Below are 230,686 nucleotides of genomic sequence, written 5' to 3' on the forward strand. Positions count from 1 at the left end.
AGCCTACACGTGTCGACATTAAAATAGGCTGTTCTTTCATGAACCTGGCCCCTTTATCGGTCAACTGGAGTTTTGATGTGGCTGATCAGAAAGACCGGTTTACTATTTCAGGAAAAACCGTTAATCTCCCTGCCGCAGGGATCAACCCTTTCATCAGACCTTACCTGCATGTAACCGCTACAGGAACCATCCAGGAAATGCTGTTTAACTTCAAAGGAGATCCAACAGGGCTCGGTGGTGCTTTCAATCTTAAACACAAGGACGTTAAGGTGACGATCCTGAATAAAGACAGCAGGCAGAAAAAAGGGCTGCTTACGGCCATTGCAAATCTTTTTGTTAAATCCGACTCAGAAAAGCTTCCGCAGGATGTAACCATAGAAGATGTAGAACGGGACCCTACCAAGTCATTTTTTAATCTTTTCTGGAAAGGAATTGAGCAGGGCCTGAAGAGGACACTGATCGGGATTGCCGGCGGAAAAGAAGAGCCGGTGAGTGTGACGACCCAGCCTGCTAAAAATGTGGATAAGAAAGTAAAGCAAGCTACCGGGAAAAAGCCCGGCCCGGAAAAAGCTGCGAAATAAAAAAGACATAAAATAACCCGGTACTTTTTAAGTGCCGGGTTCATATTTACAGGGTGAATTCTTCGTCTTCCTTAATTGGGATTTCCCTTAAGAATTTATCGAACTCATCACCGGGATAATTGCTGTCTGCCCCGTAAGAATCGATAATCATGCCCAGGTTTCCTTCCGTATCCTTAACCACATACAATGCTACATTATCTGCCGGATTACTGTCACCTTCAAAACGGTAGGTTCTAAGGATACATAAATCTGCCGGCTGATAGCTTCTTCCGGAGTTTTCAAGGGTCATGATACCCTCTTCATTCATCCTGAACTCTCTCTTAATTCCTCTCTGGGATATCTTTGTCATTACCTGACTTAAGGTTGTCATTTCTTCAGAACTATACATAATCAATAATTTTCATGGTTACTACAATAATTGAACCATTGGTAACAGTTTAAAGCGGGATCCGAAGAATGATATTTATCGTATCAATAGCGCAATATTAACAAAATTTAGAATTTCAGAGCTTCGGATAGGTATACTTTTTGTAATAGGTATGTAAAATCAGATTCATATGAAAAAAGAGGTAGGCGTATTACTGGCAGGGGGAGTTGGACTTTTAGCCGTATTAAGTATCATAGGCATAAAAAAAATTTTATATAAAAAAGATAAAAAGTACAGTGATTATTATTCAGATTATCACAGGCACTTTAGCAATGATCCATCAGAAGATGATGACCATGGCATTGAATTTTACGCATTGAAATAGAAGTAGTATTAATATATCGTATGTTAAACGAACAGGCCGGTGCTTTCAAGTGCCGGTTTTTTTGTGGAAAACTTTAAGGGTGAAAATACGATGAGAATACCGGATACGTTTTAACTTTACATCATCATGGAGCACAGGGACATTATTAAAGGACAGGGAGCGCAGCGGAATGTAGTCAATCGTTTCGACCGCTATACCTTTGACCCTGAGGAAGAAGATCTGGACGTGATCAAGACTTCTTTCACCGAAGTATTTCCGAAGACCATCGTTAATAAGGTCAAAAGTGATGACCTGCCGATGGAATATTCCATGAATCCGTATCAGGGTTGCGAACATGGCTGTTCGTATTGTTTTGCCAGGCCTACCCATGAATATTGGGGGTACAGCGCCGGAGTGGATTTTGAAAGAAAAATCATGGTGAAGAAAAATGCCCCTGAGCTGCTTGAACAGCTTTTCAGAAAGAGAGGGTATCAGCCGACTCCCATTCTGATGTCCGGGAATACAGACTGCTACCAGCCTGCGGAACGGCAGTTTGAAATCACCAGAAAACTGCTCAAAGTATGCCTGGACTATCGCCATCCGGTACATATACTTACAAAAAATGCCCTTGTTTTACGGGATATCGATATCTTAAAGCCGATGGCAGAACAGAACCTGGTTTCGGTTTCTTTAAGCATTCCCACAATTAATGAAGAACTTCGAAGAACGATGGAACCCCGCACAAGTTCTGCGGCTAATAAACTGAAGGCAATATCCCTACTGGCTGAAAACCATATTCCGGTGAATGTTATGGTTGCCCCGATTATTCCCGGGCTGAACAGTGACGAGCCTTTGAGCATCCTGAAAGCCATTTCGGAAGCGGGTGCCCAAAATTTCGGATACACGCTGGTGAGGCTGAATGACTCGGTGGAACCGGTCTTCGTTAAATGGATTGAATCTGCCTTTCCGGACCGTGCCCGGAAGGTCCTGAATCTCATCCGTTCCATGCGGGGAGGTAAATTGGGTGAAAAAAAATATTTTGACCGGCAGAAAGGGGAGGGCAATATTGCAGAGATGATCCACAATACATTCAAAATAGGACGGAAAAAGTTTTTCGACGGAAAGGAATTTCCCAAGCTTTCCACGGGCGGGTTTACCGGTGCGAAAGATCAGCAGCTTAGGCTGTTTGATTGATGTTTGTCCTGCTTAGCTTCCTAGAAAAAGTAATAGGTAAATCGTAAACTTGGATAATAAATAGTACCCAGATAATTTAACTGATGCACATAGCTTTTACCGCTGTAGTTCCAGGTGTATTGATAATGGGATTCTTTAGACTGGATTTTCTGGACAGGAATATTGATGGATAATCCAAGGTCATATTGGCTCCTCGGGCCAAAATTCAGACCAAATCCAATATTAGTGCTTATGGTATAGCTTTTTTCCCCCAGGTTGGTATTGTAAAAATTCTCAAAGTAAATTGTTTCTTTTATGCCTTCCTGAGCTTCTCCGTTCCCTTCATTATAGCTCATGACATTATTGTTATAATCTGCACCGACACTGGCTTCAATATAGACTGAACCTGTATTCACAGGAAATAATCTTCTGTATCCTACGTATAATGAAATGCAGTCGTATTTCTGGCCAACCGTTTCTTTGTTCGTAAACGGAATTTCCGTTTCATTGATATTATACTGATATTCTATCTTTTTCCTTGTATAGAGCAGATCTGCAAATAGTTTGTTTTCTTCATCCAGGTTTTTAGAAAGCCTTGCCCCGAGATAGAGTGATAAAGGTGTATTAGGTTTAAAATGGCTTTTATCGGTTGACTGTGAATTTCTATACACATTGGCTCCCGAACCAACGGTAAGTCCTAAGGAATAGCTGGATTGAGCATAAAAATTTCCGGTGAAAAGGAGCAAAGATAATAGAAGAGTATTTAAAAGTACTTTCATATTCTGTTTGATTAAAGACTTCCTGCATATCATGCAGGAAGTCTGTTTGATGTTAGTCTTTGATTATTTTTTTGCTCAGCCTTTTGCCGTTACTGTCTATAAGTATGAAATACTCTCCTTTTGGAAGGGAAGAAAGATCAATCTTTAACGATTTTGAGTTTCCTCTGTTAACCTGACCGTTATATACATCCTTCACTTTTTTTCCTGAGAAGTTGTAGATCTGGATGTTGGTATTTCCTTCTGAAAGGTTGTTCGAGAAATCTATAGTAATGAAATCAGAAGTAGGATTCGGATATACATTAAATTGATATTCATTTTTAGCAACAGCCAGATCGGTATTGTCTGACATTTTAGCAGCATTGGCTTTAGTATCCGGTGCACCGTCGCCCTCAATCTGTACAGATACCTCATCTAATGAGATGCTCTGGTCTACTGGAAACTTTAACGTAAGCCCGGTTATGACCACATAGATTTCATCTCCGGTATTCACGACTTCAAATTTGGATTTAATTTCCTCTGTAACCAGCTCTCCTTTAAATATCAAACCGTTATCCGTTACTTTTACAGTGATCTGATGCAGGATTTCCGAATCATCCATGGTTTCATCCTCAATGAAATTCACAGTGTCATCAGTTGGCTTCCAGATTGAAAAACGAAGATCCGAATAAAAACCATTGTTCTTTTTCAGTCTTATTTTTCCGTTAATATTAGGAATTGCCACAGCATGGGAATCTTCATCAAAGATAGATGGTGCAGCCTTGATTTCAGATTCTTCAATAGTCTCTTCAGCCTCTTCTGTCTGAGGTAAGAAAAACTCGTCAAACAGGCTGATCACTTCTCCTCTGGAGCAGATTCTCTTATTAACACCGCCTTGTGCCCAGATCCCGTTATCTCCACGGGAAGCTTTTTGCCAGGCACAGTTTTTAATTTTTTCGGCATACGCATATCCGCAGTTACCGGTTGTCTGGGAAGCAAACAGCCCTGTAAAAACCCTTGCTGTCGCATGGTATTTTTTGTTCCACCATTTGCAGTTTTTTCTTTCTGATGTGCTCCAGCCGGCGTAGATGCTACTGGAAAATACCAGTATAAAAAAAATGGAGATTAGTTTTTTCATAAATTTTTGTAAAAGATAGCCTACTTTCAGTTTATTTTAAGTCGCTGTTTCGGTATGTCCGACTTATGAAAGAAAATTGGATACACTAAAATTAGTGGCATTTAACAATATTTCCTGTCAATAAATCTTCCGTTGCATAATTTCATGGTCATTTAGTTTTTGTCAGAGATGGGTAGGTAAAGGCTATCCGTAAAATTCTGTCATTTCCAAATATAATTAATAATCCATTTCCAAAATGATTTTTAAAATAAAAAACGGTAATTTAATTTCAAAATATTGATAATTAAGTAATTAATTTTATTATTTTATCTCTTTAATGTGATTTTATAACCATTTAGATGCTCTTTTCAATTGCTTTCAGGAGAACCGGATCTCTGTTTTTTGATTTAATTTCTACTTGTTCACCTTTCATCAGGTACTGTTATCAGAATCTCATATTGATGAATAATAAATAAAAAACCGCTCCTCAGGAGCGGTTTCAGTATAAACTTTTTTGGATTTCAAATTAGATGGAATTATCCGGGCATTTGAAGTCGTTACTGCATGTTGCACAGATAAGGATATTCCCACATGCATACATGCATAATTCCGGCTCAGGAAGCGGCTTGATTCCTCCTCCTGAAATTCCTTTTAATTGGCCTTTGCTTAGTTTTTTTAAATTTTTCATACTGTTTTAATTAAAAATTTGATAGTTATGTAAATATAGATAAAAAACTAATTCATAAAACAGATGTGGTATCCTTTCTTTAAAAAACTTTTTCAACAACGAGCGAAGGTGTGATTATTTCTTAATCAGTCCCAGTTCTATCAGCCTTTCGTGAAGGAATTCTCCGGCAGTAGTATCTTCAAACAGCTTGGGATGCTTTTCATCCACACAGTTTTCAAGCGCATTCAGAGGCATGGAGCTTACCGGGTGCATGAAGAATGGGATGGAATATCTTGAAGTGCCCCATAATTCTCTCGGCGGATTGACCACGCGGTGAATGGTAGATTTCAGTTTATTGTTGGTATGCCGGGAAAGCATATCACCGACGTTGATCATCAGTTCATCAGGTTCGGCAATAGCATCAATCCATTCCCCTTTATGATTCTGTACCTGGAGGCCTTTACCCTGGGCTCCCATTAAAAGGGTAATGAGGTTAATGTCCCCGTGTGCTGCTGCTCTTACCGCATCATCCGGCTCCTGGGTAATCGGCGGGTAATGGATAGGCCTTAAGATAGAATTGCCTTCCGCGATTTTATCATCAAAATAAAATTCATCCAGACCGAGATGCAGGGCAAGTGCCCTCAATACATACTGTCCTGTTTTTTCAAGCATCTGATAGGCTTCTTTCCCAACCTTATTGAATTCAGGAAGTTCTTCTACGATAACGTTGTCAGGGTATTCGCTTTTGTATTTCGAGTCTTCGGATACATACTGGCCGAAATGCCAGAATTCTTTCAGGTCTCCTTTCTTGAAGCCTTTTGCGGTTTCTTTACCGAATCCTACATACCCTCTTTGTCCTCCGATCCCCGGGATCTCATACTTCTGTTTCGTTTCCGCAGGGAGTTCAAAAAAGTTTTTCACTTCTTTATAGAGTTCATCTACCAATTGGTCATCAAGAAAATGGCCTTTTAAGGCAACAAAACCAATTTCTTCATAAGCTTTTCCGATTTCATTTACAAATTTCTGTTTGCGTTCCGGGTCACCCGAAAGGAAATCACGCAGGTCTACACTAGGTATTTTGTCCATTTTTAGAAATTTAACGAACGGCTAAATTACATTTTTTTTGGCTTAAATGATTTTTAAATAGGTATATATAAACTAAATTTGCCTTATGAAAAAATACTCTTCCAAAAGAAGCATTCAGATACTGGCGCACCTTCTCAGACAATACGGAATTTCAGATGTGGTGATTTCTCCGGGTTCCAGGAATGCTCCACTTGCCATTCATTTTTCGGAAGTAGATGGGTTCAACTGCTACAGCATTGTGGATGAAAGGAGTGCGGCTTTTGTCGGATTGGGCATGGCGATGAGTGAGAAGAAACCGGTTGCCATTACCTGCACCAGCGGATCGGCTGCGGCCAATTATTATCCGGCCGTCACCGAAGCTTTTTATCGGAATATCCCGATGCTGATTTTAACGGCTGACCGCCCGACGGATTATGTCGATATTTTTGACGGGCAGACCATCCGCCAGAACCATCTCTTCCAGCAGCATTCATACGGAGATTTCCAGATGGTGGAAGACAGTAAGGAGAACGCGGAAGAACTTAATTTTGACATCATTAAAAAGGCCATTGAGCTCTGCTTTGAAAAGCAGGGTCCGGTGCATATCAATATTCCCCTGGAGGAACCTCTGTACCATCTGGTTTCGGAGATCCCGACTTTTCCTACCGTTGAAAAAACGATCAGGACCAAAGAGTATGAGATCCCTTCCAACCTGGTGGCAGACTGGAATACTTCCAAAAGGATCATGATCCTGGTAGGAACCAGGGATTATAGTGCGGAGCTGGAAAGCCAGCTTTCGCAACTTGTAAAAAATCATTCTGCGGTAGTCCTGAGCGAAGTGAACTCGAACCTGTACCATGAAAAGTTTTTCAGGCATATCGACCGTTATATCTATAACTTTACGGAAGAAGATTATAAAACCTATGCCCCGGACCTGCTGATTACAGTAGGGCAGAACGTTGTATCCAAAAAAGTGAAGCAGTTCCTGAGGAGCGCGCATCCCAAGCAGCATTGGCATCTGGATGAGGTATGGCAGCCGGATACCTATCTCGCCCTCACGGAAAAGATAGAAGTGAAACCGGAAGCATTTTTTTCAAAGCTTCTTAAAATGATCAGCCTTGAGCCCAGGCCTTATTTCAACCTTTGGGATGTTTTAAGGGATAAAAAAGATGCGAGGCACGAACAGTACCTGAACCTGGTGGAGTTTTCGGATTTTTATTTCTTCAATAAAACTTCCCAGACCATACCGGAAAATTATAATGTCCATTTCAGCAACAGTTCAGCGATCCGCTATGCACAGCTGTTTGATTATGGAAAACGGAGGATCTACTGCAACAGGGGCACCAGCGGAATCGACGGTTCAACTTCCACAGCAATGGGCTTTGCCATCAAAAATCCGAATCCTACTGTCCTGATTACGGGAGACCTGAGTTTCTTCTATGACATCAACGGGCTATGGAATCAGTATATACCGCCTTTTGTAAGGATTATCATCTTTAATAACGGGGAAGGGAACATATTTAAGATTATCCCGGGTCCGGGCAATGCCAACCCTAATACGCTGGATGAATTCATTGCGACAAGGCACCACAAAAATGCCGAGCTTCTTGCCAAGCATTTCGGGTTTTCCTACAGTAAGGTGGATGATGAGGCTACGCTTGACAGGGTCCTGGAAAATTTCTTCAAAGCGGATATGCAGCCTAAGATCCTGGAAGTGAATACGGCGGGTAAAAGCAATGCTTCCGTCCTGAAATCATATTTCAGTTTTGTCAAAGATAATTAAGGTCTGAATATTCTTCATTTCCGGGCAGGTTGACGATCTTATGGATGGGATAGATGAAATTTTCATCAAAATCGTTCAGGGCGTTGATCAGCTGGAAATGAGAGAATTCTTTGATATTCTGAAGCGTAATGTCCCGCTCCTTAATTTTTTTCGTCTTCAGGAGGTGCTGTCTCTGTACTCCGTTCAGCAGGTAGGTGGAAGGCGTAAACCATTCCTTGCCTTTCAGGAAGAGGAGGTTGGAGTATGAAGTATCCGTGATATGGTTGTTTTTAACGATGATGATTTCCTCAGCCTTCGCTTTCATCTTCATCATATCAAGTTCCTTTCTGTTTTCAAATTTAAAGGAATAATCATAGCTGTTGTTTTCCACAAGCTGGAAGCTCCCGATCTCCGGAATGGCGTACGGGATCATCTGCGTCCTGATCTTTTTGTCAAGGTCATAGGTAATCCTCAGTTTAAAAAGGCCGTCTTCCTCATGGTTGAGGTGATCATAAATCTTTTCCAGATTGATGGAATCCCCGTTTTTTCCGAAATGGGAGAAGGTTTCATCAACGCGTTTCTGATGTAGGTCGAGAAGAAAAATTTCCTGGTCCTCTACTTTAATACTTTCAATGAATTGGTACATAAATTTTATTTTTCATTTCCTCATACTCGTCTTCCAGCCGGCTCATATGGGTAATTCCGCCGCCGCTTTTAAAATACAGCTGATCGCCTTCGCGTTCAATAAATCGGATCATGACACAGCTGTCCAGGTCCTGGCCGTCAAACCAGCCGCAGACCCCGGTATAAAAACCCCGGTCATAGCCTTCCGCATCCAGGATGACTTCCAGCGTCTTCGCTTTCGGTGCTCCCAGAATTGATCCTGCGGGGAGCAGCTGCTGCATCATGCTGCCTATTCTTCCGGCAAATTCCGGCTTCACGGTTCCTGAGATTTCCGAACTCATAGCCAGCAGGTCCTTTTGCCGGGTTTTAATAAAATCAATATGCTGGAACCGGTCTACTTTGACGTGATCCGAAACCCTGCTCAGGTCATTCCTCAAAAGGTCCACTACCGTATAATGCTCCGCCTTCTCCTTTTTGTCGTTTTTCAGGATTTCTGCGGCATTCTCAAGGGAAGCATCTATGGTGCCTTTCATAGGATAGGTAAAAATCTTACCGTCAATAATCTTCACAAAAGTTTCAGGAGAAAAAAATACGAAAAAATCTTTATAAAACACCTTGTACTTTGCATGGGAGTGATAAAAAATTTCTCTTAATGAAAGGCTGGTTTCAATCGGGGTCTTTCGGGTGTAGTTGATCAGGTACGAGTTGCCAAGCTTCAGGTTCCTTTGTACCTCATCAAAGCCTTTCCGGAAGCTTTCCAGGGTTTCCGGAAAGGTTTTCCAGCCTACTTCTTTTTCCAGTGTACGGATTTCTTTTCCGGTATTGGAGAAGTTCTGGAAGTCAATCAGCAGTCCGGCAGCTTCCAGCTCATTTTCCTGAAAGACCTCAACCTGCGATGCGAGGAAATCAATCATAAAGAAATAAGGAACCTTCCGCAGGGAAAGCTCATCCATCTCGATAAATTTTTGATGATTTGCAGAAAACATTCGGCAAAAGTACTTATTGATGTTTACTTTTGCATAAAAATTTTTTGATGCAGAACAAATATCCTCAGAAACCGGGAATTGATTTTATACTGAAGCAGGCATTTTTCTACTGGAGCAGGACCCTGATGTTCCAGCTGATGTTCTCCGTCATCTATTTCGGAATCCTTTTTACCGTTATATTCTATTTTGATGCGCGTTATGGGATCATACAACAGTATATGGACGCTGCTGCAGTTTACGCGAAAGGGGGAGGCATAGAACAGTACAGTGCCCAGATGGCTAAAATGGTTTCTGACAAAGGGTTCCAGGTGTTTTCATGGTCTCTTATCGGGACACTGGTCTTTTTATATCCCCTTAACCTGGGTTTTTATCAGATCTTCAGGAAGATCGACCTGAAGGAAACTCTGGAAATCAGTGATTTATTTGCAGGATACCGGGGGGTAAATTTTTTCAGGTATGTTTCCTACTATATTTTCTGGTTCTTTGTCTATGCTTACACCGCACAGACAATCATCCTGGCTATTGTATGGGTGTATGTAACCTTACTGGTTGCGCCTCTGATGTTTTTTATGGACAGGCGGATCTTTGAAGCGATTTCTTTAAATGTAAAAGCGTTGCGGATGTACTTCCTGGAAATCACGGTGTGTATTATCGTAGCTGTACTTTTTAAATATGCCGGATTGCTGCTGTTCTTTTTCGGGGCTTTGTTTACATTCCCTTTCTGGAACGCTATGATCTATTCCCTGTACCAGATTATCTTTTCTGAAAAACATCTTCCGGGAAAAAATACTGAATCATCAGGGTACTAGTACCGGGCAATTTTTAATCCTGAATAAAACACGGTATAAGGCTGTATCTTGTTACAAGTATTCTGCTGTAAGATATTAATATGGCACGTTTTTTAGTGTTTCATTCCTGACTTTACATAGCAGGCGTTGAATGCTCTTTAGACATGCCGGTAGGATCTCAGATGCTGTGTATAGGTATTTCTAATTTAAAATCAAATCAAAATACGATACATATGATGAATAAAGATCAGCAAATCAGTGGGGTGAAGATCAAGCAGGTATTCCTGCTGTCTATTATTATTATATTGGTAGGCCTAATCTGCTTTAACCTTGCTCTTTTTATCCCTTCGGTCCTGGGTGCCATTACCATTTATGTGGTGTGCCGTAAATATAATTTTTATCTCCAGGAAGAAAGGAAAATGAAACCATGGCTGGCGGCCACTATTCTGATGCTGGCGAGCCTTATCATTATCATCCTTCCGGTTTATTTTATCGGAGACCTGCTGATTGAAAAGCTGGGGAATGCCCAGGCTTATATGACGAAATTCAATGTTTTCCTGGAGAAAATACATTCTTATATTTATTCTAAAGTCGGGTTTGATATCCTGAGCAAAGAGAATATGGGCAGGCTGAAGACTTTTGTAGGTCAGTTCTCAACCACTGCGCTCAGCAGCACGGTCAATACACTTACCGTAATTGCCTCCATGTATTTCATCCTCTATTTCATGCTTGAAAAGCCGAGGTTTTTTGAACGCATCCTGGCCTCTTCTGCACCGCTGAAAAGAGCTAACGTATCCCTGATCGGAGAAAAGATGAGAAAACTGATCATAGCCAATGCCATCGGAATTCCTGTGGTAGCCCTTGGGCAGGGTATCGTAGCTTTGGTAGGGTATTTTATTTTCGGCGCTCCGAGTCCTATTCTTTTGTTTGCCTTAACAGCAGCAGCTTCCATGATTCCTGTCGTGGGGGCAGCAATTGTGTATGGGCCTGTCTGTATTTATATGTTTGCTGAGGGCGATACAGGCCATGGATTAGGCCTTGCAGCATATTGCCTCATCGTGGTAGGCTTAACCGATAACCTGCTGCGTTTCACACTGCTTAAAAAGCTGGAGGATATCCACCCGTTAAATACCGTTTTCGGTATTATCATGGGGATGAATTTATTCGGATTTATGGGGCTGATTTTCGGGCCGATTTTAGTATCTTTCACCCTTCTTCTGATTCAGGTGTACAAGGACGAGTTTTCAGACAATGATACTCCGGAACTTGAAATTCCTGATAAGAACAAAGAACTAGAAAATAAAATCGAAATAGTATTATAAACTGTGGAAGGGGTAAATCCGGAAATCCTGCGTGACATCTGTATCATGAAAATGCCGTTCGGCAAATATGAAGGAACGGTACTGGCCGACCTTCCGGTCAGTTATCTGGAATGGTTCCAGCGCCAGGGAATGCCTAAAGGAAAGCTGGGTATGCAGCTTGCTACCATATATGAAATCAAGATCAACGGTCTCATGGAACTCCTGATTCCTATCCGGATGTCCCTTAAAAACAGATAATCCGGGTCATGAGCAATATAGCTTTTGTTTATTATTGGTCATGACCTGGAAATATAAAGTCATTGTATTAATAATCTGTTTTCTTCATTATTTTACAGGTTCCCATAATTCTATCTTATGGCCTTCCGGATCCAGGATATGGATGAATTTTCCGTATTCATAGGATGAAATTTCATCAAGTATTCCTACATCAGCCTGTTTCAGTTCCTGTACCAGCTGTTCCAGGTTATCAACGATATAGTTGATCATAAACGGATATTCTGATGGCTGGAAATAAGTGGTAGACTCCGGAAACGGGCTCCAGCTTAGGGAACCTTTTGAATCCTCTTCAGGTTCAAAAGTAGCTCCGTAATCATTCACGTTTAATCCTAAGTGGGTTTTATACCATTCTTTAATGGCTTGCGGGTCTTTGCATTTAAAAAAAATGCCGCCGATTCCTGTTACTTTTTTCATGGCTGATAAATAATATTGTTAAGGGTTTATAGGAAAGGTTACTGCTGCGGCATCGAAGATGCCGCAGCAGTAACCAGGTTATGCTTTTAGTGCCGCAATTTCATCTCTTAGCTTAGCAGCTTTGATAAAATCAAGGTTTTTGGCAGCGGCTTCCATCTCTTTCTGTTTTTGGCTGATGACTTTATCCATGTCTCCGGATGTATAGCTTGCCTTGGCGTCCGCAACTTTCTGAAGGATTTCTTTCTGGGTATATTTTTCATCCGGAAAGTCCTTGCTTCTACCTACCAGGCTTTCAGAGATCTTCTTGTTGAGTGCTCTCGGAACAACACCATGTTCTTCATTGTATTGCATCTGCTTGGCACGGCGGTATTCTGTTTCGTCCAGTGTGGTCTGCATGGATTTGGTAATCTTATCGGCATACATGATGGCGCGGCCGCTGATATTCCGGGCTGCCCGTCCTACCGTCTGGATCATGGATCTCCTGCTTCTCAGCATCCCTTCTTTATCGGCATCCAGAATGGCTACCAGTGAAACTTCCGGAAGGTCAAGTCCCTCTCTGAGAAGGTTTACACCGATAAGTACATCGAACAGTCCTACCCGGAGGTCCTGCATGATCTGTATTCTTTCCAGCGTTTCCACATCGGAGTGGATATACCGGGTCCTGATCCCGAATTTGGTAAAGTATTTGGTCAGCTCTTCAGCCATTTTCTTGGTCAGGGTCGTTACGAGAACCCTTTCGTCTACTTCAGCCCTTTTGCGGATTTCTTCCATCAGGTCATCGATCTGGTTGGCTGTCGGACGGATTTCTATGATCGGATCTAACAATCCTGTGGGACGGATGATCTGTTCCACATACGTACCGCCTGTTTTTTCAAGCTCATAATCTGCCGGAGTAGCGGATACATAGATTACCTGGTTCTGCATGCTTTCAAATTCCTCGAACTTCAATGGCCTGTTATCCATAGCTGCAGGAAGTCGGAATCCGTATTCTACCAGCGATTCCTTACGGCTGCGGTCACCTCCGTACATGGCATGGACCTGAGGTACCGTAACGTGGCTCTCGTCAATCACCATCAGGAAATCTTTAGGGAAATAATCGATCAGGCAGAATGGGCGCGAACCGGGCACACGTCCGTCCAGATAACGGGAGTAATTCTCAATACCTGAGCAGTACCCCAGCTCCTTGATCATTTCAAGATCCAGTTCCGTTCTTTCCTGAAGCCTTTTGGCTTCTAAGGGTTTTTCTACTTCATTGAAGAAATCCACCTGTTTAACCAGGTCATCCTGGATATTCCTGATCGCTCCGTTCAGGGTTTCCTTCGATGTAACGAAAAGGTTGGCCGGATAAATCTGGATCTGGTCGAACGCTGCCGTTACGTTCCCCGTTACGGGATCGAAGCTCTGGATCTTTTCAATCTCATCACCGAAAAACTGGATCCTGATCGCATTATCCGCATAAGCCGGGAACACATCAATCACATCGCCCTTAACACGGAACGTCCCGCGCTGGAATTCATTCAAAGTTCTGGAATATAATGCGTTGACCAACGCATGCAGTAGTGCCGTACGCGTCACTTTCTCTCCAATACCAATGGATATGAGCGATTTGTGAAACTCGGAAGGGTTCCCGATACCATAGATACAGGATACCGAGGCTACAATAAGCACATCCCTCCTTCCGGATAAAAGACTTGCGGTGGCTGATAACCTGAGCTTTTCCACTTCTTCGTTGATGCTGAGGTCTTTTTCTATATAGGTTCCTGAAGAAGCAATATAAGCTTCCGGCTGATAGTAATCATAGTAGCTTACAAAATATTCAACGGCATTTTCCGGAAAGAACTCTTTAAATTCCATGAAAAGCTGTGCAGCAAGCGTCTTGTTGTGGGCCAGGACAAGGGTGGGTTTTTGCACATTCTGAACCACATTGGCTACCGTAAAGGTTTTACCGGAGCCAGTTACCCCAAGCAAAGTCTGGTATTTCTCACCGATCTCAATGCCTTCGGTAAGTTTCTGGATCGCTAATGGCTGGTCCCCGGTAGGTTTATATTCTGATTGAAGTTTAAAATTCATAAAATTTGTGATGTTATCCTAACAAAAATACGAAAGAATTATTTGGCATTGAAATATATGATGGATCTTAATCTGTATTTTGATGATTCATTTTATTTATCGTTAACCAATAAAAAAGCATCCGGTTTCGGATGCTCGTCTGTTTATTCAAATGACATGGTTAAAGGCATTCGCATAGCGTAATTCACTGGCTTTCCATCTTTTTCCGCAGGCTTCCAAGTGACATTTTCATTGGCTTTTTTAAATGAGGTCAATGCTTCATTATTAAAAGACTCATTATTTCCTGCAACTTTTATATTCACCACACTTCCGGTTTCATTTACGGTATACAGAATATCGGCTCTTGACAAGCCTTTCGGTTTTTCAGCTTCCAGTCTGGAGGCGTCGAATAATTTTAAAACTTTGTTTCTCAGTTCATTCATTCCGCCCGGAAATTGCGGAAGCTGTGTTGGATCATTTGTTGAATTGGACACCGTTTCCTGATTCAGATTGATGTTTTTACCTTCTTGCGGCCGGATGGTATCCTGGATCTTTTTATTTTCGATCAGCTGCTCAGGAATTTCAGATGCTTCAGACAAATCATATTTTGCAGATTCCGTACCTTCGTTTTGTTTGGTTTGGTCTGCCGGATCGTAATCAGGCCCTGACATTTTCTTTTGTGTCCTTTCAATCATTTTTTCAATCGGATGGGCATAGGTTTTTTCTACAAATAATCCGAAAACAATGACCAGAGCAGGGATACTGATGGCTTTTTTCACTTGGGTCCATGTGGACTTCTTGGTGTTCATCATAATAAAACGTTTTTTGGTATTTTTAAAATTGAATGTATTGGTGAGGGTATAATTTTGATTTGAGATGATTTCTTCTAATACTAAATTCTGATAGTCTTTGACGTTAAAATTATTTTTCAAAACCGAGTCATCCGCCAGGAATTCATGATTCATAAGGATGGCGTTTTTGTAAAAGTAGACAGCAGGATTGAACCAAGTGAAAGCTTTCACTATTTCGATAATAATGAGATCAATGCTGTGATTCTGTTCCAGGTGGCTTTTTTCATGCAGAAAAATTCTATCATCTATTTGATTATTCATGAAATATCTTTTTCCTAAGTAGATCGTATCCCAAAAACTGAAAGGCTGTATTTCATCTTCTGTTACTGAAACTTTCTGATTTTGATAAATGATCTTTTCTCCCTTTACATTTTTGATTTTCATAAATGAAATAATGAGTCTGCATAGGAATACAGTAGTGATGATTCCATAGATTATCCAGATCAAATTAATGAAGTCGAAATCGTTCTGCCCGGGTGTAAGATCCAGAATCTGCTGGGTAGTTTCAAGGGTAGTCTGTAAACGGTTGACAGGTTTCGGAGCTTCCGTACTGATGGAGATAAAAGGAACCGCATAAGAAAACAACAATGAAAATAGCAGATAGATCCTATTGAACCGGTACATCTTTTCCTTCTGCAAAAATCCATAGTACAATGCAATCAGCAGGGCAGAGCACAGTATAATTTTAAAAAGGATTATCATTTTTCATCAATTTGCCTGTCGATAATTTCACGGAGTTCTTTCAGCTCTTTCTGGGATAGTTTTGCGTTCGAGGTAAAAAACGAAGCAAACTGTGTTACAGAACTGTTGAAAAAACGGTCAATCATGGAAGACATTTCTTCTTTGAAATATTCCCCTTTCGCGATTTTCGGAAAGTATTCGCGGGAATTTCCATACAAGTTGTAGCCAACAAAATCTTTGTTCTGCATTCTTTTCAACAGCGTGGCAATCGTGGTCGTTGCCGGTTTTGGCTCCGGATAAGACTCCAGGATATCCTTCATGAATGCTTTTTCTTTTTCCCAAAGAATATCCATAAGGCCTTTTTCAGAATCGGTAAGTTTTATTTCTTTCATATTCTACGGATTGTTAATTTGTTCTACAAATGTAGAATAAAAATATGAACTGCCAAATTTTTATGGCATTATTTTTCCATCCATTTCCGGAACCATCAATCTAATCATATGAAATTCAATAAATTTTACATTTCTGCTTTCAGCTTATTCCTGATTTTATCTTCTTGCAAAGACAATACTGTGAATGCACAGAGCCTGGGTAAAGACGGAAGTGTGGAAACCAAAGAACCAAATTCTCCGGAATATAAGCCCGCATTTGCAGGACAGACCAGGATAAAAGCTGTAAAGACCTCAACGCCCTACAATGTGGAGGTTCTGAGTAAAGACCTCGGAAAACCCTGGGGAATCATCAACCTGCCGGACGGACGTTTTTTAATTACGGATAAAAGAGGATATATTAATGTTGTTTCGGCCGACGGAAAACAGATCTCCAAAATTGAGGGATTCCCGAAAGTGGATTCCAAAGGCCAGGGAGGAATGCTGGATGTCGCCCTGGATCCGGACTTCAACAATAACCGCATGATCTATTTCAGTTTTTCAGAGCTTTACGAGAAAGGAAATCATACCGCAGTGGGAAAAGGGATGCTTTCTGCCGATCTGAAGAACGTTTCAGGAGTTCAGGTTATTTTCCGGGCAACTCCGACCTACGATGGCGACAAGCATTACGGCAGCCGGCTGGCTTTTGACAAAGACGGAAACCTCTTCGTAAGTACCGGCGAGAGATCGGATAAGCAGACCCGGTTTTATGCCCAGAGAACGGATAATTATCTAGGGAAAATTTTAAAAATAACAAAAGACGGGAAACCGGCGCTGGGAAATCCTTTCATCGGGAAAACAGGCTTTAAACCGGAAATTTATGCTTACGGGATCAGGAATCCTCAGGGAATGGCCATCGATCCCAACGGGACACTTTGGGATGTTGAAATGGGACCGAGAGGTGGTGACGAGATCAACCTGATCAGGCCGGGTAAAAACTATGGCTGGGGCGATGTTACCTACGGAATCGAGTATTCCGGGGAAAAAATTAATAACGGAACTACGCAAAAGGCCGGAACGGAACAACCGGTATATTACTGGGATCCGGTTATTTCCCCAAGTGGCGTTACCTTCTATACCGGAAACATGGAAGAATGGAAAGGTAATCTGTTTATCGGCTGCCTGAGCGGCGAGCATATCAACAGGATTGTAATGAAAGACAATAAAGTTGTAGGCGAGGAACGCCTTCTTACAGATCAGAAAGAAAGGTTCAGGGATGTACTGAACGGTAGTGACGGTAGCCTGTATGCCGTGACGGACAGCGGAAAGCTGTACAGGATTTCGAAAAAGTAAACTCTTCAAATAAACATTATAAAGAACGGGTTCAGAATATTTTTCTGAACCCGTTTATTGTATCGCTTTAAGCTTCTTCCAGATGTACTGTGAAATGCCTCAGGAGCTCAGGCTCCCAGGTGATTCTATACCCTTTGGTGATTTCTTCCCGTCTCTCATATACGTTTTTAATCGCGGCGGCAATATAATCCATATGATTATTCGTATAAGTTCTCCTTGGAATGGCGAGGCGTACCAGTTCCAGCTTAGGATAACGGTTTTGTCTGGTCTCCGGATCCCTGTCAGCCAGCAAGGTCCCGATTTCCACAGTTCTGATACCGGCTTCTTTATAAATTTCCAGTCCCAGGGTCTGTGCCGGATATTCTTCGCGGGACACTTCCGGAAGGAAATTCAGGGAATCGATAAATACCGCATGTCCCCCAATCGGTTTCTGTACCGGGATCCCATATTCGATGAGCTTATGGCCCAGGTACTCCACCTGGGAAATTCTGCTTTCAAGGTAAGCAAATTCCGTAGCTTCATCCAGTCCTACTGCCAATGCGGCCATATCTCTTCCGGCCATTCCGCCATAAGTAATAAAGCCTTCATAGATAATGGTAAAATTGGAAGCCTTTCTGAATACTTCTTCGTTATTCAGGGCAATGAATCCGCCGATATTTACAAGGCCGTCTTTCTTTGAACTCATGGTCATTCCTTCTCCATAAGAAAATATCTCTTTACAGATGTCCTTGATGCTTCTGTGCTCCTGTCCTGCTTCTCTTTTCTTGATGAAATAAGCATTTTCAGCAAATCTCGCCGAATCAAAAAATACAGGGATTCCGTATTGCTCGGATAATGCTTTTACTGCTTTCATATTTTCCAGAGATACGGGCTGGCCTCCGGAAGAGTTACAGGTAATGGTAATCAGGCAGAAAGGGATCTTTTCTTTCGGATGGCTTTTATAGACTTCTTCCAGTTTTTCGAGGTTGATGTTTCCTTTGAACGGGTGAAGGTCATTGATATCGAATGCTTCATCTATGGTACAGTCGATAGCATGGGCTTTCCTGAACTCAATATGCCCTTTTGTGGTATCAAAATGCGAGTTTCCGGGAATCACGTCACCGTCTTTCACCAGTACGGAAAACAATACGTTTTCTGCTGCTCTTCCCTGGTGGGTGGGTAGAAGGTATTTGAATCCGGTAATCTTTTGAACGGTGGCATGCAGCTGCTCGAAAGATCTGGATCCGGCATAGCTTTCATCCCCCGTCATCAGGGCTCCCCACTGCCTGTCAGACATGGCGCCCGTTCCGGAATCCGTCAGCAGGTCAATGAAGACCTGTGAAGATTTAAGGTTGAATAAATTATAACGGGCTTCTTTCAGCCACTGTTCTCTTTCTTCTCTGGTAGACTGGCGGATTTCTTCCACCATTTTAATGCGGAAAGGTTCCGCGTATGGTAAAGTCATGGATTAAATATGTTTAAGGATTGTTATAGAAAAATTGAAATAATTTCATCGATCAGAGGTCTGCACAGGAAATGCTATTCCGGTGCCTTGAAGATATTATCATCTGAATGAAATCCTGCAACTCCGCCGCTAACGGCAAATTTCATGGCTGAAGCTGCGGTCATGCCCACGACGGGCTTGATATTTTTTTCTTCCGTAACAATTACCCAGCCCGAAATGGCATAGGAATGCGGGAGGTAAACGGCCACATAATTGTGTTTTTCCACATCGGCCATCTCTTTCTGGGTCAGAAAGCCGATTCTCCAGATCTCGGGATTCTCATTGGTTTTCACCCAGACCGGATCATTGAATTTTTTCTTGTCTCCCACGAAGGACGACATAACGTCTTTAGTGGGGGTATAAATATGTTTTACGCCCGGCGTTTTTTCTAGCAGACGGTCCATGGAATCGAAAAAGAATTTCCCAACCACGAATTTATTGCCCAGGAAACCTAATGCGGCCGTAAACAGGATCGTCGAAATAAAAACCAGCCCCGGAATTTCTTTGGCTACCGACGGGATGATATTATCAATGGAAGTCACCACATACCAGATAACGAAAATCGTTAGGCCGATTGGTCCGATGATAACTAATCCCTGGAAGAAATTCTTCAGGAAAAAATTGGCTATATTTTCAAACGTAAATTTTTTCAATGTCTGTTCTTATCCGTGTATGGTTTCACCTTTTCCGTACGATTGAATGATTCCGGCTTCATAGTCAAGCCATTCTTCCCATCGCGCATTGACTTTTTCCGGGTCTCCAAGCTGCCTTGCGAATCCGATGAACGTCGTATAATGATTAGCTTCCGAAATCATCAGCTCACGGTAAAACGTTTTCAGTTCCTCATCCTGTATGTTTTCCGTAAGCACTTTGAATCTTTCACAGCTCCGGGCTTCTATCATGGCTGCGAAAAGCATTTTATCAACAATCAGGTCTTCACGGCTTCCCTGGATGATGAACTTCATCAGTTCATTAACATAATCATCCTTTCTGGCCCTTCCGAAGGTATACCCTCTTTTCTTGATGATTTCATGCACCTGGTTGAAATGGTCCAGTTCCTCCTGTGCAATGGCAAGAAGTTCCGTAACGATTTCCGGGTGCTCGGGAAGCATGGTGATGAGGCCGATGGCATTGGTAGCCGCTTTCTGCTCACACCAGGCATGATCCGTTAAAATTTCTCCGATGTTCCCCTCTGCAATATTGGCCCACCTTGGGTCGGTAGGGAGTTTCAGCTTAAACATGTTTCAAATTTTCTGTAAAATTAAAATAAATTGCGATATGGAAGAACTTTTATTGGATTTTAATGTTTTCAGAATATAAGTGTTGGTTTTCCTTAAAAGATTTTAAAATAATGGTATTTATTTTGATATTATGTCTATAACATTAAAAAAATAAAACAATGAAAACAATTCCAATGCTGAAAAGCAAAATCAGTCAGGCATTTGCCCTTATTTTGTTCACTCTGATGTCAGGATTTACTTTTGCACAGGAAAACAGCGGAAGTACAGGAACCGATGTTACCGTAAATTCTACCACCACAACAACGACAACACAGTGGTACACTGACCCTAAATACATTATTATAGGTGCTGTGGTACTCATTCTTATCGTTGTACTCCTCACCCGGAATGGAAGAAGAGACAGAGGTTAATCAGGCTGCTGTCTTCTTTCTTAGAAATTCCAGTATTTTCCATCCCTCTGCATCCGTTTTTTTAAGGACAGGTGCAATCAGCGATGCTAAAATAATATTAATGCCGTAGATGAGGATCATCATGATCCACCACGGCATTTTTCCGTTTATAGGAACAACAATGAAGTATACCAGTGATGAGCTGATTCCTTGGGCGAAATAAAAGAATATGGCATTTTTACCTATATAAGTGATGAAATTTTCTTTGGTGACCTTAAGCCTGTTGTATAACGTAAATAAAGTAACCAGGGAAAATAATGTCCAGATTATATAAGGGATCTTAGGAGGGAACTTATTCCTGTTGATCTGATAAAAAATATCGCTTCCGTAAGACCAGAACATCAGTATCAGCAGGGCACCTACAGCCAAATAAAGCAACGGGACCATCAGGGTGCTTATTTTTTTGCCTCTCATCCTGTTGCCGATCAGGAAAACCGCCAGATAAAAGCTGACATATCCCACCTGGCCCGTCGGATAGTAGAACGGGAAAAAATTAAACAGCAGTGTCAGGATAATGCAGAGGGCAATAAACCAGTTGATATGTTTCGGAAAAAACTTTAGGATTAGCACTCCGAATACACTCAGGATGAAATAGACTTTCAGGTACCAGAAACTTCCCATCACCACCGGGAAAGTATCGGCATTGGTGTACTGGTGCAGGTACCAGTTCCCAAGCGTCTGCCATTGCGGTTCTGCAGATATTGCCGTTGCTGCATATTTGGATCCGAAAGTGGAATAAAAATGCTGGAGCCACTCTGCTGAAAAGAAGCTGAGGCCGAATACCTTGAAAGAATAATCCGCAAAAAACAGCAGGGTCACAAAAATCATATAGGTAATCTGCAGTTTCAGCAGCCTGTAGAATGTTTTTTCAATATTGCTGCCTGAGGTTATTCCGCTCAATGCATAAAACAGAGCTACATCAAATACCAGCGAAAGCACCCTTACTTCGGCCGGAATATAAAACTGTCCGGACCAGAAAGCGGTGTGGATGAAGATGATGGACAGGGTAGCGAGCCCTTTGGCAAAATCAATATAAAGATCTCTTTTCATGCAGGGTATTGGATATAATTGATACAGCCAAAAATAGATAAAGTTTTCCGAATAGTTTTTACAAAAAAAGAAAGCAGAACCGTAATCCTGCTTTCTTTACTGTAAATATTGAGAATGAATGTTATTATTTCAGTTGTTTGAACTCTTCGGCAGAGATCTCTCCGGACTGGATTTTTCTCAGCTCGTCAATATACTGCATCATATAGGCATCAAGTTCCGGATTCCTTGAATTTTTCCCCATTTTATATGTGCCGTTCAGCACACCCTGGTAATAGTAGAAAAAGTTGTAATCAAAATCAGATGCAGAAAGGTTATACTGCCCCAGCAGGAATCCCAGACGCACTGCTGATCTTCTTTGTGGCGGTGTACCGTGGTGGCCCGGGCTTGTCGTCGCGTAATCCCCGATGCTCTGGGCAAATTCATAAGCTGCAGCAATTTCGGAGAATTGCGTTTTATTGTAGCCTTCCGGTCTTCTCAGGTAATAGCCTGCAAATCCGTCCGCCTCAAGCTCATTCGGCCTGGCTGTGGATTCGTTTACGGAAGGCAGTCCGAAAATGTACTGGAGCTGATGGCCGTACTCATGGGCAAGGATCATGGCATTTACAATATCCCCGCCTTTGTTTTTGGCATCATAATAGATGGCATAACCGTAATAAATTTTCCCGGTAGAATAGGAGATGGCATTGTAGGTAGAATTCGGGCTGGATGGGTCATCAACAAATCTCAAAGTAGGATTGTTTCTGCCCCATAAGCTGGCGATTTTAGTCATCTGGCCATTCATGAAGTTGGTATCCGTTGAGGTTTTCAGGGTCGTTTTCAGCACTGCTGAGGAATTCCAGTTCTGGTCTACATAGTAACATGCCTTTTCCCGTTCATTAGGCTGCTCGACTTTGGCACTTTCAGCTTGGGGCTGTTGTAAAAGATTGTTGTCTTCGGTAGAGTTGTCATTACATGCTGTTAAAGAGAATACAGCAATAGCTCCTGCTAAACAGCAGAAATTAAAGTTTTTCTTCATATTAAAAATTTTGGTATCGACTAAGTTATAAAATTATCTTTTACACGGAATGATATTCATCTGAAAAAATATTCGTAGCATAGTGAATAGGATAAGTGTTTTATTTCGCAAAAAATAAAGATTGATTATGAGAGGATTGGAAAATTATTCATATATTTGCACCTCGAATAACTAAAATTTTATAAACAATGTTTGCAATTGTAGAAATAGCAGGGCTTCAATACAAAGTTGAGCAAGACCAGAAGTTGTTTGTAAACCGTTTGGCAGGAGACAAAGGATCAAAAGTTTCTTTTGACAAAATTCTTCTTACCGTAAACGGTTCAATCACTGTAGGCGCCCCGGCTGTAAGCGGAATCACTGTAGAGGCAGAGATTCTTGATCACGTTAAAGCTGATAAAGTAATCGTTTTCAAAAAGAAAAGAAGAAAAGGTTACAAAGTTAAAAACGGTCACAGACAATCTCTTACTCAGATCCAGATTACCGGTATCACCGGATTTGAAGGAGCTAAAAAGGAAGAGAAAGCTGCTAAGAAGACCACGAAAAAAGCAGATGCTGAGACTGCTGAAAGCGCAGAATAATTGTAAAACCAAAAAACCTTAGAATAAAATGGCACATAAGAAAGGAGTTGGTAGTTCCAAAAACGGTAGAGAATCACACTCCAAAAGATTAGGAGTAAAGATTTTCGGAGGTCAGGAAGCTATTGCCGGAAATATTATTGTTAGACAAAGAGGTACGCAACACCACCCGGGTGCAAACGTGGGTATCGGTAAAGACCACACTTTGTTTGCATTGGTAGACGGTAAAGTAGTTTTCAGAAAGAAAGCAAACAACAGATCTTTTGTATCTGTAGAAGCAAACGCATAATTTATTTATCCGTTTATACACAATTTAATCCTCAGCAGTTTTGCTGAGGATTTTCTTTTTATTTATACTATTGATTATTATTTTACGTTATATAAAAACCAATTCTAAAATAAAATCAATATGAAACACGTAAAAAGACTTTCCAGAAATGAGCTCAGAACCCTACAGGGCGGTTTTAAGTGCGAAGGGATTTCCTGTGACTGGTACTGCAGCCTGCCTGCAGGAAGCCGTCCGGTATGCCTTTCGCCCCAGACCTTAGTGCCGATCTGCGGCGGATGCAACAGTGCAGATATATAACCATAGCTGCAGCGAAATAAAAATCTCCTTCTTCACGAAGGAGATTTGCTTTTTAGAATCCTACCTGGAAACCTGCTTTTACGCCGAATTTGGAGATATCCGGCCGGTCCAGGTAATTGCCCCGCCAGTTAAAATCTACCCTGAAAATCCTGAGGTTCCCGAAACCGATGTTTTCAATTCCGAAACCGTATTCAAAATAAACATGGTCACTTGGAGCAGAGTATTTGAAACCGGCAACATTGATGTTCCTGGATTCATCGCTTAATGTTCCGTAAGCGCCTCTCAGGAAAGCCACTTCCCTTAGTTTGAGCTTTTTGATCAGCGGAATAAATGACAGGATCTTACCGTTGAAGTGATGTTCCAGATGCAGGGTAGTATAAGTGTCTGCAACAAATTCATAGTAATTGAGCTGCGCAAAGGTATTGGGCGCAAGGCTGTACGACTGGTTTCCCGGGATTACGTTCTGCAGGGCCAAAGGGACGGTATCGAAGTTTTTCCCGGCTTCAAAATTCACCATCATTTTACCCCAGCTCCCGATCAGGACCGGTTTATAAAACATGAACTGCAGCTTATTGTAATTATAGTCAGCGTTAAACAGTCCTTCTATACCACGGGTATATTTAAGGATAATGGTCGGCGCAAGTGTGCCATGTTCGGTACGGTCGACACCAGTCTGGGAAAATTTGGCGCCCGGCCTTGCAATAAGGCTGAAGGTAACGTGTGAATCATTCAGGGTTTTCCTCAGTTCCCCGTTGCGGTAATACATCAGGTTGAATCCCGAAGGATTGGCGGATTTAATGCTCTGCATGGTTCCGTCTACTCTGAGCTGGATATTTTTCCAGGGTTCGATAGACGTGAACACATTGGTCTGGTTAACGGAGCTTAATGAGGCATTTTCACCTCTGGCAAATACCGTTGATGAAGCAAAGGTCCTGGACATGATCCCGTCATCATTGGTCAGCTGGACACCTAACTGAAGAATGTCTCTTCTGGTTCCTGCCCCGATCATAAACCGGTTGACCCTGTTAAACATATATTTGGCTTCCGCACCGTATTTCAGCTGTTGGTCCTTAAATCCGTATGCCGTATAAAACTGGACCCTCCACGGGTCATTACGGGTAAAATACGTTCTGGCTCCGATCCTGATCCGGTCGCCTTCCACATCATTTTTTCCGTAGACAGAAAAGATAGGACCCAGATCGATGGCTTTAAAGACGTTATAATACCCTGAACCAAGGGTTTCGTACAGTTTTACGATACGATTGAATTTTGGGGTCTTTTCAAGCCTGTCAAGCATCTCATAGACGCCCTGTTCGCTTTTGGATAATGAATCAGGCCTCGCTTTGGCCCAGTACGCATCATCTTTTTCTACAAAACCGCTTTCATATTCTTCTGCCTTGCGGTTGAATACCTTCGGGTCAAGAGCTTTATTGAAATCATATTCAGAATAGTCTACAGTTCTTTTCGCGATCAGACTCTTTGCCGTTTTCTTTTTTGAGAAAGGCGTCATTTCGATTTCGGTCACGAACTTCCTAGGAAGAAAAGTATTCTCATCCGGGTTGTCATATTCCAGTTCGGTGGAGATGCCGTTGATAAAATTGACATTGATCTTTTTCGTTGATTTTAAGGTAGCTCCCAGCACGGCATAGCTGTCTTTTGCAATATAGAGGTAGCCCTGAAAAGCCAGGACCTCTGTCCGTTTAGGCTGATACCGGATTCTGAATGCATTCTCCCCGCGTACGGATATGGTGTCAATCAGATTATAATCGTAAGTACTGAACCCGTCCGTTCCTACCGGGCTGGGAAAACCGATGTCGAAATAGTTCAGTGTATTGTCATAGATATTGATGTCGCGGTACAGGTTTTTAGCTGTTAGAATGACGATCTGATTATCCTGGAACCCGGAGGTCTTTTGTGCAACGAGCAGTTTCTTGTTTCTTTTGGCCGGCCTTTTTTCACCGTAATTTTCGTACACAGCTTCATTAAGGAATAGCGGAAGCGCCAGTTTGCCGCTGGCAGTGGAATCGGCATAATCGAAGACAAAGTCCAGCTTGTTGAACATTTTCTTTTTCATGAAGGCACTGTCCAGGTTATTGGCATCAAACTCTATCTTCTCGTATTCCTTATAAGTGTATGTGTCAAACTTATCCAGCCCGTTGTTTCTTTTCCGTTTCCATACTTCCTGCATGATGGCATAGGCCGGATTCTCTTTTTTATTTTTATACTTCGGCTTTTCATTGTGAATCACCACTTCCTGGATATCGCTGACTTTCTCACGGGAAAGTTTAACCAGAAGCGGAGCTGTGTTGTCCTGAGCAATACTGATCGTTGCCAGGGCATAGCTTTTTTTCAGGAATTTCAGCTGGTAAATGATGCTGTCTGACTGTACTGTGAATGCTGCGGAAGAAGTAGTCAGTACCGCTTTATCTGATTCATTGATGAATACATCCACTCCGGTGATTTCCTTGTTGGTTTTGGCATCGATAATTCTGCCGCTGACAGTACTTTGGGAATAGATGAAGCCGGAAAAGAATGTGAAGATTAAAAGATAATAATATGGAGTATGGTTAAACATTTGTTGTTTTATCAGGCATTAGCATAAACAAAAAGTATGCACTTTATTTTAAACGGTATCATTTCGGATAAATTTCATTAATCCGGTAAAAAAGTGCAAATGTACTGAATTAATATCAGCCGTTTCATGATGAGCATCAGGGCATGGATTTTAATTCAGTATGCTATGAATAAAAACGGTTTAATTATGTGGCTGAAGCTGCCGAGCACTAAAGCCACGGGATTGATTCTCTATCTTTATATGGTAATGAAGATCAGATTGCTCTCAGTGGTTACCGGAAAAAAAAATTGTCTGATCAACACAATACATGATAAGATCAGACAATTTTTTGATAATCTGTTTAGTGTGTTACACTAAAGTTCGATACTGTTATTTCTTACACTATATTTTTTTTTCAATTGTCTTTCTTCCTCGCGCATTTCTTTTGACTGAAAAAATTCATCCGGCAATTGCATACCCGCAGGCATATGCTGAGCAAATGTCTCTTTTATACCCGCAAAAGGATTCTTTTTATATTGATCGTATTTTTCTAAAAATTTTTCTTTTGTAACTATATTAGGTACGGAACTGATATATTTATCCATATATGATTCAAACTGGATATCGCCGGTTTTTCTGTTTCCTTTCAGTTCCCAGGAATAATTTTTTCCCTGATCTTCAATTTTGACGATTAATCCCGGAAGGCCATAAAATTTGTAGGGTCCATCCTGAAACGGGATTTCAGTCGTGAACCATGCAATCCACTTCCTGCCGCCAAAATCTGTAGTTGCTTTTTGAGTGTTGTATATACCGATTTTCTGTTTTTCATCCGAAATCTTCCAGTTCAGGTTTGGGTTTTCGCGATATGAAAAATAATCCAGGGAAATCAAACCTGTATACACCACTTCATGGATCGGGTATGTTTTGAAAATCCGATGCATGAATAGAGCATTTTTATTACCCAGTTTCTTAAGCTTAGGCATTTGGCCGATTTTTGAAAATTCCTGGAACACGGCATCTGCTAATGAATCGTTCTGAATTTTGTCATAGGATTGGTAAAGAGATCTATTCTGATCAATATCCAAAACCATCATTTCCTTTTCGATTTGTACAGAATCCTTACTGGGTTTGTAGGTCAGCTCATAAAAGAATCGGTTTGCTGTATTTTGTGCATTAAGCAGCACAATAGCCATGGTCAAAATGACCTGTAAAACTTTTGTCATAATCGATGTTTTAGGTGGTATGTTTAATTGTATTGGTTGAATGCGTATTTTTTTGTTCTGTCAGGTCTCCTTTCAGGAAAGAGTCAAGAACATGGTTCATATCCGGAAAAGACGGATCTTCCCAGTATTTTGATGTGTAATAACTTCCGTTGATGTCAAACTTTACTTTATGATCATCTTTACGGTCTCCGGATTCAAAGGAAGTCGGATAGAAATTAGCATAGATATGGAGTATATTGTAGTTCAGTTCGTTTTTGTATTTCAGTTTTATAGATCTATTTTGATTGTATTCCAGAAGGTCTTCCAGTGTTTTCCGGGAATCTTTGTTATAAGTGATATTTATAATATTTCTGGTATATAAAAAATGATATCCCAGGAATGCTATGTCTTTTTCCGGATATTGCACATCTTTGATCTCTATTTTGTCACTTTTCATGCTCTTCACTTCCTGATAAACCATGTTTTTGCTTTTTTTGTATTGATCAACGTTTCCCACCCATTTTACATCCGGAACTTGCATAAAAGCAGAGAACTCCCAAGAAGATGATTTTTTTAGGTTTAACTCTGATTTCGGCAATCTGAAAACCCTATACTGCTGGATCCGGATAGCTTTCAGTTTTTTTGTTTTGCTGTTGAAAATATATCTTATAATCCCGTCAGCATAGCCATTTACGGTATTGTTAAGGGTTATATAGGTATTGAAGTTTCCCGTAACATATATGTATTTCCCGGTTTTATTGCTTTTGACTGGCATAGGATCAATTTCTGTAACCTGATCACTAATTTTGATTACCGGCTGATCAAAATCTGAGTAGGACAGGGTATCTATGGGAATATTCTTGTACACAAGCTGAAATTTCTCCTGATCAGGTTTCAAAGATTGTTTATTAATTTTACCGCCGACATCAGAATACGCTGAAATACTACCGTCTTTGCCGAAAACCGAAACCTGTGGCAACGGTTTTCCGGTCCTTTCGGAAACAAAGGTGATGCTCTGCGCATTGATGAAGCTGTACCATACGATCAGTAAGAATAACAGTGTGCTTTTTTTCATGATAATTGTATATTGAAGATTAATAATCCTATCCTTTATAAGACAATTAAAATGTCGAAAAAGTTTCACCGGATTGATATTTTTATTTTCAATATAAAAAAACCGATAACTGACATCAGTCTTTCTCCGCAATTTTTCATCATTCATAAAGTGGCACGGTAAACATTGAGATCGTTTTTGCAAAATATTTTTAGTATTGATATAAGAACAGGGCAGTTGCTGAAGATCTTCTTAAATCCTTAATGTTCATTAGGCTCCTCTTTTAGATCTCCTTTAAAAAAGCTGCTGAAGACCGGCTGCATATTGGGAAAAGAGGGATCCTGCCAATACTTGGACTGGTAATTACTGCTGTTTTTGTTGAACCTTACTTTTTTAATATCATTATTATTGCTGAAACTGAATTCCGTAGTGTAAAAATTATTATATAATGCTAATTGATTGTATTCGGATTCACTCTTATGTTTAAGCTTCATGTAAATAAGTTCATTATATTCCAGGAAGTCTCTTAACGTTTTTCCTGATCCTTTTTCAAAAGACATACTGAACACTTTTCTGAAATCATAAAACCGGAATCCTAAGAACCCGATTTCTTCTCCCTTGGCCATCGCCTGGATCACTTCAATCTGATCTTTCACATCACCCTTCAATTCTTTTATGGTATTGCTTGCTTTTTTATATTCCTCAGGATTTCCCAAATGTTTAAGTTTCGGCAGATCCAGGGAATTTACATAATCATAAGAAGAAGTGTTTTTTATATCATTCGTTGCAGTTTCTAATCTGAATATTCTGTACTGCTCTACATTGGTACTTTTCAGCTTTTTTGTTTTGTTGTCAAAAACATAGGTAACAATCCCATCGGCGTAAGCATTGAGCCTGTCGTTAACAGTGACATAGGCATTGAAATTTCCCTTGATAAGTATGTACTTTGCTGGCTTGTCATTTTTGATGACTACCGCTTCAATATCTTTGATGCGGTCATTAATCTTGATGATGTCCTTATTAAAATCGGAATACGATAAAGTGGCAATGGAAACATTGTCATAAACCAGCTGGAATTTTTCCTGGTCAGGTTTTAATGACTGCTTATCAATTTTACCGTCAATATCCGAAAAAGCCAGGATGCTGCCGTCTTTTCCAAAAACTGAAACTTTAGGCAGAGGCTTACCGGTCTTTTCGGAAACGAAAGTAATGCTTTGTGCATTAATAAAACCGTAGAATGCGATAACCAGAAATAAAAAGATCTTTTTTGTCATGCTGTCTTGTTTTGAATTATTGAAGAATCATTTCTATTGATAAGACAACGCCAATAGCAAAAAGGTTTCAGGTGATCTGCATTTTTTACCGGAAAGCATAAAAAAGACTGATCATTACAATCAGTCTTTCTGTTGATGGTATTATATTTTATCAAAAAGTACATTTTGAATTTCATACTAACATTTCTCCCGAATATCTATATTATAGGCATCATTGAAGTACGGATAAATATATTAAGGCTTGTATATGCAAAATCATACTTATTGTATCAGGGAATATGCCTTGCCTATTCTTTACTTTCCATTGGGTAATTCCCTTAGGTCTTCTTTGAAGAAGCTGCTGAAAACCGGCTGCATGGTAGGAAAAGAGGGGTCCTGCCAATATGGTTTCTGGTAATTGCTGCTGCTTTTATTGAAATTTACTTTTTTAGTATCATCATCATTACTAAAATTGAATTCTGTCACATAAAAATTATTGTATAATATCAATGGATGGGGGATGGGTTTCTCTTTCAGTTTAAATTTTGAGGAGCGGATTTCACCGTAGTCCAGAAAGTCTCTCAACGTTTTTCCTGATCCTTTTTCAAAAGATATGTTTATAATTTTTCTGTAATCATAGACCGTTACTCCCAAAAATGAAAACCCTTTTTCCGACCCGATTTTATCTAAGATTTCAACCTGGTCACTCTGATCTCCTTTTAATTCTTTAATCTTATTTTTTCCGAGCTTATATTCCTCCGGCTTTCCTACGTATTTAAGTCTTGGTATATCCAACCCTGCTGTATAAGATAAGAAAGATCCATTCATTTCATCCTGCAATTTGAAGATCCTGTACTGCTCCACATTGATACTTTTCAGTTTTTTTGTTTTATTATTGAAAATATAAGTCACGATCCCATCAGCATAGCTTTTCAGCCTATTATCTGAAGTTACATAAGCATTGAAATTCCCCCTGATAAGAATATACTTGGCGGGCTTGTCATTTTTGATGACTACCGCTTCAATATCTTTGATGCGGTCATTAATCTTGATGATGTCCTTAATAAAATCGGAATACGATAAAGTGGCTACGGAAACATTGTCATAAACCAGCTGGAATTTTTCCTGGTCAGGTTTTAATGACTGCTTATCAATTTTACCGTCAATATCCGAAAAAGCCAGGATGCTGCCGTCTTTTCCAAAAACTGAAACTTTAGGTAGCGGCTTACCGTTTTTCTCGGAAACGAAAGTGATGCTTTGCGCATTAAACAAACCGTACAATGCAATCACCAAAAGAAAAAAAATCTTTTTTGTCATACTGTCCTGCTTTGAAATATTAAAGAATCATTTTTATTGATAAGACAATGACGATGGCAAAAAGGTTTCAGGCTACCGGAATTTTTAACGGTAAAGCAAAAAAAAAGACTGATCATTAAAATCAGTCTTTTTTATTATCAGTCTCAGAAATAATACTGATGCATTTCAGAATCTTCGACATCACCTATATTCTCAAATATGAAAATAATTCTGCAGGGCTATAAGTCCGAACCCTATTTATGGCTACAGGAAGCATGGCTATTATTTGGATGTATAGTTTGCATGTGTTCCAGGTTTAATTTTAGTAAGCCGTTTTTAGTTCATTGCCTCCACTACTGTCTTACTGTCGACAAATTGCTCAAAACGTACAATTTTACCATCACGCAAATCCCAAACGTGCACAACCCTTGCAGCAAATGGCTTCATCGTTATTTTATAGGTTCCTGTATAGGTGCCGGTGACCGCAATCTGGTTATCACCTGTAATATAATTCTCAGGTGTAAATTTATAATCTATCCATTCTGTTGCTAAGCGATGAAAGACATTTCTCGAAATTTCCTGAATGCCTGTATAAGTGCCTGCATAAGGAAACCCGGCAGCCTCGGTCCATTGGGCATCAGGAGCCAGATATGCTTTCAGGTTTTCACCGTTTTCTTCTGAAGTTTTTCCTTCGTATGTGCTTTTTACAATTTCTAAATTTGTCATAGTTGTAAATGGTTTTAAATGCCAGACTGAACAATTATGTTTTTTTGTTTACCACTTCATCTCTCCGGTCAATACTTTAGCACCCAACATCAAAGCCATTTCAAAAGTCAGATTCGGATATTTTGTTTTGATGGCTTTTATTAAATCTTCAGAGGTCCTGCTGGTCTTTAATGCCTCTTCATAAAAAAGAATATATTCTTTGGTGTGCTTTACTGAAGTGAGATCAAGAGCATCCCCGGTTTTACCGTGTGCAGGAATAACAACAGAAGGATTTAACGCAATGATTCTGTCAAGTATGTTGATCCAGTTGGAACGGGCCTCAGCTGTCTGCGCATCAGCCATCCAGATATTAAAACTATTACCGAATACATTTATTCCACCAACAACTGCTTTAGCTGCGGGAATATACACAAAAGTTTTTCCTGGGAAATCTTCCAATCCGATAATGTCAAATTTTTCACCTTCCAACTCAAGTATATTATCTTTTAAGACCTGTGGCAATACTATGTTTGATGTAATTGCTTTTCCTAGACGTTCGCCCCAAACGTCTAACTTTTTCTGAGCAGTTTTTGTTATTTGTTCAACAACGGCGGGTACTGCATAGGCAGTTACCTCCGGAAAATATTGTTTGAATACTTCTAACCCGAAATAAAAATCGGGATCGTTATGTGAGATGTAAATTGTGGTCAGTTTCTTACCGGATTCCTTAATCTTTTGGGCAACCGTTTCGGCATCTTCTAATGTGAATTGTGCATCAATTAATATTGCATCGTTTTTTCCTGATACGATTACGGATGCTACTCCAAAGCTGTTTTCAGATGCATTGAATACATCAAGATCATATGGGCCGGCTTTGATGGTTGTAAAGTTTTGTGCTTGTGTTGTCATATTGAATATCATTAAAATTGTGAATAATGCTGTTTTGGTTTTGTCTGATGTTCACGCTCAAAAAATAATCTACAATGTTTTTTTGAAATGTGATATGTTTGTCCTGCGCCGTTTCTTTGATTTTGATATACAAAGATGCGAATGGCACAAACCAAAAACATTGAACAAGTTCAATAAATTCAACTCTTTTTATCCAATGCAATTTTTTTTCTGATCCTACTCACAAATTCGTGGCTGATACCCAAATATGCTGCAACCTGTAAATTAGTTAGCCGTTGTGAAAGCATGGGGTATTTTTTTGTAAAATCTATATATCTCTGGTCAGCGGTTTTGCTTAGGTTATCTATCATTCGACGCTGTAATGCAACATGGGTTTTTTGTGTCATAATACGGAAAAGCTTTTCAACAGCAGGAATACTTTCATAAGCTACATCTTTGTCTGTCTTTGAGATTAAAAGGAGTTCACTATCCTCCAAAGCTTCAATATATAATTGTGACGGCATTCCATTTGTAAAACTGTCAATGTCAGTGACCCACCAATCTTCGGCAGCAAAATACAGTACTTTATCAAATCCGTTGGCATCGACATAATATACTCTAATAAGTCCTTTAAGTACAAAAGCTTCAAACCTGCACACTTCACCTTCGCGTAATAAAAATTCCTTTTTTTTAATTCTTTTTTGAGTAAATAAATTACAGAATTGCTCCAGATCTGATGCGGAGAGTTTAATGTGCCTGGCAATATTTTCTTTGAGTCGTTTCATGTTTTTCCAGTTTTATACAGGTATGCAATACTATTTTCTCTCTAAAATAATGATTACATTTTTAATCGCCAATGAAAAAAGGGCCTAAAATCATAATGATAATAAAGTTAAGCCCTTCAGTCTTCTCACAGCAAAACAAAAAAAGACTGATCATTACAATCAGTCTTTTTATTATCTTGTTATAAGCCCTTAGAAAGGATACTCATAAATTTCAGATTCGTGTAAATAAGGGTTTCCTGTAGGGATAAGTTTAAGTTTGGATAATGCAGTCATTACCGTAAAGATAAACAGTCCTCCTACGAAAAGGATCGCTCCGATAACCAATAGGAATACTTCAGGAGTTTTCCAGTATGGACCTACTGTTCCCGGCATTACCATATTGAAGTAGTCTACAATGTGTCCGAAGATCACCACGATTGCCATGATGGTTACCACTTTATAGTTTCTCTTGATGCTGCTGCTCACCAATACCAATAATGGTAGAAGGAAGTTAACGATCAGCATCGGCAGGAAAGTAGAAGAGTAGTGCTGGAACCTTCCGAAGAAGTAGTTCACCTCTTCCGGAACGTTAGCGTACCAGTATAACATGAACTGAGCAAACCATGTATATGTCCAAAGCATACTTGTTGCGAAAAGGAATACACCGAGGTCGTGCAGGTGATTATCATTGAACTGAGGCAGGAATCCGTTTTTCTTAAGGAAAACACTTAAAAGGATGATTACTGCAATACCGCTTGAAAGGCAGCTCACCATAGAATACCAGATATACATGGTAGAATACCAGTGAGGGTCAATAGACATCAACCAGTCCCAAGCCCAAGCTGCAGAAGCAAATCCGAAGAATGCAATATATCCTACAGCCCATCGGTATAACATCTGGTAATCTGTTCTTGATTTAGTTTCATCCACTTTCTTAGACTGCGCCTTAAGCTTCCATGCAAAGAACGATGCTCCTACTACATAGATGATTGTTCTTACTGCGTAGAAAGGAATGTTAAGGAACTTTTTCTTTTCAAACAGGATAACATCGAAGTTAGGCTTGGTAGGGTCTGTGAGATCCGGATCCATCCAGTGGAACAGGTGCCCGTTGTGCGTAATATTCAGGATCATAATGATCACCAGAATAGCACCTCCATATGGGATATAAGAAGCAATAGCTTCCATTACTCTTGTAATAATGATTGGCCAGCCTGCGTGCGCAGCGTGCTGGATACAGTAAAAGAACAGTACACAGCAGCTAACCCCGAAGAAAAATACAGCTACAAAATGGATGGACGCCAAAGGCTGATTGTGAATCTGCATGGCAGCATGTTCCAGGTGAGCTTCATGATCCTGAGGACCTACCATCTCGCTGGAGTGGGTAGGGGCATTATGGCCTGAAGAATGAACAGCCTCCATCATATGTTCGATCTTTTCAGTGGTGATTCCCTTATTCATAAAGAAACCGATACCAAACAAGACCAGACCTACAATAAGGAGAATTATAGATGTTGACTTTAATTTTGGTGAAAAACTATACATTTCTTGTCTTATTTTTTAGTTGCGGTAGAATCTGTTTTTGCTCCTGAAGCGGCTGCCGCCGGTGTTGCTGCATTCTTTTTGAATGCATTCATCACATACATGGCCACTCTCCATCGGTCTCCTGCGTTCAGCTGTCCGGCATAAGAACCCATCGCGTTTCTACCGTTCGTAATTACATAATGAACGGATCCTACAGTAATTTCTCTGTCTGCATAATTAGGTACTCCTGAGAAAGCTCCGCTCTGTACGATAGGACCTTGCCCGTCTCCTCCTACACCATGGCATGCAGAACATGTATGGTCGAAAAGGATTTTTCCTCTTTCAAGATCTTTTGCTGCATTGGCAGGATTCAGGGGAGAAGCCGTAAGGGTTTTTGAAGCATCATACCCTGCATTGTACTCATCTACATTTTTAGGAAGTTTTCCTTCTTCAAAAATACCGTCTTTATTTTGCGGAACCGTACCTTCTACCGGAGTAAGTCCTGTTGCTCCATTGTTTCTTACGAAAGCAGGGATTTCATTTTCATGATCAGAATAGGCATCCTGAGCTTTCATCAACGGGTCATAGGCTACCGGGAAATACATATCCGGGAAATATACCAGGGGCGTATTTTCTTTCGGACCGCAGGAATTAAGTAAAACTGTTGTTAAACCTAAAATCGCTGTAATTTTTAATACATTCTTTTTCATCTTAAGCATCTTTAACAGTTATTTCTTCTACTCCGGTTTCTATCAGCAGCTGCTTTACAGAATCCACATCATCCGTTACGAATTCCATCATGAATTTATCATCGGTAGTCCTTGGATCAGGGTTCTGTGCAGGTGCTCCCGGATACATTTTGTTTCTTACCAGGAAGGTAAGCGACATCATGTGGGCAGCACAGAATACCATTAATTCAAACATCGGAACCACGAATGCAGGCATGTTATGTGCCCAGTCGAACGCCGGCTTACCACCGATGTTCTGAGGCCAGTCATGGTTCATGGTATACCATGTGATGGTAGCACCAATCGTAACTCCGTAAAGAGCGTATAGGAATGCGGCATCAGAAATTCTCGTTTTCTTTAACCCTAAAGCTTTGTCCAGCCCGTGAACCGGGAACGGAGTATACACTTCGTTGATTTTAATTCCTTTATCGTTGAATGCTCTGACGCCGTTCATTAAATCGTCGTCGTCAGCATAAAGTCCGTATACAATTTTAGTGGTGCTCATCTCCTTCTTTTGCTTTATAAGTTTCACCTGAGATTTTCAAAATCGATTTTAATTCAGCCTGTGCAATTACAGGGAATGTTCTTGCGTACAATAAGAATAATACGGAGAAGAATCCGATTGTTCCCAAATATACACCCACGTCAATGATTGTTGGCTTAAACATCGTCCAAGAACTTGGTAAATAGTCTCTGGAAAGGTTGATAACGATGATATCAAAACGCTCAAACCACATCCCGATGTTGATGATCAGGGCAACAATGAAAGTCCAGATAATGTTCGTTCTCAGTTTTTTGAACCAGAATGAAGCAGGAATAACAAGGTTACAGATGATCAGGGACCAGAAAGCCCACCAGTAAGGTCCTACAGCAGCTCCCGGAGAAAGGTAAGTGAAATCCTCAAATCTGGATCCGGAATACCATCCGATGAAATATTCAGTAGCATACGCTACGGTTACCATACCACCGGTAAGGATGATTACGATGTTCATGATTTCGATATGGTACATGGTAATATATTCTTCCAGGTGACACACTTTTCTGGCTACAAGCAATAAGGTCTGTACCATCGCGAACCCTGAGAAGATCGCACCCGCAACGAAGTAAGGAGGATAGATGGTAGAGTGCCATCCTTTGATTACCGAAGTGGCGAAGTCAAAGGATACCGTGGTGTGTACCGAGAATACAAGTGGTGTAGCCAAACCTGCCAATACCAAAGATAATTCCTCGAATCTCTGCCAGTGTTTTGCTTTACCACCCCACCCGAAAGCAAGGAATGTATATATTTTTCTTGTCCAAGGCGTCTTTGCTCTGTCACGGATCATGGCAAAGTCAGGGATAAGCCCCATGAACCAGAATACCGTAGATACAGAGAAATAGGTAGAGATAGCAAATACGTCCCAAAGTAGAGGAGAGTTGAAGTTCCCCCAAAGAGAACCGAACTGGTTTGGTAATGGGAATACCCAATATCCTACCCAAACTCTACCCATGTGGATTACCGGGAAGATGGCTGCCTGTACTACTGCGAAGATGGTCATCGCTTCCGCAGAACGGTTTACAGACATTCTCCAGCGTTGTCTAAATAATAATAATACTGCGGAGATTAGGGTCCCGGCGTGACCGATACCTACCCACCAAACGAAGTTAGTGATGTCCCATCCCCAGTTAATCGTCCTGTTAAGTCCCCATGCTCCAATACCTGTTCCGATAGTGTAAGCGATACAGCCGAAACCGTAGATGAATAGAACCAAGGCAGCATATAATGAAATCCACCATAATTTACCTGCTCTTTCTTCGATAGGTCGTGCAATATCTTCCGTGATATCGTGATAAGTTTTGTGACCAATAATCAGAGGTTCCCTTATCGGAGCTTCGTAATGTCCTGACATTTTTTACCTATTTATTATTTAAACTTTATTTTTCTACTCTGTTTCTTACTTTAGTATGATAGAACACGTTTGGTTTGGTTCCGATCTCTTCAAGTAAATAATATCTTCTGTTGTCAGCATATAGCTTTCTCACTTCAGATGCTTTGTCATTCATGTCTCCGAACTGAATAGATCCGGTAGTACAAGCTTTTGAACAAGCAGTCTGGAACTCTCCGTCTTTTACTACTCTTCCTTCTTTTTTCGCTTCAAGGATGGTAGTCTGTGTCATTTGGATACACAGAGAGCATTTCTCCATAACCCCTCTTGTTCTTACTACTACGTCAGGATTAAGTACCATTCTTCCAAGATCGTTGTTCATATTGAAGTCGAACTTGTCATTCAGGTTATAGGTAAACCAGTTGAAACGTCTTACTTTATAAGGACAGTTGTTCGCACAATATCTTGTACCGATACATCTGTTGTATGCCATATGGTTCTGACCCTGCTGACCGTGAGAAGTTGCCGCTACCGGACAAACTGTTTCACATGGTGCATGGTTACAGTGCTGACACATCACCGGCTGGAAGATGACATCAGGATTTTCGGCAGGGTGGTTCAAAGCACCTCCTTCACCGTTGAATGCCGTTCCGTACAGTTCAGGCACCGCCATTCCTTCCTTAAGACCTTCATAAACCTCTACTTTCTGCTTAGCGGAATAATAACGGTCAATTCTTAACCAGTACATATCTCTGGACATCCTTACCTCATCCTTACCTACCACCGGAACGTTGTTTTCTGCCTGACATGCAATCACACATGATCCGCATCCCGTACACGAGTTCAGGTCGATGGACATATTGAAGTGAGGTCCGTCTGTATCATCAAAAGCATCCCAAAGGTCAATTTTTCTTGCCGGAAGGGCTCCGCTGATGGTATGGTATTCCAAAGGCTTGTTCCATCCGTGGTGTTCATCATCAAAAGCTACGTTTAAGAAATCTGCCAAAGGAACTTCTTTTGCGATTTCATAACGTCCCATCAGGGTGTTCTGAAGCTGGATACCAGCGAAAGGATGCATTTCGCCTGTTTTTTCTATTTTAATGTTGGATACGGCCAGGTTGGAACCGTCAAACAAAGGATAAGCATTCACACCGGTGTCTGCCGTAGCTCCCGAGTTTTTCTTACCGTAACCTAAAGCAAGACCTACGGAGCCTTCTGCCTGTCCCGGCTGAATGAATACAGGAACATCTTTTACCGTCACTCCGTTTACCGTAACGTTCACGATGGAACCGTCCAGCTGCATTCTTGCGTTAAGGTTATTTTCAATACCTAACCTTTCTGCATCTTTAGGAGAAATAGTCAGGTAGTTATCCCACGACATTCTGGTCAACGGATCCGGTAACTCCTGAAGCCAAGGGTTGTTGGCCTGTGTACCGTCTCCCATTGCTGTTTTGGTGTACAATACCAATTCCAGGTCAGACGCCTTGAAAGCTCCCAATTCAGCCAATGCCTGAGCAGCATTTCCGCCGGAATAGGATAAAGCCGTTGTATTGGCTGTAGTATTGAACCCGTTATATAGCGCTTTATTGAAAGAAGTGCCTCCTAATACTGAAGTGGCATTCGCTTTCAGGTAATCGTAATAATTGTTGGCAGCATTGTTCTGTCCGTTTTTCCAAACCAGAAGAGATTCTTCAATCTGTCTGGATTTGTAAATCTTCTGGATGGTTGGCTGCATCAAAGTATACATTCCTGTCTGAGGCTCAATATCTCCCCATGATTCCAGCCAGTTAGCTACAGGAATTACAGCTTTCGCTGCTTTGTACATTTCGTTTTTCTTATCAGCAATCGCTACTACGTAAGGAACTTTGGATAAAGATTTTTTGAAATCCTCGCCTTTATGGTAAGAGTAGATCGGGTCTACGTTGTTGGCGATCAATACACCTACCTGGCCTGCGTTTACCCATCCTAAAAATTCCTGGAATCTTGCTTTGTCAAATTCCTTAAGGAAGTTAGCTTTTCCTGTAAAGGCTACTGATCCTAATTTCTGGTTGATCAGGTGCGCTAACACCTGAGCTCCTTTGGATCCGTCTGCAAATACTACTGCTTTGCTGCCTTTTGCCTGAAGTTCTTTAGCAATTTCTGACGCTGTTTTATCAGAAGTTCCGCCGCCTACGATGGCATTGTAAACTTCAACCAGTGTTTTATTAACTGCACTTGGCTTCAGTCTGTATCTTGAATCTGCATTGGCTCCTGTTAAAGACATATTGGATTCAACCTGGATATGTCTCAGCATGGCTGCTCCCGGCTTTCTTGCTGCTGCGTAAGAAGACTCAAGGCTTGCTGCATTGTAGTCTCCTAAGAAGTCTGCCTGGAAACCTACTACCAATTCAGTTCCTCTGAGGTCATATACCGGTAATGCTCTGGTTCCGAAAACTTCCTGAGCTGCATCCAAGGCAGCAGCATATGGGAAGGCATCATATGTTACCAGTTCCGCAGTAGGGTATTTTGCCTTGAATTCAGCAAATAACTTTTTGAAAGTAGGGGAAGGGAAAGAGTGTGATAAAAGCACGATCTTTTTCCCTGCTGTATTGGCTTCTGCCAAACCTTTAAGGATGAATGCGTCCACTTTGTCAAAAGTTTCATCTTTCCCGTCCAGTTTAGGCTGCTTTACTTTATCATTGTCATATAAAGAAAGAACGCTTGCCTGAGCTCTTGCATTGGTTTTACCCAAATCTCCTGCAGCCGTGTTAGGTTCGATCTTGATAGGTCTTCCTTCTCTGGTTTTTACCAGAACGCTGGCAAAGTCAAATCCGTCGAAATATGTTGAAGCGTAATAGTTAGGAATCCCCGGGATAATATCATGCGGCTTTACCACATAAGGAATCGTTTTGATTACCGGAGCCTCACATGCAGCAAGCGTTACCGCTGCAGTGGAGAACCCTAATAGTTTTAAAAAGTCTCTTCTTGAAGTACTAGATCCGTTCTTTTCAGCATCTCCGAGAAAATCTTCTACCGGAATTTCTTCCTGGAACTCTTTTTGAGCCAGCTTATTGTTCAAAGCCGGGTCTTTAAGTTCATGAATACTTCTAAATTGTATTTTGTTTGAAGCCATTTATACTTCTAATTTTTAGTTATTAATAATGACATTTACCACATTCAATACCTCCAATTGCATCTACAGTAATCTTACCACCGTCTTTAGGGTATTGTTTTTTCAGTTTTTCGTGTAGATTCTTGAAGTACTCTTTATTATAACCGTTGTTCATATCAACCTCAGTCGTTCTGTGGCACTCAATACACCATCCCATGGTAAAGTCATTGGCCATCTGAACAACATTCATAGTGTCTATCTTACCGTGACAGGCTTTACATACCACATCGATTTTGTTATCAGGATTCTTTTTGTTGAAAGAATTGATGATGGCCTGTTCACCGGCTACTACGTGCTGGGCGTGGTTAAAGTAAACGAAATCCGGCATATTGTGGATTCTGGTCCATTCCACCGGTTGTGTTTTTCCGGTATACTGCTGTTTCTGGGAATCCCATCCTGTAGCAGCGTAGATCTTCTGGATCTCTCCGTCATAGAATGCCTTGTCTTTTCCTGGCTCCATGTAATGCTCTGCATTGTATTCGGAAATCGTTCTGTGACAGTTCATACAAACATTCATAGAAGGGATTTCAGATACTTTACCGTACTTGGCACTGGAGTGACATAGCTGACAGTCGATTTTCTGTTCTCCGGCGTGAATCTTGTGCGAGAAGTAAATCGGCTGTTCAGGTTTGTACCCTTTGTAAACGCCGATCCACATCAGCCAGTTCCATACGCCATAAGCGGCAAGAATGGCAAGGATCGCCAGTAAAGCTTTACCTACATAATGATACTTTTCATAGATTTCACGGAAAGAACGAACTCTGGTTTCGTTAAGTCCGGATAGTTCTTCAGACTGACCCAGTTTTACTAATTGTCTTAGTTTTAACAAGATCCAGACTAGAAGTCCTGCAATCGCTAAAAGGGAAATGATAACCACGTTTGTTGTAGTAGAACTCTGTGGTGCTGTGTTAGCAGTTCCGGCAGCAGATGCATCTTTTGCATCGTCTTTTTTTGTGGTTTCCGGTGCAGGAGGATTAGTTGTATAGGCTAAAATGTCGTCTATATCCTTTTCCGATAGATTAGGAAAGACCTGCATTTCAGTCTTGTTGTACTTTTCAAAAATCTCATTGGCATACTTGTCTCCGGAAGCTCTAAGCTCTTTGTTATTCTTGATCCACTTGTGAAGCCAATCCCTGTCTACACCACCTTCTGTCTTCACCCGTTCTACAACCCCTTTAAGAGGTGGTCCTACAACTTGTTTATCCAGCGCGTGACATGCAGTACAATTCGCTTTGAAAAGTTTCTCGCCGTTTTTAGGATCGCCGTCTTGCCCGTAAATTGAAGCACTGGTTGACAACAATAATCCTATTGCAATCAACGTTTTTTTATAATGCTTTCTCCAACTAATCATTTAAATTATCTTATGTTAGTAAATATTGAACATTCAATCAATTCCGCAAAAATAATATATTTAACAGGAATTTAACGGCATAAGGAAATGGTAAAATATCATTTCACTTTAATTTGTATTGATTCTAAATAACTCTATTTAGCGTAGTTTTTTAAATTTGTCTAAATTTGCGGAAACAAGTTTAAATGAGAAATTTGATCAAAATATTTTCAGTATTGTCCCTGTTCGGATTTTATACTGTTGATGCACAACAGATTGTAAAAAGAGATACGTTGTCCGGTACCGAACTTGTGATGACTATGGATTCCAAAGTGAATACAGCATTGGAAAATCTTGAGGAAAAGTGTTCAAGGACCGCCGGAAATAGCTCTGTAAGAGATAATAACGATGACAGTTCGTTCACAAAACCAACCAGGATTTACGTGCCGAGCCGGGAACTTACCAATGCTGAAATCTGCAGGAAGAATCCAAGGATCTTAGGATATAAAATACAGATCACCACCGTGAAAAGTAACGATGAAGCCAATGAGGTAAAAGCCTATTTCAGAAAAAGGTTCCCTAACTTGAAAGTGGAAACCGATGCTTCATTAAGGCCGAATTACAAAATCCTTGCAGGAAGCTATTTTACCAAGCAGAGTGCAGCCGGTGATCTCTCCAGAATCAGGGAATATTTCAAATCGGCCGCTGCAGTACAATACAGGATTTTCTGTGCTGAGGCCAAATAAAAAAGGTTGATTTTAAAATCATATATGAGGAGCGGCTGACCGTACGGGTCAGCCGCTTATTTATGTGTAAAAGCGATCTAAAAACCAGAAAAATTCAGACATACGGTACACATTATTGCAGGTCAGGTATACTGAAAGAATTGTCATGACAATTAACAGGGCGGTCAGGCAGACAGCGGATTTCCTGTAAGCATACAATAGCCATCCCAACAGAAGGGGATAGACAAAAACAAAGTGTCCGCCGTAGATGTATCCTGTATGCAGCCCGAATTTTAACAGGCAATGGATGGCGATATCAAACAGGAAAGAAATCATCAGTACCTGCACCATTTTGTTGTTGAAATTTTTAACATAGCTCCAGAAAATCAGCAACAATAAAACGGTTATGAAAATGTAAGGCACCCAGGATGAATACACATCCATGATCAATCCTTTGAATTCAAATCCTTTCATATTGTGCTTATCGCGAATGATAAAATTAGAAAGCAGGATATTCTCTCCGAAGAAATATGACATGATCATGTCCCATAAAGGTGTGGAGTGAACATTAGAAAACTTTTCGTACTGTTCGCTGGTTTTATTGAAGATGTTGTTATAATTAAAGTTGATCCTGTTCAGGTATAACACAACAAAACAAATGCAGGTAATAGCTATCCTTACCACTGCATTGCCAAACTTTTTCCAGCTTTTAAACAATCCCTGCTCGAACAGGACCGGGATGAAAACCTTTACGATATTGGTAATGGTTATTCCGCCTACGGCAATTCCCGAAGTAATCATGGCAACAGCAGAAATTTTTCTTCCGTTCTTTAACTGTTGCGCAGAATAATGGTTGTAAGCAGTCAGCAGAAATAAGGTGTAAGTAAAATTCTCCGGAGTAAAAGACAGGACCAGGACAGTTGAAAAGACTCCGAAAAACAAAGTCAGCAAAACATTCATGACAAGAGGCAGGCGGATGATATTCTTAAGATATTTGAATACCTGAAGGACACTTAATGAGACTGCTATATTGCTGAACCATGCTAATGTTAAACGGAACACAGCATCTGTCTTCCCGTCAGAGATCCACAGGGCTGTAATTCTCATCCAGTTGAAGAAATAATAGGATAAAGGATGTCTTTCAAAACTTCCGCCGGACAGCACAATGGAACGGTTATCAAAACTGAAATAGGCGTCCCAGGGGATTCTGTCATCAAAGATGATTCTGTAATTGAGGGCTATATAAGATCCGAGAATACCATATGATATCAGGAAAAAAAGGAATACAAAAAATTCAGCGCCTGATGAAGGAAAAATCAGCTTTATGAAATCAACGAATTTTGTTTTGAGTTTTGACACCTCTGGAAATTTGTGCAAAAATAGAATAAAAAACCTTTCTGAATTATTGCGTTTCTTTAATCTTAATAAGTTTTTAATAGACTGATAGATTCAGAAGCATATTCAAACATTCAGAATACTGGGCTCATCACTAAACTCCAAACAAAAACCCGCCTAATTGGCGGGCCTATATGATTTGAACTTCTTAAGAAACTTATTCTTTGATCAGTTTCTCTGTAGAAGTTGTTCCGTCTGCAAATTCAACCTGAAGCATGTAAGTGCCTTTCGCAAGAGAAGATACATCCACTTTTTGTGTAGCTGAACTCATTACGGTCCTTCCTGAAATATCCAGTACTGAAGAAGACTTGATCTTTTTATCCGTTTTGATATTCACTTCTCCTTTGGCAGGATTAGGGTAGATGCTTAGGGATTTTGATTTTGCGCTTGCTTCGTTTGTACCTAGTGTACCAGAAGCTGTAATCTTTACATCATCAACCATCAGCATGTATTTATCCGCGGATACATATTGAATGCCAATTCTCACCGTTTGTCCAGCATAAGCATCAAGACTGCGTGTTACCTGTTGCCAGTTCGCATATGTTGCAATTGATATGGCCGGTGAAGAAATAATAGTAAAGTTTGCTGAAGAAGTAGGAGTTCCATTACCTACATATACCCCGATCTTGTAACTTTCATTATACGCAGGTGAAAGTGCTTTTACCCAAAGAGTAAGTACATTGGAACTGCTTCCTAATGTTACCGGAGGGGAGATTAGCCAGTCATTATTTGCACTTACACCTCCTGCCGGAACTCCTGCCCAGGATACAGCACATTTTTGTCCGCTATGGGGTGTGAAGTTCCTTATTTCCTCATCAATCCCTGGAGTTGCAGTAAGGTTATTGGTCGCATTACTGGCAGAGAGATTAAAAATCTGGAAAGCCATTGGACTTCCGGCATTAGCCCAGTTAGGACTCCAGGTATCAGAGGACGTGCCACCTACTACTGGTCCGCCACCAGTATAAGTATTCAAACCATCAAGGTCTAAAGTCTGCCAGTTGCCAAGACCTGTAATGGCGAAATTAGTGTACGTTTCAAACCCTTCGTCGAGCAAAGTTGTCTGTGCATTGGCTGCTGCACCGGATAGCAATAAGCTTAAAGATAGTATAAGTCTTTTCATAATAAAAATTTTCACTAAAATTAATAATAAAACTTAAATTATAGTATAGAAACTTAAAAAAATTATTGTTTTTGTTTACGAACTACACGAAAGCATAGAACATCCGGAAACATCATCATAGCCTGAAGGCCTTTTAACACAAAGTTCAGCATAACGTTCTTCATATGGATTTTCCAGGGCAATGGTCAGTTTTTCCAGAAGATCTGTTTTACCCTGATTGATTTCCTCAATACACTCATATAAAAGATAATTCCTCAAAATAAATTTTGGATTGACAGACTTCATCATGCTGATCGATTCTGTCCGTGAGATGGTATTTTTGGAGAACCTTTCCTGATATGCTCTTAAAAAATGATTGAGTTTAGAAAGTTTTTCCTCATTCAGCATAGTATAAGAAACAGATTCGAAGGCTTCTTGTGTTGCTGTCACAGAGTCACCCCCGATATTTTCGAGGCGGCTGAAAAACAGCGTATAGTCAAGCTGTAGTTCGTGCATCAGTCCCTGCCAGTTGGTGAAAAATTCATCATCACCTTCCATCAGTGTATCAAAACCGAATTTTTTGCACAGCATACGGTCATGGGTTGCCCAGAAATAATCACCGTAGCCATTCAGGGCGTCTTCCAGGAATTTTTCATCATTGATCAGCGGGAATAGTGCATTAGCCAGTTGCCATAAGTTCCACTGGGCAATCTGTCCCTGTTGTCCGAAAGCATATCTTCTTCCCGGGAGGTCGGTGGTATTGGGGGTGAAATTCAGGTCATATTCATCCAGCATAGAATACGGTCCATAATCAATGGTGAGTCCCAGAACGGACATATTATCGGTATTCATGACTCCATGGACAAAGCCTACCCGTAGCCATTCCACCATAAGGTCAGCAGTACGTTCGGAGATCCTTTTAAAGAAGTCTTTATATTTGTCAGTCCCTGCAGAAGTAATTTCAGGAAAATAATGTTCAATGGTGAAATCGGCAAGCTGTTGCAGCAATGTATACTCTCTCTGTGCAGACAGCAATTCAAAATGCCCGAACCGAAGAAAACTCTCTGCTGTACGCATTACAACAGCGCCTTTTTCTTTCTGTGGATTTCCGTTATACATCATATCACGCACCACATCTTCACCCGTAAAAACCAGGCTTAAGGCCCTGGTTGTAGGCACATTCAGATGATACATTGCCTCGCTCATCAGGTATTCGCGTACCGAAGACCGGAGAACCGCTCTTCCGTCTGCATGCCGTGAATAGGGAGTAGCTCCCGCACCTTTCCACTGAAGCTCCGTTTTCCTGCCTTCCGAATCTGTAATTTCTCCGGCCAATATGGCTCTTCCGTCTCCCAGCTGTCCTGCCCAGTTACCGAACTGATGTCCGGCATATGCTGTAGCATAGGTATGTATGTTTTGGGGAAGTTTTGTCGCTGCCAGAAAATTAAGGTCTTTATTTTCAAATTTTCCCAGGCCTATCTCCTCAGAAAGCTGGTGATTGAAAGCAATCAGTACCGGGTTTTCAAAACCTGCCGGGCTGATGGTCGCAAATAATACTTTTGGCGTATTTCTTTGCATAGGGTTCCCTGAAAAATCTCCAGGGAATTTTTTTATAAAGGGTTGTTGGATCAGATCAGTATTCATACCTCAAATATATTAATAATAAAAGACCTTTCATATGACTGAAAGGTCTTTAGTATGTATGTACGACGTTTTATTTGTTAAAATCTACGTCTTCTCCTTTATTAAGGTTTTCATTCACATTTTCCTCTTTTTTATCTGAGGAAGGTCTTGACGGTTCGGCCGGCTTCGGATTTCTGATCTCATCCAGGGTCTGAAGTCCGCCTTCATCACCATATCCTGAACGCAGGCCTTTCAGGTCAGAACATCCGTCTTTCCATTCCGATGGTTTGACAAATTTATCTTCCGGCGAAACCTTCAGGCTTTTGTCTGCCCATACCTTTTTCATGTAGATGGCCCAGATTGGTAAAGCCATTCTGGCTCCCTGCCCTTCTCCCGTTCCGAGGAAGTGGGTGGCACGGTCTTCCCAGCCTACCCAGGTTCCGGTAGCGAGCCTTGGTACTATACCCATGAACCAACCGTCTGAGTTGTTCTGGGTAGTTCCCGTTTTACCAGCAATCTCGATGCTTTTCGAGATCCCTTTTCTGCCTAATTCGCCGGAAGCTGTACCGTACTGTGCCACTCCTTTCATCAATTCGATCATGGTATAGGCATAGAGCGGGTTCATCACTTCTTTTGGTTCCACATTTACTTCTTTAATGATCCTTCCGTTGGCATCTTCAATCCTCCAGATCATTTCAGGTTTATTATAATTTCCGTAATTGGCAAATGTACTGTAGGCTCCGAGCATTTCATAAATGGTAATGTCTGAAGAACCTAATGCCATCGGTAAGCTTGTGGAAATATCTTCTGTAACCCCAAGGTCTCTTGCTGTCTGGATCACACTCTGCGTTCCGGCCATTTCAGCCAGTCTCAGTGCGACAGGGTTCTGGGAGTGGGCGAGTGCATCTTTAAGTGTAAGCATGCCTCCTCGTCCCGGAACGTGATAGGTCCCTTTGTTGAAGCTTGCATTGGAAACCACCGAACAAGGCGTCATCCCCAGTTTCATAATGGCTGTGGCATACACGAAAGGCTTGAAGGTTGAACCTACCTGTCTTTTACCCTGCTTGATATGGTCATACTGGAAATGCTGCCAGTCGATACCGCCTACCCAGGCCTTGATCTCACCCGTTGCAGGAACCATAGACATCAGTCCTGCCTGCGCAATCTGTTTATGATAACGGATAGAATCCCAAGGAGACATTTCTACCTCTTCTTCACCGTTCCAGGTGAAGCGTGACGTTTTGATAGGCTTATGGAATTCCATCAGGATGGAATCTTCTGACACTCCGGCAGCTTTCAGCTGCTTGTAACGCCCGGTCCTCTTCATGGCCTGAACCATGATGTCATTGATCTGCTTGCTGTTGATATAATAGAACGGCCGGGTTTTCCTGCCCCTCTGTTCCGCATCAAACCTTTTCTGAAGATCTGTTAAATGCTCCTTGATCGATTCTTCCGCATATTTCTGCATTTTTGAATCAAGGGTTACATAGATTTTAAGCCCGTCTTTATAAAGATTGAGTTTCTTTCCGTTTGCTTTTTCGTATTCTTTAAGGTACTGATCGATTTCTTTTTTAAGATAAAACTTATAATATGCAGAGTAGTCATCGCTGATATTTTTGATCGGATGGTAATCCAGCGTAATCGGAGTTTCCACTGCTTTGTTATACGTTTCCTGATCGATATATCCCGTTTTCAGCATCTGCTCCAGTACAACATTCCGTCTTCCCTTGGCTCTTTCCGGATTCCTCATCGGATTGTTTTTTACCGGGTTTTCCAGCATGGCAACAAACATGGCTGCTTCTGGTAAGGTCAGTTGGCTGGTCGTCTTATTGAAATAGATCTTCGATGCCATTTCGATACCGTTGGCATTATACAGGAAATCAAACTTGTTGAAATATAAGGTAACAATTTCCTCTTTTGTATATCGTTTCTCGAGGCTTACCGCAACCACCCATTCTTTAAGCTTCTGAAAACCTCTCTGCAGCTTATTCTGAGATGCTGCGCCGGTAAAGAGCAATTTGGCTAACTGTTGGGTAATGGTAGAACCTCCGCCTCTTCCTCCTCCGTACACCACAGCTCTGGCCACGGACTGAAGGTCGATCCCGGAATGTTCTTTAAACCGCTCATCCTCTTTAGCCTGAAGGGCATATATAAGATAGGGGGGGAGGTCTTTATACGCAATAGGCTGCGTCTTTTCTTTCTCAAATTTACCCAGAAGCACACCATCTGCGGAGTAAATCTCAGAGGCTACATAAATATCCGGGTTTTCAAGTTCTTTTACATCAGGCATTTCGCCAAGGAAACCCTGCGAAACTGCGAAAAAAAGCCCTGAAATCCCTAAGACTACTGCAATAAGGCCGACCCAGATCAGTCTTGCCCATTTTTTCCAGGAGCTGTCCCTTTTCTTTTTGGGAGGAAGCGGGAATGTTTTTCCTCTGCTTCCCGTATTTTGCTTGTTTTCTTCCATGTATGATTACGGTTTAGCCGTTTCTATTTTTACGCCAACGTCTTCAATTCCCGGCAGGACATCATTCCTCATCGCCTGGATAAGGCCGATCTCATATTTTCCCTTGGAAGGAAAACGGTAGTTCAGCTTATACTGAAAAAGGGTCTCCTTGGTATCGCCGAACCCTGTTCCCAGCCATTTCCCATTAGGTTTCGCAAGGACATAGTTCAACGTATCAGTCTCCTTTTTCTTGTTTTGAAGATTGGTGAAATTGACAATAAACCTTAAATTGCTGTAAGGATAATCATTGTTATTTCTTACAACAAATATAATATTTTTAGGATTCTGCGGATCTGCAATCTCAAGATTAAATTTCTGTTCACTTTTCTTATTCCACTTATTATCAACGGAATTCATCTTAACATCTCCTTCCGGGGAATGACAGCTGAAGAAAAGGACAAGCGGTAATAATCCCAGCATTTTACGCATTTCTGTCTTTTTTTGGAGGATATTTCTTTTTGAAGTTTTTCTTTGCCGGTTTTTTATCTGCGCTGTCGCTTACCTCAGTTCTTTCAGGCTGTGTTTTCTGCACTTTCTGTTGCGGTTGCTGCGGCTTCGGCTGGCGGTTTCCGGCCTGGGGATTAGGGTTTTCAGACCTTTCAGGCCTGTTTTTCCTCTGCCCCTGATTCTGCTGGCTGTTATTATTATTCGGCTTATTATTATTCCTGTTCCTGCTTTTCTTTTTCTCAAAGCGGTCAACATTATTCTCCTGAATAAGATCGATGCTCTGGAAAGATGGGTCAGGCTGCTTCAGCTCCTCCAGAGGAAGGGCTTTTTCACCTCTTTTATTTTTCGAGATCAGCTTCTTCACCAGGTCGATATCGAAATCATACCAAGCGATGGAGCTATCCACATAAGCAAACCACATTTTCTTTTTGAAAACGTCGATCTTAATGCAGAACGCTCTTCCTTTTTCGGTCTCCAGGGTAGTGGACGAAGGCGGGAAATCATGCAGGGCGTCAAGATAACTGTCCAGTTCATAATTAAGGCAGCATTTCAGCTTTCCGCATTGGCCTGCAAGCTTTTGCGGGTTGATGCTGAGCTGCTGGTAACGGGCTACATTGGTATTCACGGACCTGAAATCCGTCAGCCAGGTAGAACAGCAGAGCTCTCTTCCACAAGATCCGATACCGCCTACTTTCGCCGCCTCCTGCCTGAAACCGATCTGTTTCATATCGATTTTTGTCCTGAAAGCAGCAGCATAATCTTTAATCAGCTGCCTGAAATCTATACGGTTATCAGCGGTATAATAGAAGGTTACCTTTGAAGCATCACCCTGATATTCAACATCAGTAACTTTCATTTCTAGGCCTAATCTGTGAGCGATTTTTCGGGCTTCAATTTTTACGGTATCCTCTTTTTTTCTGACTTCCTGCCAGACTTCAATATCTTTTTGGTTAGACTGTCGGTATATTTTAAGCGCAGACTCTTCTGAAAATCTTTTCTTTTTCATCTGAATCTTTACCAATTCTCCGGTAAGGCTTACTACGCCTACGTCATGTCCGGGGCTTGATTCTACTGTGACTACACTACCTATATGTAACGGAATATTATTGACATTTTTATAAAACGATTTTCTATCATTCTTGAATCTAACTTCTACAAAATCGCATCTGTTGGGAGCGGGATTGTTGATGTTAGACAGCCAGTCGAAAACACTTAATTTATAACTATTACCACAGGTATTTACATTTTCACAGCCACTCGCGGTTTTCTTCGGTCCGCATGAATGGGCAGAATCGCCGGATGTTTTGCATCCACAACTCATATGTTATATATTTAATCTTGCAAATTTAGGATAATTTATTTTATCTCCTGAAAAAACTCAAATATTCACTCTGATAAATGTTTAATGTTAAACATATAATCTGAGTCAGATCATTTTATTTTTTAAAGTTTTGAATAGTAATACGTTGCAAATGGTAATTCAGAGATGTTATTTTAAACATAGTTTTATTGGTGCTTATCGTTTAAAAAATTAAGAAAGATTAACAGTCGTACGCAAAATAATTTTATATTTGACTTTATATAATAATAGTCTATGAAAAAATTAATAATATCAACGGCTTTGTTGGCGGGTGTTATGTCTTACGCGGGAGGCTTCAGGGTATCTCTGCAGGGCGTAAAGCAATTGGCTATGGCTCATACCAGTGCCCACGCCGAGGATGCGAGTGTTGCATTCTTTAATCCTGCCGGGATGTCTTTCATCCCAGCCAGACTGAGTATTGCTGCAGGAGGTTTCGCTGCGGGCAATAAAGTAACTTTCCAGAACATGAATACGCTTCAGAGCACAGAGACGGATAACCCGATCGGGACGCCTATCTATGCTGCTGTTGCTTATAAACCGATTGACAAATTATCCATTGGGTTCAGTTTCTCCACACCTTTCGGAAGTACCATACAGTATCCGAACGACTGGGAAGGAAAAGAACTGGTACAGAAGCTTGAGCTGAAGAGTTTTTACTTCCAGCCGATGATTTCCGTTAAAATGGCAGACTGGGTGTCTTTCGGAGCCAGTTATATTTATGCCAAAGGAAAAGTAGACTGGGATAAAGCAGTGACTCAATTTGGCGGCCAGGTAAATATTAATGATGAAAAAGCAAGCGGCCACGGATATGGTTTCGGTTTTTATTTCAGGCCGGATCCTAAACTTGATGTAAGTGTGGCTTACCGTTCGCCGGTAGATATGAAAGCGAAGAATGGAACGGCTACATTTAGATTCCCGTCACAATCCATTTATCCTCTTTTAGGCCTGGACCAGTCGGGACAGGACCGTTTTACAGCTACACTGCCTTTAGTAGAAGAATATACGATAGGTCTTACTTATAAAGTTACCCCGAAATGGTTGGTATCTGCTGACTTTAATTACCATGGTTGGGAAAGGTATTCCAAGCTGACGCTTGATTTTGACAAAGCGCCGGTAGGAAACCAGGCTGACCCTACGGTTCTGGTAGCGCCTAAAAACTTCAGGAATTCCAAAACGTTCAGACTGGGTACCCAATATGCATTCACCGATATGATCTACGGTCGTCTGGGAGCATATTATGATGAGTCACCTTATACGGATGATCATTTCATTCCTGAAACACCTTCTTTCAACACATATGTGGTAACAGGCGGGGTAGGTTTCAAGGTAAAACAGTTCGGAATCGATGTTTCCGGAGGATATGCCATGCCTCAGGCCAGAGATGTTAAAAATTCTACTATCGGTCTGTATGGTCAGGCTAAAGCAACTGCGTTCTACGCAGGGTTAGGTTTATCTTATAATCCTTTTTAATTGAAGACTATGAAAAAAATTATAATTTCTACAATAGCTGTCTCAGCACTTCTTTTTACAACAAACTGCGAGAATGATTTTGATACCGATGTGAAGGATGTTGCCGTAACCAGCGGGGATGCCAGTTTCAAAACCTATGTCGCCCTTGGAAATTCCCTCACTTCAGGGTACAGGGACGGTGCATTATATTCTGACGGACAGAATGAATCTTATCCGTCGATGATCTCTGCACAGATGAAACTTGCAGGCGGCGGAGACTTCAAGCAGCCTTTGATGCCGAATAATATCGGAGGTTTTACAGGCCTGCCCGGATTCGGTGGGAAACTTACCCTTCAGTTGGTCAACGGAAGCCTTACGCCGGTTCCAAGTGCGGCGGGAGCAGCATTAGATAATGTATCTTCCGGAAGACCTTATCAGAATATGGGTGTACCAGGAGCAAAATCTTATCATCTGGTAGCACCGGGATACGGCAGCCTTGCCGGTCTTGCTACGGGAACAGCCAATCCTTACTTCGTCAGGTTCGCTTCTTCTTCCACCACATCTGTTCTGGCAGATGCAATGGCTCAGACTCCTACGTTCTTTTCACTTTGGATAGGGAATAACGATGTTCTTTTTTACGCCATCAACGGAGGAACGAACTCTCAGACAACAGGAGGTGTAACCACGTATACTGCTGCAACGGTACAGACAGGAACAGGAACGAGTCCGGCATTGTATAAATCTAATGATATATCAGATCCGAATGTAGTGGCAGGTTCCATTAAAGCGGTTCTTGATGGCCTTAAAAGTGTAGGGACTACAAAAGGGGTTATTGCCAATGTTCCTTACGTAACGTCAATTCCATATTTTACTACAGTACCGTACAATCCGCTTACCCCGGCAGTACTGGGTTCTAATATCACTGCGCTGAATACCGGCCTTTATGGCCCGCTGAAGCAGGCACTGACTGCTTTCGGAGCCGGAGGAAGGATCAATCTTCTTTCTTCTACCTCCGCAAACCCGGTTTTGATTAAAGATAATTCCCTTCAGGATCTTTCCGCTCAGCTGACAGCTGCTCTGACGCCTTCCCTGGGATTGGCTACCGCAACCGCTTTCGGACAGATCTACGGACAGGCAAGGCAGGCAACAGCAGAAGATTATCTTCTTCTTACTACAAGTTCTGTCATCGGGACTACAGCTCCGGGAGCACCTGCTGCGATCAATGTTTACGGGATTTCGTATCCGCTGCAGAACCAGCATGTCTTAACAAAGACAGAAGCAGGGTATGTAAAAACAGCAACAGATGCTTATAATGCCTCTATCCGAACCATGGCTGATACTTACGGACTAGCCTTTGTGGATTCAAATGCCAAAATGGTGGAGCTTAACGGAAAATCCGGGATCACTTATGATGGTGTGAAATATACCGCTAAATTCGTAAGCGGAGGAGCGTTCTCACTGGATGGGATCCACCTTACCGGCAGAGGATATGCGATTATCGCCAATGAATTTATCAAGTCGATCAACTCTAAATACAGGTCTACTTTACCACAGGTAGATCCTAATAAATATTCAGGTGTGAAGTTCCCATAATATCGAGTTCTTAAAAACTTAGAAGCCACAGGAGTAATTCTTGTGGTTTTTTTTTAAATTTGCAGAATCTTTTAAAAAGTAAAAATGGCTGATCAGTTAACTTATCTATTTAGTACAAGAACAAGCAAGGACTTGGCAGAGAGAATTGCCGAAAATTACGGGCAACACCTCGGGAAAATCAACTTTCAGGAGTTCAGTGATGGGGAATTTGAACCTGTTCTGGATGATTCCGTAAGAGGGGGCAGGGTTTTCCTTATCGGATCTACCTTTCCGCCGGCAGACAACCTTCTTGAGCTTTTGCTGATGATTGATGCTGCAAAAAGAGCTTCTGCAAAAAACATCACCGTAGTCATTCCTTATTTCGGGCTGGCAAGGCAGGACCGTAAGGATAAGCCGAGAGCTCCGATCGGAGCAAAGCTGGTGGCAAATCTTTTAACGGCTGCGGGAGCTACCCGCATCATGACGATGGATCTTCACGCAGACCAGATCCAGGGATTCTTTGAAATTCCGGTGGATCATCTGTATGCTTCTACCATTTTCGTAGATTACATCCGAAACCTGCACATTGAAAACCTTACCATTGCATCTCCGGATATGGGAGGGGCGAAAAGGGCTAAAAACTATGCCGGACATCTGGGTGCTGACGTAGTTATTGCCTATAAAGAAAGAAAAAAGGCCAATGTTGTGGAAGAAATGTTCCTTATTGGTGATGTGGAAGGTAAAAATGTGATCCTTATTGATGATATGATCGATACGGCAGGCACCCTGTGCAAGGCGGCGGACATCCTTATGGAAAAAGGTGCAAAAAGCGTAAGAGCAATGGCCACTCACGGTGTCCTTTCAGGAAAAGCCTATGAGAATATTGAGAAGTCCCAACTAATGGAAGTCATTGTAACTGACTCAATTCCTGTAAAAAATAATTTGTCATCTAAAATAAAAGTGCTATCTTGCGCCGCATTATTTGCAGACGTAATGAAGATGGTGCATGAGCACAGATCAATCAGTAGTAAATTTATTATCTAATTGATTATTACAGGTTTGTGAGTTAATTTTGAAACAATTTTTTAAATTTTTATAAATGAAATCTATTACAATTCAAGGTACAAAAAGAGAAAGCGTGGGCAAAAAGTCTACAAAAGCTTTACGTGATGCTGAATTAGTTCCTTGTGTTGTTTACGGGGGTGGTGAGCCATTGAACTTCTCTGCAGAAGAGAGAGCATTCAAAGGTTTGGTATATACTCCTGAAGCACACACGGTATCTATTGAGGTTGATGGTCAGACAATCCCGGCTGTTCTTCAGGATATTCAGTTCCACCCGATTACAGATAAAATCCTTCACGCTGATTTCTATCAGCTGGCAGAAGACAAGCCTGTAATTATGGAGGTTCCTGTAAGAATCACAGGACGTTCCAAAGGGGTTGTTGCTGGTGGTGTTTTACGTCAGTCTTTCAGAAAACTGAAAGTGAAAGCTATTCCTGCTAATTTACCTGATGAGATCGTTGTTGACGTAACCCCGTTAAGAATCGGTAACAAACTGTACATTGGAGGAATCAAGGCTGAAGGATATACTTTCATGCACCCTGATAACGCAGTAGTTGTAGCTGTTAAGATGTCTAGAAATGCAATGAAGGGAGGAGCAGCAGCTGAAGATGATGAGGATGAAGAAGAAGTAGCCGGAGCAGAAGGAGAAGCTCCTGCAGCGGAAGAAACTGCAGCAGAATAAGAATCATCTTATGATATAATACAGAACCTGTCAATTCGTTGGCAGGTTTTTTTGTTAAATAACATCAATAAAGGCAGATTCTCAGTTCATTCATCCTACCTTCTGGCTTTCGTCGCTTTCCACCATTGAATCTTTCTATCACCTGACAACAATCAGCTCCTTTCTCCATTCTCCCTTTCAGAAAAAAAGCCGTAAATTTGAAGTGTTCTAAATAAGGACATAATTTAAAATTTTAATAATGCTTGACATTCAGGAAATAAGAAATCAGTTTTCCATACTTAACCGGGAAGTGAACGGTAAGCCGCTTGTTTATTTGGACAATGCTGCAACTTCACAGAAACCGGATTCGGTTCTGGAAGTCTGGAATACCTATTATACAGAGCTTAACGCCAATGTGCACCGGGGAATTCATACCCTAAGCCAGCTGGCGACAGAAGAAATGGAGCTGTCCAGAAGGAAAATACAGAAATTCATCAATGCCAAACATGATTTCGAGGTTATTTTCACCAAAGGGACTACGGAAGGCATCAACCTTATCTCTTATATACTTACCCAAAAGCTGAAGAAAGATGATGAAATAGTTATCTCTTATCTTGAGCACCATTCGAACATCGTTCCATGGCAGTTGTTGTGTGAAAGGACAGGAGCTAAGCTGCGGGTAATTCCTATGGATGAAAATGGAGTGCTCAGGATCGATGAGCTGGATACCCTCCTCAGTGAAAGGACAAAAGTGGTTTCCGTTAACCATGTTTCCAATGCTCTGGGGGTAGTGAATCCTGTAGAGGAAATCATTGCCAGGGCAAGAAAAAATACCAGTGCCTATATCGTTATCGATGGCGCTCAGGCAGCTCCGCACTTTACGCTGGACGTTCAGAAGCTGGACTGTGACTTTTATGTTTTTTCAGGACACAAAATGTATGCGCCGATGGGTACGGGGATCCTGTACGGAAAACAGGAGATCCTGGAATCCCTTCCGCCTTTCCACGGCGGAGGTGAAATGATTGCCACCTGTTCTTTTGACGGGACCACTTATGCAGCCCTTCCGTTCAAATATGAGGCTGGAACGCCTAATGTGGGCGGAAATATCGCTCTGGGCGCGGCTGTAGATTTTATGGAGCGGGTGGGGCAGGAAAATATTCAGCAGCATGAGAACGCTTTGCTGGAGTATGCCCAGAGAAAGCTCCTGGAGCTGGACGGTCTGAAAGTATATGCCGAAAAAGCCGTAAGAACCGGGGTCGTTTCATTTAACCTGGAAGGCGTCGGGATATCCTCTGATGTGGGAATGATCCTCGATAAAATGGGGGTTGCCGTACGGACAGGCCATCACTGTACCCAGCCTATCATGAGTTTCTTTAATATTGCCGGAACCGTGAGGGCAAGCTTTGCCGTATACAATACGTTTGAAGAGATTGACCTGCTGGTAGAAGGCGTGAAAAAGGCGCACAGGATGCTGGCTTAGAACTGAAAAATCTTTATTAAACGGATAAATTAAGATTAAAATCAGAATCTTAAACTATACAATAGAAGCCAGTTCAAGAGAGCTGGCTTATTTTTTTTATAGAATTCCGTTCTATTGATTAGTTAAAATAATCTCTTTGGAATCGGGAATCACTGTTTTATATCCATCCGGACATTTAGAGACAATATCCATATCCTGCATAAAAACAAGTTTCATTTGATTTACATTATCAGAATCAGGGAAAGAAAGATATACAAAGCCTTTATCATTGCAGGCTGCATTACCTGAATAATACATCTGATACTTTTTCAAATTCTTATCAAAAATAAATCCACTGAATCTAACATTTTCATCTGAAAAGTTAAGCGTATTTACTAACTCTTGATTATTAGAATTTTTTACTAATAGTCTTCCTTTTAATAAATCCCAATATTTTCCAAACGTATAATCATTCTGTTTTTTAGTAAAGTTAAATTCGTAAGTTCTGCCATCTGTATAAGTTCCTTTCCAGATCCCTACAAACTTATCTAATCTATTATTAACATCCGTAAGGTATATGTAATCAGGGCAGTCAGGCTTATTTTCACATTGAGATAATTCATCTAGAGATATTGTTTGAGCCTTACAGAAAATGGACGCACTAAATAGCATAAATAAAAATAAATTTTTCATTATCAGATAAAGCCCCATTTCAGGGGTTTACATTATTGTTTAATTAAGACAATTTCTTTTGGTAAAGGATTGGGTATCCCAGTATTATAATAAGGGCAATCGGATGAAATAAAATTGCTATGAAGAATATATTTCCATGCCAGTTTTGTTTTGGTCGAGTCTGTAAAATTTATATATATACTGCCAGACGTGTTGCATAGATCTTCATCATTGTAAATCAAGGAATATTTGTCGTCTTCTTTTCTGAATTTCCCTCCCCATACTTTAGCATTTTCGTCAGTTAAGGTTGTGTTGTTGAAAAGTATATTGCCATTAGGATCTAAAACTTTAAATTTTGCTATTAAATAGTCTTTATAATATTTTAAGTTTTCATTATACTTATTAGTAATTCTTTTGAATGTTATGTAGATAGTTTTGTTATCCCAAGTTCCTTTCCAGGTTCCTTCATAAGCAATAAGTTCATTATTTGTATCTTTCAGATAGGCATTCTCAGGAATTTCCGTAAATGTTCTTAAAGGATAAGTTTGTGCTGAGCAAGAAATCGAAGCACTAAATAATATAAATAAAAATAGTTTTTTCATAATAAATTGTTTAAAGATTATTGAGGGCATGGTATTGATTGGACAGGATTGTTAACCCCATCATATTGCAGTTTGTTTGTATTTCCTGTAGCTTTATCTAGCTGATATACTTCTAATCCATCAATATTAACTATCTCTTGTAAAAACTTTGTAAATAGCTTTTCAATATTGTGTTGTGTGAATTGTTTATCATCCATTAATTGCTGATAATTAGTATCATACCATGCTTGCCATTTTTTAGCCTGTGTTGGCCCCACACCATAGCTACCATCGCCTGAGTATTTAAGCATGTAATTTCCCTCTGAAGTAATTACCATGCCGTAAGCATCGGTCATAGTTCCTTTCTCTTCAGCGTTTCTTACGCAGGTATATAAAAACTGAAATACATCTGCCGGAGAAAAAATCTTGACCGCTCCCTCTTTATTTTGATGGGTATGTATATAGCCAAAATATTTATTTCCTGGAGGAAGCTTTAGCGCATCATTATTGGCGATGGTTAAAGCTTCATATTTTATTGTAGACCCATAAGCAACAGCAAATCCGGTTTCGTTGTCTTTACTGAAAACGCCGTCTTTATCAAGCTCAGAAACCTTATTCTTGAAAGCCTGGTTCTGGGTTTGGCTCTTCAGCTTATCGCAGGGATCTTCCGGTTCCGGCTGCGGATCTTCGCCCACTCCTCCGGGGTAGGGATAGCCCGGATCATTCCCTCCTCCTCCCAGGCATGTTCCGTCAGGAAGTACTTCACCGACACAGCTCTCCAACTGCTGGCTCTTGCATTCCGTCACATGATGCGATTCCCAATGCCCGGGACCATCAGGATCACTTTCATTATCCGGGTAAAACATTGAAATGGTCTTGGTTGTACACACTAACTTTCCCGCTGTATTATCCATTAGGGTCATCTCTGCCCTTTTGGGCCTGGAGGAAATCAGGTTCTGAAAGAATTCCATATCATTCTGTACCTAGGTATAGGTAAAATAAACCCTCTGTCCTTTCCTCGGCACATTCAGTACCGCTACAACTTTTCCATGCTCAGCCACCGGAACCATCAGGAAACTTTCATCAAAGCGGTCCATGGTCATCGCATAGTCCCACATCGGTTCACCGGCTCCCTTCTTTATTTCTTCATGGTGTTCTGAGTAGATTTTCATGACATTTTTAATATACTTCTCATCTTCTTTCCAGAGGCTTTTGGAATGGTATTCCTTAGACGCCGGATCGGAAGCCGTATAGATTTCATCATGGACACAGGAAAGCAGGAGACAGAAAGCCATCGTAAAGGACAGCCACGAAATTAATTTTCGCATCATAAGCATTAGTTTTTAATAGGTTAAATATAAATAATTTTTCTTACTCTACAAAAGTGTGAAAAAATGATGCAGCATAAAAATCTCTTTTTGCATAAGTTTACCCGGAATGCGGGTAAAGGAGATAAGGAAAATATTTTTATATTTGTTCATTAATACAAGATTCCATGACAAATTCTGTTGCCGAGAAAATAAGAAAGCTAAGGAAAGCAAAAGGCTTTTCCCAGGAGGATATGGCAGACCGGCTCCATATTTCCCAATCTGCCTATGCTCGCATAGAAAACGGAGAAAGCTATTCGTGGGCAGCCCATATCGAACGCCTGAGTGAAATCCTGGAAGTGAAACCGGAAAGTTTTCTGACAGATGAAACCAATAATTTAGAGCAGGAAAATACAGATCAGAAAGGCGGAATGGCTTTTCAATTTGTAGGGACTATTAATACAATTAATTCCTTGTCCGAAAAGTTACTTGAACAATATGAAGAACGTATAAAAGAGCTCAAAGATCAGGTAGATTACTGGAAAAGCAAATCAGAAAGCAGTAAACAATAAAAAACTCGTGATCAAAGTATTCTGATAATATAAACCTAATTATATAAGGCAGATAAATTCTAGAAATACAGACCTATTATATAGAAGCCCTTTCATGAGTCATGAAAGGGCTTCTTACTATTTTAACCTGTGTGATATTATGCTATACATTCGGTTTCCACTCTACCACCGCTCTGATAAATGCTTCTGCATTTTCAACAGGAATATTCGGTAAGATGCCGTGACCTAAATTTGCTATGTAACGGTCTTTCCCGAAACGGCTGATCATTTCATGAACCATTTTCCTGATGGTTTCAGGATTGGAGTGCAGCCTTGCAGGATCAAAGTTGCCCTGAAGGGTGATTGAGTTATGGGTCAGCTTCCTGGCGTTTTCCGGCGTGATTGTCCAGTCTACTCCTAAAGCGGAAGCTTTGGACTTTGTCATGTCCTCTAGCGCAAACCAGCATCCTTTCCCGAACACCACTACGTGGGTAAGCGGACTCAGGGCTTCAACGATCTGGTTGATGTACTGCCATGAAAATTCCTGGTAATCTGCCGGGGAAAGCATGCCGCCCCAGGAATCGAACACCTGTACTGCGGAAACGCCTTTTTCTACTTTCCTTTTAAGGTAAGCAATCGTGGTATCCGTAATTTTCTGGAGCAACAGGTGGGCTGCTTCAGGCTGCTGGAAACAGAACGATTTGGCAATATCAAATGCCTTGCTGCCCTTTCCTTCCACGCAATAGCATAAGATGGTCCATGGAGAGCCGGCAAAACCGATCAACGGGATTTCATGGTCCAGTTTGTGAAGCGTAAGTTCAATTGCATCAAAAACGTATCCTAATGTATCATTTACATTAGGAACTTCAATATTACGGACCTGTTCTGCGGTCCGGATCGGATCTTCAAGCCATGGACCCACAGATTCTTTCATTTTGAAGTCGATGCCCATCGCCTGGGGAACCACCAGGATATCCGAAAACAGGATCGCAGCATCCAGAGGAAACCTGCGGATAGGCTGAACGGTAATTTCCGCAGCCAGTTCCGGAGTCTGGCACCGGGTGAAAAAGTCATACTGGTCGCGTAAGGCAATGAATTCAGGCAGATACCTTCCGGCCTGTCTCATCATCCATACGGGAGGCCTTTCCACGGTTTCTCCGCGAAGTGCTTTTAAATATAAATCGTTTTTAATCATAATTGATCTTTGCTATAGTCTTACAGGTGCCCAACTTTCAAATATGGTTTTTAACCAGTTCCAGAACAGAAGCCAAGGTATTGCCCTGAGCCGTTAAAACAGGTTCCGGAGTCATCTTCCTCAATTCCCGGGAAGTGGTCTCTCCAATAGAAAACAACATTATACCCTCCAAAGAGTTGTGCTTTGCAAAACTACGAACTCCGCTCGGACTAAAAAAAACGGCGGCATGATATTTTTCAGTAATCACTGGGTTGAGTTCTTCGGTATGGTAAATAACAACCTTCCTGTACCTGATATTCTGCAGCGGAAGATTGTCATCAAGGACATCCAGAGCAAGGTTTCCGCAGAAATGCAGGAACTTTTCATGCTGGCAGCAGCTGGTAATGAAACGGGAGAGGGCTTCAGCATTTTTCAGGACCTTAAATGTCCCGAACCCATGTTTCCTGAGGGCTTTCTTTGTTTTTTCGCCTACACAGTACATCCTGTTGTAGTTTTTTGCCGTAAAATCCTCGTTCGGCTTGAAACCATTGATGAAGAAAGCGTTTACGCCGCTTGCGCTGGTAAAGATCAGGGAATGGTTTTTCAGCTCGAATGACGGAACGGATAAAGGATGGGTCTTAATAACTTCGATACAGTCCACCATAATACCTGTTCCCAATTCTTTGGCTACAACATCAAGGTCGGTATTTTTAGTCAGTAAGATCCTCATACTTTAGGGTTGAAGGTCAGAATAGGGTTAGCCGGAACATAGAATCCGGATCAGTTTACATGTGATCCTTGATTTCCGCCATCAGTTCTTTGCCGCCGTTTTCAAGGACGATCTGGGCAAACTTTTCTCCGAAGTTTTCCGTATCGTTATACTCGAAGCTTTCGTCGGTGGCAATATAGTTTTTACCATCAAGCGAACAGAGGGCTGCCTTGAAACGGATCTGGTCGCCGAGGATTTCTGCAAATGCTCCGATAGGAGCTGTACAGCCTCCTTCCAGAGTGCTCAGGAAATTTCTCTCGATTTCCACGCAGATCTGTGTAGGGCGGTGATTGATGGTCTTTACAATCTCATTGATCTCTTTCTTGTCAGAATGTCCGGCAACGGTGATAACACCTTGTGAAGGAGCAGGAATCATGAGCGGAAGCATTTCATAATCAATATCCATCTTCATCCTTTTGATGCCCGCAAGAGACAGAATAGTGGCGTCAAAGTCCTGGTCTTCCAGTTTCTGTAAACGGGTCTGGATGTTGCCCCGGATATCTGAAAATGCCGCTCCGGGATAGTTCCTCAGCCAGAACGCTCTCCGCCTCAGGCTGCTGGTTGCCAGCTTAAGCTCATGGAACTCTTTATTCATGGAAGATTCCTTGCGGATCAGGACATCCTGCGGAAAATCCCTTTCAAGATGTGCAATCAGTTCGATATGCTGAGGAAGCTGCGTAGGGACGTCTTTCAGTGAGTGCACGGCAATATCTATTTCATCATTCAGCAGAGCCATATCCAGGTCGCGGGTGAAAACACCGGTAATCCCCAAAGCATATAATGGCTGGTTGAGGTTTTTGTCTCCGGAAGAAACAATCGGTACAATTTCCGTTAAATAATTCTGGTTCTGAAGGTGTCTCGCTACTTCCCTTGCCTGCCACAGGGCCAGTGCAGAATTTCTGGTGCCTATTCTAATGCTTTTCATGGAATTCGTTGTTGGGTTGTTCAACTAATATTTCGTGCATTAATTTACTGATTTCTTCCGCTTTGAGAGGATTGTCAATGATATATTTTGCAAAACGGTTGGTAATTTTCTGGATCATCTTATCAGAAAGCTCCATATCCGTGATGTTGATGTATTTATTTTTTCGGTAGAAGTTGTGCATTTCATTGCGCTCCATATTTTTCAGGACAGCTTTGAAATGGTGGATATTCGGAGCCAGCTTTCTTTTCTTTTCCCATTCCAGGAAATCTTTCATCAGTTCCTTGATGATCTTTTCAGCTTTCGGGATTTCCTTTTCCCGTTGCTGGATGGTTTCCTGGATCTGTTTGGAAAGCTCATCTACGTCAATCAGGGTAACGTTTTTGTTCCGGGTCACTTCCTTTTCTACGTTATGAGGAATGGAGAGGTCGATAACCAGGGTTTCCTTTCCGTTGGGAAAATGTGACTGGTTAACGATAGGATGTTTGGCGCCGGTAGCAACGATCAGGATATCCGTATTTTTAAGTTCTTTGTCAAAATCTCCGTAATCAATATGCGGGATGTTGTATTTCTGGGAAATTTTTTCCGCTTTTTCCTGTGTTCTGTTGGCGATTTTTATTTTTGGCTGGTAGACGTGCTTAACCAGGTTTTCAACAGTATTCTGTCCGATTTCACCTACCCCGAGAAGCAAAATGTTTTTTTCCGTAATTCTCTTCTGGCTGTTCAGGATGTAATGAACGGCAGCATAAGACACCGATGCGGCTCCGTTGGAAATTCCCGTTTCATTTTTGATCCTCTTGGAAATCTGGATGGCAGCATTGATGGCCCGCTCCAGATACGGGTTGGAATTCTGGCGCTCTTTTCTAAAACGGCTGTACGCTTTTTTTATCTGGCCTATGATCTCAAAGTCCCCGATGATCTGGCTTTCCAGTCCGGCGGCTACCCTGAACAGATGCGTAAGGGCTTCCTCTTTCGTCAGGATATTCGCAAACTGAAGGAAATCCGTGATGTTGACCCCGATGGTTTTACAGTATTCCTCCGCTACCAGAAGGTAATTGGGCGTCGTGGTATAGATTTCCGTCCTGTTACAGGTAGATACCACAAAAGCATCTCCTAAATTTTCATCGTGAATACGGTTGACGAAACTTTTGATATTTTCATCAAAAAAAGCAAACTTACCCCGTGTTTCTACATCAGCCTTTTCATAGCTTACAGAAAGTACGGCAAAATTAGCAGTTTGATGGATGTTGGAATACTGTAACATAAGCAGGGCAAATTTACGGTTTTTTTAGTAAATTCCATTCTGATACTGTGTATGATAATTATCGTGAAAAACTATAAATTCAGTGTTCATGGTATTCTGCTCAGGTTGAGGAGCAATTGGATTAAAAAATTGCACAAAAAAACCGTCAAAATTTAATAAAATTTTAACCAAATTACCCTTGCATATAATTTTATGGCTTGTCTTAAATTTATATCTTTGTAATTCTTAAAAATCAGAAGGAAAATATGAGTTTATTCGATATGTTTACGCAAGAAATTGCGATAGACCTGGGGACTGCCAATACCCTCATCATCCATAATAATAAAATTGTTATAGATCAGCCGTCCATTGTAGCCATTGAACGTTCTACCGGAAGGCCTATTGCAGTGGGGGAGCAGGCAAAGCACATGCAGGGGAAAACTCATGAGGATATCAAGACCATCCGTCCATTGAAAGATGGGGTCATCGCTGATTTCCATGCTTCTGAGCATATGATCAAGGAATTCATCAAAAAAATTCCGGGTATTAAAGGCAAATTCATACAGCCGGCCCTCAGAATCGTGATCTGTATCCCTTCCGGAATCACTGAAGTGGAAAAAAGAGCGGTAAGGGATTCTGCACAGAAAGTAAATGCCAAAGAGGTTCGCCTGATCTATGAGCCGATGGCTGCGGCAATCGGGGTTGGGATCGACGTTCAGAAACCTGAAGGGAATATGATCATCGACATAGGTGGCGGTACTACTGAAATTGCCGTTGTAGCTTTGGGAGGTATTGTCTGCGATAAATCCGTAAAGATTGCCGGAGACGTATTCACCAATGATATTGCCTATTATCTGAGAACACACCATAACCTGTATATCGGGGAAAGAACAGCGGAAAGAATTAAAATTGAAGTAGGTTCAGCCGTTGAGGACCTTGATGTTGACATTGAAGATATCCCGGTACAGGGGAGGGACCTGATCACAGGAAAACCAAAAGAAATAATGGTTGGATATAAGGAAATTGCCCGTGCGCTTGATAAATCCATCATCAGGATTGAGGATGCGGTTATGGAAACGCTTTCCCTTACGCCACCGGAACTGGCAGCTGATATTTACAAAACAGGTATTTACCTTGCCGGCGGAGGAGCATTGCTGAGAGGTCTGGCAGACAGGCTGCACAAGAAAACCGGTCTTCCTGTTTTCGTGGCGGAAGATCCGTTGAGAGCAGTGGTTCGCGGAACGGGGATTGCCCTTAAGAATATGGATAAATTCAACTTCCTGATTAAATAATTTTAACTTTTACGACTCTTTATCGGAATGGGATTTTTGCTGAGATTATTTTCGAAGAATGCTCTGTTTGTCTTCTTTATATTTCTGCAGATTATTGCTCTGGTTCTGATATTCTCTAAAAACGCCATGCAGCAGTCCTGGATTGCGGGGCAGACGGCGGCATTCAATTCTTGGGTGTCCGGTTATATTGATGAAGGAGTTTCTTACCTGAAGCTGAAGCAGATCAATGAAGACCTGGTGACGCAGAATAAAGCGCTGATGACCCAGCTCTATGGGAAAGATGGTGCTCAGAAACCGGTCTTCAGAAAAGTTCACGATACACTCGGAGGAGGGCAGATCTATACTTTTGTTGATGGTGAGATTGTTTTCAACAGCATCAACAGGAGAAACAACTATTTTACGATCAACCGGGGAAAAAGAGATGGCGTATTTCCGCAGATGGGGGTTATTGCTCCTAAAGGAATTGCCGGGATCATTATTAATTCTACAGACAGCTATTCTCTTGCCCAATCTGTTTTAAGTGTGAACAAGATCAGGATCAATGCTGCCCTGAAAAATTCAGGTTACTTCGGGACATTAACCTGGAACGGAGATAACTCACGGGTCATGCACCTGGCAGATATTCCGAAATATGTGGCTGTTAAAGTCGGGGACTCTATTGTTACCGACGGAAAATCAGCTGTTTTTCCTAAGGGTGTGATGATCGGGACTATTGCCGGATACTCTGTAGACAATAAAACAGGTTTCTGGGATATTTCGGTGGAACTGAGTGAAAAGATGGGCGCTTTAAGCAAAGTATATGTTGTTAAAAACCTGAAGAAAGCTGAAGTGCAGAAAATTCAGGATACCATGCAGGCGGTAATAAAGAAAGAAAATGATTAGCAGGACATTATTTACGGATATTTTAATCATGGCTTTTCTTGTCGCACTACAGATTTTTGTGCTGAACAGGATTACGCTTTTCGGGAAGTATACTCCGGTAGTATACCCGGTATTCGTTATGTTCTATCCTTTCTTCAGAAATAAATTCCAGTTCCTGGCGCTGAGTTTCCTTATAGGGCTCAGTATTGATGCTTTTCTTTATTCTTGGGGGATCAATGCATTTGCGACCACATTAATTGCCTATTTCAGGACCCTGATCTTCAGGACCTCTACAGATACTTCTACGGATTTCTTTTCCTTCCAGTCCCTTCAGTGGGCGCAGTTTTTGCTGTTTTTATTTTCAAGCATATTTTTACACCAGCTTCTGGTACAGTATATAGAGTTCTTTAAGCTGAGCCGTTTTTTTGAGATATTATTCAATGTTGTAATCACGAGTGGAATTTCGTTTGTGTTCATCGTTATATATGCACTAATATTTAAAGTCAAGCAGAAAGTGTGAATACACGGTACTTAAAAATTTTTTCCGTCCTTATTGTTATTGCTATCATTTTTGTAGCACGGCTTTCCTATTTACAGCTTTTTACAGACCGGTATGCTCTCAATGCTGCCAATACATCCATAAAAATTGAATACATCATTCCGCAGAGAGGGGTTATTTTTGACAGGAATGGTAAAATTATGGTAGGCAACCAGCCTGCCTATGAAATCTCTTTTACCCAGGCGTTGATGAAGCCTGATTTTGATACGATGGCCTTCTGCAACCTGATGAAAATCAGCAAAACCGATTTCATCAACAGGGTTAACACCATCAAAAAAGAAAAATATTATTCCAAACTGACTCCGATGCCTTTCATTAAAGATCTCAGCAGGGAGGATATTGCCCGGGTACAGGAAATTATTTTCAAATATCCGGCGTTCAGTATTGTTTCCAGGCCTCAGCGCCAGTATGAGGTTTCAACTTCAGGAAATCTTCTGGGTTACACAAGTGAGGTCAACGAGCGTGATATTAAAAAAGATTCTACCTATTACCTTCCCGGAGACTTCATCGGTAAAACAGGGATCGAGAAATCTTATGAAAAGCAGCTTCGCGGAATCAAAGGGATGAAATACATCCAGAAAGATATCCGGCTAAGGAATATCGGCTCCTATAAAAACGGGTCTCTGGATAAAGATGTGGTTACCGGAAAAGATATTACACTAACCATTGATTATGATCTTCAGCGAATGGCCGAAGAGATGCTGGTGAATAAACACGGAGCCATTGTCGCGATTGATCCGAATACCGGGGAAATCCTGACCCTAGCCACCGGGCCGGACATAGACCCGAATGTCTTTACCGGGCCCAACAAATCTAAAAACTTGTACGCTTTATCAAAAGATACCCTGTATGAAAACAAGCCTACCTTTGACCGTTCATTACAGGCGGCTTATCCTCCAGGATCCACGTTTAAACTCCTGACCGCTCTGTCTGCCATGCAGATGGGAGTGATGGATGAAAATACCATATTTCCTTGTGGCGGAGGCTTCAGCTACCGAGGGTTAAGGATTAAAGGTCACGGAGGAGCAGATCCGCTGATTCCATCTATTCAGGTATCCAGCAACTGTTATTTTTCATATGCCTATCTCGCTATCCTGAATAAGTACCCGGGTAACCCATCCAAAGGCGTTGATGAATGGAAAGGCATCTTGAACAGCTTCGGCGTAGGGGAGTTCCTGAATAATGACCTGGCCGTAGGTGCCAAAGGAAGGATTCCTTCCGGCGAGTTCTATGAAAAAAGAATGAAGTCTATCCTGAAGGCAAGCGGTTCAAAAAAAGATTATAAAAACTGGGATCCACTGGCGACCGGTGCTGTGTTTAATGGAATGGGGCAGGGTGATGTCCTGGTAACTCCGCTTCAGCTGGCCAATTATGTTTCAGCCATTGCCAACAAGGGATGGTATTATACGCCACATATCGTGAAAGCCATTGATGGAAAGAAGAATCCGGATCCGAGATTCACCAAAAAACATAAAACGCTTGTTGACCCTAAACATTTCGATCCCGTACTGAAAGGAATGGAAGCTGTGGTCCTGCGGGGAACGGCGCATGGGCTGAAATCCAATGATTTTACCCAGCTGGCCAAAACGGGAACGGCACAGGTTCCTCAGGGGAAAGATAACTCCATTTTTGTTCTGATTGCCCCTGCTGACAAACCTAAGATCGTGGTTGCTGCCGTAATGGAGCATGCAGGCTTCGGAGCAACATGGGCAGGTCCGGCTTGTACGGTGATTGCAGAAAAATACATTACGGGAGACCTGAAGAGGGAACACCTGTACAAAAAGATGGTTACGTCCAGCTTCATGCCGGAATATAAGCGGCAGTGGATTTCCGATCTTAAGCGCAAAGGCCTGTATGTGGAGCCAAAAATGGATTCCGTTAAGCAGAAAAGGATTCAGGACAGCCTGAATTATATCAGACAGCAAAAAGCCAAACTGCAGAATGCGATCACTGACGAAACCAGGAATATTAAAAACACAAAACCGGCACAACGATGAAATGGATGGAAGGAATAGATAAATTGGGGCTCGGGCTGTACTTCCTGCTTTGCATATTCGCCATTGCCAACATTTACAGTGTAGACCAGAAACTGGGGGAAAAGCAGCTGATGTTTTTTTGTATTTCTGTATTTGTAGGTATTGTGATTTTTGTGGGAAGAAGCAAGTTCTTCGAAAATATGTCCGGGATTATTTACATCGGAGGCGTCCTTCTTTTGATTGGGTTGTTCCCTTTCGGTAAGGAAATCCTTGGACAGAAAAACTGGTATAAATTCGGGAGCTTTACCATGCAGCCGGTAGAATTTGCCAAAATAGGAACGGCGCTTATGCTTTCCAATTATGTATCCGGCCCCGAATTCAACCTCAGCAATAGAAGATCCCTCCTGACTTCCCTGGCTATTATCGGGATTCCCGCAGTGGTTGTACTGGCGATTCCGGATGTAGGATCAATGCTCGTATTCATTGCTTTTTTTATTGCCTTATACCGTGAAGGGCTGAATGGATTGCTATTCGCCATAGGATTTCTGTTTGCCTTCGTATTTCTTATTTCCCTGGCAGTGCCGCCTTTATATGTAGCAATTGCCATCGTTGCCGTGATAGGAGGCTGGATTGCGATGAATTATTATAAAATGTCTTGGAACATCATTTCCATTTCCGGGATTGCTGCATCGGTTTTAATTTTGTGCGGACTGGCATTCGGTTCTCCTTATATCCTGGAAAAGCTTCCGAAGCACCAGCGGGAAAGGATAGAGGTATTGTTTAAGGGGGAAAAAGCATTCCGGGATACTTCAGGATATAACCTTCTGTATTCTAAAACGGCCATCGGTTCCGGAGGGCTTTGGGGTAAAGGATACAGGGAAGGTTCCGTTACACAGGGGAAATTTGTTCCCGAACAGGAAACCGACTATATCTTCTGTACGGTAGGAGAAGAATGGGGCTTCATAGGAAGTGCCGTCCTGATCCTTTGTTATATGGTATACATCGGAAGGATTTACTATCTTGCCGAGAACCAGAAATCCTCATTTAACCGGGTTTTTGGGTATTGCTTTGCTTCCATCCTGCTGATGCACTTTTCCATCAATTTAGGAATGGTTATGGGGCTTTTTCCTACGGTTGGGATTCCGCTTCCTTATTTCAGTTACGGAGGGAGTTCATTGCTTGCCTTTTCCATGATGACCTTTATCTTTTTTAAACTGAATTATTCAGATAAGAACAGTCTGGTTTAAGCAGCCTGCAAGTAACTTAGTTTCATTTACAGTCATTATTGCCGATTTATCATGAAAGAATTTTACTTTTCAGATCAGGAATTTAAAAATATGGATGCATCGGAACTGTATAAAGGCGAATATGAACACTGTATTTTCCGGCAGGCTAATTTTGAATATGCAGATCTTTCAGGATTTCGTTTTAACAAGTGCCGGTTCATCCTCTGTAATTTAAGCCTTGCCAATCTATCCGGGGCCATTTTCAGCGAAGTTGTGTTTGATGAATGTAAGCTGCTCGGCCTTCGTTTTGATCAGTGCAATCAGCTGGCTCTGTCGGTGACCTTTAATTCCTGCCTGCTTCATAATGCCGTCTTTTATAAAGCGTCTCTAAAGAAGACTCAGTTTACAAATTCCAACCTTATGGAAGCTGATTTTTCCGAATGCGACTTGTCCGGAGCCGTATTTACAGACTGTGATCTTTCTGGAGCTGTTTTCGATGATACAAATCTTGAAAAAGCGGATCTGAGGACATCGGTCAACTACTCGATCAATCCGGCTGTAAACAGGCTTAAAAAGGCTAAATTTTCACTCTCCGGTATACCGGGTCTCCTGGATGTGCTGGATATCGAAATTGACCGTAATCATTAAATAATATTTCAGAATTATCCTCAGTAGCCCGAGCCCCGAGATTGATTCTGAATTACCCAGAAACAACATGAAGTTTTAATAAAGAAAAAAGCCATCACGATCTTGATGGCTTTATATGTAATTAATGGGTATCTCTAATTAAAAGTTGGTTCCGCTGTTCGCTGGCGTTACCGCAGCCAGGTTGCCGTTATAAGCGTCTCCGTTTTCATTGATGATCCTTTTACCGAATCTGTATTTCGGACCCCAGTACGAATCATTCAGAGAGGAAATCATGACTCCTTTGGATGTAGCAGCATGAATAAATTTCACTTCACCGTTTTCATCTACACTTTCTACGATCCCTACGTGAGAAATTCTTCTGCCGTGGGAAAAGAAAATCAAGTCACCTTTCTGCAGGTTTTCTTTTTCAATCTTCTCTCCTTCTTCAGCCTGGGAAGCGGCAACTCTTGGTAAGCTTAAGCCGGCCGCTGCACCGAATACGGAAAGTACGAATGCTGAACAGTCGATTCCGTTTCTGGTCATTCCACCGTATCGGTAAGGTGTTCCTATATAGGTAGCAGCCTCGGAAAGGATACCGTCGATTGTTTTATTATGCTTGATTACTTTGGCAATCGCAGAATTCTTAATGGAATTTTTAGCGTTGGCTAAACTGGCAGCTTTTTCTGCAAGAAAAGAATCAATAAGTCTTTGCTTGTCAAGTTCCATTTTCTTGGTGTCAAGAGAAGCCAGTTTGGCATCTGTTTTGTACTCTTTCGTGTAAGTTGCTGGTTTTGATACCACATAATTGGTTACACAAGATTGTAATGAAACGGTAGAAACAAAAGCAACTAAGTAAAACAAAACTCTTTTCTTCATATATATTTGATTATCCGTGTTAAAAAAGGATTATTTATTTTCAAAAGCAACACAAAAATATGTATTCCTTATAAAAGAGCTTAAATATGAGTATTTCTGCACTTTGTTTTTAACACATTTTAACATATTGCATTAGTATGTTAAAGAAAAATAAACCGCTTTAGGCTATTTTTAGCTTGTAAGCGGTTTTTTTTATTAAGATTCTTTAACAAAATTAATGTATTGGCTTTATCAGGAGTATTTTACATTAATTAAAGCCTGTTAATTATCATATTAAAGCAATAAAAAACTCTCCGGGCTTTCCGGAGAGCTAACTAATATGGAACTTTACAAACGTTATCTTGTAAATAACATTTCTCTGTACTTGGTCATTGGCCAAAGCTCATCATCCACCATCATTTCCAGTGCATCGGAAGCTTCACGGATCACGTCGAACAAAGGCTTAACCTGGTTGCAGTATGTTTCTGCCTGGGCCTGGCTGTCAGACGTTGCTTTTGCAGCCTCTCTGGCCTTGATCAGGTCTTCCACCCCTAATTTGATCGTTGCTACATTTTCTGAAATGCTGGTGATCAGGCTCATCTGTTCTTTAGCCAATGGCTTGAACTCAGAATCCCCGAAGATCTCCTTCAGTCCTTTTACGTTTTCAATCAACCTGTTCTGATAGTTCAGCGCAGACGGGATGATGTGGTTTCTGGCGATATCACTCAATACTCTCGCTTCAATATCAATAACCGTTGAATATTTTTCTAATTTGATTTCGTTTCTTGCTTCTACTTCTCTGTGTGTAAATACACCGATCTCCTCATACAGGTCAAGGAACTTCTGGTCCATTTCTTTTTTCAGGGCTTCAGGAGTAGTCTTAAGGTTATTAAGCCCTCTCTTTTCAGCTTCTTCCGCCCATTCGTCAGAATATCCGTCTCCTTCAAACATAATATTTTTACATTGCTTGATGTATTCTCTCAATACATTGAAGATGGCCTCATCTTTTTTCAGTCCGCTTTCAATCAGTGCATCCACTTCTTTTTTGAACTCAGTAAGCTGTTTTGCAGCGATGGTGTTCATTACCGTCATGGATTCTGCACAGTTGGCGGAAGATCCTACCGCTCTGATCTCAAATTTGTTTCCTGTGAACGCAAATGGGGATGTTCTGTTTCGGTCTGTATTGTCAAGAAGGATTTCCGGGATCTTTCCTACAACGTTTAATTTAAGGTCTGTTTTCTCTTCCGGAGAAAGTTTTCCGCTTTTTACTTTTTCAAGTTCTTCCAATACTCTGAACAGCTGGCTTCCGATAAATACCGAAATGATCGCCGGCGGAGCTTCGTTGGCTCCCAGCCTGTGGTCGTTGCTTGCCGAAGCAATACTCGCTCTTAAAAGGTCGGCATACTCATGAACGGCTTTAATCGTGTTCACGAAGAAAGTAAGGAACTGTAGGTTCTTCTTAGGGTTTTTTCCCGGGCTTAACAGGTTTTCTCCCGTATCGGTAGCCAGGGACCAGTTGTTATGCTTACCACTTCCGTTTACGCCTGCGAAAGGCTTTTCATGGAACAGGATATGGAAGTGGTGCCTGTGGGCAATTCTCGCCATAATGTCCATCAGCAAAGAATTGTGGTCTACCGCAACGTTAACTTCTTCAAACATCGGAGCCAGCTCGAACTGGTTAGGGGCTACTTCATTGTGTCTTGTCGTTACCGGGATTCCCAGTTTCATACATTCTACTTCAAGTTCCATCATGAAGTTCATCACCCGGGTAGGAATAGATCCGAAGTAGTGGTCATCCAGCTGCTGTCCTTTAGCAGGAGAGTGTCCCAAAAGGGTTTTTCCTGTAAGAACAAGGTCCGGGCGCGATTGGTATAAGGCAGAGTCAACAAGGAAATATTCCTGTTCCCAGCCTAATGTAGGGGTAACTTTGGTTACATTTTTGTCAAAATACTGCATTACTTCAGTTGCCGCTTCGTCTACGGCATTCAGAGCTCTTAAAAGAGGTGCTTTGTAATCCAGGGTTTCTCCTGTATAAGAAATGAAAATAGAAGGGATGCAAAGGGTTGTTCCCATAATGAATGCAGGGGAAGTAGGATCCCATGCCGTATATCCTCTTGCTTCAAAAGTATTTCTGATTCCTCCGTTAGGGAAAGAAGAGGCATCCGGCTCCTGCTGGATCAGCATACCTCCGCTGAATCTTTCAATGGCTCTACCGCCTTCAATAGGGCTGAAGAATGAATCGTGCTTTTCTGCCGTACTTCCGGTCAAAGGCTGAAACCAGTGCGTATAGTGCGTTACGCCTTTGCTCATGGCCCAGTCTTTCATGGCTACAGCTACCTGGTCTGCAATATGCCTCTGGATTTTCGTGCCTTTTTTAATGGCATCTATAATCGAGGTAAAGGCTTCTTTGGTCAGGTATTCCCTCATGGTTTCTTCCGAGAACACATTCTGGCAGAATAACTCTGATAATTTAGCAGGTACTTCAATAGAATTATCTCTTCTGAAGTCTTTGAAAGGTAAGGCTTCTAACGCTTTGAATCGTAAAGTTGACATATGGGTTTGATTTTTTATGGGGCAAATTTACAAAAAAAATGAATTGAAAATATTTTAGCCCTAAAAAATAAGGGGGTGTACAATGATTTTATGATATTTTAAGCTTTGTAGGGTGTTTCCAGAATGTGATCCACAGTTTGCTGCTTTTCTGTACACTAAATTGATCCATCATATATATATAAGGTATACTATAAATATATATGATAATAATGGTATGCTGACATCGTAATATTACATGATGTTTTTTAAAAATGTGGTATTCATGATATTACATTTGCGTGAATTGAATCTGTAACGGGTGCTTATGTTAAAGGGCTTATTAAAAGATACTTAAAATAAGTTAGACGAAGATTTTGTATATTTGTGTGAAATTTACAGTATGACAAATTCCAGAGCCAGAGAAACAACGGAAGCTATCGAACGTTTGTATATTTCTATGAGGCACCTCTTTTACAGAGGTTTTTTTAAACCTGCCGGTGTTTCGGGGGAGACCATCAGAAATTTGTTGAAAATCATTAATCCGGAAATTTACGGAAGCATGAACATTGCCAGTAAGCTGGAACTGAACGGTTTGATGTATGTGCTGGACAGGCTTCCTGAAGGCATTGAAGAATGCGCGTTCATCCACCTTACCTCAGATGAAGGTTTTGACAAAGGAAGTTTTGAACCGATTGTCCCTAAAAAAAGAAGGAGAAACTGCTACAGGATTGATGAGCATCAGATGAATATTGAAGTGTTGCTTGGCCGCTCCGAAATCTACGATATCCTTACTCACCTTACTTTCCTGTTCATAGAAGCGGATAAAATCAGGAATCTCGCCTTCATCCAGGAAGAGAACTGGAAACCGACCAGGGCATTCAAAATTATTGAAGAAGTGGTTAAAGGCGAAAAGAAATTCAGCAGAAAGGAAAAAGAAGTGGCATTGATCCATCTTTCATCTTTAATAGGAAGGACTTTCGACGAAACCCTGATGGCATACAACACCTTCGGGGACGATGATAATCCGGATCGTCTTTTCAAAATTATTTATAACCTGGGGAAAGTAAGCCTTGAAGATGCCAAACAGACCCGTGAGCGCGAAATTCATTTCAGCTCCATCCTGAGGGAGAGGGTAGGGCACCATTATTTCGGAGAAAAGTGGGCCAATAAAGTTAAGGAAGTCCTGTTTGATAATGATCTTCATATGCGTCCTCTGCACATCATTTCCGCTAATATGCATTCTGTGAAGAATGTACTGTATGCCAACAATGCGCTGAAGAAAAAGCAGCATCATGATATAGATTATAAACTGTACGAAGATATCTCCAATAAAAAGGACCTACGCGACAAAGTGCTGAAATATGCACTGGATGAAGGAATGATCTATATTGATGATAAAAGCGGAAGCAATATCGATGTACAGATTATCGACCTAAGCAAAACCGACTTGAAGAATACGCCGTTCAGCGACAGTAAGTTTGGCGGGGAAGATGTCGTACTGGTCTTCGACTATGCTTTCGGAGAGCAGGCATTTGAGGTAATGGATGAATTGCTGAGGCCTTTTGACCATAAAGGCGAAATCTACATGATGAAAGTGAAGTCTGTTTCCATCATGGGAAAAGCGGGTATCCTCGCCGGCGGCAAGGGAGATATCATGATCCCTACTTCGCATATCTTTGAAGGGACGGCAGATAATTATCCTTTTGAAAATGCTTTGTCCCTTGATGATTTTGAAGATGATGAGCTGCAGGCTTTTGAAGGATCCATGATTACCGTTCTGGGAACATCCCTGCAAAATCGTGATATCCTTTCCTATTTTATGAATACTTCGTGGAAGGCCATCGGACTGGAAATGGAGGGAGCACACTACCAGAAAGCGATTCAGGTCGCCTCAAAGATCAGGCATCACATCACTCCGGACCTGTTTGTCTGCTACGCCTATTATGCTTCAGATAATCCGCTGGAAACCGGAAGTACTCTGTCTTCAGGTGGTTTAGGACTTACCGGGGTGAAACCAACTTACCTGATTACCGTAAGGATTCTTGATAAAATCCTGAATGGAAACAGGAAAGCCATTAATAATGCTTAAACAGTATTTTAACTGATTATAAAAAGCCTCAAATGTTTATATTTGAGGCTTTTCAATGAATAATAATGAATATCAATTTTAATCGGATATAGCCTCGGATTATTATCTTAAAAAAATAAAGAAATGAGTTTAACGGTACAACTGGCTAAAAGATTCAGGGAAGTTCTCCTGGATGGCGTATGGATTGCCAATACGAATTTTAAAGATCAACTTTCAGGGGTAACATGGCAGCAGGCAACTGCGAAAATAGGTTCCTTAAATACCATAGCAATGCTTACTTTCCATATCGATTATTATATTGCAGGACTGGTCCATGTTTTTGAAGGCGGAAATCTGGAAATCAGGGATCAGTATAGTTTCGATCTTCCTCCGATCGAATCTCAGGATCAATGGAAGTGTCTTTTAACCAAACTCTGGGAAGATGCCGAGAAATTTGCTGCATTACTGGAGCAGATGCCGGATGCAAAAATGAATGAAGTTTTTGTAGATGAAAAATACGGATCTTATCTCAGGAATATTGAAGGGATGATTGAGCATTGCTATTATCATCTGGGACAGGTGACTTTGATCAGGAAGTTATTGAATGAATAATTATTACAAGTAGTGGATAATAAGAATACTTTTCTAAGCTTTATAGAGATTTCCTGTCCAGGCGTCTTATTTTAATTACTTATCTTTAGAAAAAATTAAAATTTTAAATGAAAAAGACGGTTACAATCCTTTTTGCGTTTATTATTGCTCAGTTTCAGGCCCAGCAGGGACCTTATTATCAGCAGACGGCAAAGTACACCATGGATATTGATGTAAATGCTGAAAAATTCACCTATCAGGGTAAACAGACCCTGGAATACACTAATAATTCTCCGGACGAACTTAAGGTCGTCTATTTCCATCTGTACTGGAATGCATTCAGGCCGAATTCAATGATGGACCAGAGGGTTGCCGGGCAGGGCAAAAACGGGGATTCAAGATTGCAGAAGGACGGTATTTCAAGGCTGGCTTCCATTCCGAAAGACCAGGAAGGAGCTCAGAATATCCACTGGATCAAACAGAACGGCAGGGAGCTGAAGTTTGAAATTCAGGAAACCATTATGAAAGTTTACCTTGCGGAACCCATCAGGCCGAAATCATCCGCTACATTTACCATGGACTGGGATGCGGTAATCCCGCAGCAGATCCGGAGGAGCGGAAGGAATAACAGGGAAGGCGTTGATATAACCATGACCCAATGGTACCCTAAGATCGCAGAATACGATTATGATGGTTGGGCAACATTTGATTATATCGGAAGAGAATTCCATGCCCCGTTTTCAGATTTTGATGTGACCATTAAGATCAATAAAGATTATGTCATCGGAGCAGGAGGGATTCTTGAAAACCCTTCTGAAGTAAAAGGATACGAGGCCGGTGCTAAAATCAAAGCCGAAAAGAATAAAGCAACCTGGAAGTGGACGGCAAAAAATATCCTGGACTTTGCCTGGGCGGCCGACCGGGATTATATTGTAAAAAGTTTTGATGTTCCCCAGGGACCGAAAGTCTTTCTGGTTTATCAGAACAACGATAAAACAAAAGTATGGGAACAGGCGCAGCCTTATATAACGAGATATTACCAGCTGATGAATGCCCGGTTCGGGAAATATGTATATCCGGCCTATGCCTTTATCCAGGGAGGTGACGGCGGAATGGAGTATGGCATGTGTACCATGATCCTGGGTGAGGCTAAGGATATCGAAGGATTGATGGGATTGATGGCTCATGAAGGAGCGCATTCCTGGTATCAGCAGATGCTCGCTACAAACGAATCTGTGCGTCCGTGGATGGATGAGGGCTTTACCAGTTATGCAGAAGATTATGTGATGAACCAGTTGTTTCCTCCTAAACAACCCCTTCCGAATCCGTTTGCCGATAAAGTCAATGCCTACAGGAATTTTGTTAAAAAAGGCATTGAAGAGCCGGCGGTGTGGCTGGGAGACCATCATGATAACGGAACAGCGTATACCTATGCGTCCTATATCAAAGGAGAATTGTACCTGGTTGAGCTCGGCTATATCATGGGAGAACAAAATCTGGCGGAAACGTTGAAGCAATATTACGATCAATGGGCTATGAAGCACCCTTCTGACCGGGATTTCCTGCATATTGCCCAAAAGGTTTCCGGAATGGACCTGAAATGGTTCCAGAACTACTGGATCAATACCACCAAAACCATTGATTACGGGATTAAGGATGTGAAATACGATGCAAAATCCACAACCATTACCCTGATCAATAACGGACAGGTTCCGATGCCGGTTGATTTCGGGATCATTACGAAGGACCGGAAGATGGTAACCTACCAGATTCCGGTGAACCTTACCCACACCTGGAAAGAAAAGGATATTTACGGAGATTTTAAGACGATGCCGTACTGGCCATGGACACAAAAGGAATATACTTTGACAATTCCTTACAGCAAAGATCAGCTTTCCGTCCTGGGAATTGATTTCAGCCAGAGGCTGGCCGATGTCAACATGGAAAATAATTTTGTGGAAGTACAGTAAAATGCTTCTGTAATTATATATGTAAAATCCCTGAAGAATTTATTCAGGGATTTTTTATTTAATACTGCCTGGCATAAGTCTTCTTTTCTGACAGGTATTCGGATTTTGATCCGTCACCTGTTCTGAACAGTGTTTTCAGGGTGTTTTTCTGTTTCGGTTTTGATGCATCCGGGAGAAAGCAGACAAAATGAAGGTGCGGTCCGTTGGTCCAGCCTGTATTCCCGCTGAGGGCGATCGGGTCTCCTTTTTTTACCTTATCACCAGCTTTTACTTTCACGCCGTTCTGCTTCAAATGGAAATACTGGGCGATTGTTCCGTCGGTATGCATGATGGAAACGTAATTGGCCTGGTTGGCGCAGCTGATGTTCGGGCAGCCGGTATTGCTGTCCTGTACGGCGTCAATCACAATGCCTTCCCTGGCGGCCATAATTTCCGTCCCTTCGGGCATCACAAAATCCAGTGAGTTTTCGTTCTGATGGGAGTATGTCCCGTTGTACCCCTGGTAAATATTAAATGATTTTCCTTTCCGGAAAGGAAGGTCATAGACGTATTCTGTATCATAGGTCTGTATGGTGGCATCTCCGGCTAATGTAAAGTAGTCCGGCATTTTCTTTAGTTTCCATCCTTTTTTCCTGTCAGTCACTACAAAAGATGCCACTTTATTCTTCATGGTATTCGGACGCAGGACCTGAATGGTTTTAAATGGATCTGCCATGCGTAAGTTTTCGAGTTCGGGCTGTCCTGTGAAGGCAACAGAAATGGGATAGGTTTCAATATTGTCTGCATAATAAAACACCGTATCCTTTTTGACTTCAAAATACATTTTGGCGGGTTTCTGGGAATACGCAATAAAGAACTGGCCCAAGAGAATCACAAAAAGAAGCTTTTTCATCATATCTGATAATCGTTTTTGCTAAACTAAAAGATTTTTCCTTAAACTGCAATGGCATTTTCGGGAAATTAATTTTACTTTTACCAAAGCATAGTTTTTAACATAGTATTGATGTTTCAGCAGTGTGCAGATACGGGAATATCAATAGAATTTTGAAACAAGATCAATGAATTCAATCGTAATCAACATAGGCAACAGCAATATCCGCTTCGGACTTTTTAACGGGGATAACTGTGATGTTTCGTGGGTGATCAATACCAAACCGTACCGGACGGCAGATGAACTTTATGTACAGATGCTGATGCTGTACCAGACATATAAAGTGGAACCGAAAGAGATCAGCAAAATCATTGTAGGCTCAGTGGTTCCGCAGCTGACTAAAGTCATGAGTTCGGCCATCCGGAAGATCCATGGGATGGTTCCTGTTATTGTAGACCGGACTACCCCTTCCGGTGTTCAGGCTAAATCCAAGCAGATGGGAACGGATATTTACGCCAATCTGGTCGCCGCGCATCACCTGTATCCGGACCGAAAGAAAATTGTCCTGGATTTCGGGACGGCCCTTACGGCAAGCTGTATCGCTGAAAGCGGGGAAACTTTAGGCGTGATCATTGCCCCGGGAATTGTTACCGCATTAAATTCCCTGATCAGCCATACGGCGCAGCTTCCGGAAATAGAATTGAAGAAACCCAAATCTGTCCTTGGCCTGGATACCGTAACCTGTATGCAGAGCGGAATGGTGTATGGCTTCCTGGGAATGGTAGAAGGTTTTATTGACCGTATCAACGATGAGGTTAAAGACGATTGCTTTGTAGTGGCAACAGGAGGTGTGTCCCATGTGTACAAGCCCCTGACGAATAAAATCCATGTCATGGACCGGTTGCATACCCTGAAAGGATTGTACTTTTTAGGGAAAGACCTGTAAAATTAGCAGGAATCATAATTTATCTGTTCTTTAGCTTAAAATTAACTTCGTTATATAAAAAGCAATGATGCAAAATTTCCCCCGAATAGAAACGGACCGGCTGATCTTATCTGAATTACAGGAAGATGATCTTCCATCGGTCGTTGAATACCTGCAACACGAAGAATTCTCCAAATACACTTCCAACATTCCTTTTCCCTATACAAAAGAAGATGCCGAATTCTGGTTAAAACTTACCAGGGAAGCTTTTGAGCAAAGGAAAGCTTTCACTTTTGCAATTCGGGATAAAAAAGGAATGATGATCGGGGCTATCGGTCTTCACAATCAGGGATCCGATAAAGCAGAACTGGGATACTGGATGGCAAAAGCGTTCTGGAATCAGGGATATATCACGGAAGCCGCAAAGGCTGTGGTTGAATTTGGATTTAATGAATTGAAATTCAATAAAATTTATGCTACTCATTTCCTGCACAATCCGTCTTCCGGAAAAGTAATGCAGAAAATTGGGATGGAACTTGAGGCCGTCTTAAAGCAGCACCTGAAAAAGGAAGGCAAATATTACGATATTCCGATGTACTCGATCTTTAAAAATAAAGATTAACTAACGCTTAGATCTAAAAAATTCCTTTACGATTGCGGAACATTCATTTTCCATGATTCCGGTGACGATTTCTGTCTTCGGGTGAAGCGAAAGATGCTTGTTGATGAAGCCACGCTGCTCGTCCCTGGCTCCGATCACCACCTTCGAGATCTGTGCCCAGGAAAGCGCTCCGGAACACATTACACAGGGTTCCAGCGTCACATACATCGTACAGTTCACCAGGTATTTGCCACCCAGGAAATTAGCCGCAGCGGTAATGGCTTGCATTTCAGCATGGGCGGTAACATCATTCAGGGCTTCGGTCAGGTTATGGGCTCTAGCAATCACCCGGTTGTTGGAAACAATCACACATCCTATCGGGACCTCATCTTTTTCCCGTGCGGTTTCGGCTTCGTGCAAAGCCATCTTCATATAATATTCGTCAGTGAACATTTAGTCTTCAATATTCATGGTTAAAGGCAGCTGAAAACGGAAACGGACCGGATCGCCGTTAATGTGTCCGGGCGTGAACTTTTCAGATAGCGAGTACAGAGCAATCTCGGCCTGCCGGTTAAAGGTGAAATTCTCTCCCTGTGCATGCACATTGCTGATGCTTCCGTCCCGCTCGACGATAAAGGCTACGTTGGCTTTAACCGTTTTGATTTCGGAATACACTCCTGCTGCGTAAAAGAGATGGCCCACTTCCTGCCGCAATGCATTGATACCTCCCGGATAATCCGCCGGCTGGTCTGTTGAGGAAGAAACTTTGACATGGCTGTCGGGTTTGGGAATTTTATTCTGGATCCTGTCGAGATCCTCTAAGTTTTTTACTTTCAGCAAAGCTCCAATCAGAGCAACGTTCTCTATGCTGTCCATTTTTCTCATGAACAACTGAAAATCACTTTTAATGCTTATTTTGTTGAGGGTACCGGTTTCTGCATCAAATTTTTTCCTGAATTCGGTATTCAGCATGACCCGGTGATGGTTATAAAAATCTTTGACACGCCTGAATTCCTCTTGTTGCTGGGAAAAGCAACAGGAAGCGATGCAGCAGAACAGCAGTATAAAAACAGATCTCATTCCGGGATATTTCATTCAAGTAAATGTACTTAAAAAAATCTTAATCCGGGCTACCTTTTCAGCTTTCGGAATAGGCATTCAGCGATTCCATAAGATGGCTGCGGATGTCATCGACTAAACATTTAGGTTCCAGAACCGTCACTTCTTTGCCATAGGATAAAATTTCCTGCATAAAATCATAGGTAGGATGGAGGAAGAATTCAAAGAACAGGTATTCAGGGGTTTCTTTTATGGCCTGCTGCGACTGGTGGAGCGGGAAACTCTTAATATACTCTCCCTGATGCCTGCTGCACCGGATCGCAATCCTTTGCGGCTTCTGTTCGGTAAGATTCATGACCCCGAAAGCATTTTTAAAATGTTCCCGGAAATTGTAATTGTATTTTTCCCGGAATTTATTTTTCAGTACGTCAAGGTAATTGATCCGGTCCAGGCCAAAGGACTTCAGCATTTTGTCCTTGGTATCAATGGCGATGAGGTACCATCGGTCCTTGGATTCTTTTAACGCTAACGGATGAACTTTGCGGGAAGTCATCAGCTTATTTTTGTAGTTGTAATGTTCAAAAGTCACCACCCTTTTGTTCCGGATGGCAAAGAACAAATCATAAAAATGTTCCACACCGGTAGGTTTCCGGGTTTCAAAAAATATGAAGTCAGAAAAATCCGGATGAAGGTTCAGGGCGTTGCTCACCTGAAAAGATTCCAGCAGCTTCTGGTTGTATTCGTCTACTTCCATAATGGGGCGGCTCTCAATATAGTAGCGGTTATCACCCTTCTTTTTATTATGGATGGAAAGATTGAACAGGTCGGAAATCTCCCTGATGTCACGCTGCAGCGTCCGGATGGAGTAACTTTTTATCCCTGCATCCTGAAATTCGAATGAATTCAGGAGGTAGTCTTCCAGCTGGGTGTAGGTAGCTGGCGCGCTTTCCAATCGTTTGATGATCAAAGCATATCGTGTTAAATAAAAGTCTTTTTTCATGCCGGTCTGTTTTTGCTGCAGTGGTCCTGTTCTGTTTTTGAACAAAGCAAGACTACTTCATGGGTTAATTTATAAAACAAATATATATGCTTAATGCGACAAAACGTGTCGTGTTTTATTTTTGTGGATAAGTTTTGCTGATGTAGTTTTATCTGATACTGAATGATGGTAAAAATAAACTCCGAAGTGTAGAGACTTCGGAGTAATTCTTTATATGTTATTCAAATTGACGAATTTAGATTTAGAATTTTTTTAATTGGATTATGCAATATGAATCGTTTTAATTTAAAAGGACTGCTTTACTGGCCATAATCTATAAAAAAATTTTTATCTATAAATAGTTGAAAGGTTCTGGATGTACATTCTATCTTTGAAATTGGACTGTTAGTAATGACAAAAATAGTTTTAATCCCTTGAGTAGATTCTGTAAATGATTTTCCTTGTAAACTTGTCTTGATTACACTTTTACCCTCATGAAATTCTGATGTAAATTCCAAAAATAAGTTATCCAGATATTCAGCATTTGCTCTAAGATCGTTTGTAACTCCATATTGGAAATCAAATTTCAGTTTTTTGATATCTTGCCTTTTAGAATTTTCTTTTTTAGTCTTTACTTCGTAATCTACAATTCCAGTCCAGATAGGGAGGGGGTTTGCATATTTTTCCTTGAAAATTTTTATTAATGTAGAAATCAGTTCGGGGAGAGAACATTCTAGTAATAATTCTTCCAAAACTTCTTCTTTTTGTAAATTTTCCATAGTTTTTGGATCTCCTTCTCCATCTAGTACTGCTCTATATTTTTGGGGAGTAATATAGTATAAAACTTCTAAATCTTTATTTTTAATCATAATTTATAATTTTTTATAGTGAATATATTCAACTCTGTTACCATAGTGTTCCAATAATTTTTCTATCCATAAATCGGCAACATCTAAAGAGTTATAATCAACAGGAATCCCTTTTGGTAATAAAATTTTCGCTATTTCTTTTTGTATTACTGAGATTTCTCTAAATGTCAATTTTTCTCCTGTATATCTCAATACAAAAACACTTCTATCAGTTGATGCTACAGCTCTAAGCTCCTGCATACTGTTAAGTAGAAAATTTCTAATATCTCCTGTACTTAAACTGCTACCTGCAGGATGATTATGTGTTACTGTAGCCCCTATTAAGTGCTCAGTATATTTTTTTAAATTCACTTCTTTACGTTTCCCACTTGAGATATCCTTGATCAGCTCACCTGTAGCCTTTCTAATTCCTGCATATTCATGAGTAAATCCAAAAATTTTCTTTTCATATTCAAGTATTTCTACAGGAGCCAAGTCATTTGCTATATCTACTACTTTGGCTAAAGTAGTTCTTATTTCATTGCCTGCACCTTCATAAAGAAGCATTTTTTTATTTTTTAAAAACCAGTCAGCAATTTTTCTCCAAAGATTTTTTATAAAATCCTTTAACTTTTGGCCTCCTGTTTTAAAAATTAAAATTAAATCTTCTAATGCCTTGTTTACTTTTTGATAAGCTTCTGCAGTCTGGATCTTTACAAATTTAGCAGTTTGAGAAATCGTTTTTCCTATTTCAGAATTTATTTTTGCTAAAACTTCTCCAATTTTTCCAACTTCACTTATTTTAGCAATATCCGCGAAAGGGATAAAAAAAGTTCCTATAAATGACATTGTAAATCCCGCTGTGTAATTTATTCTAACCCAATTAAATTCATCTGAATCTTTGTTGATTAAATAATCTTTGATCTGGATTACACCTTCTTTTATTGCTTCCCATATATTTTTTAGTAATGTCATATCCAACATATTCCAAAAATTATCAATCATTTCTAGAGTTTTCTGAAAATCCTTACTGATATCAAAAGGAGTTTCTAATAAAGCACCAAAGAATTTAAGGGTTGATGCTACAAAATCTACTAAACCATTCCATATTCCACAGAGTAATGCTATATCCTCTGTTAACTCAGTTTTTACTGTTTGTACAGCAGTATTACCTGAAGTAAAAAAAACTTCTATTTGTTCTTTTATATAGTTATTATAAGTATCAATAAATCTTTCTATAGAACTTATTTGTGAAAGTATATATCACTTAAAAATTTTGGAGTAAGATCAGAAAAATCGAAACCTTTTTTATCAGTGAAAAGAGCTTTTATATCATTCAATATTTTATTAGAAATGGTAAAGGCATTAATTAAATTTTCTTTTTTAAAAAAATAACCTTCTATTTCTGTATCCCAGAAATCATCTGATATCTTTATATAATCTATCCCTTCTCCAAGTTTTTTTAGAACCCAGCCCAGAGCTTTTGCCGGAGCGGAAATACCCATCATTACATATTCAAGAAAAGTAAAAAATCCTTCTTTTATCTTACTATTCTCAATATATCCCTTTTCCATTAATTCCTTTACAACCTCCTGATTGATCTTGTTTGTACTGTTTTTTACAGCTTTCATAACTTCGTTGTCAAAGAGATTGTCTTTTAGATCACCCTTGTTATTGGTAAACTGTCTTCTAATCTTTTCAGACATTCTGCCATATAAAACATCATTACTTAATTCATTACTATCACTTTCTAAAAATAGAATAACCTCATCATCTTTTGGCTTAACTACTTCATAATATTCTTCTACTTTATTTCCATCATCAGAAACGAATATCAATAATTTAAAAGCTAATAAATCATCTTGATCTCCATAAATACCATTTTTATTAGTGTCGACATAATAATTATAAGAATCAAATTTATAGTTCTTTTTAAAAGTAATATCTTGTATTATAGTAGTATTACCGTTTTGATACAAATTCGCATCAGGATAATATTTTGTAAGCAGATCATCGGAGGACTGATTGAAAAACTTGACCGTTGCAAGCGGGCTAACATGGTTCATGCCCCTGATATGCTCTCCTATGGTAAACGTATTTTTAAGCGAGGGAAACTGTGTTGTAGAAAACGCATGATCCATCGACAAAGCTTCTGCTCCAAAATCAAACATGTCTTTGTATTCTGTGTTTTTCATTGTCTTAATTTTAAAGATTAATAAAAGAGGCAGAGTGATTCACTCTGCCTCTTTTGATATGGTTAAACAGAATTACTGAAGCGCTTTTTTCAGTTCTGCCAGAGGCAGCTGGGCTACCACTTCTTTCGGGCTGTCGTCTGTAGTCAGCTGAAGGAAGCCTTCATTCAGTTCGATATTGTCAACAAAACGGTCGTTTCCGGAGTTCAGCTGTGACTGCACGATGGTAAATTCAGTTTCGGTAACTACGTCTTCCGGGACCTCAAATTCTTCAGGATTTTCATGGGTGAACGGTAATGCTGTTTCTGTCACCAATCCTGCAGAATCCTTCTGTAAGATGTTAAGCGCGGTAGGTAAGGTCGTGATCCATGCTTTGCCCTGCTTCTGTCCTAGCGGTTCACGCATTTCGTCTACGATGCTCATGTACATCGGATCGCCGATGACCGGAACTTCGCCGCCGTTCCAGATCCTTCCGGTAGTCAGGAAGAACTGTACGGCATCTTCAAATCCCGGATTAACGGTGACAATCACTCTTGCCATACCGGCCTGAAGGAAGTTCCTGAACAGTGGGTCTGCACTGTTGGACAGGTACATGTTCTGCCATTCGCTTCTGTTGGCCCAGTAGTACGGATAGAAAGTATACTGCATAATGGTCCATTCAAAGGCCTGCTCCATAAATTTAGCTAATGCGGTATACTGATCCAGGTTCTCATCGAGGATGATGCTGAAATCCTGCATGGCTTTTGCATTATTGGTCAGATTTTTCCCTAAAGCAGAGTAATCCTGAAGGAGAAATGCGATACAGTTATGCTTAAGGATCACCCTTTCCATATCACGGTAGAATGTGGACATTTTCTCCTGGTTTTCTTTTTCCTGTTCTTTGGCAGCCGCTTCAAGCTCTTTCTTCTTCTCCTGGAATGCGGCATCAGCCTCCTGATATGCTTTGATGATAGCATCGAAGTTCTCCTGCTTCCATGCATTCATGTAGGCATCAGAAAGATTGCAGGTAATTTCAAAATTGAAATTTACCGAATCAATATTAATCCCCTGATAAACAAAATTGTAGGTTCCCGTTACATTCTGAGGAGAAAAATAGGCGATGCTGTCAACTGAAGTCCCTCCATTGTTGAACGTTGCAGTCCCTCCGGCAAAATTGCTGGTATTCAATGTGCTTCCTCCTCTTCTGTTTCTTTCGAATCCATACCACATTTTTACGTGGTTTGCCTGATAATTGGCAGGGATGTCAATATTCAGATGCTTATATCCGGTATCTCCATTAAGCTTGATCCACTGTAACCCTGTAGTGAACTTTTTGGTCGTTTCGATCAGTTCAGTAAGCTTAACACCATAGATGCCTGCCCAATACTGGATCTGATCTACTGAAGCAGATTTAGGATCTGTCATGGTCCGAGGCTGAGTGGCCGTTCGCGGATCGACAGGAGCAGTCAGGGTTTCTGTCACCGATGCGGCCGTGGCCAAACGGTGCAGTTTTGCCGGTTCGGGGATCATGAACTCAAACATAGTGCGCTTGCCATAGTTGAAGATCTGATTTTTCATCTTTTTATCAACCCATCGGTACACACCGATGACATGTTTGTCACCATTTCTGTTGTCAAAACCATGGGCATTGTTCTCTTCAAACTCCTCAATGATCTTTTCAATCCTTTCTTCTGCGACCTTAGTGAGAAGTCTTTCGGTTGCTTTCTCCGTGATTTCCTGGGATTTGGCAACCGCCTGTCTTGTACTGTTTTCTTTGGCATTGTGAGAGGCAAAGCTGCCGCCGACCTGATAAGATTTACCGCCATACTGAAAATGGGCCTCCGCATTGATATCCTGCTGGATGATATTGGCCACTTCAGACTGCATGTCATTTCGGGTGGTTGAAGTCGTGTCATTCAGATTTTCCCTTTCGGTAGATTTGGATGTGGTCGTCTGGATCTCACTTCTTCTCAGTTTGCGGGTGGATTTCTGCTTGAATTCCTTAGCCATTATATTTTCAATATGGGTAACTTCTCCAGGAACATAGGCGTGCATGGTCTGTACCACCTTGAGGTAGTCGGCAATACCCAGTCTTTTTACCCCGAAATGTTTAGGGAAGAAAACGCCCGGTTGTGGCGTGTCATTACCGGAATCGTCTGTCTTGATTTCTTCAGTATACAAGATCCCGGTATAAGGCTGGCCAATTCCCAGCCCAGAATATTCCACTGTAGCCTGTTTTCCGTTGTTAAAGAAAATCTGGATCTTCAGGGACCTGATCACTTTTCCAAACCGGTTAACCAGGATAGGAGGAAAAGTTACCTTATTATCGACAATGCTGATGTTGGAATAGGTTTCTTCAAAAAGCCCCATATCTGTACTGGCTGAAATTTTTGCTGAGCCTAATCCGTAAGAATTACTTTCCGCCTGATAATAGAACGTAAGGGAAGCAGAAGTCTGGGCAATTCCAGTAGTATAGCCTGCCTTTAAATAATACGTTCTTGACACGGCCTGCGAAAGATTGCTTTGCGTATTGCTTACCGGAACGAGGATATTCCCGAGGTTAAGGTATTTCTGCTCCTGGAGAGGCGACTTCTCAAGCAACGACTTCAAGACTGCTGACCATTGCTCATCCAGTTTTTCAAAAACTTCTGCAAACGTATCATAAAAATCAGTGATTTCAACAATAACATTCCCAAGCTGTAACTGCCGCTCTGAGATGACAGCCGTATAATTATCATCATAGCTGCCGGCTGAAGCATTTCCTGTTCTTTTTGTAAAAAGATTGATGAATAGCTTCAGGGAATCTAAAGAAAGTCCGCTTTTAAGGTCTTCAAAGTTGAGCTCATTTTTGTAGGTAAACTGGAATAAAGGGATATTCAGCGGTTCAAGGCCTGCGTACAGCTTGTCAATTTCAGCTTCAGTCATTCCTTCCGTGATCTGGGATTTTATTCTTTCAAGCTGTTCATTGTAGGCGTCAATTTCCTTTCTGTACCGTTCCTTATATTCAGCGCTGGCTGCATCATAGGCTTTGTTCCTGAGTTTTACGTAAACGGTCTGGATATCCTGCAGTCCTGCTTTTAATTCTTCGAGTCCCTGTTTTTCAAAATTCAGTCTGGAAAGATCTGAGATTTTATCACCTTCCGCTGCCAACTGATTGTGGATAGACAAAGGGAGGTCAGTGCCGCTGATGGCTGCTTCCCCAATTGCAGAGGAATCTACCCTAAAGGCATCGTTACGGCTGGATAATTGTGAGCCGGAAGAGTTTTCTCCTTCATATCCGTCCCCGAAAAATTTCATCGGCAGTACGACACGGGCATCCAGTGCTTTCGCTTTCAGGTCCTCGCCATTGATTTTAACCAGTTCCGTCGTTGGAGATAAGGTACATACATATCCGAAATGGATCGCCTTTAAAATATGAACGAGGGCTTCTTTTACATAAAAGTTTTTTTCTGTAACGGTCTGGTAAATCAGATTATCCCATAATTGAGGGACCGCACCCTGAATATTGCTGTCGCTGTAAAGGTTTTTTGCGGCAGTTTCATCAGCCGTGGAAAGTGTTTCCCTTCTAGAAATTTTCCTTCCGATCTTCAATGCTTCCGCTAAAGGGCCGCTTTCGATGATCAGTTCAGACTCATAGCCTGTTGTGGAAAAGGTTTTTGCTGCCCTTTCCAATGCCTGGAATTTTGCCAGGGCAGAATCTCCGGGATTAACAGCGCTGTTAAAAGCACTTCGCATTTCAGAAGGCCTGAGAATAAAACCTAAGTTCTGTTTTTTAGTTTCTGTCAGCTGTGGATTTCTTAAGCTCACAAATCTGAACAGTGTTTGTGAAACATTGTTTTTGTTGTTGGTTGTTGCCATTTTTTATTGGTTTAAATTTTTGTATTGATAAGGTTAGTTATTGGTCATAGTTCTGGCTGTCCAGCATTGTATGAATGTTGAATGCAATAGATTAAAATGAATGTTGGATTATGTTTTCTTGTATTTCAAAGGTAATGTCGGACAGCGACAGAACTTGACGCAATAAAATGATTTATGTATTAACCCAGTTTTTTGAAGTTATTTTGATCGAACATCAGGACTTCGCCGTCATCATCGATATATAAGGTAATCTTGTTTGCCGCAGCCAATAGGTAGGGCTTCAATCCTTCGATATTGATGCTGACAGAAGCTTTTTCGAAATTAAAAATCACAAAGGTCTGTCTTCTTCTGATTTTCCCGATATTCAGTTCATTTCCTTCCCTGAATAATACATGGACCAGTTTTCTTCTGCTGGCAATGTCGTAGGAACTGCTGCCTTTCAGGGAAAACTCATCAGGCTGTACGGTAAGCTGACCATCTTCCAGGATGATTTCTTCTGATGCGGATGATTGGCTGATGGCGTTATCCCAGGTATCAATATTTGCAGCGGTGATATTATTAACCGGATGTGATTTCGGAATATAATTCTGGCTGACATAATTTTGTGTTGCATATCCTGCATTTGCGTGGTTGCCCCAATTGTATGCTTGAATCCATTTATCCGCACTTCCATAATTTTCAGTATAGATATTACCATATACAGAATCAATGTTGACTTTAGTTGTATAATTAGCGCCCCCATCATTTGAAAATTGGAAACTAAAAAAAGCACTATCAGTGTTACCCCCCCTATTATTGCCTACTTTCCACCTAGTGTCATAATGACTATATACCCAGGCAGAAACTATATTATAAGCACCAGGCGCATTAAATGATTCTATATGATTAAACTCTGTACCATTTACTTTAAATACAGCTCCTCCTCCTAGGGCAAGATTACCAGCTTTAGTTTGTGATGAAGTATCAGTTGTGATACAATTATCAGCAGTCCATGCTTGTGTAGCTAAATCTTTATTCTGAAATGATGGTAATTGTCTCTCAAAATTGACTTTGCCAATATTACTAATACTTAGAGCAAGTTGAGGACCTGCAGCATATGAATCAGTAGTAGTAAAACCCATTGAGGTACCATTTGCTCCATTATTTCTAACAATGATACTTGCCTGAGCTCCTCCAGATGCTTTATTATAAAATCCTATTGCTGTACCATAATTATCAGTAGGTGATGATCCTTGACCTGTCTCAACTAATAGTGCATAAGTATCTTTATTTTTAGTTAGATTCCAACCGTTACCATAATTACCTTGAGCCCTATCCAATGTTTTTGAGCCCGTAATATGTTGATCAGTTTCAGCGGTTACCACCGTCCTCCAATCTGTCCAACCTTGATCACCAGAACCATATTGAGTACTTCTAAACTTCATACCCTTATCATAACGATCAATAGTAAGCTGCTGCCTGCCATCATCAGAATTTAAGTTTAGTGTAGTCGTATAATAATATCCAGAAGAAGGTTCTTCCTGTCGGTATATACCCGAATCGATTACTGTATTTAGATTCTTAGTGTGAATTAAATTTTTAAATAGTTGACTGACATTTGCTTTGGAATCTGGTTTGAAGTTACCCGAATGCCATATATATTTGGGCTTTGTCCAACCTGCATTACCATCACCATTATGGGTTCTAAAGCCTAATGCATCATTACCTGAGTAAGTTGAAAATATTTCTACACTGTAATCTCCTCCTATCCCAGAGTAATTAATAACAGATCCTGCATCGCCTGTTCCAGCCCAATTATAATCAAACCAAACTGTATTCGATCTTTTTGCTGAACCGTTATTAATGCCTCCATTTTTATCAACGGCTATTCCATTACTAGTACTTAAAACATCATATCCATTAACTTTTACCTGACCACCATATGGCTGTAAGTTGATAACTCCCCAAGTATAATTATTACCAACAGTTATCACCATATTATTTGATGATGGGATACTTATTCCTCCAAAAGTACCATCTAGATTAGAAGCTTTTAATCCAAAATAAGGATTATCATAGTTACTTCCATTTGGGACATCAATTTCAATCTTAGCATTTTGGGGCACATAATTGTCTAGCATTGCTATTGTGGCAGCTCCCACATTTGTTAAATATGCTAGATAGTCTACATTTGAAATTGGCAGATTGTTAGCATGCCATATTCTTTTATTAAGCATTTTTACTCCATGGCTATCTTTTCCAGTTAGATATACATTTTCACCGGTATAAGAAAAAGCAAGGCCGGCCCCATACTCACCGTTACCAACTTGTGAGTGATTGACCCACATCAATAACGAACCATAGTCATTATCGCCGTTTGGTCTATAAAAGCCAGATTTTTTTGGATTAAATGTACCTAATGACTGTCCTAAATCCGGAGGGTAAGCTTCAATGGTTCCTGTTGGATTTGATCCACAGATGAAATCTTGCATATTTCGATGTCCGCCACCTCCAAGAAGTAAGTAATCATCACTAGATCCCGCCTTAAGAAAACCGTTTGCAGTAACTTTGGCAGATCCGTCTCCGTTGATATCTTTAAAGAAAAAACCTGCATCATTTCCTCTATAGCTGATGGTTCCGGCATATTGAGTAGGCTGATGAAAAGCTATGGTTGGAAATATAGTATTAAAAGATCCATTACCGTTAAGCATAATTGCCGCACCGTTATATCCATTGCCGTCAGCGCCATTAAAAGTCTTTTTACCATCTATCGTCTGTGGAGTATCCAGTGTCACGTAATCCTTTAATGTGCTTCCTAAATCATTTACGGCGTTGTGAATGTCATTGGTATTGGCATTCATCAGAATTCCGCCACTCCAGATTCTGGATTCTGTAGGTTCTATAGTCTGACTATGTACGGTATACGATGAGATGTGAAGAGTAGGAACCGATGTACTGTTAACATCAAACCAGTATTTGGATCCTCCCCTGACATAAATTACGACATCCGAAGAACGCGGCATCTGATCATATCCGATTACTTTAGTATCATCTTTTACCCAGGACTCATCCTGGTAATTGCAAATCGCTTTAAAATGAGCGGTTCCCCAGCCACTTCCATAGACTTCGAATTCGTAGTAACACCAGAATCCGCCACCATGTGTTGAATAAGAGGGAACACCCATTGAACTATCCAATGTTCTGTACACTTTAATGGTAGAAGGGTAATAGCTGTTACATTGGATCGTAACCGGATAATATTTGGATTCATCCAGACCTAAGGTGTCAATCATAGTCCTTTTCCCGAATATTCTTCCCCCGATCTCAGAATCATTGCCTGCATTGACTGCATTCCTTGCCTTTATATTTCCGTTGGAGTCTACTGTGAGGCCTGGATTTCCCTTACTGGTAAAAATATGGTTGTTTCCCGATTCATGGTAGACCGTATCGACTATAGGATTTCCAATATAAAGCTGATCTGCATTACTTGCATTAATAATTTGGCTGCCATTTAATTTTGAAGAAGAAAACTTATCACTGATGACCGTTCCAGGCGTATTTATATCCCCTTTTGAGTATATTCCAAGATGAGGAACTAACGATTCGTCCACATATCCGTCAGAAAGCAGTAATCCTCCTGTTAGCAGTCGTTGTGCCTGATTGTTTTCATTCAGGATACCCAGAGGCTTATTGGTCGTTATCGCCCTGTAGATACCCATATCTCTTTTTCCCCAGTAATCATTTGGGTTAAAATTATTACTCGTCCACAGCTTATACCAATCCGTATGGTTTTTTTGGTCATATCCGGTACTCCTGTACTTTCTGAAATACATATTGTCCCCAAATAACGGAGATGCCAGTTGAAACCCATAGTTGTCATGTTCAGCCCATGCGTTGACGTTAATCCATGCCGAATAATAGCTTTCCGGTAAATTGCCATTAGGATCTGCGCCGAAAAAACCGGATTTGTGGGTAATATTAGGGTCCGTAATATTATTGAAATTTCCGCCCCAGCCATTATTGCCGGATACGATATTCTGCAGGTTACCTTCATGGATGATTTCCCAGCTTTTAGTACCGTCATTGTTTTCTACCCGCGGATTCTGATTACTGCTTCCTTTTTTTAACGTTATTCCTGAACCAGCCTTCTTGTAAATTTTGTTACCTGCTTCGAAATTGATCCCCAGGCCATCATCCGTAAAGTTTAAATCTCTTTTGAATGTTTTGCTTCCTGAAATGGCCTGGTCAGTATGCGTAGTGACAGCTCTTGAATCTTTCTTAAAATATTCGCTGAGCGTTGTTGCCTGCAACACAAGGCTTGAAGCGTCCGCATCCCATTCCAGCTTCCAATGGTCTTTATTGAAAGTCTGATCTCCCAAATAAGCCTGGAGATCTGTAATGGCAACCCTCGGATAAGCAAATATACCCAGCTGTGAGCCTAAGATCAGTACGTAAAAGTCTCCGGAAGCAGGATCTTTATAAAATTCAATTTTCCCGATATGGGTAGATTCTCCGGATTTCCAGTTTACGGTAGGTTCATAATGATTTTCCTGATACCTGTACAGGTTGATCTGAAATTCATAAAATTCATAAGGATAGCTGTATAGCTTCACAGTAAAGGTCAGCATGTTGCCCGCCACAGCGGAAATTCTGATCAGCAGATTGCTTTTGAATCCTCCAACGGCATCATTGATAACAGAAAGTCCCATGGTGCCATCCTGAATTCCGGAATGGGAATAAAAGTGTTTAATATCATGCAGGTTCTGGCTGTTGAGGCTTACAGTACGGTCAGCACCCTCATACGGAATATAATTGCCTAACTGGGTATTATCAATCCCCACATAGGAACTTCCGCCCCATCGGTATTGTTTGTTATCTCCTGTAGTGATATAGATCTTTCCTTTCTCACCCGGTTGTGGCAGTTCTGCATAAGATCCGAATTCAAGGACATCATCCACATAGCTGGGAAGCTGCGATGCCGGAACTTTACCGTCGACAAGATCTGCTTTCCTGGTAAAATCATAGGCAATGTTTTCAGGAGGGATGCTGTCCTCCTTATGGAAGTAAGATGCCTGCCATTCCCAGAAATCTTCCTGTCTGGGAATATCTCCGTTCTCAAATAATTTTTTTAGTTCTTCTTTGTTTAACATTTTTTTCTTTTTAATTTATGCGTAGATAATAAAGCTATCAGCTACCGGCCTTCCATTTATGATGTTTTAGAATGGCTGAGCATGATACCCGCTCATTTTTGAGTGTTTTTCCTATGTGAGATACTTTAAGCTGATCATAGACATTATTCTGGCTGTCCGTCATTTCGTCAATGATGAATCTAAAGGAGCTGAAAAGGTTTTGGTAATGGTCAGGAGTCAGGTCTGGTCAGATGTGAATCGGGTAGGCAACAGAAGCTGTTTGTGCTGTAATATTTTTAGAATTCTTCTTCAGGAATATCGGTTTCATAATCTTCCCGGAAAAAATTTTCAATGTCTTTGAGATAATTCTCATAGTCCATTTCTGTATTTTCGATGTCGCTCCAGTCTATGGTGTAGAGGTCTTCATCAAGAACAGGTTCTGAATGTTTGTATTGTGTTTCCATATGATAATACTATTTATTGGATTGGGTATGAATTGTTAAAATTTGTCAGTATATTCTTTGTTTTATAAGTTGTTGTATGGATAAAAGCAGATAAAAGGATTTCTTGTCTTGGCTCTGATTCAAAGGTATAAGCGTGGTGCGACAAAACTTGACGTAATAAAAAAAATAACTCAATAATGAGTTATTTTTTAGGTGAAGTCAGTGAGTTCTATTTCGTCTCCCATGAGCATGAGAATGTCCATTTCAGAGAGCATGGATTTCAGCTTTACAGTACCCATTTTCAGTTCATTATGGGTGAGCAGGTACAGCCAGATATTGCGTATGAAATCATTGAATTCCATACTGTTGTTGTATCTTGGGGTATAGATGGGTGCTGCCAGTGTTAAAAGCTGTTTGATGATCTCTCTGCAGTCGTTTAGTTTCCTTTCATAGGGAATCAGTACATTCAATACGGTATTCTGGATATCGTAGAGAATTCCGGAAGCTGCCTTGGTCTGGTTTTTCCTGATGTTGATTCCTCTGCCATCAGTCAGCCTGGCCGAAATAATTTTACTCCTGAAGCCAGCAATTTCCGATACTTCACTGATATTATAGGTAGAAAGGATATTTTCAGAAGCCTTGAGCCAGTCCATAATCTTATCAATAAAATAAGGGTCTTTTTTGTCAAGTGAGGATACGACAGACGGGAATTCCAGCAGCTTTTCTTTCAGTTGGGTAACCAGGATAAATTGTGATTTTTTCATTATTCAGGGATTAGGGTTTCAACAATGTTTCCGTCAATATCTTCATAGCGTGACCATTCCATACCGGTTTCACTGATGCTCATTTTAGCATAAATCAGGCATTTCGGATCAAGCTCCATCAGTTTGGACGCTTCTACGATCACACTGTTGTCAGGTGTTTTTTCAATAACTTTCTTCGCTTCATAGATTGTGCGGCTGAGGAGGCTCTCACGCAACGTTTCAATACTGGTTTCCTTCCAGTAAATGTTAGGAAGAGATTCGCATATTTCAGCAATGCGGTAGACGATATTTCCGAAATATTTTTCATATCTGGGATATACATTTTTTATTTCCTGTGATGTTAACTGATCAATGATTTCATCATATTCAGACTCCAGTTCTATAAGGGCTTTTCTCAGATGGAGATCTGATTCTCTGTCGCTCGGGTCATAATTTGTTTTAAGTACTTTGGTGATTTCATCATAGGCAAAATCCCTTAATTGGAGAATAGGCAGGCCTCCTGCCTGGGCAAAAGGGATGGTGAGGTCTACGGTCCCTATTTTCATCCTTGGAACGGAAAAGTTTTTAAGCAGTTCATCCTTGGCATATTCTCTGGCAATCTGTATGGTCTGGAGGTCGGCCATTTTGCGTGCGGAAGCAATTTCGGAAACAATTCCTCCCAGGTATTCATTTAATGTCGGCATGATAAAGTTTTTTATGATTAGTATAAATGGTATAAAAGGATGGCTGCCGTAACAGCCATCCGAAAAAATTAAACGGCAGCAATGCTGTCTTCCAGCATGTCCAGGATTCTGGAAAGTCCGGCCGGCAGTTCATCATTCACTGCTTTTACGTGTACGCCTAATGTATAAGTTCTTTCAGTAGTTGAAGTACTGGATGATGTCTTTTTATAGGATGCAGAAGCATTGAACTTCACCTTCCAGAATTTCGCGCTTAAACTCGCATTTCCACTGAACTCACTGGACACATTCTGAGTCTCAACTGAGTTTAATTTGGCGTTGAAATCAATGGTCATCTCATCAATTCTCAGGGCCGGAATAGTCAGCATCGTCAGGAAAGGCACTTTCAGGTTCACACTTGATTCATTGAAAGGCTTTGAGCCTGATACTGCAGGGTCATACGCTGGATTGGGAACTGACTTTTGATAATTAAAGTCTACATACCTCAGTTGAGCCGGTGTAGCAGCCACTGCGGTGGAACCTGATCCTGAGGCGGCAACCGCTGGCATAAAGCCTACTTCCTTGATGAAGTTGACCTGTGAAATAGAAGCGTCATGCTGGGCTTTTACTGCTGCCTGCAAGGGGCCGCCAATATAAACGCTGAAATCTAAACTGTTTAATTCTTGTACTAAATTTGCCATAATAATGGGTTTTAAAGGTTAATAATTTGGTTGAAAAATATAGTTGTGCTAGCTACTATTAGGGATAGGGAGTACATATCCAGTCTGTTTACTGACTGAAATCTGTGGGAATAATAGGATAAGTATACGTTCGGATAGTCCGGAGTGCCGGCTATTGAATTTCTGGACGACGGGTGTCGGTGTAAAATATTTTCATGATTATTGGTTTTTAGGTTATAGTTTTTATTCTGATTCAAATATATTCAGGCGCAGCGACAGAACTTGACGTGTTATAAAAAATTTCAATATAAATTGTCAGTTAGTGTATGGGTAGTAGAGTGTGGTTTGCTTGTCAGTTTTGCCGTTCTTAATTCAGTAGGAAAAGTGCCTGAATAATCTGTATGCTATTTATTTAACTGGTTATTGTTTTATTCTGGTTCAAATATATTCAGATGCAGCGACAGAACTTGACGTAATATAAATTTTTTCAAAGATGATCATAGGTATTGAGTTTAGTTGATGTAATATGAGCACAAAGGATTCATAATCAGCCTATAATACAGCAGTTGCCATTAAGAAAGTAAGACCAGGTCGTGGAATATAGTTAATGACAACTGATATATTACACCTTATAAAGTTAAATTATAAGCATATTTACTTATTTTAATGATTTATAAGCTAAAGAGGTTATATTTTATTCCTGATCAATTTTTGAACAATCTGATTTAATGTTTCGCGATGATCATCAATATAGGCCAGTCCCGCCTGGATCAGGTTTTCAATATTACTTCTCCTTACATCGTCCATAGCCGGTGAAGCATTTTTAAGCGATGGATTAAGCCGGTAATAGTTTTTCTGGTTTCTTTGTCCTAATGTCTGGAACATCTGGCAAAGCTGATAATCTACCGTTTCAGCATTGGCTGACATCAGGATGTCAATAATAGGATTGACCCAGCTTATTTTTCCCGCCTTTTCCAGCTTCTTAAAAGAATAGGGACGGGCCTCAATACCGGTGCCGATAGAAACGATCAGCATATCACCCACACCGGGATTATTGGCCTTCTGATGGTTTTTAAGGATTTCCGCAAAAGGCGTTTTCCTGGCTTCTGCGTATGCACAAAGTGCCGGATTATTGGCAAACATACCTCCGTCAATCAGGCTGAAAATCTGTCCGTACATCGATTTGATCTGAACCGGGCTGAAATAGGTAGGAGCTGCTGAAGTTGCCCGGCAAACATCTTTAACGTAAAAATTATCTGTGCTCAGGTTCGCTTTAAACGAATTGAAAAGTTTTGCCCTCCTGTTTTCTATATCATAACTTGTGATGAGGCAGGGTTTAATCAATTCCTTAAGTTCTAAATTTCCAAAAAAATCGTTCAGGTTTTTTTCAAGTGCCTCTTGGGAAATTTTTTCATTAAGCAGCCCGAATGGATTGAGCAGCCTTTCCCAAAAAGAAACCTGGAATATGTCGCCACCTTTTTCAGCATATAATTCCAGCCCTTTTCGGATGGAATATTTGGCTTTCCGGTGTTCGTCAGGACATAGAATGATAGAAGCAATCAGTCCTCCTGTACTGCTTCCTGCAACCATATCAAAATAATCTCCGAGCTTGGCACCCGGCTTATCGTAATACTGAAGCTGTTCCTCTATGTAACGCAGGATAATACAGGTAATGATACCTCTAATCCCGCCTCCGTCCAAAGAAAGAATGGTTGTCTTTTTCATGTGATTGTTAACTTTTTAGAAGAAACACATTAGGCCTTTAGACAACCCAACCAACAGATATAGGCTATCTATTGGTCGGGAGTATTGCTTTATATGGTTCTCGTAAAACAAAAGTAGGATGGGGAAGCGACAGAAGTTGACGTGTTTTAAAATAAAATCTCTGTAAAGAGATTTTATTTTAAATGATTTTTATATAGATTATTAAATGATGAAAAATTATAGAAATCTGATTAGAAGGATAGAAAAATAATTCTTTTTAAAAAATTGATATAGAGTCATTTGGTCTGCTATTTTTGAAAAGTCCAATAAAGTGGTCATCAGTTCAAGACTACATAACCGCTCTTATCTCTCGCCATTTTAGACAATGCTCTCCAGCTTGTCTTTATAACTCCTTTAGGGGTTCGAAGCTCTTTCTTTTCAAAATGGGGGAGGTCTTTAAACGTTTTCCAGTTACCACCCCAGTCCCAGCCATGTTTAGCAAAAATTTTCACGCATTCATACCAATCGGCTACCTGGTCATTGTCCCAGTCTCTCGCAGTATCCCAACTTGCCGTTTTACCGTCGATCATCAGGCATATATCGACAGCAAGACCGTAATTATGGATGCTCTGACCTGCTTTGGCATTGGTAACTTTTTTTCCTTTCGTGATTCTTCCTATAGCATACAGTTTTTCCTGTTCCTCAAATGACCTCAGCCCCTGGGTAATCCTTATTTTAGCCCTTCCTGTAAGGGCTTCGTCACACTCTTTGATAATCTGCTTCACTTCTTCCCTTACGATTGGGTGTAGCTGATCTATTCTCTGTAAAGTTACTTTGTCCATAATAATATATTGTTTGATAACAAAAATAAATACCCGGAACGACAAAACTTGACGTATTTAATACCTTTTATACTGGTAATCTGTTAACGAATATAATATTTAATTCATTTAGGTCTCTTTATTTGAAAAGAAATTTTTAAAAAACTAGCGATAGCTTATGAAAGCGTATGCTAAAGATAACCATTCAAAATAGGTTAACCTTTATCTTTACATGACAAATAAGCTCATAAAAGACCCATTCAACAATTTCATTGACCGATATTTTGATCTGTAAAAATTTCTCCGGAATACAAAATTCTTTATAAAAATAACACCCTTATCAAGAGAGATTTCACACCTTATTGAGACTTGTACCTCCTTAAAATTATTAAAATTCCGAATTTTGTTAGTATGGAATAGTTAAAATAAGCGATTTAAAATTCAGGTTTTCAGTTGTTTATGTTTTTGAGTGAATTAAGAGGCCTTGCAGAGGAAATATTTTTGATTTTATCTTTGTGAAGAATCTAAAAACACATTTGTATTCTAAAAACATCAAATGATATGAAAATTTTTATTTCTTTAATGAGGGTGTCCGTAGTTTCGGGATGTCTTATTTTCAATACCGTCAGAGCGCAGAATGTAGGGATTAATACCAGAAATCCACAGGCTGCTTTTCATGTAGACGGCTCAAAAGATAACCCGGACTCCGGAAGCCCAAACTCATCACAGGCTGCAAATGATATTGTTTTTACTTCTTCCGGCGAAATTGGTATCGGAACCTTATCCCCGGCAGTAAAAATAGATGCACGCTCCACAGTAAATACGGATAATGCTATCGGAGTGGGAAAAACCACCCAGACTGCATCAGATGCCGGAGAGGGTGCGTTAAGGTACAATTCATTTAATGGAGGTAAGATGCAGTATTCTGATGGAACCGTATGGCAGGAACTTGTTTCCACACCTACCAAATCTGTACTGGTAGCGAATATACTGACGGCTAATTTTACAATCAAAATTCCTTATCAGGTCGCTACCGGAATCCAGGGATGGAATGAAATTTCAGATCCGTCCAATAACTTTAATTCCTCAACGGGAATTTTTACGGCGCCCAGAACCGGTATTTATCTGGTATCCTTTACTTATGATTTTGTACGTGTCCCTATTGTTTCAGGATATTTTTCCGAAGCCAGGTATGTTGTCAACGGAACCAATACCGTTAAAAAATGCATCAAATCTTTTTCAAATACTTCCAGACAGGCTCAGATTGCAGGTTCATGCATTGCAGGAGTTTATCTCAACAAGGGAGATGTTTTTCAGCCTCAGATCTATCAGTCTGTATATAACGGGGATCTGAGTCTGAGAACAGATAACTCTACTTCCAGTCCCGATAACGGTTTTATTAATCTTTCCATAATAGAACAATAAACACAAATGATTATGAAACACAAATTTACAGCCTTATTATTTGTTACCGTTTTTTCAGGCTGTCTGCATGCGCAGGTTGGAATTAATGATGTGTCTCCTGAAGGGATACTGCATGTAGACAGTAAAAAAAATACGTCGGGAGCGGCTTCAGGGTATTATGATGATGTAGTGGTTACCCAGACCGGAAATCTCGGAGTAGGGACCAAGTCCCCTAAAACAAGGCTAGACCTGAGATCAGGTGAGAATGTGAATGCTTTAGGTATCGGGTCCACTGCACAAACAGCTACCGATGCTAAAGCCGGAGCAGTACGGTATAATTCAGGAACAAAAAATCTTAGCTATTCAGACGGCAATGCATGGATTCCTTTAGCCTTTAAAAGCACGAATGATTTCGTAGATGCCCAAAATTCTTCACAGCAGAGTTTCGGTAACGGAACGAAAACAGATATGATATCATGGACTGAAAATACCGATGTAAACGGGAGCTTTAATCCGTCAACAGGTGTTTTTACAGCTTCAAAGCCGGGGATATATGTCGTTGCGTTTACTTTTTCATTTGCCTCCGGCAGCATCGGAAATGATGCCCGCTATGAAAGCACGATTGAAACCAACTCCACAGCTGCAACCAATAAGATATTCAGGTGTGTAGGAAGTTATCCCGGCAATAATACCATCGCCAACAGGGTAGCAGGGGGCTGCTCGGGGATTTTCAACCTGAATCAGGGAGACCAGATTAAAGCAGCGATCAATCAAAACTTGGGAAGCACAAAATCATTGGATGCTGACGGCACCAATACTTCTCTAAGCATTTTTGGATTATAAAAAAACAAATGATGAGAAAGAATATTTTATGGATCGTTCTGATGGTAAGCAGTAATGCCGTATCAGGACAGATGGGAATCAACACGGTTAACCCGCAGGGTGTATTACATGTGGATGGCCAGAAAGACAATCCGATTTCAGGAAATACTTTTACGGCCGCCCAGCAGGAAAATGATGTGGTCATCACTGCTTCCGGCAGGCTGGGAGCAGGAACCATATCTCCCGCGGTAAAAGTAGATGCCCGGAACCAGGGAAACGGAGCTATAGGCTTTGGAAATACTTCATTATCAGCGGCAGCGGCAGATGAAGGTGCTGTAAAATACAATAATGGCCTTCAGTATTCCAACGGTAACGAATGGATACCCTTGCTCACTGCCCAGTCTAACAATAATAAAGTGATTGTCATAGCTTCCAAAACGAACAATAATGTCAAACTGGTTGCTCCTTCTGCCAATACCACCACAGGCCTGCAGAACAGGCAGAGTAATTATCTTGTAAGCTGGACAAAAACCTTTGAAAATAATTCAGGAAGTTCTTTCAATGCTTCAACAGGAACATTCACTGCTCCTCATGACGGTGTTTATGTAGCATCATTTAATACCGATATGGCACCTCTTGCAATCAATTACAATACAGATACTCTAAGCCCCATCCAGATCGAGGCGATCTGGCAGCTGTATGACAACACTACGGGACTGGCTTCATCCAATATTATCAGTACGGTTAAATGCGCCAATACCATGTCTTCAAACAGCATCGGAAATCTTGATGCCGGAAGTAACTGTACAGCCTCTTTCTTTATGTCTGCAGGGCAAAGGTTAATGCCTTATACATGGTTTAACCTCAACAATTCCAATACAGCTAATTTTTCGCTGAATACTTCTGCCGACGGCTATAATAGCCTTACCATCGCCGAGCAGTAATCAGGAGACGCGGGTGAGGTTCTTGATAAATGCAGAAGGATGTATTCCCACAATTTTTTTGAACTCATGGGAAAAAGCACTGTGTGAAGAATATCCTGAGATCTCGGCAAGATGATTGATCTTGTATTTACGGAATTGCGGATCATTTTTAAGCTGCTCAACAATATAGCCGATCCTCAGGGCATTGATGTACTGATTGAAATTGGCATCTTTATGTTTCTTGATGACTGCTGAAAGATACTTGGTGTTGACATTCAGTTTGTGGGCCATATCATATTTTGCCACATTCCTGTTGTTGAATTCCAGGTTTTCTTCAAATGCCTGCAGGCCTCTCAATATATTTTCCTCCACTTCGGGGGAAATTTTCATAGGGGAGGTAAGGGTTTCTGTATCTTTTTCATCTTCATCAGAGTCTTTTGTTTCCTCCTCATAGGGAACCTGGGTGATACCTTTCTGATACACTTCAGCTGTGATCTTTCTGTTTTTTTCATTCAGCTGCTTAATCCTGATCATAACGGCTCCAAGTATCAGGATCAAGATAATACAGGCAATGATCAGAGATTTGGATAGAAAGCGGCTCTGATCAAGCTTCCTAGAGTATTCCTTTTTCTCACCGGCAAGCACTTTCCCTACAGTAATGCTTTTATTATACGACGCACTGTCTTTCAGGAGGAGATGCTGGATCTTGTACGTTTTTGCACTGTCAGGCTCTGCTTTTTCAGCATAGGCCTGTTCAAGATTTCCTGTAATTTCTATTTTCTTTTCGGTAAATCCAAAGGCGTCTGCAATACTCAGTGCTTGATGGTAATAATGCACAGCACTGTCCGGTTGTTTGTTTTTTGAAAATGAGAATCCTATATCATGCAGAATACAGCACTTGAGATAATCATTACCATTCCCTACTAGGGCATGAGCTTTCTTTAGATACTGCATGGATTCTTTGAATTGGTTAACTTCTGACAGGTTATACCCAATATTGCTATAGGCGGAAACAAGAAGTTCGTTTCTCCGGGTCTGATTTTGTATTCCAAGGTATTCATTGATGGATTTCCTTGAGTAATACAGTTTTTTCTTATACTCTTTCTCATTCAGAAATATCAGGTAAGAATTATAAATCATACCCCTTAATTCATGTCCTTCATCAGTATCTAAATGTTCAACCTCTTTAATGCCTTTGGAGAGATTTTCTTCAGCCTGCTCCAGAAGACCGAGTTTTGCATACTGTGTTCCATACATCCTGTACGACAGTGCTTTTCCAACAGTGTAATGATTCTTTTCAGAAATGTTGAAGACAATCCCGGCATAGCGGATCGTATTTTCTGCATCAGATTTCACATAGCTGTTAAATGATTTCAGATAATAGGCTTTGGCAAGGTATTCAGGCTGATTGTCTCTCTGTGCTGCTTCAATAATGCTGTTCAGGACAATATCCGAACTGTCAGGAAATTTACCTGCAAAGTACCGTGCACGTTTATACTGTTCCTCAAAAGGAAATGGCTGCTGCGACCATGCCTGGGCAGAAAATACAAGCAGAAATAATAAAATAATTTTTTTAGCTGTCATTTGTGATGAGGTTATGTGTTTTTAGTTTGTTATCATGGCCTTTGTCACTCAAATAATGCCACAGCAGTATTCACCAGGAACTTTACCTGGTCAGGCCGTCCCCGGTCATTTTTAGGCAGGTTATGGTAGCTTCCGGTCCGTACGATGACCATATCGTATTCAGGAACCATAATGATATACTGTCCCTGGAGTCCCAGAAAATAATAATGCTTGACAGGATTGTCATGGTTAATCCAGAGTCCCATGCCATAAATATGTCCTGAATGTTCCGTAGGGGTCCTCATCTGTTCAATAAAGTCTTCATTCAGAATCTGTTTTTCCCCTGCTTTTCCGTTATCAAGGAACAGTTGCCCTAATTTCGCAAAATCCCGTGCATTGGAATGGATGCAGCAGTACGTTTTTTCCATGCCGCTTTCGTCTGTGCTCCAGCTGGCAGGATGTTCCATACCCAGAGGGGTCCAGAATTTCTCGGACAGGTATGCGGCCAGGGTTTGGTTAATGGCTTTTTGTACGGCAAAACCTAGGAGCTGTGTGGAGCCGCTCTGGTATTCAAACCTGCTGCCGGGCTGTTCTTTGAATTTCCGTGGAAACGTAGCACTGATGAGGCTTCTGCCATAATATGCTTTGGCGTTGGGGAGAAAAGGGTTTTTATAGTTTTCCTCCCAGTCCAGTCCGGATTCCATGCGGGCGAGAAGTTTCAGCGTAAGTTCTTTTCCGTATTCCTTCTGGTCAAATTCCCCGAAAAAAGCAGAGAACTTTTCATCGATACTGCTGATTTTCTGCTCTTCCAGTGCCTTGCCCAGCAACATCACTGTGACGGCTTTAGCCATCGAAAAAGAATTGGTAGAGGATCCGGCATGATAACCGTTCCAGTACTGTTCATGAACCAGCTTTCCGTTTTTCACAACAATAAAGGAAGCTGTACAGGAAGATTCCAAATCATGGATAAGATCTTCCGGCAATGTATAGGTGTTGTATTCAGATGCTTTTTCCCATGGCTTAGGAGCTGTAGCAGCTACGGTATTGCCTGGGAAATAGGGACCATCATCTATGTTGGCGCTCAGCTTCCCTTTAAAGTAGGTTTTTGAAATCCCGTTGAAAATGTAGCCATAACCGGTCAGGTAAACTAAAATTACTGCCACGGCAATGACGATCAGTATGATCTGTATAAATAACCACATAGATGTAGGGATTTGGATGTAAACAAATCTATTCAAAAAAACCTTATAAAAAAAGCCCTGATTTCTCAAGGCTCTGAATTTATATTTTTGAAAGTAAATTTCTGAAACTCGTTTTTTCATCAATGATCCTTCTCAATTCTGAAACCGGGACCCTTTCCTGGGCCATTGTATCCCGGTCCCTGATCGTTACGGTATGATCCGTAAGTGAATCGTGGTCGATGGTAATACAGTACGGCGTACCGATGGCATCCTGTCTTCTGTAACGTTTACCGATGGCATCTTTCTCCTCGTAGAAAAGGTTGAAATCGTATTTAAGGTCATTAAATACTTTTTCAGCATATTCTGCAAGGCCATCTTTTTTCATCAGCGGAAGAATGGCTGCTTTAATAGGAGCCAGAGCCGGAGGCAGAGAAAGAACGGTCCTTTCAGATCCGTCTTCAAGCACTTCATCCTTCAGGCAGTTGGAGAATAAAGCCAGGAACAGCCTATCCAGACCTACCGATGTTTCCACTACATAAGGAACATAATTTTCATTCCTTTCAGGATCGAAGAACTGAAGTTTTCTTCCGGAGAATTTCTCGTGGGCTTTCAGGTCAAAATCCGTTCTTGAGTGGATTCCTTCCAGCTCTTTGAAACCAAATGGGAAATTAAACTCAATATCGGCGGCGGCATTGGCGTAATGCGCTAATTTCTCATGATCGTGGAAGCGGTAGTTTTCATCTCCTAAACCTAAGGCTAAGTGCCAGTTAAGGCGCTTTTGTTTCCATTTTTCATAGAAATCAAGCTCAGTACCCGGAGCTACGAAGAACTGCATTTCCATCTGCTCAAACTCACGCATCCTGAAAATAAACTGTCTTGCAACAATTTCATTCCTGAATGCTTTCCCGATCTGTGCGATCCCGAAAGGAAGCCTGTGGCGTGAAGTTTTCTGTACATTCAGGAAATTCACAAAAATCCCCTGAGCGGTCTCAGGCCTTAAATACAGGTCCATCGCAGAATCTGCAGAGGCTCCTAATTTGGTCCCGAACATCAGGTTGAACTGCCTAACCTCCGTCCAGTTTTTAGAACCGGTATCCGGATCAGCAATTTCTAACTCTTCAATCAGTGCTTTTACATCAGCAAGATCTTCATTTTCCAGGGATTTGGCCAGCCTTGTCAGGATCGCTTCTCTTTTTGCCCTGTATTCAAGGACTTTTGGATTGGTGGCTACAAATTGCTCTTTATCAAAAGATTCTCCGAATCTCTTGGCTGCTTTTTCAATTTCTTTATTCTCCTTATCTTCAATTTTGGCACAGTAATCTTCTACTAAGACATCTGCACGAAAACGTTTTTTGGAATCCTTATTATCAATCAATGGGTCATTGAAGGCATCTACGTGGCCCGATGCTTTCCATGTGGTGGGGTGCATCAGGATTGCCGAATCAATCCCCACAATATTTTCGTTAAGCTGTACCATGGCTTTCCACCAGTACTGCTTGATATTGTTTTTAAGTTCGGCACCGTTCTGTCCATAATCATAAACAGCGGATAAACCGTCATAGATCTCACTGGAAGGGAAAATAAACCCGTATTCCTTAGCATGAGAAATTACTTTCCTGAAAACATCTTCTTGTTTTGCCATATATTTTACATCTGAATTGCAAAAATAGGAATTTGGATTCCAATATCATGAAATCCGGTGAAAAAAGCAGTTAAAAAACTGCAGCAGGCTGGTCTTTAGAAATTATAGGTTAAGCCTACGCCGTTTCCACTGACATCAAGGCGGTAAGAAGTTTTGGGCGTTTCAGCCGTTGATTGGGCATCAGCATCATTCTGTGTACGGATGGCCTTCTTCATATTTTTACCGGCACCTATGGCAAAAGGAATGCTTACGCCTACCATCCCCAAACCTATTCCTGCAATTCCCCATCCTCCTCTTCGCTTGATTTCATACGCTACGCCGTTGTGATAGGCCGTTTGTTTTTTGAAAAATAATTCCTGAGCTAATCCATAACCCATGAACGCACCACCCAGAGCTCCGAAAACCTGTGCAACAGTCCCGTTCGTGTTTGATTTCCTCATGTAAGCCAAGGCTTCAGGATTGGTAAATACTTTCTTGTATTCAGAGAATTTATATTTCTGGTCTCCTTTGATGAAGAACTCCCGGTTGGTTTTCCCCAGTACGATAGTATCAGAATGTTGAGCATAAGTCAGTGCTGTCATGCTGAATGCTATTGCTACAGATAATTTTTTCATATCTTATTTTTCCACGAAAATAGTAAAAAATCACATAATAAAGACTTTTTGTAAAGATTAGCCTTTAACAGTGTTCAGCTTGCCTGAAATATGTCTTTAGGTGAACAGGTGATTATTTAATACAAATAAAAATTAGCTAATCTTTAAACTCACTAAAAGACATTGCTTCAGGATCGTAAACTTCAGGCGCATTTTCAGGAGCCGGGAACCTGCTTTCCGCTGCAATTCCTCATGGCGCGGCTCCGCTTTGCTCCACCGCTCCATTCCGGGATTTACGCTTCAATCAGGGCTATGGATATAGAACTGTCCGGGGATTGAAGGGTTTTTAATCCTGATCTGATCTGTACAATAGATATTGTCTCATTTTGAGATATTTTAACGATATTTGTGTGAATCAAAGCAATACAATGAAAAAAGCAGGCTTTTTAATCCTTACTTTCCTCCTGTCTATAGAGCTTTTATCAGCTCAGAAGATTCCTGAAGGAAAAGTCGTCACAACCTATATTACGGCAAAAACGCTGCAGAACAAAGCAGGGGAGAATCCGAAAAGGAGGGTTTCCGTCTATCTTCCGCCAGGTTATGGACAGTCGGCAAAAAGATATCCTGTCATTTATTTTCTGCATGGGTTCTTCTGGAGTGACAGCCTGCTGGTGAACAGTGATAAGATCAACCATATCTTCGACCGTGCGATTCAGTTACGAAAGATCAGACCGGTTATCGTGGTGATGCCGGATGAAAGCACGGTATTTAAAGGAAGCTTTTATGCCAATTCAAAATCATCCGGAAACTGGTCAGACTTTACATCACTGGAATTGGTGCACTATATTGACCAGCAGTACAGGACCATCGCGGATAAAGAAAGCCGTGGGATTTCCGGGCATTCTATGGGAGGAAACGGTGCGTTGAGAAATGCCATCCTGCATCCCGAAGTCTTTTCATCCGTCTATGCACTTTCTCCAGGTGTCCTTGACGCCAGGTATTTTGCCCTCACAGAAATGGATTCTTATAAAAATGCGGCTGATGTTAAAGAAATAAAAGATCTTTCAAAGCCTGAAAATGCAAGAACGAATATTATTTTTGCCATCGCAAGGGCATACAATGGAAACCCTGCTAAACCTCCGTTTTTTGCAGATCTGCCTTTTGCTTTTAGCGAAGAACACCTGACAGTAAATGCTGCGGTAACAGAAGATTTGAGAAAGAACTCCACTTCGGAACTCCCTTTTACCCATTATGAAAACCTTAAAAAGCTAAAAGCAATCAAATTCGACTGGGGGAGGAATGATGAGTTCAGGCATATTCCGCCTACGTGTATGGAATTCAGCAAAACCCTTGAACTCCTGAAAATAAAGCATGAAGCTGAAGAATACATTGGCACTCATGGAAGTGAAGTAAGCAAAGAAAACGGAAGGATTGAAAACAGCATGCTGCCGTTTTTCAATGACCATCTGAAATTTGAGGAATAGTATTCCTGAACCTGATTTAACCAAAACCGATATTAGTATTGTAAGAGCGGTATGGAATGAAATCTCTATTTTTGCCGGATGTTAGAAATCCTGTACCGTGACGAACATCTTATTGCTATCAACAAACCCAGCGGACTGCTGGTGCATAAATCTTTTTACTCGGGAGAAGCGGATACGTACGCTATTCAGGAGCTGAGGAACCAGATCGGACAAAAAGTATATCCGGTACACCGTTTAGACCGTAAAACTTCAGGCGTTCTGCTGTTCACTTTGGATAAAGATACACTCAGGGCCATGAGTGATCAGTTTGCCACAAGGGAAGTTGAAAAGAAATACATCACCATTCTCCGTGGCTGGACGAAAGAAGAAGAAACGATTGATTATGATTTGATTAACGAAAATGAAGTGAAGCAGAATGCCGTGACTTACTACCGCCGTCTGCAGACTTCAGAAATCGATTTGCCTTTTTTAAAACACCAGACTTCCAGATATTCTCTGGTGGAAGCTATTCCGGAAACAGGACGGTTTCATCAGTTAAGAAAACATTTTAAACACATTCTGCATCCCATCTTAGGATGCCGTAAACACGGATGCAACAAACAGAACAAATTGTTGCTGCAGACTTTTAATATGACCAGAATGACCCTTCACGCTTATCAGCTTGCTTTTACTCATCCTATTACCCATGAAAGGATACATGTAATTGCTACGATTGATGAAGAATTCAAAAAAGTAGGGGATACCCTCGGTCTTGATCTGAATGCGTATGTCAGGAATCATTAAATTGGTTTTTACAATCGGCTGATAGATCAATTGAAATTCAAAGCCACTGCATTTATCACATTTCAAATTGTAAAAATCTCTGTACTTAAACAATGGTTTCCATACAGTTTCCTCTTTTCCTTTAACGTTTAGAACTTCAACTAAAAATCAGTATCTTTGTACTCCAAAAACAAGGCATGTACAAATCGCTGATCCGTCCGGTCCTTTTTAAGTTTGATCCTGAAGCCGTGCATCATTTTACCTTTTCGATGCTTAAAAATTTTGGTTTTCTTACCCGGATATTTTTCCCTGAACCTATTGCCGACAAACGGCTCGAAAGAGAAGTGTTCGGACTGAAATTCAAAAATCCTGTAGGCCTTGCGGCCGGATTCGATAAGAATGCCGTCCTGTTCAATGAACTGGCTGACCTTGGTTTCGGATTCGTGGAAATCGGTACGGTTACACCGAAGGCACAGGCAGGAAATCCCAGAAAAAGACTGTTCAGGCTGATTGAAGACGGCGGAATCATTAACCGGATGGGCTTTAACAATGACGGGCTGGAAGCTGCCATTGGAAAACTGAAAGGCAATAAAGGCAAAATCATCATCGGCGGAAATATCGGGAAAAATACAGATACCGCCCCGGAAAACTACACCCGGGATTATCTGGAGTGCTTTGAAGGCCTTCATCCATATGTGGATTATTTTGTCCTGAATGTCAGCTGCCCGAATGTAGGAAGCCATGCGAAACTGGAAGATGTGGAATACCTGCGGGAACTGATTACAGAAGTTAAAAAAATCAACCAATCCAAAGCCGTTCAGAAACCGGTCCTTTTAAAAATTGCCCCGGATTTGAATGACCATCAGCTGGATGAAATCATCGGCCTTATTGCAGAAACAAAAATTGACGGAGTCATTGTTTCCAACACGTCTGTTAACAAGGAAGGCCTGAAAACACCACCGGAAGTGCTGGCGGAGATCGGAAACGGCGGATTGAGCGGAAAACCGATCCGGGAACGCAGCACCAGAATGATCCGTTATCTCTCAGAAAAAAGCAACCGGGCATTTCCTATCATTGGTGTGGGTGGAATTCATTCGGCGAAAGATGCCATTGAGAAACTGGATGCCGGCGCAAGCCTGGTTCAGCTGTATACCGGATTTATATACGAGGGTCCTGAGCTGATCAATGATATTAACCGCGAAGTGCTTAAAAGGGCAAGCCGGTTACCGAGATAGAATGTATTTCCAGCTTAGCTTGAGAATTGGAGACGGTTTTTGTGGCTAACTCATAATAAACAAAGGAGCAGTATCAATCAAGATGCTGCTTTTTTCATGGGCTAATACTTCAGATAAAAAAATGCGCAATCGTATAAATGATCAAACCTACCAATCCGCCGACAAGTGTTCCGTTGACCCTGATAAACTGCAAGTCTTTCCCGACTTCCAGTTCCAGCTTTTCGCTCAGCTCTTTTCCCTGCCAGTTGCCCACGGTTGAACTGATGAGGTTGCCGAACTGGTGGGTGTTTCTAAGGATGTATTTATAAGCTGTTACCCGCACCCAGTCATCAATTTTGTCCTGAAGTGCTGCGTTGGTTTTTAAATTCAGGGCGAATTCATCCAGGTTTTTGGAAATATATTTCTTAAGGGCAGAATCATCATGCTGCAGTTCTTCCGTTACTGTTTTTTTGATGGAGGCCCAGATGTCCCGGGAATATTCATTTAATTTTTCCGGTTTCAGAAGGTCGTTCTTAATACTTCTGAATTCTTGATCCCATTTAGGATCCTCCTTCAGGTCCACGGAAAAATCCTGGATCTTACGGGTAATCAGGTTCCTGATCTCATGCCCCGGATCTTCCTCTATTTCTCCGAAAAAATCAGCCAGGCCGCTGGTGATCTTATCTGCAATTTTATTGTCGACAAATGCCGGAATAAAAGTGTAGCTGCCTTTTTTGACGCGGTCTTTGATCATTTCATCATTTTCCAGGATGTAAATTTTGATTTGCGAGGAAAGACTGGTAATAAGACGCTGATGGTCGTTTTTGTCTATGATATAGCTTATTCCGTTGCCGACAATTTTATTGAGCTTAATGTCATCCGTCATTTCAGACACCTTGTCACTGATAAAAAGGCTTACCGTATCGTCATCCAGTTTATTGAGGATATCCAGAACGATGTCTGATATATTTCTGATGAGAATCCCCTGGTTTTTTTCTTTTCCCAGCCATTCACCGACAAAACCGGATATCCTGAGTTTCTGGATATAAGGACGGATGTTTGCCGGTGAAAGGAAATTATTCACGACAAAACCACCCAGGTTATCGCCCAGCTGCTGTTTGCTGTTTTCAATAAGGTTGGTATGCGGGATGGGTAGCCCCAGAGGATGCCGGAAAAGTGCGGTTACGGCAAACCAGTCTGCCAGCGCACCAACCATGGCTGCTTCAGAAAACGCCCGAACATAACCGATCCAGTGGGAGGTATTGCTTTTCTGCAGTATAGTGGTGATGATAAATACAGCAGCCATCAGCAGGAACAGTCCCGTGGCGAATGCTTTGTACTTTCTTAACTGTTTTCTTTTTGCTTCATCATTCATAAGGTGTGGTATACGGTTGTTATGGGTGAGATAATCAGAGAGCTTACCATCCGATCATGATCAGGTATTCCGCCTGTTCTGGTGTCAAAAATCCTTTGATATATTATAATCAGTTTAAAAATAACAAAAAAATAAAAGTTTTATCTATTATGGTTCAATTTTAGCTGTTATCGAATCATTAAACGATTACATGGAACACGAAGCAAAAAACAATCCATACTATTCCCGGACAGATCGTTCAAAACTGGATATTCCTAATGAAGAATGGAGAAAGTATCTTTCTCCCGATTTATATGCGATTTCCAGGGAAGCTTCTACAGAGCGTCCTTTTACGGGAAAGTACAATGAATTCGACGAATTAGGCGAGTATTATTGTGCGGTATGCGGCAACCATTTGTTCCGTTCAGATGCCAAGTTCTCAAGCAGCTGCGGCTGGCCGAGCTTCTTTGAAGCGGATGAGGAAGGGGTCTATTACAAAAGGGATACAGCTTTCGGAATGGAGAGGGTAGAGGTGCTCTGCAAAAGGTGTGATTCCCACTTGGGACATGTTTTCGATGATGGGCCCAGACCTACGGGATTAAGGTATTGTATGAACTCCGTCAGTTTGGAATTTATTCCGGATACTCAAAATTAAACGCTGATTTGATTCTATAAATCAACGCGTTAAATTTTCTTAAATAGCGTTAAACTTTATAAGATTATAAGGGATGTACCGTTATGTTTTATACATTTGCTCTCGCAATTGTATTTAACATAATATCTGAATGAAAGGAATTTATAGCTTATTAAGTATTGTTTATGTGGTTACGACCTCATTTTATCTGTCCCCTGAGAAGGCTGTTACAGGGAATCGAATCAATTCAAAAAAGACCGAAAAAACAGCTGGTATGAACTCTGCAAAAGCAGAAAGCACAGTATCTTCATCCGAAGAACTTTACAAATCTATCCCCTTTGAAACAGGGCATGAACTTAACGAAGAGGTTTTCTTTAAAGCGATGACCGGGTTTGAAAACCTGAAGAAAGCCGGGTTATTAAACCAGGATTCGCATCTCCTGACGGTATGCGATTTTTCTATGTCTTCCAATACCAAGAGACTTTGGGTAATCGACATGAACGAGAAGAAAGTCCTGTTCAATTCTTTGGTAGCGCATGGTAAAAATACAGGCGACGAGTTTGCGACGAATTTTTCTAACACGGAAAGTTCGTTGCAGAGCAGCCTTGGATTTTATATCACAGATGCAACGTACCAGGGAGACAACGGGTATTCTCTGAAACTGTTGGGCATGGACAAAGGATTTAATGATGCCGCTTACAGAAGGGCAATCGTAATGCACGGAGCAGATTACGTTAGCGACCAGTTTGCTGCTGTGCACAAGAGAATCGGGAGAAGCTGGGGTTGCCCGGCAGTCCCGAGAGACCTTACACAGCCGATCATCAATACCATCAAAGGAAGGAACTGCCTCTTTATCTATTATCCGGACCAGAATTACCTTTCGAGGTCGGAATGGTTAAAAGGGTAACAAAAAGTATTTGTCAATGCAAGGCAGTCTGGTTTAGACTGCTTTTTTTGTTTTCAGACACAAACCGGATCCTGAATGTGCTTCCTTGTTCAGGATGAGAATCCAGAGAAATTTGTCCCTGATGCATTTCTACGATTCTTTTAACGATAGAGAGGCCGATCCCGTTTCCTGTTCCGTAATTTTTATTGGTGCCGCGGTAGAACAGGTCGAAGATTTTATTTCGTTCCTGCTCAGCAATGCCGATTCCCTGATCGATAAACCTTATCTCCAGGGTTTTATTCTGCACTTCTATTTCTACCCGGCAACTTTTGTCCGCGGAATACTTGCAGGCATTTTCCATTAAATTCAGAAATGCAATCTGAAGCAGATAGGGATTTCCATAAAAGTCATAATTACTTTCATCCTTATCAGCAAGGCTATCCGTATAATGGATTCCGATGCGGTAATCCGGATTCTTCTGAAGCAGGTCAACTTTAGCATCCGCGAGGATTTCATCCAGGCGCACATCGGTGAAACTGATCTGGGAAACATCATAACTGGCCCTGGCAAAATCAAGGAGTGCTGAAGAAAGCTGTGAAGCATGGGTAGCATCCTGGAGGGCATTATCAATCGAAATTTTATAATCATCCAGCGTCACATTCAGCTCCTTGGCCAGCTCCAGTTCAGCAATCAGCGTTGAAAGCGGGGTTCGGAATTCATGCGAAATGGTAGTCACAAACTGGCGGTGGTTACTGAATGATTTTTCCAGCCGGTTAAATGTAGAATTAAAAGTTTCGGTGAGCTCGTAAATTTCATCTTTGGCTTTGGGGACTATCAGCCGTTTATGAAGGTTATGCTCTGAAATATCCCGGATCTGAAGGATAATGTCTTTCAGCGGTTTCAGGGTATAGTAAGAAAATAAGAATCCGATGATAAAGATTACCAGCACGGAAATGATATAGACGATAATAATATCTTCCCGGAACTCCCGGATATGAGCCAGGCCCGTAACATCTACCGCACTCCCGATAATATAGTAATTGTCGTCATCGAATTGATACCGGAAAGCCATGTACTGCCGGTCTCCTCTCTGCCAGATCAGTTTATCTCTCCCTGTTCTGATAAGCTTGTCGAGGTAATATGGATTTTTTGAGCTCGGCTTTATATCGGTGAAGATCAGTTCCTTTTTGCTGTTGTACACACTGATATCAGCCTCGTTCAGCATTTTTTTATTCCTTTCGTGGAGCGTTTTTAGTTTGTAACCGTCAATATGCGCATCAAAAATAAATTCAGCCCTCCAGATAATCTTATAACCTAAGCGGTCATTGAATTCATCTTTCCTGTTGTTTTCCGATACGAAATAGAGGACATAGGCAAAAATGAAGAGTATTCCTGCAGTAAGGAGTGCATAAATGAGGGCGGTTCTGGTAGCAATCTTCATAAGTTACGGGTAAAAATAAACCCGACTCCGGGTTTGGTATGGATCAGTTTTTCATCAAAATCCCTATCAATTTTCTTGCGCAGATAGGCAATGTACACATCAATATAATTGGTGCCGGTATCAAAATGGTTCCCCCAGACATTTTCTGCAATTTCTTCACGGGTAAGGATCCTGTCTGAATGGCTCATCAGGAAAACAAGCAGTTTGAATTCTTTGGGAGTAAGGATGATTTCCTTTCCGTCCCTGAATACACGGTTGGTGTTCTGATGGATAACCAGATGGTGATATTGAAGGATATCCTTTGTATCGCTGTGTTTAGGCAATGATGATTTCCTCAGCAATACAGCTTTTATCCGGGCATACAGTTCTCTGATTTCAAAGGGTTTCACCATATAGTCATCAGCTCCGGCATCAAAGCCTTCGATTTTTTCATCAATAGTTCCCAAAGCAGTCAGCATAATAATGGGAAGGTCAGGCTGCTTGTTTTTAATCATCTTGCAGAATTCGGTACCGCTCATCTGTGGAAGCATGATGTCTGTAATGATAAGGTCAAAGCCAATCCGGGTCGTCATGATCAGGGCATCTTCCGCATCTTCCGAAATATAGATCTGATATCCCTGGCTTTCCAGGCCGCGTTTCAGCAATGAGGAAACCCGGGCATTGTCTTCTATGATTAAAATCTTCATCTGGAATAACTGTTTCACAAAGTAAGCAGGGTTGGCGGTGATGTTTCATGATAGGTAAAATCCACCTGAACTGCTGATCCTTATGCAAAGGTATCCCATATTTTTCTTCCGGAAAAACAGATGGATCCTTTTAATGGTTTTCTAAAAGATTTCTAATAGTCTTCTAATGCTGTTCCAGGTTTTTCGATGCTAATTTTGTCCTGTCAAAACAACGAAAGAGGACCAGAACACTATGGACAGAAGGTATTTTAAAACAGGACTCATACTTGCCGCACTGATCGGCATGAGCCAGAAGGCTGAAGCTCAGAAAAAGAACGACTTCAACAATCCTGCTCTTACCCACTATTTTAATGAACAGCATTCACGGTATATTTCCTTTAGCGGATATGCGGAACTCTGGGCCCGTTATGCCCAGCTTAACCCGGGAAGCATGGTGAATAATGATGCCAAATCAGAGGTGTCGGATCTTTCACTTCGCAGGGTAAGGGTGAAAATGACTTACAAACCTACTGAAAAGCTGATGTTTGTGCTCCAGGGAGGAACCACCAATGTGAATGTCAATGCGAAAGGCAGCAATTACTTCGATCTGCTGGATGCCTATGCAGAATATGCATTCAGTGATAAGATTGCTTTCGGTGCGGGGCGATCCACATGGAGAGGCCTTTCCCGGTTTACTACGGGCCCGCTGAATACACTTCTGTATGATCTTCCGGCCTATGCGACATCCAATGCCGGTGCAACAGATTATACCGTGAGAGAATTAAGTGCTTATATCAAAGGTCAGCTGGGGAAATTTGATTACCGTCTGGTAATTGCAGATCCGTATACCATGGCAACGGCAGACCCGAAACCCAATGTGTCCACCTTCAGCAAAAATTCGCCCCACAAAGATTTCTCAGGGTATTTCAGGTATGCTTTCCTGGATACGGAAAATATTTCTACGCCCTTTAATTCCGGAACGTATGTAGGAAAAAAGAATGTGTTAAGCCTGGGTGCCGGATTTGATTATATCCACAATGCCATGTGGCATCAGGATGCTGCTAAAAATACAGTGAATGATGATATGAAAAGCTTTGCGGTAGACCTGTTCTATGATGCGCCGCTAAACCGGGAAAAAGGAACCTCCGTAAGTGCCTATGCCATGGCTATGCATAATGACTACGGTCCGAATTATGTCCGTTATGTGGGAACCAATAACCCGGCCACTTCGGTGGATGCTTCGCTTGCCAGCCTTAACGGTGCCGGAAATGCCATGCCTGTCATCGGAACCGGGAATACCTATTATGTCCAGCTGGGCGGAACTTTGCCCTATCTCAACAAAGAAAAGAAAAACCTCCAATTGCAGCCTGCTGTAGGCGTACAATTGTCCGACCTGAAAGCCCTGCATGATCATGCCGTTATTTATGATGCCGGAATTTCCCTGCTCATGAACGGAATGTCTTCCAGGCTTACCTTCAATGCACAGAACCGTCCGGTTTTTACCGGTGATGCTGCAAATAATGCTGTCGTGTCAGACCGTAAGTGGCAGTTTGTCCTGAAGTACAGGATTGATTTTAATTAAATGACTCCCTCCGGTCACTACTTGACAGAAGACAACCATAAACAATAGTATTTAGTATGGAAAGAAGAAAATTTTTATTCCGCTCAGTACAGGCTTCGGCATTCCTGCTGTTTTCAGGGAATATACTGGCCTCTGCTTTACCTATGTTTAACCCCGTAAAAAAGAAAAAAGTGTATTTCCATTATTTGTTATTCTGGCTCAGAAAAGATCTTTCTGAAGCTGAGGTGAAAGAATTTGAGAACTTCTTCAAAGGGCTTGCAAAGCTACCTTATCAGAAAAATCTCCGTTACGGAAAACCCGCAGCGTCCAGTCCGAGAAGTGTTCTGGATAACAGCTTTACGTACAATGCCTCCATGGAATTCGACAGCCTGGAAGAATTGGAAGCGTACGGGCAACTTCCGGAGCACCTGGCCCTCGTAAAGCAATACAAGCCATTCTTCGAAAGAATGCTGGTTCATGATACCGTTTATAACGCATAAAAGAATCCTATTAAAAAAATGAAAAACATCATTAAAGGCATAAGCCTTGTTGTAGCACTTTCCACAATGAACTGTATGAATGCACAACATCATCATGACAAAAAAATCAGTGTAAAAGCAGAAGAAACCACTGAATACATCCCTGCTATCCGGCTTGTCAACAATCCGGACGGATCATGTACTTTTGAAAAAGGAAGAATTCCTACCCTGAAGCATATGAACACCACTACGTTCTGGATGAGCAATAAGACGGAGGATTGGGAAAAAAATGCCCATCCTGCACCCAGGAGACAATATGTGATTACCATCAAGGGGAACATCAAGTTCAAGGTAACGGACGGCTCTACGTTTGTCATTAAGCCCGGAACCGTTTTATTGGCAGAGGACCTTAAAGGAAAAGGGCACAGCTGGGATATGGTGAAAAGCAAGGTTTGGGAGAGGCTGTATATTCCGATTGCAGAAGATGCAGACGATCTGTTTATTGCTGATCAGGACAAGGACAAGGATTAATTCAGTTGTACAGCTGAGTTTATATTATTCGTACAATGGAAAAGCAGCCCGAAAGGCTGCTTTTTGTGTATTATATTCTGTAATCTAAAAAAATTACTGAAACTTTTTAAACACCAGGGTAGCATTGTGCCCGCCGAAACCGAAGGCATTGCTTAATGCAAAATTGATCTTTTTTTCTTTCGCCTCTCCGAATATAATGTTAACTTCTTTCGGAATATTTTCGTCAAGTTTGTGAAGATTGATCGTCGGCGGGATGATCCCGTTCTCAATGGCTTTGACGGATAAGATCGCTTCCGCAGCACCGGCGGCCCCGAGCAAATGCCCGGTCATGGACTTCGTAGCACTGATATCGAGGTTTTTACTTCCTTTAAATAAAGTATGGATCCCGTTAAGCTCTACCAGGTCTCCCATGGGGGTAGAGGTTGCATGAGGATTCAGGTAATCGATATCTTCTGTATTGGCCCCGGCTTCCTTCAGGGCCAGCTGCATCGCTTTAATCGCTCCCACTCCGTCCGGATGAGGTGCCGTCATGTGATAGGCATCCGCAGTCATGGCAGCTCCGGCAAGTTCCGCATAAATTTTCGCTCCTCTTGCTCTGGCATGTTCATATTCTTCCAGGATCAGCGCTCCTGCCCCTTCTCCCATCACAAAACCGTCACGGTCTGCATCGTACGGACGACTCGCCGTTGCACAATCATCATTCCGGGTAGACATGGCCTTCATAATAGAGAAACCGCCGACAGAGGCCGGAGAAATGGCAGCTTCGGAACCTCCGCTTACCATCACTTTCGCTTTGCCTAAACGGATGTAGTTAAAAGCATCCATCAGTGCGGTGTTCCCTGTTGCACATGCTGAAATAGTCGTGTAATTAATGCCCTGAAGGCCAAACTTCATGGAAATCATTCCGGAAGCCATGTTGGCGATGAATTTAGGGACAAAAAACGGATTGAACCTTGGCGTTCCGTCGCCCTGTGCAAAATTCATCACTTCATTTTCAAAAGTCCACATACCGCCCTGTCCGGTTCCCCAGACTACACCGGTATCAAAAGGATCCATAGTTTCCAGCTCAAGACCGGAGTCTTTCAGGGCTTCAGCAGCAGAATACATGGCGTATTGTGAAAACAGGTCACTTCTTTTGATTTCATTATGGGTAAGGTGCACTTTAGGATCAAAGTTCTTCACTTCACAGGCAAAGTCCACCTTGAATTTTTCAGGATTGAAATGGGTAATTTTACCGGCACCGCTCACTCCTTTGATGCTGTTCTGCCAGAATTCTTCTACATTATTTCCCAAAGGCGTTACTGCGCCCAGTCCTGTAATAACAACTCTCTTCATTTAGGTATTGATTTTAAAAAGATTAGAGGTTCCCCTCGCGATAAGGCGTGTTTTGTCTGCATTCCATATTTCGCATTGCGCGTTCACAAACTGTTTCCCTCTTTTAATAATTTTCGTTTCGGCTATAATATGATCATTTTCTTTGGCTGTTGAAAAATAATCAATACTGTTATTTACCGTAACAATAAAGTCTTTCTTATTCAGTGTAAACATAGTAGCGCCAATACTGTCGTCTATGATTGCAGCAGTAACACCACCATGAAGGTTGCCCATCGGGTTGAGCCATTCTGCCCTTACCGTATACTGAAATGATATTTCGCCTTCTTCTGCAGAAAGCACAACAGGATTCAGCCAGCGCATAAAAGGAGAGGGTGAGCCTGTAAACTCTTTTCCGGTAAAGGACCGGAGGATTTCCAGTTTATCCATGATATTAATAATAGGAATTTTTTTGTATTTCGGTAATCAGTTGTAAGACCCGGTCCAGCGCATAATGCAGGTGCTTTTCATTTCCTGTGCTTTTGGAGAGCAGGATGCCGCCTTCTATCAAAGTGACCGACAGGGAAGCATATTCCTCTGTATCAATGGTCATGCTGAATTCATTTTTTTCCTGTCCGGACCTGATGATTTCTGTAATGGCTGCGATCCATGATTCAAAAGAATTCTTCACCTGGCTGCTGAGTGCGGGAAAAGTATCATCCGCCTCTGTAGCTGCATTCATCAGCGGACAGCCCCCGGTTTTAAAGACCAGCGGCCAATGGTTGCGGTAGAACGATACAAGCGCATACAGCTGATCTGAGACTGTAGGGTATTCTTCTTTCATAACTTCCTGCATGTTCTTCCTTAGTATTCCGTAATTATACCGGAATACGGCAAGCGCTACTTCGTCTTTATTTTCGAAATTCCCGTAGATACTTCCTTTTGTCAATCCTGTAGCCTCGCTGATATCAGATAACGATGTAGAAAGGTAACCTTTGGTGTTGAACAAAACGGCAGTTTTCTCGATGATGAACTGTCTTGTCTTTTCTGCTTTAGACATAGATCATATTTAGAAGCAAATATATAAAAATATACCGAATAGTATATTTTATTTTAAAAATAAACCTGAACTTTAAAAATCCAGGCTTGTCATCTTAATAGCAGTGCTATTAAATTAGGCTAATGTAGCATTAAGCGTAATTTCAAAATTGAAAGCGGCGCTTACCGGACATTCTTTCTCTGCTGTTTTTGCATGCTTCTGGAATTCTTCTTCAGAGATTCCCGGTACTTTTGCTGTTAATGTCAGTTCCGATTTTGTAATTTTTCCGGCACTTGGATCAAGGGTTACCACAGATTTAGTAGTCAGTTCCTCAGGCGTAAATCCTGCCTGAGTAAGCTCCGCGCTCAGTTTCATCGTGAAGCATCCTGCATGGGCTGCAGCCAGTAATTCTTCAGGGTTGGTTCCCACACCTTCTTCAAAACGGCTGTTGAAAGAGTATTGGGTCTGGTTCAAAGTTGTGCTCTGGGTAGTAAGGTGGCCTTTTCCTTCTTTTACGGTTCCGGTCCAAACGGCTGTTGCATTGCGTTTCATAATAGTTCTGCTTTTTATTGTTATGTGTATTAATTTTTACAGGACAAAGATATATCACATACTGTTCCAACTCAATACACAAAAGGAACTACCTATTGTACTTTTTTCCCGAAAGGTAGTTTTTCCTGAAATTGGCAGGCGTATTTTCTGTCTTTTGGGTAAAAAGCCTGTTGAAATACGCCGGATCATCATAACCCAGATGATGGGCAATTTCTTTAACAGGTTTATCGGTATACAGCAATAACCTTTTGGCTTCCAGTAAAATCCTGTTGATGATCAGCTGGTTCGGGCTTTCCAGTTGTAAAGCTCTGAACTTATGGCTCAGTGTTTTTGGAGCAATATGCAGAAGGTCTGCGTACTCTGAAACGTTGTGCTTCTCCCTGAAATGAATTTCAAGATACCTGCTGAAGTCCCTGAAAATGTCCAGCTCATGACCGGAAATCCTGATTTTGTCCTGATCCAGATGCTGCCTCTTCCACATTCTGGTAGATCTTATGATCAGCTGTTTCACGTAGGTGCGGATCATCTCCTCTGCAGAGGAATCTTTCCATTCCAGTTCATGCTGTATGTTGCTGAATATATTTTTTACAACGGCTGCTTCCTGATCGTCAAGTTCTACAAACGGGATTTCAAAAACATTATGAAACAGGAGCCCGTCACAGGCTACTTCTTTGTCATGGATCTGTATGCAATAAAAATCGCGGTTATAATAGAGCAGAGCCGCTTCATCTTTACCGTACTCTATATTTACCTGTTGGTTGCTGAGGAAAAAAAGATTAGGTTTTTGGGTCCTGAAATGATTAAAATCAACGGTAAGTTCATAGCCCGCCGGAATAAAAAATATTTTCACGTCATGACGGAATTTATCGCTGTTAACAATTCCGGGATGTTCACCGAAAAAGAATTCGAGCCCAAGCTTCTTATAATGGTCTTCAAAAATGAGCGGTTGCAGCATATGGATATATTGGATAAAAATACAAAAAAGCATGGCTTGACGGTATCGGTCAAGCCATGTTTTACGACCGGAATCTGTCGATGGTAAAAGCAACCTTTTAGACGCTGTTTATCCAGGTCGGTTAGAACGTCACATCCAGTCCTACATAAAAGTTGGCTTTCATGATCGGCGCATAAACCATTCCGCCGTCAAAATAGTTTCCAAACGGATTCCTGAAATCTACAATAGCGTTCTTCTGATAATAAGAAGTCAGGTTTTCACCTCCCAGGTAAGCCCTTATCTTATTGCTGAAATTTCTGGAAACCTGCGCATTCAGCACGGCATAAGGCTCTGAGTAAGCCGGCAGCCTGAATTCCTGAGGATTGGAAAATGTTTCCGGAAGCCTTTGCTTTCCGATCCAGTTAAGTGTGGTATCGAAGCTCCAGAATCCGCCTTTTGTATTTTTATTGGTTGCATACGCAAGGTTCAGAAATCCTCTGTGTTTTGCCATAAACGGAACTTCGCGCCTTCCTTCAAGATAGTCTGCCTGAACATCGTAATATTTATAAGCAAGCCTTACCTCGAAGTTTTTGAACGGAATAAAGTCCCACTGGGTCTGGAAAGAATTGGCAAAAGACTTCCCCTCAAGGTTATAGAAGGTCAGCTGCTGCGGTGAACGGTCAAGATCTACCAGTACCTGATCCTGGAAATCGGTTCTGAAAAAATCAGCGACGATGGAGGATTTCCTTCCGAACAGTTTGAATTCCTGTTGCAGGCTGGCACCGTAGTTCCAGGCAATTTCAGTTTTCAGTCCATAGATATTTCCGCCGTTCTGCATGATCTGAACCATACGGTTGGAAGCAAAATACTGCTGGCTTTCCGCGAAAACGTTAGCCGTCCTGAATCCCCTTCCGGCAGAAAGCCTCAGGATGGTTTGCGGACTGATGTCGTATTTAAAGTTCATTCTCGGTGTAAACTGCGTTTCTGCCAGATTATGAAAATCCACGCGCGCGCCTGCAACCAGAGTATATTTCAGGCCGGTCAGCGTATATTCGGCAAAGGCTCCCGGAACGATTTCATTCCTTTTGAAGTGATCGGTCAGATAATTTTCATCATAACCATCATACATGAAGCTTGCTCCTGCTTTATATTTATGGTTGGTATTGCCCAGTATGCTCTCAAAGATCAGATTGGAATAATAGGTATGCTGTTTACCTGAATAATTCCTCAACCCAAAGAAGCTGTCCTGCTGGTGATACGTGTACTGGTTCATCCAGCCTAAGCTCTGGTAAGGTTTCCCTTTAAAAACATAGCCGGTCTTGTTCCATACCTGAAACCTTGAGATATCGATTCCTACACCATAAGCCGATTGTTTATCCTGAGCAATCTTTTTATCGAATCCCGTCTGTCCGGAAGTCCGCTCATCCCTGATGAAATTAATCCCGAAGTGAGAACCGAAACCGGATTTTTCCAGGTCATTGTAATTTAACAAATACGCGGCATTGATCTGTGTGCCTTTCGGCCTGTCAAGAAACCCGTCTTTATTCATATCCGTATTGCCGAATGTTCCGTTTCCGTGAAGAAGGAACGTTTGGGACCATTGGTCATTGATTTTGGAGACACTGGTTATGTTGGCTTCGGTACGTCCGTTGAAATCGGCAAAAAGGTTGAGTGAAGTTTCAGGTTTTGATGCATTTTTCAGCAGCTCGGTATTGATCTGCCCGGTAATGCTTTCATATCCATTGGTAACCGTGCTGCCTCCTTTGGTCAGCTGAATGCTTTCAATCCATCTTCCCGGAATAAAGCTGAGGCCATACGCTGAAGCCAGTCCCCTGATTTCCGGCAGCAGTTCTTTGGTTAAGCTGGTGTATTTCTGATCCAGTCCCAGCATTTTAAGCTGCTTGGTTCCGGTAACGGCATTGCTGAAAGAAACATCTACGGTCGCATTGGTTTCGAAACTTTCGGAAAGGTTGCAGCATGCAGCCTTCAGCAATTCCTTGCGGTCGATATTGAATACCATTCCGGCTTCTTTTTTATTCAGTGAAGTAGCAGCCTTTGAGCCTGTCACCGTTACCCCTTCAATTGTTTTCCCATCTGTTTCAGATACGCTGTGTTGAGCATGGGAAGAATCTGTTGCTTCTTCTGCATGAACTTTGGGGTTAACTTCCCCGAAAGGGATGTTCCTGTCATAGAGACAGCAGGAAGGGAGATTTTTATAAACGGCATCTGACGCCCTGTATCGTTCATTATCATGGCCTGCATCCGCAATTTTCTGCAGGATTTTGTCTGATGAGGTGGTTGCCGGATCAAAGTCAAGGGTTAACGTCTGACTTTCTGCATTCCATTCAGCAGAACGGGCACCGGCTTCCTTGGATGCTTTTTCAATTCTTGCCTTGCAGGATTCACAGTTCCCTCTGACAAAAAATTCATTTTCTTTCTTTGTATTGTGATGGCTGTATTCAGCAGTACCCTGGGTATCATCGGGTCCGCGATCATAATGGCAACAGGCAGGCAGTACTTCATACGCCGCAGGACTTGCCTTAAATTTCTCATTATCGTGGCCGGCCTCAGCTACCTTCTGTAAAATACCATCTGTAGAGGTGCTGTTGTCTGTTTTAAGCGTTAATATCTGGGAATCTATAGAATATACAGCTTTTTTTGCGCCTGCTTTCACTGCTGTACTTTCAATTCTTGCCTTGCACATCTCACACTTTCCTTTTACGCCGAACTGCTGTTTAGAAAGGGTTTGGGCAAAAATCCATTGGGAAGATACCAGGAATATACCAAGAAATATCCTGGAAATATATAATTTCATGTGGTTTAAAATTTAGATTAATAAAAATTCAGTTCACCTGTTGATGGTAAACTTTAGCGAATAGTATTAACCTAATTTAGGCGGCTGCCATATTTCTTTCAAACGGTCTGAAAGATAGGGATCGGAATACTGAAACTGTAAGTTCCTGTTAGACTTATAATAGGATAATTCCAGCTTTTGGTTTACGGAAAAAGGAGTTCCGATAAAAGTATAGCATACTGCACAGGTGGAGCAGCAGTGGTCATCACAGGAAGAGGGTTTCTGGCTTTTATCCTGACGCTGATTGGAATGATGAGTATGCCGGCTGTCTTTCTTACAGCATTGCATTTCCGAATCCTGTTGTTTACAGCATGTTTCCTGCATATTTTCGAGATACAGCGTATCCTTAGGAACCAGAAAAATTCCCAGGCAGAAAACAATCGCTATGATCTGAAATAGTTTCACTGATGCAAAAATACAAAAATTACGGCAAAGCTTCACCAACTTTTACCGCGCAGTTATGCCATGGTTCCCCATGAGGCGGATTCAATGCGGGCTTTTCTCCTGTAGGAGCCGGAGCCGCAGGCGGCGGAGTGTTTTGTGCTATGGTTTGTACCGGTTGTTGTACGGTCTGTGCAGGCTTGCTGTTCAAAGGCTGCCCTACCGGGATATCACACCGGTGTCCGGGTTCCCCGTGAGGAGGATTCATTCCTTTTGCCGTTTTTACGCCGGCAGGCTTTCCATTGGCATCTACCGTGAATTTTCCGGGCTTAAGAGCATTGGGATCGATCTGAATGGTCTGCTGTCCCTGGTTAGGATTAACGGTGATATTCTGCGCTCCCTGCTGTGCATTTTGCGACGGTGCTGAGTTCAGAGGCTGTCCTACCGGAATGTCACACCGGTGGCCCGGCTGTCCGTGGGGAGGGTTCATTCCCGGTGTACTTACAGATGCTGATGCCGTCTGAGCAGGCTGAACTCCCGCCTGATCAAATAAAGATACTTTAGGAGCATTTCCCGCCTGAACGGGCTGGTCTATTGCGGCCTCTTCTGTTAAATACGTGGCACGCTGATCTTTTTTACATGAAACCAGTGTTGCCGAAGCAGCAAGCAATCCTAAACAGCAGTTTTTTATATTTAATAATCCCATAAACGCAAAATTAGCAAAACATTTTAATTGTTTTGCTAATTGTATAGGAATAATCCTGAATCTTTCTGGTAGATATGATTAAAAACGTAAATAGGTATCAGGCTAATTTTTAACCAGTAGGCGGAAACCTTCACCGTGAACGTTGATGATTTCCAGGCCTTCGTCATCTTTCAGCAGTTTACGGAGTTTGGCAATGTACACGTCCATACTTCTGGCGGTAAAATAATTTTCTTTCTTCCAGATTTTTCGCAGTGCGAGATCTCTCGGCATAAAGTCGTTTCTGTGAATGCACAGAAGTTTAAGCAGCTCGTTCTCCTTAGGGGAAAGCTTGTATTCTTTGTCACCTACCCGCAGCTGCCTCAGCATGGAATCAAAAAAGATATTGCTGATCTTGAACTGTTCCTGCTCCTCATTTTCCAGGGTTGAACTTCTCTGAAGGATGGCTTTGATTTTATACAGGAGCAATTCGGTATCGAAAGGCTTGGTAATATAATCGTCGGCACCCAGCTGATAGCCTTTCAGGATATCTTCTCTCATGTTCCTTGCGGTAAGGAAAATGATCGGAGTGTTTTTATCAATCTTTTTTACATCTTCTGCCAACGAAAATCCGTCCTTTTTGGGCATCATTACGTCAAAAATACAGATGTCAAACTCATTTTCAGTAAACTCTTTCAATCCCTGTTCTCCGTCTGTGGCCAGTGTTACTTCAAAATTATTGATCGTTAGATAATCTTTTAGCACGGCTCCAAAACTCTGATCGTCTTCTACCAGTAATATCCTGTTGCTCATAAGTTTATATTTTTTTTAGTTGGTAATCATTTATGGTGGCGTTATCCAATGGTTTTATCCTGATAACCTTAATTTAATTTTTAATTCATCGGCAGCTTTATCGTAAAGGTGCTGCCTTTTCCTTTATTGGATTCTACAATCACATGGCCTTTATGAAGCTCAACAATCTTTTTTACATATGACAAGCCTAATCCCTGTCCTTTTACATTATGGATGTTTCCGGTCTCTTCACGGAAAAATTTCTCAAAGATCTTGGTTTTGTTGTGGGTTTCCATTCCCATTCCTTTATCCGAGACTTCAATGACATACCAATTTCCCTCATTTCTTGTTTTAACATGGATTTCAGGCGCTTCGGGAGAATATTTATTGGCATTGTCCAGCAGGTTGACCAACACATTGGCAATATGGAACTCGTCAATTTTGAATTGGTATTGTTCCGCTGTGAACTCCTGGGTCAGCGTACCGTTTCTCTGGCCGACAATCAGGTTGAAAGACTCTGTTGTCTTCTTGATCAGTTCCCTTACATTCGCTTCTTTGAGGAAAAGATTAACCTCATTCCGCTCCAGTTTAGACATGTTCAGGACATTCTCCACCTGCTTTTTCATCCGGAGGTTTTCCTGTTTGATCAGTTCCGAATAGTATTTTACCTTGTCCGGGTTGGTGGCGATTTTATCATTGGCCAATGAGTCCGTAGCTACGGAGATGGTCGCTAATGGCGTCTTGAACTCATGGGACATATTGTTGATGAAATCGGTCTTCACTTCCGCCAGCTTCTTCTGTTTCATCATATAGTTGATAGAAATGATATAGATGCCCAGAATGGTCAGTAAAGAAAGGAAGGTTCCCAGCAGCATGGGCCAGTTGTTCATAGCGAGGGAATATTCCTTTTTTGGAAAAACCAACGCAAGGTTATAGATCGTCCTGTATTTATTATCTGTAAACAGGGGATAGCTATAGGTATTGTTGTCTTTTTTATCCTTATACAGCTTATTGAATATGCCGGTTGTATTATTATTTTTATCGGTGATGCCGTAACCGAACTGAGCAGAAATGCCTCTGATCCTGAGTTCTTTGGTAATGACGGAATCCAGGATTTTAGTGTTTACTCTTTTATTCAGGGGAAGGTTGTTTCCATATACTTTGGCAAATTCCTTTACCGTGTAATCCCCGTTTTCAATATCCTGGTTGATATCGGCAGTCAGTAGTTCACGGTTATTGGTGTCCTTTTTAACCTTATAAGCAGCTTCGTCGGAATAGAGTTTAGTCAGTTTTATAGAATCCCCTTTCTGAGAAATCGGGAGCTGAGTTTTTTCAATGATGTTCTTTGAATAAATAATCTGTCTCTGTGTTCCTGAATCTTCCACCTGCTGAATGGTAGTCAATGACGGCTGGTCATTGTTTGCGAGGATATTGTTCCTGAAGTTTTTAAAATCTTCATTCATGTATTTCTCCACCTCAATTTCGCCAACGCTTTTAGATGTACTTTCCAGGGCGGAATAGACCTTATTTGAGAAATCCTGTTCCAGGGTACCGTAATACCTTTTCAGCCAGTAGAACTGAAGCGTAACAAAGACAATCAGTGAGATCGTCATAAACACTGAAATGATAGGGATGAACTTATTATTCATTATTCGATAATGCAGTTATGATTACGAATGTTAAAATTAATCATTTTATGATTTCATAAACAAAAAACGAGCCATAATATTGTGTTATTTTTCTTAAAACAATCAATTTTAACATTTATTTATAAATGTGGTATGTGTTCCATAGTATCATTTTCATTGACAGATAAGCAGCAAACCCATGAAAAAATTAATGGTTTGAAATCCTCTTGCCGTCTTTTAATGAAATATGGTATAATTTGTCTGTTATGGAACATAAATCCGTATCCTAATTTAAATAGGTCTTCCTGCATAATCCACCTGTTTTTTATCATGATACCGATACAAGGAAAAACAAAAATGGAAAGCAGAATAGACTGCTTTCCATTTTTCATATCGTATAGTCCTGATACCTCAGTTTTCAGATTCAAAGTAATTCCTCATCCTGAAAATACTGGATGATCGCCTTTTTCATTAGCAACTGCTGCTCATTGGGTTTTAATTCCGGAAGCTCTTCCAGTTGATCAAAATGCGGATATCCGTCATCGTCATAATGTGAAAACTGATAATACCCGAAAGGTTCCAGCAACCTGCATACTGCAATATGCAGCAGGTTAACCTTATCATCTTTCGTATATTTCTGCTGTCCGCTGCCCAGTTCCTGAAGGCCTATTAAAAAAAGGTATGTTTCAATCGGAGCATTTTTTTCCGTATCGAAATTTTCAATGAAAAATTGTTCTATTTTCTGCCAGTATTCTGCTTCGTTCATAAATTACAATTCATTTTGAGAGCCTTTTCAAACTCACATTTTATACCTTCCATTAGCTGCAAAAGCCACAGAAGAGTTGAATATTTTGTTTAAAAATAATTACCATACAAGATAAAGAACATCAAGCTTTAGCAATCTTTGATTTTCTGATCTTTGAACTTTGATTCTTCTTTAACAGAGGGTTGGTAACCGGTAAGATCAGAGCCTGATCATTTATCTTTTATCGATCATCAGAAGAAATGCATATTCCAGGGCATCTTCTTTCAGTGATTCGAATCTTCCGCTTGCCCCGCCGTGCCCTGCGCTCATATCAGTTTTGAAGATCAGCAGGTGATCGTCTGTTTTCAGTTCCCGAAGCCGGGCTACCCATTTGGCAGGTTCCCAGTACTGGACCTGTGAATCATGAAGGCCTGTAGTAATTAGCATATGCGGATAATCTTTGGCTTCTACATTGTCATAGGGAGAATAGGATTTCATATAGTCATAATATTCCCGGTCATTCGGATTTCCCCATTCGTCATATTCTCCGGTAGTCAGCGGGATCGTCTCGTCGAGCATGGTCGTAACCACATCCACAAAAGGGACCTGCGCTACAATACCGTTGAACAGCTCAGGTTCAAAGTTGACCACGGCTCCCATCAGAAGTCCTCCTGCACTTCCGCCCATGGCATACAGGTGCTTTGAGGAAGTATAGTTTTCATGGATCAGGAATTTTCCTGCATCGATAAAATCGAAGAATGTATTTTTCTTATACAGCATTTTCCCTTCTTCGTACCATTCCCTGCCCAGGTATTCCCCGCCGCGGATGTGCGCGATGGCATAAATGAACCCCCTGTCCAGAAGGGATAGCCGCACATTGGAAAAGCTGGCATCTACCGTATGTCCGTAGCTTCCGTAGCCATATAATAACAAAGGAGTATGTGGAGATTTCGCTGTATCTTTATGATACACCAGCGAAACCGGGATTTTGGTTTTGCCATCCCTGGAATCTGCCCAGATTCTTTCCGAAATATAATTTTCAGGGGAGAACGTGCCGCCCAGTACTTCCTGTTGCTTCAGGAGCTGGGTTGTTTTCTCTTTCATGTTATATTCATAGGTGGAGCCGGGCTGGGTGAGGGAAGTATATCCGTAACGCAGGATATCGGTATCAAATTCAAGGTTGATTCCGATGTATGCAGTGTAGGTAGGATCTGAAAACGGAAGGTAATAGGATTCCCCTGTTTTTTCGTTGATGATCCTGATCTGCAGCAGTCCCTGCTCTCTTTCCTCAAGAACCAGGTAATCCCGGAAGATCTCAAAACCTTCCAGAAGGACGTTTTCCCTGTGCGGAATAACGTCTACCCAGTGTTCCATGCTGCATTGGCTGATCCTGGTTTTTACAATTTTAAAATTGGTGGCCTCATCGGCATTGGTGATGATGTAGAATTCATCCTCATAATGCTCTACGGAATATTCTAGGTCATCTATCCTCGGCTGTATAACGATCCAGTCTGCAAAAACATCGTCAGATGGAATAAAGCGGTGTTCATCCGAAATCGTACTGGAGCTTGCTATGAAAATGTATTTCAGGGATTTTGTTTTGAATACATTCACGTCAAAAGTGTCATCTTCCTCATGGAAGATCAATACATCTTCTGAGGGGTCTGTTCCGAGCTGGTGCCTGTATACCTGAAAAGCACGGAGGTTCGTGTCTTTCCTGATGTAGAATACATGCTGATTATCATTGGCCCAGACTGCTTTACCGGTCGTATTCGGAATCTGATCAGCAAGGATTTCCCCGGTTTCCAGATCTTTGAAATTAATGGTATAGATCCTTCTTCCGATATTATCGGCGGAAAAAGAAACCAGCCGGTTATCCGGGCTTACAGCTACACTCCCTACCTCGAAAAAGTTTTCCCCTTCTGCGAGTATGTTAACATCTACAATGATTTCTTCCGGCTGATCCAGACTGTGCTGTTTCCTGCAGAAAATAGGGTATTCCTTGCCTTCTTCGTATCTTACGATATACCAGTACCCGTTGAAAAAATAAGGAAGCGACTCATCATCTTTTTTATACCGGGACTTCATTTCCTCAAAAAGCTCTTCCTGAAGTTCCTCGGTATCCTTCATGATAAGGTCTGCGTAGGAATTTTCTTCTTCAAGATAGCGTATGACTTCAGGATTTTCCCTTTCGTTGAGCCAGAAATAAGGATCCATTCTCTGATCCCCGTGAATTTCAAGTGTCTTTTCTATTTTTTTTGCCTGTGGAGCTTTCATGCAATATTAAATCTTGTTCAAATTTAACTAAAAAAAGCCATCTTTCCTTTTAATGAGAAAGATGGCCGCTGAATATTTTGACTTTAAGAACTACTTGTGCAGTGCCTTAATGTATTTTTCAAGAGCCATGGTCATGGATGGTGTTTCCTTGGTAGGAGCCATCAGATCAACCTTCAGTCCTGCTTCTTCTGCTGCAGCTAAAGTGGTATTCCCGAAAACACCGATCTTGGTTTCCTCCTGTTTGAAATCCGGGAAATTCTGCTGTAGAGACTTGATCCCCTGCGGGCTGAAGAAAATAAGCATATCATATTCCTTGATGTCGATATCGGTAAGGTTGCTGCATACGGTTCTGTACATGATGGCGCGTGTCCAGCTGACATTGGCGGCATCCAGTGTTTTTACGATATCCGGACTCAGTACATCAGAAGAGGGAAGGAGGTATTTTTCCGTCGGGAACTTTTTAAAGAGGGGTAAAAGATCTGAGAAGTTTTTCTCCCCGAAGCTGATTTTTCTTTTGCGGTATACGATGTGCTTCTGAAGATAGTTGGCAATGGCCTCGGACTGGCAGATGTACCTCATGGTATCCGGTACTGCAAAGCGCAGCTCTTCAGCAAGCCTGAAGTAATGATCAATCGCATTTTTGCTGGTGAAAATAATCCCTGTGTACTGCGTTAGATCAATTTTTTGTGTTCTAAGTTCTTTATTGTCAACTCCTTCTACGTGGATAAACGGGCGGAAATCAATTTTTATTTTTTCCTTCTTTGCAATATCCAGGTATGGAGATGACTCACTCGGCGCTGGTTGAGAGACCAATATAGACTTTATTCTCATCATTGACTTTTATTAAAAAAATAATAATTTCCAAAGCAGCAATAGTGGTGTGATTTGGAGGGTGCAAATATACAAAAATTTATAATACCATTTTTGCGGCAAAATGTTGTTTCTGTGAAATAAATAGAAAAAAATCTTGAAGATAAATACAAATAAGAAGAATATCAGGTAATAAAAAAACAATTGATGTCTGTCTACAGGGAAGTAATAATGGGTAATGCAGAGAATAATGAGGATAAAAGACAGGATGAAATAAAATTTGGTAGCCGTAAAATAAAATACAGTCCATTTTTTCCCGTCTCCCGTACTGTGGTAGAACATAAAGCCCAAGGCTGATTTCGACAGATAAAAAAATGTAATCACCAGTAAGGTGTACCCAAACTTATTCAGCTGGAACCCTGAAACCTGAATGTCCGAAATGAATTTCGGAACTGTGGGTATGGTTTGCGATATAAGCGCAGCGAGCGTCAGGGTGGTGATGCAGGAAGTAATGATCCAGCTGGGAAGGTTATTGCTGGCGTCAAAATACTTCTGAAGCAAAAAGTCCCTCAGGCTGGCTTCCCTTTCCACGATGTTCATCATAAAAAGATATAAAAAAATGCAGCCTAACAATATAAAGATGACCCAGTCGTTATGCTCAGGGATTCTTACGTGATTGACAAAATTTTGTGGTGATGGCAAAGGGATATTTTTTTGCAAAATTATAGATTATTTTGTATAAAATAAAAAGGTTAAATAAACTATCTTTGCAAACTGAAATGAAAAAACTGGTCATTATTCCAACGTATAACGAAAAGGAAAATATTGAAAATATTATTTCCGCAGTTTTTGCATTGGAAGACGGCTTTCATGTTCTGGTGGTGGACGACTCTTCTCCTGACGGGACTGCCGGTATTGTAAAGGAGCTGCAAAAAGAATTTCCACACGACCTTCACCTTTCCGTACGGCATATTAAGGATGGCCTGGGAAAGGCCTATATTCATGGCTTTCACTGGGCTATTCAGAATGGATACGACTACATTTTCGAAATGGATGCGGATTTTTCGCATGACCCGAAAGACCTTCCGAGGCTTTATGAAGCCTGTCTGAATGCCGATATGGCTATCGGTTCCCGGTACTCCAAAGGAGTGAATGTGGTTAACTGGCCTATGGGGCGTGTATTATTATCGTATTTTGCTTCCCGGTATGTCAGGTTTATTTTAGGACTGCCTATTCATGATACCACCGCAGGGTTTGTCTGCTTTTCAAGGAAAGTACTGGAAGAGATAGGACTGGAAAATGTGAAGCTGAAAGGCTACGGCTTTCAGATTGAAATGAAATTCCGGGCTTTTAAAAAGAACTTCAGGATTGTGGAGGTGCCGATTATTTTTACCAACAGGATCCTCGGGGAAAGCAAGATGAACGGCGGGATCATTCATGAAGCGGTTTTCGGAGTACTCAATTTAAAGTGGAAATCCATCATCAACAGATTATGAAAAAACTGGTTTTCTTTTTTGTTTTAATGAGCATGCTGCTGGCTTGCAGCGGTTATATGGATAAGCCTGAAAACCTCATTCCTAAAGACCGGATGGCGGAAATCATGGCGGATATGGCTATCAATGATCAGGCAACCTTTGTATACCCCAACAGCAATCTTGAGGCAGGCACCAGGTTTGTGCTTAAGGCGCACCAGGTAAAACCGGCTGATTTTGTGGATAGTTTCAAATACTACACGATTAATCAGCAGATGAAAGGGATTGCGGATGATGCCCAGAAAATACTGCTGGAGAAAGATCCCAAAGCAGAAAAATATATACAGAATAAGCTGAAGCAAACTGGAAATGTGCCGGCTTTTGCAAGATAATGAAAGTGCAGGAGCTGTGCTGACGATGAAGATGAATCAAAAAGCATACGAATGAATTTTTTTACCATACATAAAACCTCTGAAGGTAAGGCCAGAGCAGGAGAAATCACCACAGATCACGGGGTGGTTCAGACACCGATTTTCATGCCGGTAGGAACCGTGGCCAGTGTAAAGACCGTTCATCAGAGAGAATTAAAAGAAGATATCAGGGCGCAGATTATTCTGGGCAATACCTACCACCTTTACCTTCGTCCGGGAATGGATGTCATGCAGAAGGCAGGCGGGCTGCATAAGTTCATGAACTGGGATCTGCCTATCCTTACCGATTCCGGAGGATTTCAGGTGTTTTCCCTTGCAGATACCCGTAAAATGACGGAAGAAGGAGCCCGCTTCAAATCTCATATCGACGGAAGTTACCATATGTTTTCCCCGGAAAGGTCTATGGAGATCCAGAGGCAGATCGGAGCCGATATTTTTATGGCTTTTGATGAATGTACGCCATACCCGTGTGAGTATAACCAGGCCAAAACTTCTATGGAGCTTACCCACCGGTGGCTTAAGAGGTGTATCGACTGGACAGAGCAGAATCCTGAGCTGTACGGATATAAACAAAGACTTTTCCCAATTGTTCAGGGATCAACGTACTCCGACCTGAGGAAAATTTCTGCCGAAGTGATTTCCGAAGCAGGAGCAGAAGGAAACGCGATCGGAGGGTTGTCTGTAGGAGAACCTGAAGAAGAGATGTACAGGATCACCGATGAGGTAACGGATATTCTTCCTAAAGAAAAACCAAGGTACCTGATGGGAGTCGGTACCCCATGGAATATTTTGGAATCCATCGGGCTTGGAATTGATATGATGGATTGCGTAATGCCTACCCGGAATGCAAGGAACGGGATGATCTTTACCTGGAAAGGGGTTGTGAACCTTAAAAATGAAAAGTGGAAAGATGATTTTGCTCCGCTGGATGAGTTCGGGACCAGCTTTGTAGATCAGGAATATTCAAAAGCTTATGTAAGGCACCTTTTCGTATCCAAAGAATACCTGGGCAAGCAGATTGCTTCTATTCATAATCTGGCATTTTACCTGGATCTGGTAAAAGTAGCCCGGGAACATATTGTAGCAGGAGATTTCTACGAATGGAAAAAATCCGTTCTTCCTGTTCTGAGACAAAGACTGTAAGGCATGCTTAAAATAGTAGACAGATATATCATTAAAAAATACCTTGGGACCTTCAGTTTCATGCTGATATTGCTGTCTGTGGTCGTTCTGGTCATTGATGTTCAGCAGAAAATCCCAAGGATAGAAAATGCACGGGCACTGGACCCGAAACTGGATCTGAATTATTTCCTGATTCATTTCTATCCTTTCTGGATCATCAACCTTGTGATGACTTTCCTGTCTATTCTTGTCTTCATCTCCGTCATTTATTTTACCTCCAGGATGGCCAACAATACGGAGATTGTTGCCGTGATCAGCAGTGGAGCCAGCTTCCACCGGTTTGCAAGGCCGTATCTCATTACGTCCCTGTTTATCGCACTGCTTTCGCTTCTGGTGAATCATTTTGTGCTTCCCTGGGCCAATATCAAGAAAAACCAGCTGGAGGCCTACACTTATAACTCGACCAATAAAGAAAAGGTTCTGGGTACTGCTCCGGTTTCCGCGCAGCTGAGCCGTATGGAATATATTTTTATCAATTCCTGGAACAAGCGTGAAAAAAGAGGCTCCGGCTTCGTGTTCCAGAAATTTGATAAAAACAGGAAGATGACCTATGAGCTGAAAGCCAATGATGTTTATTGGGATAAAGCTAAAAAGCAGTTTGTGCTGAATGGTTTCGTTGAGAAAACGATCAACAGGGATGACAGCGAAAAGCTGAACAGCGGCTTCGACCTGAAGAAAAGCTACGGACATGATCCGGAAGAACTATTTCCCAATGAACTGTTAGGACAGAACAAGACTACTCCTGAGCTTCTGAAATTCATCCGGAGGGAAAAGGAAAAAGGAAACAGCAACCTGAATGCCCACCTTAATGAGCTGTATCAGCGGACGTCAATGCCGGTTTCCGTAGTTATTCTCACTTTCCTGGCACTATCGCTTTCCTCGCAGAAAAAACGGGGCGGACTGGGAATTAACCTTGCGCTCGGGATCTCACTGGCGTTTATCTTTGTATTTTCATTTGAGGCTTTAAAGGTTGTTTCTGAAAACAAAAGCATGTCTCCTGCGCTGGCGATGTGGTTCCCCAATATGATATTCTTCCCGATCGCAGCTTACCTGTATTTCAAGAGGGCTAATCAGTAAAGCAGTTTTACTTCTTTATGGTAGAAAGACTGTAAACCGGTTTTTTCAAGCTCAATCCATAAAGCGCCATGTTCATCGGCATGACGGATGATGCCATTTTGGCGTTCTTTTTCAATTTCAAAAACTGATATTTCATTCCTGCGGAACAGATGGGCATTGAATTCTTCCAGGATTTCCTGTGCAGAAGGAGGATGCATTAGATTTTCTGTAAGGAACTGATGGAGCTGAATCGTCAATTCATCCAGTTCAAAATGATTTCCGGTCTGCGTCAGAAGCGAGCCGGCATTGGAAATGTCTTCAAACGCTTGCTGCAGCACATTAAAGCCCGCCCCGATAATGTAATAGGTATTCTGATTAATTTTCTTCTTTTCGATTAAAATCCCGACGATTTTCTTACCTTTAAGGATGATGTCATTGGGCCACTTTATTTTAACGGGCAAACCGGTCAGATTGGCAAGGAATGACCTGATAAGGCCTGCGGTATAATAATTGAATAAACTATCCGGGAGCCGGAAATTCGAGACGCTTGCCGCCAGAGTGTATGCTACATTTTGTCCGGCCGCTGATGTCCAGCGGTTTCCATACTGACCGCGGCCTTGAGTTTGGTTGAAAGTATGCAGGCCGATAAAATCTGCATTTCCATAAAGTAAAAATCCGGGAATTTCGTCATTAGTAGAAGAACATTCTTTCAGATAAAACAGTTCGCTCATTTAAGAAAACTTTAAGATTTTCCGGGGCTAAAAGTAAGGCTAAAGTAAAGAAAAAACAATAAATTTGCAGATTATAGTATTTTTTTAATGAATAAAACAGCAGAAAAGCAACAATTACAAGATAAAATCGTTGAGGCATTACAAGATGTAAAGGGTGAAGACATTATGATCTTTGATCTTTCAAATATTGAAAACTCGGTGGCTGAAACCTTTATCATCTGTAGCGGAAACTCCAATACGCAGGTTTCTGCATTAGCAGGAAGCGTGGAGAAAAAAGTAAGAAATGATTTAAAGGACAGACCTTGGCATGTGGAAGGTACCGAAAACTCTATGTGGGTACTGGTAGACTATGTGTCTGTAGTGGTTCATATTTTCCAGAAGGAAGTGAGGGCATACTATGATATTGAGGAACTTTGGGGTGATGCAGCCATCACAAGAATCGAAAATGAATATTAATTTAAAAAAGGTAAATGAACAATAAAGGATTTAACTGGTTTTTTCCGATTGCGATCATAGCTCTTTTGTTATTTTTCGGCTCCAATTTTTTAGGAGGCGATAGTGCAAAATCTATTGATGAAGATGAATTCTTCCAGATCATGCAGGCGGGGAAAGTCCAGAATGTATTGATATACAAAGACACGGAGAAAGCAGATGTATTCCTTACACAGGCTGCCCGGTCTGAAATGGTAAAGAAAACAGCAAAACAGAACGATCCTTTCTCATCTCTGGGAATGGCATCCAAGGCAGATTACACGGTAAAATACGGTGACCTGCAGCTGTTTCTCCAAAAGTTTGATAAAGTTAAAGCAGATAATCCCAATTTAAAAACAACCAAAGATTACGGTGCCGGTAAAAGCCCGTTTGCAGACATCCTTGTTTCTGCACTGATCTGGATTGCCATTCTCGGATTATTTTATTTCCTTCTTTTCAGAAAGATGGGTGGCGGTGGCGGCCCTGGAGGTCAGATTTTCTCTATCGGGAAATCCAAAGCCAAACTTTTTGACGAAAAAGAAAGAATCCAGGTGACCTTCAAGGATGTTGCAGGACTGGAAGGTGCCAAAGAAGAAGTTCAGGAAGTTGTAGATTTCCTTAAGAACTCTGAAAAGTATACCAAACTGGGAGGTAAAATTCCGAAAGGGGTACTCTTGGTAGGTCCTCCGGGAACCGGTAAAACATTGCTTGCAAAAGCAGTTGCAGGGGAGGCTAAAGTACCTTTCTTCTCTCTGTCAGGATCTGATTTCGTGGAGATGTTTGTAGGGGTGGGAGCATCCAGGGTAAGAGACCTTTTTGCCCAGGCAAAAGCAAAATCACCGGCGATTATCTTTATTGATGAGATCGATGCTATCGGGCGTGCAAGAGGAAAAAATAATTTCTCCGGCGGCAATGATGAGCGTGAAAATACCCTTAACCAGTTGCTTACGGAAATGGACGGTTTCGGAACCGATACCAACGTAATTGTAATGGCAGCAACCAACAGAGCTGATATCCTGGATAAAGCATTAATGAGAGCAGGTCGTTTTGACCGTTCGATCTATGTGGATCTTCCGGAGCTGCATGAAAGAAGACAGATCTTTGACGTGCATTTGAAGAAAATCAAGCTTGATGATTCGATAGACAGAGAGTTTTTAGCCAAGCAAACCCCTGGTTTCAGTGGTGCGGATATTGCCAATGTATGTAATGAGGCAGCGCTTATCGCGGCCAGGAATAACCATACCGCCGTAAACAAGCAGGATTTCCTGGATGCAGTAGACCGAATTATCGGTGGTCTTGAGAAGAAAAATAAAGCTATAAAACCTTCTGAAAAGAAAAGAGTAGCCTATCACGAAGCCGGACATGCAACCATCTCCTGGCTGGTAGAACATGCTTCGCCGCTGTTAAAAGTTACTATTGTTCCGAGAGGACGTTCCCTGGGAGCAGCATGGTACCTTCCTGAAGAGCGACAGCTGACTACTACAGAACAGATGCTGGATGAAATGTGTGCCACTTTGGGAGGAAGAGCTGCCGAGCAGGTTATTTTCAATAATATTTCCACAGGTGCACTTTCTGATCTTGAAAGTGTAACCAAGAGAGCTCAGGCGATGGTTACCATCTACGGATTGAGCCCGAATATCGGTAATATCTCGTATTATGACAGTTCAGGGCAGTCGGAATATAATTTCGGTAAGCCTTATTCAGAAGATACCGCAACAAAGATCGATTCTGAAATCAAAGGGATTATTGAAAACCAGTATGACCGTGCCGTAAGAATCCTGACGGAGAATAAAGATAAGCTTGATGCATTGGCCAATAAGCTTTTAGAGAAAGAAGTGATCTTCCGTGAGGACCTTGAGGAAATCTTCGGTAAACGGGCATGGGATCCTGAATTAACAGAGAAACCGGTTACCAATACAATTCCGGGAACTAAAGAGCCGGATGAAGAAATCATCATAAAAGAGAAAGAAGGCAAAAGCGGAATTCAGGCTCCTGAAAGCCCTACCCAGCTTTAACCCTTTAAAATACACTACCTGAAAAACCTGGCGATATAAAATTGCCGGGTTTTTTCATATTTAAAGGGACTTTTTTAGAATCTATATAATTAATTTTTTACTTTTGTATAAAGTTGACTAAAAATCGATTAAGTTGAATTTATTTAAGAGGATTGTAAACAAACTTACCAGCCAGCCTGAGGAGAGTGAAAAAGAAAGTCTGGAGAAGCTTGGGGATTCGCTGAAAAATGCGGATCTCGACTATAAGTTTGCGCAATTGTTTACGCATTCCGGTGGATTTTTCAATTACTGTGCAGATGAGGCGGAAGCACTGCAGACTTTACATCAGATCATCAAGATAGAAGGCATCGGTAATGTCTTCTGCTGGGATAAAGAATTACAGAGCTTTCTGAATGTGATCAGAACTCCATGCACATCAGAACTTGAACCTTCCAATGATGCCGCTTTTATTACCTGTGAGTATCTCATTGCTTATGACGGCAGAATCATGCTTTCCCATAATAATATCCTTCATTACCATTCATCAAGGCTGCCTGCAAAAATCATTATTATCGCTAATGTATCGCAGATCGTCAATAATCTTAATGATGCTATGGGGAAGATCAAGAGAAACGGGAATATCAAAAACCTTACTTCTATCAGCGGGAGCCAGTCTAAAATGGACCATTCTTCCGGTCCTGCTACGAAATTATTTTTATTGCTGCTTGAAGATTAGCACAACGTACTAAACTGTAAATTTTGGACAAAAATCTTATTCAAAGAACCCTCTCGGGAATCGTATATGTGGCAGTCATTATTTTCTGTACCAGCCCGGTGGGTGCACATCTCATCAACAGCATCTCTCCTGAGCCGGTAAAACAGCAGTACCTGTATTACGGAATGATAACACTGTTTCTGGCAGTAAGTTCATGGGAGTGTTTTAAGATCATGAAGTTCGGGAATGGTTACGAAAAATGGGCGGTATGGCCGCTTATCATCTTCATCTTTTATATTTTCTCCAAACGGTACTTCCAATATGGTTTCTTCTTCGACTTCAGGCTGAGTGAGCTTCTGGCGATCCTTCTGATCCTGATTGCGGTAGTCACCCTATTCAAGTATTCCAATGAACTCTATTATGACAGTGGTAAACTGATCTTTACCGTTATTTATACTGCCCTGCCTTTCTGTTTTGCACTTGGGCTCCCTAAATTTTCCAGTTTCGACGATCATTTCTCGCTTGAAGTAATGTTTTTATTTATCCTCATCTGGAGTAGCGATACTTTCGCTTACCTGGTAGGTAAGTTTTTCGGAAAACATAAGATGGCACCAAAAATCTCTCCGAAAAAAACCTGGGAAGGGTATGCCGGCGGTGTGGTCCTTACGCTTATCCTGTCGTATTTTATCGAACATAATCAACCCGGCCTGCGTGGGAACTGGATGGTAGTAGGTTTTCTTATTGCTGCTTTTGCACCGGTAGGGGACCTGGTAGAAAGCCAGCTGAAAAGGAATTTCGGGGTGAAAGACAGTGGGAATATTATTCCCGGTCATGGTGGATTATTAGACAGGCTTGACAGTTTCCTGATCTGTGTGCCAGTCGTATATTTGTATTTTATATTAGAAAAATTTATATAGCTCATGAAATTACACAGAGAGTCAAAAGGAACCATTACGGTAGCTACGCTGCTTTTTATCATCATCAGCGCAGCAGCGATCTATTTTCTTGAGATGTGGTCATTGCTGATCATTATGCCATTGCTGATCATTTACAGCCTTGTATTCTGGTTTTTCCGTGTTCCTGACCGTGAAATTCTGGAACACAGAGAGAATGTAGTGGCACCTGTGGACGGAAAAGTAGTCATGATCAAAGAAGTAGATGAAAATGAGTTCCTTAATGAAAGAGTCATCCAGGTTTCCATCTTTATGTCACCACTTAATGTGCATATCTGCCGTTATCCTGTTTCAGGAAAGGTGATTTATAAAAAATACCATCCCGGAAAATATCTGGTGGCATGGCATGAAAAGTCTTCTACCGATAACGAGAGGACGACCGTTGCGGTGGAGAGTCTCACGCACCATAAAGTTGTTTTCAGGCAGATTGCAGGGTATGTAGCCAGAAGGATTGTCTTCTACTGCAATGAAGGGGATGAAGCTAAAGCAGGGCATGAATTCGGGTTTATTAAATTCGGCTCCAGAATGGATATATTCCTTCCGCTGGATACTGAAATTATCTGTAAGATCGGAGATATTACCAAAGGCGGGCTGGATGTGATCGCGAGGATGAAAGATTAATAAAAAAATGATTGCATTAACAAAAAGAGGAAATTCAAGTTCCTCTTTTTTTATTCCTTACCTTATCATCATCTGACTTCTATCAGGATTGGGATTTTTATGTTAATTGATTTATTGTTGCATTAAATACATGATATTGTTTGTATATTTGAATTTTAATTAAATAATAGGTAAATAATTTAGCGTATGAAAAGATTCCTACTTCCTTTTTTTATTGTTTCTTCTTTATTCAATTCACAAACCACCATTAACGTATTTTCCCAGGTAGTATTCTATGACGGATATGCCAGTACGGTTACCCAGCCGGTACCTGCGAATACCCTTAGGCTCGCTAATTTCCGTTATACCAGAAAGCTGACGGATGCTGAGCTGAACAGCTTTCAGAATAAAATAACCCTTAATGTCAGTATCGGTGCGCTATGTGACAATTATGACAGGATAGGAGGGGTACATATTGCATTGGTGCCTAAAGGGCAGGCCTCTTATACCCTTAATGATACTCAGGTTAAAAGATTTGAGATAGGCCGGTATATTACTCCTTTTATGAACAAAAATATCTCTCCGACGGAAGTTCCGTACTCCTATGAGGTAAATAACCTGTATTCTGTGTTCAGCAATATGGCTTTGAGAAATATGTATGACATCTGGGTGGAGCTGGATGTTTTCGGAGTCCCTTACGCAGCCAATACGCAGGTGGCAGGATGCTCCGGGAGGAATGATGTTTTTGCCGGCACACTGAATTTCGTAACTTCTTCCGATCCTTCAGTTTCAGGTAGTTTCAATACGATCTTACCAATGCTGGATTCAGATCCGCTGAATAATTATGCCAATACGGACGTGGCGGGGCAGACCGTGCGGTTTGTTAATTTCAACCTTTCCCAAAACGCTACCAATCCCAAATTCTTTATTGTAACGACTCCTCACGGAGCGAATAGCGGCGGAGAAGAATATGTGAGAAGACAGAACTATGTTTCGTTGGATAATGCCCAGGTCCTCACTTTTAAGCCTGGTGGCAAATCCTGTGAGCCTTACCGAATGTATAATACCCAACCTAACGGCATCTACGGAAATTATGCACAGTCGGAAAGCTGGTGGACGAGCTGGAATAACTGGTGTCCGGGAGATGCGGTGCCTATCAGGAGCTTTTCTGTAGCTTCTCTGTCAGCCGGAAACCATACCCTGAAGTATGAAGTGCCTACTGCTGTATTTAACGGCCAGCAAGGACAGATTGTACTGTCGATGTACATGCAGAGCCAGAACCAGAGTTTATCAGTACAAGACATTGCGACTACAGACGTCTCCATTTATCCTAATCCAACTGCTGATTATGTACAGGTAAAAGGCAGTAAAAAGGTGAAACACATCTCAATATTATCCGTTGACGGAAGAACACTCTCAGAAACATTTGATTCAAAAGCTGACCTGACGGCTTATCCGGCCGGGACTTATATTCTGGATGTCCTTTTAGAAGGCGGCGTCCGCTTTAGCCATAAGGTCATTAAAAAATAATCCTGTATAGTCAGATAAAAAGATTCCGGGCGCGACTTTGTCGCGCCCGGAATCTTTTATTTTCTTTTTTAATCGAAATTCTGCAGTTCGACCAGCTTATTGTACATGCCTTTTTTGGAAATAAGATCATGATGGGTTCCTTGCTCTATGATATTTCCTTTTTCCATCACGATAATCCAGTCGGCTTTCTGAATCGTGGATAGGCGGTGGGCAATTACCAGGGAAGTCCTGTTTTCCATCATTTTTTCCAGAGCATCCTGAACAAATCGTTCCGATTCCGTATCCAGTGAAGAGGTGGCTTCATCCAGGATCATGATCGGAGGGTTTTTGAGGACTGCTCTTGCGATAGAAATCCTTTGTTTCTGGCCCCCGGATAATTTTCCTCCGGCTTCACCGATATTGGTATCATACTGCTTCGGTAAATCCATAATGAAATCATGTGCATTGGCTACTTTAGCAGCAGCCTGAATTTCTTCCAGTGATGCATCGGGTTTACCGAGTGAAATATTATTCCGGATAGAATCATTGAACAGGATATTATCCTGGGTGACCAATCCGAAAAGTTTCCTGTAGCTGGACAGCTTTATATTCTTGATATTTTCACCGTCTACCAGGATTTCTCCTTTGTTGACATCATAAAAGCGGGTAATCAGATTGGTGATGGTACTCTTTCCGCTTCCGCTCTGTCCTACCAGGGCAATGGTTTTTCCTTTAGGAATAGAAATAGAGAAATTTTTAAGGATTTCTTTTTCTTCATACCCGAAAGTAATATTGCTGAATTCGACACTCTGTTTGAAATCCTTTATTTCTTTGGCATCTTTTACTTCTTTGATGTGGAAATCCGCATCCAGGATTTCAAAAATCCTTTTAGCCGAAACTTCCCCTTTCTGAAGGTTGGAAATAGCGGAAGACAGAGCTTTCAGAGGCTGTAATATGGTATAAAATAAAGCGATATACGTAATGAATTCACTTCCGGACAGCCCTTTTCCCTGTATGGCCAGGCGCCCCCCGAAATAAACGATCATACCGATGGTAATCGCCCCCAGAAGCTCACTTACCGGAGAAGCAAGCGCTTTCTTTTTGAAAAGGCGCAGCGATAAATGCCTGATGGTATTCAGTACCTCATCAAACCGTTTTTTTATCTGTGGCGAAGCATCAAAGATTTTAATGATTTTAAGCCCTACAAGGGTTTCATCCACAAAAGAATACATTTTTCCCAGCTCATTCTGTGCTTCACCGGTATCTTTTTTCAGGCTTTTCCCGATAATGGATATCAGGGTACCCATGATAGGAAAAACAATCAGTGTAAAAATGGTCAGCTCAAAATTGGAATACAACAGGTACCCCATGGTAATAATGATGACGATGGGAGACCGTATGATATCAATCAGGCTGTTTAGGATATTGGATTCCACTTCTCCTACATCGGAAGTAATCCTTGCGAAAACATCCCCTTTCCTTGAATTGGTGAAGAATGCTACCGGAAGTTCAAGGATCTTATCATGAAGTTTGATCCTGAAGTCCCTGGAAACACCGGTCCTGGAAAAAGTAAGGTAGAATTCCGACAGGTAACTGAAGATATTTCTCAGGAAAAACATCGTGATAAATAATATGCAGGTGATCAGGAGGATGTATTCCGGTCCTTTTTCTGCCTGTAACTGCTGGATGTAGTAATTAAAGCTGTTTTTCAGGAATTTTGCGGCGCTGGAAATCCCGGTATAGACCGGCTGAGCAGCAATTTTTTCCGTTTCTTTATCAAACAGGATATTCAATACAGGCATGAAGAAAAGCATGGCAATGATATTGAATAAGGCGTAAAGAACGTTAAAAAAGATGCCGGCTGCAATAGATTTTTTATAAGGAAGTATCTGGTCTATTGCTCGTTTATAATAACTCATTAAATTTTTGGATTAATCAGACAAAAGTAAGGAAAATTAATACATCAGACGTTTCTAATCCAGTTTTACTTTATTGTTGTATTGAGGACTGAAGTTTGCAGGAGCCAGTTTTTCCAGTGTTTTCGCAAGGTTATTGATGATTTTGGTCAGGTTGCCGAAATCGACTACAGAGACATCATCATTCTCATGATGATAATGGGTAGCTTTGGTCATATCGACTGTTGAAAAAGAATGGGCAATGATCTTCTTTTTTACAAAGCTAACATTGTCTGAACGGTAAAACAATTGCTGTGCTGCATAAGGATCCGGATAGATTTTCAGGCCGTTTTCAGCGTTCTTGTTGAACAGTTCATCAAGATCTGAAAATTCATCGCCGGTCATAAACAGGGCATTTTTGCCGAAAGCTGATTCTGTTGCCACCATTTCGAAATTGAAAAGTGCGGTCATGTGATCATAAATATAGTCCAGATTCTTATCAGCTGCGATAGCCCTTGAGCCGAGCATTCCCTTTTCTTCCCCGTTGAAAGCCATAAAAACCATGGAGAATTCAGGCTTTTTATCTTTAAAATAATCGGCGATACCTACCAGGGTTGTGATTCCGCTGGCATCGTCATCAGCACCGTTATAGATCTTGTCTTTAGGGTTTTTGCTGGTTCCGATATGGTCAAAATGCCCTGAAAATCCCAGGTATTGCGGGTGTGTTCCTTTTTTGATCCCGCAGACATTATATGCTGTTTTGCCTTTATACTCAAACGGTACCAGGTAAGAATTTCCCGTACAGTATTCCAGGTTGTTCTCTTTAAAAAGCTTGGCAATATAATTTGCAGCAGATTCATTTTCCGGTGTCCCGATTTCACGACCTTTCATTTCATCCGATGCCAGTGTTGAAAGCACGGTCTGCACTGTTTCCTGGCTCACTTCCTGGGCGGACATCAGTACGGAGAAAAATGAAAAGGCAAGATAGGTTAGTTTTTTCATGAAGTCAAATTTTCACTAATCTGTCGCATTCCGAGCGGAAATGTTGCACAGAAGTAAAAATAGTTTTGAAATAGCGTTAACAGAGGGCGTTTGCAGAGCATACATACCCTGTAATCAAATGTATTGTAATGATCATAACGAGACAAAAAAAACAGCTTCCTTTCAGAAGCTGTTCTCACTCAAAAAATCGTTGTAATGCTATCGGAGCCTGTCTACAGATTTTACGAGCCTATCATCTTTTTTGATGTATACATTTGCAATAAGCAGACATATAATCGCCATCAATGGAAAAAACGGCTCAATACCCTTCTCAGGAAACTGAATTCCTCCGGATAAGTTAAGTAACCAGTACACCAATATGCCAATCAACAAAACGTTTATAATAATGCTGACTGTATTCAGCATGATTTGTCTTTTCCTGTTGTTGAAACTGAAAATACTCAGTACCCCTACAATTACGAGTACGATACAGGCTGCATCAATAATAGGTGTATTGCCGGCAACGGCAACATCCTGTCCTGTGATGAAAAGAAAGACGGCAGCCAGAACTGCCAGGAAAATCCATATGGTCTGTATTCTTTGTAGCATTGAAAGTAAATTCCAGGCAAAAGTAACATAAATTTTGCACAATTCAAAAATTAGTGTAGATTTGCATTATACAATGTACCTGAAAACAAAAGTCACCGGACTTACTTTTCTTACTCACAATTAATTACATTTTTACATAAAATATGTTTAACATCGAAACGTTAAGGTCAAAATCCGTAACGGAGTTGACTAAAATCTTAAAGGATTTGGGCGTTAAAGTAGCAAGAAACAGCAATGAAAACGATAAGATATTTGCGATTCTTGACTATCAGGCTTCCAATCCAAAGGTAGCCAAAGACTATTTCAACGCTACGGAAACCCCTTCAGTCACGGAAGAAAAACCGGCAGCGGAGAAAACCGAAAAGGCTCCCACCAGAAAGACCACTGCAAAAAAAACGGCCACCAAAACCAAACCGGAAGCTAAGCCAGCAGCGGCAGCCAAACAGGATAAAGAAAAAGCAGAAGAGAACATTCCTGTTTCCGAAGAACCTAAACAGGAAGAACCTAAAGCAGAACCTGCTGAACCCGTTGCAGAAGATGCTGCAGCAACAGCAGCCAGAAAAAAAAGAAAAAGAGTTTCCACAGCCGCTACAAGCGGTACAGAACCCGCACAGGAAAAACCGGAAGCTCCAAAAAATACAGAATCCCAGGAACCTGCCCCTGCAGAAGAAAAGCCTCAGAATCCTCAGAATCAGGCCCGTCCTCAGAAAGGACAACACAATAATCCGCACAACAACGGAAATCAGAACCGGAATCAAAATTCAAATCAGAACCAACATCAACACCAAAATCAGAACAGGCAGCAACAACAGCAGCATTCTGAGAGAGGGGATGAACAACACCACCAGCAAAATCAGCACCACCAGGAACAGAAGAAAGAATTCAGTTTCGACGGGATGGTAAGCATAGAAGGGGTGCTGGAAATCCTTCCTGACAATTACGGATTCCTGCGCTCATCAGATTTCAGTTATATTTCTTCACCGGATGATGTCTACGTTTCTACTGCTCAGATCAGAAATTACGGACTGAAGACAGGAGATACCGTAAGAGGGATCGTAAGGCTGCCGAAAGAAGGTGAGAAATATTTTTCTTTGCTAAAGCCTACAGAAGTTAACGGACGTGACCTGGCTTTTATTAAAGACCGCGTTGCCTTTGAATACCTGACACCGCTTTTCCCGGAAGAAAAATTTAACCTTACAGGAAATAATTCCACGATGTCAACAAGAATTGTGGATTTAATTGCACCTATCGGGAAAGGGCAGAGAGCAATGATCGTTGCCCAGCCGAAAACGGGTAAAACGATGTTGTTAAAAGATATTGCCAACTCTATAGCTGCCAATCACCCGGAAGTCTATATGATGGTCCTTCTGATCGATGAACGTCCGGAAGAGGTAACCGATATGGAAAGAAGCGTTAATGCAGAAGTTATCGCATCTACTTTTGACGAAGCAGCTGAAAAACATGTGAAAGTAGCCAACCTGGTTCTGGCAAAAGCCCAGAGAATGGTGGAATGCGGACATGATGTGGTTATTTTGCTGGATTCCATTACAAGGCTGGCAAGAGCTTATAACACCGTTACACCTGCATCCGGAAAAGTACTTTCAGGAGGGGTGGATGCCAATGCGCTCCACAAGCCGAAGAGGTTCTTCGGAGCCGCTCGTAAGATTGAAGGAGGAGGTTCCCTGACTATTATTGCTACCGCACTTATTGATACCGGTTCCAAGATGGATGAAGTAATCTTCGAAGAATTCAAAGGAACAGGGAATATGGAACTTCAGCTGGACAGAAAAATTGCCAACAGAAGGATTTATCCTGCTATTGACCTGGTTGCTTCCAGTACGCGTAGAGATGATCTGCTTCTGGATGAGACCACTTCCCAGAGAATGTGGATTCTCAGAAAATACCTTTCTGAAATGAATCCTGTAGAAGCTATGGAGTTTGTCAGTAAAAACATACGAGGAACACTCAATAATGAAGAGTTCCTAATGTCTATGAACAAATAAATCTTCAGTTTATATAATTGAAAATCGCAGGCCTGGAGAGGCCTGCGATTTTTATTTTGAGCAAAGAATTTTTCACTTAAATTTTCAATGTTAAAGATTTATTAAAGTAATTTCATTTTTTGATATTCGGGCAATAAATGGTTAAATTTGAGTAATAACATTAAAAAATTAAAATTATGTCATTTCAATTACCAACATTAGGATACTCTTATGATGCATTGGAACCTACCATTGATGCAAAAACAATGGAAATCCACCATACAAAACACCATCAGGCCTATATCGATAACCTGAATAAGGCTATTGAAGGAACTGATCTTGAGGGAAAAACCATTGAAGATATCTGCAAAACCGGAACGGATAAGCCGGCAGTAAGAAATAACGGAGGAGGACATTTTAACCATACGCTGTTCTGGGAAATCCTGACTCCCGGAGGAAGCAAAGAACCTGTAGGAAATGTAAAGGCTGCTATTGAAAACTATGGCGGTTTTGAAAAATTCAAGACTGATTTTTCTGAAGCAGCAAAAACAAGATTTGGTTCCGGATGGGCATGGCTGATCAAAAACGAAGACGGTTCTGTTTCCGTAACTTCTACACCTAACCAGGATAACCCCCTGATGCCTGTAGCTGACGCTAAAGGAACCCCTGTTCTGGGACTGGATGTCTGGGAGCATGCATACTATCTGAACTATCAGAACAGAAGACCTGATTACGTTACGGCATTCTTTAATGTGGTCAACTGGGATAAGGTGGAAGAATTATTCAACAAATAATTGTTAGTCAAAATAGATAAGAAAAGGTTCAGCTGAAAGCTGAACCTTTTTATTTACCTCCGGAAAACATCGCTTCCGCTTAAACCGTTCATGCGAAGTCCGTATTTCCAGTTGACATAAGCAAAAACCTGGTACAGCTTATACTCGAATTGCAGCCCGTATTTTTCTCTGGGGTCGTAATCGATGGAGGATTCAATCACATTCCGGTACCTTCCGAAATTATAATAGGAATTCCATTCATTCACCAGCAGTGTATTACGACTTTTCAGAGCAGCCTCTGAGTATTGATTCATAGGTTTGGCTATTGCACTCAGAAAATAATCGAATTGTGTATCTATAACCGTAAGGTCCCATTCGCCGTCTTCATTTTTGGACGGTTTCATTTCCTGTTTCTCTTTCTCGCTTTTACTATCGGCCTGTGCAGAACAGCTGAAAGGGATCAATGCTATGATGAGGATGAGTATTATATTCTTCATAGGATAAAGGTACAAAAAAGCACTCTGGCGGAGTGCTTTGTATCTATGGTTCTTTCTGCAGGATAACGAATGCCGGAAAGTGGTCGCTGAATCCTCCGGTAAACTGATCCCCGTTCCACGACCTGAAAGGATAACCTTTGTAATTGCCTTCTTTATTCACCAGGTAAGCCGGTGCAAATATTTCAGCTTTATAAACAGAATATTCTTTGGTTACCTGATCTGAGATCAGGTTTTTGGAAACGATAATCTGGTCAAAAAGGTTAGGGGCATCCTGATAAGCCAGAGAAGCCACACCTTTTTTATAGAGTGGGTACATCAGGTTAAGGTAGGGGTTATTGTCATTAAGGTCTTTAGGATTTGCCTGGGCCTTCAGGTAATTTTTTAAACTTGAACTTACAGGGTCGTCATTAAAATCTCCCATAGCAAAAAGCTTCGTAGAAGGATCTGCTGTTCGGACACTGTCCATCTGTTGCTTTAACAAAGCTGCTGCGGCATTTCTTTTCGGAAGTGATGCGGCTTCACCGCCTCTCCTTGATGGCCAGTGATTCATGAAGAAGGCCACTTTTTCATTATCCAGGAAGCCGGTAACCACCAGGATATCCCGGGTATATTCTCTTTTTCCTTCTTCATTAAATACCTTCAGCTCTTTCTTCAGAGAATGGATAGGTGTAAACCTTCTTTTCTGATAGATCAGCGCTACATCAATTCCTCTGTAATCATACGAATTATAATGAATGATGCCATAGTCATATTTAGCCAGGGCCGGCTGTTTGATGAGGTCTTCAATAACCTGTCTGTTTTCTACCTCAATCAACCCGACCACTGCCGGAGCTGTTCTGGTGTATTGCGCACCGAGTTCTGAAATCACTTTAGCTTCATTGGCCAGTTTGGTTTTATAAACCCTGGAATTGTAATTTTTGGCACTTCTTGGGGTGAACTCTTCTGCTCCTCCCTGGTATCGAACGACTTTCTTTCCTTTTAACAGATCATCATTCCATTCACCGTCATATTTTTCAGCTTCAAGAAATTTTACTGAATCCAAAGGGATGCTTCTGTGGAAAGCAGGATTTCTTTTGTCCTTGGTTCCGTCTATATAATCGGCTGATCTGATCGTGTCAAAAAGATTTTCTACATTCAGAAAACCTACAGCAGCAACTTTTCTCAGTTTGCCCTGTTGTGCAAAAACTATTATGGAAAACATAACAGTCCATAAACTTAAAAATCTTCTCATTCTTGCTGGAATATTAAAATTATTAATCGACAAATGTAATGCTTTTAGGAATTAATTCATTTTAATTATTTGTTAACAGAAATTATGGTATGCCTGTTATTTTTATATAATGAATCATAAAACATTGCAATGTTAAGAAAAAATAATGTACAAATAGTTTTAAATTGTAAATTTTAATTAAATTTGTGCCCCACTTTTAAAGTGTTGACTCTTAGGAATTAAAGTATTTATAAAAGAAATATACTCATGATTAAAAAACTATCATTAGTCTCTTTATTTACTTTGCTTCCGGCATCTTATTATTTTGCGCAGACCACGGTGTTTGCCTATCTTAAAGATGCGGAAGGAAAGCCCGTTGAAAGGGCAGAAGTAGATCTTAAGGGAAGTGAGAATGATGTAACGGCAGACAAAATCGGATATTTCCAGTTTGTAGATCTGATGCCGGGACATTATCAGATTGTGATTACGAAACCCAATTACGAAACCAAAGTAATGGAGTTCGACGTGGCCGAGGAAAAGAAAAAAGATTTAGGAACCATTACGCTGTATTCCGCTCTTACGAACGCCGACCAGGGATTGACAATCATTGATTCCGATAACGATGACGATACCAGCACCAGCCAGGTTTCTACCGTTGGGCTCTTGCAGTCGTCCCAGGATGTATTCAGCAGGATTGCTGCCTTTGATCTTGGATTCTACTGGTTCCGACCGAGAGGGATAGACGGCAGATCGGGAGAAACTATGCTGAATGGTGTTTCCATGGTAAAATCGGATAACGGAAACGTTGATTTCGGTAATTGGGGTGGTCTGAATGAAATTACCCGTTATCCGGAAATTTCACAGAACCATGCTCCATCCGAATATGCTTTCGGAGGAAATAGCTCTGTGATCTATAAAAATACCAAAGCCAGTGAGTACAGGAAAGGATTCCAGTTTACGCAGTCCCTCACCAACAGGAACTACAGAAACAGGACATCGCTCCGCTATACGTCCGGGATGAGCAAAAGCGGCTGGGCATTTACCGCAATGGGGGCGAGAAGGTGGGCTGAAGAAGGCATCCAGGAAGGAACATTCTATGATGCTTACGGAGCTTACCTGGGTATTGAGAAAAAATTCAGTGATAAACATACGATGACCCTGAATTTTATCGGAGCTCCTTACCGCAGGTCTACGGCAAGCCCGAGCACTCAGGAAGTCTATGATTACAGAGGGGTACATTACAACTCCTATTGGGGATACCAGGATGGAAAACAGCGCAGTGAAAGGGTGAGGAAAGGTTTCCAGCCACTCATCCAATGGCAGGATTTCTGGAAGATCAGTAAAAATTCCAGCCTCTGGACCTCCGTGTCTTATCAGTTTGGAAAAGATAAGGGATCCCGCCTTGACTGGCAGAATGTACCGAATCCTTCACCGACTTATTACAGAAACCTTCCGAGCTATTACGATTCCTTAGATCCTAATGCTTCTGTAGATACACCTGACGCATCGGCAACCACTGCACAGAAAGCTTATAAAGCTTCTATGGAAGCCTGGATGTCGGGCGATCCGAATGTTACCCAGATCAACTGGGATAACCTCTACAGAAGAAATATGCAGCAGCCGGCAGGAAATTATTATGGACAGACCGGAAGAAGAGCGCTTTATTATCTTGTTAATGATGTAAGCGATGACAAGATCTGGAATGCAGCCACTCACTTTGTACATAATTTTAATGATAATATCAGATTCCTGCTGAATGTATCTTACCAGAACTACCGTTCTGAGCAATACCGGGAGGTGAAAGACCTTCTGGGTGCTGATTTTGTGTTAAACAGAGATCCGTTTGCCGCAACGAATCAGCCTGGAAAATCAGGGCTGTTTAATGAAGGGGAGGAAAATGTAACCAAAAGAGCAGGCGACAGGATGACCTACGATTACATTTTCAGAAGACAGGAAGTAAAAGTAAATCCCGGACTGAAATTCAGCACAGGGAAGTTTGATGTTTTTGTTTCCGCGATGGCAGGATATTCCAGCTCCAACAGGGAAGGATTGTTCAAGCATTACCTGTATCTGGATTCCAAAGGACAGGGTAAAGATTATAACTTCTGGAACTATGGTCTTAAAGGACAGCTGATCTATAAGCTGAACGGAAGAAACTTCTTCGTGTATAACGGAGCATACTATTCACAAGCGCCTTATTTGGAGGACCTGTTCATCAATCCAAGGGTAAACGGTTCCGTAGCTCCCAATATCAAGAATATGGTAGTCAATGCCAATGACCTGAGCTATGTGATCTCCACGCCATTCCTTAAGCTAAGGCTGACAGGATATCTCGTAGACACGGAAAATGAAACATCCGTACAAAGGTTCTTTGCCGACGGGATCCAGCTGAACAACTCAGATGACCAGGGAAATCAGACCATCGTGCAGAGTGCTTTCGTAACGCAGGTGATGACGGATGTAAAGAAAAGAAATATGGGGGCTGAACTCGGTGTTGATGTTAAAGTCCTTCCTACATTATCGCTTCAGGGCCTTGCCAGTATCGGGCAATATACCTATCAGAATGATCCGGTTACGTATTTTGCTTCTGATGCCACCGGGGTATTCTCGAATGGGCTTTCTTACCTTAATTTAGGAAAAGCATACATCAGGAACTACCGTCAGGGAGGTACGCCGCAACAGGCGTATTCTCTGGGTTTCCGGTACAATAACCCTAAATACTGGTGGGTAGGAGCCAACTGGAATTATTTTGATGACAACTACCTGGATCCTTCCGCACTGATCAGGACAGAAGGTTTTATACAGAATAATAATTCTTCCACACCCTATTACAACCTTACCGAATCCGAATTAAGAAGGGTCCTGGAGCCCAACAAGCTTCCTTCTTCTTTTTTCCTGAATGTGAATGCCGGAAAATCATGGGTGATCGGCAAATACTATGTGCTGGTTTCAGCTACGGTAAATAATATCCTGGATAATACAAAATACATTACCGGAGGTTTTGAGCAGACCAGGAATGCCAAATTCCCTGATTTCGTACAGGACAACGACCGGGAATTTACCCTGTTCGGACCAAAATACTGGTATACCCAGGGAAGATCTTATTTTGTGAATGTACAGTTTAGATTTTAACCATAACAATCATCCTTTTAAAAATTATCATAATGAATATAAAGAAATACCTAAGCCTTGTAACGGGAGTTGCCTTCGCAGCGGTTTCCATTACCTCTTGTGTACAGAAAGATGAGTGGGAAACGCCGCCGATCAACTGCAACAATAAGTTTCCTGCCCCAACGATGACTATGGCAGCCTTTAAAGCGCAGGCGCCTTCATCAGGATACCTTCTGATCAGTACAGATCAGATCATCGATGGGTATGTAGTATCTTCGGATGAGAACGGAAACTTCTATAAAACCATTTCCTTCCAGGACAAACCTGAAAACCCTACTGTAGGGTTACAGATTGAAGTAGATAAATCCAGCAACTATGCAGATTTTCCTGTAGGAGCCCATATCAGGATCAATGCAAACGGATTGAGAATCGGGACAGACAGAGGCGTAGTGAAAATTGGCGCTGTAGATCCTACGTATGCTATCGGAAGAATTCCTGCAGCATTGGTGAGCCGCTATATTGCAGGAGTTTGTAATGGGAACGGGCTTGATGTAGCCACGATAAAACCTGTTGAGCTGGCTAACCTTAAGCTTGCCCAGGATGAAAAATACCTGAACATGCTGGTAAAAGTACCGAATGTACAGTTCTCAGCCGGAGAACTGGGTAAAAAATACATAGATTATCAGGCGGGTGCAGGAGTGGATACCGACAGGAGTATTGTAGACCAGTCCGGGAACGCTACCATCATCAGGAATTCAGGATTCTCAACGTTCGGTGCCACTCAGCTTCCTGATGGTAAAGGAGACCTTACTTTTGTAGTCAGCCGCTACAACAGCAACTGGCAGATGCTGATCAGGAGCACCAATGATGTTCAGTTTACGGGAAAAAGATTCTTCTTTGAAGGATTTGACGGAAATCTTACGGACAACTGGATCCCGGTAAGTGTTACCGGAGCTCAGATCTGGAATATCCAGCAGTTCGGAAATCCGAAGCCTTGTGCGGTAATGAATGGTTTTGCGGGGTCAAATAATGCCAATGAAGACTGGCTGATCTCCAAGCCGATCTCATTACAGGGCTTTACATCGGCATCTTTATCATTTGAGACGGATGTACGCTATGCCGGAAATCCTCTTGAAGTATATGTGACGGAGAATTATACCGGAAACCCGGCAACCACCACCTGGGTTCAGCTTTCAGGGGTTCTGGATACCAATTCCGGAGCATTCAATACCTGGACAAATTCCGGGAACATCAGCCTGAATGCTTTTGTGAATAAAAATGTACAGGTCGCCTTTAAATATACGTCTACCACAGCAGCTGCCGCTACCTGGGAGCTTGATAATGTAAAAGTGGCAGGAAACTAATTTAAACTCTGTTTTATGATGATACAAAGAACCGCTCATGGCGGTTCTTTTTTATTATCTGGAAGTATTATTTCTCATTCTAAATGACATGTCGATCAATTGACACCGTAGATTGATGCATCTATAAGCTGATCAATCTTTTATAATTAAAGCTAACCCTTAATGGGCTTTTGAGCAAGTAAAAACCACTGCAATGGTATTGCAGTGGCCTTTTATGATTCAAAATTAAACTTTTTTAAAAAGATACTTCATTCACTTCTTTACCGCGCTGAAAATTCATGGTCTTCTGGCTTCCTTTATAAGCAATATTCACCAGATTGATCTGTTTGGGAAAAGCGCTTAACAGTATCGTATTCTTAATCTTTAGGGTACTGATATCTGAAACACCTCCGGCTTCAAAATACACCCATACCGTTTCTCCGCTTACCTGACTTCCTGTGAAAGTAATGGTTTTTGGAGCACCGTTAACGTAGACATCAAAATTGTTGTTGACATATTTTTTGACTTCCGCTTCAAATCCCGCAGTATTAGGATTGATTTTTATGGCGTCTGAAATATGGCTCGTATTCATTTTTGTAGTGAATTTCAACGTCCTGCTGCCTTCTACATAATCCACTTTAGTCATTGAAGAGAAGAAGTCGACTCCGACGAAACTCATCAATATAAAAAGTGTTAAAACCCCCGAAATACAAAAAAAATTTTTCATTCTGATTAATAGATTTACAATCATGCTTGCTGGTTATAATTCACAAATAATGTGCCAATTAAAAGTTAACATTTACCGAGTATTTGTCGTAAAATGCCTTCACGTGGGCTACTGCTTCATCTGCAGAATCCACCACCCTGTACAGGTCCAGATCGCCCTCTGAGATCATTCCGTCATTGAGCAAAGTAGTCTTGAACCAATCCAGGATCCCGTTCCAGAATTGCGACCCTACGAGGACAATCGGGAACTTACCGATCTTATTGGTCTGGATCAGGGTCAAAGCTTCCGTAAATTCATCCAGCGTGCCGAACCCTCCCGGCATAACGATAAATCCCTGGGAATATTTTACGAACATCACTTTGCGTACGAAAAAGTAATCGAAGTTCATGGAGTAGGATTTATTGATGTACGGATTGAAATGCTGCTCAAAAGGAAGGTCGATATTCAGTCCGATGGATTTTCCCTGGGCATTGAAGGCTCCTTTGTTTCCCGCTTCCATAATCCCTGGACCGCCTCCGGTAATAATCCCGAAACCTATTTTGGTGATTTTCTCGGCGATTTCCACAGCCATTTCATAGTATTTGCTGCCGGGCTGAAGCCTTGCGGATCCGAAAATAGACACGCACGGACCAATTTTAGCCAGCTTTTCATACCCGTCTACAAATTCGGCCATCACCTTGAATACCATCCAGCTGTCCTTGGCGATGGTTTCATCCCAGGTTTTCTGTCTGAAGCTGTTGTGCAGTCTTGTTTCGTTGTTATCCAGTTCAGGATTAATCAGGCTCTCGTCTCTTCCATTAGTATTCATTGCGGTCTGTTATTTAAAATATTTTTCAGCTGCCGTTACGGATTCGGGTCTTCCTACATCTACCAGGATACTGTCATGGATAAATCCATGAATATGCTCCGTATGCATCAGATCCAGGTATTCTTCCATAATGGAGAATTTTCCTGTCCTTTTTATTTTATTGAAAATAACCGGATTGATACAGTGGACCCCGCTGAAAGCCAGCGGCTTGAAGCCTTTATTGAACTCAGCAAGCCTCTGTTCTCCGGTCTGCACATTGAGCCAGCCCCGTAAAACCAGTTCTTCATTAAAAAGCAGCTTTCTCGAACTTTCACGGTCCGAGACTGCTAAAGTAGCAAAATCTTTTATTTTTTTATGGTAATCAACCAGTAAATTGATATTGAGGTCGGTAAGGATATCAGCATTCATAATCAGGAAGTCTTCTCCATGATCCAGGAAACTTCTTGCGAATACCAGACCTCCGCCGGTTTCCAGCAGCTCTTCTGATTCATCCGAAATCTCTATCCGGCATCCGAAGTCATCATTTTCTTTAAGGAATTCCACGATCTGGCTCCCGAAATGATGGACATTGATGACAAAATCACTGATCCCGAATCCCTTCAGGTAACGGATGTTCCGCTCCAGCAGCGGGATGCCGTTAACTTTGGCCAGTGCCTTCGGGTGGTGATCTGTAAAAGGCTTAAGACGGGTTCCTTTTCCGGCTGCAAAAATAAGTGCTTTCATTATTTATAATTGATGAGTGATAAGCGATGATTGATAGTATAGAATGTTTAATGATCATTTATAAATTATCAATCATCTATTATGAATTCAGCTGGTGCTGTTCATCATGGTGCAGGCTGATTTCCGTCCCTTCAGGATACTTTTCCCGTACAAATTCAGCTATTTTCAAAGCGCAGTATACGGATCTGTGCTGTCCCCCGGTGCATCCGAAATTGATCTGCAGGTTTTCAAATCCTCTTTCCAGGTAATTATCAATATTGATGGAAATGATATTCTTGATGAGGTCGAGGAATTTCGGCATGTCAGTCTGGGTTTCCAGGAATTCCTGTACGCCGGGATCATTTCCGGTAAGGCTTTTATATTCTTCAATCCTTCCGGGATTAAGGATGCCGCGGCAGTCAAAAGTAAATCCGCCTCCGTTTCCGGTAGTGTCTTTTGGAATGCCTCCTTTTTTATAGGAAAAACTGTGGATGTCTATATGTAGCATAAATATGGGTTTTAAATGAGTGGATGATCTCTGATCTCCGGATCATGGATTCAGAATTTTGTTGATCTTTAATTGGGTTTCCTGTGTATTAAGTTGCTGTATCACGTTGCTCAGTTCCGGGAAGTCCGTCATGCCCTTCCAGGAATCTGCAAATTCTGAGATATTGTCTATTCCTTTTTCCAGGCTTGAAATAAAATGCGGCTTTCGCTGAATAAGCCCCCTGAATCCATAAGCTCCCAGAACCTGAAGGAACCGCATCATTTTAACGGGCTCTGCCGATTTTTTTAGTTGATTTCGGGTTTCCTCACTGTCAGAGAGTTGAATGTAAAATTCCAGCATTTCATTTTTGAATTCCTTCGGGAAGCTGGCCTTAGCCTGAAAGAGGAAAGAGATCACATCATACATGAGCGGGCCTTTCATGGCAGACTGGTAATCGATGAACGATACTTCATTGCGGTCATTGACCATGATGTTTCTCGACTGGAAATCACGGATCATCATTCCTTGCGGCTGAAGGCTTTCGATAAGCCCGGCAATGGCTTTGAATTCTTTCAGCAGGGTAGACTTGTGGTATTCCAGTTCCAGGACATCGGCAATAAAATTCTTAAAATAATACAGGTCATGGATAACGGGAAGTTCATCATAGCTTTCATATTCGAAAGTCCTGCTGAAGTCAATCTTATCCATGGTATGGCTCTGGAGCCTGAACAGTTTTTCAAGCGTCTGTTGTACCAGTCCTTTTACTTCAGCTGACAGTCCCTGCGTTGCAATGATGTCAGAGAGCGTTTTGCTGCCCAGGAATTCCTGGATGTACATTTTACGGTCTTCAGAAATGGCAATGATCTTTGGCGTATTGAGTTCCAGTGACGAAAAAACTTCTGAATAATACAGGAAGCTTTCATTTTCCTGAAGATTGGTATTGTAGGTGATGATATAGGAAATGCCATCCGCTTTCGCCAGGAAATTAATCCTCGCCGAACCGCTTTGAGCCAGGGTGACGAACTCAGAAGATTTTTTATCCAGATAATTTTCAAAAAATCGTTTTGCGTTTTCGGAAGTCATAATACGGAGCAAATATACTAATTTGCAGACGAATTTCTATCTTTGCAGCATGTTAAAGGATTTCAGGCCGGTTTTAGGTATCTTATTGCGTTTCATCATCATTTACGTGCTGCTGCTGCTGGCGTACCAGCTGTATCTGAACTCTTTTGCCGGTTCCGGACTCGATCCTTTCTCAAGGGTGATGGCCGGCCAGGTCATGCATATCCAGAATGCACTGGATTACCCGACTCAGCTGTATGATGATATAAAAGGGGAGCAGGTGTGGTTTTATGTTCAGAAAGAATATACTTCCAGGATGGTGGAAGGATGCAACGCCATTTCCGTGATGATCCTTTTCGTTGCGTTTGTATTTGCTTTTTATAAAGGGGTAAAAACATTGGCCTTCATTTTTGCCGGGCTTGTAGCTTTGTATATCATGAACCTGTTGAGGATTGTAGGGCTGAATATCGTTGTTATCGATCATAAAGAATACAGCAAGGCCGCCCATGATTTTATTTTTCCGGCTGTGATTTACGGAACGGTAGTCGTACTCTGGCTGGTCTGGATTAAATTTTTTGCGCTTAAAAATGAAAATTCTTAACTGGCTATTTGTAGGATTGGGAATTCTGGGGCTGATCGGCGTGAGGATGATGGAAGATCGAATCTTTTATGATCCTTTTCTGACCTATTTTCATGAAGCCAGCAAACAGGTCGCCTTCCCCGCCTTTGACTGGGGTAAATTAATCCTCAGCCACCTTTTCAGGTTTATTCTGAATCTCATCTTTTCCTGCCTCATCATCTATTTCTGGTTCAGGAATAAACAATGGATGCTTCAGGGCGGCGTTTTAATGATGATCATCTTTGCCATTACCTTCCCGATTTATTTATACTGCATCTACGACCGTTTTGAAACCGGTTACCTTTTCTCTTTCTATATGAGGAGGTTTGTGATCCAGCCTCTGATCCTGCTGCTTCTTATTCCGATGTTTTATTACCGGAAAAGCTTATCGGAAAGAAATCCGTAAAAGAAATCCTGACCCACATCGTAAAAAATATTCTCTTATAAAAACAGATCTGTTTATAATACTTAATTAAATCAGGGTATTTTTGTAATGTTTTGAATTGCAGGTGTTTGTTTTGCTTGAATGTTGGATTAACGCCACAAAATTTGTTGTATTTTCACAACAGATATCATGGTTTTTAATTCTTAAGTTTGTGATGTTAACAATTAAAAAAAACAAAATATGAAAAAAACATTTCTGGTTTCTGCCTTACTGGCAGCAAGTGTATTGAGTGCATTTCCTTTTAGGACTTCATGTGGGAGTACTCTTCAAGTTAGCCAAACTATTGCTGATCACATGACACAGAATCAACTTACAGATTATCTGTCTGTATTAAATGGTGAAGCCTGTCCGCAACATGCTAATTCTGCCATTATTATTCACGTTTATTATCATTAATTGTTTAAAATTAGACCGCCTTTAATCTGGCGGTCTGTTGTTTAAAAAGACTAAATGAAAAAAATTATATTATTAATGTTCTTGCTAATGATTACATCTGGTTTTTCTCAAAAAAAATTTGATGTTGATTATGAAGCAGATTATAAATTGGATTACAAACTTTCCAATGCAAGCAATTATAGAAAAGAAACTACTTTTGCCTTGTTAATTAATGAGAGATCCTCATTTTTTAAAGATTTGCATAAATATATTGCTGATTCTCTTGAAGTTGAAAAAGCTAATATTTCATTAGAGGAATCAATGAAATATAATACTGACTTTCGCGACTACATTGGAACAACATCTGCAAAAATTTATGTAACTGCTGAGGTAAATTATATTGCTTTTGAGTATCAGGAAATAAATAAAACGGATTGGAAAATAAAGAATGAATTTAAGACTGTTTCAGGATATAAATGTCAGAAGGCCGAAACTACAAAATATGGCCGTACTTGGATTGCTTGGTTTACTACCGATATTCCTTTTCAATTTGGACCGTATAAGTTCAATTCTTTACCTGGCTTGATAGCTGAAATATATGATACAAAAGACGATTATCATTATACTTTATATGCATTTAGAAAGCGAAAATATACGTGCAAATCAGCAAATGTTGCAAAAAATGCTAAAAAGATCACTAAGGAAAAATTCAATGAAGTTTTTAAGAACAGACTCGCAGGCAGAATGAAATTGCATGAACAGTATCTGGAAAACAAAGAGGATATTGAACAGTTAAGACGTAATGCAATTGCCGCGGAAAAAACTTATAATCCTATAGAATTAAATATTTATTAAATATACTTAGACTGACATTAATCATTTACGTCTGAAGAGGCTGCCCTTCAAAACAGCTTTTATATTATTTTTTATGTCTAAAATATTTATCTAACTCTTCTGTAATTCTAGATACTGAATTTTCATCCGAGACATTAATGATATTTATAACAATATTTCCTTTTTGCACACCTACTCCGCCAGCCCTATCCTTATTTTCAATATTGTTGATAATCTGAATTTTCTGGTCATCTTTAAAAAGTTCCTGAAGGTCAACATCGAAAATGTCTGCCAGTTTGGGGATATACTGGGATTTTATATCAAAGGTTTCATTTTCCCAATTGATATACGTAGCCCGGTCAATATTCAGCTGATCTGCTATATCCTGTTGCGAGAGCTTAGTTTTAGCTCTTAATCTTTTAAGATTGGTTCCTACTCCCATTACGGTTACTTTTTAGCAAATGTAATATTTTTTTATGAGTCCGTGGTGTGTTTCTCCACGCGCGTCACATTTTCCGGTGTCCACTGTACTCTTTTGACGAAGTTGCGTTCTCTTACCGGACAGTCCATAATCTGGCATACCGGACAGGAGATACTTTTGCAGTCATCCATATGGAAATTGAATTCCACACTGCGCTGGGTATTTTTTGCCAGCAACATGATGACATTTTCCATTTCTTTATGGGCATCCCGAAGACTGTAATACCAGGGAAGGGTGATGTGGGCATCAATATGGAGGGAAGCCCCGAACTGCTGGATTTTCATATTGTGGATATCAATCCATTCCGTTCTCCGGTTTTCTTCGAGGATGCTGACGATCTGATTGAGGAGATCGGGATCCTGTTCGTCCATAATGCCGCTTAAAGACCTGCGGACAATCTTATACCCTACAAAGATAATATACAATCCGAAAACTAAGGCAACCACCGAATCCAGCCAGTAAATTTTAGTAAAGTAAACTACCACGAGACTGATGACAACACCGAGCGTTGTTACCGTATCGGATTGGAGGTGCTTTCCGGAAGAGATCAGCACGAGCGAGTTTTCTCTGCGGCCTTTTTTGACAGAGATATATCCTAAGATATAATTGACTATCGCAGTTGCCGCAATAATTAAGATACCCCAGTCCAGTTTATCCAGTACTTTGCCCGTTAAAAGGCTGTTGATGCCTTCGTAGATGATCATAATCCCTGCAATGGCAATCAGGGCCCCTTCGATTCCTGAAGTGACAAATTCAACCTTCCCGTGGCCGTACGGATGGTCTTCATCTCTGGGTTTGGCAGCAAGGTGTAGCGAGTATAGCCCCATAAATGCACTGATCACATTGACGATGCTTTCCATAGCATCGGAGAAGACGGCATCAGAATTGGTGAGTTTCCACGCAATGAGCTTCCCGATGAAAAGGATGATCCCAAAAACTGCGATGAGCTTCTGGAATCCTATTTTTTCTGTCTTGTTTTCCTGTTTCCGGTTCATAAGTTCGGATAAAAAAAGAATCCCATTCTGAGATTCTTTTTTATTTGTTAGTTTATACTAAGTTATGTTCTACAAGGTATTCTGCAATCTGTACCGCGTTGGTAGCAGCTCCTTTCCTGAGGTTGTCTGCTACGATCCAGAGATTCAGGGTCTTGGGCTGCGAAAGGTCCCGCCTGATTCTTCCGACGAACACTTCATCTTTGCCTTCCGAATAGAGCGGCATCGGGTAGTGGTTGTTTTTCACATCATCCATAACGACTACGCCGGGTGTTTCGGAAAGGATCTTTCTCACTTCATCCAGGTCAAACTCGTTTTCAAATTCGATGTTAACGCTTTCAGAATGTCCTCCCTGCACAGGCACTCTTACGGCAGTGGCAGTCAGATTGAAGGTATCGTCACCCAGGATTTTCTTAGGCTCCTTCATCAGCTTTATTTCTTCTTTCGTATAATCATCGTCACCGAATACATCACAGTGCGGCAATGCATTTTTGAAGATCTGATACGGATAGACTCTGGAAACGGAGTCATCCCCACTGATTTCAGCGTTCAGCTGGTCTACCGCTGCTTTTCCGGTACCGGTTACCGACTGGTAAGTAGATACAATGACTCTTTTAAGATCATATCTTTTATTGAGCGGTCCCAGAACCATCACCAGCTGAATGGTAGAGCAGTTCGGGTTGGCGATGATTTTATCTTCTTTGGTTAAAACATCAGCGTTGATTTCCGGTACCACCAGTTTTTTATCCGGATCCATCCTCCAGGCGGAAGAATTATCGATCACGGTAATGCCTGCTTCCGCAAACTGCGGGGCAAATTCCAGCGAAGTGGATCCGCCGGCAGAAAAAATGGCGATATCAGGTTTTGCGGCAATAGCGTCTTTTATGCTTACAATCGTAAATTCCTCCTGTTTATACTTCACCTTCTTACCTACAGATTTTTCGGATGCTACCGGGATTAATTCTGTGACAGGGAAGTTTCTCTCCTCCAAAACTTTAAGCATAACCTGGCCAACCATTCCTGTTGAACCTACTACTGCTACTTTCATTGATGTAATAAATATTTAAATATTAAACTCTAAAAGAGTTATGGCTTATAACTCCTAATTTATATCTATGCCCCGAAGACTCTGGCCCAAGGGAATGCAAAGGTAAATAATCCTACTGCAATAAGCCCCATGATTACAATGGCAAGGGAAATCGTATCATTGGATTTTATTTTTTTATTGATGATGGTCATCAGTACGGCACCAATCAGCATAGAGAAAGGGTGCTCTACATACTGGAACCTCAGGTAAGAATCTTTCATCACGGATCCCATGTCCATTCCTTTGCTGAAATTGATGATCAGCATGGTAAGCCCTATCAGGAACTGAATGTGGAAGAAGATCATGGTAAACAGGGTGGTCTTTTTCAGAAAGCCGTTCACTTTACCGCTGAATCCGAACATGGTAGTTAAAAGAGCAATAACAAATAATGCTACCAGAAGCAGTTCCAGGTATCCAAATCCTTTGTGTGCATTCAATAAAATGTTGTAAAAATCCATAGTCAATTTTTTTGTACACAAATATAACAAAAATCCCGGCTTGTTGCCGGGATTTGATAGGGATAAAATCTAATGTTTTTCTTAGAAGTTGAATGATAATGTGGCAGCCCATGTTCTTCCGAATCCGAAATATACACGGTTTGACGTATCAATACCTTTGAAGAAATTATTAGGATTATTAATGTAATTATTATACTGTTGCTGAGCAGTTACACCTCCAGCATCTTTGAAGTCACCCTGCTGCTTAACAAAGTTATTGGTGGCACCGTCCTGGATATACGTTTTATCAAACAAGTTGTATACGTTTGCTCCGATGGTAAAGAATTTAGAGTCATCCTTTAATCTTATTTTGTAAGACACACCAACATCTGTTAAATTATAATCAGGTAATTTTAGTACCCCTCTTTCCTGGTTGGCAGGATTTGAGAATGTAGCAATATCAATAGATGAATACAGTTTTCCAACATAACGCCATCCTGCATAGATGCTTAAGTCTTTTACCGGCTTAAGAGTCGCTCCCAGAGCAGCTGTCATTTGCGGGATACTGTTGTTGCTTGTTCCTCCTACTTTTACTTTATCAAGATAAAGGGTCGTTGTATTAGAATCACCGGCAACGGTTAAAGGATTATTGTTTCCGTCAAATGTTGTCCCGGTAGCATTTCCTTCATAGTGGTAATCACCCCAAGAGAACATTCCGTTGAATTCTAAGAAGCTGTTAAGTCTGTATACTGCATCTACTTCAACTCCCTGGTGGATTTCAGTGATCCCGTTCATTTCTGCATAAGCGTCCGTTACGTTAGGAACCGTAATCGTTCTCCTTAAAGCTCTGTCTTTCCACTGCGTTCTGTAAAGGTTAACATTCGCATTGAATTTTGCAGATCTGAATCCGTATCCAACTTCGGCAGAGAAGATTTTCTCGTTGGTAAGCTGAGGGTTCACTACTTGCTGGTTGCTAGGATATACCGTATTCATAAACGGCTGCTTGCTGTAATAACCAATGTTGGCAAAAACATTATTATTATCATCAATGTTATAGTTTGCACCTCCTTTAATATTGTATCCGAAGATGTTTTTGAATCCGGTCTTTCTGTTTACCGTCTGGTTTCTCTGTACTGTAACGCCATCCTGAACGAACTCGTCAATTCTCTGATATCCCTGGTTTGAAACGGATCCCTGGATGAAAGCAGATAAATCGTTTTTAGAATATTCGATTTGCCCGAATCCACTATACCAAAGTACTTCACCGTCATTGCTGAATCCTACTCTCTCGTTTAACGGAACCTGGCTTCCACCGAAAGGGTTCCAGTTTAATTTCTTATAATCAGAAGTAGCCGTCACCACGTTAGGTGCGATGTTCTTATTAGCGTTGTCTTTGTATCCTGCTGCTCCGTAAAGATCTGAAATCACCTGATAATGATACCCGTAATAGTATCTGTTATCTGTACCTATTGAGAAATTCCAGTTGTCATTTACTTTATGCTGGAAGTTGGCTAAGATACCATACCAGTTGTGAGAATTGATGCTGGCTCTGCGGATAAGGGTACTTCCTGCATTGGCTGCATTTACGTTCACAGCCGCATTCTCAGCGAATAATTTATCGTAATTGTAAAGTCCTTGTGCATCTCTGAAGTATGGTACACCATTTACAGAAGCGGTAAGGTTTCTTCCGTTTACTCTACCAAGGTCACCTGTTCCGCCACCTCTACCATTAGACATATAGGCTACGGTACTTAATTTGGATTTTTCATTGAATGTCCAATCCCAGTTTAACATCATAACAGGCTTGTTATAATAGTTGGATCTGTTGGATAATGCCACTCTTCTGCCTTCTGCATTGGTGTAATATCCCCAGTCGCTATTATACGTTCTGTCCGGTGTTCCGTCATTATCCGGATTGTATCTGATATAGTCGGAAATAGTAGGTGCAAAAGATCTTTGATCGTGCCACTGTGGAGCTCCTGTAATCGTAAACTGTAAATTATGCTTTGGGTTTACTTCCCAACCTAAAGCAAAGAAGTATGTATATGCTTCATAATCTGTGTTCTGAATATAAGTAGATCCTGATTGTCTACCCATTAAGAATGATGAAGACCATCCTTTATCAGATTTTCCGGTATTATAAGCAAATGAAGTTTTTAAATAATCATTGTTACCAACCCCTAATCTTACAATACCGCCTTTTTTCATGTCGGCTGATTTTGTAATAAAGTTCATCGTACCTCCTACAGATGCGATCGCCAGTTTGGAAGAACCAAGTCCTCTCTGTACCTGGATAAAGCTTGTTACATCAGAAAGACCCGTCCAGTTTGAAAAATAAACAGTACCCCCCTCCATATCATTAACAGGCATACCGTTTACCATTACTGCAATGTTTCTGGATTCGAACCCACGCATAACAATCTGAGAGTCTCCGAAACCACCACCACCTTTTGTAGCATATACGGAAGGTGTTGTATTAAGTAATTCAACAAGCTCTTGGTTTCCTTGTCTTTCAAGAATCTGTGCTGCCTTAATGGTAGAAACAGCTACCGGTGTCTTTCTATCTTTAGCGATATCTGTAACACCTCTTAGGATTACCTCTTCAATGTCTTTGGACTTAGAAACGGTATCCTGAACTTGCTGAGCATAATAGACACTAGCTGTAGACAGTGTAATTACTGCAGTTAGAATCGATTTGTTGATTAATTTCATAATCGTTAGTAATAGTTAGATTTAATTTTCTGCAAAATTGAGGAAATAAATTTTAACCAATATTAACTTTATGTTAATTTTTAATCATTCTTATTAGCTTTTATAAAATTGATTTTCAATGTACTGCATAATTGTTGATATTTAACATGAAAAAAATCATATTATTGAATTTTTAACAAATCAATACCATTTTTATTAAAAATTCAACGTTATTTCACAGCTTTAAGGCTTAAATCAATATTTTGTGCTGAATGAGTAAGCGCGCCGGCAGAAATATACGTAACCCCTGTGGAAGCAATTTCCTTTAACATATCACGTGTAATTCCTCCTGACGCTTCACTTTCACAGGCGCCACTAATCATCTTAACCGCTTTTTTCATGGTTTTCACATCCATATTGTCCAGCATGATCCTGTCTGCTTTTGCCCGGATCGCCTCTTCAACTTCCTCCAGGTTTCTGGTTTCCACTTCTATTTTAAGCTTCTTTTTATTTTTTTTGATGTAATCCTTTGCCATTTTCACCGCATTGGTAATGCTGCCGTTATAATCAATGTGGTTGTCTTTCAGCATGATCATGTCATACAATCCGTAACGGTGATTGGTGCCTCCGCCAATAGCGACCGCCCATTTCTCACAGATCCTGAAATTAGGCGTGGTTTTCCGGGTGTCCAGAAGTTTGGTTTTGGTTCCAACAAGGCGGGAATCCCAGTCATGGGTAAGGGTCGCGATACCACTCATGCGCTGCATGCAGTTCAGCACAAGCCTCTCGGTAGAAAGGATGGACTGTGCGCTTCCGGATACGACAAAGGCAAGATCTCCTGCCTTGGCTGCTTCACCGTCTTTAATGAAAACTTCAACACTCAGGTTTTTGTCAAATGTTTTAAAGATCATCTCGGCCATTTCCACGCCTGCCAGAATGCAGTCCTGCTTTACCAGCAGTTTTGCGCTCTGCTCAAGGTCTTTCGGGATGGTGGAAAGAGTAGAGTGGTCTCCGTCCTGAATATCTTCTTCCAAAGCATTTTTAATGAACTGCTTTAATGCTTTATCGGTCACATATGCCGGTCTTTTCATAGTATGTGGGATTATGCTAAATCTTTGTTGTAAAATGCACCTTTGTTCTCTTTCATTTCCATAGACTGGGTAATGATGAGCCGGGCAACGGTCGTTAAGTTTCTGAGTTCGGACAGCTGAGGGGAAAGGATAGAATAATGGTAGATCTCATCTACAGCTGCCGCGATTTCCTGATGTTTTTGCAGGGCCATACTCAGGCGGCGGTTGCTTCTTACGATACCCACCAGGTCGCTCATCATTTCCTGCAATTGTTTCCTCAGATAGGATACAATCACCATTTCATCCATGATCTTCATGCCTTCCTCGTTCCATTCCGGAACGGCTTTCAGGTCATCAAAGTTGAAACTATTCTGATGCAGGAGCTCTACCGTCTTCATAGCAGCGTTATGTCCGAAGACCAGTCCTTCAAGCAATGAGTTGGAGGCGAGCCTGTTGGCGCCATGCAGTCCGGAATTGGTGCATTCTCCTACAGCAAACAGGTTATGGATGGAAGACTGTCCGTCCCTGTCCACTTCAATCCCGCCCATCAGGTAATGGCAGGCCGGAACTACGGGAATCAGCTGTGAGAAAGGATCAATACCTTCATCCTTGCATTTTTTATAGATGTTGGGGAAGTGTTCCAGGAATTTTTCCCGGTTCATCTCCCGGCAGTCCAGGCCGACATATTCGTCGCCGGTTATTTTCATTTCTGCATCAATGGCGCGCGCTACAATATCCCGGGAAGCCAGTTCTTCACGCTCATCATATTTATGCATGAATTTTTCACCTTTCTTCGTCCTTAATTTGGCTCCGTCACCGCGTACGGCTTCAGAGATCAGGAACAGCATGCCGTCAATCTTGCTGTAGAGGGCCGTAGGGTGGAACTGATAGTACTGCATATTAGATACTTTTCCCCTGGCCCTGGCCACGAAGGCAATCCCGTCACCGGTAGCAATGGTAGGGTTGGTCGTATTCTTATAGACATGGCCTGCTCCTCCTGTAGCTACCAGAGTGATTTTTGAAGTGATTTTTTTGATGGTTTTCTGCTTCTCATCCAGAATATAGGCTCCGTAGCAATGAATATCGCCTTCTACCAGTTCTTTTCCGGGAACATGGTGCTGCGTGATGATATCGATGACATAATGATGGTCGAGGATCTCAATATTGGGACTGCTATTGGCTGTCTGCAGCAGGGCACGCTCAATTTCAAACCCGGTAATATCTTTATGATGGACAATTCTGTTTTCCGTATGCCCGCCTTCTCTTCCTAAAGCGAATTTCCCGTTCTTCATATCGAAGTTGGCTCCCCATTCCACAATTTCATTAAATCTCGCGGGTGCTTCTTTTACCACCATTTCCACAATGTCGCGCAGGCTTCCTCCGTCGCCGGCACGCATGGTATCTTCTATATGCTTATCGAAATTGTCTTTCTTAAAATCCGTGACTACAGCCAGGCCACCCTGCGCGTATTTGGTATTGCTTTCGTCTTTGTCAGACTTGGTGACCATGATGATTTTGGCATCAGGAAACTGTTCAGAAACTTTAATGGCATAGGACAGACCCGAAATACCGGAGCCGATCACTAATACATCCGCTTTTATCATTATGCTTGCTTTAGGTACAATCGTCACAAATAACTAAATAAATGTAAACAATTTTTCGTTTGGTTTTCTTACTTTTTTCATGTGCTGGAAAAGATCTTCTTCCGAGCGGTAGCCCAGTGCCAGGGTAACGGTCACCTTTTCCATGGCAGGATCAATGTTCAGCGTTTCTTCCAGAACATCCTGACGAAAGCCTTCCATCGGACATGAATCCACATGTTCAAGAGCCGCCGCATACATCAGGTTGGCCAATACAATGTACGACTGTTTTTCTGCCCAGTTGAAGATCTGGTCATCTGTCTGCCGGTCCATATGCTGATGAATGCTTTTCTTAAAAGGATCCAGCTCTTCCACAGGAGTATTCCGTATTTCTGCAATGTGGTTGAAATACCCCTGGATATACTTTTCATCAATACTTCTCTTTGAGGTAATAACGATGAGGTGGGAGCAGGTGGAAATCTGTGATGGGTTGTAGAACGAAGGAATCAATTTCTGCTTCATCTCTTCACTCTGCACCACGATGATTTTATAAGGCTGAAGACCCAGAGAACTGGCTGCCAGTTTTCCGGATTCCAGTATGGAATGCAGGGTTTCCTGGGGAATGATTTCCCGGTTGAATATTTTTACAGAATATCTTTTGCTTAAAGCTTCCAAATAGTTCATACAACAAATTTAAGCATTGGATATTAATAAACCGGTTAAAAAATGATATATCATTCAGTAAAAACATAAAAAAAGAGCCACTGTATTCCAGTGGCTCCTGCTGATGAATAGTTGCTATTTATTCCCTGTTTTTAACCAGGATCCATCCTGAATAGGTAACAGAGGTGTTTTTCTTATCGTTTTCATTCCAGGTTACCGAATACCAGTAGCTTCCTGTAGGCACTTTTCGTCCTCCTACCGTGCCATCCCACCGGTAACGGTTGGATTTGTCCCCCTGATGGATTTTAGCTCCGTACCGGTCAAAGATGCTAAACACGAGATTCTTTTTCCCGGCAAGCGCAGAGTAATCAATGGCGTCATTCACGCCGTCTCCGTTAGGTGTGATGACATTGATGATATTAGGTACGGTAATGTCTATTTCCATCGGAGTACAGCTGTAACTGTCCCTTATATAGATTTTGTTTACTCCTCTCGATACGTTTTTAAAGATATTGGAATCCTGCCAGTGTATATTATCCATAGAATACTGGTATGGAGCGGTTCCGCCGTTAACATACACTGTTACCGTTGTGCCGGAGATATCAACGGAAGTAATCACCGGCTGTTCCGATGGATAGACTTTGACGCTTTGGGTAACGACGCAGTCTCCGGTTTTTAATTTCACCCAGTACGTTCCTATGCCTACATTGGTTATGGAACGGGTATTGGCTCCGGTGCTCCACTCATAGCTTGCGAATCCGGGACCTGCATCCAGCGTGGTGGTTGCTTCAGGGCAGATGGTTTTGTCAGCCAGTACAGAAGAATATACGGGAGGAATCACCACCAGCGTGACTTTTGCAATTCCGTAGCATCCGCTGGTGTTGCTTACTTTTACATACACCACCCCGTTAGGAGCGATATAAGCCGTTGGTGTAGAAATCTCATTGGTTCCGTTTACCGCATCTGTGAGCGACGGATAGTATTTTTTGGTGCCAGTTCCCACTGTAGCTGCCGTAAGATTGAATGACGCGGTGGCCGGGCTGGTTTCAATAGGGCAGGATCTCAGAGTAGCATCGGTAACCGTAACTGTGGGAGCAATATTCAGCGTGATTTTGGCATTGGAAACGCATCCCTGGGATGTGGTCACCTTAACGTATACGGTAGCAGCCGGAGAGAAAAATGCAGCAGGATTGGTAATTTCAGGGCCGCCATTATTCAGGTCAGCCAGGGTATTGTAGAATTTTTTGGTGACACCCGGTACATTGGTTACTGCCGCGGTAGTAAGGTCAAAAAGCCCTCCTCCTGCATTATTATTGTTACAGGCTGTAAGGCTCGCATCCTGTGCTGCAAATGGAGTAGGATTCAGCTGAATGACGCCGTCTCCGTTGTCGCAGAGTGTTGAGGTGGGATCTTTGATGACTACAGTAATGGTTGTATTTCCGCTGTACTGGAAGTTAGAAGGATTGGCAATAGGGGTAGAGCTTCCTAAAATATAATAACTAATAATATAGCTGGAAGGATTGGCTACAAATTGCGAAGCGTAAGAGGTCAGGTCTACGATACCGGTACCGCTTGCCGGGTTAACGCAGACAAAAGGGGTCACGGTATTGGTTAAAATAGGAACTTTGTCGATGAATATTTTAGCATTCTTTATAGAATGCCTTGCACTTGCCGCCCCGGTAGCCGCTGAAAATCCGAAATATCCCTGGGTCATGCCTATGGCTCCTCCTGACGGGGCAAAAGACTGATTGACTATCTGTACACCATCAATTTTAATGCTGATGATCCAGTTTGTTGGATTGGTAAGGTCGGTTTGGCCGTTGACTTCCACATGTTTGTACGTTGGTCCCACAAAAGGCTGTGTAGCATTCAGGTCCGGAGAGTGGAAAGTACTTCCCGGAGTGTTGTTATATTCTATATTATTATTGGTTGAATTATTGGTTCCGTACAGCAAATGGACTTTACTCATCTGAGCCTCTGTGCTGTTGTTGAAGATATCAAACCCAACCATCAGTCCGGTAGCATTGGCAGGAATCCCAAGCCCTCCTCCGGTGATAAATCCTGTAGGAGGATTATTCAGGTACCAGAATGTGAATCCGTCTCCTTTTCCGTAAGCAGCCGTTCCGTTGCCATCAATTCTGAAATCAAATTCAACCTTCCACTTATCACAATATTTCAGGTTGATAGGGTCGTTCAGTTTGATCGCACCCGACTGCCCGGTTATGTCGTCAGTCAGCCGGATAAAGTCCGTTACGGTAGTTGCGGAAGGGATAAGCGTCCAGCCGGTGGTATTCACGGGATTACCGGTGAGCTGGTAGGTCTGGGACAATGAATGTTGCGGGATCCCGCAGAACACAAGCAGTAGAAAGTACGTGAGTAGAGCTTTTTTCATCTGATCAGAATTGATTGTTTGTTAATAGAATTGGATATGATATGGCAGTGCATATGCATGTATCATGGTTAAAATAGAAGATCACTCCTGTGCAGAAGTGATCTTCAGATAGTTTATTCTCTGTTTTTTACCAATACCCAGCCTGAATAGTTTGTCTGTGTATTATTTTTATCATTTTCATTCCATGAGATGGTATACCAGTAGGTGCCGGTAAGGATTTTCTTTCCGGATGAAGTTCCGTCCCATTTGTAGTTTCGTATTTTATCTGCCTTGTACAGCTGGTTTCCATAACGGTCATAGATGGTAAATACCAGGTTTTTCTTATAAGCCAGCGCAGAATAGTCGATAAAGTCATTTTTGTTGTCTCCGTTAGGGGTAATGACATTAAGCAGATTCGGAACGGTAACCTGGATCTGAACCGGTTCACAGTTATAGGCATCTTTTACGTATACTTTAACTTCCCCTCTTTTAAGGTCTGTAAAGATATTGGAGTCCTGCCAGTTAATGCCGTCCAGCGAGTATTTGTATGGCGGTAACCCTCCGTTTACATTAATGGTAATGGTATTGTTACTGATGTCGATAGAAGAAATTACCGGTTGTACGGCAGCATTCACTTTAACCATCTGAAGAGTGTAGCAGTTGCCCGTTTTCAGCTTTACCCAGTAAATTCCTACAGGGACTCCCTGGATGGCCTGGGTAGTGGCGCCGGTGCTCCATTCATATCCGTCAAATCCCGGTCCTGCATCCAGTGTGGTTCTTTCTGCGATACAGATGGTTTTATCTTTCAGGACTGATGACTGTACAGGCGGCAATACCTTAAGGGTAATTTTAGCAATCATATAGCAGCCGTTTGAATCAGTGACCTTCACATATATTACTGCATCCGTTGAAATATACGCTGCCGGATTCAAAATCTCATTGGTTCCGCTAACGGCATTCGCAACCGTAGTATAATATTTTTTGGTAACCCCTGTCGCTGAAGTTACATTTGCTGAAGTCAGGTTGAAAGCTCCCGTTGTAGGTGCTGCATCTATAAAACAGGACTGAAGCGTGGCGTCATTCACTGTCGTATTGGGGTGGAAGGTAAGGTTGATCTTGGCGTTTCCTGTACATCCCTGTGATGTGGTCACTTTTACATATACGGTTCCTGCTGCAGAAACGTAAGCAGCCGGGTTGGTAATTTCGTTGGTTCCAGCGGTGAGGTCGTTGAGGGTTTTGTAATATTTTTTTATTACACCGGTCTGAGCGGTTACGTTAGCTACGGTAAGGTCATAGGTTGCCATTCCTGCATTGTTGTTATTACAGGCGGTCAGTGTGGCATCATTCGCTGTAAAAGGAGACAGCGTCAGCAGGATCTTTCCGTCCGGGTTATCACACAGGATCCCGGCGTTATCTTTCACTACTACTGTAATTGACGTATTGGTGCTGAACTGATAGTTGGCAGGATTGGCAATAGGCGTCGAGCTGCCGGTAACATAATAGGTAAATGTATAATTGCCCGGATTGGAAACAAACTGGCTGTTGAAAGAAGTCAGGTTAACCACCGCGTTTCCTGTCGTAGGATTCGGGCAGAATGACTGTGTCGTCGAAGTCTGTAAAATGGATACTTTATCTGTGTATATTTTTGCATTTTTAATGGAATGCCTGGCACTTGCCGCTCCGGTAGACGCTGAAAAGCCAAAATACCCCTGGGTCATTCCCCCTGCTGTCCCGGATGGAGCAAAAGACTGCGAAACAATAGTGTTGTTATCAATCTTTATGGTAATGATCCAGTTAGTTACATTGGCCGGATCTACTTCCCCTGTTACTTCTACGTGCTTGTAATTGGCGCCTACAAAAGGCTGGGTTGCAATAAGGTCCGGTGAGTGGAAAGTACTTCCCGGAGTAGTATTATATTCTATATTGTTTCCTGCGGTATTATTGGTTCCATAGAGCAGGTGAACCTTGCTCATCTGTGCTTCCGTGCTGTTGTTGAAGATATCAAATCCGATCATCAGCCCTGTGGCATTAGCGGGGATCCCGAGTCCGCCACCGGTTACATAGGAGGCAGGAGGATTAGCCAAGTACCAGAACGCAAAGCCATCCCCTTTTCCATAGCTGGCGGTTCCGTTGCCGTCAATCCTGAAATCAAATTCCACCCTCCATTTATTACAGAACTTCAGGTTGATCGGTGCATTGAGCTTGATGCCTCCCACCTGCGAAATCTGATCTGCTGTAAGCTGTATGAAATCGGTATTGACCGTTGCTGAAGGAACTACATCCCATCCGGTTGTGTTGACAGGATTTCCTGTGAGCTGATAGGTTTGGGAGAAAAAAGTTCCGGAAAAGCAAAACAATAGTATAGTTAAATAAGACAGTAGTTTTCTTTTCATTAATATAATACTTTTAATTAGACGCGTAAAGATATTAAATCCTAATTGAATAACAGGTATTACATAATGATTTTGTTATAAATGATGTCTTTTTTTTAATAAATGATAACCCAAATCGAAAATGGTTAAAATTTTAAATAATTAAATTGTCTTATTATAAAATCCTGTTTGCAGATTAAAAGAGCGAATTATTTTCCATGTTTTCAAAGTATATGTCAGTTTCCAGTTGCCCGGAAGCAGCTGCTGCAACGGCAAGTTTATCGCACAGTTCATTTTCAAAATGCCCGGCATGCCCCTTGATCCAGTGCAATTTAGGTGTGTGTTTCTGGTATACTTCAATAAAACGTTTCCATAGATCAGGATTCTTTACGTTTTTCCATCCTCTGCGGACCCAGCCTGAGATCCAGTTCTGGTTTACCGCATCTGCTACGTACTTGCTGTCGGTGTATATATGGATGTCGTTTTCTGTGGATTTAAGCTTCTCAAGCGCTGTAATTACGGCGAGGAGCTCCATCCTGTTATTCGTAGTTTTTCGGAAACCTTTTGAAAACGTTTTCTGGTAATTTTTTTCAGGGACACGCATGAGAATTCCGTATCCTCCTTTTCCGGGATTTCCGCTGCAGGCTCCGTCTGTGTAAATTTCAATTCTCAATGGGTTCCGTCGTAAAATTATAAGTAGCTTCAGGTTCTGTCTGACTTTTAAATGTCCTGAGTGGGTTCAATTAAAAAGGAAAATCGTCATCCTCATCAAAATCATTCATGGAAGATCCTGACAATTGTGAGCTATCCGGAATGTCAAACGCGGCACCCGGCTGGATGGTGGTCCTGATTTTATCAAAGCCATTGGCATCACCAGACCCGAAGTTTGAAGGATAGCCTCCGCCACCCTCGAAAGCTGCTTCTACATCTCCGAATTTGGCAAAATGCTTAAGGAAGGAAAGCCTTACATCTGCAGTGGCACCGTTCCTGTGCTTGGCAATAATAAGCTCTGCCTGATTTTCCGTTGAGGTTTCCTGTCCTTCTTCATCGTTGTCCCAGACAGTAATTTTGTAATATTCAGGACGGAAGATGAAGGATACTATATCCGCATCCTGCTCAATTGCTCCGGATTCCCTCAGGTCAGAAAGCTGGGGTCTTTTACCCGGGCGGGCTTCCACACTCCTGGAGAGCTGAGAAAGTGCAATAACCGGCACGTTAAGTTCCTTGGCAATAGCCTTCAGTGAACGTGAAATCATGGAAATCTCCTGTTCACGGTTTCCTACGCCTTTACCACCGCTTCCGGCAGTCATCAGCTGAAGGTAATCCACCATGATTAGCCTTACACCATGCTGCATCACCAGTCTCCGGCATTTTGCCCGGAAATCGAATATGGAGAGGGAAGGCGTCTCATCAATATAAAGCGGCGCATTCTCCAGCTCGGAAACATTGGAGAACAGCCTTTGCCATTCATCATCGTCCAGGGTACCTTTTCTGAGTTTCTCCGATGAAATCCTGGTTTCCGAGGCGATCATCCTGGTGATCAGCTGTACGGACGCCATCTCGAGAGAGAACAGTGCCATTGGGATTTTATGCCCTACCGCGATATTTCTGGCCATGGACAGCAGGAATGCTGTCTTCCCCATTGCCGGACGTGCCGCAATGATGATGAGGTCAGAATTCTGCCACCCTCCTGTTTCTTTATCTACATCCCGGAATCCTGATGGTACTCCGGAAAGTCCCTGCTTATCTTTAAGGGACTTAATTGTTTCAATCGCTTGTTTTACAAGGGAATTGGCGGTGTCAAATCCTTTTTTAATGGTTCCGTTGGTGATTTCGAAGAAAGACTGTTCCGCCTTATCCAGAAGTTCAAAAACGTCTGTTGATTCTTTATAGGCAGAATCGATAACATTGGCGGAAACATTGATCAGGCTCCGCAGGATATATTTTTCAAGGATAACCCGTACGTGGTATTCGATATGGGCAGAAGAACTTACCCCCATGGTAAGGTCAATAATATAATGATCTCCGCCCGCAGTATACAGTTTCTCTTCTTTTTTCAGGTCCTGTATGATGGTCATCAGGTCTACCGGATGGTTCCCTTCATATAGTTTCAGGATGGTTGCAAAAATTACCTGATGCCTCGGATCATAGAAAACTTCAGGAGTAAGCAGGTCAATGGAATGGTCAAGCCCTTTTTTATCAATTAAAAAAGTTCCGATCACCAGTCTTTCAAAATCCACTGCATTAGGAGGCATTTTTCCATCAGCAATTGACAGCTCTCTGGCAAAATTTCCATGTGTGAGAGATGATAATGTTTCTTTCTGCGCCATGATGCAAAGATAGTTTTTTTGAAAAGTAAATTAAAAATAGTAATCCACAAATTAAAGGGATCAGGAGCAAATGCCCATCAAATCAGGCAATGCGGTGTGTAAAAAAAAATCACCCTGCAAGAGGGTGATTTTTTAAGTATTTGAAAACGAAGGCTATTCCCTGTTTTTCACCAGTATCCATCCGGTATATTTCGTCTGGGTATTGTTTTTATCGTTCTCGGTCCACGTGATGGTGTACCAGTACGTTCCGGTAAGAACTTTTTTACCTCCGGAGGTACCGTTCCATTTGAAGTTTCTTAGCTGGTCCGCTACGTAAAGCTGGTTTCCATATCGGTCATAGATGGTGAATACCAGGTTTTTCTTGTAGGCTAAAGCCGTGTAGTCTATTTCATCGTTGATATTGTCACCATTAGGCGTGATGACATTGATCAGATTCGGAACCGTTACCTGTACTTCTACAGGATTACAGTCGTAAGCATCTTTCACATATACTTTAGCTTCTCCTCTCGGAAGTCCTGTGAAAACATTTGAATCCTGCCAGTTCACACCGTCAATAGAATATTGGTATGGGCTCTTCCCGCCGTTTGCGGTGATGGTAATGGTATTGTTGGAAATCTCTATGCCGGTAATCACGGGCTGTTCGGAAGAATAGACACGGACATTCTGGAGCGTGAAGCATTTTCCTGTTTTCAGTTTTACCCAATACATCCCTACACTTACGCCCTGGATGCTTTGTGTGGTAGCACCGGTACTCCACTCATATCCGTCAAAGCCGGGACCGGCATCCAGCGTAGTCCTGTCTTCAATACAAATGGTCTGGTCTTTCAGGACGGTAGATTTTACCGGAGGAAGAACTATAAGATTGATTTTTGAAATGGCAAAACATCCGTCTGCGCTTGTTACCCTCACGTACACTACACCATTCGCTGAAATATAAGCTGCAGGATTAAGGATTTCATTCGTCTGGCTCAGTGCATTGGCATTGGTCGTATAAAATTTCTTGGTAATACCGGTCTGAGTGGACACTGCCGCAGATGGAAGATCAAATGCCGCTGTAGTGATATTGGTATCAATATAACACGATTCCAGCGTCGCATCTTTTACCACTACCACAGGTAAAAAGTCCAGTGTAATCACTGAATCATCTGAGCAGCCCTCGGAAGAGGTCACTTTTACATATACTTTTCCGGGACCGGAAACGTAAGCAGTAGGGTTCATGATCTGGTTGGTGCCTGCGTTCAGGTCATTCAGGGTAGGATAGTATTTTTTAGTAGCCGTAGGTTCGCTGAAAACATCGGCCAGGGTGAGGTTAAAGGTTGCGGTACCGGCACCGTTATTGTTACAGGCAAGCAGGTTGGCATCCTTGGCAACAATATTTCCCTGTTTGAATTTGAACGGCCCGATCTGCGTACAGCTGTTGATCGGGTTATTAGGGTTGGCCGGGTCCTGGTAATGGATGCTGTAGTAGTAAATATCGGTTCCGTTTACTGTAACGGGACCCGTAATCGGGTTCGCTCCTGTAAGGGCATCATTGGAAGAATAGTGGTAAGAAACCTGGAAATTGGCATTACCGTTAACAATGCCGTTTGTCAGGGTACTGAAGTCAAATGTAGTAGGCAGCTGGCATTTCAGGATTTCATTAGGAGCGCCTGTTGTCGCGCTGGGATTTCCAGGGGCTACAAATGGATTTGGCGTTAAGTTCGGATCTGTAAAAGGGGAAGCCAGCGTAGCGGTCCCTCCCCAGGTAAGGGAGAATCCCATGGTGTTGGTAGAGAAGTTATCGACGATCATGTAGTATGTTTCGCCGGGTAAAACATCCATATATTTTACAAACCGGTCACCTCCGGCTCCTTCTGTGGTATCAGTGGACGTCATATTCAGTCCTGTAGGACCTCCTCCTGCAGCAAAAGAACATCTCACCGGAGTACCAAGGCTTCCGCACTGAACATTGGGGCCGTATACAGCCCAGTCATAATCCGTGCTTACAGGGTTATTGGGGTTTACTGTAGGATCGATAACAAAGGTAAGTGTACCTCCGGTAGCAATCGTAAATTTATACCATACGGAAAAATGTTCTGTAGACAGGCATCCTCCCAATGGGCTTTCCTGCACCAATCCGTGGCCGCTGGGGGTATAGGACTGGCCTGAATTCCCACATACTGCAATAGCTGTAGAGCAGTCTGACTGTGAAAAATACAGATGTGACAGGGATAAAAGTAAAACGAGTAGTAACTTTTTCATTGTAAAACAGTTTTAATAAAACAAATGTAATGAAAATATTAAAAAAATGTTATTTTCTACTTTCCGGATATGAAGAAACCGCTTATTTAAGCGGTTTCTGTCATTATGATGAAATTTTTATTCTCTGTTTTTTACCATCACCCAACCGGAATATTTGAATGGGGTATTCTTTTTATCATTTTCATTCCAGGTTACTGAATACCAGTAGGTGCCTGTAGGAACTTTCTTGCCTCCCGAAGTACCATCCCACTTATATCCGTTGGATTTGTCCGCCTGGAATATTTTCACTCCGTACCTGTCGAAAATGCTGAATATCAGGCTTTGTTTTCCGGCTAATGCAGAATAATCAATAACGTCATTGATTCCGTCGCCGTTCGGAGTAATAACATTGATCAGGTTAGGAACGATTACTGTTATACTGATCGGATCACAGTCATAGGCATCTTTCACGTAAATCATATTGTCACCTCTCGGAACATTATTGAATACATTGGAATCCTGCCATTTGATATTGTCCATGGAGTATTTGTATGGTGGTGTTCCTCCTGTAACGCTTGCTGTTACCACATTGTTGGCAATGTCAATATTGGTAATGACCGGCTGCTCGGAAGGATATACTTTTACCGTCTGTAAGCTCACGCAATCTCCGGTTTTCAGTTTCACCCAGTACGTGCCTACTCCAACATTGGTGATGGTACGTGTCGTTGCTCCTGTGCTCCACTCATATCCGTTGAATCCAGGGCCTGCATCAAGCGTTGTGGTATCTTCAATACAGATGATCTTATCTTCCAATACACTGGAGTATACCGGAGGCAGTACAATTAAGGTTACTTTAGCAATGTTGTAACATCCGTTCGAATTGGATACTCTTACATAGATTACACCGTTAGGAGCAATATAAGGTGAAGGAGTAGCAATTTCGTTGGTCTGGTTTACGGCATCCGTAAGTGAAGGGTAATATTTCTTGGTTACCCCAGTCTGGGTAGTTACAGCTGCTGTTGTAAGGTTGAAAGAAGCCGTGGCAGGGCTGCCCTCAATGAAGCATGACCTCAGGGTAGCTTCCGTTACTGTAACAACAGGATTGAAATTCAGGGTGATCTTTGCATCATCTGAACATCCCTGAAGGGTGGTTACTTTTACATAGACCGTTCCTGTTGAAGATACATAATTGGTAGGTGTCGTAATTTCATTGGTCCCTGCATTAAGGTCTGCAAGGGTAGGATAATATTTCTTAATGGCTGTAGGGTCTGAGAATACAGCAGCCGTGGTGAGGTCATATACTGCTGTACCGGCATTGTTGTTATTACACCCACTCAGCGTAGCGTCCTGAGCGGTGATATTGCCCAGCTTGAATTTAAATGTCCCGGTCTGCTTACATTTGCTGATGGCACTGTTCGGATTAACAGGGTCTGCATAGCTGATGCTGTAATAATATACTGAAGTGGTATTAACCGTTTGTGGTGTCGTAATCGGATTGTTGCCGGTAAGGGCATCGTTGGCTGAAGTATGGTAGCTTACCACGAAATTAGGGTTTCCGTTAATGATTCCTGCGGATAATGTGCTGAAATCAAAAACAGCAGGAGTGGCACATACAATAACCTCGTTAGGTCCGTTAGGAGTAGCGTTAGGGCTTCCAGGCGGAATAAAAGGGTTGGGCTGTATTGCAGAGGTAAATGGTGAAGAAAGTGTGGCTGTTCCTCCCCAGGTAAGAACAAATCCATTGGTATTGGCAGAGAAGTTATCTATGATCAGGTAATAGGTTTCTCCGGCAAGGACATCCATATATTTACAGAATCCGTCACCACCGGCCCCTTCGGAAAGGTCTGTGGCAGTCATATTCAGTCCGGTAAGGATTCCGCTTGCCGTTGAAGCATAAGAACATCTTACAGGAGCACCCAGGCTTCCGCATTGTTTATTGGGACCGAAAACCGCCCAGTCATAATCTGCCTGTGCGTTAGGGGTGATCAGGAAAGTAAGGGTTCCGCTGGTAGATGCTGTAAATGTATACCATACGGAATAATGCTCAGAAGTAAGGCAGCCGCCTCCCAGAGGGTTTTCCTGTATATTCCCGAATCCGCTGGGCGTATAGGAAATAGCAGAGTTCCCGCAGACAGCAAGACTGGATGTACAGTCTGACTGTGCATAAAATATCTGACAGAATATCATCAGAAAAACAAGTAAAACTTTTTTCATAAGGGGAAATTTGTAGCAAATATAAAAAAAAGTTGCCTTTTATTTAATATTTACGTAACATAAATATTAAAACGCAAATAGTCTCCTAATATTGCATTTTTCTCAGCTTTGCATTTGTAGTTCCGACAAGTAAGGCAATAAGCACCGTCATGCTTCCACCGAAAACCACTGAGCGCACCACACCCAGCAGTTTCGCCATAAGCCCGCTTTCAAACTGGCCCATTTCATTGCTGGACATGATAAAAATGGAGTTAACGCTGAGAACCCTTCCCCGGATGTGATCAGGGGTTTTAAGTTGTACGATCGTTCCACGGATGACGACGGAAATTCCGTCAAGCATTCCGCTCATCACCAGGAACATAAAAGAAAGCCAGTACAAGTGGGATAGCCCGAATCCTATAATGCAGAGCCCGAATCCGGCTACTGCTATTAGAAGGATTTTACCCTGGTTTCTCCTCAGCGGGATAATGGATAATACCGTAATAATACACATGGAACCTATATCAGACGCTGCATTCAGCAATCCGAATCCTTCCGCGCCAACTTTAAGGATGTCCGTAGCATATACCGGGATCATGGCTACGGCGCCTCCGAAGAGTACTGCAAACATATCCAGGCAGAGTGCGCCCAGGATCTCTTTTGTTTTCAGGATGTACGTAATTCCTTCACCCATGCTCTGCATGACGTTTACCGTCTCTTTTTTATACTCAGAATACTGTTTATTAAGCTGCCAGAAAAACAGGGAAGCCACAAAAATCAGTGAGAGGATGACCACCAGTGTCCATTGTACCCCGAAATACCCGATCAGGAAGCCGCCAACGGCATGTCCGCAAACTGAAGAAATCAGAAATGTTGCCTGATTCAACGTAATGGCATTGGGCAGGTTTTCTTTTTTGACGATTTTCGGAATCATGGAAGGTACGATAGGGCCTATGAAAGCCCGTGCTATACCGGTGAAGAAAATAACGCCGTAGATGAAATAAGTGATCTGATGGCTGGTAAAATGGATTTCTACATTCAGGAAAGCCGGAATCAGCAACAGCCCGATCAGGAATATATAGGCATAATTGCAGATCAGCAGCAGTTTTTTCTTTTCATTCATATCAATCACATGGCCTGCATACAGGGCACAGCTTACGGCTGGAATAACTTCCGAAAGTCCGATCAGGCCAATAGAGAAGGGATCTTTTGTCAGCTGGTAAACCCACCAGCCCAATAAGGTGGCCAGCATCCTGAACGCTAAAACGATAAAAAATCTTCCCGTAAGAAGATTTCTGAACTCAATATTTTGCAGTGTCTTTAACGGAGTGAATGAAATCATGCACAAAAATAGCCCTAAATATCCATTCAGGGCTTTACAGAGTATGTATTTTTAAATGATAAATCAAATAATGCGCGAAAGACCGTATCTATTTATCTGCTCTCGAAGAGCTCAGTACCAATGCGGCTACTCCGGCTGCACCGATTACTACAGCACCAGCTGTAACTCTTGCTTTTGATCTGTCTTTAACCGCAGATACATTGGATTTCGGGATGATTACCACTGTACTGTCTTTCTTGCCTGCAGTTCCTATGATATTGTCACCGTCTACATTACGGAACAGCATGGTCTGCTTTTTAGAACCGTCTTTTAAGGTTACCACATACATTTTGCCGGCCTCCAGGTTAGAATAATCGTTTTTTGAGATGTCTTCAGTATATTTTGTAGTGGCGCACGACGAAATGACGAATAGACTTGTTAATAAAGATGATTTAAAAAGTACAGATGCTTTCATTTTTATTTTTTAGGTTTTTCAAATTTATAATTTTTTTTGAATATACGTTTTCGGAATTGAAAAAATGTGGTTAAAGTTTATAAACTTCTAACAAATCTGCAATTATCCTGTCATTGGCAAGCCTTGGGATCTTATTCTGTCCTCCCAGTTTCCCCTGTGATTTTGCATAGTCCTGAAATGCATTTTTCTGCAGGTAAGAAATGTTGAGGGGCTGAAGGATATTGCCGGAAATCAGGTCGTCATAATAGGTATTGCGCTGTCTCATCTGATGGTCCAGTTCCTGTCTGAAAGCTTCAGGGTCTGCCGGTGTTTTTTCAAATTCAATAAACCATTCGTGGTAGGGAAGGCCAGACTGAGGATTGACTTCCGGGGCCAGGTGAAATTCTGTTATCTGTGCCGGAAATTTCTGCAGGGTAGCTTTAATGGCTTCTTCCGCTTCAAAAGCAATCACATGCTCACCGAAGGCTGAAGTATAATGCTTGGTTCTCCCGCTTACCAGAATCCTGTAAGGATCTTTACTGATGAAACGGATCACATCACCAATCGAATACGCCCATAAGCCTGAATTGGTGGTCAGGATCATGGCATAGTCTTTATTAAGTTCGATATCTTTTAAGGTCAGCCTGGCAGCACCGGGTTTCCCATATTCTTCAAGAGGGATAAATTCATAAAAAATACCATGGTTGGTAAGCAGCAGAAGTCCTTCTCTGGTGTAATCATCCTGAAATGCGAAGAACCCTTCAGAAGCCGGAAAGGTCTGGATGATATCTACCGTTCCGCCCAGCAGATCTTCCATTTTTTCACGGTAAGGTTCATAATTCACGCCGCCGGTAACGATAAGCTGAAGATTGGGGAAAATCTGTTTTATTTTTTTGCCGTGCTTTTCCGTCAGCTTTTCAAAGTACATGATCAGCCATGGCGGGATGCCTGAGATGAGCGTCATATTTTCCTTCTCCGTCTCCAGGACAATCCGGTCAACCTTCGTTTCCCAGTCTTCGATGATATTGGTTTCCCAGCTGGGAAGCCTGTTTTTCTGCAGGTATGCCGGGATATGATGGGCCACGATTCCTGACAGCCTGCCGGTTTTTACTCCATACAGGTCCTCAAGCTCCGGGCTTCCCTGGAGGAAGATCATTTTTCCGCCTACAAAATCTGCGTTATTTTTTTGTGCGATATAGTGGAACAGGGCACTTTGTGCTCCTGCAACCTGAAAAGGCATTCCTTCGTGGGAAATAGGGATGTATTTGGAGCCTGAAGTAGTTCCCGACGTTTTCGCGAAATATTCCGGGATGTCCGGCCATAAAATATTAGCCTGGCCTTTTTTCATCCGTTCAATATATGGTTTGATATCTTCATAATCGGAGACAGCAACCTTTGCCTGAAAATCTTTTACAGACCGGATGTTTTCAAAACCGCGCTCTCTTCCAAACAGTGTTTTTTCAGCCTTTCTAACCAATTCAAGCAATAATGTTTCCTGGTTTTGCACAGGATTGTTTCCGGAAGCACCGGCTTTGCGGACGTGTTTTCTGGCCCATAAGAGCGCCACTTGTTTCTTGAGGAAGTTTAACATAGGTCAAATTTATAAATAACTGAATAATCTTAACCCATATTGAGTCCGGTAATCAATAAAAAAACCGATGAATGAATCATCGGCCTTCGAAATTTGATTATGAAAATAACAACTATATATATAAGTTTATTTATTTGCTTTGTATCTCTTATCAGGGGTACCGTCCTTCTTAAGCATTTTATTTTCCTTATATCTTTTATCCGGCGTTCCGTCTTTCTTCATTTTGGCGACAGGTTTTGCCGTTTTTGTTTCTGTGGTTTTTACCGTTTTTACGGTTTGTTGTGCCATTTTTGCCGGCGCTGTCTGCTGAGCTGTGGCAAGTCCCAGTCCAAGAACCAGTGACATGGCGGTTAATAATTTTCTCATGAGATTGTTTGTATTTGTTTTCTTGATCAAAGATAGATAAAAAACCGGACTGAAAAATCTGCCTTTTAGAAACTTAACTAAAGTTTATCAGTGCTTAAAAAAAGATTAAACTTCCTGTTATTCTATACATAAAACTTGCTCCTCAAAACTGAGAAGCAGGTCCTTACATATTGCATGAATAGTTGGTTTAACGGGTACAGTTAGCTGTCCACGTTTTACCGTCTCTCGTAAAGAACATTTTCAATTCGTTATTGTCTATTCTGATGTATGTGGTTGCATTGGAACCTACCATCACCAAAGTATTGTCGCCTGTCTGCTGAAATTCTACACCGTTAAGGTCCGGGATGTTGTTCGAGAAAGCAAAGTTATACTTTGTTCCGCTGGCAATTTTCGTTACAAACACGCTTCCGTCATTCGCACTGATGTTATTACTGCCTTCGTTGTAAGAAACACTTCCTCTGTATGTTCCTGCAAAGAAGTCGTTATTCGCAGGATCATCATCATCGCTGCATGAAGTGAAAGACAATGCCGTGAAGAATACCAGCATAAATAAGCCTAAGATTTTGATTGCTTTTTTCATAATATCATTTCTTTAGTTGTAAAAAGTACCTTTCAAACAGCATGCCACAAAAGCAGAGTGAAATAGTTTTTAACGTTTCCTGACCCTATTATAAAGCTTTTTTATTTGAGCTGAAGACAAGATCCTATGGCACAGAAATTGGCTTTTAGCATTCCATAATCCCGAATTATCCATACCTTTGCCTCTGTCATACGGTTTCGGAAAGTTTCGGAATCGCATTCTTGTTTATACCGATTTTATTTATGCAGTTAAAAACCATCAATGAAAAGTTTCTTCCGTATCTCCTCCAGAAGGAGTTCGGAAAGGAAATTTTTAACCGGCTGGACACTCAAAATCATATTGCCGTAAAAGGAAATGCAGGATCTGCGGTTTCCGTTCTTACCGCTGAACTGTTCCTTACCTGTAAAAAGACAGTGCTATACCTGACTGATGATAAGGAGGATGCCCTCTACATCAATACTGAAATGGAAGGGCTGCTCGGAAAAGATAAAGTACTGTACTTTCCTGCCACTCATCTTGAACCTTATCAGGTAGAAAAGACCCAGAATGCCAACCTGGTTTTACGGACAGAAGTATTGAATAAAATGAGTTCCGGGAAAACGCCGCGGGTAATCGTTGCCTATATGGGCGCATTATCTGAAAAGGTACTGAAAAAGGAAGATTTCAAAGCCATTTCACATCACATAGAAGTTGGCAGCCAGCTTGATTTTGATTTCGTGGACGAATTGCTGAACCATTACCATTTTCAGCAGACCGATTTCGTTTCCGAACCGGGAGAGTTTTCCGTACGGGGAGGAATTGTGGATGTTTTTTCATATTCCAATGAGCAGCCTTACCGGATTACATTTTTCGGCAATGAAGTAGAAAGCATCCGTACTTTTGATATCGAGACCCAGCTTTCCGTAGACAAGGTGAAGGAGTTCCAGCTCGTATCCAATATGAATTTTTCAGTGACCGGAAGCCGCGTTTCATTACTGCAGCTTTTGTCTGAGGATAGTTTCATCGTTTCTAAAAATGCAGTGGTGGGATTGGGTAAAATCAAGACCTTTTATGAAAAAGCCCTGGAGAAATACGGAACCCTGCATCAGGATATAGCCCACCGCGAACCTCAGGAACTCTTTATTTCCGATGAAGAATTCTTGTTTGATTACAAAAAGTTCCATACGATTGATTTCAGCAGTGTAGCTATAGACAGTATAAAAGATCAGTCTGAGGTCATTCTGGAGCAGACCGCTCAGCCTTCTTTCCATAAAAATTTCGAACTTCTGGCAGAAGATCTGGAAAAAAGGCAATCGGAAGGCTTTGATACCTGGATCTCGTTCTCTACAGAAAAACAAAAAGAAAGGCTGGAGCTGATTTTTGAAGAACTGGAACGTGAAGTGCCCTTTAAAAGTTTCACGTCTGAACTGCATGAAGGATTCGTAGATAACAGCCAGAAGATCCTGATCTATACAGACCATCAGATTTTCGACCGCTACCAGCGGTACAAAGCCAAAAATACATTTGCCAAGTCTGAGCAGCTGACGCTTAAAGACCTGATGTCCCTTAAAATCGGGGATTATATTGCCCATATCGATCACGGGATCGGAAAATTCATGGGACTTGTAAAGGTAAACAATGACGGCAAGATCCAGGAATGCTTCAAACTCACCTATAAAAACGGTGACCTTTTATATGTAAGCATCCATTCCCTTCATAAAATTTCCAAATACAACGGTCCGGAAGGCAGGGAGATTGTCCTTAGCAAACTCGGATCCCCTGCTTGGAAGTCTTTGAAGCAGAAAACAAAAGAAAAGGTAAAGCAGATTGCGTTCGACCTTATTAAATTATATGCCCAGAGAAAATCGGCTAAAGGATTTTCGTACTCCCAGGATTCCTACCTGCAGAATGAACTGGAAGCCAGTTTTATCTATGAAGATACACCGGATCAGGAGAAAGCCACTATTGATGTAAAAAAGGATATGGAAGACTCCACGGTGATGGACAGGCTGGTGTGCGGCGATGTAGGATTCGGTAAAACCGAAGTGGCCATCCGGGCAGCATTTAAAGCGGCTACGGACGGAAAACAGGTTGCTGTACTGGTTCCTACTACCATCCTGGCTTTTCAGCATTACAGGAGTTTCAGGGAACGGTTAAAGGATTTTCCGGTCAATATTTCGTATCTCAACCGTTTCAGGACGGCAAAACAGAAGTCTGAAACCCTGGCAGCCCTTAAAGACGGAAAAGTAGATATTGTCATCGGGACGCATCAGTTGGCTGGCAGCAGTGTCAAATTTAAAGATCTTGGCCTGCTCATCATTGATGAGGAACATAAATTCGGGGTTTCCGTAAAAGATAAGCTGAAGACCCTGAAAACCAATGTTGATACCCTGACGTTAACCGCCACGCCTATTCCAAGGACATTGCAGTTTTCTTTAATGGCCGCAAGAGACTTATCCGTTATCAAGACGCCACCGCCTAACCGGCAACCTGTAGATACGCAGCTGGTAGGTTTTAATGAAGAAATTATACGGGATGCTGTTTCCTATGAACTTCAAAGGGACGGGCAGGTATATTTTATCAACAACAGGGTGGAAAACCTGAAAGATATTGCAGGCCTGATCCAGCGCCTGGTGCCCGATGCAAAAGTCATTACCGGACACGGCCAGATGGAAGGGAAGCAGCTGGAAAAAAATGTCCTGGATTTTATGGAAGGAAAATACGATGTCCTGGTCTCTACTACTATCGTGGAAAGTGGCGTGGATGTTCCTAATGCCAATACCATTTTCATTAATGATGCCCACCGGTTCGGGATGGCAGACCTTCATCAGATGAGGGGAAGGGTAGGACGAAGCAACAGGAAAGCTTTCTGTTACCTGATTACCCCTCCTTATGATATGATGACTGCCGATGCCAGAAAGAGGCTCGAAGCCATTGAACAGTTTTCAGATCTGGGAAGCGGTTTCCAGATCGCCATGAAAGACCTGGAAATACGGGGGGCCGGAGACCTGTTAGGTGCTGAACAAAGCGGATTCATCAATGAGATGGGCTTTGAGACCTATCAGAAGCTGATGCAGGAAGCCCTTGAGGAACTGAAGGATGATGAAAATTTTGAAAACCTTTTTGAAAACGAAGAAGACCGTCAGAAACTTTTCAAAAGCACTAAAGATGTCAACATTGATACTGACCTTGAACTGATGCTTCCGGATTCCTATATTTCCAACACCGAAGAAAGGCTTTTGCTGTATCAGAAAATTGCCGAAATTGATAATGAAAAAGACCTTCAGAAATTTGAGCATGAACTGAAGGACCGTTTCGGAGCATTACCGAAAGAAGCCGTGAATCTCCTTAAGAGTGTTTCCCTGAAATGGCTGGCCTCAGATATCGGCTTCGAAAGGATCGTGATGAAGAATGGTATTTTCCTGGGTTATTTCCCGGCAAACCCTCAGGACAAATTTTATCAGACCGATAAATTCAGGCATATCATCAGTTATCTTACCCAGAACCCTGCTGAGGCACAACTGAAAGAAAAGGTAACCAAAGATGGAAATCACCTGATGATGAGAAAAGATAAGATTAAAAATGTGGATGAGGTGAATACCCTGCTGAAATCTATTCTTCAGACCAAATAACAGGCTACGGTTTTATTTTAGAAAGCCCATTGAAAATACATTGCAGATCACGTGAAATAAATTCTTCACGTGATCTTTCTTTTCGGTAAAACAATTATTCGGTATAACTCTACCAAATCAATAGGCTCATTATATATTTTGAATTTATTAATGTTTTTTTTTGCGCTTTTTTCATTTAATGGGGTGTATTTTTATTAAATCGATTTTATATAAGATAATTTTTTTTATATTTGGTGGCAATGAAAATTAACATCTATGACAAACAATTATTTCCTGAGAATTTTTGCGATTCTTACCCTTGGTTTTTTTATTTCCTGTGATAATACCACAGATGACCCGCCTAATCAGAATAAAAATAGTTCATCCTCTTCATCATCTCCGGGTGGCAGCGGTATTACAGGTCCCAGGATTCTTGAAAAAGTTAACATAGGAAACACCACTGTAGAGGAGTATAGCAGTACTTCCGGAGTTTTGTACCAGGCGGTTATCAGGGATAACTCCAGTTCAGATGCTATAACTGCCACATTAACATACAATAATAATAAGGTTGCCAAAATAAAATATATCGATAATAAGCCGACCCATGTTATCGACCATACCTACCTGCTTACTTACACCAATGGTAAGATTACTTCCATGTCGCTGGATAATCCTGCTTTCAACATAAACAATCACAGTGATTTCACTATTTTTTATGATTCAAACGGGCAGCTGTACCGTATTGTGGAAAAGAAAAAATTGGGAGGAAGCAGCGTATATACCCACTATATTGAAGATAAATTTACCTTTGCTTCTACCAATATAGCCAAGGTAGAGCATACGACCATGTTAATGGATAATAATACGCCGGATCCTACAACGGCTTCCACTATAGCATATGCGTATGATTCTTATGACAGCAAAATCAATCCTTATACGACGCTTCCGAAAGAATATCTTATGGTGACCGGAGTTTTGATGGCTCAGATTAATTTTTATATGCTTTCCAGCAATAATGTCGGGAATATTACGATCCAGAGTCCTGTAGGTCCGGCGATACCGGTTCCTAAAACCTATCTTTATGATGCTCAAAATTATCCCGTATCTGACCAGACCCAAAGTGTAAAATATCTTTATAAAGCATTATAATGGTTTTTGATTGCAATTTTTACCGTAAAACAGGCGGTAAAATATTTTGTATTCAAAAAAAAGTTATATTTTTGACCGAATAAATAATCCCTTAAGGAATGAAACGACTCTTTTACTTTATTTTATTGCTGGCCGGTCTTTCTGCCGTGCATTCTTGTAAAGATCTGCTGGATGAAAATGGCGATCCCCTGTTGGATATCAATGAAAATACAGGGCTGAACGGACCTAGAGCATTGTTCAGAGAGATCACGGATTCAGATACGCTGGCAGAATATCATTACAACGGGTCGTTACTGTCCAGGGTGATCACGGACAGCGCTTCTATAACCGATGTGATGTGGAGCGGAGATAAAATAAGCAAAATCACCTTTAAAGGTTTCCTGGATCTGGACGGAGACGGAGATTTAGATAAAGACAGCATCTCTTATACCCAGCTTTTTACCTACGGGAACAGCGGGAAACTGGAAACGATCTCAGAGAACAGGTCATTCTTTAAGAGAACTACCGTGCCACCGTCTACCACGCCGGGGCCACAGACTTTGTACAAGAAAACAAAATCGCTTTATACACTTAAGTATGCAACAGCGACCAGCAAGCTGGATTCCATTATCATGAGAAACGGTCCGGATGCTCCGGGAACCATCGGTTTCCAGGATTATTCGAAAACAAAATATGAGTACCTGGGAGATAATATTTCAAAGGTCACCAGAAAATACGGCCCTCTTAACGGAAGTGCTTTCGGAAGTGTTCTTACGGCTTATTCTTATGAGTATACCAATTATGACGATAAGATCAGCCCTTTTACACTGATTCCTTTCGGGTATAAAATTTCAAGGATCCTATCTACGGAAAGAAATGATATTGAAAGCAGTATGCTTTCCCCGAACAGTCCGAAAAGATTGTCCATTACCGATCTGATGACTCCTGTTCCGGCACCGGTTATATTCTCTACAGACTATAATTACGATGCTCAGAGCTATATGAAGAAAGGCTTCGGAGTCAATTATATTTACAAACCACTGTAAAACGATTTTCAAAAATATCAAGACTCAATCCTTACAGGGTTGAGTTTTTTATTTATATACCGTAATTTTGCAAAAAATTTCTTCATGAAATATCTCATTGTCGGACTCGGTAATAAAGGTGCTGAATACGAAAATACAAGACATAATATAGGTTTCAAGGTAGCGGATAAAATTGCGGAAACCCTGGAAACTTCTTTTAATACGACCAACTTCGGCTGGATGGCAGACGGGAAATACAAGGGAAGAAGAGTACTGGTGCTAAAGCCCGATACGTACATGAACCTTTCCGGGAATGCCGTAAAATACTGGATGCAAAAGGAAAACATTCCCCTGGAGAATATACTGATTATTACTGATGATCTTGCGCTGCCATTCGGAACCCTGCGTTTGAAAGGGAAAGGGTCGGATGCCGGGCACAATGGACTGAAAAACATTAATGAAGTTCTTCATACCCAGAATTATGCACGCCTCCGCTTCGGGATTTCGGCAGATTTTTCAGAGGGAAGGCAGGTAGATTATGTGCTGGGAACCTGGAACGGGGAAGAATCGGAAAAACTCCAGGAAAGGATAGAGCAGTTTACCAAAGCCTCCCTGTCATTTGTCTTTGCAGGCATCAACAATACCATGTCTTCATTTAACGGGAAATAATCTTCCACAGATCATAAAGCGGAAATAATTTCTTACGATAAAATCAGACTATTGTGACACCATCATATTTTTAACGATTTTCTTTTCCAGAAAGTTCCGTTCGCTTGGGGTGAAGCGGTAGTTATGTTCCTGTTCAAGAAGCTCAAGAGGAGCGGTCTGGCTGTCATCGGGTTTCCAGGTGATGATCAGGACTGCATTGGGCCTTGCACTGACATCTTTACCGGAAAACGTAAATAAAGTGCTTGGCAGCGTGTTTTCTTCCTCCGGACGGATGTCAGATTTGGCTTTGGCCGGCTGCAGCTGTGCCATATCTTTGAGAAGCAGCGAAAAAGGCTTGCCTATATATTTCTCTTTATTGGTTTCAAACCTTTTCAGGTATCCCAAAGTATCTTTCACCGGTTTCTGGGCAGATAAAAGCCCGGAAAATACCAGCAGTATAATAAGAAGAATGTTTGTCTGTAGTTTCATGACGCAGGATCATTTAATCTCCTGTCAAAAATAATCATTTCAGAATATATAGCGGACGTATATTTTTTATAATTGATGATTGATGATTGATGATTGATGATTGATGCACCTTATTAAATTTCAGGGAGGCTGCAATATAAAAGGCCGCCGGATCCCGGCGGCCTGGTGATGTAACTTTACATCAATTTATCTAACTATAACATAATATTACATCCAGCCTTGATGACGGCTGAACGAATCATTTTCTATAACCAGCTTACCATTCCTGTTTCTACATCGTAGTTGGCTCCCACAATTTTAATTTTACCTTCCTTTTCAAGGTTTCTCAGTGTTGAGCTCTGCTTACGGATGTCTTCAATGGCATGTTTTACATTCTGGTGGTTCAGCCTTTCAAGAAGATCGCTGTTCGCGGAAGAATGCTCTTCTCCGTCTTTGATCACTTCTTTGATAATCGGGCTGAAATGATTGATCAGGTGATTAAGGTTATCCATTCCCATGCCCTCAATCTGGGCTGCATCCAGTCCGCCTTTTAATGCCCCGCATTTCGTGTGTCCCAGGACAACAACTAATTTGGACCCTGCTACATTACAGCCGAACTCCATAGATCCCAGAATATCCTGGTTAACGAAGTTACCCGCAATCCTGATGCTGAAAATATCCCCAAGACCCTGGTCAAAGATGAGCTCAGCAGACGTACGGCTGTCTATACAGCTCAATACCACCGCAAACGGCCATTGACCTTCACGGGTTGCATTCACCTGCTCCAGAAGATCTCTGTTGGCTTTAAGGTTATTGACAAATCTCTGGTTACCTTCTTTTAAAAATTCCAGTGCTCTTTCAGGACTGATGGTCGACTGTGTTTCGTGTGTATGTGCTTTCATATAATTCTATTTATTTTTATTAATCTATTACCTAAAGTATTTACATTGCCCTTTTATGGGTCACTACAATATGGGAATCTTCATTCCTCTCATAGTCTCTGTACGATGTTTTGAAACCGAGAAGTTCTACGGTAATATCTTCTTCCCTGGCACGGATATTGGCAAAATCCTGGATCATTTCAAGGACATCCGTTGCAATATACGAGGTTTCTCTGGCATCAATCGTTACCGCAGAATTTGGCTTGATATTTTTCAATGTTTTCTTAATAGCAGCTTTATTGAGGAATGAAACTTCCTCAGAAAGCCTGATCATGATTCCGTCTGCATCATTCAGCTTTTCACGGCTCAGGTAATATGCCCGCTTCATATTTCCCTGCAGGATATAAAATACCGAGATCGCTAATCCAATCCCTACACCTTTCAGCAAATCTGTTGCCACTACGGCCACTACTGTTGCCAGAAAAGGAATGAACTGGAACTTTCCTAAATGCCAGAAGTGCCTGAACGTAGCCGGTTTAGCCAGCTTGTATCCTACCAGCAGCAATACTGCAGCCAATGTGGCAAAGGGTATCAAATTTAATATGGCAGGGATGGAAAGTACGCATAACAACAGCAATATACCATGAATAATGGTCGAGAGCTTTGATGTAGCTCCTGCATTGGCATTGGCTGAACTTCTCACAACAACTGAAGTCATGGGAAGGCCGCCGATGAATGAGCTGATCAGATTCCCGATTCCCTGGGCTTTCAGTTCGAGGTTGGTATCGGTAATTCTCCTCTGCTGATCCAACCTGTCTGAAGCCTCGATGCAAAGCAGGGTTTCAATGGAGGCCACTACGGCAATGGTAGCTCCTGTAATCCATACTTTAGCATTCATAAAACCTGAAAAATCAGGAAGCGTCACAAAATTTTTAAAGTCATCAACAGATTTCGGAACCGGCAGCGAAACCAGATGCTTTGGGCCGATGGCCAGCGAACTTCCGGAGAGCTTAAACAGTTCATTTAAGATAATGCCCGCAACTACAGCTACCAGGGCGCCCGGAAGCATTTTGATCCTTCTGAGCACATACACTTTATCCCATGCAATCAGTATGGCAATCGAAAACAGGGTGACAATAACGGCACCCGGATGGATGGCTCCTAAAAGTTCCGTAAAATACCCAAAATTCAGCCCGTTGTCGAAAATGGATTCGTGCCCCTCATAATCCTTATCAAAACCTACTGCATGAGGGATCTGTTTTAAAATAATGATGATCCCGATGGCGGCAAGCATGCCCTCAATGACATTATTGGGGAAATAATTGGAAATGCTTCCGGCCCGGATAAATCCTAAAACCAACTGAATCATCCCTGCTATGATCCCTGCGCATAGAAAAATATTAAAGGCTCCCAGATCCGTAATGGCCGTAAGGACAATAGCTGTTAATCCTGCTGCGGGTCCGGAGACCGATATATTAGAGTTGCTGATGAACCCTACCACCAGGCCACCCACAATGCCTGCGATGATTCCTGATAAAGGCGGTGCGCCCGATGCCAGGGCAATTCCCAGGCAAAGCGGGAGTGCTACCAGGAATACAACGAGCCCTGAAGGGAAATTCTCCTTGATTCCTCCGATAAATGATGTCTTTTTCATAATGTAAACTGCTGTGAATAGAAAAGGCTTACTGAGCTTTAATAAGCCAATATAAAATTGAAAATTTAATTTCAGTATTAAGATGCATCCACGACCAGAAAATCCTGATGTGAACCATGATGATAAGTAAGAAAACCTGATGGATTATGCCTCCGGAGGAGGAGAAAAAATAGTGAGTAAGGGTGAAAGATGAAAGGAATCATCAATCAGTACAAAAGAACGGTCTTCCAGGGAAGGCTCAAAAAACTTCAGATAGTCATAGACATTCAGAGGTTTGGGAAGTGTCTTTTCGTAAACAGTAAAAGAGGTAGGATGGGAGTGAGGCTCTTCTTCATTGATCACGATATTTGTCTGGGTAAGGTCCCAGCCCAATACCGCGGCAATACTTGGTAAAGCCGTGAAATTCAGGAAAAACAATAATGTTACAATACTCCAGAGTTTCATTTTACTTTTTTTTTGAAAAACTACTGCGTTTTTCTGCTCATCACCCAATCTGAACTGGTAAGGTTATAGATCTTCTGGATATCTTTCAGGATCTTCTCGAAATCAATCTCCAGGTCTATGATTTTACCGGTTCTTAAGTCGAACACCCAGCCGTGTACCACAGGATATTCTTCCAGAATATACCGCTCCTGCACACAGGCCATTTTAATAACGTTGATGCATTGCTCCTGAACATTTAATTCCACAAGCCTGTCATAACGTTTGGCGTCATCTTTAATAGCATCCAGCTCGCTTTGGTGGATCCGGTATACATCGCGGATGTTTCTCAGCCAAGGATTCAGCAATCCGAGATCCTGAGGCGTCATCGCGGCTTTTACCCCACCGCAGTTGTAATGCCCGCAGACAATAATGTGTTTTACCTTCAGGTGCTCTACTGCATACTGGATTACGGCTGTTGAGCTCATATCCAGTGTATTCACAATATTCGCAATGTTCCTGTGGACGAACACTTCGCCCGGTTTTGCTCCCATAAGCTCTTCTGCTGTAGCCCTGCTGTCTGAACATCCGATGTAAAGATACTCAGGATTCTGGGTTTTTGCAAGTTCTTCAAAGAAGCCCGGGTTGTCTGCAATTTTAGATTCTACCCACTTTCTGTTGTTTTCGAAAATAACTTCGTACGATTGTGCCATAATATAATAATTATTTATTTCGTTTAAATTATTTCCAAATTCAATAGACTAAATCAATAACGCTACAAAAATATTATTTTTGATCAGAAAATCACCATCTTTAACAAATTTTAAGACTCTAATGTGAATAAAGTCATATCCAATTTTTAAGAATTGAGGGTTAACCAACAGGTATTTAAAAACGTAAGATTATGCATATATCAGCAAGAACCAAAGAGCTTAAACTTTTTGTTAGCATAAAAAGATTTACCGGAATTCTACCAATATCTTGTTCTCATGCCTGAATCTTTCCTATATCCATTATCTCCTGTTTTTTACCTGGCAGGGATTTTTATTGCTTTTTTTGCCTCACTCCTGATACTGGGAAAAGCAGGAAAGGCTAAAGCGGACTATATACTGGCTTTGTGGTTTATCATTATAGGTGTGCACCTCATCTTTTTTGTCTGGCTTCTATCAGGAACATATATCAGGTTTCCTTATTTTCTCGGTCTCGAAATACCGTTTCCTTTGATTCATGGTCCAATACTTTATCTCTACGTGAGATCACTCACAGATAGCCGTCAAGACAGAAATATGGGTTGGGTTCATCTGATTCCGGTCTTGATCGTGTACATGATTTTAGCAGAATTTTTCATGTTGACTCCGGAAGAAAAACTAAGGATATATAAAGACGGAGGAGGCAATTACAGGACATTAAGGAAATATATCAGCATTTTAGTGATCATATCAGGGATTCTGTATGTGATCCTGAGTTTCCTTGCTGTTAAAAACTACAGAAAAAGAATTTCAGGTTTGTATTCCAATACGGAGAAGATCAGCCTGAAGTGGCTCTACTATCTTATAACAGCAATAGGATTGATATGGATTGCCGTTATTCTTAAAAATGATGTTCTGATTTTTTCATTGGTTGTTATGTTTATACTTTCGGCTGCCTATTTCGGGATTACTCACATAGGGATTCTTAATGAACAGAGGATTAACAAAGCAGAGAATAGGGAAAACGTTATAAATAAGGCCGTATCATCAGTTTCAAAATATGAAAACACTTTTGCAGGTGAAGACACTTTACAGGCTATTTACCATCAGCTAACGATGAAAATGGAAAAGGAAAAACTGTTCATGGATCCTGAGTTAAATCTGAATTATGTGGCAAAGATTCTGGAAGTACATCCTAACCTGCTTTCCCAGACCATCAACTTCATTGAAAATAAAAATTTTTACGATTATATCAACCGTCAGCGTATTGAAGAGTTCAAAAGGATATCCGTGTTACCTGAAAATGATAAGTTCACTATTTTATCTCTCGCATTTGAAAGCGGCTTTAACTCCAAAACTTCATTTAACAGAAATTTTAAAAAGTATACGGGCTGCTCACCCAGGGAGTTCTTAAAAAACAAAAACGTCAGCGTAGAATAATGAATATAAAATGTAACTGATTGATTGTTAGAGGTGAGTAAATTTGTGCCACCTTTCATTCTGGTACGGTTAAGACCTTTTTAATGTGCACCTTTACAAAAAATTATTCAGGTATTATGAAAAAATTACTTTTTGCAACCATGTGCATATTGGCTTTGCTGGTAGGTGCCTATCCCTTGCTATATGCTTTTGTTGAGTCTAAATATACCTTTCTGAGCTCCAAGTCTCCCGAAGTTCTTCATAATATCATTTGGAAAACAGCTTTTCTTGCCCACATCATTTTCGGTGGATTGGCACTTTTCATAGGCTGGCGGCAGTTCGGGCCTTCATTCAGAAGCAAATATACCGGCCTGCATAGGGTGATCGGGAAGATCTACGTAACTGCGGCCATCATCAGTTCTGTATCTGCAGTGTATATGGGCTTCTATGCAAACGGTGGCCTGGTATCAGAAACAGGATTTATCATATTAGGAATTACCTGGCTGATGACTACGGCCATAGCGGTGGCTAAAATCAGAAACGGACAGGTCATTCAACACCAGCAGTTAATGACGTACAGCTATGCGTGTGCATTTGCAGCGGTAACCCTGAGAATTTGGTATCCCCTGTTGATACGAATGACTGGTGATCCTGTTAATTCCTATAGTATTGTGGCATGGCTGTGCTGGGTTCCTAATGTATTGACCGCTTATTTTCTGAACAGGAGCGTGAGAGCGTAAATTCTGAATAAACGGAATATAGATTCTGTGACACCGCATCTTCATTCAGAAAGATCAATTAAAAGCAGCTGTAAATCAGACTTTATTATTGATATACCCTTCTGTTGCCTCAGGATTAGAGTATATTTTGGCAGGATTCCCCACCACGACGGAATGCGGCGGCACATCAAAATTTACATAGGCATTCGGAGCGATAAGCACATTGTCTCCGATGGTAATGCCTCCTACGATTACGGCATTGGCGCCGATCCACACTTCGTTGCCGATGACCGGAATACCTGCATTCTTCCCGCGGTTCTGCTGGCCGACGGTAACGCCCTGGGCGATATTGCAGTTTTTCCCGATTTTTGTACGCGGGTTGATCACCAGGCTTCCCCAGTGTCCCAGGTAAAACCCTTCCCCGATTTCAGTTTCCGGGTAAATCTGGAAACCGTATCTGATCTGGTAATGGCGTAGAATCCATCTCCACACCACATTCAGAACAAGGGTTTCACGATATTGTTGTGCTTTCCTGAATACGTAGATGAAATGCAGGTTCGGGTTGATGCATTTTGCCCAGATTCCCATTGTGGAAAGCCATTGGCCGCTTTCCCGGTAAAAATCTTTCTGGAGGATAGAATGGTGGTCTGCCATAAAAATATTTATTGATCAGGATTAGAAGGTAAATTAAAAAGAGACTCTAACACTGAAACAATCCCGGAAACGGAATTTTCAAGCGTGAAAGGCATCTCGTAATGATTCAGGCGTTCAACGTACGGTTCAAACACTTGCGGCTGAGCCAAAGCTTTTTTCATCCCCGTATAAATCCCTGCTTCGGAATTCTCCACCAGCATGCCTAATGCGCCATTCATCAGCATTTCGCCTGCTCCTGAAACCTCAGTGGCGATGATTTTCTTTTTCAGGGTAATAGCTTCAAAAAGTACCGTCGGAAAACCTTCATACCTCGAACTCAGCATATAGAAATCTGCCTGTTTAAAATAGGGATAAGGATTATCTGTAAAGCCCAGCATGGTTACGGTTTCGTCCAGTGCAAGATCAGATTGCAGTTTTCTGATGTTATCAAAATCATATCCGTCTCCCACAATCAGAATCTTATGCCTGAATCCTTCATCCAAAAGCCTTTTGTGAACTTTCAGCAAACGGTCGAAACCTTTTTGGGGAAAAACCGTTCCTACTGAAAGAAAGGTGGGTACGGACTTATCGAATTCATAATTCAGCACCGGCTCTTCGGCTTTGGCTATAAATTCCCCGGTGTCCAGGGGATTGTATATTTTGATGATCTTCCGGTGTTCCGCATCATTTTGGGCCAGGCTGTGAAAATGCTGTTCGATCTTTTCTGAAATCACCATAATCCGGTCAAACCCGAAAAATTTCCGGATCTCTTTTTCCGTGTAGCCTTTTACCCGGGAAAGGTCATTATGGATCCAGACGATTTTTTTTGATGATTTCAGCGGGGACTTCAGGATTTCATCGCGCATTCCGTGGATGGCCGCAAATTCGATGTCGTATTTTTTATTTTTCAGTTTCCCTTTGTAAAGAAGGCGCGGAAATCTTTTAAGCATTCCCTGGTAGAGTACCCTTGCAGCCTTCTTAGGGATTTCGTGTGGCCTGTTAGTCGTAATCATTTCCCCTTTGTTCAGATATAGGATATTGATCCATTCCGGGACATCCGCCAGGTATTTTCCGGAATAAAGATTGAGCAGCAGATCGATTTCATACTGATCCCGGGGAAGGTTTTTAAGCAGCGTCACCAGGACCTTTTCTGCGCCGCCATGACGCAGGGAACCAATCCGGATGAGTATGTTCTTCTTTTCAGCCATTTATTTCTTTACCGGTTTATAGGTGTGAGGGAGATGTTCTTTGATATAAGCTTCAAGCTTGGCTCTGTCCCGCTCCAGCTCACGCGGATACATGACATTATTGGCCAGGAGTTTATCCCCGTATTCCTTAATGGTACAGATGTATTTGGCAGGCACGCCCGCATACACCGTTCCGCTGGGCATGGAGGAGGTTAAGATAGATCCTGCTCCCAGAACACAGTTGTCGCCCATTTCCACGCCGAGCATGATGGTGGTATCGGCACCGATCAGGCACTGTTTACCGATTTTTATCCTCCCGAAAGTACGCACATCTTTATATTCATCAAAGAAATGCAGGGCGTTTTGTCCACCGTCATGGTTCACAAACCGTACATTATTGGAAAATGTTGTATCGTCCCCGATCTCAATCAGGAAACATTCCGTTCCGAACTGGGGAACCTCTACAAAACGCACATTTTTCCCTACTTTCAGCCCTTTTGATAAGCAGATCTTAAGATAGATCTTCTGGATCATGAACTGATAGGTCGTATGTATTTTCAGCAGGGCACGGTATAATAAAAGCATGCTTATTTTTTTACTAAATTAAGGATCATTTTTTCAATATCGCTGAAGATCTTCCGGTTGTCAAACTGTTCTTCGATATCGGCCAGGTTTTTTCTGATCTGTTCTGTGAGCTCCGGGTCCGTTAAAAACCTTTGCATAGCCTCATACATCTCATCTGTATCATAATTGATCAGACAACCTGTAATGCCGTCCTGGATCATTTCCGGAATATCTCCTGTACGCGTAGCGATAACAGGTTTCTGAAGAAGAAGCGCCTCGGCAATAACCAAGGGCCATGCTTCAGATTCTGACGGAAGAATGAAATAATCTGCATGCTTAACATACCGATAGGGATTCATCTTGTTTCCTGCCAGGATGAACGTATCTTCTACTTGGTCAGCTGTAATCTGTGCTGTCAGATTATGAAGTTCTTCCCCGTCACCCACTACGATCACCGAATGATGGAACCCTTCACGGATCAGTCTCGTATGGGCTTCAATCAGCTTATGGTATCCTTTTCTGGAATGCAGCCGGCCGATGGAGATAAACACCGGTCCTGACGGGAATTCGCCCATCGGTTCATCCGCTTTCCTTTTAATTTCTTCTACAGGAATAGCATTGATGATCACTTCTTCCGGAGGGTAAGCGAGATCCGGATAATACTGATGCATCATATCCTTGATTTTCTGCGAACAGTAGACCATTTGGTCAAATTCCGGGAAATGCTTCAGGATTCCGGGAACCAGCGGCTGCAGCTTCGGCAGGCTGATCTCGGAATGGAACCAGCCTATTTTTTTTGAGTTTTTGTTGGTAGAATGAAGCACCGCTGCAAAATCCCCATACGTCATCCCGATTTCCACATCGTACTGTTCTCCCAGAAGCTGATCGGCGATAGCAGGGTTTTTCTGGATCTGTCTGAGCTTCAGCCTTCTTTGGATCAGCTGGATTTTCCGGATGATAGTATTTCCAGAAAAGTCTTCCCTGCCGGGGGTAAGGGATACTTTCCGTACATGATCAGGAAATTCGTCCCGCAGTTCTCCCTGATTGATGTTGAGGCAGACCGTCATCTCGAATTTTTCTCTGTCAAGATTGTTAAGGATGCTCAGCATTACTTTTTCCACGCCGCCCATTTCCATGGAACGGTGCCTGAAGAGCAGTTTTATTTTTTCTGACATAGGCTCGGTCTTATCTAATACTTCCTGCAAAATAACAGGATTTTTTTCTTTATCCTGAACAGGATTTTATTCTGATAATCCAGCAAAGCAAATACCTCATCAGGATGGGTATAGCTTTCTGGGATCTTTTTTCCGTGTATGTTGCTCAGCTGCCTCCGCTTCATGGCTGCCATGATCACCCGGGCAAAATAATCATGGGATCTGGCCTTATTGCTGTTTTGCGAAATACCTTCTGCATGCATGCGGTACAGGTAATGCGGTTCATTAATGAAGTATACTTTACCTTTTTCATACATTTTAAGATACAGGTCCTGGTCTTCAGCAATTTTAAGTTCCGGGTTCATCTTTTCCGTCAGGTTATATATATCCTTCCGGAAAGTAACAAAATGGGCGATCTGAACGGGACAGTTGAAAAAGAAGGGATCGCCGTTCAGTACCTGCATTCCGGACCTGAAAGGTTCTGTCGGATTCAGGTATTCGTCACATTTCATAAAGTAGGAATAGGTAAGCACAATATCCCGGTCTTTTTTGTAAGCAGCTACTGCTGATGAGATGGCTTCCGGCTGTATGGCATCGTCAGGGTCCACAAAACCGCAGATATCACCTTCTGCCAGTTCTATCAGCTTGCTTTTGGTAATGCCTACACCGCTGTTGACCTCATTCCGGTAGATCTTAAAACGGCTGTCGGCACCGGTGAGTTTCCGGATAACTTCCAGGGAATCATCTGTGGAAGCATCATCAAGGATTACCGCTTCCCAGTCTGTATAGCTTTGCGCTATAATAGACCTGTAGCAGTCGGGGAAAAATTTACCGTTGTTATAGTTGGCGATAAGGATGGAGAATTTCATCAGCGGGTGTTTTGCCGTTACAAAGATGGGGAAAATTATGCTCTTGTTTTCAAAAGCAGTTCCTGACGGTTAACTACGGTAGTATTTGCAGGGATGTCACGATACACGGTGCATCCTGCTCCGATAATACAGTTATCTCCTATAGAAACGCCTTTGAGAACGGTTACATTGCTTCCCAGCCAGCAGTTGTTGCCGATCCTGATGGGTGCCGTGCTAAAGTCTGAGTACGATATCCTGAATTCAGGAACCGTCTCGTAAGCATGGTTATGATCATATAATTTGACGTTCTCTCCAAACAGGGTATGATTGCCGATGAAAATGCTTTCCAGGCAGTTGATGGAACAGAAATTATTCATGAAAAAATCATCACCGATATCGAGTCGTGCTTTTTTACCCACCAAAATATGGATATAGTTCCTGAATGATGCTCTGCTTCCAAGACTAACCTGCTCCAGATCAGGATCCAGAATGAAGTGATTGTCTGTACCGGAACGCAGGTCTTTCAGGGAAACGCGCGGGTGGCGCCTGAGAACAGACGCCTGACTTTTCCTCCGGATCTTTTCAAAAATGGTATACAGCATAAGCGATTTAAAATTTCATTCACATTTGTAGCACAAAGATAAATGTTTTATGCCATTACCGTAAAAAATCTTATTTTTGCCCATTAAATTCAACACAATGAGTGAAATATCCAGAGTTCTCAAAACATTCATCGCTTATCTGAATAGGCCGGACCTGTACCCTGAACTGGGCAGAAAAATCATAAAAAATACACTGAACAGGAAAAATGCTTTCAAAGGAAAAGAGAAAACGGGTTCATGGGCACAATTCAAAGCGGTTTCCCAGCATGAGGCCGTACAGCATCTTTTCGGAGCAGATACAGCCTCTTTCAGGAGCCGGTATGCTGACATTCTTGCCGGGGCTGCAAAGAAGGAACAGGAATGTCCCGTAAAAATGGGAGGAGCCGGAGCTTTGGAAATGATCTACTTTGCCTGTGAATATACTCAGGCTATAAACGTTGTTGAAACCGGTGTAGCCTACGGATGGTCGTCTCTGGCGGCACTTTTATCCCTGAAAAAGAGGGGAGGAACATTATACAGCTCGGATATGCCCTACCTGGCGCAGGATGGTGATCGCTATGTGGGATATGTAGTCCCTGAAGACCTGAAAGGACAATGGAAGCTGTTCCGTTTTGCAGACCGTGAATCGTTGCCGAAAATCTTCGCTGATAATCCTGTTTTTGATGTTGTGCATTATGATTCAGATAAAAGCTATAACGGGAGGTTCTGGGCGTATCATGAACTGTATGCGCATTTGAGGAAAGGCGGGGTTTTTATCAGTGATGACATCGGAGACAACTCTGCGTATCAGGATTTCTGTGAAAAAAATACTATTGATTCCGTTGTCGTGGAATTCGAAGGGAAGTACGTCGGTATTTTCATTAAATAACATCATCCAGGCTATTTTTTGATCCGTGAAAATCAGTCAGATCACCTTTACCCGTTTCGTTGCGGCCCTTGCTATTGTTATCTCCCACTTTAACAAAGACCTTTTCCTTTACAAGATTCCTTATGTATCCGAAGTTTTCCTGCGGGCTAACGTTGGCGTAAGCTATTTTTTCATCCTGTCCGGGTTTATCATGATCATTGCTTACCACAGAAAAGAAAGAATAGCATACGCGGATTTTTACAGGAACAGGTTCGCGAGGATTTATCCGCTGTATGTCGGTGGGGTTATATTATACCTTATTACCAGATATTCAGGATTCAATTGGTTGAACCTGATTCTGTATTTATCGGGCCTGCAGAGCTGGATTCCGGGCAAAGCACTGGTTTTGAACTTCCCGGGCTGGTCAATTTCTGTTGAATTTCTGTTTTACGTGCTTTTTCCTTTCCTGTATAACCGGTATTATTCCAGGAACAATAAAAGCATATGGGTGATTGCCGGTACCATCTGGCTGACTACGCAGGTATTTTCAAACCTTTATGTCCATTCTTCCTGGTATGAAGGTCCTCATACGGAAAGTCATGAACTTGGGTTTTATTTCCCGCTGCTTCACATCAGTGAATTTCTGGCAGGGAACTTTGCCGGACTCCTTTTTATTAAGAAATCAGTACGGAAAAATTACGATATTGAAATCATAGTATTGGTCATGGCCATATTGCTGTCGTTGATTTTCATCCCGCTTAATTTTCATAATGGTCTCATGGCGGTATTTTTTATTCCGCTGATATTCCTGATCTCACGGAATAATGGGAGGCTGACAAGTATATTTTCATTGAAACCTCTGGAATACTCAGGAGAGATCAGCTATGCCATGTATATCGTCCATATTCCTGTTCTTTATATTCTTAGGGCTGCATTGGCCTCGGCAAAATATGATTTCAGTAATGATATTGTTTTCCTGATCTATATTCCGGTCCTGATCCTGAGCTCAGCACTTTTGTATGAAACGGTAGAAAAGCCATTGCGGAATATATTGAAATCTAAAACCAAACATTAACCTATTTATCCATACGGATGATTTCGGATGTGCTAATCCGGCATCCTGATCCTGATGGGACGGGTGATTCAGATTCAATCATATCAAATCCTTTATCAATAAGCCGTGTTTTAAAAAACAGGACGGCAGCATTATTCCGTTCATGCTTATCTCTAAAGTTTTTGTATATGATATTCACTTTCTTATGTGCACAATTGCTGATAAAAGCATCGTATTTATCCAGCAGAAGATCTGCACGTTTGTAATAGGTTAATACAGTGATGCTGTTCAGGACCAGGATTAAAAAGACAAAAACTTTCAGGGAGTTCAGTGTGCGCAGGGGAATATTAAAAACAATAATCATGGCCAGGTACAGGAAAGCATTGCTTTTGATGCGGATATCATCATCGATAACCGTGGTATAATAGCTGTACAATAAACTTAAAAGGATTCCTGAAAAGCAAAGCACCAGATAGAAATTGAAACTGCTTAATTTTTTTCCTTTTTTAATGATAAGCAAAATCCCGCCTGTAATCAACAAAAAACCTGCATACACCTGTATAAAGGATATCCGCGACAGAATTCCTTTATGCAGGATGCCATTGAAAAGACTGAAATCATGGAATAAAGAATACAGAAAATGAGGAATAAATACACTGAAGATGTTTACAGGAACCTGCTGAAGATGGCTTCTGTCTCCTAATGCATGGCCACAGTACATGAAATTAATCATCAGATACGACAATATACCCAATGAAGCAGCAGCAGCTGTATACAGGTAAGACTGTACTGAATATTTTTTTCTCCTGGATATCAAGGCTAGAAACAGCATTGAAAAGGCAAAGACAAAAATACCTGAAAAACGGACGGATACCAGCATAAAAAACAGGATTCCCAAGTAAACGGTGTATTTAGTTTTAAAATCTTCTGCTATGATTCTGTACACATAATAAATGATTAGATAATTGAAGAAGTAATATAAGGGTTCCGAAAAGCTGTAGGTATAAAATCCGGTAAAAGGATAAAAAGAAAATATAATCAGGGTCTGCGGGAAGTAAAATTTCTTCCTGTATGAAAAGAGAACAATTCCGATGTACGAAAGGATATTGACCCATTTTGAAGCGGAAAAAAAACTGCCGGTTACATAGCTTAAGATTTTAATGGGCAGAGGATAACCCAACGGAAAATTCACTTTATAGGTCCAGAAATCCTTCGCCTGGAGAAAATACTGAAGGCTGTCCGGAGTCAGGTCCCCGGATGAGTATATAAACTTAAGCACTAAAAAACTTAATGTCCCCAGAATAACGAGACAGTCAAGGAGCCTGCTCTTGTTCTCTGAGGATAACAGTTCTTTCATCAGAATAAATCTTTTCTGAAGTTGATATTGTATAGACCTGAACGGATTCCTGGATAATCTGTGATGAGGTCTTTTGCTATCATACCCCATTTTTTCGGTACAGGAGCGTTGGCAATTTCAAAACTGCGGTACATCCGGGCAATATGTTTCTTGATGTTTTGAGGGATCGTAGGTTCGTGCTCGGCCCAGTCATGGACTTCTTTCCAGAGCAGTATTTTCGTGGAGGCAGGCTTAATGATGCCGGAATCCACTTTTGTGATCCTGTTTTCTTCGTGTACTCCTCTTACTGCCACAGCTTTATCCAGGATTCCCGGATACAGATCCAGATAATAGGAGAGGCGGAACAGGAATTCCGTATCCTGATGAAGCCTGAGGTGGGTTTTAAAAAGATCTTGCATCTTTTTTAGGGAGTCTTTTCTCACTGTAAGCGTATCTAGATGGATCAGGCCAAAAGATCCCTGCATATTCAGCTGCCCTGCAAACACATCATGAGGCAGGTGCCTCTTGTATACGGTAGTCAGGCGGTCTCCGAATATGTTGTAGTACTGGGACTTTGCCTGTTCCGAATAATAATGCACACCCAGGGCACCATATATTCCTTCTACTTCATGATTTCTGAAAATTTCCCTTTCGGCATCGAAACGGTTCGGCAGGTAATAATCATCCGCATCCAGAAAGGCAATAAAATCTCCTGTTGCTTTTTCCAGGCCGAGGTTCCGGGTAGCACCTGCGCCGTGGTTTCCTTTATCGGGGTGCTGAAAAAGTTTTACTTTTTCATGCCGGGAAGCCAGTTGTGTACAGATCTCCAGGGCATTATCCGGAGAACGGTCTTCTATCAGAAGGACTTCAAAGACTTCGTCAAACTGCAGGGCCGATTCTACAGCCTGGGTTACGTATTTCTCGGCATTATACACCGGAATAATAACTGAAATTTTCATCATGACCTGAATTTTACGCTTCGGTGTTCTGCCTGTAAATAAATTAACCGGTTGTTCCGGATGCTTTCATTGACATTTTTTACCACTGCTTCAGGGCTGAGGTAATCATTATAGTAATTCAGAACATTCTGTTTCATAGAAGAGATTTCATCTTCAGAATAATTGAATAGTTCATCAGCAAGAATAGCTTTTAAATGATCCAGATGCTCAAAAATAACAGCGTTGAAGCCGTGTTTCAGATGAGGGTACATCACTTCTGCATATTCCTTCTGTATCAGCGGAATGGTGCCTACTGACATGGCTTCGATTACATTATGGCACAGAGGCATTACCACTCCGGGGCAGCATAGATAAAAATTGAAGCGGGAAACTAATCCTCTTACTTCTTCCATAGGAATCTGGTACTGTTCCTTAATGGCAAAGACATATTTCTTATCAAGCAGATCCCCGGATTCTGTAATGTCTTTTCTGCCGGTAATGGAAACAAAAGATTTCTGTATCCTGAAAAAATTAAGCAGGTCGATCCGTGTTACAACGGAAAAAGCTGTTTTTTTAATGGCCAGATAAGCTGTAGGATCAAAATTTCCATAGCAGAAGACCGCATTGATTCGTTTCTTGCCAGTATCAATTTCCTGGTTCCATAACCCTTTGTGATACATGAAAGGATGAAAGCTCATGGGCACATGAAAAACGTTTTCCTCTTGGTTTTTCAATGTAAAATAAGATTTAAAATAATCGGGACTCAGCATATCCTGTGTAAGCTCAACAACATGATCGGGCATATTTTTCTTCCGGATGCTTAAAAAGTGTTGTTCTTTCACCATTAACCCTAAATAATGGTCTTTATTCCTGAGGTTTCTGAATTTGGCAAAATCCATAGGGTAATAGATGGTATAGCCTGAAAGCTGATACATTTTGACCAGCAGGTAAAAAAAACGATGATACAGATGAGGATTGGGACAACTAATGAGCAGGGCACGCTTATTTTGTGGCGGGGTGTACTGCCAAGCCCGGGCAAATGCAGCCGTATCCCTGATAAGGGTTTTTACCTGATTGAATATTCTAAGCATTGTGATGTCTGGTTAAAGCATGAAAACGGTATCTGGTCTTTAATATAAGCGGGTTGAACACCGCAGCAGCAAAATAGGAAATCCATTTATGCAACCCTTTCCGGTTGGCTATTTTGAAGCTGAGGTAATTCAGCTTTATGGCCTGCAGGCAATCCGGATTCAGAGGCTGCTGTATGCTCCACTGATAAAGTGACTGATGAAGCAGGAAATTGTTTTTATAAAATCCGGTAGAGTAGAGTTTTATTTTTGTAATCCTGTTGTCATTATGAACCCCTCTCACTGCAATGGCCTTGTCAATAATTCCTGATTTAAGATGACAATGATACGCTAATTTTATAATAAAATCCGAATCCTGGTGAACCCGCAAGCGCGCATTGAATTGAAGGTTATTTTTAAGAACAGCTGATCTTCTTACCGTTAAACCATTCAGATGAAAAAAGGTACCAAAGGTTTTTGAGGTTAATCCTAAAAGTCCTCTGAAGACTTCTTTGCCTTCTGCGGGGAAATTAACTGTGGTAAGGGATACATTCTTAAATTTATTCTGAAATTCTTCCTGACCTTTCTGCGAAAGAAACTCTACGCCTGTGGCACCGAAAACCCCTTCTATCCGGGCATCTTCAAAAAACTGCTTTTCAGCATCAAAACGGTTGGGGAGGTAATGGTCGTCAGCATCCAGAAAGGCGATAAACTCACCTTCCGCTTTTTGCATTCCTAAATTTCTTGTTGCTCCGGCTCCGTGATTTCCCAGGTCCGGGTGCCTCAATACTTTGACCCTTGAATCTTCCGAAGCGAGCCTGTTGCATATTTCCAGTGAATTGTCCTGAGACTGGTCTTCTGCCAGAATCACTTCTTTAACCTCGTCAAACTGCAGGGCAGAATGTACTGCCTTTTCCAGGAATGAAGATGCATTATATACTGGAATGATGACTGATATATTCATGGTGATCCGGGAATTTGTAATAGGATACTTTTTATATAATTTTCTGCATACTCTTCCGGGAGATCAAGTGATTCCTGCTGCTCAGCTTCATTAACATGCCGTCCCGGAATCGGTGTTTTCTCAGTTGCTTTTCTCAAAAACCACATGTATTCAATATCAATATGGCCTATGTCAACTGCCCAAAACCCTGCTTTAGCAAGATCATAACACAGAATCGTTGCGGTAGGGCCCAATGCTACCAGAATAAGTTTATTTTTTCCATACCGTTGCGCAGCCTCGTAAATGTTTTTATAAACGCGGAAAGCGTGTTTTTCAGGACATATGATCCTTTCCATTGACTTTGCATTGCTGAACAGGTCATTTCCAACCCCCAACCTGGAATACCTTCCCTCTACAATCAGGAGATCCCTGTCATCCCAGATTTTTTTCAGATTGCTGACTGTTCTTTGTACCCTGGTTTCAGATTTATCTTTAAAGCCGATATAAAACCTGCTGATAAATGCGTTCCCGTAAGTCCTGTGAGGATCCAGAAATGGAGTTATTCTTCTCCCATAATGGTTTATGAACTTTTTCCACCAGTATTTTGTACTGATATCAAATTTACGGAATGAACAGAACTGTTCGGGAAGGCAAACAATATGATTGCGAAGACTCCCAGCCAGTACCTCTTTAAGTTTCATGCGGAGCTCTTCGCTGTTTTCCTGGAATTCAAGATAGTGTTCCGGAAACAGGAGCCTGAATTCACCATCCCCGAATCTGCTGGCTGATTTCCTGTTGCTGATAATTTCACAGATGCATTCTTCTACAGGCATCACCTTATATCTGGGAAATGCCTGCCTCAGTTTCCTGGTTTGTAAAACCCATTGATAATAATAAAAGGTTGAAGAAAGCTTTTCTTTGAATGCCATATCTACAGGTGGATTTTGTTATTTTCTGCCCAAAGTGCTAGCTGGAGGAGATTCCAGTGTTTCATATCCTTATTTAAAAACTTCTGGGATTCATTAAAATCAATGAGTTTAAAAATTTTATGATCAGGATCCCTGAGCAGGCTGTCTGAAAACCTGATCAGCTCATCTTCTGCAAACCAGTCTTCTATAAAAGACCCGAAGCCCTGCTTGTTCCGGTTTTTTATCTGCTCTGTCCAGTAAGAGCCCATCGCTTCACGCAGGATTATTTTATCATGCTCACGATCGAGTTTAAGCTGCTCAGGCAGCTGAATGCAGAATTCAGCAAAATCCAGATCCAGAAAGGGTGTCCTTACCTCAAGGGAATTGGCCATTGCCATCCGGTCTGACTTTACCAGCATATTTCCCGGAACAAATTTTTCCAGGTCCGTACGCATAATATCATTCATGGAATTTTCATCCGGACTGAAACTGTAAGGCTGATGATAATCTCCCTGTACACCCAATTGTGATCGCTCCTGTCCTGAAAAGAAATTGCGTACATGATTCTGATGAAAATCAAGAACGGAATCATACTTCAGATTCTGTTGCGAAACAAAAGACAATTGTTGTATTCTGCCATATAAAGATAACCCGAATTTTGCAATAATGTTCTGATAGCTGAAATGATTCCTCATCATATTCTCGACACTGTAGAAACTGTAACCGCCAAAAAGCTCATCACCGGCATCACCGGAAAGTACTACCTTTAAATTTTTTACGGCAGCCTTGCATATTTCGAAATGAGGGAGATATGATCTGTCTGCGAAGGGTTCATCGAGAAAAGGGGACACCTTCAGCAGCGACCGGACCAGGCTCTGTTTTTTTTCATGGATCTCAATATGGTTTGTCCTGTACCGTTCTGCTATCCCTTTTGCATAATGCAGTTCACTACTTTCATTATCATACCCGAAGCTGATGGTGGTCTGTTGCGGCAGTAAATCACTGATCAGGGCAACGACAGAGGATGAATCAAGCCCGCCGCTCAGGAAACTGCCGATTTCAACGTCGGCAACCAGCTGCTTTTTAATGGCATTTTTAAGCAGGTGAATAAATTCCTCCTTGGCTTCCGAAAGGCTGATAGACCTGTCTTTTGCAGGCAGGCTGTAATATCTTGAAACCATTACTTTTCCATCTTTCCATATCAGCTGATGTGCAGGAGGCAGCGTAAAAATATTGCTGTAAATACTCTGATAGGTACTTACATATCCATGCTGAAGGTAATGGGAAAGCGCTTCCTGATTGATTTTCGGACTGATCAGTCCGGATGCCAGTATGGCTTTGATTTCAGAGGCGAAAATGAACTCATTGTCAGGACCTATGGCATAATAGAAAGGTTTCTCACCGAAACGGTCCCGCGCACAGAAAAGCTGCTGCTTTTCTTCATCCCAGATAGCAAAAGCAAACATTCCCGGAAGATCATGGATCAGGTTTTCCTTTTTTCTATGGTACATGGCAAGAATGACCTCAGTATCTGAGGTTCCGCGGTACGCATATTCCGGATATTGGGTTTTGATATTTCTATAGCCATAAATCTCACCGTTCAGGACAATACATTCGTTTCCGGTAGATGAGAACATCGGCTGTTTTCCGCTATCCGATAAATCTATGATGGAAAGCCTGCGGTGACCCAATGCGGCATTCGGATAAAATTCAAAATGTGCCGAATCCGGACCGCGATGCGCAATGGCATCGGTCATGTTTTGAAGCTGCTGCTGATAGCTTTCTGAGTTCCCTGCAATAATTCCTGCAATTCCGCACATATGATTTCAATAATAAGGATTAATATTTTTCACATACAAAAAGATCTTCATCTGGATTAAGTCCCATGTTCTTATATTTTTTGGAAATGTTGATCCTGTTTATCGTAAAACCAACACTTCGAAGCCTTTGCTCATAATCCTGTCCGTAAATTCTCACATGATCAAACTGACCGAATAAAGCTTCACGCTGAGCACGGTTTGTAATGGTAAAATCTTCAACTGTTTTCAGGCTGTTTTTAGAAATCGGAACCTGGAGAACGGCTTTTCCGCCAGGCTTCAATACCCTGAAAAGTTCGGACATCGCTTTTGAATCTTCAGGAATGTGTTCCAGTACATGGTTGCAGATAACGATATCGAAGTGATGATCGGGATATTGTATATCCAGGACATTCATATTTTGTACGTGGTCCGGATATTCATATCCTTTCGTAAAAAGATCTCCGCAGATATATTCTCTGAAATTCTGCTTAAGGAAAAGCCTTGAAAGCTTCTGTTCGGGAGCAATATGCAGAATAGCAAGATCTTTCCGGTCAGCAATTTTCAGCTCTTCCATAAAATAGGCGTACAGAAGCCTTTCACGGTCTCTGGATTGACACCGGTAGCATCCTGCTGCTCTTCTGCCGCCGCCTACAACCTGCTTTTCTGTAAGTACCGGGAGGTCATGACCTACCGTTTCCCAGCTTTTTGCATGATATCCGCAGAATGGACAATCATATGTTGAACCTGAGTGAAATGCAATTTTTAATCTTCTAAGAATGGACATCTATTTTGTGTTTTTTATGCTTGAATATTTAGAAATGTCGGTTTCTTTTGAGTGACCTGCTTAAGTATTTCTTTGAACCGACCTTCTTCCTTTGAAATTTTTCTGTATTTCTGTAATAAATTTTTATAATCAATAAACTTACGTAATAATAGGGTCTTAACCATGCTTTGTGTAAGAGCTTTTTTTTCCTGTTGGAAAGAGTGGTCAAGGTTGGGATTCATAATATTGATCTCCACCCCCAAGTCTTCATAAACGGAATAATCAACCTTATTCAAAAACTGTTTGCCGTCATGCACAACTTTACTTCCCGGCACCAGTAGTGTTTTTTTTCCGTGGTAAGTGACCCTGTTGGCATATTCTGCATCTTCTCCATAATGAAAAAAGTACGGGTTGAACCCTCCTACCGTTTCAACAGTGCTTTTAGGCAGCAACCAATGCGCTGCATTGATGAATTTCAGCTCATAATAAGGTTTCAGATCCCGAAAATACAAGTCTGATATCAGGCGTGTGTGTTCAAAATTAGTAGCGATGTATTTATCCAGGAAAATGTCCAGTTTCTTTTCGCTTCCGTCAATATGCATCGGGCTCAGAATTCCTATTTCATCTTTATCGGGATGGCTGTTATATACCGTAAGCAGGTTTTCAATACTGTCTCTGTACAGCCACGCATCCTGGTTCATCAGGTAAAAGAATTCTGCTCCGGATGCATAGGCTGTTTCAATACCGATATTGTTCGCTTTACCAAAACCCAGGTTCTGTTCCGATTGAATTACATGTACTTCCGGAAAATTCGCATTGAGATATTCCTGAGTGCCGTCAGAAGATCCATTGTCGACTACAATACAGTTGACGTGTACGGAAGAATTTCTCAGGCTTCCAAAACATCTTTCCGCCCATTTCATGGCGTTGTAGGTAACGATAATGATGTAGATTTTCTGCGTCATTTTTTAAATATATTTTTCTGCAAGCATCTTCAGGTATCTTTCGGGTGAGGTCTCTATAAAAAAAGTGTTTACTGCTTCCGTAAAGTCAACCTTATAAAAATCTCCCTCATCAGACTCAGTATAATCTGCCTCTGCACCGATATGTTCCTGTATAACATTTACAATTGATTTCAAGTCATAATAATAAGGATAGGCGAAATTAACGGTATCATTACTGATCTCTGAGCAACGGCTGCTGACAAACCATGGAATATCATCGATGTCCAGCAGGAGTCTCCTTGCCCTGCGGTGAAGATTAAACTTAGATTCAGCTTTAATCTGGCTTTTAAGGAAATTAAAAAGAGTATTCGGATTGCCTCCTTTACCCACGATATTCCCAATTCTTAAAATGATGTAGTTTTCTGCATTTTTCCTGATATAGTCTTCAAGCTTCAGCTTATGGATGATATACTGGCTGTCCTGTTTGGACTGGTCGTGAATGCTGAGGGTAGAAAAGTAAAATAACTTACTTTCTTTATTAGATTCGATACTTTTTTTAAGAAGCGAGAATTCCCTTTCAAATTCAGAGCTTCTGGTTTCCAGTGAATTCGAAACGCCTGAAGCAAAAAAGAGATGGGCTTCTGTGTCAATATGCTGTAATGAGGTGGCAATAAGTCCGTTTCCTATAATCATTTGTTGTGTGAGTTTGCTGTATGCATGAACCTTTTTATCAGGTTTCGTGCGATAAATATAGCGTAAGTTTTTTTTCTTTTTAATTTATGAAGAAAATAATTCTGTTCTTTCGAGATGGAAAATAAGAAAGATGTACGGTGGTACCTTCCGTAGGCAATGTCTTGATCGATGATATTTCTTCCGTTTTTTTCAAACTTTATCATTTTAGGATAATGCTGTGGAATCTCACCTTTAAGAAAATAAGTGCTAAGCTGTTTTCCTTTCAGTTTTAATTTGAAATTATAGAAATGTGCCATATCATTTGCTGAGATCATCAATATGCGGTAATCCTTTGATCTGTGCATAACGGTCATTGCAGCCTGGTAGGCAATGAGATAATCCAGCAGCCAGTCTTCTTTGATATTTTGCCTTCTTAAGGGATTATGCTTTATTTCAGGATAAAAGTTATGCGGATCCGGTGAGTAATAGCATTGTCTGAACTCCATATGCCAGTCATGGATCATTTTCCCGTTTTTGGGAGTGGCAATAAACCATGTCTCTAAAATAGGATATTCAAAGTCATTTGTAATGTGATCTGAGTAGAAACCTATCAGGTCGGCATTTGTCTGTGATTTTGAACGGTATAGCCAGTCCAGGTTTTCAGTGAGCATAATGCTGGCATCAATCCAGAATCCGCCAAAAGTATCCAATATGGTAAGCCTGGTAAGATCCGTAAAATTAACGAAGGAAATATCTTCCCGGACCGTCATTTCTATGTCCGGCAAAAACTTTTTAACGGATGCTCTGTTCAAAACATGGATTTCAAAATCAGGCAGGTATTTTTTCAGATTTCGCACACAGGCATTCACCAGAGGTGATTCTGTGGGATAGTCCCAGAATGACCAGATGATCTTAGGAATAGGTGCGGAATTCTGTGGTCCGTCTCCCCACAGGATTTCTTTATATTTTACCGGAGGCAGCATTGTTTTTCTTTAATGTGTTATAAAAATGTTAACTGTACTTTCAGTATCTTATTCTGTAGTAGATCTGTTTCAGCTTTTTGATCTGTTTATCCCAAAGAGACTCATTCTGTTCTCTTACCAGCCGGTCAAAATACTCCAGCCTCTGGGATATGATGCTTTTAAAGCCGTTTTTAACGAGGCTGTTATCAAATTTTTCAAGATGAGGCTTCAGCAGATGATCTTCTCCCTTCAAAATTTTATCAATGGTGACATTAGTGAAATGAATGAAGACAACTGGGAAAGTGCCGTTAATTTTCACCTCATCATTTTCCGGATCTTTTGTCCTCCTGCAAAAATCAATATTCCAGCCCGCAAGATTACAGCCCAGGTCTCTCACAATCTTTACTTTTTCAAAGTAAGCAGGAATAAGATTCAGGTAAACCTGATCATGATACAGTCCAACCTCAGGATTATTCCCGCAGAAAATATAACAGTTCTCCGCCCAGTATTCCAGTGCACTTTTACCATGTGCGCTAGCGCCAATGAATCCTGCATTGAATATTCCATGTCTGAATGTAGCATTGAACTCTGCCGGGTTTTCACCGGGTGTCAGAGGCCGCCAATGCGGAGTAAGGAGGATATGCGAAGCATCTAGATAATCAAATAAAAACTGATACGCATTAAAAAAATAGATATCAGCATCCGTAAAGATCACTTTTTCACTGAACTCAAGGCACTTTGATACCAGTACAGGTTTCAGGGCCCATCTCAGAACATTCAGGTTATCTTTATATTGATGAATGATTTCCTGCGAAAACTTTACACTGTCAAAATCATCCAGGGTTAATATCTTGATGTTTTTACCGATCGTCTTGGACGAATGGTCTTCTACAGAATGATCAACCACCGCAACATACAGGATGATATCACGGTCAAATTCTGCCAGGGAATCATACAGTGACAGTGCCCAGGAAAAGTAATTGTTGGTAATGATCGTACAAAAGGCTTTGGGATGCTTCATCTGTGTAAAATTTTTGTCCTTATCCGGTATTTCAGTAATTTATACCTGAAGTAGGCATAAGCATAAAAGAATGGCCTGGCTTTCCTGAACAGAAAAACAGGTGATACCGACTGTTTCCGGAGCTCATAATAGATCCAGAAGTGGTTTCTTTCATACCCCAGCTTTTCGTTAAGCTTTTGATAAATAAAAGAAAGTACATACAGGTATTCCTGGTATTTGGCATTTGTAGCAGACTTCAGGCTTCTGGTCGTTTTATCATGGAACCTGAAATGATTAAGCACATCGCTGCAGAAATAGATATTGCTCGTCAGTAAAATCATAGTCCAGAAAAGCCAGTCACCGGAGTAAAACATGGTCTTCATCCGGGAAAAATCAAAATCCTGCTTCCTGAAAATACAGGCACTGGCATTGGGAATGGTATTCCTGAACTTTAAAAAATTGCGTATTTCATCCTTTCCTTCATTGTAATGCGAAGAATACCACCTTTTTTCATCCAGGCTATCCGGCCAGAAGATATCATAAAAACGACCGTTTTCATCAACATTGTCCGATCTGCTGTACACCAGGCCTACATTTTCTTTTTCAAAGAATAAAGGCATCAGTCTCTCGAGGAAGCTGGTCTCAGCAAAATCATCACTTTCTGCAATCCATATATAGTCTCCTTTGGCGAGGCTGATTCCCTTTTCCCACTGTGCAAACGGACTTCCCGAGTTTTTTTCATTGATAACAATATGGGAAGTTTTGGGATGGGAAGCATACTCCTGCAGTATCATACTGCTGTGATCCGTAGAGCAGTCATCCAGAAGAATCACCTCAAAGTGATCATAGGCCTGCTCAAATACGCTTTTCAGTCTTTGAGGCAGGAACTTTTCATGATTGTAGTTGGGAATGATAACGGAAACTAACGGGTTCATCTTCTATGTTTGTCTTTTGAGGGAATTAAGGTTGTATTTTATGGATGAAATTGATCACACGATTAATTATTTTGTACTTTTTACTGCTGATGATCCTGTTATAGTAATTGTTTTCTCTTTCCAGGGCAGAGACTTTCCATATCAGATGAAAATAATCTCCGAAAGTACTGAAATAGGTTTTGCTATGCTTGTCCAGGATGTATTTCTTGGCCTGATCCATTTTTTCCGAATCGTTTTTGATGTTTTCATTTCTGGAAATATCTTTAATCCTGTAATAGAAAAGCGTCTGTTCCAGACGATGCACTTTCATATCCGGCTGAGAGAGATAGGAAATCCAGAATTCCCAGTCTTCCAGCCCATGGGTCATATTTTCATCATACCGTATATCATTCAGTTTTTCCCTGCTGAAAAGTGCTGAACAGAAAATCACATTATATTTTAATAAATTCTCAAAAGTATAATCCAATAAGACGAAAGGTTCATTTCTGGTTCCGAAATAGTCTGCATGGCAATAGACCAGATCATAGCCTTCCCGAAGTTTTTCTATGGCATAGGAAAGATAGTTTTCATTGATCTTGTCATCTCCGTCAAGCGGCAGAATCCATTTTCCTCTTACTTTATCCAGCCCGAAATTTCTTGCTGAGGCAACTCCTCCGTTTTCTTTTCTGTAGTAGGTAAACCTGGGATCATTTTCTACCCATTTTTTTGCAACTTCAGCAGTATGGTCCGGTGATCCGTCATCGATAATGAGGCACTCCCAGTCCTTAAAAATCTGGGATGCCACAGACTGCAAACACTCATCAAGGTATTGTGCCTGATTGTAGCATGGGACGATAATGGATACTGTAGGAACTGCCATTAATCTATATGTTTTATTTTCTTAATCTCTTCTAAAAAGGAAAATCCATTTTTAAGATCTGGCTCCAAAATATTGCCTTCAGCCCACTCGTTCCATGATTTCAGGATTAAAAAATTCTCTGTAGTATCTTCTTCTCTCAGAAAAAGAGCTGCTTTATCAATTTGTTTTCTGAAAACTTCAGGACTGTTATTAGATAAAATAACACCATTATATCCACTTCTTGGTGTATTGTCCCAATTGGACAGCACCATAGGATACGTATCAACTCCTGCATTGACAAATTTCATTTCATCCACAATAATACTGACATCCTGAATATTTACTTTCTTTTCAGGTTTTGGTTTTCCTTTTATTCCAAAAATTCTTTTTACTTTTTTTACGTAATATTCTGTGCTTGATATATATACTTTTGGATTCTCTATGTAGGGAATCCAGGCCTTTTGAAATGCATGAGAAATTTTCCCGTCATATCCCATCTGTTTGTAATCCAAATGATCAGGTTGTTTATTACTTGCTATGATGTAAAGATCATCAATTCCATTTTCTTTTGCTAAAGTTCTGAATTTTGAAATATAGTCTGGAGCCTTATCATTAAGGTCGGAAGGGTCATATATTACCAAAACAGGTTTTCCATCTACTTTTATATACCTGTTGTCTTTAAAAAAAGGTAAAAGATAATTAAAATGCGCCTCGAGGTCTTCCTGTGATGGATAAACCTGTTCAGCCAATATTTTTTTATCAAGACCATGCCATCTGCCCGACCAGGTTTCGTTGGCCCAGCAAAAACAGAACGGAAAGTCAGGTTTTCCTGATTCAAGGACTTCATTCGCGATACGCTCAAGAAGTTGTTTACCATTGCCAAACCAATAATGATAATATATAAATCCATACACTCCATAATCTCTGGCCATCTGTGCCTGTTGCTCTCTTACTTCCGGAACACGGAGATCATAATATCCAAGTTCACCCGGACAAAGAGGTTGTTCATGCCCATCGTAAAGAGGCTTTGCTTTTCCTACATTTGTCCACTCTGTAAATCCTTTTCCCCACCATTCATCATTTTCAGGAATAGGATGATATTGAGGAAGATAAAAGGCAAGAGGTTTTATTTTTTTCATAATACATTTATATTTTGAAAATCTACATATTTTTTACCTTTTCAAGAATTTGTAGATTGTTTCGACAATATTATGCCTGCGTGTGTTCAATAACTTATTTTCATTATTGAGATTATTTATTTCCTTTTCTATGATGCTCAATATGTTTAAAATATTTTGATAAAAAATTTTTTTAGCGTTTTTATCCTTTTCAAACGAATATAAATTGGTAAATAGCAATAGATCTGCCTTAGTCATATTTAGTTTACTGAGTGAGCTATAAACACCAACATTATGCCTGTAGACAGCCATAGGTTCATCTATATATCCTATTTTTCCATACTGTGTAAGTATAATATAGAGAAAATAATCTCCTATAGGACTCTCCTGAAATTCAATTGAATAAAGCTCTTCGCCAATTATGTTTTTAAACAAAACTGACGGAGCATGAATGTAATTTGCATTCATAACAAGGTCCTGACGCAATTCATAATTATCTGGCAACCTCGTAATAAAGTCAGATGTGATTGTCCCGTCTGTTTTTAAGATATTAACTTTATGAAAGCATAAAACGTAATCTTTATTTTTTTCTAAAAAATCAACCTGTTTCTGTAGTTTTAAGGTATCTGTCCAGTAATCATCGCCATCACACAAGGATATATACTCTCCGGTACACATCTCGAGGGTAGAAACAAAATTTTCTTTACCGGGAATTCCTGCTCCTCTTTTCTGTCTTAAATTCAGCTTGATTATGTGAGGGTATTCAGCGGCATAACGTTCCACAATTTCCCGGGTACCATCAGTAGATACATCATCGCCAATAACGATTTCAAAATCGAAGTCGGTTTCTTGCATAAGAATCCCATCAATGCATCTTTGAATGTAATTGATATGGTTATATGTGATAACGTGGCAGCTGACCTTTTTTCTTACCTCTACTCCCATATTGCGTATCCTATTCCGGTTTTTCCGAAGCCATTACCATTATAAAATAGAATCTTCTGGTTATTCACTTCAATAACAGACGGATAAGTTTGCATTGAAGAATCCCATCCTGAATCTGAAAACCCAATTCCGCTTGCCTGGTCATCCCGTAGCCAGTGAATTCCATCATTCGATTCCGCATAACCGATCCTATAACTTTCTTTACCGTCTCTATAATCAAACGATCCTCTATAGGTAAACCACATTTTGTATTTTCCGTCTTCTATAATTACTGTAGGCCTAGCTGTACACTGATATTTTTCAGCCGGGGGAATGCAGGTAATGTTAGGACGATTCCAATTAATACCATCATCAGAATATGCATATTTAATTTCATACAAGGGTTCAGGTTTCCCGTTATTTAACACAAATCCGGTACTGGAAGCATACCACATAATCCACTTATTCTCTTGTTTAATGACACAGGGAGAAGCTGTAAAAAAAGGCTCATCACGGCTGCGTTCAACAATCGCTCCCAAAAATGCTTTCTGGAAAGTTTCACCATTATCATAACTAATAGCTAATCCTATCGCATTTCTGTAAGGAACCAGAACACTGGCATTCCACCCAACGTAGTACATATAGATACATGTTTCCGATATTCGGACTACGGAGCAAGGCATAATTCCTCCATCATCAAATGTACCTAGCTCTCCGGGCTCTAAAATAGGTTGATCATGAATATATAAAATTTCTCCCGGATTGTCCGCAGATACATCTATATAAGTTGGTATACTTTTTCCATCAGAATTCCGGGGAGCATAATAAATCCTTATAGTATCTGCGTTAATCTGTAGTGCTGTCGGAACGCATGCATGAGAAATCATCCAATCATTATAATGATCAACATGGTGTATCTTTCCTTTCTTAATCCACATTACTAGCCATTTGTTTTATGAGAAATACTATCTATATCAATACTTTTTTCTTCTCTCATAGTAGACTTCGCTCCCAGCCATATGCTGAATTCCGGAGTATCTTTTGTAATAATCGCTCCCATACCAATTAAGGATGCTTTGCCAATGTTGGTTTCGTCTCGTATTGTTGCATTAACCCCGAAAAATGAATTTTCACCAATTTCACAGCATCCTGAAATAACAACCTGGGAAGTTATGAAAACATGATCATGAATATTTGTGTGATGCCCAATATGATTTCCACTCCATAAAATGCAATTGTTTCCTATAGTAACAAACGGCTGTATAGTGTTATCCTCAAAAATAAAACAATTTTCACCAATGGTGAGATCTGGCCATGTGCTTGCCTTACTGGAAACGTAACTTACACATGTATATCCTTTTCTTTTAGCTTCTTCAAATTTGGCTTTACGAAAGAAACTCATCTTTTTAAAGCTTATGGGTAAAAATAATTTATATTCGGAAGGTGGATAATGTTTTTCTATTTCATCAAATGAAATAACAGGCAAGCCTCTGAATTCATTATCAGATATATAGTCTTTGTCTAAAGTAAATGCTACCACTTGATGTGGAGAATCATGCGTAAAATAGAAATGAGCTAAACTCGCTAGCTGACTGGTTCCGAAAATTACAATTTTTTCCATAAATATTAATTTATAAATTCGTGTTTAGTTAATAAAAAATTTATTTCTTCCTGACTATTAAACATTAAGACATCCATAATTGAAAGGTAAGGAATGAATTGATTTTTAAATTGTTTATACTCCAAAGGTAAAGATTTAATGAAGTTTAATTGTATTCCTTCTTTTATAAAATCTTCTTTTTTATAAAGTTCTTGACCTCCTATAGCATTAATGTAATGAGAGCATTTCTCCTGCTTACAGATATCAAACAACCGTTTCTGCCTCTCTAAATTTCTATTGGAATAGGATTCTGATGAGATAATAAAATGGGTTTTCAGATTTAGATATTGTGAGACATTTTGTATACTATCTATAGCTAAGTCACTAATAGAATTGTGCTTGTAGTTTAGAACTTCTGCGATAAGCTCATATATTTTGCTGAAATAAGGGGCATTTTTATAGTTCTGTGATAACGTTTGCAGAAATTTTAATTTCCAGATTTCGTACAGCTTGTTATTGATTAGAGTATCTTTAATCAAAGTAAAAGAATTAGCTTTTGATAGCGGTACTGTAAATAGATATCCTCTTCCAGATACTAGGATTTTATTTCTGTTGATCCAGCCCTGCTTGATAAAATTTACATCATCATAAAAAACAAATTTATCAACAGCACTTATCATTTGAAAATATCCTATGTAAGGAAAAATGTATGGCTGCATAATGGCAATTTTCATACATTAGTTATTTTGAATTCTTAAAATGACTCTTGAAATATACTCAACTTCCTCAAATGTTAAATCATAATATAAAGGCAGACATAGTACTCTTTTTGAAATATCTTCCGTAATAGAAAGTTCTAATTTTGGCAGATAAGGCAAAGATGAAGCAAGGCTAGGGTAGAAGTATCTTCTTGTAAAAATCTGCTGCTTATCTAACTCTGTTTTAAGTTTAATTAATAATTCTTCACTTTCTGCTATAATAGGATAGTAAGCATAGTTCTCATGAGATTCTTTATGCCATACAGGTCTTGTTGCTTTTAATACATTCAATAATCTTTTGTCATAAAGCTCTGCAAGAGATTTTCTTTTATGATGAATTTTATCAATGTAAGGTAAGTTTGCTAATCCCATTGCCGCATGAAACTCGGAATTTTTTCCATTAATACCTAGATTTGAAAATGTATCAAAACTTGCAATCCCAAAATTTCTTACTGACGCTATTTTCTTTAAAAGGTCCGGATCTTTTGTAATCATGAGCCCTCCTTCAATAGAGTGATAGAGCTTTGTGGCATGTAACGAACAGGTAGAAATATCTCCGTAACTGAAAATAGATTTTCCATTAACATTTACTCCAAAGGCATGTGCTGCATCATAAATAACTTTAAGATTATGTTTTCTAGCAATATGGTCGATAGCTTCAACATCACATGGATTTCCATACACATGGGTGGCTAAAATAGCTGTTGTATTTTCAGTAATAGCTTCTTCGATTTTAGCAGGATCAATGTTCAAAGATTTCGGATCAATATCTACGAACACAGGTGTACACCCTTCCCAAAAAATACAACTTGTAGTAGCTACAAAGGAGAAGGGTGTCGTAATAACTTCGCCTTTTATATCTAAAGCTTTTAAAGCCATCTGTATGGCAACAGTTCCATTGGTCACGAAAAGCAAATGATTAACTTTTAAACGATCTTTCAGTTCCATTTCCAGCTGACTTGCTAGAGGCCCCATATTGGTAAGCCAGTTTCTTTTCCAGATGCCTTCTAGATATTTTTGATACTCTTCCTGAGGAGGAAGGAAGGGTTTTGTTACAGGTATCATTACTTATGAATATTTATACTATTTATAAGTCTGCCATTTTTTCTTACAAAGGCTATTTCGATTAGCCACAAAACAGGTGTATTCGGGAATGGTCTGTTAAGATCAGTGATATCGTACATTTTATATCCACACTCATCCATAAGCTTTACAACTTGTGATACTGTATTTTCATATAAATCATTACATACAGCTGCTTCAACCATAAAAACTTCTGTTTTATTATAAAAATCAGAAGCACCTTTTATAACATCTAAATCCAAACCTTCTGCATCAATTTTAATCAGATCTGGAATAGGATAATCATTTTCTTTTATAATCGTATTAAGTGTTTTAATAGGTACTTCGATCTGCTGAAATCCCATTTTTTTTGCTTCTTCTTCAGAATAGATGAAAGAACAGCTATCATCTCGCTCAACAATTGTAAATTTTAAAATATCGTTTTTATTACCAACTCCTACGGGTAGGTAAGAAACTTTTTCATTTAATAAATCCTTAAAATATGGGCTGAGTCTCTCCTGAGGTTCAATCATTACGATGTTTGAATCAGGGAAATGCTGTAAGAATTCTCTAGTCCATGTTCCTGTATTAGCGCCAATGTCAACTATAAAAGACGGATAAAAATTAGCTTTTTTTAAATTATTATAAAAAGTATCTAATAAGTCTTCTTTGGTTTCAATAGTTGTTGTTTTGGGAGCAGTTCTTTTCTCAAAGGTAGAGTTTTTTATGATTTTGTAACCCATCTTTTTTGCTAGGTTACTAATAATTGTTTTCATTATTTGTAAGTTTTGAATTAATTAAGATTGAAGTCCAGATTTGATCAGTATTCGATATAACAATATTAATAACACGATGTTCTTTATAAAGTATATCGGTTTTCGGGGTTTTACTGAAATTAATAGTAATAGAATATATACCCTTTGAAAAATTGAAATTTTTAATATCAAAAAGGAATTTCCGTTTTTCACCTTTTAAAAAAGTGGTTGTAATGTTTTGATTATCAGGGAATATTTCGGCAATACCACGTTGTTCTTTATCATATACAGCAAACGAAATATACGGAATTTTTTCAAGATTTATATTTTCCACTTCAATTTCCAATGTAAAGTCAGAATTCCACTCAAGTGGGTAAAGAGTATCCCGTTTTTCGATATTTAAAATGCACGAATTAATAAGTTTCAAATCTCCAGAATCAAAAACAATTTCACTGTTATCATTAGTTTTAAACATGTCATAATACAGATCAATTCCTTTTCCGACTTCTTTACCTTGAAATATAGCACTTCCATGATCCATCAGTATAATTTCATTACAAATTCTGGAAACCATCGGCATACTGTGCGAAACAAAAATTAAGGCGGTATTGGGAAGCAATTCGTCAATTTTTTTAAAACATTTTAAAACAAACCCTAGGTCACCAACTGCCAGAACCTCATCAATAATTAAGATGTCGGGCTCAAGATGTGCGGCGATGGCAAATCCAAGCCTCACTTTCATGCCTGAAGAATAATTTTGAACCGGCATGTCGATGAATTGTTCGATTTCAGAAAATTCAATGATGGAATCCATCTTCTCTTCAACATCTTTCTTGGTGAAGCCTAGAATGGAGGCATTATTATAGATGTTTTCCCTGCCTGTCAGAATGGGATTAAATCCGGCCCCTAACTCAATAAGTGCACCGATTTTTCCTTTCATAACGATCTGTCCTTTATCAGGAGCGTATAAACCATTCAGAATCTTCAGCAGCGTGCTTTTACCTGCGCCATTGTGCCCTATCAATCCTATGCATTCTCCTCTTCTGAGTGTAAAGCTGATATCTTTTACAGCCCAGAATTCTTTAGGACGGAGATCCTTTTTTATAGCAATCCCAAATGTACTTTTGATAATATCCAGAGCACCGTATTTCAATGAAGATTTCATATCCATAGAAAATTTCTTGGATACATTCTGTACAGATACCAATATTTCTTTTTCCTGGTTTTCCATATTAGCCAGCTATTTTTTCAATGATGATCGGCATGGATTTTCTGAAAATAACCAGCCCTGTTAACATGATGACAAAACTAACCGCCGTTGTAACGGTCAAATATAATGCATGATCAAGCGGTAAGTTGATCAGGCTGTTTCTGGCATCATTAAACATATAAGTTAACGGATTAAATTCAAACAGCTTCTTAAATAAACCCTGCCTCGGAACAGCATATACCACCGGAGTAATATACATGATGAAGGATGTTGCCGTTGTCAGAAGCTTGCCGATGTCGGTGTATATCAGTCCGATAGGAGCAAGTATCAGTCCTATGCTGAATGAAAACAGAATAATTATACACAGCACAAATGGGAAAAATAAGATAACCTCTCCGGGTTTTATACCGTAAAGCAGCAGAATAAATGCAACAAGAATCATTTTAAGCACGAGGTTGAAAAGCATTTTATACAGTCCTGATATTAAAAGTGCTTCCTTGGGAAAGTTGATTTTGGAAAGGATGGCTCTTGCACCATTAACAGAAGTAAGCGGTGTCATAAGAGTCTCGGTAAAGATACTCCATAAGGTGGTGCCAATAATAACAAATGCAATATAGGGAATGCTGCTCTCTGCATTGACGTTTACAGTGCCTGAGCTGTTTAGGAAGATCCATACAAGAGAATTCGTGATAATGGGAGCAAAGGCCCAGAAAAAGCCTAAATAGGATTGTCTGTATTGAGACTGCAGATCCCTTTTCGCCATCTGGTACGCCAAAAAATTTGATGATCTTATATTATGGTAAATAGCTTTGAGTTCCTGAAAAAAATGAGTCTTTTTATCAGAAGTATATACGGTGGTTTTCAAAATAAATTTTTAAAGTTAAACGAATAACAGGCTTCTCTGAAAATCCATGATATGCTCCCAAAGCATATCATAGACAATCTACAGCAGACAAATAGCATTGTTGCCGTAAGGTTTCCAATTACTTATTTACCAGCTGCTTCAGGTATTCCCCATACCCGCTTTTGCCATATTTTCTGGCCGTTTCAAGCAGCTTTTCTTCGTTGATAAATTTATTCCTGAAAGCAATTTCCTCAATGCATCCGATCTTGAATCCCTGCCTTTTCTCAATGACCCGTACAAATTCCGAAGCATCGTTCAAAGAGTCAAAGGTCCCTGTATCCAGCCATGCAGTTCCTCTGTCCAGGACACCTACCTCAAGTTTACCCTTATTAAGATATACGTTGTTAACATCGGTAATTTCCAGCTCGCCTCTGGCTGAAGGCTGAATGTTTTTGGCAATGTTCACCACTTCATTATCGTAGAAATAGAGCCCGGGTACCGCATAGTTTGATTTTGGAGTAGCAGGCTTCTCTTCGATGGAAACTGCCTTAAGATCTGCATCAAACTCAACGACCCCATACCGCTCAGGATCTGAAACATGATAGGCAAAAACAACACCTCCATCAGGATTAGTCTTGTTTTTAAGTAGTGTGCCCATCTCTGACCCATAAAAGATATTGTCACCCAGGACAAGAGCCGCAGCGTCATTCCCGATAAACTGTTCTCCGAGGATAAAGGCCTGTGCCAATCCGTCCGGACTGGGCTGAACGACATATTCTATATTGCACCCGATCTGTGAGCCGTCACCCAGCAGCTTTACAAAGCCGTCCTGGTCATGTGGTGTCGTAATAATCAGAATATCCCTGATGCCTGCCAGCAATAAAGTGGAAAGCGGATAGTAGATCATCGGCTTATCATAGACAGGCATCAACTGCTTACTTACGGCTATGGTAAGAGGGTAAAGTCGGGTTCCGGAACCTCCGGCTAAAATTATACCTTTCATCTTTGTGTATTTATTTAATGGTATTGGTTTTCATAATATTTCTGGTAGTCACCATTCGTTACATGCTCCAGCCACTCTTTGTTTTCCAAATACCAGTCGATGGTTTTTCCCAGTCCCTGTTCAAAAGTTACAGACGGCTTCCATCCCAGGTCTTTATTCAGTTTGCTGGCATCGATTGCATAACGCTTATCGTGTCCCGGCCTGTCCTTTACAAAAGTGATCAGCTTTTCCGAATAGCCTTCCGGCCTGTTCAGCTTTGCATCCATCTGTTTAATAAGTTCCTTAACAAGATCAATATTCTGCCATTCATTAAAGCCACCGATATTATAGGTCTCCCCTGTTTTGGCTTCGTTAAAAATCTG

General features: G+C 41.3%; 214 protein-coding genes (2 of these 214 only partly in view). 67 read left to right on the forward strand and 147 right to left on the reverse strand.

All coding sequences use genetic code 11. The features are described from left to right. A protein-coding gene (locus CGB83_RS13355) for an AsmA family protein (RefSeq protein ID WP_100076238.1) crosses the window boundary here: on the forward strand, window positions 1-581 show its 3' end. It extends 1,990 nt beyond the left edge of the window; 581 of the gene's 2,571 nt are visible here — the last part of the coding sequence; its start codon lies off the left edge, out of view; its stop codon occupies window positions 579-581. 46 nt (window positions 582-627) lie between these two features. On the opposite strand, the gene CGB83_RS13360 is transcribed toward CGB83_RS13355, so the two are convergent. Beyond that, on the reverse strand, window positions 628-930 hold the full coding sequence (locus CGB83_RS13360) for a hypothetical protein (protein ID WP_228419927.1): 303 nt from the start codon (window positions 928-930) through the stop codon (window positions 628-630). A 208-nt stretch (window positions 931-1,138) separates the two neighbouring features. Between CGB83_RS13360 and CGB83_RS13365 the strand changes: the two genes are divergently transcribed. Continuing rightward, complete coding sequence (locus CGB83_RS13365; protein WP_100076240.1) at window positions 1,139-1,333, forward strand: hypothetical protein; 195 nt, start codon at window positions 1,139-1,141, stop codon at window positions 1,331-1,333. A gap of 126 nt (window positions 1,334-1,459) precedes the next feature. Continuing rightward, window positions 1,460-2,506: a PA0069 family radical SAM protein gene (locus CGB83_RS13370; protein ID WP_100076241.1), complete on the forward strand. Its 1,047-nt coding sequence runs from the start codon at window positions 1,460-1,462 to the stop codon at window positions 2,504-2,506. 20 nt (window positions 2,507-2,526) lie between these two features. On the opposite strand, the gene CGB83_RS13375 is transcribed toward CGB83_RS13370, so the two are convergent. The 4 genes from CGB83_RS13375 to CGB83_RS13385 all read right to left on the reverse strand — a co-directional run bounded on the left by CGB83_RS13375 (window position 2,527) and on the right by CGB83_RS13385 (window position 6,110). After that, complete coding sequence (locus CGB83_RS13375; protein ID WP_157761422.1) at window positions 2,527-3,264, reverse strand: hypothetical protein; 738 nt, start codon at window positions 3,262-3,264, stop codon at window positions 2,527-2,529. 52 nt (window positions 3,265-3,316) lie between these two features. Further along, window positions 3,317-4,378, reverse strand: coding sequence for a T9SS type A sorting domain-containing protein (locus CGB83_RS13380; protein ID WP_100076243.1), 1,062 nt, complete (start codon window positions 4,376-4,378; stop codon window positions 3,317-3,319). A 505-nt stretch (window positions 4,379-4,883) separates the two neighbouring features. Continuing rightward, window positions 4,884-5,045: a bacteriocin-like protein gene (locus tag CGB83_RS20335; RefSeq protein WP_172954706.1), complete on the reverse strand. Its 162-nt coding sequence runs from the start codon at window positions 5,043-5,045 to the stop codon at window positions 4,884-4,886. A gap of 114 nt (window positions 5,046-5,159) precedes the next feature. Then, window positions 5,160-6,110: an isopenicillin N synthase family dioxygenase gene (locus CGB83_RS13385; protein ID WP_100076244.1), complete on the reverse strand. Its 951-nt coding sequence runs from the start codon at window positions 6,108-6,110 to the stop codon at window positions 5,160-5,162. Window positions 6,111-6,195: 85 nt separating this feature from the next. Between CGB83_RS13385 and menD the strand changes: the two genes are divergently transcribed. Beyond that, on the forward strand, window positions 6,196-7,872 hold the full coding sequence (gene menD, locus CGB83_RS13390) for a 2-succinyl-5-enolpyruvyl-6-hydroxy-3-cyclohexene-1-carboxylic-acid synthase (protein WP_100076245.1): 1,677 nt from the start codon (window positions 6,196-6,198) through the stop codon (window positions 7,870-7,872). Here the strand turns inward: menD and CGB83_RS13395 are convergent. Both CGB83_RS13395 and CGB83_RS13400 read right to left on the reverse strand, forming a co-directional pair. Further along, the gene (locus CGB83_RS13395; RefSeq protein WP_100076246.1) at window positions 7,859-8,497 is read right to left on the reverse strand and encodes an aminotransferase class IV; all 639 of its coding nucleotides are present in this window, start codon (window positions 8,495-8,497) and stop codon (window positions 7,859-7,861) included. The genes menD and CGB83_RS13395 overlap by 14 nt on opposite strands. After that, window positions 8,481-9,461, reverse strand: coding sequence for an aminodeoxychorismate synthase component I (locus tag CGB83_RS13400; protein ID WP_100076247.1), 981 nt, complete (start codon window positions 9,459-9,461; stop codon window positions 8,481-8,483). Before CGB83_RS13400 ends, CGB83_RS13395 begins: the two co-directional genes overlap by 17 nt. Window positions 9,462-9,508: 47 nt before the next feature. Here CGB83_RS13400 and CGB83_RS13405 point away from each other — a divergent pair, with 47 nt between their 5' ends. The 3 genes from CGB83_RS13405 (at window position 9,509) to CGB83_RS13415 (ending at window position 11,808) form a co-directional block, all read left to right on the forward strand. After that, window positions 9,509-10,270 carry a hypothetical protein gene (locus CGB83_RS13405; RefSeq protein ID WP_100076248.1) on the forward strand — a complete coding sequence of 254 codons (762 nt, stop codon included), beginning with the start codon at window positions 9,509-9,511 and terminating at the stop codon, window positions 10,268-10,270. Window positions 10,271-10,482: 212 nt separating this feature from the next. Next, on the forward strand, window positions 10,483-11,571 hold the full coding sequence (locus CGB83_RS13410) for an AI-2E family transporter (protein ID WP_100077594.1): 1,089 nt from the start codon (window positions 10,483-10,485) through the stop codon (window positions 11,569-11,571). A 45-nt stretch (window positions 11,572-11,616) separates the two neighbouring features. Next, entirely contained in the window at window positions 11,617-11,808 is a 192-nt protein-coding gene (locus CGB83_RS13415) for a DUF3820 family protein (protein WP_236847238.1), read from the forward strand. Between the two features lie 87 nt (window positions 11,809-11,895). Here CGB83_RS13415 and CGB83_RS13420 read toward each other — a convergent pair whose 3' ends face one another. The 4 genes from CGB83_RS13420 to CGB83_RS13435 form a co-directional block, all read right to left on the reverse strand. Further along, entirely contained in the window at window positions 11,896-12,261 is a 366-nt protein-coding gene (locus tag CGB83_RS13420; protein WP_100076250.1) for a VOC family protein, read from the reverse strand. Between the two features lie 78 nt (window positions 12,262-12,339). Beyond that, complete coding sequence (gene uvrB, locus CGB83_RS13425) at window positions 12,340-14,331, reverse strand: excinuclease ABC subunit UvrB (RefSeq protein WP_100076251.1); 1,992 nt, start codon at window positions 14,329-14,331, stop codon at window positions 12,340-12,342. 143 nt (window positions 14,332-14,474) lie between these two features. Continuing rightward, window positions 14,475-15,863, reverse strand: a complete 1,389-nt coding sequence (locus CGB83_RS13430) for a M56 family metallopeptidase (RefSeq protein WP_100076252.1) — start codon at window positions 15,861-15,863, stop codon at window positions 14,475-14,477. Continuing rightward, window positions 15,860-16,234 carry a BlaI/MecI/CopY family transcriptional regulator gene (locus CGB83_RS13435; protein ID WP_100076253.1) on the reverse strand — a complete coding sequence of 125 codons (375 nt, stop codon included), beginning with the start codon at window positions 16,232-16,234 and terminating at the stop codon, window positions 15,860-15,862. Before CGB83_RS13435 ends, CGB83_RS13430 begins: the two co-directional genes overlap by 4 nt. 108 nt (window positions 16,235-16,342) lie before the next feature. Between CGB83_RS13435 and CGB83_RS13440 the strand changes: the two genes are divergently transcribed. Beyond that, a complete protein-coding gene (locus CGB83_RS13440) occupies window positions 16,343-17,563 on the forward strand; it encodes a PQQ-dependent sugar dehydrogenase (protein ID WP_100076254.1) in 1,221 nt (406 codons plus the stop codon). A 67-nt stretch (window positions 17,564-17,630) separates the two neighbouring features. Here the strand turns inward: CGB83_RS13440 and CGB83_RS13445 are convergent, their stop codons facing one another. The 3 genes from CGB83_RS13445 to CGB83_RS13455 form a co-directional block, all read right to left on the reverse strand. After that, window positions 17,631-19,007 carry a tryptophanase gene (locus CGB83_RS13445; protein ID WP_100076255.1) on the reverse strand — a complete coding sequence of 459 codons (1,377 nt, stop codon included), beginning with the start codon at window positions 19,005-19,007 and terminating at the stop codon, window positions 17,631-17,633. A 74-nt stretch (window positions 19,008-19,081) separates the two neighbouring features. Next, window positions 19,082-19,699, reverse strand: coding sequence for a DUF502 domain-containing protein (locus CGB83_RS13450; RefSeq protein ID WP_100076256.1), 618 nt, complete (start codon window positions 19,697-19,699; stop codon window positions 19,082-19,084). A 9-nt stretch (window positions 19,700-19,708) separates the two neighbouring features. Further along, on the reverse strand, window positions 19,709-20,287 hold the full coding sequence (locus CGB83_RS13455; RefSeq protein ID WP_100076257.1) for a MiaE family protein: 579 nt from the start codon (window positions 20,285-20,287) through the stop codon (window positions 19,709-19,711). A 158-nt stretch (window positions 20,288-20,445) separates the two neighbouring features. Between CGB83_RS13455 and CGB83_RS13460 the strand changes: the two genes are divergently transcribed. After that, entirely contained in the window at window positions 20,446-20,697 is a 252-nt protein-coding gene (locus CGB83_RS13460; RefSeq protein WP_100076258.1) for a hypothetical protein, read from the forward strand. On the opposite strand, the gene CGB83_RS13465 is transcribed toward CGB83_RS13460, so the two are convergent. After that, window positions 20,698-21,786, reverse strand: coding sequence for an acyltransferase family protein (locus CGB83_RS13465; protein WP_100076259.1), 1,089 nt, complete (start codon window positions 21,784-21,786; stop codon window positions 20,698-20,700). It lies immediately after the preceding gene. A 124-nt stretch (window positions 21,787-21,910) separates the two neighbouring features. Next, window positions 21,911-22,801, reverse strand: coding sequence for a neutral zinc metallopeptidase (locus CGB83_RS13470; protein ID WP_100076260.1), 891 nt, complete (start codon window positions 22,799-22,801; stop codon window positions 21,911-21,913). 188 nt (window positions 22,802-22,989) lie between these two features. On the opposite strand from CGB83_RS13470, the gene rplU reads away from it, so the two are divergent. From rplU to CGB83_RS20180, 3 genes are all read left to right on the forward strand, one after another. Further along, the gene (gene rplU / locus CGB83_RS13475) at window positions 22,990-23,379 is read left to right on the forward strand and encodes a 50S ribosomal protein L21 (protein ID WP_100076261.1); all 390 of its coding nucleotides are present in this window, start codon (window positions 22,990-22,992) and stop codon (window positions 23,377-23,379) included. A 28-nt stretch (window positions 23,380-23,407) separates the two neighbouring features. Beyond that, entirely contained in the window at window positions 23,408-23,665 is a 258-nt protein-coding gene (gene rpmA / locus CGB83_RS13480) for a 50S ribosomal protein L27 (RefSeq protein ID WP_100076262.1), read from the forward strand. A gap of 120 nt (window positions 23,666-23,785) precedes the next feature. Further along, window positions 23,786-23,962 carry a hypothetical protein gene (locus tag CGB83_RS20180; protein WP_157761423.1) on the forward strand — a complete coding sequence of 59 codons (177 nt, stop codon included), beginning with the start codon at window positions 23,786-23,788 and terminating at the stop codon, window positions 23,960-23,962. Between the two features lie 52 nt (window positions 23,963-24,014). On the opposite strand, the gene CGB83_RS13485 is transcribed toward CGB83_RS20180, so the two are convergent. The 14 genes from CGB83_RS13485 to CGB83_RS13555 form a co-directional block, all read right to left on the reverse strand. After that, on the reverse strand, window positions 24,015-26,537 hold the full coding sequence (locus CGB83_RS13485) for a DUF5686 family protein (protein ID WP_100076263.1): 2,523 nt from the start codon (window positions 26,535-26,537) through the stop codon (window positions 24,015-24,017). Window positions 26,538-26,890: 353 nt separating this feature from the next. Continuing rightward, entirely contained in the window at window positions 26,891-27,739 is an 849-nt protein-coding gene (locus tag CGB83_RS13495) for a GLPGLI family protein (RefSeq protein WP_100076265.1), read from the reverse strand. Window positions 27,740-27,749: 10 nt separating this feature from the next. Continuing rightward, the gene (locus CGB83_RS13500; RefSeq protein ID WP_100077595.1) at window positions 27,750-28,793 is read right to left on the reverse strand and encodes a hypothetical protein; all 1,044 of its coding nucleotides are present in this window, start codon (window positions 28,791-28,793) and stop codon (window positions 27,750-27,752) included. A gap of 239 nt (window positions 28,794-29,032) precedes the next feature. Then, window positions 29,033-30,046 (reverse strand): hypothetical protein, encoded by a 1,014-nt coding sequence (locus tag CGB83_RS13505; protein ID WP_100076266.1) that lies wholly within the window; start codon window positions 30,044-30,046, stop codon window positions 29,033-29,035. Between the two features lie 294 nt (window positions 30,047-30,340). After that, entirely contained in the window at window positions 30,341-31,342 is a 1,002-nt protein-coding gene (locus CGB83_RS13510) for a hypothetical protein (RefSeq protein ID WP_100076267.1), read from the reverse strand. 315 nt (window positions 31,343-31,657) lie between these two features. Continuing rightward, on the reverse strand, window positions 31,658-32,047 hold the full coding sequence (locus tag CGB83_RS13515) for a nuclear transport factor 2 family protein (protein ID WP_100076268.1): 390 nt from the start codon (window positions 32,045-32,047) through the stop codon (window positions 31,658-31,660). Between the two features lie 48 nt (window positions 32,048-32,095). Then, window positions 32,096-32,935, reverse strand: a complete 840-nt coding sequence (locus CGB83_RS13520; RefSeq protein ID WP_228419929.1) for an MBL fold metallo-hydrolase — start codon at window positions 32,933-32,935, stop codon at window positions 32,096-32,098. 179 nt (window positions 32,936-33,114) lie between these two features. Further along, the gene (locus CGB83_RS13525; RefSeq protein ID WP_100076270.1) at window positions 33,115-33,699 is read right to left on the reverse strand and encodes a Crp/Fnr family transcriptional regulator; all 585 of its coding nucleotides are present in this window, start codon (window positions 33,697-33,699) and stop codon (window positions 33,115-33,117) included. A gap of 189 nt (window positions 33,700-33,888) precedes the next feature. Then, window positions 33,889-35,220 carry a quinol:cytochrome C oxidoreductase gene (locus CGB83_RS13530; RefSeq protein ID WP_100076271.1) on the reverse strand — a complete coding sequence of 444 codons (1,332 nt, stop codon included), beginning with the start codon at window positions 35,218-35,220 and terminating at the stop codon, window positions 33,889-33,891. 8 nt (window positions 35,221-35,228) lie between these two features. Next, window positions 35,229-35,918 carry a c-type cytochrome gene (locus CGB83_RS13535; RefSeq protein WP_100076272.1) on the reverse strand — a complete coding sequence of 230 codons (690 nt, stop codon included), beginning with the start codon at window positions 35,916-35,918 and terminating at the stop codon, window positions 35,229-35,231. Beyond that, the gene (locus CGB83_RS13540) at window positions 35,911-36,432 is read right to left on the reverse strand and encodes a DUF3341 domain-containing protein (protein ID WP_100076273.1); all 522 of its coding nucleotides are present in this window, start codon (window positions 36,430-36,432) and stop codon (window positions 35,911-35,913) included. The genes CGB83_RS13535 and CGB83_RS13540 overlap by 8 nt, the downstream gene beginning before the upstream one ends. Next, entirely contained in the window at window positions 36,419-37,816 is a 1,398-nt protein-coding gene (gene nrfD, locus CGB83_RS13545; protein ID WP_100076274.1) for an NrfD/PsrC family molybdoenzyme membrane anchor subunit, read from the reverse strand. Before nrfD ends, CGB83_RS13540 begins: the two co-directional genes overlap by 14 nt. A 25-nt stretch (window positions 37,817-37,841) precedes the next feature. Then, the gene (locus CGB83_RS13550) at window positions 37,842-40,904 is read right to left on the reverse strand and encodes a TAT-variant-translocated molybdopterin oxidoreductase (protein WP_100076275.1); all 3,063 of its coding nucleotides are present in this window, start codon (window positions 40,902-40,904) and stop codon (window positions 37,842-37,844) included. A 22-nt stretch (window positions 40,905-40,926) separates the two neighbouring features. Then, window positions 40,927-42,294, reverse strand: a complete 1,368-nt coding sequence (locus CGB83_RS13555) for a c-type cytochrome (protein ID WP_100076276.1) — start codon at window positions 42,292-42,294, stop codon at window positions 40,927-40,929. 185 nt (window positions 42,295-42,479) lie between these two features. Between CGB83_RS13555 and CGB83_RS13560 the strand changes: the two genes are divergently transcribed. Further along, window positions 42,480-43,019 carry an SPOR domain-containing protein gene (locus tag CGB83_RS13560; protein WP_100076277.1) on the forward strand — a complete coding sequence of 180 codons (540 nt, stop codon included), beginning with the start codon at window positions 42,480-42,482 and terminating at the stop codon, window positions 43,017-43,019. A 60-nt stretch (window positions 43,020-43,079) separates the two neighbouring features. Here CGB83_RS13560 and CGB83_RS13565 read toward each other — a convergent pair whose 3' ends face one another. The 6 genes from CGB83_RS13565 to CGB83_RS13590 form a co-directional block, all read right to left on the reverse strand. Next, entirely contained in the window at window positions 43,080-44,357 is a 1,278-nt protein-coding gene (locus CGB83_RS13565; protein WP_228419931.1) for a DUF6080 domain-containing protein, read from the reverse strand. 193 nt (window positions 44,358-44,550) lie between these two features. Continuing rightward, the gene (locus CGB83_RS13570; RefSeq protein ID WP_100076279.1) at window positions 44,551-45,513 is read right to left on the reverse strand and encodes a T9SS-dependent choice-of-anchor J family protein; all 963 of its coding nucleotides are present in this window, start codon (window positions 45,511-45,513) and stop codon (window positions 44,551-44,553) included. 75 nt (window positions 45,514-45,588) lie between these two features. After that, entirely contained in the window at window positions 45,589-47,136 is a 1,548-nt protein-coding gene (locus CGB83_RS13575; RefSeq protein ID WP_100076280.1) for a protein adenylyltransferase SelO, read from the reverse strand. Between the two features lie 70 nt (window positions 47,137-47,206). Further along, entirely contained in the window at window positions 47,207-49,582 is a 2,376-nt protein-coding gene (locus CGB83_RS13580) for a penicillin-binding protein 1A (RefSeq protein WP_100076281.1), read from the reverse strand. A 6-nt stretch (window positions 49,583-49,588) separates the two neighbouring features. Next, window positions 49,589-50,050: a gliding motility lipoprotein GldH gene (locus CGB83_RS13585; protein ID WP_100076282.1), complete on the reverse strand. Its 462-nt coding sequence runs from the start codon at window positions 50,048-50,050 to the stop codon at window positions 49,589-49,591. Then, entirely contained in the window at window positions 50,043-51,389 is a 1,347-nt protein-coding gene (locus CGB83_RS13590) for a PSP1 domain-containing protein (RefSeq protein WP_100076283.1), read from the reverse strand. The genes CGB83_RS13585 and CGB83_RS13590 overlap by 8 nt, the downstream gene beginning before the upstream one ends. A 273-nt stretch (window positions 51,390-51,662) precedes the next feature. Here CGB83_RS13590 and CGB83_RS13595 point away from each other — a divergent pair, with 273 nt between their 5' ends. From CGB83_RS13595 to CGB83_RS13615, 5 genes are all read left to right on the forward strand, one after another. Beyond that, window positions 51,663-52,898, forward strand: coding sequence for an OmpP1/FadL family transporter (locus tag CGB83_RS13595; protein WP_100076284.1), 1,236 nt, complete (start codon window positions 51,663-51,665; stop codon window positions 52,896-52,898). A gap of 9 nt (window positions 52,899-52,907) precedes the next feature. Then, the gene (locus CGB83_RS13600; protein WP_100076285.1) at window positions 52,908-54,470 is read left to right on the forward strand and encodes an SGNH/GDSL hydrolase family protein; all 1,563 of its coding nucleotides are present in this window, start codon (window positions 52,908-52,910) and stop codon (window positions 54,468-54,470) included. Between the two features lie 84 nt (window positions 54,471-54,554). Continuing rightward, a complete protein-coding gene (locus tag CGB83_RS13605; protein ID WP_100076286.1) occupies window positions 54,555-55,493 on the forward strand; it encodes a ribose-phosphate pyrophosphokinase in 939 nt (312 codons plus the stop codon). 55 nt (window positions 55,494-55,548) lie between these two features. Next, the gene (locus CGB83_RS13610; RefSeq protein WP_100076287.1) at window positions 55,549-56,193 is read left to right on the forward strand and encodes a 50S ribosomal protein L25/general stress protein Ctc; all 645 of its coding nucleotides are present in this window, start codon (window positions 55,549-55,551) and stop codon (window positions 56,191-56,193) included. Window positions 56,194-56,431: 238 nt separating this feature from the next. Beyond that, entirely contained in the window at window positions 56,432-57,652 is a 1,221-nt protein-coding gene (locus tag CGB83_RS13615; protein ID WP_100076288.1) for a cysteine desulfurase, read from the forward strand. Window positions 57,653-57,763: 111 nt separating this feature from the next. Here CGB83_RS13615 and CGB83_RS13620 read toward each other — a convergent pair whose 3' ends face one another. The 4 genes from CGB83_RS13620 to CGB83_RS13635 are packed head-to-tail and all read right to left on the reverse strand — an operon-like array spanning window position 57,764 to window position 60,215. After that, entirely contained in the window at window positions 57,764-58,324 is a 561-nt protein-coding gene (locus CGB83_RS13620) for a DUF6705 family protein (protein ID WP_157761424.1), read from the reverse strand. A 32-nt stretch (window positions 58,325-58,356) separates the two neighbouring features. Further along, a complete protein-coding gene (locus CGB83_RS13625; RefSeq protein ID WP_100076290.1) occupies window positions 58,357-58,905 on the reverse strand; it encodes a DUF6705 family protein in 549 nt (182 codons plus the stop codon). A 17-nt stretch (window positions 58,906-58,922) separates the two neighbouring features. Next, complete coding sequence (locus tag CGB83_RS13630) at window positions 58,923-59,807, reverse strand: hypothetical protein (RefSeq protein WP_172954707.1); 885 nt, start codon at window positions 59,805-59,807, stop codon at window positions 58,923-58,925. Between the two features lie 60 nt (window positions 59,808-59,867). Then, window positions 59,868-60,215 (reverse strand): hypothetical protein, encoded by a 348-nt coding sequence (locus CGB83_RS13635; protein WP_157761426.1) that lies wholly within the window; start codon window positions 60,213-60,215, stop codon window positions 59,868-59,870. 164 nt (window positions 60,216-60,379) lie between these two features. Here CGB83_RS13635 and CGB83_RS13640 point away from each other — a divergent pair, with 164 nt between their 5' ends. Continuing rightward, window positions 60,380-60,763 carry a helix-turn-helix domain-containing protein gene (locus CGB83_RS13640; RefSeq protein WP_100076293.1) on the forward strand — a complete coding sequence of 128 codons (384 nt, stop codon included), beginning with the start codon at window positions 60,380-60,382 and terminating at the stop codon, window positions 60,761-60,763. A 142-nt stretch (window positions 60,764-60,905) separates the two neighbouring features. Here the strand turns inward: CGB83_RS13640 and hemE are convergent, their stop codons facing one another. The 4 genes from hemE to hemA are packed head-to-tail and all read right to left on the reverse strand — an operon-like array spanning window position 60,906 to window position 64,871. Further along, window positions 60,906-61,937, reverse strand: coding sequence for a uroporphyrinogen decarboxylase (gene hemE / locus CGB83_RS13645; protein ID WP_100076294.1), 1,032 nt, complete (start codon window positions 61,935-61,937; stop codon window positions 60,906-60,908). 37 nt (window positions 61,938-61,974) lie between these two features. Continuing rightward, window positions 61,975-62,646 (reverse strand): uroporphyrinogen-III synthase, encoded by a 672-nt coding sequence (locus CGB83_RS13650; RefSeq protein WP_100076295.1) that lies wholly within the window; start codon window positions 62,644-62,646, stop codon window positions 61,975-61,977. 55 nt (window positions 62,647-62,701) lie between these two features. Then, a complete protein-coding gene (hemC, locus tag CGB83_RS13655) occupies window positions 62,702-63,610 on the reverse strand; it encodes a hydroxymethylbilane synthase (RefSeq protein ID WP_100076296.1) in 909 nt (302 codons plus the stop codon). Beyond that, window positions 63,597-64,871: a glutamyl-tRNA reductase gene (gene hemA / locus CGB83_RS13660; RefSeq protein WP_100076297.1), complete on the reverse strand. Its 1,275-nt coding sequence runs from the start codon at window positions 64,869-64,871 to the stop codon at window positions 63,597-63,599. Before hemA ends, hemC begins: the two co-directional genes overlap by 14 nt. Window positions 64,872-65,116: 245 nt before the next feature. Between hemA and CGB83_RS13665 the strand changes: the two genes are divergently transcribed. From CGB83_RS13665 to CGB83_RS13690, 6 genes are read left to right on the forward strand one after another with little or no spacing between them, the layout of a single operon-like run. Next, a complete protein-coding gene (locus CGB83_RS13665; protein WP_027381028.1) occupies window positions 65,117-66,142 on the forward strand; it encodes a rod shape-determining protein in 1,026 nt (341 codons plus the stop codon). 27 nt (window positions 66,143-66,169) lie between these two features. Beyond that, window positions 66,170-67,024, forward strand: a complete 855-nt coding sequence (gene mreC, locus CGB83_RS13670) for a rod shape-determining protein MreC (protein WP_100076298.1) — start codon at window positions 66,170-66,172, stop codon at window positions 67,022-67,024. Continuing rightward, complete coding sequence (locus CGB83_RS13675) at window positions 67,017-67,523, forward strand: rod shape-determining protein MreD (protein WP_100076299.1); 507 nt, start codon at window positions 67,017-67,019, stop codon at window positions 67,521-67,523. The genes mreC and CGB83_RS13675 overlap by 8 nt, the downstream gene beginning before the upstream one ends. Then, on the forward strand, window positions 67,520-69,559 hold the full coding sequence (locus tag CGB83_RS13680) for a peptidoglycan D,D-transpeptidase FtsI family protein (protein WP_100076300.1): 2,040 nt from the start codon (window positions 67,520-67,522) through the stop codon (window positions 69,557-69,559). The genes CGB83_RS13675 and CGB83_RS13680 overlap by 4 nt, the downstream gene beginning before the upstream one ends. After that, window positions 69,556-70,785: a rod shape-determining protein RodA gene (gene rodA, locus CGB83_RS13685; RefSeq protein ID WP_100076301.1), complete on the forward strand. Its 1,230-nt coding sequence runs from the start codon at window positions 69,556-69,558 to the stop codon at window positions 70,783-70,785. Before CGB83_RS13680 ends, rodA begins: the two co-directional genes overlap by 4 nt. A gap of 51 nt (window positions 70,786-70,836) precedes the next feature. After that, entirely contained in the window at window positions 70,837-71,412 is a 576-nt protein-coding gene (locus CGB83_RS13690) for a pentapeptide repeat-containing protein (protein WP_172954708.1), read from the forward strand. Window positions 71,413-71,550: 138 nt separating this feature from the next. Here the strand turns inward: CGB83_RS13690 and CGB83_RS13695 are convergent, their stop codons facing one another. Next, window positions 71,551-72,267 carry a C40 family peptidase gene (locus CGB83_RS13695; protein ID WP_100076303.1) on the reverse strand — a complete coding sequence of 239 codons (717 nt, stop codon included), beginning with the start codon at window positions 72,265-72,267 and terminating at the stop codon, window positions 71,551-71,553. Between the two features lie 336 nt (window positions 72,268-72,603). Next, on the reverse strand, window positions 72,604-74,799 hold the full coding sequence (locus CGB83_RS13700; RefSeq protein WP_100076304.1) for a glutamine synthetase III family protein: 2,196 nt from the start codon (window positions 74,797-74,799) through the stop codon (window positions 72,604-72,606). 379 nt (window positions 74,800-75,178) lie between these two features. On the opposite strand from CGB83_RS13700, the gene CGB83_RS13705 reads away from it, so the two are divergent. From CGB83_RS13705 to CGB83_RS13715, 3 genes are all read left to right on the forward strand, one after another. Next, window positions 75,179-76,867 carry a DUF6909 family protein gene (locus CGB83_RS13705; RefSeq protein ID WP_100076305.1) on the forward strand — a complete coding sequence of 563 codons (1,689 nt, stop codon included), beginning with the start codon at window positions 75,179-75,181 and terminating at the stop codon, window positions 76,865-76,867. A 123-nt stretch (window positions 76,868-76,990) separates the two neighbouring features. Then, window positions 76,991-77,458 (forward strand): DUF1572 domain-containing protein, encoded by a 468-nt coding sequence (locus CGB83_RS13710; RefSeq protein WP_100076306.1) that lies wholly within the window; start codon window positions 76,991-76,993, stop codon window positions 77,456-77,458. A 107-nt stretch (window positions 77,459-77,565) separates the two neighbouring features. After that, window positions 77,566-79,407 (forward strand): M1 family metallopeptidase, encoded by a 1,842-nt coding sequence (locus tag CGB83_RS13715; RefSeq protein WP_100076307.1) that lies wholly within the window; start codon window positions 77,566-77,568, stop codon window positions 79,405-79,407. 58 nt (window positions 79,408-79,465) lie between these two features. Here the strand turns inward: CGB83_RS13715 and CGB83_RS13720 are convergent, their stop codons facing one another. Further along, the gene (locus CGB83_RS13720) at window positions 79,466-80,302 is read right to left on the reverse strand and encodes a M23 family metallopeptidase (RefSeq protein ID WP_269467126.1); all 837 of its coding nucleotides are present in this window, start codon (window positions 80,300-80,302) and stop codon (window positions 79,466-79,468) included. 163 nt (window positions 80,303-80,465) lie between these two features. Between CGB83_RS13720 and CGB83_RS13725 the strand changes: the two genes are divergently transcribed. Further along, window positions 80,466-81,224, forward strand: a complete 759-nt coding sequence (locus tag CGB83_RS13725) for a type III pantothenate kinase (RefSeq protein ID WP_100076308.1) — start codon at window positions 80,466-80,468, stop codon at window positions 81,222-81,224. Window positions 81,225-81,288: 64 nt separating this feature from the next. Continuing rightward, the gene (locus CGB83_RS13730; RefSeq protein WP_228419933.1) at window positions 81,289-81,825 is read left to right on the forward strand and encodes a GNAT family N-acetyltransferase; all 537 of its coding nucleotides are present in this window, start codon (window positions 81,289-81,291) and stop codon (window positions 81,823-81,825) included. Here the strand turns inward: CGB83_RS13730 and CGB83_RS13735 are convergent, their stop codons facing one another. From CGB83_RS13735 to CGB83_RS13795, 14 genes are all read right to left on the reverse strand, one after another. After that, on the reverse strand, window positions 81,826-82,257 hold the full coding sequence (locus CGB83_RS13735) for a nucleoside deaminase (RefSeq protein ID WP_100076310.1): 432 nt from the start codon (window positions 82,255-82,257) through the stop codon (window positions 81,826-81,828). Next, window positions 82,258-82,884, reverse strand: coding sequence for an energy transducer TonB (locus tag CGB83_RS13740; protein WP_228419934.1), 627 nt, complete (start codon window positions 82,882-82,884; stop codon window positions 82,258-82,260). A gap of 58 nt (window positions 82,885-82,942) precedes the next feature. After that, the gene (locus CGB83_RS13745) at window positions 82,943-83,863 is read right to left on the reverse strand and encodes a helix-turn-helix transcriptional regulator (RefSeq protein WP_100077598.1); all 921 of its coding nucleotides are present in this window, start codon (window positions 83,861-83,863) and stop codon (window positions 82,943-82,945) included. 299 nt (window positions 83,864-84,162) lie between these two features. Next, window positions 84,163-84,711, reverse strand: a complete 549-nt coding sequence (locus CGB83_RS13750) for a hypothetical protein (protein WP_100076311.1) — start codon at window positions 84,709-84,711, stop codon at window positions 84,163-84,165. A gap of 3 nt (window positions 84,712-84,714) precedes the next feature. Beyond that, window positions 84,715-85,695, reverse strand: a complete 981-nt coding sequence (locus CGB83_RS13755) for a hypothetical protein (RefSeq protein ID WP_100076312.1) — start codon at window positions 85,693-85,695, stop codon at window positions 84,715-84,717. 239 nt (window positions 85,696-85,934) lie between these two features. Further along, window positions 85,935-86,885, reverse strand: a complete 951-nt coding sequence (locus tag CGB83_RS13760; protein WP_100076313.1) for a hypothetical protein — start codon at window positions 86,883-86,885, stop codon at window positions 85,935-85,937. A 72-nt stretch (window positions 86,886-86,957) separates the two neighbouring features. Continuing rightward, window positions 86,958-90,719 (reverse strand): hypothetical protein, encoded by a 3,762-nt coding sequence (locus tag CGB83_RS13765; protein WP_100076314.1) that lies wholly within the window; start codon window positions 90,717-90,719, stop codon window positions 86,958-86,960. A 179-nt stretch (window positions 90,720-90,898) separates the two neighbouring features. Beyond that, entirely contained in the window at window positions 90,899-95,848 is a 4,950-nt protein-coding gene (locus CGB83_RS13770) for a hypothetical protein (RefSeq protein WP_100076315.1), read from the reverse strand. Window positions 95,849-96,123: 275 nt separating this feature from the next. Continuing rightward, a complete protein-coding gene (locus tag CGB83_RS20185; RefSeq protein ID WP_157761427.1) occupies window positions 96,124-96,291 on the reverse strand; it encodes a hypothetical protein in 168 nt (55 codons plus the stop codon). A 188-nt stretch (window positions 96,292-96,479) separates the two neighbouring features. Continuing rightward, the gene (locus CGB83_RS13775) at window positions 96,480-97,034 is read right to left on the reverse strand and encodes a hypothetical protein (protein WP_100076316.1); all 555 of its coding nucleotides are present in this window, start codon (window positions 97,032-97,034) and stop codon (window positions 96,480-96,482) included. Beyond that, on the reverse strand, window positions 97,034-97,717 hold the full coding sequence (locus CGB83_RS13780; protein ID WP_100076317.1) for a hypothetical protein: 684 nt from the start codon (window positions 97,715-97,717) through the stop codon (window positions 97,034-97,036). The genes CGB83_RS13775 and CGB83_RS13780 overlap by 1 nt, the downstream gene beginning before the upstream one ends. 68 nt (window positions 97,718-97,785) lie before the next feature. Then, window positions 97,786-98,394, reverse strand: coding sequence for a DUF2589 domain-containing protein (locus tag CGB83_RS13785; protein WP_100076318.1), 609 nt, complete (start codon window positions 98,392-98,394; stop codon window positions 97,786-97,788). Window positions 98,395-99,060: 666 nt separating this feature from the next. Next, window positions 99,061-100,098: a patatin-like phospholipase family protein gene (locus CGB83_RS13790; RefSeq protein WP_100076319.1), complete on the reverse strand. Its 1,038-nt coding sequence runs from the start codon at window positions 100,096-100,098 to the stop codon at window positions 99,061-99,063. A 317-nt stretch (window positions 100,099-100,415) separates the two neighbouring features. Then, window positions 100,416-100,919, reverse strand: coding sequence for a M15 family metallopeptidase (locus CGB83_RS13795; RefSeq protein WP_100076320.1), 504 nt, complete (start codon window positions 100,917-100,919; stop codon window positions 100,416-100,418). 540 nt (window positions 100,920-101,459) lie between these two features. Between CGB83_RS13795 and CGB83_RS13800 the strand changes: the two genes are divergently transcribed. The 3 genes from CGB83_RS13800 to CGB83_RS13810 are packed head-to-tail and all read left to right on the forward strand — an operon-like array spanning window position 101,460 to window position 104,068. Then, complete coding sequence (locus tag CGB83_RS13800; protein WP_100076321.1) at window positions 101,460-102,323, forward strand: complement C1q domain-containing protein; 864 nt, start codon at window positions 101,460-101,462, stop codon at window positions 102,321-102,323. 12 nt (window positions 102,324-102,335) lie between these two features. Beyond that, the gene (locus CGB83_RS13805) at window positions 102,336-103,145 is read left to right on the forward strand and encodes a complement C1q domain-containing protein (protein WP_157761428.1); all 810 of its coding nucleotides are present in this window, start codon (window positions 102,336-102,338) and stop codon (window positions 103,143-103,145) included. A gap of 8 nt (window positions 103,146-103,153) precedes the next feature. Next, a complete protein-coding gene (locus CGB83_RS13810) occupies window positions 103,154-104,068 on the forward strand; it encodes a hypothetical protein (protein WP_157761429.1) in 915 nt (304 codons plus the stop codon). Here CGB83_RS13810 and CGB83_RS13815 read toward each other — a convergent pair whose 3' ends face one another. The 4 genes from CGB83_RS13815 to CGB83_RS13830 all read right to left on the reverse strand — a co-directional run bounded on the left by CGB83_RS13815 (window position 104,069) and on the right by CGB83_RS13830 (window position 109,047). After that, window positions 104,069-105,631, reverse strand: coding sequence for a helix-turn-helix domain-containing protein (locus tag CGB83_RS13815; protein WP_100076324.1), 1,563 nt, complete (start codon window positions 105,629-105,631; stop codon window positions 104,069-104,071). A gap of 44 nt (window positions 105,632-105,675) precedes the next feature. Beyond that, window positions 105,676-106,812: a serine hydrolase domain-containing protein gene (locus CGB83_RS13820; protein ID WP_100076325.1), complete on the reverse strand. Its 1,137-nt coding sequence runs from the start codon at window positions 106,810-106,812 to the stop codon at window positions 105,676-105,678. 79 nt (window positions 106,813-106,891) lie between these two features. Next, window positions 106,892-108,433, reverse strand: a complete 1,542-nt coding sequence (locus tag CGB83_RS13825) for a glycine--tRNA ligase (RefSeq protein WP_100076326.1) — start codon at window positions 108,431-108,433, stop codon at window positions 106,892-106,894. 95 nt (window positions 108,434-108,528) lie between these two features. Further along, window positions 108,529-109,047 carry a hypothetical protein gene (locus CGB83_RS13830; protein WP_100076327.1) on the reverse strand — a complete coding sequence of 173 codons (519 nt, stop codon included), beginning with the start codon at window positions 109,045-109,047 and terminating at the stop codon, window positions 108,529-108,531. 407 nt (window positions 109,048-109,454) lie between these two features. On the opposite strand from CGB83_RS13830, the gene CGB83_RS13835 reads away from it, so the two are divergent. From CGB83_RS13835 to CGB83_RS13845, 3 genes are all read left to right on the forward strand, one after another. Next, window positions 109,455-110,510, forward strand: a complete 1,056-nt coding sequence (locus CGB83_RS13835; protein ID WP_100076328.1) for an alpha/beta hydrolase — start codon at window positions 109,455-109,457, stop codon at window positions 110,508-110,510. Window positions 110,511-110,588: 78 nt separating this feature from the next. Then, window positions 110,589-111,293: a pseudouridine synthase gene (locus CGB83_RS13840; protein ID WP_100076329.1), complete on the forward strand. Its 705-nt coding sequence runs from the start codon at window positions 110,589-110,591 to the stop codon at window positions 111,291-111,293. A gap of 176 nt (window positions 111,294-111,469) precedes the next feature. Next, window positions 111,470-112,507, forward strand: a complete 1,038-nt coding sequence (locus tag CGB83_RS13845; RefSeq protein WP_100076330.1) for a quinone-dependent dihydroorotate dehydrogenase — start codon at window positions 111,470-111,472, stop codon at window positions 112,505-112,507. Window positions 112,508-112,616: 109 nt separating this feature from the next. Here the strand turns inward: CGB83_RS13845 and CGB83_RS13850 are convergent, their stop codons facing one another. Beyond that, window positions 112,617-113,861: a DUF445 domain-containing protein gene (locus tag CGB83_RS13850; RefSeq protein WP_100076331.1), complete on the reverse strand. Its 1,245-nt coding sequence runs from the start codon at window positions 113,859-113,861 to the stop codon at window positions 112,617-112,619. 190 nt (window positions 113,862-114,051) lie between these two features. Between CGB83_RS13850 and msrB the strand changes: the two genes are divergently transcribed. Both msrB and CGB83_RS13860 read left to right on the forward strand, forming a co-directional pair. Then, the gene (msrB, locus tag CGB83_RS13855; protein WP_100076332.1) at window positions 114,052-114,495 is read left to right on the forward strand and encodes a peptide-methionine (R)-S-oxide reductase MsrB; all 444 of its coding nucleotides are present in this window, start codon (window positions 114,052-114,054) and stop codon (window positions 114,493-114,495) included. A gap of 253 nt (window positions 114,496-114,748) precedes the next feature. Then, complete coding sequence (locus tag CGB83_RS13860) at window positions 114,749-115,381, forward strand: murein L,D-transpeptidase catalytic domain family protein (RefSeq protein WP_228419936.1); 633 nt, start codon at window positions 114,749-114,751, stop codon at window positions 115,379-115,381. A gap of 13 nt (window positions 115,382-115,394) precedes the next feature. Here the strand turns inward: CGB83_RS13860 and CGB83_RS13865 are convergent, their stop codons facing one another. Together CGB83_RS13865 and CGB83_RS13870 are read right to left on the reverse strand one after the other, a co-directional pair. Next, the gene (locus tag CGB83_RS13865) at window positions 115,395-116,801 is read right to left on the reverse strand and encodes a sensor histidine kinase (RefSeq protein WP_100076334.1); all 1,407 of its coding nucleotides are present in this window, start codon (window positions 116,799-116,801) and stop codon (window positions 115,395-115,397) included. Further along, window positions 116,798-117,487, reverse strand: coding sequence for a response regulator transcription factor (locus CGB83_RS13870; RefSeq protein ID WP_100076335.1), 690 nt, complete (start codon window positions 117,485-117,487; stop codon window positions 116,798-116,800). Before CGB83_RS13870 ends, CGB83_RS13865 begins: the two co-directional genes overlap by 4 nt. Window positions 117,488-117,719: 232 nt before the next feature. Here CGB83_RS13870 and CGB83_RS13875 point away from each other — a divergent pair, with 232 nt between their 5' ends. From CGB83_RS13875 to CGB83_RS13885, 3 genes are read left to right on the forward strand one after another with little or no spacing between them, the layout of a single operon-like run. Next, window positions 117,720-119,048: a hypothetical protein gene (locus CGB83_RS13875; protein ID WP_100076336.1), complete on the forward strand. Its 1,329-nt coding sequence runs from the start codon at window positions 117,720-117,722 to the stop codon at window positions 119,046-119,048. A gap of 56 nt (window positions 119,049-119,104) precedes the next feature. Then, window positions 119,105-119,527 carry a Dabb family protein gene (locus tag CGB83_RS13880; protein ID WP_100076337.1) on the forward strand — a complete coding sequence of 141 codons (423 nt, stop codon included), beginning with the start codon at window positions 119,105-119,107 and terminating at the stop codon, window positions 119,525-119,527. Between the two features lie 18 nt (window positions 119,528-119,545). Further along, complete coding sequence (locus CGB83_RS13885; RefSeq protein ID WP_228419938.1) at window positions 119,546-120,037, forward strand: cupin domain-containing protein; 492 nt, start codon at window positions 119,546-119,548, stop codon at window positions 120,035-120,037. Window positions 120,038-120,130: 93 nt separating this feature from the next. Here CGB83_RS13885 and fabF read toward each other — a convergent pair whose 3' ends face one another. The 14 genes from fabF to CGB83_RS13960 all read right to left on the reverse strand — a co-directional run bounded on the left by fabF (window position 120,131) and on the right by CGB83_RS13960 (window position 134,762). After that, window positions 120,131-121,372, reverse strand: coding sequence for a beta-ketoacyl-ACP synthase II (gene fabF / locus CGB83_RS13890; RefSeq protein WP_100076338.1), 1,242 nt, complete (start codon window positions 121,370-121,372; stop codon window positions 120,131-120,133). Then, complete coding sequence (locus CGB83_RS13895) at window positions 121,373-121,798, reverse strand: PaaI family thioesterase (protein WP_100076339.1); 426 nt, start codon at window positions 121,796-121,798, stop codon at window positions 121,373-121,375. Between the two features lie 4 nt (window positions 121,799-121,802). After that, window positions 121,803-122,408, reverse strand: a complete 606-nt coding sequence (locus CGB83_RS13900) for a TetR/AcrR family transcriptional regulator (protein WP_100076340.1) — start codon at window positions 122,406-122,408, stop codon at window positions 121,803-121,805. Between the two features lie 114 nt (window positions 122,409-122,522). Then, window positions 122,523-122,939 (reverse strand): OsmC family protein, encoded by a 417-nt coding sequence (locus tag CGB83_RS13905; protein WP_100076341.1) that lies wholly within the window; start codon window positions 122,937-122,939, stop codon window positions 122,523-122,525. Between the two features lie 88 nt (window positions 122,940-123,027). Next, window positions 123,028-123,894, reverse strand: a complete 867-nt coding sequence (locus CGB83_RS13910; RefSeq protein WP_100076342.1) for a helix-turn-helix domain-containing protein — start codon at window positions 123,892-123,894, stop codon at window positions 123,028-123,030. Window positions 123,895-124,015: 121 nt separating this feature from the next. Then, a complete protein-coding gene (locus tag CGB83_RS13915; protein ID WP_100076343.1) occupies window positions 124,016-126,688 on the reverse strand; it encodes a TonB-dependent receptor domain-containing protein in 2,673 nt (890 codons plus the stop codon). 66 nt (window positions 126,689-126,754) lie between these two features. Beyond that, window positions 126,755-127,132 carry a hypothetical protein gene (locus CGB83_RS13920; RefSeq protein ID WP_228419940.1) on the reverse strand — a complete coding sequence of 126 codons (378 nt, stop codon included), beginning with the start codon at window positions 127,130-127,132 and terminating at the stop codon, window positions 126,755-126,757. Between the two features lie 19 nt (window positions 127,133-127,151). Next, complete coding sequence (locus CGB83_RS13925) at window positions 127,152-127,814, reverse strand: hypothetical protein (RefSeq protein ID WP_228419942.1); 663 nt, start codon at window positions 127,812-127,814, stop codon at window positions 127,152-127,154. A 102-nt stretch (window positions 127,815-127,916) separates the two neighbouring features. Continuing rightward, a complete protein-coding gene (locus tag CGB83_RS13930; protein WP_007842513.1) occupies window positions 127,917-128,603 on the reverse strand; it encodes a response regulator transcription factor in 687 nt (228 codons plus the stop codon). An 80-nt stretch (window positions 128,604-128,683) separates the two neighbouring features. Next, window positions 128,684-130,231, reverse strand: a complete 1,548-nt coding sequence (locus CGB83_RS13935; protein WP_100076344.1) for a sensor histidine kinase — start codon at window positions 130,229-130,231, stop codon at window positions 128,684-128,686. 403 nt (window positions 130,232-130,634) lie between these two features. After that, window positions 130,635-130,976 (reverse strand): hypothetical protein, encoded by a 342-nt coding sequence (locus tag CGB83_RS13945; RefSeq protein ID WP_100076346.1) that lies wholly within the window; start codon window positions 130,974-130,976, stop codon window positions 130,635-130,637. A gap of 213 nt (window positions 130,977-131,189) precedes the next feature. Beyond that, a complete protein-coding gene (locus CGB83_RS13950; RefSeq protein ID WP_100076347.1) occupies window positions 131,190-133,232 on the reverse strand; it encodes a S9 family peptidase in 2,043 nt (680 codons plus the stop codon). Window positions 133,233-133,322: 90 nt separating this feature from the next. Beyond that, window positions 133,323-134,063, reverse strand: a complete 741-nt coding sequence (locus tag CGB83_RS13955; protein ID WP_100076348.1) for a uroporphyrinogen-III synthase — start codon at window positions 134,061-134,063, stop codon at window positions 133,323-133,325. A 12-nt stretch (window positions 134,064-134,075) separates the two neighbouring features. Beyond that, the gene (locus tag CGB83_RS13960; RefSeq protein ID WP_418219563.1) at window positions 134,076-134,762 is read right to left on the reverse strand and encodes a DUF4271 domain-containing protein; all 687 of its coding nucleotides are present in this window, start codon (window positions 134,760-134,762) and stop codon (window positions 134,076-134,078) included. Between the two features lie 59 nt (window positions 134,763-134,821). On the opposite strand from CGB83_RS13960, the gene CGB83_RS13965 reads away from it, so the two are divergent. From CGB83_RS13965 to CGB83_RS13980, 4 genes are read left to right on the forward strand one after another with little or no spacing between them, the layout of a single operon-like run. Beyond that, the gene (locus CGB83_RS13965) at window positions 134,822-135,538 is read left to right on the forward strand and encodes a polyprenol monophosphomannose synthase (protein WP_100076350.1); all 717 of its coding nucleotides are present in this window, start codon (window positions 134,822-134,824) and stop codon (window positions 135,536-135,538) included. Continuing rightward, a complete protein-coding gene (locus tag CGB83_RS13970; protein ID WP_100076351.1) occupies window positions 135,535-135,906 on the forward strand; it encodes a DUF4296 domain-containing protein in 372 nt (123 codons plus the stop codon). Before CGB83_RS13965 ends, CGB83_RS13970 begins: the two co-directional genes overlap by 4 nt. Window positions 135,907-135,957: 51 nt before the next feature. Then, window positions 135,958-137,088, forward strand: coding sequence for a tRNA guanosine(34) transglycosylase Tgt (tgt, locus tag CGB83_RS13975; protein ID WP_100076352.1), 1,131 nt, complete (start codon window positions 135,958-135,960; stop codon window positions 137,086-137,088). A gap of 3 nt (window positions 137,089-137,091) precedes the next feature. Next, on the forward strand, window positions 137,092-138,204 hold the full coding sequence (locus CGB83_RS13980; RefSeq protein ID WP_100076353.1) for an LptF/LptG family permease: 1,113 nt from the start codon (window positions 137,092-137,094) through the stop codon (window positions 138,202-138,204). Here CGB83_RS13980 and CGB83_RS13985 read toward each other — a convergent pair. After that, window positions 138,198-138,914: a biotin--[acetyl-CoA-carboxylase] ligase gene (locus CGB83_RS13985; protein WP_100076354.1), complete on the reverse strand. Its 717-nt coding sequence runs from the start codon at window positions 138,912-138,914 to the stop codon at window positions 138,198-138,200. The two genes, CGB83_RS13980 and CGB83_RS13985, sit on opposite strands and share 7 nt — an antisense overlap. A gap of 87 nt (window positions 138,915-139,001) precedes the next feature. Between CGB83_RS13985 and rsfS the strand changes: the two genes are divergently transcribed. The 6 genes from rsfS (at window position 139,002) to CGB83_RS14015 (ending at window position 145,177) form a co-directional block, all read left to right on the forward strand. Then, complete coding sequence (gene rsfS / locus CGB83_RS13990) at window positions 139,002-139,370, forward strand: ribosome silencing factor (RefSeq protein ID WP_100076355.1); 369 nt, start codon at window positions 139,002-139,004, stop codon at window positions 139,368-139,370. A gap of 14 nt (window positions 139,371-139,384) precedes the next feature. Continuing rightward, entirely contained in the window at window positions 139,385-141,400 is a 2,016-nt protein-coding gene (gene ftsH / locus CGB83_RS13995) for an ATP-dependent zinc metalloprotease FtsH (RefSeq protein WP_100076356.1), read from the forward strand. A gap of 133 nt (window positions 141,401-141,533) precedes the next feature. Further along, window positions 141,534-142,115 carry an LUD domain-containing protein gene (locus tag CGB83_RS14000; RefSeq protein ID WP_100076357.1) on the forward strand — a complete coding sequence of 194 codons (582 nt, stop codon included), beginning with the start codon at window positions 141,534-141,536 and terminating at the stop codon, window positions 142,113-142,115. Window positions 142,116-142,138: 23 nt separating this feature from the next. Then, window positions 142,139-143,011 carry a phosphatidate cytidylyltransferase gene (locus CGB83_RS14005; protein ID WP_100076358.1) on the forward strand — a complete coding sequence of 291 codons (873 nt, stop codon included), beginning with the start codon at window positions 142,139-142,141 and terminating at the stop codon, window positions 143,009-143,011. 3 nt (window positions 143,012-143,014) lie between these two features. Further along, the gene (locus tag CGB83_RS14010) at window positions 143,015-143,668 is read left to right on the forward strand and encodes a phosphatidylserine decarboxylase family protein (RefSeq protein WP_100076359.1); all 654 of its coding nucleotides are present in this window, start codon (window positions 143,015-143,017) and stop codon (window positions 143,666-143,668) included. 186 nt (window positions 143,669-143,854) lie between these two features. Then, window positions 143,855-145,177: a peptide-N-glycosidase F-related protein gene (locus tag CGB83_RS14015; RefSeq protein WP_100076360.1), complete on the forward strand. Its 1,323-nt coding sequence runs from the start codon at window positions 143,855-143,857 to the stop codon at window positions 145,175-145,177. Window positions 145,178-145,245: 68 nt separating this feature from the next. Here CGB83_RS14015 and CGB83_RS14020 read toward each other — a convergent pair whose 3' ends face one another. The 3 genes from CGB83_RS14020 to CGB83_RS14030 all read right to left on the reverse strand — a co-directional run bounded on the left by CGB83_RS14020 (window position 145,246) and on the right by CGB83_RS14030 (window position 148,641). Then, window positions 145,246-147,075, reverse strand: a complete 1,830-nt coding sequence (locus tag CGB83_RS14020; protein WP_100076361.1) for an ABC transporter ATP-binding protein — start codon at window positions 147,073-147,075, stop codon at window positions 145,246-145,248. 54 nt (window positions 147,076-147,129) lie between these two features. Further along, window positions 147,130-148,053, reverse strand: coding sequence for a M28 family peptidase (locus CGB83_RS14025; protein ID WP_100076362.1), 924 nt, complete (start codon window positions 148,051-148,053; stop codon window positions 147,130-147,132). Between the two features lie 198 nt (window positions 148,054-148,251). Then, a complete protein-coding gene (locus CGB83_RS14030) occupies window positions 148,252-148,641 on the reverse strand; it encodes a DUF4293 family protein (protein ID WP_100076363.1) in 390 nt (129 codons plus the stop codon). Window positions 148,642-148,784: 143 nt separating this feature from the next. On the opposite strand from CGB83_RS14030, the gene rho reads away from it, so the two are divergent. Both rho and CGB83_RS14040 read left to right on the forward strand, forming a co-directional pair. Then, window positions 148,785-150,644, forward strand: a complete 1,860-nt coding sequence (rho, locus tag CGB83_RS14035) for a transcription termination factor Rho (protein ID WP_100076364.1) — start codon at window positions 148,785-148,787, stop codon at window positions 150,642-150,644. A gap of 176 nt (window positions 150,645-150,820) precedes the next feature. Further along, the gene (locus tag CGB83_RS14040) at window positions 150,821-151,417 is read left to right on the forward strand and encodes a superoxide dismutase (protein WP_100076365.1); all 597 of its coding nucleotides are present in this window, start codon (window positions 150,821-150,823) and stop codon (window positions 151,415-151,417) included. Between the two features lie 53 nt (window positions 151,418-151,470). On the opposite strand, the gene CGB83_RS14045 is transcribed toward CGB83_RS14040, so the two are convergent. Further along, the gene (locus CGB83_RS14045; RefSeq protein ID WP_100076366.1) at window positions 151,471-151,893 is read right to left on the reverse strand and encodes a DUF6146 family protein; all 423 of its coding nucleotides are present in this window, start codon (window positions 151,891-151,893) and stop codon (window positions 151,471-151,473) included. A gap of 43 nt (window positions 151,894-151,936) precedes the next feature. Beyond that, window positions 151,937-153,124: an endonuclease/exonuclease/phosphatase family protein gene (locus CGB83_RS14050; RefSeq protein ID WP_100076367.1), complete on the reverse strand. Its 1,188-nt coding sequence runs from the start codon at window positions 153,122-153,124 to the stop codon at window positions 151,937-151,939. A gap of 246 nt (window positions 153,125-153,370) precedes the next feature. Between CGB83_RS14050 and CGB83_RS14055 the strand changes: the two genes are divergently transcribed. After that, on the forward strand, window positions 153,371-156,235 hold the full coding sequence (locus CGB83_RS14055; RefSeq protein ID WP_100076368.1) for a carboxypeptidase-like regulatory domain-containing protein: 2,865 nt from the start codon (window positions 153,371-153,373) through the stop codon (window positions 156,233-156,235). A gap of 32 nt (window positions 156,236-156,267) precedes the next feature. After that, window positions 156,268-157,578, forward strand: coding sequence for a M949_1556 family lipoprotein (locus CGB83_RS14060; RefSeq protein ID WP_100076369.1), 1,311 nt, complete (start codon window positions 156,268-156,270; stop codon window positions 157,576-157,578). Between the two features lie 235 nt (window positions 157,579-157,813). Here CGB83_RS14060 and CGB83_RS14065 read toward each other — a convergent pair whose 3' ends face one another. From CGB83_RS14065 to CGB83_RS14085, 5 genes are all read right to left on the reverse strand, one after another. Then, window positions 157,814-158,284: a DUF6702 family protein gene (locus CGB83_RS14065; RefSeq protein ID WP_172954709.1), complete on the reverse strand. Its 471-nt coding sequence runs from the start codon at window positions 158,282-158,284 to the stop codon at window positions 157,814-157,816. Between the two features lie 58 nt (window positions 158,285-158,342). Further along, window positions 158,343-159,092, reverse strand: a complete 750-nt coding sequence (locus CGB83_RS14070; RefSeq protein WP_172954710.1) for an LOG family protein — start codon at window positions 159,090-159,092, stop codon at window positions 158,343-158,345. Window positions 159,093-159,101: 9 nt separating this feature from the next. Next, complete coding sequence (locus CGB83_RS14075) at window positions 159,102-159,815, reverse strand: nucleotidyltransferase family protein (RefSeq protein WP_100076371.1); 714 nt, start codon at window positions 159,813-159,815, stop codon at window positions 159,102-159,104. Window positions 159,816-159,894: 79 nt separating this feature from the next. Further along, complete coding sequence (locus CGB83_RS14080; protein ID WP_100076372.1) at window positions 159,895-160,302, reverse strand: RapZ C-terminal domain-containing protein; 408 nt, start codon at window positions 160,300-160,302, stop codon at window positions 159,895-159,897. Between the two features lie 42 nt (window positions 160,303-160,344). After that, a complete protein-coding gene (locus tag CGB83_RS14085; RefSeq protein ID WP_100076373.1) occupies window positions 160,345-161,364 on the reverse strand; it encodes an aminoglycoside phosphotransferase family protein in 1,020 nt (339 codons plus the stop codon). A gap of 49 nt (window positions 161,365-161,413) precedes the next feature. Between CGB83_RS14085 and xrtF the strand changes: the two genes are divergently transcribed. The 4 genes from xrtF (at window position 161,414) to CGB83_RS14100 (ending at window position 163,637) form a co-directional block, all read left to right on the forward strand. Further along, the gene (xrtF, locus tag CGB83_RS14090; RefSeq protein ID WP_100076374.1) at window positions 161,414-161,944 is read left to right on the forward strand and encodes an exosortase family protein XrtF; all 531 of its coding nucleotides are present in this window, start codon (window positions 161,414-161,416) and stop codon (window positions 161,942-161,944) included. Next, window positions 161,931-162,368, forward strand: coding sequence for an exosortase F system-associated membrane protein (locus CGB83_RS14095; protein ID WP_100076375.1), 438 nt, complete (start codon window positions 161,931-161,933; stop codon window positions 162,366-162,368). Before xrtF ends, CGB83_RS14095 begins: the two co-directional genes overlap by 14 nt. Before the next feature lie 219 nt (window positions 162,369-162,587). Further along, window positions 162,588-162,803, forward strand: coding sequence for a hypothetical protein (locus tag CGB83_RS20190; RefSeq protein WP_157761430.1), 216 nt, complete (start codon window positions 162,588-162,590; stop codon window positions 162,801-162,803). 54 nt (window positions 162,804-162,857) lie between these two features. Continuing rightward, window positions 162,858-163,637: a GLPGLI family protein gene (locus tag CGB83_RS14100; protein ID WP_100076376.1), complete on the forward strand. Its 780-nt coding sequence runs from the start codon at window positions 162,858-162,860 to the stop codon at window positions 163,635-163,637. Between the two features lie 64 nt (window positions 163,638-163,701). Here the strand turns inward: CGB83_RS14100 and CGB83_RS14105 are convergent, their stop codons facing one another. The 19 genes from CGB83_RS14105 to CGB83_RS14195 form a co-directional block, all read right to left on the reverse strand. Beyond that, entirely contained in the window at window positions 163,702-164,058 is a 357-nt protein-coding gene (locus CGB83_RS14105; RefSeq protein WP_100076377.1) for a helix-turn-helix transcriptional regulator, read from the reverse strand. A gap of 32 nt (window positions 164,059-164,090) precedes the next feature. Further along, window positions 164,091-165,092: a cation diffusion facilitator family transporter gene (locus CGB83_RS14110; RefSeq protein ID WP_100076378.1), complete on the reverse strand. Its 1,002-nt coding sequence runs from the start codon at window positions 165,090-165,092 to the stop codon at window positions 164,091-164,093. 52 nt (window positions 165,093-165,144) lie between these two features. Further along, complete coding sequence (locus tag CGB83_RS14115; protein WP_100076379.1) at window positions 165,145-166,137, reverse strand: aspartate-semialdehyde dehydrogenase; 993 nt, start codon at window positions 166,135-166,137, stop codon at window positions 165,145-165,147. Window positions 166,138-166,202: 65 nt separating this feature from the next. Continuing rightward, entirely contained in the window at window positions 166,203-166,634 is a 432-nt protein-coding gene (locus tag CGB83_RS14120; RefSeq protein ID WP_100076380.1) for a hypothetical protein, read from the reverse strand. Window positions 166,635-166,715: 81 nt separating this feature from the next. Continuing rightward, window positions 166,716-169,325: a TonB-dependent receptor gene (locus tag CGB83_RS14125; RefSeq protein ID WP_100076381.1), complete on the reverse strand. Its 2,610-nt coding sequence runs from the start codon at window positions 169,323-169,325 to the stop codon at window positions 166,716-166,718. 209 nt (window positions 169,326-169,534) lie between these two features. Continuing rightward, complete coding sequence (nadC, locus tag CGB83_RS14130) at window positions 169,535-170,395, reverse strand: carboxylating nicotinate-nucleotide diphosphorylase (RefSeq protein WP_100076382.1); 861 nt, start codon at window positions 170,393-170,395, stop codon at window positions 169,535-169,537. Between the two features lie 11 nt (window positions 170,396-170,406). Then, window positions 170,407-171,978 (reverse strand): L-aspartate oxidase, encoded by a 1,572-nt coding sequence (gene nadB, locus CGB83_RS14135; RefSeq protein WP_100076383.1) that lies wholly within the window; start codon window positions 171,976-171,978, stop codon window positions 170,407-170,409. A 33-nt stretch (window positions 171,979-172,011) separates the two neighbouring features. Next, window positions 172,012-172,638 (reverse strand): NAD(P)H-dependent oxidoreductase, encoded by a 627-nt coding sequence (locus CGB83_RS14140; RefSeq protein WP_100076384.1) that lies wholly within the window; start codon window positions 172,636-172,638, stop codon window positions 172,012-172,014. Window positions 172,639-172,756: 118 nt separating this feature from the next. Beyond that, window positions 172,757-175,009, reverse strand: coding sequence for a T9SS type B sorting domain-containing protein (locus CGB83_RS14145; protein WP_100076385.1), 2,253 nt, complete (start codon window positions 175,007-175,009; stop codon window positions 172,757-172,759). Between the two features lie 113 nt (window positions 175,010-175,122). Next, window positions 175,123-177,381 (reverse strand): T9SS type B sorting domain-containing protein, encoded by a 2,259-nt coding sequence (locus CGB83_RS14150; RefSeq protein ID WP_100076386.1) that lies wholly within the window; start codon window positions 177,379-177,381, stop codon window positions 175,123-175,125. Between the two features lie 175 nt (window positions 177,382-177,556). Then, window positions 177,557-178,033, reverse strand: coding sequence for a ribonuclease HI (rnhA, locus tag CGB83_RS14155; protein WP_100076387.1), 477 nt, complete (start codon window positions 178,031-178,033; stop codon window positions 177,557-177,559). A 70-nt stretch (window positions 178,034-178,103) separates the two neighbouring features. Next, window positions 178,104-179,690, reverse strand: coding sequence for a replicative DNA helicase (dnaB, locus tag CGB83_RS14160; protein WP_100076388.1), 1,587 nt, complete (start codon window positions 179,688-179,690; stop codon window positions 178,104-178,106). Window positions 179,691-179,843: 153 nt separating this feature from the next. Next, window positions 179,844-181,931: a T9SS type B sorting domain-containing protein gene (locus CGB83_RS14165; protein ID WP_100076389.1), complete on the reverse strand. Its 2,088-nt coding sequence runs from the start codon at window positions 181,929-181,931 to the stop codon at window positions 179,844-179,846. A gap of 117 nt (window positions 181,932-182,048) precedes the next feature. Further along, complete coding sequence (locus CGB83_RS14170) at window positions 182,049-184,124, reverse strand: T9SS type B sorting domain-containing protein (protein ID WP_100076390.1); 2,076 nt, start codon at window positions 184,122-184,124, stop codon at window positions 182,049-182,051. Window positions 184,125-184,209: 85 nt separating this feature from the next. Continuing rightward, the gene (locus CGB83_RS14175) at window positions 184,210-185,445 is read right to left on the reverse strand and encodes an MFS transporter (protein WP_100076391.1); all 1,236 of its coding nucleotides are present in this window, start codon (window positions 185,443-185,445) and stop codon (window positions 184,210-184,212) included. Window positions 185,446-185,533: 88 nt separating this feature from the next. Further along, a complete protein-coding gene (locus CGB83_RS14180) occupies window positions 185,534-185,899 on the reverse strand; it encodes a hypothetical protein (protein ID WP_100076392.1) in 366 nt (121 codons plus the stop codon). A 70-nt stretch (window positions 185,900-185,969) separates the two neighbouring features. After that, window positions 185,970-187,469, reverse strand: a complete 1,500-nt coding sequence (locus tag CGB83_RS14185) for a GH3 auxin-responsive promoter family protein (protein ID WP_100076393.1) — start codon at window positions 187,467-187,469, stop codon at window positions 185,970-185,972. A gap of 126 nt (window positions 187,470-187,595) precedes the next feature. Further along, entirely contained in the window at window positions 187,596-187,835 is a 240-nt protein-coding gene (locus CGB83_RS14190; RefSeq protein WP_100076394.1) for a hypothetical protein, read from the reverse strand. A gap of 187 nt (window positions 187,836-188,022) precedes the next feature. Then, window positions 188,023-188,415: a hypothetical protein gene (locus CGB83_RS14195; RefSeq protein ID WP_100076395.1), complete on the reverse strand. Its 393-nt coding sequence runs from the start codon at window positions 188,413-188,415 to the stop codon at window positions 188,023-188,025. A 242-nt stretch (window positions 188,416-188,657) separates the two neighbouring features. Here CGB83_RS14195 and mfd point away from each other — a divergent pair, with 242 nt between their 5' ends. The 4 genes from mfd to pth all read left to right on the forward strand — a co-directional run bounded on the left by mfd (window position 188,658) and on the right by pth (window position 194,827). Further along, window positions 188,658-192,026 (forward strand): transcription-repair coupling factor, encoded by a 3,369-nt coding sequence (gene mfd, locus CGB83_RS14200; RefSeq protein ID WP_100076396.1) that lies wholly within the window; start codon window positions 188,658-188,660, stop codon window positions 192,024-192,026. Between the two features lie 255 nt (window positions 192,027-192,281). Continuing rightward, window positions 192,282-193,154 carry a hypothetical protein gene (locus CGB83_RS14205; protein WP_100076397.1) on the forward strand — a complete coding sequence of 291 codons (873 nt, stop codon included), beginning with the start codon at window positions 192,282-192,284 and terminating at the stop codon, window positions 193,152-193,154. Window positions 193,155-193,252: 98 nt separating this feature from the next. After that, the gene (locus tag CGB83_RS14210; RefSeq protein ID WP_100076398.1) at window positions 193,253-194,179 is read left to right on the forward strand and encodes a hypothetical protein; all 927 of its coding nucleotides are present in this window, start codon (window positions 193,253-193,255) and stop codon (window positions 194,177-194,179) included. A gap of 84 nt (window positions 194,180-194,263) precedes the next feature. After that, the gene (pth, locus tag CGB83_RS14215) at window positions 194,264-194,827 is read left to right on the forward strand and encodes an aminoacyl-tRNA hydrolase (RefSeq protein WP_100076399.1); all 564 of its coding nucleotides are present in this window, start codon (window positions 194,264-194,266) and stop codon (window positions 194,825-194,827) included. Between the two features lie 48 nt (window positions 194,828-194,875). On the opposite strand, the gene CGB83_RS14220 is transcribed toward pth, so the two are convergent. From CGB83_RS14220 to CGB83_RS14240, 5 genes are all read right to left on the reverse strand, one after another. Beyond that, window positions 194,876-195,295 carry a hypothetical protein gene (locus CGB83_RS14220; RefSeq protein ID WP_100076400.1) on the reverse strand — a complete coding sequence of 140 codons (420 nt, stop codon included), beginning with the start codon at window positions 195,293-195,295 and terminating at the stop codon, window positions 194,876-194,878. Between the two features lie 245 nt (window positions 195,296-195,540). After that, entirely contained in the window at window positions 195,541-196,176 is a 636-nt protein-coding gene (locus CGB83_RS14225; protein WP_100076401.1) for a carbonic anhydrase family protein, read from the reverse strand. Window positions 196,177-196,216: 40 nt separating this feature from the next. Then, window positions 196,217-197,809: a SulP family inorganic anion transporter gene (locus CGB83_RS14230; RefSeq protein ID WP_100076402.1), complete on the reverse strand. Its 1,593-nt coding sequence runs from the start codon at window positions 197,807-197,809 to the stop codon at window positions 196,217-196,219. A 144-nt stretch (window positions 197,810-197,953) separates the two neighbouring features. Next, entirely contained in the window at window positions 197,954-198,253 is a 300-nt protein-coding gene (locus tag CGB83_RS14235; RefSeq protein WP_100076403.1) for a hypothetical protein, read from the reverse strand. 20 nt (window positions 198,254-198,273) lie between these two features. Then, the gene (locus CGB83_RS14240) at window positions 198,274-198,942 is read right to left on the reverse strand and encodes a carbonic anhydrase (RefSeq protein WP_100076404.1); all 669 of its coding nucleotides are present in this window, start codon (window positions 198,940-198,942) and stop codon (window positions 198,274-198,276) included. Window positions 198,943-199,515: 573 nt separating this feature from the next. Here CGB83_RS14240 and CGB83_RS14245 point away from each other — a divergent pair. Beyond that, window positions 199,516-200,358: a helix-turn-helix domain-containing protein gene (locus CGB83_RS14245; protein WP_228419944.1), complete on the forward strand. Its 843-nt coding sequence runs from the start codon at window positions 199,516-199,518 to the stop codon at window positions 200,356-200,358. A 116-nt stretch (window positions 200,359-200,474) separates the two neighbouring features. Continuing rightward, complete coding sequence (locus CGB83_RS14250; protein WP_172954711.1) at window positions 200,475-201,077, forward strand: DUF2306 domain-containing protein; 603 nt, start codon at window positions 200,475-200,477, stop codon at window positions 201,075-201,077. Window positions 201,078-201,152: 75 nt separating this feature from the next. Here the strand turns inward: CGB83_RS14250 and CGB83_RS14255 are convergent, their stop codons facing one another. The 6 genes from CGB83_RS14255 to CGB83_RS14280 are packed head-to-tail and all read right to left on the reverse strand — an operon-like array spanning window position 201,153 to window position 206,044. Further along, complete coding sequence (locus CGB83_RS14255) at window positions 201,153-201,710, reverse strand: serine O-acetyltransferase (protein WP_100076406.1); 558 nt, start codon at window positions 201,708-201,710, stop codon at window positions 201,153-201,155. A gap of 8 nt (window positions 201,711-201,718) precedes the next feature. Beyond that, entirely contained in the window at window positions 201,719-202,897 is a 1,179-nt protein-coding gene (locus tag CGB83_RS14260; RefSeq protein ID WP_100076407.1) for a glycosyltransferase, read from the reverse strand. Further along, window positions 202,898-203,461: an acyltransferase gene (locus tag CGB83_RS14265; RefSeq protein ID WP_100076408.1), complete on the reverse strand. Its 564-nt coding sequence runs from the start codon at window positions 203,459-203,461 to the stop codon at window positions 202,898-202,900. 2 nt (window positions 203,462-203,463) lie between these two features. After that, window positions 203,464-204,615, reverse strand: coding sequence for a glycosyltransferase (locus CGB83_RS14270; RefSeq protein ID WP_100076409.1), 1,152 nt, complete (start codon window positions 204,613-204,615; stop codon window positions 203,464-203,466). Between the two features lie 14 nt (window positions 204,616-204,629). After that, window positions 204,630-205,463: a glycosyltransferase family 2 protein gene (locus tag CGB83_RS14275; protein ID WP_100076410.1), complete on the reverse strand. Its 834-nt coding sequence runs from the start codon at window positions 205,461-205,463 to the stop codon at window positions 204,630-204,632. Window positions 205,464-205,498: 35 nt separating this feature from the next. Then, window positions 205,499-206,044, reverse strand: coding sequence for an acyltransferase (locus CGB83_RS14280; RefSeq protein WP_100076411.1), 546 nt, complete (start codon window positions 206,042-206,044; stop codon window positions 205,499-205,501). Window positions 206,045-206,141: 97 nt separating this feature from the next. Between CGB83_RS14280 and CGB83_RS14285 the strand changes: the two genes are divergently transcribed. Then, window positions 206,142-206,912: a class I SAM-dependent methyltransferase gene (locus CGB83_RS14285; RefSeq protein ID WP_100076412.1), complete on the forward strand. Its 771-nt coding sequence runs from the start codon at window positions 206,142-206,144 to the stop codon at window positions 206,910-206,912. 25 nt (window positions 206,913-206,937) lie between these two features. Next, entirely contained in the window at window positions 206,938-207,966 is a 1,029-nt protein-coding gene (locus tag CGB83_RS14290; RefSeq protein WP_100076413.1) for an acyltransferase family protein, read from the forward strand. Between the two features lies 1 nt (window position 207,967). Here CGB83_RS14290 and CGB83_RS14295 read toward each other — a convergent pair whose 3' ends face one another. The 24 genes from CGB83_RS14295 to rfbB form a co-directional block, all read right to left on the reverse strand. Further along, the gene (locus tag CGB83_RS14295) at window positions 207,968-209,302 is read right to left on the reverse strand and encodes a hypothetical protein (protein WP_100076414.1); all 1,335 of its coding nucleotides are present in this window, start codon (window positions 209,300-209,302) and stop codon (window positions 207,968-207,970) included. Further along, window positions 209,302-210,243, reverse strand: a complete 942-nt coding sequence (locus CGB83_RS14300) for a glycosyltransferase family 2 protein (RefSeq protein ID WP_228419946.1) — start codon at window positions 210,241-210,243, stop codon at window positions 209,302-209,304. The genes CGB83_RS14295 and CGB83_RS14300 overlap by 1 nt, the downstream gene beginning before the upstream one ends. Then, window positions 210,240-211,310 (reverse strand): hypothetical protein, encoded by a 1,071-nt coding sequence (locus CGB83_RS14305; RefSeq protein ID WP_100076415.1) that lies wholly within the window; start codon window positions 211,308-211,310, stop codon window positions 210,240-210,242. Before CGB83_RS14305 ends, CGB83_RS14300 begins: the two co-directional genes overlap by 4 nt. Beyond that, a complete protein-coding gene (locus tag CGB83_RS14310; RefSeq protein WP_100076416.1) occupies window positions 211,303-212,250 on the reverse strand; it encodes a glycosyltransferase family 2 protein in 948 nt (315 codons plus the stop codon). The genes CGB83_RS14305 and CGB83_RS14310 overlap by 8 nt, the downstream gene beginning before the upstream one ends. Then, entirely contained in the window at window positions 212,247-213,158 is a 912-nt protein-coding gene (locus CGB83_RS14315) for a GT-D fold domain-containing glycosyltransferase (protein WP_100076417.1), read from the reverse strand. Before CGB83_RS14315 ends, CGB83_RS14310 begins: the two co-directional genes overlap by 4 nt. 2 nt (window positions 213,159-213,160) lie before the next feature. Further along, window positions 213,161-214,957: an asparagine synthase (glutamine-hydrolyzing) gene (asnB, locus tag CGB83_RS14320; RefSeq protein WP_100076418.1), complete on the reverse strand. Its 1,797-nt coding sequence runs from the start codon at window positions 214,955-214,957 to the stop codon at window positions 213,161-213,163. Window positions 214,958-214,976: 19 nt separating this feature from the next. Further along, window positions 214,977-215,720, reverse strand: a complete 744-nt coding sequence (locus tag CGB83_RS14325) for a class I SAM-dependent methyltransferase (protein ID WP_228419948.1) — start codon at window positions 215,718-215,720, stop codon at window positions 214,977-214,979. A 14-nt stretch (window positions 215,721-215,734) separates the two neighbouring features. Further along, a complete protein-coding gene (locus tag CGB83_RS14330; RefSeq protein ID WP_100076419.1) occupies window positions 215,735-216,664 on the reverse strand; it encodes a glycosyltransferase family 2 protein in 930 nt (309 codons plus the stop codon). A 3-nt stretch (window positions 216,665-216,667) separates the two neighbouring features. Then, window positions 216,668-217,336: a Rossmann-fold NAD(P)-binding domain-containing protein gene (locus CGB83_RS14335; protein ID WP_100076420.1), complete on the reverse strand. Its 669-nt coding sequence runs from the start codon at window positions 217,334-217,336 to the stop codon at window positions 216,668-216,670. Next, window positions 217,333-218,298 carry a capsular polysaccharide synthesis protein gene (locus CGB83_RS14340; RefSeq protein WP_100076421.1) on the reverse strand — a complete coding sequence of 322 codons (966 nt, stop codon included), beginning with the start codon at window positions 218,296-218,298 and terminating at the stop codon, window positions 217,333-217,335. Before CGB83_RS14340 ends, CGB83_RS14335 begins: the two co-directional genes overlap by 4 nt. A gap of 40 nt (window positions 218,299-218,338) precedes the next feature. Continuing rightward, window positions 218,339-219,298 carry a glycosyltransferase family protein gene (locus CGB83_RS14345; protein WP_100076422.1) on the reverse strand — a complete coding sequence of 320 codons (960 nt, stop codon included), beginning with the start codon at window positions 219,296-219,298 and terminating at the stop codon, window positions 218,339-218,341. After that, the gene (locus tag CGB83_RS14350) at window positions 219,295-220,212 is read right to left on the reverse strand and encodes a glycosyltransferase family A protein (RefSeq protein ID WP_100076423.1); all 918 of its coding nucleotides are present in this window, start codon (window positions 220,210-220,212) and stop codon (window positions 219,295-219,297) included. Before CGB83_RS14350 ends, CGB83_RS14345 begins: the two co-directional genes overlap by 4 nt. Window positions 220,213-220,237: 25 nt before the next feature. Then, the gene (locus tag CGB83_RS14355; RefSeq protein ID WP_100076424.1) at window positions 220,238-221,071 is read right to left on the reverse strand and encodes a glycosyltransferase family 2 protein; all 834 of its coding nucleotides are present in this window, start codon (window positions 221,069-221,071) and stop codon (window positions 220,238-220,240) included. Continuing rightward, window positions 221,071-222,189: a glycosyltransferase WbsX family protein gene (locus tag CGB83_RS14360; protein WP_100076425.1), complete on the reverse strand. Its 1,119-nt coding sequence runs from the start codon at window positions 222,187-222,189 to the stop codon at window positions 221,071-221,073. The genes CGB83_RS14355 and CGB83_RS14360 overlap by 1 nt, the downstream gene beginning before the upstream one ends. Before the next feature lie 33 nt (window positions 222,190-222,222). Beyond that, window positions 222,223-223,113, reverse strand: coding sequence for a glycosyltransferase (locus CGB83_RS14365; protein ID WP_100076426.1), 891 nt, complete (start codon window positions 223,111-223,113; stop codon window positions 222,223-222,225). Then, the gene (locus CGB83_RS14370; RefSeq protein ID WP_185117389.1) at window positions 223,104-224,030 is read right to left on the reverse strand and encodes a glycoside hydrolase family protein; all 927 of its coding nucleotides are present in this window, start codon (window positions 224,028-224,030) and stop codon (window positions 223,104-223,106) included. The genes CGB83_RS14365 and CGB83_RS14370 overlap by 10 nt, the downstream gene beginning before the upstream one ends. A gap of 2 nt (window positions 224,031-224,032) precedes the next feature. After that, on the reverse strand, window positions 224,033-224,713 hold the full coding sequence (locus tag CGB83_RS14375) for an acetyltransferase (RefSeq protein WP_100076427.1): 681 nt from the start codon (window positions 224,711-224,713) through the stop codon (window positions 224,033-224,035). Between the two features lie 5 nt (window positions 224,714-224,718). Beyond that, complete coding sequence (locus CGB83_RS14380; protein ID WP_100076428.1) at window positions 224,719-225,426, reverse strand: WbqC family protein; 708 nt, start codon at window positions 225,424-225,426, stop codon at window positions 224,719-224,721. A 3-nt stretch (window positions 225,427-225,429) separates the two neighbouring features. Next, window positions 225,430-226,515, reverse strand: coding sequence for a DegT/DnrJ/EryC1/StrS family aminotransferase (locus CGB83_RS14385; RefSeq protein ID WP_100076429.1), 1,086 nt, complete (start codon window positions 226,513-226,515; stop codon window positions 225,430-225,432). Beyond that, window positions 226,515-227,288, reverse strand: coding sequence for an FkbM family methyltransferase (locus tag CGB83_RS14390; RefSeq protein WP_100076430.1), 774 nt, complete (start codon window positions 227,286-227,288; stop codon window positions 226,515-226,517). Before CGB83_RS14390 ends, CGB83_RS14385 begins: the two co-directional genes overlap by 1 nt. Further along, the gene (locus tag CGB83_RS14395; protein ID WP_100076431.1) at window positions 227,272-228,498 is read right to left on the reverse strand and encodes an ABC transporter ATP-binding protein; all 1,227 of its coding nucleotides are present in this window, start codon (window positions 228,496-228,498) and stop codon (window positions 227,272-227,274) included. The genes CGB83_RS14390 and CGB83_RS14395 overlap by 17 nt, the downstream gene beginning before the upstream one ends. A gap of 1 nt (window position 228,499) precedes the next feature. Next, window positions 228,500-229,240 (reverse strand): ABC transporter permease, encoded by a 741-nt coding sequence (locus CGB83_RS14400; protein WP_157761431.1) that lies wholly within the window; start codon window positions 229,238-229,240, stop codon window positions 228,500-228,502. A gap of 220 nt (window positions 229,241-229,460) precedes the next feature. Beyond that, window positions 229,461-230,324: a glucose-1-phosphate thymidylyltransferase RfbA gene (rfbA, locus tag CGB83_RS14405; protein WP_100076433.1), complete on the reverse strand. Its 864-nt coding sequence runs from the start codon at window positions 230,322-230,324 to the stop codon at window positions 229,461-229,463. Between the two features lie 14 nt (window positions 230,325-230,338). Further along, window positions 230,339-230,686 carry the final stretch of a dTDP-glucose 4,6-dehydratase gene (gene rfbB, locus CGB83_RS14410; RefSeq protein WP_100076434.1) on the reverse strand. The gene runs 732 nt beyond the window's last position, so the window shows 348 of its 1,080 coding nt (coding positions 733-1,080); its start codon lies off the right edge, out of view; it ends in the stop codon at window positions 230,339-230,341.

This window comes from Chryseobacterium camelliae (assembly GCF_002770595.1).
Lineage (GTDB): Bacteria > Bacteroidota > Bacteroidia > Flavobacteriales > Weeksellaceae > Chryseobacterium > Chryseobacterium camelliae.

Coding starts and splice junctions, on each gene's coding strand:
- CGB83_RS13360 (WP_228419927.1), bottom strand. CDS start 930: ATGACAAAGATATCCCAGAGAGGAATTAAGAGAGAGTTCAGGATGAAT.
- CGB83_RS13365 (WP_100076240.1), top strand. CDS start 1,139: ATGAAAAAAGAGGTAGGCGTATTACTGGCAGGGGGAGTTGGACTTTTA.
- CGB83_RS13370 (WP_100076241.1), top strand. CDS start 1,460: ATGGAGCACAGGGACATTATTAAAGGACAGGGAGCGCAGCGGAATGTA.
- CGB83_RS13375 (WP_157761422.1), bottom strand. CDS start 3,264: ATGAAAGTACTTTTAAATACTCTTCTATTATCTTTGCTCCTTTTCACC.
- CGB83_RS13380 (WP_100076243.1), bottom strand. CDS start 4,378: ATGAAAAAACTAATCTCCATTTTTTTTATACTGGTATTTTCCAGTAGC.
- CGB83_RS20335 (WP_172954706.1), bottom strand. CDS start 5,045: ATGAAAAATTTAAAAAAACTAAGCAAAGGCCAATTAAAAGGAATTTCA.
- CGB83_RS13385 (WP_100076244.1), bottom strand. CDS start 6,110: ATGGACAAAATACCTAGTGTAGACCTGCGTGATTTCCTTTCGGGTGAC.
- menD (WP_100076245.1), top strand. CDS start 6,196: ATGAAAAAATACTCTTCCAAAAGAAGCATTCAGATACTGGCGCACCTT.
- CGB83_RS13395 (WP_100076246.1), bottom strand. CDS start 8,497: ATGTACCAATTCATTGAAAGTATTAAAGTAGAGGACCAGGAAATTTTT.
- CGB83_RS13400 (WP_100076247.1), bottom strand. CDS start 9,461: ATGTTTTCTGCAAATCATCAAAAATTTATCGAGATGGATGAGCTTTCC.
- CGB83_RS13405 (WP_100076248.1), top strand. CDS start 9,509: ATGCAGAACAAATATCCTCAGAAACCGGGAATTGATTTTATACTGAAG.
- CGB83_RS13410 (WP_100077594.1), top strand. CDS start 10,483: ATGATGAATAAAGATCAGCAAATCAGTGGGGTGAAGATCAAGCAGGTA.
- CGB83_RS13415 (WP_236847238.1), top strand. CDS start 11,617: ATGAAAATGCCGTTCGGCAAATATGAAGGAACGGTACTGGCCGACCTT.
- CGB83_RS13420 (WP_100076250.1), bottom strand. CDS start 12,261: ATGAAAAAAGTAACAGGAATCGGCGGCATTTTTTTTAAATGCAAAGAC.
- uvrB (WP_100076251.1), bottom strand. CDS start 14,331: ATGAATTTTAAACTTCAATCAGAATATAAACCTACCGGGGACCAGCCA.
- CGB83_RS13430 (WP_100076252.1), bottom strand. CDS start 15,863: ATGATAATCCTTTTTAAAATTATACTGTGCTCTGCCCTGCTGATTGCA.
- CGB83_RS13435 (WP_100076253.1), bottom strand. CDS start 16,234: ATGAAAGAAATAAAACTTACCGATTCTGAAAAAGGCCTTATGGATATT.
- CGB83_RS13440 (WP_100076254.1), top strand. CDS start 16,343: ATGAAATTCAATAAATTTTACATTTCTGCTTTCAGCTTATTCCTGATT.
- CGB83_RS13445 (WP_100076255.1), bottom strand. CDS start 19,007: ATGACTTTACCATACGCGGAACCTTTCCGCATTAAAATGGTGGAAGAA.
- CGB83_RS13455 (WP_100076257.1), bottom strand. CDS start 20,287: ATGTTTAAGCTGAAACTCCCTACCGACCCAAGGTGGGCCAATATTGCA.
- CGB83_RS13460 (WP_100076258.1), top strand. CDS start 20,446: ATGAAAACAATTCCAATGCTGAAAAGCAAAATCAGTCAGGCATTTGCC.
- CGB83_RS13465 (WP_100076259.1), bottom strand. CDS start 21,786: ATGAAAAGAGATCTTTATATTGATTTTGCCAAAGGGCTCGCTACCCTG.
- CGB83_RS13470 (WP_100076260.1), bottom strand. CDS start 22,801: ATGAAGAAAAACTTTAATTTCTGCTGTTTAGCAGGAGCTATTGCTGTA.
- rplU (WP_100076261.1), top strand. CDS start 22,990: ATGTTTGCAATTGTAGAAATAGCAGGGCTTCAATACAAAGTTGAGCAA.
- rpmA (WP_100076262.1), top strand. CDS start 23,408: ATGGCACATAAGAAAGGAGTTGGTAGTTCCAAAAACGGTAGAGAATCA.
- CGB83_RS20180 (WP_157761423.1), top strand. CDS start 23,786: ATGAAACACGTAAAAAGACTTTCCAGAAATGAGCTCAGAACCCTACAG.
- CGB83_RS13485 (WP_100076263.1), bottom strand. CDS start 26,537: ATGTTTAACCATACTCCATATTATTATCTTTTAATCTTCACATTCTTT.
- CGB83_RS13495 (WP_100076265.1), bottom strand. CDS start 27,739: ATGACAAAAGTTTTACAGGTCATTTTGACCATGGCTATTGTGCTGCTT.
- CGB83_RS13500 (WP_100077595.1), bottom strand. CDS start 28,793: ATGAAAAAAAGCACACTGTTATTCTTACTGATCGTATGGTACAGCTTC.
- CGB83_RS13505 (WP_100076266.1), bottom strand. CDS start 30,046: ATGACAAAAAAGATCTTTTTATTTCTGGTTATCGCATTCTACGGTTTT.
- CGB83_RS13510 (WP_100076267.1), bottom strand. CDS start 31,342: ATGACAAAAAAGATTTTTTTTCTTTTGGTGATTGCATTGTACGGTTTG.
- CGB83_RS13515 (WP_100076268.1), bottom strand. CDS start 32,047: ATGACAAATTTAGAAATTGTAAAAAGCACATACGAAGGAAAAACTTCA.
- CGB83_RS13520 (WP_228419929.1), bottom strand. CDS start 32,935: ATGACAACACAAGCACAAAACTTTACAACCATCAAAGCCGGCCCATAT.
- CGB83_RS13525 (WP_100076270.1), bottom strand. CDS start 33,699: ATGAAACGACTCAAAGAAAATATTGCCAGGCACATTAAACTCTCCGCA.
- CGB83_RS13530 (WP_100076271.1), bottom strand. CDS start 35,220: ATGTATAGTTTTTCACCAAAATTAAAGTCAACATCTATAATTCTCCTT.
- CGB83_RS13535 (WP_100076272.1), bottom strand. CDS start 35,918: ATGCTTAAGATGAAAAAGAATGTATTAAAAATTACAGCGATTTTAGGT.
- CGB83_RS13540 (WP_100076273.1), bottom strand. CDS start 36,432: ATGAGCACCACTAAAATTGTATACGGACTTTATGCTGACGACGACGAT.
- nrfD (WP_100076274.1), bottom strand. CDS start 37,816: ATGTCAGGACATTACGAAGCTCCGATAAGGGAACCTCTGATTATTGGT.
- CGB83_RS13550 (WP_100076275.1), bottom strand. CDS start 40,904: ATGGCTTCAAACAAAATACAATTTAGAAGTATTCATGAACTTAAAGAC.
- CGB83_RS13555 (WP_100076276.1), bottom strand. CDS start 42,294: ATGATTAGTTGGAGAAAGCATTATAAAAAAACGTTGATTGCAATAGGA.
- CGB83_RS13560 (WP_100076277.1), top strand. CDS start 42,480: ATGAGAAATTTGATCAAAATATTTTCAGTATTGTCCCTGTTCGGATTT.
- CGB83_RS13570 (WP_100076279.1), bottom strand. CDS start 45,513: ATGAAAAGACTTATACTATCTTTAAGCTTATTGCTATCCGGTGCAGCA.
- CGB83_RS13575 (WP_100076280.1), bottom strand. CDS start 47,136: ATGAATACTGATCTGATCCAACAACCCTTTATAAAAAAATTCCCTGGA.
- CGB83_RS13580 (WP_100076281.1), bottom strand. CDS start 49,582: ATGGAAGAAAACAAGCAAAATACGGGAAGCAGAGGAAAAACATTCCCG.
- CGB83_RS13585 (WP_100076282.1), bottom strand. CDS start 50,050: ATGCGTAAAATGCTGGGATTATTACCGCTTGTCCTTTTCTTCAGCTGT.
- CGB83_RS13590 (WP_100076283.1), bottom strand. CDS start 51,389: ATGAGTTGTGGATGCAAAACATCCGGCGATTCTGCCCATTCATGCGGA.
- CGB83_RS13595 (WP_100076284.1), top strand. CDS start 51,663: ATGAAAAAATTAATAATATCAACGGCTTTGTTGGCGGGTGTTATGTCT.
- CGB83_RS13600 (WP_100076285.1), top strand. CDS start 52,908: ATGAAAAAAATTATAATTTCTACAATAGCTGTCTCAGCACTTCTTTTT.
- CGB83_RS13605 (WP_100076286.1), top strand. CDS start 54,555: ATGGCTGATCAGTTAACTTATCTATTTAGTACAAGAACAAGCAAGGAC.
- CGB83_RS13610 (WP_100076287.1), top strand. CDS start 55,549: ATGAAATCTATTACAATTCAAGGTACAAAAAGAGAAAGCGTGGGCAAA.
- CGB83_RS13615 (WP_100076288.1), top strand. CDS start 56,432: ATGCTTGACATTCAGGAAATAAGAAATCAGTTTTCCATACTTAACCGG.
- CGB83_RS13620 (WP_157761424.1), bottom strand. CDS start 58,324: ATGAAAAATTTATTTTTATTTATGCTATTTAGTGCGTCCATTTTCTGT.
- CGB83_RS13625 (WP_100076290.1), bottom strand. CDS start 58,905: ATGAAAAAACTATTTTTATTTATATTATTTAGTGCTTCGATTTCTTGC.
- CGB83_RS13630 (WP_172954707.1), bottom strand. CDS start 59,807: ATGACCCTAATGGATAATACAGCGGGAAAGTTAGTGTGTACAACCAAG.
- CGB83_RS13635 (WP_157761426.1), bottom strand. CDS start 60,215: ATGATGCGAAAATTAATTTCGTGGCTGTCCTTTACGATGGCTTTCTGT.
- CGB83_RS13640 (WP_100076293.1), top strand. CDS start 60,380: ATGACAAATTCTGTTGCCGAGAAAATAAGAAAGCTAAGGAAAGCAAAA.
- hemE (WP_100076294.1), bottom strand. CDS start 61,937: ATGATTAAAAACGATTTATATTTAAAAGCACTTCGCGGAGAAACCGTG.
- CGB83_RS13650 (WP_100076295.1), bottom strand. CDS start 62,646: ATGAGGATCTTACTGACTAAAAATACCGACCTTGATGTTGTAGCCAAA.
- hemC (WP_100076296.1), bottom strand. CDS start 63,610: ATGAAAAGCATTAGAATAGGCACCAGAAATTCTGCACTGGCCCTGTGG.
- hemA (WP_100076297.1), bottom strand. CDS start 64,871: ATGTTACAGTATTCCAACATCCATCAAACTGCTAATTTTGCCGTACTT.
- CGB83_RS13665 (WP_027381028.1), top strand. CDS start 65,117: ATGAGTTTATTCGATATGTTTACGCAAGAAATTGCGATAGACCTGGGG.
- mreC (WP_100076298.1), top strand. CDS start 66,170: ATGGGATTTTTGCTGAGATTATTTTCGAAGAATGCTCTGTTTGTCTTC.
- CGB83_RS13675 (WP_100076299.1), top strand. CDS start 67,017: ATGATTAGCAGGACATTATTTACGGATATTTTAATCATGGCTTTTCTT.
- rodA (WP_100076301.1), top strand. CDS start 69,556: ATGAAATGGATGGAAGGAATAGATAAATTGGGGCTCGGGCTGTACTTC.
- CGB83_RS13690 (WP_172954708.1), top strand. CDS start 70,837: ATGAAAGAATTTTACTTTTCAGATCAGGAATTTAAAAATATGGATGCA.
- CGB83_RS13695 (WP_100076303.1), bottom strand. CDS start 72,267: ATGAAGAAAAGAGTTTTGTTTTACTTAGTTGCTTTTGTTTCTACCGTT.
- CGB83_RS13700 (WP_100076304.1), bottom strand. CDS start 74,799: ATGTCAACTTTACGATTCAAAGCGTTAGAAGCCTTACCTTTCAAAGAC.
- CGB83_RS13705 (WP_100076305.1), top strand. CDS start 75,179: ATGACAAATTCCAGAGCCAGAGAAACAACGGAAGCTATCGAACGTTTG.
- CGB83_RS13710 (WP_100076306.1), top strand. CDS start 76,991: ATGAGTTTAACGGTACAACTGGCTAAAAGATTCAGGGAAGTTCTCCTG.
- CGB83_RS13715 (WP_100076307.1), top strand. CDS start 77,566: ATGAAAAAGACGGTTACAATCCTTTTTGCGTTTATTATTGCTCAGTTT.
- CGB83_RS13720 (WP_269467126.1), bottom strand. CDS start 80,302: ATGATGAAAAAGCTTCTTTTTGTGATTCTCTTGGGCCAGTTCTTTATT.
- CGB83_RS13725 (WP_100076308.1), top strand. CDS start 80,466: ATGAATTCAATCGTAATCAACATAGGCAACAGCAATATCCGCTTCGGA.
- CGB83_RS13730 (WP_228419933.1), top strand. CDS start 81,289: ATGATGCAAAATTTCCCCCGAATAGAAACGGACCGGCTGATCTTATCT.
- CGB83_RS13735 (WP_100076310.1), bottom strand. CDS start 82,257: ATGTTCACTGACGAATATTATATGAAGATGGCTTTGCACGAAGCCGAA.
- CGB83_RS13740 (WP_228419934.1), bottom strand. CDS start 82,884: ATGAGATCTGTTTTTATACTGCTGTTCTGCTGCATCGCTTCCTGTTGC.
- CGB83_RS13745 (WP_100077598.1), bottom strand. CDS start 83,863: ATGAAAAAAGACTTTTATTTAACACGATATGCTTTGATCATCAAACGA.
- CGB83_RS13750 (WP_100076311.1), bottom strand. CDS start 84,711: ATGATTAAAAATAAAGATTTAGAAGTTTTATACTATATTACTCCCCAA.
- CGB83_RS13755 (WP_100076312.1), bottom strand. CDS start 85,695: ATGATTGATAATTTTTGGAATATGTTGGATATGACATTACTAAAAAAT.
- CGB83_RS13760 (WP_100076313.1), bottom strand. CDS start 86,885: ATGAAAAACACAGAATACAAAGACATGTTTGATTTTGGAGCAGAAGCT.
- CGB83_RS13765 (WP_100076314.1), bottom strand. CDS start 90,719: ATGGCAACAACCAACAACAAAAACAATGTTTCACAAACACTGTTCAGA.
- CGB83_RS13770 (WP_100076315.1), bottom strand. CDS start 95,848: ATGTTAAACAAAGAAGAACTAAAAAAATTATTTGAGAACGGAGATATT.
- CGB83_RS20185 (WP_157761427.1), bottom strand. CDS start 96,291: ATGGAAACACAATACAAACATTCAGAACCTGTTCTTGATGAAGACCTC.
- CGB83_RS13775 (WP_100076316.1), bottom strand. CDS start 97,034: ATGAAAAAATCACAATTTATCCTGGTTACCCAACTGAAAGAAAAGCTG.
- CGB83_RS13780 (WP_100076317.1), bottom strand. CDS start 97,717: ATGCCGACATTAAATGAATACCTGGGAGGAATTGTTTCCGAAATTGCT.
- CGB83_RS13785 (WP_100076318.1), bottom strand. CDS start 98,394: ATGGCAAATTTAGTACAAGAATTAAACAGTTTAGATTTCAGCGTTTAT.
- CGB83_RS13790 (WP_100076319.1), bottom strand. CDS start 100,098: ATGAAAAAGACAACCATTCTTTCTTTGGACGGAGGCGGGATTAGAGGT.
- CGB83_RS13795 (WP_100076320.1), bottom strand. CDS start 100,919: ATGGACAAAGTAACTTTACAGAGAATAGATCAGCTACACCCAATCGTA.
- CGB83_RS13800 (WP_100076321.1), top strand. CDS start 101,460: ATGAAAATTTTTATTTCTTTAATGAGGGTGTCCGTAGTTTCGGGATGT.
- CGB83_RS13805 (WP_157761428.1), top strand. CDS start 102,336: ATGAAACACAAATTTACAGCCTTATTATTTGTTACCGTTTTTTCAGGC.
- CGB83_RS13810 (WP_157761429.1), top strand. CDS start 103,154: ATGATGAGAAAGAATATTTTATGGATCGTTCTGATGGTAAGCAGTAAT.
- CGB83_RS13815 (WP_100076324.1), bottom strand. CDS start 105,631: ATGACAGCTAAAAAAATTATTTTATTATTTCTGCTTGTATTTTCTGCC.
- CGB83_RS13820 (WP_100076325.1), bottom strand. CDS start 106,812: ATGTGGTTATTTATACAGATCATACTGATCGTCATTGCCGTGGCAGTA.
- CGB83_RS13825 (WP_100076326.1), bottom strand. CDS start 108,433: ATGGCAAAACAAGAAGATGTTTTCAGGAAAGTAATTTCTCATGCTAAG.
- CGB83_RS13830 (WP_100076327.1), bottom strand. CDS start 109,047: ATGAAAAAATTATCTGTAGCAATAGCATTCAGCATGACAGCACTGACT.
- CGB83_RS13835 (WP_100076328.1), top strand. CDS start 109,455: ATGAAAAAAGCAGGCTTTTTAATCCTTACTTTCCTCCTGTCTATAGAG.
- CGB83_RS13840 (WP_100076329.1), top strand. CDS start 110,589: ATGTTAGAAATCCTGTACCGTGACGAACATCTTATTGCTATCAACAAA.
- CGB83_RS13845 (WP_100076330.1), top strand. CDS start 111,470: ATGTACAAATCGCTGATCCGTCCGGTCCTTTTTAAGTTTGATCCTGAA.
- CGB83_RS13850 (WP_100076331.1), bottom strand. CDS start 113,861: ATGAATGATGAAGCAAAAAGAAAACAGTTAAGAAAGTACAAAGCATTC.
- msrB (WP_100076332.1), top strand. CDS start 114,052: ATGGAACACGAAGCAAAAAACAATCCATACTATTCCCGGACAGATCGT.
- CGB83_RS13860 (WP_228419936.1), top strand. CDS start 114,749: ATGAACTCTGCAAAAGCAGAAAGCACAGTATCTTCATCCGAAGAACTT.
- CGB83_RS13865 (WP_100076334.1), bottom strand. CDS start 116,801: ATGAAGATTGCTACCAGAACCGCCCTCATTTATGCACTCCTTACTGCA.
- CGB83_RS13870 (WP_100076335.1), bottom strand. CDS start 117,487: ATGAAGATTTTAATCATAGAAGACAATGCCCGGGTTTCCTCATTGCTG.
- CGB83_RS13875 (WP_100076336.1), top strand. CDS start 117,720: ATGGACAGAAGGTATTTTAAAACAGGACTCATACTTGCCGCACTGATC.
- CGB83_RS13880 (WP_100076337.1), top strand. CDS start 119,105: ATGGAAAGAAGAAAATTTTTATTCCGCTCAGTACAGGCTTCGGCATTC.
- CGB83_RS13885 (WP_228419938.1), top strand. CDS start 119,546: ATGAAAAACATCATTAAAGGCATAAGCCTTGTTGTAGCACTTTCCACA.
- fabF (WP_100076338.1), bottom strand. CDS start 121,372: ATGAAGAGAGTTGTTATTACAGGACTGGGCGCAGTAACGCCTTTGGGA.
- CGB83_RS13895 (WP_100076339.1), bottom strand. CDS start 121,798: ATGGATAAACTGGAAATCCTCCGGTCCTTTACCGGAAAAGAGTTTACA.
- CGB83_RS13900 (WP_100076340.1), bottom strand. CDS start 122,408: ATGTCTAAAGCAGAAAAGACAAGACAGTTCATCATCGAGAAAACTGCC.
- CGB83_RS13905 (WP_100076341.1), bottom strand. CDS start 122,939: ATGAAACGCAATGCAACAGCCGTTTGGACCGGAACCGTAAAAGAAGGA.
- CGB83_RS13910 (WP_100076342.1), bottom strand. CDS start 123,894: ATGCTGCAACCGCTCATTTTTGAAGACCATTATAAGAAGCTTGGGCTC.
- CGB83_RS13915 (WP_100076343.1), bottom strand. CDS start 126,688: ATGAAATTATATATTTCCAGGATATTTCTTGGTATATTCCTGGTATCT.
- CGB83_RS13925 (WP_228419942.1), bottom strand. CDS start 127,814: ATGGGATTATTAAATATAAAAAACTGCTGTTTAGGATTGCTTGCTGCT.
- CGB83_RS13930 (WP_007842513.1), bottom strand. CDS start 128,603: ATGAGCAACAGGATATTACTGGTAGAAGACGATCAGAGTTTTGGAGCC.
- CGB83_RS13935 (WP_100076344.1), bottom strand. CDS start 130,231: ATGAATAATAAGTTCATCCCTATCATTTCAGTGTTTATGACGATCTCA.
- CGB83_RS13945 (WP_100076346.1), bottom strand. CDS start 130,976: ATGAACGAAGCAGAATACTGGCAGAAAATAGAACAATTTTTCATTGAA.
- CGB83_RS13950 (WP_100076347.1), bottom strand. CDS start 133,232: ATGAAAGCTCCACAGGCAAAAAAAATAGAAAAGACACTTGAAATTCAC.
- CGB83_RS13955 (WP_100076348.1), bottom strand. CDS start 134,063: ATGAGAATAAAGTCTATATTGGTCTCTCAACCAGCGCCGAGTGAGTCA.
- CGB83_RS13965 (WP_100076350.1), top strand. CDS start 134,822: ATGAAAAAACTGGTCATTATTCCAACGTATAACGAAAAGGAAAATATT.
- CGB83_RS13970 (WP_100076351.1), top strand. CDS start 135,535: ATGAAAAAACTGGTTTTCTTTTTTGTTTTAATGAGCATGCTGCTGGCT.
- tgt (WP_100076352.1), top strand. CDS start 135,958: ATGAATTTTTTTACCATACATAAAACCTCTGAAGGTAAGGCCAGAGCA.
- CGB83_RS13980 (WP_100076353.1), top strand. CDS start 137,092: ATGCTTAAAATAGTAGACAGATATATCATTAAAAAATACCTTGGGACC.
- CGB83_RS13985 (WP_100076354.1), bottom strand. CDS start 138,914: ATGAGCGAACTGTTTTATCTGAAAGAATGTTCTTCTACTAATGACGAA.
- rsfS (WP_100076355.1), top strand. CDS start 139,002: ATGAATAAAACAGCAGAAAAGCAACAATTACAAGATAAAATCGTTGAG.
- ftsH (WP_100076356.1), top strand. CDS start 139,385: ATGAACAATAAAGGATTTAACTGGTTTTTTCCGATTGCGATCATAGCT.
- CGB83_RS14010 (WP_100076359.1), top strand. CDS start 143,015: ATGAAATTACACAGAGAGTCAAAAGGAACCATTACGGTAGCTACGCTG.
- CGB83_RS14015 (WP_100076360.1), top strand. CDS start 143,855: ATGAAAAGATTCCTACTTCCTTTTTTTATTGTTTCTTCTTTATTCAAT.
- CGB83_RS14020 (WP_100076361.1), bottom strand. CDS start 147,075: ATGAGTTATTATAAACGAGCAATAGACCAGATACTTCCTTATAAAAAA.
- CGB83_RS14025 (WP_100076362.1), bottom strand. CDS start 148,053: ATGAAAAAACTAACCTATCTTGCCTTTTCATTTTTCTCCGTACTGATG.
- CGB83_RS14030 (WP_100076363.1), bottom strand. CDS start 148,641: ATGCTACAAAGAATACAGACCATATGGATTTTCCTGGCAGTTCTGGCT.
- rho (WP_100076364.1), top strand. CDS start 148,785: ATGTTTAACATCGAAACGTTAAGGTCAAAATCCGTAACGGAGTTGACT.
- CGB83_RS14040 (WP_100076365.1), top strand. CDS start 150,821: ATGTCATTTCAATTACCAACATTAGGATACTCTTATGATGCATTGGAA.
- CGB83_RS14045 (WP_100076366.1), bottom strand. CDS start 151,893: ATGAAGAATATAATACTCATCCTCATCATAGCATTGATCCCTTTCAGC.
- CGB83_RS14050 (WP_100076367.1), bottom strand. CDS start 153,124: ATGAGAAGATTTTTAAGTTTATGGACTGTTATGTTTTCCATAATAGTT.
- CGB83_RS14055 (WP_100076368.1), top strand. CDS start 153,371: ATGATTAAAAAACTATCATTAGTCTCTTTATTTACTTTGCTTCCGGCA.
- CGB83_RS14060 (WP_100076369.1), top strand. CDS start 156,268: ATGAATATAAAGAAATACCTAAGCCTTGTAACGGGAGTTGCCTTCGCA.
- CGB83_RS14065 (WP_172954709.1), bottom strand. CDS start 158,284: ATGAAAAATTTTTTTTGTATTTCGGGGGTTTTAACACTTTTTATATTG.
- CGB83_RS14070 (WP_172954710.1), bottom strand. CDS start 159,092: ATGAATACTAATGGAAGAGACGAGAGCCTGATTAATCCTGAACTGGAT.
- CGB83_RS14075 (WP_100076371.1), bottom strand. CDS start 159,815: ATGAAAGCACTTATTTTTGCAGCCGGAAAAGGAACCCGTCTTAAGCCT.
- CGB83_RS14080 (WP_100076372.1), bottom strand. CDS start 160,302: ATGCTACATATAGACATCCACAGTTTTTCCTATAAAAAAGGAGGCATT.
- CGB83_RS14085 (WP_100076373.1), bottom strand. CDS start 161,364: ATGACTTCCGAAAACGCAAAACGATTTTTTGAAAATTATCTGGATAAA.
- xrtF (WP_100076374.1), top strand. CDS start 161,414: ATGTTAAAGGATTTCAGGCCGGTTTTAGGTATCTTATTGCGTTTCATC.
- CGB83_RS14095 (WP_100076375.1), top strand. CDS start 161,931: ATGAAAATTCTTAACTGGCTATTTGTAGGATTGGGAATTCTGGGGCTG.
- CGB83_RS20190 (WP_157761430.1), top strand. CDS start 162,588: ATGAAAAAAACATTTCTGGTTTCTGCCTTACTGGCAGCAAGTGTATTG.
- CGB83_RS14100 (WP_100076376.1), top strand. CDS start 162,858: ATGAAAAAAATTATATTATTAATGTTCTTGCTAATGATTACATCTGGT.
- CGB83_RS14105 (WP_100076377.1), bottom strand. CDS start 164,058: ATGGGAGTAGGAACCAATCTTAAAAGATTAAGAGCTAAAACTAAGCTC.
- CGB83_RS14110 (WP_100076378.1), bottom strand. CDS start 165,092: ATGAACCGGAAACAGGAAAACAAGACAGAAAAAATAGGATTCCAGAAG.
- CGB83_RS14115 (WP_100076379.1), bottom strand. CDS start 166,137: ATGAAAGTAGCAGTAGTAGGTTCAACAGGAATGGTTGGCCAGGTTATG.
- CGB83_RS14120 (WP_100076380.1), bottom strand. CDS start 166,634: ATGGATTTTTACAACATTTTATTGAATGCACACAAAGGATTTGGATAC.
- CGB83_RS14125 (WP_100076381.1), bottom strand. CDS start 169,325: ATGAAATTAATCAACAAATCGATTCTAACTGCAGTAATTACACTGTCT.
- nadC (WP_100076382.1), bottom strand. CDS start 170,395: ATGAAAAGACCGGCATATGTGACCGATAAAGCATTAAAGCAGTTCATT.
- nadB (WP_100076383.1), bottom strand. CDS start 171,978: ATGATAAAAGCGGATGTATTAGTGATCGGCTCCGGTATTTCGGGTCTG.
- CGB83_RS14140 (WP_100076384.1), bottom strand. CDS start 172,638: ATGAACTATTTGGAAGCTTTAAGCAAAAGATATTCTGTAAAAATATTC.
- CGB83_RS14145 (WP_100076385.1), bottom strand. CDS start 175,009: ATGAAAAAAGCTCTACTCACGTACTTTCTACTGCTTGTGTTCTGCGGG.
- CGB83_RS14150 (WP_100076386.1), bottom strand. CDS start 177,381: ATGAAAAGAAAACTACTGTCTTATTTAACTATACTATTGTTTTGCTTT.
- dnaB (WP_100076388.1), bottom strand. CDS start 179,690: ATGGCGCAGAAAGAAACATTATCATCTCTCACACATGGAAATTTTGCC.
- CGB83_RS14165 (WP_100076389.1), bottom strand. CDS start 181,931: ATGAAAAAGTTACTACTCGTTTTACTTTTATCCCTGTCACATCTGTAT.
- CGB83_RS14170 (WP_100076390.1), bottom strand. CDS start 184,124: ATGAAAAAAGTTTTACTTGTTTTTCTGATGATATTCTGTCAGATATTT.
- CGB83_RS14175 (WP_100076391.1), bottom strand. CDS start 185,445: ATGATTTCATTCACTCCGTTAAAGACACTGCAAAATATTGAGTTCAGA.
- CGB83_RS14180 (WP_100076392.1), bottom strand. CDS start 185,899: ATGAAAGCATCTGTACTTTTTAAATCATCTTTATTAACAAGTCTATTC.
- CGB83_RS14185 (WP_100076393.1), bottom strand. CDS start 187,469: ATGTTAAACTTCCTCAAGAAACAAGTGGCGCTCTTATGGGCCAGAAAA.
- CGB83_RS14190 (WP_100076394.1), bottom strand. CDS start 187,835: ATGAGAAAATTATTAACCGCCATGTCACTGGTTCTTGGACTGGGACTT.
- CGB83_RS14195 (WP_100076395.1), bottom strand. CDS start 188,415: ATGAAAAAAGCAATCAAAATCTTAGGCTTATTTATGCTGGTATTCTTC.
- mfd (WP_100076396.1), top strand. CDS start 188,658: ATGCAGTTAAAAACCATCAATGAAAAGTTTCTTCCGTATCTCCTCCAG.
- CGB83_RS14205 (WP_100076397.1), top strand. CDS start 192,282: ATGACAAACAATTATTTCCTGAGAATTTTTGCGATTCTTACCCTTGGT.
- CGB83_RS14210 (WP_100076398.1), top strand. CDS start 193,253: ATGAAACGACTCTTTTACTTTATTTTATTGCTGGCCGGTCTTTCTGCC.
- pth (WP_100076399.1), top strand. CDS start 194,264: ATGAAATATCTCATTGTCGGACTCGGTAATAAAGGTGCTGAATACGAA.
- CGB83_RS14220 (WP_100076400.1), bottom strand. CDS start 195,295: ATGAAACTACAGACAAACATTCTTCTTATTATACTGCTGGTATTTTCC.
- CGB83_RS14225 (WP_100076401.1), bottom strand. CDS start 196,176: ATGAAAGCACATACACACGAAACACAGTCGACCATCAGTCCTGAAAGA.
- CGB83_RS14230 (WP_100076402.1), bottom strand. CDS start 197,809: ATGAAAAAGACATCATTTATCGGAGGAATCAAGGAGAATTTCCCTTCA.
- CGB83_RS14235 (WP_100076403.1), bottom strand. CDS start 198,253: ATGAAACTCTGGAGTATTGTAACATTATTGTTTTTCCTGAATTTCACG.
- CGB83_RS14240 (WP_100076404.1), bottom strand. CDS start 198,942: ATGGCACAATCGTACGAAGTTATTTTCGAAAACAACAGAAAGTGGGTA.
- CGB83_RS14245 (WP_228419944.1), top strand. CDS start 199,516: ATGGGTTGGGTTCATCTGATTCCGGTCTTGATCGTGTACATGATTTTA.
- CGB83_RS14250 (WP_172954711.1), top strand. CDS start 200,475: ATGAAAAAATTACTTTTTGCAACCATGTGCATATTGGCTTTGCTGGTA.
- CGB83_RS14255 (WP_100076406.1), bottom strand. CDS start 201,710: ATGGCAGACCACCATTCTATCCTCCAGAAAGATTTTTACCGGGAAAGC.
- CGB83_RS14260 (WP_100076407.1), bottom strand. CDS start 202,897: ATGGCTGAAAAGAAGAACATACTCATCCGGATTGGTTCCCTGCGTCAT.
- CGB83_RS14265 (WP_100076408.1), bottom strand. CDS start 203,461: ATGCTTTTATTATACCGTGCCCTGCTGAAAATACATACGACCTATCAG.
- CGB83_RS14270 (WP_100076409.1), bottom strand. CDS start 204,615: ATGTCAGAAAAAATAAAACTGCTCTTCAGGCACCGTTCCATGGAAATG.
- CGB83_RS14275 (WP_100076410.1), bottom strand. CDS start 205,463: ATGAAATTCTCCATCCTTATCGCCAACTATAACAACGGTAAATTTTTC.
- CGB83_RS14280 (WP_100076411.1), bottom strand. CDS start 206,044: ATGCTGTATACCATTTTTGAAAAGATCCGGAGGAAAAGTCAGGCGTCT.
- CGB83_RS14285 (WP_100076412.1), top strand. CDS start 206,142: ATGAGTGAAATATCCAGAGTTCTCAAAACATTCATCGCTTATCTGAAT.
- CGB83_RS14295 (WP_100076414.1), bottom strand. CDS start 209,302: ATGAAAGAACTGTTATCCTCAGAGAACAAGAGCAGGCTCCTTGACTGT.
- CGB83_RS14300 (WP_228419946.1), bottom strand. CDS start 210,243: ATGATGAAAATTTCAGTTATTATTCCGGTGTATAATGCCGAGAAATAC.
- CGB83_RS14305 (WP_100076415.1), bottom strand. CDS start 211,310: ATGCTTAGAATATTCAATCAGGTAAAAACCCTTATCAGGGATACGGCT.
- CGB83_RS14310 (WP_100076416.1), bottom strand. CDS start 212,250: ATGAATATATCAGTCATCATTCCAGTATATAATGCATCTTCATTCCTG.
- CGB83_RS14315 (WP_100076417.1), bottom strand. CDS start 213,158: ATGGCATTCAAAGAAAAGCTTTCTTCAACCTTTTATTATTATCAATGG.
- asnB (WP_100076418.1), bottom strand. CDS start 214,957: ATGTGCGGAATTGCAGGAATTATTGCAGGGAACTCAGAAAGCTATCAG.
- CGB83_RS14325 (WP_228419948.1), bottom strand. CDS start 215,720: ATGTCCATTCTTAGAAGATTAAAAATTGCATTTCACTCAGGTTCAACA.
- CGB83_RS14330 (WP_100076419.1), bottom strand. CDS start 216,664: ATGACGCAGAAAATCTACATCATTATCGTTACCTACAACGCCATGAAA.
- CGB83_RS14335 (WP_100076420.1), bottom strand. CDS start 217,336: ATGATTATAGGAAACGGACTTATTGCCACCTCATTACAGCATATTGAC.
- CGB83_RS14340 (WP_100076421.1), bottom strand. CDS start 218,298: ATGCTGCCTCCGGTAAAATATAAAGAAATCCTGTGGGGAGACGGACCA.
- CGB83_RS14345 (WP_100076422.1), bottom strand. CDS start 219,298: ATGAAGCATCCCAAAGCCTTTTGTACGATCATTACCAACAATTACTTT.
- CGB83_RS14350 (WP_100076423.1), bottom strand. CDS start 220,212: ATGAACCCGTTAGTTTCCGTTATCATTCCCAACTACAATCATGAAAAG.
- CGB83_RS14355 (WP_100076424.1), bottom strand. CDS start 221,071: ATGGCAGTTCCTACAGTATCCATTATCGTCCCATGCTACAATCAGGCA.
- CGB83_RS14360 (WP_100076425.1), bottom strand. CDS start 222,189: ATGAAAAAAATAAAACCTCTTGCCTTTTATCTTCCTCAATATCATCCT.
- CGB83_RS14365 (WP_100076426.1), bottom strand. CDS start 223,113: ATGGGAGTAGAGGTAAGAAAAAAGGTCAGCTGCCACGTTATCACATAT.
- CGB83_RS14370 (WP_185117389.1), bottom strand. CDS start 224,030: ATGTGGATTAAGAAAGGAAAGATACACCATGTTGATCATTATAATGAT.
- CGB83_RS14375 (WP_100076427.1), bottom strand. CDS start 224,713: ATGGAAAAAATTGTAATTTTCGGAACCAGTCAGCTAGCGAGTTTAGCT.
- CGB83_RS14380 (WP_100076428.1), bottom strand. CDS start 225,426: ATGAAAATTGCCATTATGCAGCCATACATTTTTCCTTACATAGGATAT.
- CGB83_RS14385 (WP_100076429.1), bottom strand. CDS start 226,515: ATGATACCTGTAACAAAACCCTTCCTTCCTCCTCAGGAAGAGTATCAA.
- CGB83_RS14390 (WP_100076430.1), bottom strand. CDS start 227,288: ATGAAAACAATTATTAGTAACCTAGCAAAAAAGATGGGTTACAAAATC.
- CGB83_RS14395 (WP_100076431.1), bottom strand. CDS start 228,498: ATGGAAAACCAGGAAAAAGAAATATTGGTATCTGTACAGAATGTATCC.
- CGB83_RS14400 (WP_157761431.1), bottom strand. CDS start 229,240: ATGGCGAAAAGGGATCTGCAGTCTCAATACAGACAATCCTATTTAGGC.
- rfbA (WP_100076433.1), bottom strand. CDS start 230,324: ATGAAAGGTATAATTTTAGCCGGAGGTTCCGGAACCCGACTTTACCCT.